This window comes from Lederbergia panacisoli (assembly GCF_024626525.1).
In the GTDB taxonomy this organism is placed as follows: domain Bacteria; phylum Bacillota; class Bacilli; order Bacillales; family Bacillaceae_C; genus Lederbergia; species Lederbergia panacisoli.
In genome coordinates this window covers 57,672-288,357 of sequence record NZ_JANJGU010000001.1, presented here as the reverse complement: position 1 = coordinate 288,357, position 230,686 = coordinate 57,672, and the positions used below count along the sequence as shown (strand labels likewise).

Here is a 230,686-nt window from a genome sequence, read left to right as displayed (position 1 = left end):
AGAAAAAATGGACGGGTTGAACATGCCGAATTTGGAGAAATTCGGACTTTCGAATATAAAGAAAATTAAAGGGATTAACGAGACAAGAACAACGCAAGCTTATTACACTAAAATGCAAGAGGCCTCACAGGGAAAGGATACAATGACAGGTCATTGGGAACTGATGGGTCTCATTACGAGCCATCCTTTCAAAGTATTTCCAAACGGTTTTCCGGAGTTGCTGATCACTCAACTAGAACAATCTTCAGGAAGAAGTATCATAGGAAATATTCCAGCGAGTGGGACTGAAATCATTGATCGGCTTGGCGAGGAGCATATGAAAACAGGTGCACTTATTGTCTATACTTCGGCGGATTCAGTTTTACAAATTGCGGCCCATGAAGAAATTGTACCAATTGATGAATTATATAAAATTTGTGAAAAGACCCGCGAACTCACATTGGCAGATGAATATAAAGTTGGTCGAGTGATCGCAAGACCATTTATCGGTGAACCGGGAAATTTCAAACGAACGGCCAATCGTCATGATTACGCATTGAAGCCATTTGACAAAACCGTTATGAATGAATTAAAAGATTCAGGGTTAGATGTGATCGCGATAGGAAAAATAAATGATATATATGATGGGGAAGGAATTACAAAAGCTGTTAGAACGGTTTCGAATATGGATGGAGTAGATAAGCTAGTTGAAGTGATGGACCAAGATTTCACGGGCTTAAGCTTTGTTAATCTAGTCGATTTTGATGCTTTATATGGACATAGGAGGGACCCAATTGGATACGGAAAGGCGCTTGAAGAATTTGACGCGCGGATACCTGAAATACTTCAAGCTTTAAGAGATGATGACATGCTGATCATTACAGCAGATCATGGTAATGATCCGATCCATCACGGAACCGATCATACGAGGGAATTTGTACCGCTTATCGTTTATTCGAAACAATTCAATGGCGGTAGGGAACTTCCTTTACGGAAAACATTTGCAGATGTGGGTGCTACTATAGCGAATAACTTTCATATTAAATGGTCTGGAGCAGGAGAAAGTTTTTTGGAAAACTTAGGATAAAATAAATTGAAAAAAGCTTGTTGAGATTTGCTGCTATTCTCAACAAGCTTTTTCTTTTTTTCTGTATAATTCAATTCTTCCATGGCGAGAATGATAAATATGGAAATCATTTCCGTTTTTATCTATGAATAAATTGGAGGGAATATTATGAAGAAATTGATAAGTTCATGCATCGGGATATTTATGTTATTTTCGCTAATATCGCAATCTGCATTTGCAGAAGAGAAACAAGTTGAGCTTTCAGATGAATCAAAATCCGCTATCTTAATAGAACGAGATACTGGGACCGTGTTATATGAAAAGAATATGCACGAAAAATACTCACCTGCCTCCATGACTAAAATAATGACTATGCTTCTAATTATGGAAGCGATCGATAATGGGAAATTATCATTTGAAGATAAGGTATCAACCAGTGAGCATGCTGCTTCTATGGGGGGCTCCCAAATATTTTTAGAGCCTGGTGAACAAATGAAGGTAGAGGAACTTTTACTCGCTGTTGCAATCGGATCAGCAAATGACGCTTCAGTCGCCTTAGCTGAAAAAATTGCTGGAAGCGAAGAAAACTTTGTAAATATGATGAATGAAAAGGTTAAGGAACTAGGGTTAAAAAATACACAATTTAAAAATACAACAGGGTTGCCAGCTAAAGATCATTTTAGTACTGCCCACGATATGGCAATTATGGCCAAAGAGTTATTAAAATATGAAGAAATTACGGATTTTACAAAAATGTATGAGTCATATTTGCGAGAAGATACAGATAAAAAGTTTTGGCTTGTAAATACAAATAAACTAGTAAAGTTTTATCCTGGAGTAGACGGTTTGAAAACCGGATTTACGAGGGAAGCCATGTATTGTTTAACGGCTACTGCGAAAAAGGATGGCATGAGGGTCATAGCTGTTGTTTTCGGTGCCCCGACTTCAAAAAGCAGAAATGCACAAATAACGAAAATGCTTGATTATTCCTTTGCCAATTACACGTCTCACCCAGTATATAAAAAAGGTGAAGCACTCGGAAAAGTAAAAATCAGCAAAGGAAATGTAAAAGAAATTAAAGCAGTAACCGGCGAGCCCGTTTCGGTTTTAACCAAAAAGGGAGAACAGCTAACGAAAACTTCAAAGGTTATTACAATGAACAAACATTTAAAGGCCCCGATCCACAAGGGTGATGAAGTTGGGACGTTGACAATAACGCAAGATGGTAAAACATTAGCTAAAACAAAATTAATCGCGGAAAAAAACGTCAAAAAGGCCTCTTGGTGGGATTTATATAAGCGAACTTTTGGGATGTTTACCAAATCGAATTAACCAGGAAAAGCGGAAGCTGAAACTAGACATTAATAAAAAAAGTTGGCGAATTTCTTCTAGTTTTGTCATGAAGAAGGAATTCGAAGCTAAAAGATAGAATTGACTCACTATACCTTAAGCGAGGAGGCTATAGATAAAGTGAGTCTATCAATTGATTTAGAAGTTATGCAAGACGTGTTATGCATCAGACTATCAGGTGAATTGGATCATCATACGGCTGAGGAACTAAAAAATAGAGTAACTGAGGCCATTGAAAAGCACCGAATCCTCCATATTGTCATGAATCTAGAAAAATTAACGTTCATGGATAGCTCAGGTCTTGGAGTCGTATTAGGCAGATATAAACAAATAAAATTAAAGAACGGTGAAATGGTCGTCTGTGCGATCACTCCCCCAGTAAAGAGATTGTTTGAAATGTCTGGTTTATTTAAAATAATTAGACTAGAACCATCAGAACAATTTGCACTTGAAAGATTGGGGGTAGCTTAACATGAGAAATGAAATGCAAATTCAGTTCAGTGCGTTAAGCCAAAACGAATCATTTGCCCGAGTAACAGTCGCTGCTTTTATCGCTCAATTAGACCCTACTCTTGATGAATTGACTGAAATTAAAACAGTCGTTTCAGAAGCCGTTACAAATGCGATTATTCATGGCTATGAGCAAAATCCAGCGGGAATTGTTTACATTTCTGCTGCAATTGAAGACGATATGATAGATTTAGTCATTAGAGATAATGGAATAGGAATTCAAGATATTGAAGAGGCAAGACAGCCTCTGTTTACGACAAAACCTGAATTAGAACGATCAGGAATGGGTTTTACAATTATGGAAAACTTTATGGATAAAATAGAAGTGGAATCACACCCAGGTACAGGCACAACCATTCGCTTAATCAAATATGTAACCAAAAACAAAGCGTTATGCAATTAAGGAGCCGCGCCTATGGATGTGGAACTGAAGAAAGAGGCAAATAAAGGCTTTTTGAAGGATGCCGAGGTAAAGGAATATATAAGGAGAAGCCAGGAAGGGGATCAAGAAGCGAGGGACATTCTCGTAGAAAAAAACGTACGCCTCGTGTGGTCCGTCGTCCAACGCTTTTTGAACAGAGGATATGAACCAGATGATCTATTTCAAATAGGGAGCATCGGTTTATTAAAATCTGTTGATAAATTTGATCTTTCCTATGATGTTAAATTCTCTACTTATGCTGTTCCGATGATTATTGGAGAAATTCAACGTTTTATACGTGATGATGGAACAGTAAAGGTGAGCAGATCTTTGAAAGAATTAGGAAACCGGATAAGAAAAGCAAGAGATGAACTGGCAAAAAGGGATGAAAAGGTTCCGACCATTGGAGAAATAGCTGATTATTTAGGGGTTAGTCGTGAAGAAGTCATTATGGCACAAGATGCTGGTCGTTCACCGACTTCGATTCATGAAACTGTTTATGAAAATGACGGTGATCCCATCACCCTTATAGACCAAATTGCAGATCAAAACGACCATAAATGGTTTGATAAGATTGCGCTTGAAGAAGCCATTCGCGGGCTGGATGAAAGGGAAAGACTAATCGTTTATCTCAGATATTATAAAGATCAAACCCAGTCGGAAGTTGCCAGCCGCCTCGGTATCTCGCAAGTTCAAGTTTCACGTCTTGAAAAGAAAATATTGGAGCAAATGAAAGAACACATGGATGCTTAAATAGGCATCCATGTGTTCTTTCGCATTTACTCGTTTTCCTGCATGAAACAATATTGGTTTTCACATACTAATATAGCTCTTTATGTTTCATTTTTGAAAATCAAGAAATGCAGGAAGTGAACAAGATGGTAAATACCATTTATATTAGAATGCGCAGCCGGGTTGAAACAAAAAGGTTTAATAAAGTTACTCTTTCACAAACTGCACAAATTTTAGCACCTGATCAATACTTGCCTGAGCTAGCTGATCTTATTGTTTACGAGCTAAAGAAAGATGATAATCAATTGGTCGTGCTTGATGTGATGCGTGTCATAAAAACAATCTCATCACACTTTCCCGACTGTGAAGTTCAAACAATCGGCCCTACCCAAACCATCATTGAAATTATTAGAGAAAAGAAAATAACCTCAAAGCCACTATTTCTATTTGTATGGATTTTACTTTTCACGGGATCCGGATTAGCCATTCTAAACTTCCACGAAGAAGTGAGTATGCGAGTTGTACATCAAAAGCTATATTGGATTATTACTGGGAAAGAAAATGTAAAACCTCTGCTCATGCAAATTCCATATTCATTTGGCATCGGAATGGGAATGATATTGTTTTTTAATCATATTTTCAAAAAAAGATTCAATGAAGAGCCAAGTCCCCTAGAAATTGAAATGTTTAATTATCAGCAGGACCTCGATCACTATGTAGCGATAAAAGAAAACGAAGAAAGTGTTAAGCATATAGATGATCATTGAGATAGCAGTAACCATAATGGTTGGCTTGGCAGGTGGCATAGCCGTAGGCGGTGGGTTTGTTGCATTTTTATCTGTTCTTGGTATTATTCCTCGCCTGACCCAGCTGACGAAAACAGATAAGATGATCCAAATGTACGAATGGGCGGTCATTCTTGGGGCGGTTTGTTCAGGGTGGGTGGATCTTCGCGATTTATCATTACATATGAATGTTTCTATTATTATTATCGTGATTGGTCTTTTTAGCGGACTATTTATTGGAATGCTTGCTGCAGCTTTAACTGAGGTGCTTAACGTCATTCCGATACTATCCAAACGGATTGGACTCGAAAGGCAATTAATAACTTTGTTAATGGCCATTGTATTTGGTAAGATTTGCGGATCTCTGTTTCAGTGGATTTATTTTTACAACATTTGATGGAAAACTAGAAGGGAAGCAGAAAAAATGACAACACGTAAGCAAACAACAAAGGATGCAATCGATAAAAATCTGGATGATCTTGAAAGGTATTTTAAAGAGAGGATTGGACTAGGGACAAGCTTTGATATTGGGAATAGGAAAATAGTCGTTTTAAAGAAACAGGTGCAACTTTATTATGTCAATGGTTTAGTTGAATCATTAATCATTACAAATATTATAAAGGAATTGGTCAATCTAAATGATCATGAAAAGCCCACTCATAAAATATATGAACTAATTGAAAATCGAATTATTCATGAATCTGTTGAAAAGGTAAAGACAAAGGATGAGATGGTCGACCAAGTGCTGTCGGGCCTGGTTGCAATTGTTGTAGAAGGAGAGCAGGAAGCCTTCATCATTGATGTTCGTTCGTATCCCGGCAGGCAGCCAGAAGAGCCCGACACGGAAAAAGTAATCCGTGGTTCAAGGGATGGGTTTGTAGAAAACATTGTTATGAATACTGCATTAACGAGAAGGCGGATTCGGGACGAACGTCTAAGATTTGAAATATTAAAGGTTGGAGAAAGGTCTAAAACGGATGTAGCAATTGGATATATAAAGGGAATAGCCAATCCAGATTTAATAGAGACGATAAGAAAAGAAATATCCAGCATTGATATAGATGGTATTACAATGGCAGATAAAACGATCGAAGAATATTTAATGAAGCAAGGATATAACCCATATCCACTCGTCCGCTATACAGAAAGAGCAGATGTCGGGGCCATTCACTTGCTGGAAGGTCATGTGCTAATCTATATCGATACTTCTCCAAGTGTCATGATAACACCGGCCACCCTCTTTCATCACGTTCAGCATGCCGAGGAATATCGCCAATCTCCAGCAGTAGGGACATTCGTACGCTGGACAAGATTTTTAGGTATATTGGCATCCATTTTTTTGCTTCCTTTATGGTTTTTATTTGCGATGGAACCTTCTATGCTCCCGGATAAACTAGCTTTTATAGGGCCTAACGAGCAATCGGATATTCCATTAATCATTCAATTGCTCATAGCTGACCTTGGGGTTGAATTTTTGAGGATAGCAGCCATTCATACCCCTACACCTTTAGCAACAGCAATGGGATTAATTGCAGCCGTACTCATCGGTCAAATTGCAGTAGACGTTGGCTTATTTCAATCAGAGGTAATTCTCTATGTGGCAATTGCGGCCGTAGGAACCTTTTCGACGCCGAGCTATGAGCTGAGTGTCGCGAATAAAATCATCAGAATGACATTACTTATCTTCGTGGCGATATTTAAAGCGCCGGGATTTATTATAGGTACAACTATTTATATTATATTTCTAGCACAGCTGCGCCCTTTAAACGCTCCATATTTATGGCCGCTATTACCCTTTAACCCTGCGGCATTAGTTCATATATTAGTTAGACGTGCTGTCCCAGGGGCGCTTCTAAGGCCGAGTATTGTGCATCCGCGTGATCGTTTTCGTCAGCCGCCTAAATCATAAAGAGTCCATTGCAGAATTAATTATTCTATGGTAAAGTTTATGCTACTTATCAAGAAGGGTATCTTTATGCCCTTCGGGTACGGGCAAATTTTTCATAACAATTAGATAATATTAAATGGAAAGTCGTAGCGGCTTGCAAGTAAGTGGAGGGAGAAACATGCATTTATATGGAACAGCTAAAATTGATCAAAATGGGCATTTGGAAATAGGCGGAAAAGATACAGTGGAGCTAGCAGAAAAATACGGAACTCCTCTATACGTATACGATGTTGCTCTTATCCGAAAGCGGGCGAGAGCGTTTAAACATACATTTGAAAAATTAGGCATTACTTCACAAGTGGCATATGCGAGCAAGGCTTTTTCCACAATGGCTATCCTTCAACTAATTAAGGAAGAAGGGCTATCACTTGATGTCGTTTCTGGAGGAGAACTTTTTACGGCAATTAAAGCTGACTTCCCAGTGGAAAAAATTCATTTTCATGGAAATAATAAAAGTGATGATGAACTTAAAATGGCTTTGGATTATCATATTGGCTGCATCGTGGTGGATAATTTTCATGAACTTCATACATTAAATCACCTATGCTCTCTGAGGGAGCAAAAAGTAAATATATTATTACGTGTTACACCAGGCATAGAAGCACATACACATGATTATATTTTGACTGGGCAAGAGGATTCCAAGTTTGGTTTTGATTTACAAAATGGCCAAGCTGAAACGGCGTTGCTGATAGCCTTAGAAAGTAAATATTTGAATGTATTAGGCTTGCATTGTCATATCGGTTCACAAATTTTTGAAACGACTGGTTTTGTATTAGCGGCAAGAAAAATCCTTGAGAAAATGGCAAAATGGCAAGAAGAATTCAATTTTAAACCCAGTGTTTTAAATTTAGGCGGTGGATTTGGCATTCGTTATACGGATGAAGATGCACCTTTAGATCCTTCCCTATACGTTGAGGAAATGATTAATGAGGTAAAAAAAGAAACGGAACGCCTTTCTCTCCCAATGCCGGAAATATGGATTGAACCCGGCAGGTCGCTCGTTGGGGATGCAGGCACAACTTTATATTCGATTGGGTCAAGTAAAGATGTCCCAAATATTAGGAAATACATTGCGGTCGATGGCGGGATGACTGATAATATTAGACCAGCACTTTATGATGCTAAATATGAAGCGATATTGGCAAACCGAGCAAATGAACAACCTAAAGATAAAGTATCAATTGCCGGTAAGGCTTGCGAATCCGGTGATATGTTAATATGGGATTTGCCGCTGCCTGATGTTGGGACAAATGATATATTGGCTGTTTTTTGTACAGGTGCTTATGGGTATTCAATGGCAAATAATTATAACCGTATTCCGCGGCCGCCTGTCGTCTTCGTGGAGGACGGGAACGACCAACTTGTTGTAAAACGAGAAACGTATGAAGATTTAGTAAGGCTGGATCTTCCTTTTAAAGAAAAAACAAAGATTTAGCTAAAACAAACCGTCAAGCTAACTCTATTAAGTTGCAGATAAAACCATTAAACTGTACAATAAAAATTATGGTCGCACCTTTTAAATATGTGTGCTTAAGATGTAGTAAGGGAGTTAATTCTTTGCGTAACAGGAATATCACAATATTTGTAATGATCTTCATTATAGCCATTTTATGGGGAGTATGCTATTGGCTTTTTATCGCGCCAAATCGTTAATCGACTCTATTTGATCCGTTAACAGCAACAGCTGTAATAAAGTTAAACGAGGGGTCTGTTATGTTAATTCGATATAAGAAAGCCTATGAAAAGATCGCCATGGGTCTACTCTCATTTATGCCGAATGAGAAAGATCTTAAGAAACTACAACAGACAATGAAAAATTATGAATCTGAAGATAATTGGCAGCTTTTTTTATGGAAGGAAGAAGATATCACAGGTTTAATAGGTGTAGTACTTAATGGGGATAGAGTGGAGGTACAGCATATATCAGTCAATCCATCACATCGGTATGAAGGGATTGGAAAAAACATGCTTAAATCCATAAGTCAGATTTATCAAGATAAAGATGTCATTCCTTCTGAGTATACAGCAGCATTTTTTGAAAAATGCGATATGGAATTTTAAACAAAGGCGCTGAAGCTAGATAAATAACGAAAAACCGGGATAATTAAGATTACCCGGTTTTTTTTTCATATAGGCACGTATTGTTTCTCTGACAAAGCTGCTTGTTGCTTGCGTAAAGTGTGCTTATGCAGAATTTTGTCAGGAGCTTCGTCTACTAGATTTCCGTACATATATCCATTTAATGCGCATTGGTTTTTACAAACAGTCAATAATAATGGATGATTAATTGGGATGTTAATCGGCTTATAGGACATTTTCTGATTCATTCTCGCCCTGCTCCTTTTAAGTTTCCCGATCAAATGCCCATAGTTAATGCCGAGGGCAAGTACTTCCTCTTCTTTATATGATAAAAGGTGGAGAGCCTTATCCATCAACTTCAACGAGCCTTTTATATTTCCACGTCGATAATGATAGAAACTAACCGCTATTTGAATGAGTCCCACCCAGATTGAATCTCTTGCCATTCCGTTGTCTTTCCAGTGCTCCTCTAATACTTCATGGCATTCAAAATAATCTCTATCACCATGAAAATGGATTAAAAATGCAACATATGCTTCTGAAAAAGGCAATTATCCTACTCCTTTCATTACCACTAATACATTCATTATAACATGAAATTTTTAATGAAATTATGTCCGATATGCTAATTTTTCTTCATTTTATGTCCGCTTTATAATATGATAAGTAAGGCATATTCATTAATCTTGTTCGAAATCGGTGATAAAATGGAATATCATGTTAAAATAGATGCTTTTGAAGGACCGTTAGATTTACTGCTTCATTTAATTAATCGCTTAGAAATAGATATATATGATATACCAATGGCGAAAATTTCAGAGCAATATTTATACTATATTAATACAATGACTGAATTGCAGCTTGATGTTGCAAGCGAGTATTTAGTAATGGCTGCAACATTACTTGCCATTAAAAGTAAAATGTTGCTGCCGAAATATGATGAAGATATGGATGACGAATATTTTTATGAAGAAGAAGATCCTCGTGATGAATTAGTAGAACAGCTTATCGAATATAAGCGATATAAGGAAGCCGCTCAAACTTTAAAACAAAAAGAATTTGAGAGGGGCCAAATGTATACGAAGCCTCCAATTGATTTAACAGCATATGCGAACAAAAGTCAGCAAGAACTGATTGAATATGGGTTTTCCATCTACGACATGCTAGGGGCTTATCATAAATTATTAAGAAGGAAAAAACTTCAAAAACCATTATCTACTAAAATTACACATCAAGATATATCGATAGATGATAGAATGATAGAAATCTTACACGAACTGAAAAGTCACGATGACCGTTTTCGTTTTTATGATCTGTTTCCACAAGATGATCGGGGGCATGTTGTCATTACCTTCCTAGCCATGTTGGAATTAATGAAAAGAAACGAAATTACTGTAGAGCAAGATGGAATATTTGGAGAAATTTATTTATCAGCTAGAAGGGAGAATGAGGCAATTGGAGGATTCTAAGCAACTAGGTATTCTCGAATGCCTTTTATTCGCAGCAGGCGATGAAGGTTTATCGTTGAAACAAATATGTTCAACAATGGAAGTTAACGAGGAAAAAGCGAAATCCTTAATAGATGAGCTTAAGACAAATTATTATCAGGATGCTACCCGAGGCATAACAGTTACTGCCTTAGCTGAAACCTTCCAGCTTGCGACAAAAAGAGATTTTGCTGAGTATTTAACAAGGCTTGTAGAAAGTCCAGGAACATCGACAATTTCTCAAGCAGGTCTTGAAACTCTTGCGATTATTGCATATAAACAACCGATAACGAGAATAGAAATTGAGGAAATTCGAGGAGTTAAAACGGAACGACCACTTCAAACGTTAGTCGCAAAAGGATTGATTATGGAAGTTGGAAGGGCAGAAGGTACAGGAAGGGCAAAATTATACGGAACGACAAAGGAATTTCTTGATTATTTTGGCCTCAATCATTTAAAAGAACTTCCGGAACTGCCAAAACTAACGGATGAAGATGAAGTCCAAGAGGATGCAGATTTATTTTTCTCATCTTTTAAAGACCATATTGAATAACACACAACTGTCGGTAGTTAATAACCGGCAGTTTTTTTATCATATCAGTAAGGTTCTTGCATAAACTTGTACAAATAAGACAATGGCATATTTGTGGGGAGCGAAGGAATGAAAGTACGAAAAGTAATAGCCATAATATGTACAAGTTTACTATGTATGCAAATGATTTACCTACCTAGGGATACCACTGCAGCCGCCTTTATACCAGTTAGTGCCTCTGGTGCAATTTTAATGGAAAAAGATTCAGGAAGAGTACTATATGAAAAAAACGCTCATGACATACATAGAATAGCTTCCATCACTAAAATAATGACCGCTATTCTTGCTATCGAGTCCGGAAAAATGAATAAAGTTGTCACCATAAAAAAAGAGGCAGTCTATACAGAAGGATCATCTATCTATCTACAAATTGGTGAAAAAATGAAACTCGAGGATCTTGTTTACGGCCTGATGCTTAGGTCCGGAAATGATGCCGCCAATGCAATTGCTGACTATATCGGAGGAAGCGTTGAAGGATTTGTCTTTTTAATGAATCAGAAAGCAGAAGAGTTAGGAATGACAAATACAAAATTTGCAAATCCTCATGGATTGGATGACAGTGAAGCTCATTATTCAACTGCCTATGATATGGCACTGCTTACGAGATATGCAATGAAGAATAAAAGCTATCAAAAAATATCAGGAACGAAAGTGTATAAATTCCAAAGGGAAAATGGACCGCAAAGCTGGATAAATAAAAACCGGTTACTTACCGAGAAATATAAATATTGTACAGGCGGGAAAACGGGTTTTACAAAAAGAGCGGGAAGAACCCTCGTCACCACAGCTGAAAAAAATGGCACCGAACTAATTGCCGTAACACTTAGAGCGTCTGACGATTGGAATGACCATATAACTATGTATGAAAGGGGTTTTCATGAATACCCACTAGAAACAATTGTTCAAAAAGGAAGCCTATCTATTAATACGAAAGGATTAACTAATAAAGAATTATTTGTAAAAGATTCCATCATCTATCCGCTATCAAAAAGTGAAAAGAGTGATATTCGGTTAGAGTTCAAGCTTCAAAACCCAAATATATTGGCTAAAACGAATAAAGGAAAGGTTGGTGTGGCAATCTTTCATCTTCAGGAGAAACCTGTAGAAACAGTACCTATTTATATAAGGAAAATTGAAAAAATGCAAGAAGAGGGTTGGTGGGGAAAATTAAAAAAGCTTTTATTTAGCCAGATGGGTGTGATTTTCTATGATTAATTATATATGGGTTGGGATGACGGTAATCGGTCTAATATTTGCAAGTATAAACGGAAAAATGAAAGATGTGAATGAGGCGATATTCCAATCTGCGAATGAAGCAGTAACATTATGTATTGGATTAATTAGTATTCTAGTCTTTTGGCTTGGCATTATGCGAATCGCTCAGGAGTCCGGCCTATTGAATAAACTATCCAATCATTTCAAACCAATTATTATGAAACTTTTTCCAGAAGTACCTGAAGATCACCCGGCAGTAGGTTATATCTTATCGAACATCATCGCCAATATGTTCGGTCTAGGCAATGCTGCAACACCATTGGGCATTAAGGCAATGGAACAACTTAAAGAACTGAACGGTGGAAAAAACTTTGCCAGCAGGTCCATGATTACTTTTCTAGCTCTAAACACATCGGGTTTAACGCTTATTCCGACGACAGTGATTGCGATTCGAATGAGTTATCAATCTGCTTCTCCTACTGAAATAGTTGGACCTACCTTAATGGCAACTACTTGTGCTACGATAGCAGCCATATTAATCGATCGTCTTTTTTATATGCGCCGAAGTAGAAAGGGCGTGAAATAAGATTGGAAGTCATCTCCCTCATCTCTTTATGGATTATTCCAGTCATCATTGGAGTTATTCTAATATACAGTACTTTAAAAAAGGTTCCAACATACGAACATTTTGTGGAAGGTGGAAAGGAAGGAATTAGAATAGCGGTCTCCATCATTCCATTTTTAGTCGGGATGCTTGTTGCCATAACTGTTTTCAGAACTTCAGGCGCACTCGATTTTTTCATACAGCTGATAAAACCTGTATTAAATGCACTCGGTGTTCCAGCAGAAGTAGTCCCACTTGCATTAATTAGACCAATATCAGGGACGGCAGCACTTGGATTAATGAGTGATTTAATTTCACAATATGGACCAGATTCATTTATTGGAAGGCTTGCATCAACCATTCAAGGAAGCACAGATACAACCTTCTATGTATTAACTGTATATTTTGGAGCGGTGGGAATTAAAAAAATGGGGGACGCATTGAAAGTAGGACTTTTGGCAGACCTCGTAGGCATATCCGCCGCCATCATCATCGTAACGATCATGTTCAGTTCCTAAGCTGGACATTTTTTTATTTGCTTTAAAAAGTGTATTTTTTGATTTTCATTATACTTAATGTAATAATTCATTAAGTAAAAAGAAAAGCGGAAGCGCCTTGCTTATCGACGTACAAACTTCATGGCCGCAGGCAGAGATAAAGGAAACACGGTGAGGAACGAGCAAGTGAAATTGGCATTTCAAATTTCACCTGATGTTGACTTATCGTAGGGAGGGGGACAAGAAGTTTGCTAGTCGATAGGCGCTGGAGCTGGACAACAAAGACTTAATTCAAAAATTTAGACTAAATAAAACTTATACTTTTTTATAAAATAATGAAAGGAAGCGAGCATATGGCTCAATCTAATTTAAAAGTAGCTATACAAAAGTTCGGCAACTTTCTAAGTTCTATGGTGATGCCAAATATTTCGGCTTTTATTGCGTGGGGATTAATTACCGCGCTGTTTATTCCTACTGGATTCATACCGAATGAGAGCCTTTCTAAACTAGTTGATCCAATGGTTACTTACTTGCTCCCTCTTTTAATCGGGTTTACGGGTGGTAAGATTATTTATGATCAACGAGGTGGAGTTGTCGGTGCGATTGCGACGATGGGGGTTATTGTAGGGTCTGAAATTCCAATGTTTCTTGGTGCCATGATTATGGGTCCCCTCGGTGGATATCTTATTAAGAAGTTTGATCAGTTAATTGAAGGTAAAATAAAGGCCGGCTTTGAAATGCTCGTAAATAATTTTTCAGCAGGGATACTGGGCGGTCTACTCTCCATATTGTCATTTTTAGCAATTGGACCTGCTGTAAATGCATTTTCAAACTGGTTGATGGTAGGCGTAAATTGGTTAGTTGGTGCAGGGTTATTGCCTTTAACAAGCATTTTGATCGAGCCTGGAAAAATTCTGTTTTTAAATAATGCGATTAACCACGGGATCTTAACACCGATCGGCTTGGAGCAAGCAAAGCAAATGGGGCATTCCGTCTTACTTCTTCTTGAGGCGAATCCAGGCCCAGGACTCGGTGTTCTTCTTGCCTATAGTATTTTTGGAAGAGGCAATGCAAAAAGATCTGCGCCTGGTGCCGCGATTATTCAATTTTTAGGAGGAATTCATGAAATTTACTTCCCTTATATATTGATGCGTCCGATGCTGTTTTTGGCGGTCATCTTAGGTGGGATGAGCGGGGTTTTCACACTCGTTCTTTTAGGCGGAGGTTTATTCGCTCCATCATCACCTGGAAGTATTATAGCAATTACAGCAGTTACCCCTCATCGAGCAGGTGCATTTATAGCTAACTATTCTGGTATTCTTGTTGCTGCCGTCGTTTCCTTTGTTATTTCTTCTTTCGTGTTAAAAACGAGCAAACAAACAGAAGACGATGACATTGAAGAAGCTACAAAAAAAATGCAAGCGATGAAAGGAAAAAAGAGTTCTGTGGCAGGAGTGCTGGCTGTAAACAATGGCATACTCCCAAATAAAGTCGAGAAGATCTATTTTGCTTGCGATGCAGGGATGGGCTCTAGCGCGATGGGAGCCTCACTTTTACGGAAAAAGGTGAAGGAATCGGGCTTAAACATTGCGGTAACAAATACGGCGATCAGTAATCTTCCTCCTGATGCACAAATCGTTATTACTCAGGATGAGTTAACCCCGAGAGCGCAAAATAAAGTGCCTTCTGCATATCATGTTTCAGTTGATAATTTCTTATCAAGTCCTGAATACGACAATCTAATTGAGAAGTTAAAAAGTCCTCAAAATAGTACTGATGGGGCTGTTGAAGAAGTAGAAGCAGTAGAGCAGGAAAAGGCGAATGAATCTGAAAACGATTTGCTGCTCGAGGAAAACGTCTTTTTAAATAAAGAATTTACCAATAAGGAAGAAGCAATTCGCTTTGCTGGACGAGCTTTAGTAAAAGCCGGTTACGTAAAAGAGAGCTATATTGATGCGATGGTTGTTCGTGATGAAATGACTTCGACTTATATGGGGAATGATGTGGCAATCCCGCACGGTACAGAGGAAGCGAAGAAGGATGTAATAAAATCCGGATTTACCGTCATCCAAGTTCCGAATGGTGTTGATTTTGACGGTCAAAAAGTAAGATTAATTTTTGGGATTGCAGGGAAGAATGGTACACACCTAGAAATACTATCGGGTATTGCCGTGACCTGTTCAGATATGGATAATATAGAAAAATTAGTTTCAGCAAAAACCGCCCGGGAAATTATAGAGATGATCAATATAAAAAGTGAATAAAGGACGGATACTAATGAAACAAGTAGTGCATTTTGGTGCTGGCAATATTGGAAGAGGGTTTATTGGTGCACTTTTTTCACAGTCCGGCTATCATGTTACATTTATTGATATTGCCGACGAAATCATCCGGAAGCTAAATGAGGAAAAGCAGTACAAGGTTATATTAGCAACCGATGAGCAAGAATCGGCAATCATTAAAAATGTATCGGGATTTAATAATTTGACCCAAGAAGAGGAAGTTATTAACGCAATTGTACAGGCGACGTATGTAACAACTGCGATTGGACCGAATGTTTTACCGCGAATTGCGCCTCTCATTGCCAAAGGACTTATGAAACGGGTCGAAGAAACAGATGGAAAATTGTATGTGATCGCCTGTGAGAATCAAATTTCAGCTACAGATCTTTTAAAAGGATATATATTGGAGCATATAGATGATGAAATAAAAGATAAAATCCTAGAGCAAGTTTATTTCTATAATTCCGCTGTAGACCGAATTGTACCAATTCAGCATCATCATGACTCGCTTGATGTACTTGTAGAGCCTTATTACGAATGGGTTGTGGAAACAACAGATAAGATTCCACCTGTTGAAGGGATGAAAGTTGTCCCTGATCTAGCACCATTTATTGAAAGAAAACTTTTTACGGTTAATACAGGGCATGCAACGATTGCCTATATAGGATACCTGGAGAAAAAGGCGACGATTGATGAGGCATTGGCCGATAAAAGAATTCTTGCACATGTACAAGCAACTTTAAAAGAAACTGGGGATTACTTAGTTAAACAATATCGTTTAGATCCGGGGGAGCATAAGGATTATATTAACAGGATTCTTGACCGTTTTAAAAATGCTTATTTACATGATGACGTAACAAGGGTAGGGCGCTCGCCTCTGCGTAAGCTTGGCCCAAGTGATCGGTTTATTAAACCCGCAATGGAGGCGGAAAAAGCGGGCCTTTCCTACAAGCAACTTGCAAAAGCAATTGCTACGGCATTACTTTTTGATTACGAAGAGGATGCGGAAGCGGTAAAATTACAAGAGATGGTTCGAGAACATGGAGTTTCTTATGTATTAAAAGAAGTAAGCAAACTAGATGAAAATAGTGGACTGACAGAAGAAATAGTCCGTCATTATAAGGTTATAAAGAAATAATAATAAAAGGAGCAAAACAATCATTACGGTTTGCTCCTTTCCCAATATGTATATGAGGTGAATGTTAGTGGAACGTCTACAAAAGGTCATTGCTTACGCGGGAGTTGCGTCCCGGAGAAAAGCCGAAGAATTAATCCTTCAAGGAAAAGTGAAAGTAAACGGTCAAATCATTAAAGAGCTTGGAACAAAAGTGTCCCCTTCAGACAAAATTGAAGTGGATGAAGTTCCTCTCGTTCAAGAAGAAAAGAAATATTTCTTATTCTATAAACCTCGCGGAGTCATTTCAGCGGTAAAGGATGATAAAGGCAGAAAAGTAGTAACCGATTTTTTTCCGCACGTTGAAGAAAGAATTTACCCAATCGGAAGGCTTGATTACGATACTTCTGGACTTCTAATTCTTTCAAATGATGGAGAATTTACTAATTTGCTTGCTCATCCTCGCTATGGAGTTAAAAAGGTATATGTTGCGAAAGTAAAAGGGATTCCTTTAAAAGAATCACTAAAAAAACTAGAGCATGGAATTCAACTTGAAGATGGAAAGACTGCACCAGCGAAAGTAAGATTACTATCATTAGATAAGCGAAAAGGCAGCTCAATTATCGAAATTATTATCCATGAAGGCAGGAATCGACAAGTAAGAAGAATGATGGAGGCAATTGGTCATCCTGTTATGAAGTTAAAACGTGAACAATATGGTACATTACATTTGCGTGGTTTAAACGCAGGTGAGTTTAGAGAATTGACAATTCATGAGGTTAAACAGTTAAGAACACTTGCAGAAACAGGAAAAGGCTGGCATCGAATCAATTGAAAATTTCACATAACCTTCAAATCATGCCCTAATACAATCTAATCTAAATGATATAATGAAAGTTAAGTCTGGCAATTTGCTAGGGAGGTTAGATGAAACAAAATGACAGAAAAGAAAAAAAGACGACATTTGCTGCGGACCATTATATTGGTCATTTTAGCTAGCGCTGTCGTATATACATTGTACGCAAATTTTACAAAAGAAAGCCGTGAAAAAATCGCTGTTGGAGATCACGCTCCTGATTTCATTCTTACTGATATGGAAGGCAATAAGCATAAGCTTTCTGATTATAAAGGAAAAGGTGTATTTTTGAACTTCTGGGCTACTTGGTGTAAACCTTGTGAACGAGAAATGCCTTATATGGACAATCAATATCAAGCTTTTAAGAGCCAAGGAGTTGAAATTCTTGCGGTAAATGTTGGACAACCGGAATTTTCGATCAAAAAGTTTGTCGAAAAGCATGACTTATCTTTTCCAATCTTAAAAGATTCAAATAAAGATGTCATGGGTGCTTATGATATATACAATTTACCGGCTACAATCTTAATTGATCCTGATGGGAAAATTATTGAAATCATTGAGGGAGAACTGCCAGAGAAAAAAATAATTGCTATGATGGAAAGCATCAAGCCTTAAGTAGGAGAGCTAATCATGAAAGAAGTAAAATGTGAATGTGGGCATGTGAACCCGGTTGGCACCATTTTATGTGAAGCATGCGGACGTGCCCTTACGGAAGAGGCGCAAAAAGAGACCTTGCATGATATGCGCTACGAAGGAAGTGCCCGTAGATCTCAAACATATAATAGAAGTGTAATTGATAAAGTTTGGAACTTTTTTTCATCTGTTAAAGTAGGGATTTGGCTCATTGTCATCACACTAATCGCTTCATCTCTCGGTACACTTTTACCACAAGTAATGTATATACCGCCGAATGTGGATCCCGCTACATATTACTCCGATCAATATGGAATACTTGGAACAATATATTATGTCTTTGGATTTCATGATTTATATAGTTCTTGGTGGTATTTATTGCTCATTGCATCAATCGGTGTCTCACTTGTCATTTGCAGTATTGATAGATTCGTTCCTTTATATAGAGCTTTGAAAAATCAACGAGTTGGCAGGCATGAAGGCTTTTTAAGAAGGCAAAGATTATATAATCGCATTGAGGGATCAAATCAATCAAATCAAGACTTTGAAGTAATCAAACAACGTTTAAAAGAAAAAAGATATAAGATCCGTGAAGAAGACGGTAATATTCTAGCCGAAAAAGGTCGGTTTACTCGTTGGGGTCCGTACGTAAATCATATTGGACTTATTATATTTCTTATCGGTGGAATGCTTAGATTTGTTCCAGGTATGTATGTGGATGAAGAATTATGGTTGCGTGATGGCGAGATAAAAACGATTCCAGGAACGCATAAACAATACGTTTTAGAAAGTAAAAAATTCACAATGGAATTATACGACAAGGAAACAGATAAACAAGTTTATGGTGCTGCCCTTGATCGCGTTGGCACAGTCGTAAAAAGCTTCGAATCAGATGTTACTCTTTATGAACGAAGTCCTGAAAGCACAATTGGAGATAATGAAAATCTAAAAAAAGTAAAAGACGCAAAAATCAGGGTGAATGAACCTTTAAAGTTTGATCATTATGCCGTTTATCAAATTGATTATAAACTTAATGAATTTAAAACGATGACATTTAATTTCTTGAAAAAAGCTGATGAAAATATTAAAGGCGAAATTACGATTGATTTATTTGATCCACAGGAAGAGTATGAATTAGGTAATGGCTATAAAGTGGAATTAATCGGATATTATCCTGATTTTACTGGATTTGCTGAAAATGGAGAGCCACAAACAGATTCTCAGACACCGAACAATCCAGCATTTTTATTTAATATGATTTCGCCTGAGCATCCTGATGGCGAAAAAAGTTTTACTGCCATTAGACAAACAGTAGAACCACTAGGCGAAACAGAGTATAAAATGGCTTTTAAAGATATTAGTATGCAAAATGCCACTGCTCTAATCGTAAGGAAGGATTTAACATTGTGGATTCTTGGAATTGGTGGGGCCATTTTCATGCTAGGTGTCATTCAAGGGTCTTATTGGAATCACCGTCGTATTTGGCTGCAAAAGATAAAAGGAGACATCTTGATTGCGGCGCATACAAATAAAAACTGGTATGGCTTGAAAAAAGAAATCGAGGCTATTGTAAAAGATACAACGGTACCTGAACCGAATGATCAGAATGAAAGTAGGAAAACAAATGAATGATCTTGTACAATTAAGCGGAAATCTATTAGAAACAGCATTTATTTTATATTTAATTGCGACACTATTTTTTGGAGGAGGAATCCGAGAAAATAGAAACCGCGAAAATAATGCGGGTCCAAACAGATGGTCTAAAATTGCAATCATCATTACAATCATTGGATTTGCATCCCAATTAGGATATTTTATTTTACGCTGGATTGCGGGTGGACATGCTCCGGTCAGCAATATGTTTGAATTTACGACGTTCTTTGGAATGATGATAGTTGGAGCATTCATCGTTCTTTATTTCATGTATAAATTGAATACTCTTGGTATTTTTGCACTTGTCGTTTCCATCCTTTTGATTGCATATGGAAGCATGTTTCCTAGTGATATTAGCCCGCTTATCCCATCGTTGAATAGCCATTGGCTTTATATTCACGTTACGACGGCAGCAATCGGGCAAGCTATTCTATCTTTAAGCTTTGTAGCGGGAATTATTTATTTGCTTAAATCGATAGATACTGAAGAGAAAGGAAAACGATCCTTCTGGCTGGAATCGATTATGTATACGTTAATATTAGCTGTTGGCTTTATGCTCGTAACAACAGGCTTTTCAGTCGCTGATTACAAAGCAGATTTTAATTGGATCAATAAAGACGGACAGGAAAAAATCGCATCGTATGCAATGCCAGCTCTTGTTGGTCCTCATGAAGGTGAGCTTTTAACCGAAAATAAATTAACTCCAAAAATTTTTACTCCAGCTATTATTGATGCCAAACGATTAAACTCCATGATATGGACGCTAATAACAGGTACCGTTATATACTGGCTTATCCGACTTGTTTCTAGAAGACGCATTAGTACATTAATAAAGCCGCTCGTGAAAAAAGTGAATTTAGATTTAATTGATGAAGTAGGATATCGTTCCGTATTGATTGGATTTCCAGTTTTTGCGTTAGGCGGACTAATATTTGCGATGATTTGGGCTCAAATTGCCTGGACGCGCTTTTGGGGTTGGGATCCCAAGGAAGTATGGGCACTTATTACTTTCTTGTTTTATGCGGCATTCCTACACTTGCGCCTCTCAAGAGGTTGGCATGGTGAAAAATCCGCTTGGCTTGCCGTAATTGGCTTTGCGATTATTATGTTTAACCTAATCGCAGTCAATTTAATCCTTGCAGGATTACATTCATATGCTGCATAAAGATTATCTAGTATGTATGGACCCTGCGCTTTATGTGGGGTCCCTTTTATAATATGATATATATAAAATCTATTTTTTTCATAGGGGGATTTAAATGGAACAAAAAGTAAAAGTTCTTGTAGTTGATGATGAAGAACGTATTCGCAGATTACTCCGCATGTATTTAGAACGTGAGAACTATGAAATCGATGAAGCTTCTAATGGTGATGAAGCTTTGGAAATGGCTTTGCAAAATGACTATAGCTGTATTCTTCTTGATCTAATGATGCCCGGAAAAGACGGAATAGAAGTATGTAATGAGTTGCGCGAACAAAAGGCTACACCTGTTATCATGTTGACCGCGAAAGGTGAAGAAACAAATCGGATACAAGGGTTTGAAGCTGGGACGGATGATTATATTGTGAAACCATTTAGTCCGCGGGAAGTTGTGTTAAGAGTGAAGGCCTTACTTAGGAGAACGGCTCAAACGGAATTTTCACAAACAGGGGCTTCGGCGAGAGATATCATTGTATATCCACATTTATCCATTGACCATGATGCCCATCGTGTCATGGCGGATGGAAATGAAGTGAATTTAACTCCAAAAGAATATGAACTACTACATTTTTTAGCTAAATCTCCCGATAAAGTGTTCGATCGTGAGCATTTATTGAAGGAAGTTTGGCAATATGAATTTTTTGGGGATTTAAGAACGGTAGATACACATGTGAAAAGACTGCGTGAAAAGTTAAATAGAGTATCAGAAAAAGCAGCGGGAATGATTGTAACGGTTTGGGGAGTAGGTTATAAATTCGAGGCAGGTAATGAATGAGACTTTGGCGTAGTGTTGTAGGGAAACTATGGATGACGATTCTTCTCCTAGTTTCATTCGTATTAATCATCTTGACAATGCTTCTTCTCGAATTTTTTCAAAAGTATCATGTAAGTCAAATCGAGCAAGGATTATCAGAGCAGGCAACAAAAATATCACGCATTCTTGAAGCACATGCAAATGATGGACTCGGTGAAGAAATTGTATTTGAAATATTGGACGAGCCTTTAGGAGTAGCCATTGCTTATAATAAAGAGGATTTTTTATTTTCACCTTATGGCTCATATAAAGGCATGATTCCCGTCGATACATTTTTAAAGGATAAAGATTTGGTTAAAGTTTTTACGGAACGAAAACAAGTAACGAAAGAAATGGCGCTTTCTGATTTGGATTTGAAAGGAAGCCGGTATGAAAATTTAATCGTTGCAGGTGTACCATTAAGTATTAATGGACAAAAGGGTGCAATTTTTATTTATCAGTCCTTAGCAGTCTTGGAAGAAACAACCCAAAAAACAACGAGGCTTATTCTGCTTGCTGCAGGCATTGCAATAGTACTAACTACATTTTTTGCTTTTTTCTTATCCACAAGAATTACTTCGCCTTTAAGAAAAATGAAAGAAGCTGCTTTTGAAGTGTCAAAAGGAAAATTTGATACGAAGGTTCCTTTTTTAAGCCATGATGAAATTGGAGAACTGGCGATTGCATTTAACCAAATGGGGAAACGACTCAAAATTAACATGAGTGTTTTGAGCCAAGAAAAAGAACAACTTAAAAGTATACTAAGTAGTATGGCTGATGGTGTTATGACATTTAGCCAAGGGGGATCAATTTTAATAACGAACCCTCCGGCAGAACGATTTTTGCAGCAATGGCATTATGAAAATGATGATGAATCTAACTCAGTGCCTCCTGAATTGGCAAATCTACTTTCGCAAGCTATCACGACGGAAACAGAACAAACAGGAGAACTCATTTTACAAGGCCGGAATTATGTTATCATCGTGAGTCCTCTTTATACACAAAATCAGGAAAGTGTCAGAGGAGCAGTTGCGGTTATTCGTGATATGACAGAAGAGAGACGCCTCGATAAACTACGAATTGATTTTGTGGCAAATGTTTCACATGAACTAAGAACCCCAATATCGATGCTTCAAGGTTATAGTGAAGCAATTATAGACGATATGGCTGAAACTGAGGAAGAGAAGAAGGAACTGGCTAAAATTATTTACGATGAATCCTTGCGTATTGGCCGTCTTGTAAATGAACTATTGGATTTGGCAAGGATGGAAGCAGGACATATTGCTTTAAATTATGAAGATGTAGACATAGAGAAATTTATTAATCGCATCATGAATAAGTTTGGTGGAGTAGCAAGGGAACATAAGGTTGATCTTCAAAGAAGGATCGAATCAAATGGCGAGTCATTCCATATGGATTCCGATAGAATTGAACAAGTGTTAACTAATTTAATAGACAACGCGATTCGACATACGCAGGAGCACGGGTCTATTGTAATCACGCAAACGAGGACAGCAAAAGGAATTACCATTTCAGTTCAAGATAATGGATCAGGTATACCAGAGGATGATCTGCCTTTTGTTTTTGAGCGGTTTTACAAGGCAGATAAAGCGCGGACAAGAGGAAGAGCGGGAACTGGCCTTGGACTCGCGATTGCCAAGAATATCATTGATGCACATAATGGGCATATATCCGTTCAAAGTAAATTGGGAAATGGAACGACTTTTTCCTTCTTTATTCCAGAAATTTAGACGAATATGTAGAAAGTTGCTATATAATCTTGTTTCACGAGAAACAAAAAAAGCGGATTGGATAATCTTATCTAGGTTGTCCAATCCGTTTTTATGTGGGAAAATAATAATACTTAATAAACAATTTTAATATATTTGTAATAATCTATATGTAACTTTTTAATCCAAAAAACGACTAATCCATTGACGGGGGAGGAGAAAGATATGAACTCCGTATTTCATGAATTATATACGAAATATCATCAAGACCTTTTTCAATTTCTTTATTATATGGTTAAAAACAGGGTGGAAGCTGAAGATTTAGTACAGGAAGTGTATATCCGTGTTATGAAAGCGTACGATAAATTTGAAGGGAAAAGCTCCGAGAAAACTTGGCTTTTTTCCATTGCCAAAAATGTAGCGATCGATCATTTCCGAAAGCAAAAGGGCTGGAAGGATCGCTTATTTGATAAATTCGATTGGGAGCGCAGGGAGATCAAAGATTCAAAAACGCTTCCAGAAGATGCAGTCATTCAAAATGAAGAAGTTAAAATCTTGAAAGAATGTCTTGATACGTGTGCAACGAATCATCGGATTGTTTTGATTATGCGCTATTTAAATGGTCTTTCCATTGCGGAAACAGCGGAGGCTTTAAATTGGAGTGAAAGTAAAGTAAAGACTACCCAACATAGGGCATTAAAATCAATAAGGGTGAAGATGGAAAGTGAACGTGGAAAGGAGGACGATCATCATGCGTCAATCTGATAGAGAAGATGAAAAAGTGATACAGCTTTTTAAGCAGCTCCCAAAAATCGAGGATAAACGATCAATGGATGAGATTTATCGAAATATAAAGATTGGCATGAATAAAAAACAAAGGAAGCCTATTTTTGTACCTGCCCTAACAAGTATCGCTGGACTTTTATTATTCTTACTTGTCTTTCCTTTTATTTTTCAACAATCACCCGTGGATTACTTTAGTTCAAACTCAAAGGTTAAAGAAAATGCAGATTCGGGAAGTATTATGGAAAGTAATTCGGCGGATATGAAAAAGGATATAAATATGGAAGAAGAAATTACGATGTATAATGAAGAAGCAATTGTTGTTGACTCTGATTTAACATCTGCTGTATATGAAAAGGATACGTTAGGGAATGAAATATATACTTTTGGGGCAGTGACTAAAGATGCTATCATCCCCATTACATTATTAGAAAAAGAAAATCATGAAGAAGATTGGTTAATCCAAAATCGTAAAGAGGCAGAATCATTCAATGCTTCAGAGTATGGTTTCCAAGATTTTGCTCCTTTATTAGATGCGATGGAACTTAATGGAGAACGAAATGAAGCTAGGGTCACGATTAGTTCTGAAAATCGTCCGTTTTTTGAAGCAAATGAATTACAAATCATGACTATGCTTCAATATATATTGCAACCTCATGATATTGGCTTAGTTAAATTTGTGAACGAAAATGGCGATAATGTTGAACTTCCGCACTATGGACCCGTCCCAGATCTACCTATAAAGAAAAATTTGAAACGAGGATATTTTTTATATCCTTTAGCTGAAAACTCAGATTATCTTGTTCCAGCCGATGAAGATTCAAACAGTTTAGCAGAAGCTTTAACATACATGAAAACGAAACCGAACAGCTTTTATCAATCTGTCATACCTGATGTGATTTCCGCTGAAGTAGTAAAAGAAGATCCAACAGGTGTAACGATAAAATTTGATAAGCCTGTTGAATTGGATCAAGGGGACCAGCTTAAAAATATGCAGTTAATTGAAGGCATTTTATTAACCGCAAAAGAATTTGGAAAAACTGAGGTTCAATTTGAAAATATCGAACCATCAAATTGGGAAAGTTTCCAATTTGACCAGCCTGTAAAAGTTCCATTAGCTCCCAATCTAATTCAGCATTAACAAAAGCTTGTACTTATCTTCACATACAATGAAAAATAGTGTATAATAAAAAAGAAAAATAAAATACGATTCATCTTCGGGGCGGGGTGAAATTCCCCACCGGCGGTAAAAGGTGCAAGCCTACAAGCCCGCGAGCCTTTAATGAGGCAGGATTTGGTGAGATTCCAAAGCCGACAGTATAGTCTGGATGGGAGAAGATGAAGGGTGCCTTGTGTTCAAAATTGCAGGTTTTGAACACTTATTAAAGCATGCCTAATCAATCTCCCTCAAAGATATTTCTTTGGGGGTTTTTCATTAGTGTAGACTTTATGGCATACCTTTCTTCAACTAGGGATGAATCTCTAAGGAGAGAGGAACATGAAAAAGTTAAGTGTAAAATCATTTGTAACCATTGGGATGCTCAGCAGCTTGTCATTTATTTTAATGCTGATCAAATTTCCAATACCGCCATTTCCACCTTACTTAACAGTTGACTTTAGCGATATTCCTGCAATCATCGCTGCGTTAATGTTTGGCCCGGTTGCGGCTATACTCGTGGAATTATTCAAAAACATATTAGATTATTTCATCTCCAGCAGTGCGACTGGAATACCAATCGGCCATATCGCCAATTTTCTTGCCGGCATATTGTTCGTTCTGCCTACTTATTATGTTTTTAAAATAGTAAAGGCGAAATGGGGATTACTTGCTTCCCTGATTGTCGGCACAATATTTATGGCTGTTTTCATGAGTATCTTTAACTATTTCGTACTTTTACCTGCTTATATTGGATTACTAGGTTGGGAACCAATGAGCAATGCAGCACTTCGCAAAATGGTTGTAGCATCGATACTTCCTTTTAATGTAGTAAAAGGCATTATTATAACCATTGTATTTCTTTTACTATACAGCCGTTTAGGCAGTAGATTAAATAAACATATGGCAATAAAAAATGTATAAATAAAGAGGAGATGCATAACGCATCTCCTCTTTATTTACTCATATTTTAACGGGTCACCGTCAAAAGGAGCATCGGCTACTTTAATGGAATCAGTTGGACAGCCTTCAAAGGCATCGATTAAATCATCCTCTAATATTTCCGGAACTTCTGCTGTTCCTTGATTGTCATCAAGAACAACATAAGCTAGACCTTCATCATCATAATCATATATATCAGGCGCTGCAGCTCCACACGCTCCACACGCTATGCAAGTATCCTTATCCACAATCGTATACTTAGGCACGATATGACCTCCTAATTCTTTTCACTACATTATTATATTAAGTCTATTGAGAATACTTTTCAACAAATACGACAGAAAAGGTACAGTTTAAACCTCTGTCGAATATCATCAGAAAAATGTAGTCATAGTCGAAAAAAAGAATACATGGTAAAATATAGAGACTAAAGTTCGATAGGAGAAGCACTTATTATGACTTTTTTGCATGCCTTGATATTAAGATGTTTAGACACAATAAATGGTGATCGAACCGTTTATTCAATATATCATTTACTTGCAGGCAAGAAATCATCGCAGACGATACAAGATGCTCATTTATATCGCTTATCCCATTTGTTTAAAACATTACCGGGATTAAAGAGACAGCAATTTGATACTTATATCAAAGAATTGCACAAGAAATCATATATAACCTTTTTAGAGGGTACTTCGAAAAGTATAGTGACAGAAATAGGAAATAAAGCTTATTCCCTTTACCTATATGAGCGAAAAATCTTTGACTATATACATGGATGGAAATTTCAGGATACATCCATTCTATTTTGGAAGAGACTCACATTAGTCGTACAAGCGCTATCTCATATGAATCATTCCGTAAATCGATATTATCCAGTTCAGAGAGATGAAGAAATAATGGCTTGGGTCAGAGGATTTTTTGGGGGTTATCAGGGTGACCGTTCGCAAATTTCCAAAGAATTATATGAAGAATTAAATTTAATCTTTTCAACAGACTTTCCGGAAGATCCATATTTGATTATAGCTAGGTTTAGCGGTTATGAAATGATTGGTTTAACTCAAAAGCAAATTGCCGATTATGCAGGCCAAGAAGAAATAGAGGCATATTTTCGATTTTTAAATGGATTGCATTATTTACTGCATACTGTTATTAAACAAAGGAAGAAATATCCGTTTCTTTATACGTTCACGTCAGATATTTATAAACAGCTACCGCTTACAAATTCTACTGTCCGTACATATACATTACTGCAACAAGATTTTACCATTTCACAAATAGCGGATATGAGAAACATCAAGGTAGGTACAGTGGAAGACCATATCATTGAAATAGCATTATTGGACCCAGAGTTTTCAATCGAGCCATTTGTAAAACGACAGCGGGCTAAGGAGATATTAGAAGTTGCCAAAGTACTTAGTCAAAAAAAGCTGAAACCAATAAAAGAAAAAGTGAAGGATAGTTCTTATTTCCAAATTCGCTTAGTGCTTGCTAAGGCAGGTGAGAAAATGTGAATAAATTTGAGGTATTAAATAATATATTTGGGTTTACATCATTTAAAAATGGGCAGGAAGAGATCATAGATGCTGTATTAGATCAATCAGATGTATTGGCAATGCTTCCGACGGGAACGGGAAAATCTCTTTGCTACCAATTGCCTGGGTATATATTAAAAGGGACGGTTCTAATTGTCTCTCCTTTAATATCATTAATGCAGGATCAAGTCGATCAGCTAAGAATGATTGGAGAAAAGAACGCAGTCGCTTTAAATTCTTTTCTTAATTTTACGGAAAAAAACAGGATCTTACATGATCTTTCCCGTTATAGATTTATTTATATTTCACCTGAAATGCTAAGTTCAGAATACATCATTAAAAAGCTTCAGCAAATTAATATTTCCTTATTCGTAATAGATGAGGCCCATTGTATTTCCCAATGGGGACATGATTTCCGACCAGATTATTTAAACCTCGGAACGGTTAGAGCGAAATTAGGGAATGCTCCTGTTTTAGCATTAACGGCTACTGCAACAAAAGAAGTGCGAGAAGATATTAAACAATATTTACATTTTATAAACTTTAAAGAATATATTTTTTCTGTAGATCGGCCAAATATAAGTTTTGTTGTTGAGAAACTAGCAAATCAATTGGAGAAAAAAGAAAAATTGATTGAATTAATCGCATATTTAAAAAAGCCTGGTGTTGTTTATTTCTCCAGTAAACGTCTTGCCGAAGAAACGGCCGAAACTTTAAGGCAAAATGGATTTCAAGATGCAGCAGTCTATCATGGCGGGATGGATCAAGAACAGCGGATTTTGATACAACAACAATTTCTATACGGACAAATCAATATTATTTGTGCAACGAGTGCATTCGGAATGGGTATTAACAAACATAACATCCGCTTCATTATTCATTACCATGTACCTGGTCAAATAGAATCTTATTTACAGGAAATAGGAAGAGCCGGTAGGGATAACGAACGAAGCATTGCAATCATGTTATATTGCAGGGGGGACGAAGAACTGCAAAAACAACTAATCGAAAATGAACTACCAACAGATTCGCAAATTGAAGCTTTTTTTACTTCAACGAGCGAAAGCAATGAACATTTGATGGAAAACTTGAAGTTAACCGAAACACAATTGCGCTTTTTACAGTATTATCATTCATCTAATTTCGATGCTTCCCGAGTAAAATCCATTAAACAAGATAGATATTCAATAAAATTAAAAAAGCTCCAACAAATGCTTGCGTGGGTACATTCTAGGGGATGCAGACGAAACAACGCTATGCACTATTTCAATGAAAAGCTATTGCAACCTCCAGTGGATTGCTGTGATATATGTAAGATTAATCTTAACGATTTTCAAGAAACGACTAAAATAAATGAAAAAACAACATTACATCCTTCCTGGGAAAACAGGCTGCAACAATTATTGCTATTAGAAAGCGGTTTGCGATGAAAAAAAATAGACAAGCAGAAATCGCAAAAAACTTAACAGGGAAGGAATTAGTTTTTCATTTACTATTAACCCAATTAATTATTATTATTTTGGCCATTGTATTAAGCTGGATACTATTCTCTGATCTAACCGCTTTTTTTAACATATTTAAATGGAACACCATTTGGATTATTGTTGGAGTATTTAGTGGTCTTGCTGTAGTAGCCCTGGATTTATTATTAATGAAAAAAGTGCCTCCCGAATATTATGATGATGGTGGAATAAATGAAAAAATATTTTCCAATATGCCAGTTTGGAAAATCGCTTTACTTTCAATGCTCATTGCCTTTGCAGAAGAACTGCTTTTTCGTGGTGTGATCCACACACATTATGGTTTTTGGGTTGCCAGCATCATTTTTGCCCTTGTGCATATTCGTTATTTAACGAATTGGTACTTACTGCTAAATGTATCCGTATTAAGTATTTGGATCAGCCTTTTATATGAATACTCTGGGCAGCAAATTTTACCTGTCATATTTATGCATTTTACAATTGATTTTTTATTAGGAATAAAAATGAGTCGTAATTCCATCCATAATGATTAAGGAGAAGGGATTAATATGTCAAAAAACCAAAAAGATATAAATCGTGATGTACACGAGATTTCAGAAAAGCTTCCGTCAAGGATGGAAGTACACGGACAGAAAAATCGCAAAAAGAAAAATAAGAGTGACAAGGAAGATAATCAGTCTAAACAAAAGAAAATAAGAATTTCGATACCTCTTATACTGCTTGTAATACTCCTCTTGCTTCCCGGAACTTATGCTATTTATTTATTAAATAAAGAAAAAAATCTTGCATCTAGTTCGGCAAAAGGGGTTGGTGAGGAAATATCGTATGTAGAAGATAATAGTATAGAAACTTCGATTGATAATAAGGAATCCTCAAATACTCCTGACAACGCGACGAATGATGAAAAAATGGAGCAGGAGCATCAAAATGAAGAAGTGGAAAATAAAGGAAAAGAGTCAGAGCAGGAAAATGAAACAATAACGTCTGAAGAAAAAGAGGCAGACCATAAAATCAATACGCCAGAAGAAACAGAAAACGGAACAGAGCAAATAGAAAAAATAGAGGAAAAAGTGGAAGAAGCAAAAATAGTTTACCATACAGTTCAAAAAGGAGAGACCCTCTTTAGAATTTCCATGCAATACTATAAAAGCCAAGATGGAATTGAAAAAATTAAAGAAGCCAATGGGATTGCAGATAACGAAATCATGGTGGGTCAATCGCTAAAAATACCACTTCCATAGGGTCATACTACGATTATCTAGTTCATATTATTTAATATGGACTAGATGTCGGAGGGTGTGAGATGATGGAAGCATTTTTGGTGGATTTAGGTAATCATACAGATCAAACGACGAAACAAATGCTGCAAAACTTAATTAATAAAAGGATTAAATATAATCGATATAAGAATATTCATTTTCTTTTGCTTTCATTTGCATTTTTGTTTGGATTTTTTGTTTTTTCCCTTTTTTATAAGGCAACGATTGAAACGAGTACTAACTCCGTGCTAGATACTTTTTCTATACTTGTTAAAAGAAACCACTTTCTAACACTCTTTTTTATAGCTTTTACATTGTTCGGCTCTGTAAAAGTGATATTTGAAAAAAAAGAGAAATCCGAAAAGGAATACCATGCCTTAAGATGTGAAATTATCGAGAAAAGTAAAGATCTTTGGAAGGGCGATAAATGGAATCAACGTCATCGGGTTTTTGAGCAAATGAAAAAAAAATACGATATTAATTTATATCACCAAAGCAAATGATTCTATGTTTTTATTGTGTAAAAACCACGGATAATATAACAATAAATAAACTGAAACGAAGATGTTGAGAACGTTGACTAAAAAATCGTCACTTCACATGTGTCGATTTTTTAGTCGACGAATCCACATCCTGTGAGCCTGTACGTCAATGAACAGGCGCTTGCACTTTTGAGATTAAAATATCTTTTTACGATCTCTTTCCTCTTTTAAAATCTCCACCGCTTCTCTAAACCTTTGTGAATGGATGATTTCTCTTTCCCTTAAGTAACGCAGGCTGTCATTCAAATCAGGATCATCACTCATGTTAATAATCCATTGATACGTTGCCCTAGCTTTTTCTTCAGCAGCAATATCTTCATATAGATCGGCGATTGGATCTCCTTTAGCCTGAATATAGGTGGCAGTCCAAGGAACACCACCAGCATTTTCATAATAAAGTGCTTTTTCGTGGTTTGCATAATGGGCGCCTAGCCCTGCTTCCTTCATTTGTTCAGGAGTGGCGTCTTTTGTTAGTTTATAAACCATTGTGGCAATCATCTCAAGATGTGCAAATTCTTCTGTTCCAATATCAGTTAACAATCCAATCACTTGATCGGGAATTGTATATCGTTGATTTAAATATCGGAGGGCGGCGGCAAGTTCCCCGTCAGCTCCGCCATATTGTTCGATTAAAAATTTTGCAAGCATCGGGTTACATTGGCTCACTCTAACTGGATACTGCAGTTTCTTTTCATAAACCCACATGTAAACCATTACCTCCTACTGTTCATTTGGATTAGTTTCCACCAATGCAACTATACTTGCCATGGCCACGGGGCCTCTTTCCAATCCCAAGGATATTTTGAATAACTGCCACCAAAGCTTGTTAAAGCCCCAAATTCCTGTTCAAACTGATTTTTCACTGTTTGTCTCATTTGTACATATGCATTATATTGCTGAATTGCCTCGTGATCTTGTGGATGAGTATCTAAATAGAGGGCTAATTCAACAATAACGAAATCTACTGCTTGCAGTTCTTCCATAAGGTCATAGTATTTTTGAGGCATCTGCTTCATGTGTCAGCCTCCTCCCTTGCCCTTTCATAAGGACTATAATAAGGGTCATAAAAAGCTTTCCATAATGTACCTTTCTTTAGTGCTTCTTTTGGTGGAAATTGTGGTAAATTTGGCGGTTGAAATCCCATATATAAATTAGGAGGGGTAGAATAGGTTTTCTCTGTCATTGGAGGGCAAGGGTCAAAGGGACTAATATAGGGCGTATAAGATTTATAGAAGCTTGGCATAAAAATACCTCCCTTAAACTGTTATCATTCCATTGTATGAGGTAGTGCCCGTCTTAATTCTGAAACAAAGGAATAGAATAAGGAATAAAGGATCTTATCCGTGATATAATTTTGGTATTCCAAGGGAAAATAGGTGGTTGGATGGAGTATTTCGCTATCATATTCGTAATGTTAGCGGTATTTCTTGTTTATTACATGTATGTAGAAGCATTTTCTGATGTTGTTAAAAAGGAAATTCTGCAATTTCCAAATTTTCCAATTGAATTTGGAGAATTCCATATATTTTTTATTTCTGATATACATAGACGGACGATTAGCGAAACCATCATAGAACAAATCAAAGGAAGAACTGATATTGTCATTATTGGTGGGGATTTAACTGAGAAAGGTGTTCCACTCACGAGGGTGATCGATAATCTTAAAAAGCTTAACAAAATAGCTCCGGTATTTTTTGTATGGGGCAATAATGATTTTGAACTTGATCAAGATCAACTGATCTATGCATTTAATCAAACGGGTGTAAAGGAATTAAAAAATACTGTTTATTACATTAAACGGAAGGATAAAAAAATAGCACTAATTGGTTTAGATGACTTTTCTCAAGAATTGCCGCCCCTTGACCTTTTTATGGAGCAAGTCGAAGAAGATTCTTTTCAAATATTAATTTGTCATAACCCAGAAACTTTGCATATGGTACCAGATATTCAAAATATTAAACTTGTATTAAGCGGTCATACTCACGGAGGACAAATTCGCATTTTTGGAATCGGTCCCTACAGAAAAGGCGGAATAAGGAAAGTAAGGGAAACAACCCTTCTTAATAGCAATGGCTATGGAACTACCATGCTTCCACTCAGACTAGGAGCTAAAGCTGAAACTCATCTTATTACAATTAAAAGTGATAATAGTGATCATCCATTCTTATGAACCATCCATCCCCTCCTTCATACAATGGGGTAAGAGCAAGATTCAGGGGGCGGTTTCATGAGATTGGAGCGCATATCACCTAATCAAATAAAGTATTCCATAACATTTGAAGAGTTGACGCGCAAAGGTTTTTTGCAAGAGGAAATGGTGAAAGACACTTTCATATGGGATTCATTATTTGACGAGATGCTTGATGAGGCAAGCCGTATGTATGAGCTAGACACATATGGAGCTGTATCAATCGATATATATTCGTTAACATCGAAAGAGTTAGTATTGATTTTAACGTTGGATGAAGATGACATGAAGGAGACGTCAACTGAAAGCAAGAAAAAACATAACTTTATGAATGATAAATTTATTGTTGTTACATTTGATGATATTGAAAATTGTATTTTACTAGCAAAAAGTCTTTCACAACACTATATTGAGACATTGCAAAGTTCTTTATTTTCCCTTAAATCAAATTATTATTTAATAATAACTAAAGAAGGAAACAGACATGACAATCTATATGCCATTTGTGAGGAATATGGGGATCTAGTTCACATGTCGATTGAGTTTTTGGAGGATTATGGAAAGTCTATCATACAAAATAAAGCGATTCAAACGTTGCGGCATTACTTTTGAATCATAATCTTTGCACGATATTTAGAAATCTCCTATCATGATAGATGGGAGATTTTTTACGGAAAAAATAAGGAGAGTCGTCATATGCAACGAGAGGATTGTATTATTGTCGGGGGAGGGCCATGTGGATTGGCCGCGGCCATTGCTTTGAATGATATCGGCATGAACCCTTTAATTATAGAAAAAGGGAATATTGTGAATGCACTATACAATTATCCTACACATCAAACATTTTTTAGTTCAAGTGAAAAGCTGTCTATTGGAGATGTACCTTTTATTACGGTTGAACGGAAGCCTAAAAGAAATCAAGCTCTTACATATTATCGTGAAGTAGCAAAGATTAAGGATCTAAGGATTAATAGGTTCGAAACAGTAGAGAATGTATCTAAGGAAAATGAAGTCTTTAAAATAAAAACGAGTTTACGCAATTATGAAGCGGCTTATGTCATTATTGCAACAGGATATTATGATCATCCTAACTACTTGGGAATACCAGGTGAGGAATTACATAAGGTCCTTCATTATTTTAAAGAAGGTCATCCATATTTTGATACAGAAGTAGTAGTAATCGGAGGGAAAAACTCAGCAGTAGACGCCGCCCTGGAATTACATAAGGCAGGTGCAGCGGTAACCTGTTTATATCGGGGCGATGATTACTCTCCAAGTGTCAAGCCTTGGATTATTCCCGAATTTCAGGCTTTAGTAAAAAGCAATGAAATTAATATGATTTTTAATGCGCATGTATTAGAAATAAAGCCAGACTCCATTGTTTACGAGGTAGATTCAGTAAAACATGAAATGAAAAACGATTTTGTCTTTGCCATGACAGGCTATCATCCTGATCACAATTTTATTAGTAAAATGGGTGTGCAAATTGAACCTGACACAGGGAAACCATTGTTCAATCCAGAGACAATGGAAACAAACATAGAAAACTTATACATTGCTGGCGTAATAGCCGCTGGAAATGATGCAAATGAAATATTTATTGAAAACGGACGCCATCACGGGGGGCTAATAGCAAAATCAATACAAACAAAATAAATTAACCACATCCCGTTATTTAAAGTGTGCTGAAACTATCCATTTAAACTGAATGACTGCACTTTCCACGAGCGGAAGACAAGAGACATAGGCTACGTCCTGTTGCCTAAGTAGACTAACATAAATTTAATAAGCATTTTCTTCTCTTCTTATCCATGTTACCATTAAGGAAAGGATAAGAAGAGAGGATAATATTATGTTAGGCGTGTTATCTGCTGGTATTGCTCCGGGATTAGCACTTATCAGCTATTTTTATTTGCGTGACCAATTTGAGCAAGAACCAGTATTAAGCGTATTTAAAGTTTTTTTATTTGGCGCGCTATTAACCTTTCCAATTATGTTTCTTCAATATGTCCTTGCAAAAGAGGGGGTATTCGGAAACGGATTTTTGCATTCTTTTTTTTCTGCCTCCTTATTGGAAGAGTTTTTCAAATGGTTTATCATTTTATTTGCTGTGTATGAACACGGAGATTTTAATGAACCTTATGATGGAATTGTATATGCGGCCAGTTTGTCTTTAGGCTTTGCCACCGTTGAAAATATTTTGTATTTAATAGCAAACGGGATTGAATTTGCGTTCGGACGCGCCTTGTTCCCAGTGTCAAGTCACGCTTTGTTCGGTGTCTTTATGGGATATTATTTTGGAAAAGCAAAATTTAATATTAATGGAAAAAGTAAACAATGGCTGTTCGCTTCTTTTTTTGTGCCCTTTATTTTACACGGTTTATATGATTATATTCTTATCGCTGGTAAAAGGTGGCTTTATTATATTCTTCCCTTCATGCTAATAATGTGGTTTTTCGGTTTAAGAAAAGTAAAGCATGCCCACTTACTTACAAAAAAATTTCATTATGAAAAAGAGAAAGAGAAAAGCGCTGTAATCTGAAATATGGTTATGGTGTTTTTTTATTGTCATTTATCGTAATGAAACTTGCATAAAAACCTCCTATATTCGGAAACTAAACCTATGAAAATTTAAGTTGGAGGAAATTAAAATGAAATATTACAAAGTGGCAAGACTTATTTTCCTTTTATTCCTGTGTACAATAATGATCTCAACTACAAATGTAAAAGATTCAAACGCTTTTACTAATCAAGTCATTCAACATGGTGCAGTTGGTGAGGATGTCATTGAACTTCAGGCTCGCCTTCAATATATCGGTTTTTATAATGGGAAAATTGATGGAGTCTTTGGATGGGGTACATACTGGGCACTGAGAAATTTCCAATACGAATATGGTATGAAGGTGGATGGTTTAGCGGGGGCGGAAACAAAAGCAAAACTTGTGAAAGCATCCAAATATGATAAACAATTTGTTCAAAATCAAATAAATACTGGTAAAACTTTCACTCATTATGGCGGAACAGATTTATCTAAACAAACAGGACCAAGTAAGAATAATACATCTGCTCAAACTCCGAAGCCAACGGCGGCTAATACTCCTACCGGCTTTTCTCAAAATGATATTAATTTAATGGCCAACGCAGTACACGGAGAAGCAAGAGGAGAACCATATGAAGGACAAGTTGCGGTAGCTGCCGTCATTTTAAATCGTGTAAACAGCGCATCTTTTCCTAATACGGTTGCGGGGGTGATCTTTGAGCCAGGAGCTTTTACAGCGGTGGCAGATGGTCAAATATGGCTAACGCCAAATGAAACGTCGAAACGAGCGGTACTAGATGCTATCAACGGGTGGGATCCTACTAACAGCGCTTTATATTATTTCAATCCTGACACGGCTACTAGTGCTTGGATCTGGACAAGACCGCAAATCAAACGAATCGGACAACATATATTTTGTATGTAGAAAGAGAGGTGGCATTTTATGATTAGAAATATATTAATTGTAGTATTAACGATTGGAATAGCAGGTACTGCCTATTGGGGATATCAAGAACATCAGGAAAAAAACGCAATCTTAATCAATGCCGAAAATAATTATCAAAGAGCCTTCCATGATCTTTCTTATCAGATGGATGTTCTCCATGAAAAAATTGGGACAACGCTCGCCATGAACTCAAAGAAATCCTTATCACCAGCACTTGCTGATGTGTGGCGAATAACATCTGATGCACGTGGGCAAGTTGGCCAACTCCCACTAACACTAATACCTTTTAATAAAACAGAAAGCTTTTTAACGAATATTGGTAATTTTAGTTACAGGACCGCTGTGAGAGACTTGGATAAAGAACCGCTTTCGAAAAATGAATATGCATTATTAAAAAAAATGTACAGTCAAAGTAATGATATTCGCAATGAACTTCGTAAGGTTCAACATCTAGTTTTAAAAAATAATTTGAGATGGATGGACGTTGAGTTAGCGCTTTCATCTGGAAAAGAAAATGCGGATAATACCATTATTGATGGGTTTAAGACAGTGGATAAACGAGCAAAAGGATATGACGAAGAAAACCTGCAAGATCCTACTGTTGTTGCGTTTCAAAAAAAGGATCAAAATTTTGACCACTTAAAAGGAAAGACAATATCTAAAGATGAGGCACTCAATCTTGCCAAAAAATATTCAGGGATTAATTCCGTAAATGAATCCAAGGTTGTTGAAAATGGAAAGGGTGCTGCATACGATTTTTTTAGTGTCAACCTTGATGATGGAAAGGGAGACGGTGCTAGCATAGATATTACAAAGAAGGGTGGGTATCCAATTTGGCTTATTAACCATCGGGGTATCGGTACTCAAAAATTAAGTTTGAATGATGCAATGACGAAAGCAAACGACTTTTTAAAAAATCATGGTTATAAGAAGCTAGAGGCTGCGGAAAGCATGCAATATGATACAATCGGTTTATTTACTTACGTCACAAACGAAAATGGAGTAAGAATCTATCCTGAATCTATTAAAGTAAAGGTTGCACTGGATAACGGGCAAATTATCGGATTTGCTGCCAATGATTATTTAAAGGGGCATAAGGATCGAGATATTTCTAAGCCAAAGTTGAAGCTTGAAGATGCTCGCGGCTATTTAAATACTAACGTGAAAGTAATGGAGGATCGTCTGGCGATTATTACAAATGAACTTGGTGAAGATGTGTTATGTTATGAGTTTATTGGAACAATGGATAATGACACATACCGAATATATATTAATGCCGACAATGGTATTGAAGAAAAAGTAGAAAAACTTAAAAATGCTGAACCCATTTATGAAGAGACGATATAACATTTAATATAGGCGGAATCTCTGCGTACCGCCTATATTTTTTTTCCTTTCCGTGCGATAATGGTATTAATTGCTTATTAATACTACGGGGTGTGGCATTCATGTTAAGAGTTGGAATGGAGCTAATATTGGAAACCGACAATCAGAATGAAGAAAAATATAAAGCTAAAATTGCTGACATTGATGAAAACAAAATATATATTTCTTATCCTCTTGGGGTAACAAGCAATAAGACTGTCTTTTTGCGAAATGACACAAAAATGTATGCTAGCTTTGTTGACGAAGAATCAGGTGCTTTTTTGTTTAAAACAAAAATTATCGGCAGGGTAAAAAATCAAATTCCTTTACTAGTTCTTACCTTTCCTGGTGTTGAAAACTTATTGAAAGTTCAAAGAAGACAATTTGTCAGAATTAATGCCGCGATTGATGTTTCTTTGCAGCTTCTTGAATCAGAAGAGATTTTTCCAACTGTTACCGATGATTTTAGTGCTGGAGGTTGTGCAGTCCTTTTACCGAAAAACGTTATCATCCATAGGGGGGAATTAGGAAGGGTTTGTATAGTTCTGCCAATGCATTCTGGAGAGTACGTATATTTAAATCTAGATTGCAGAATCATTAGGGCATTTGATAAAAATAAGAGCCAGTTAGTATCTATTCAATTTCTTAATGTGAAAAATAAAGAACAACAACAATTAATGCGCTTTTGCTTTGATAAACAACTTGAATATCGAAAAAGAGGAATTACAACCTAAATATCCTATATGTATATAGCGAGTTTTTTTGACCGATGATAAGAAGAAAACGGAGTTGTCACATGTGAATGCAATGGAACGCATTTTACTAAAACTCGTATTGATTCATCTTATCATCTTAATCCTTGTTCAAGGTTTTCATGAAATGGGATTCCTCAAATTCTCTAATAAACTAATTTTATACGAGGGTACAGCAGGCATGGAAGAACAGCCGAAATTAAACGTCTTTAACGTGAAAGAATGAGGACTATGCTTGTCTTCATTTTTTTGTTTTATGGTAATATAGAGTAGGAAAATGACGAAACAGGTGATAACAATGAAGAAAATTAGTATAGCAATTGATGGGCCAGCTGCAGCTGGAAAAAGCACCGTAGCAAAAATGATTGCAGAAAAACTTTCTTATATTTACGTTGATACAGGAGCCATGTATAGGGCGCTGACGTATAAAGCGCTTGTCCAGAATTATGATATTAAAGATGAAACTGAAATTTCCCGTTTGCTATTACATACTAAGATTGAACTAAAGCCATCCGTAAATGGACAACTTATTTATTTGGACGGGCAAGATGTTACAAAACAAGTTCGAAGTGAAGCAGTAACAAATAATGTGTCTACTGTTGCTTCTTATAAAGCCGTACGAGAAGAAATGGTTTTACGTCAGCAGCTGTTTGGTAAAGATGGCGGAGTTGTAATGGATGGAAGGGATATAGGAACAAAGGTTCTTCCGAATGCGGAGTTGAAAATATTTTTACTTGCAAGTGTAGACATTAGGGCAAACCGACGCCATTTGGAAAATATCCAAAAAGGTTTTCAATCTGATTTGGAAAAATTAAAAGAAGAAATTATCCTTCGTGATAAACAAGATTCAGAGAGGGAAATCTCACCTTTAGTAAAGGCGGAAGACGCTTTGGAACTTGATACATCCTCATTATCAATTAAGGAAGTAGCTGATAAAATATTTGCTCTGGCAGAAGAAAGGATTGAAAGACTGTGAATTTTTATACATTTGCAAGAGCAGTTGTCAATTGTGTCCTAAAACCTTTATATAGAATTGAGATAAGTGGCACTGAACATTTCCCTAAAGAAGGCGGTGTTTTATTGTGTGCCAACCATATCGATAACTTGGATCCCCCGGTCGTTGGCATTACAGCTCCAAGACCCATTTATTTTATGGCGAAGGCGGAATTATTTAAACATCCTTTAGGCAAAAAGCTTATGGAAAACATTCAAGCATTCCCAGTAAAAAGAGGACTTAGTGATAGAGAGGCGTTAAGAACAGGCTTAAGATATTTGAAAGAAGATAAAGTTGTGGGACTTTTTCCTGAAGGAACGAGAAATAATACCGGAGAAGTTGGAAAAGGGCTTGCGGGTGCAGGTTTTTTTGCTCTGCGATCAAATGCTCACATTGTCCCTTGTGCAATCATCGGTCCATACAAACCCTTTAAAAAGTTAAAGGTTATTTATGGACGCCCAATTGACTTTACCGCAATGAGGGAAAATAAAGTATCAGCGGAAGAAGCCACAGATGTAATTATGTCAGAGATTAGGAAATTAATAGAGAACGATAGAAAAGCGTAAGAGCCCCCGAAGCTAGGCAATTAAAACTGAATTTTATAAAGATCTATAAACTCTTTCGCTTGACAAAATAAGTCATTTATAAGAAGTTTATTACAAGATGATTTTTTTGAATTATATGAGGATTTTTCTTGGTTGTCATTAGAAAGCCTTATAGTTTTTAAATGCAGGATAGGAGGAGTACATATGACGGAGGATATGAATAATATTGAAGTGAAAAGTTTCTCTGAAGGAGACCGCGTTAAAGGGACGGTAACTAAGATTGAAGAAAAACAGGTCTTAGTCGATCTAGAAGGGAGCAAGCTTGATGGGATTATTCCAATAAGCGAACTTTCAAGCCTTCATGTTGAGAAAGCTTCTGACGTGGTCCACGAAGGTGAAGTATTAGATTTGATAGTAACTAAAGTGGAAGAAGAGCTCCTCGTACTTTCAAAACGTAAAGTGGATGCTGAGAATGCCTGGGAAACTCTTGAACAACGATTCCAAAATAATGAGGTATTCGACGCGGAGGTAAATGAAATCGTAAAAGGTGGTTTAGTAGTTGATTTAGGTGTACGAGGATTCGTCCCTGCATCAATGGTAGAGGACCATTTTGTCGAAGATTTTTCAGATTATCAAGGGAAAACTCTTTCTTTTAAAATTGTTGAGTTAGATAAAGAGAAAAACCGACTAATTCTTTCTCATCGTATCGTAGTGGAAGAAGAAAAAGGGCGCGAGAAACAAGTGGTACTCGAAAAACTAGAAGCTGGCCAAGTGATAGAAGGTACGATTCAAAGGCTCACCGATTTCGGAGCTTTTGTAGACATTGGCGGCGTTGATGGACTTGTACACATTTCTCAACTTTCTCATGAGCATATCGATAAGCCATCAGATGTTGTTAAAGAAGGCGACAAGGTTCAGGTGAAGGTTTTATCGGTTGATCGTGATAACGAAAGAATTTCACTTTCTATTAAAGAAACACTTCCGGGACCTTGGACTAATATTGTTGAAAAAGCACCAAGAGGAACGATATTAGAAGGTACAGTAAAACGTCTTGTTTCCTTTGGAGCATTTGTAGAAGTTTTCCCAGGTGTAGAAGGACTTGTTCATATATCACAAATCTCGCATAAACATATCGGGACTCCTCACGAAGTGCTGCAGGAAGGTCAAACTGTTAAAGTTAAAGTGTTGGACGTAAATGAAAAAGACCAACGACTATCCTTAAGCATGAAGGAACTTGAAGATCAAGATTATCAATCAAAAGACTATGAACTACCTGAAGAATCAAAAGGATTCCAACTAAGTGATATGATTGGTGATAAATTAAAAGGTTTTAAATAAACAAATCGGAAACCTCCCGTATAAAAGAGGGCACTGAAGAAGGGCTTTTAAACAGGTTGTTGATTTTCGCTCCAATCAACGGTGTTAGAAATTAGGAAATGCTTTTCATATGGTCGAAGAAAAAAAGGTATAATACCTCATTTGAGGGAATTATACCTTTTTGCCGTATAATTATAGAAAAGAAAATCTTTTGTAATAAGCTGCTTGTTTCTTTTGTGAAACTTTTTTACAAAGGAAAAACAATTTCAATATGCTGAGCAGTCTGAATACACGTAGACTCCTGCGGGAAGTGTGAGATAGGCAGGACCCCGCAGGGCGAAGCCCAAGGAGGCTTGCCACTCGCCCGCGGAAGGCGAAGTGTATTCGGACTGGGGAAATTCTGATAAAACATTAAAAGAATTTCAGTGCCTTCGTATAAAACTATAGGTTTTTTAAATTATCTGATTAAATTTTCATCACCTTTCCTATACTGATAGCGGAGGTGATGAAAATGCAAGGAATGATATTCTTACTTATTGCATGGGTGATTTGGATTTACGCAACATTTATGATGGATAAAAAATCAACTTATAGATGGCCAATTGCAAGTTGTGCCTTACTCTTAATCATTTTAAAGCCCCTTACCATAAGATTTTATTTCTTGCATATAAGTGGATCGTCGCTTTTGATTTTAATCATCTGTTATTACTTATCATCTAAACTGCCATTTAAAAAGCAACTTCATTTATTATTTTCGGTATTTACTTTAATGGTAGGCTATGCTGGTTTTCTTTTATTTGAAATGTACGACCCTATCTGGATGTTCATGGATAGAGTTGTGCTTACCTCATTTACTTTATTTATTTTTGGATACTTTCTATATTCTTCATCTGTTCTTACTCGAATACTGCTAATATGCCTTGGTACACTTCAAGGAGATATTGTATTTGCTTCATATTTAAGTAAATGGGATATGCCTTATTTAATCGGTTCGATGGAATATTTAGATATTATTTCAATTATTATCATTTCCAATTTATTATTTCACTTTATTTCCAATCTAACCGCTATTACTAGAATAAAGGGAAATAAAAAAATTTCCCAATAAATGATTTTCATTACCTTTTCTATAGATAATATGGTACGATTTCTCAGTAGAACTAAAGATTAACTTTAAAGTGAGTGGATGAAATGTCTAAACCGACTGTGGCGATCGTTGGTCGTCCGAACGTAGGTAAATCAACTATTTTTAATCGAATCGTAGGAGAACGTATATCAATCGTAGAAGATACGCCAGGAGTAACGAGAGACCGAATTTATGGTACAGGTGATTGGCTTTCTCATGAATTTCATATAATCGATACAGGCGGCATTGAAATGGGGGATGCTCCATTTTTGGAAGAAATACGGTTACAAGCAGAGATAGCCATCGCAGAAGCTGATGTTATCATTTTTATCGTCAATAGCAGGGAAGGGGTTACCTCCGCAGATGAGGAAGTGGCTAAAATCCTGTTTCGATCCAAAAAACCAGTCGTTTTGGCCGTGAATAAAGTGGATAATCCAGAAATGCGCGCGGATATTTATGATTTTTATTCGCTCGGCTTCAACGAACCTTTTCCGATTTCGGGATCTCATGGCCTCGGGTTGGGAGATTTACTTGATGAAGTAGTCAAACAATTTCCCGAAAGTATGGATGACAATACAGAAGAGGATACAATCAAATTTAGTTTAATTGGAAGACCGAATGTAGGGAAATCTTCTATCGTAAATGCAATGCTTGGTGAGGAAAGAGTAATTGTTAGTAATATAGCAGGTACAACTAGAGATGCAATAGATTCTTCTTATGAGTTCGAAGGACAAAAGTTTACAATAATTGACACTGCGGGAATGCGTAAAAAAGGAAAAGTATATGAAAACACTGAAAAATATAGTGTATTAAGGGCGTTAAAAGCGATTGATCGGTCTGACGTTGTTCTTGTAGTTCTAAATGGAGAAGAAGGAATTTTAGAGCAGGACAAAAAAATCGCAGGATATGCGCACGAGGCTGGCAGGGCTGTTATCATCGTAGTTAATAAATGGGATGCTGTAGAAAAAGATGAAAAAACAATGAAAGAATTTGAAGAGAAAATAAGAGCCCATTTCTTATTTTTAGATTATGCCCCGATACTATTCGTGTCAGCAATAACGCGAAAACGGTTGACAAACTTATTTCCGGCAATAAAAACGGCTAGTGAAAATCATGCAATGAGAGTGCAGTCAAGCGTTTTGAACGATGTTATTGCCGATGCTATAGCGATGAATCCTACACCTTCAGATAAAGGGCGAAAGTTAAAAATTCTTTATGTGACACAAGTGGGGATCAAACCACCAACTTTTATTGTATTTGTGAATGATCCAGAAATCATGCATTTTTCATATGAAAGATTTTTACAAAACAGAATAAGGGAAGCGTTTGGATTCGAAGGGACGCCTATTAAAATCCTTACAAGACAAAGAACATAAGTGGGTGAACAAATCTTGAGCAATAGAAAAGAAAGAGTTGCTGTTATTGGAGCGGGAAGCTGGGGTACTGCTTTGGCGCTTGTGTTGGCAGATAATGGACATCATATTCAATTATGGACTCGAAATGATCAGCAAAAAGTCGAAATCAATGAAAAACATACAAATCATAAATATTTACCAGAGATTAATCTTCCTGATTTGATTACCGCCCATACATCGCTGGAAGAAGCTTTACATGGAATAGAAACCGTCGTATTAGCTGTTCCTACTAAAGCGATAAGGGAAACATTAAGGGAGATTATAAAGTTTCAAATGCAGCCACTTACTTTCGTGCATGTAAGTAAAGGAATTGAACCTGACAGCTTGTTGCGTATTTCAGAAATGATTGATGAAGAAATACCTAAACGGATTCTTAAAGATATCGTTGTGCTTTCAGGGCCTAGCCATGCAGAAGAAGTAAGCTTGAGACATCCTACAACAGTTGCAGTTTCATCGAAAAATATGGAAGCAGCAGAAAAAATACAAGATTTATTTATGAATCAACATTTTCGCGTCTATACAAATCTCGATTTGATTGGGGTTGAAATAGGCGGAGCTCTTAAAAACATCATTGCATTAGCGGCTGGAATTTCTGATGGCTTAGGATATGGAGATAATGCGAAAGCAGCACTCATAACGAGGGGGCTTGCGGAAATCTCTCGTTTAGGGACAAAAATGGGCGCAAATCCATTAACGTTTTCAGGATTGGCTGGAATAGGCGATTTAATTGTAACATGTACAAGTGTTCATTCCAGGAACTGGAGAGCGGGCAATATGCTTGGCAAAGGGCAAAAGTTAGAGGATGTTTTGAGCAATATGGGGATGGTTGTAGAAGGTGTTAGAACGACAAAAGCCGCTCACCAATTAGCCCGAAAATATAATTGCAGCATGCCGATTACAGAAATTCTTTATCAAATATTATTTAATGATGTAAACGCAAAAGAAGCCGGGGAACAATTAATGGCAAGACTAAAAACAAATGAAATGGAAGATCTTGTCGATATATTAAGTGAGCAAATGGAACAACTATGAGTTGACTAGGCAAAAGAGGATGCTAATCTTTTTTAAGTGCATATAATGCTTTGAAGTAAATTGCTTAAACAGGTGGAATGGGTATTAGTTTGTCATCTATGAAGCAAAGGGGCAACCGTTGCTTCATCTTTTTTTTGTTGCTGATTTTGTAACGTAATTTAAACTTTTAATAAATTGACCATGATATAATATCATGTAACTTGTCATTTAAGTAGTGGAGGAGTCAATATGTCACCATCAATGCAAAAAATGTGGATATCTATCATAGGGATGTTTCTACTGGCTTTAGCAATGTTTACAATTTACATCAGTCGTTATAAATTGAATAATAAATTATTAAAAATAGTCACTTCTATCACAGCATGGCTGTTTATGATCATTGGTGGGATTATTATGCTTTTCGTTGTTCTAACGGGTCCAACCAGCTGAGTTTCATACGCTCAAGAAGCGATCAACATGATAGATGCTGAAGGGATGAAGCAATAAAATGAGATTTAAACTGAATATAGCAATAATACTTGCCACAATTTTATTAAGTGGATGTCTATACCCTCAAGAAAAAAGAGTAGAGAATCAAATACCTTATGAAGATCAAATAAAGGCTGTACAGACAGCTGTGGATCAATATAGCGATACGAGCGACGGACTTTTGCCAATCAAAACCCGTGAAAATGATACTCCTATTTACATAAAATATCCGATTGAATTTTCAAAACTGGCCCCCCGGTTTTTAGCATCTCCCCCTGGAAATGCATATGAAAGTGGGGGTGTATTTCAATATGTTTTAATAGACGTTGAAACAAAACCAACAGTAAAGGTGTTTGATTTACGCATCGCGGAAAAAATAAGGGAAGTGAAATTGAGAATTAAAACTCAAGGATATCCACCATTTAAAGAGGCAATAGCTAGTCATATTTATACGTTGGATTATAAAAAGCTAGGCTATAAAAGCGAACCTTATATCATTTCACCTTTTACAAATCATAATTTGCCTCTAGTGATTAATTTAGACGGTGAGATATTTGTTGATTATATAAGTGACCTATATCAGACTTTAAAAGAAAGTGGGAAATCTTATAAGCAAGGTGAGGATATTACAAGCATTCTCACAGACAATTCATCATTCGTTCCTGCCTATTCACTTTCGTATACAGTAGATGAAAACAATGAACCGATTTACATGGAAAAATAGGAATAATCCTTCTTTCACTCAATATAATGTGGAAGAAGGATTTTTTATTTACTTCTTAAAATGGTCATATAAGAATCGGACAACATCGTAAACATCTATTGTCCAATCGTTTATAGGATGTTAAGTCCCTTGAACTCAATGATAGGAGGGAACCTCTTGGAAAAGGTGGACATTTTTAAAGATATTGCAGAAAGAACAGGCGGAGATATTTATTTAGGCGTAGTAGGAGCTGTTCGAACAGGTAAATCCACATTTATTAAAAAGTTTATGGAACTGGCTGTACTTCCGAACATCAAGAGTGAAGCAGATAGAGCACGAGCGCAAGATGAACTTCCTCAAAGTGCCGCAGGCAGAACGATCATGACGACGGAACCTAAATTTGTGCCTAATCAAGCTGTAGCGGTTCAAGTGGATGAAGGACTTGAAGTGAATGTGAGGCTTGTTGATTGTGTCGGCTATACTGTACCAGGTGCAAAAGGATATGAGGATGAAAATGGCCCGCGAATGATTCATACACCATGGTATGATGAACCAATTTCCTTTCACGAAGCAGCAGAAATTGGAACGAGAAAGGTTATTCAAGAGCATTCGGTGCTTGGAGTGGTCATTACTACGGATGGAACAATTGGAGAAATACCACGCATAGACTATGTTGACGCTGAGGAGCGAGTAATAGAAGAATTACAAGAAGTTGGAAAACCATTTATTATGGTTATAAACTCTTCACGTCCGCATCATGCAGAGACAGAAAACTTGCGCAAGCAACTTGAAGCAAAATATGATATCCCAGTGCTTGCCATGTCCGTTGAGAGTATGAGAGAAACAGATGTGATGAGTGTACTTCGTGAAGCTTTATATGAATTCCCTGTATTAGAAGTAAATGTGAACTTGCCTAGCTGGGTAATGGTATTAAAGGAGAATCACTGGCTCCGCAATAACTATCAAGAGGCTGTTAAGGAAACAGTTAAAGATATTAAGAGATTACGAGATGTAGATAGAGTCGTTCAGCAGTTTTATGAGTTTGACTTTATCGAAAATGCTGGTTTGGCAGGGGTAGATATGGGGCAAGGAATTGCAGAAATTGATTTATTTGCTCCAGATGATTTATATGATAATGTACTCAAGGAAGTCGTAGGAGTTGAAGTCCGCGGTAAAGACCACCTTCTTGAACTCATGCAGGATTTCGCGGATGCAAAGAGAGAGTATGATCAAGTATCCGATGCACTTGCAATGGTTAGGCAAACGGGATATGGAATTGCAGCACCTTCTCTGGCTGATATGAGTCTCGATGAGCCTGAAATTATTAGGCAAGGAGCACGATTTGGTGTCAGATTAAAAGCAATGGCACCATCCATTCATATGATAAAAGTGGATGTCGAATCAGAATTTGCACCGATCATTGGAACCGAAAAACAAAGTGAGGAGCTTGTCCGCTATCTCATGCAGGATTTTGAGGACGATCCTCTATCAATCTGGAATTCAGATATTTTTGGCAGAAGCTTGAGCTCCTTAGTGAGAGAGGGCATCCAAGCAAAAATAGCCATGATGCCAGAAAACGCAAGATACAAACTAAAAGAAACACTTGAAAGAATAATTAATGAAGGTTCCGGAGGATTAATAGCAATCATTCTTTAAAAGATGGTATGTTAATTGCAGCTTCCGGAGTATGGATTAATGAAACAAATTTAACAGATAATAGAAAAAAAGATGCCGAATGCGACGATATTCGGCATCTTTTCCATATTTTACGCCTTTTATTCTTGCTAACATAAAATATATATGATAATCTTTTAAACAGAATTGCTGATAAATCCCTTATTTAGCAGTAATCCAAACGGTTTCTAACATTTTTATGTTTAGAAATCTTAAAAATTGTTCACAAATGTAATAGCAGTTGCGGAACAAGATCTCTCTTTATTGGGAGGAGGTGAATGGTATGAACAAAACTGAACTAATTAATTCTGTTGCTGAATCAGCAGAACTTTCTAAAAAGGATGCTACTAAAGCTGTTGATGCTGTTTTCCAATCCATCCAAAATGCTTTGGCTAACGGTGATAAAGTAGCTTTAATCGGTTTTGGTAACTTTGAAGTTCGTGAGCGTGCTGCTCGTAAAGGACGCAATCCTCAAACTGGTCAAGAAATCGAAATCGCTGCAAGCAAAGTTCCAGCGTTCAAACCAGGTAAAGCGCTTAAAGATGCAGTTAAATAATTACATACATTCTTTAGCGTAACAAATGGAACTGCCTTATTATTACGGCAGTTCCTTTTTAATTTTTAAAGCATTTATGCTAAGATGGGAATACAAAAGAATCTAGGGTTCAAATGTAGAATCTCGGAATAACAAGGCTACAGAAAAGAAGTCCTTAAACGTGGTTGTTGATTTGCGCTCCAGGCGCTACGCTTTCCGCGGGCGGTACGGGAAGCCTCCTCGGCGCAAGCGCCTGTGGGGTCTCCCCTGTTCCGTATTCCCGCGACGGACAGGACGTCCTAGTGTCGGCGATGGCCGCAGGACGTGGCCGTCTTTAGCCGACCAGGAGTCTACGCGCCTTCCGCTCCAATCAACAGCTTTGAAAATCAATATCGATTTCTAACTTAGAAAAAAACAGGATTCCAGGTTTGCATTATGCTTACAATACTAAGGATTAGCCATGATGTTTTTATGGAATTTCTAAAAAAGTTCATCAATACGGAAACTACATATTTGTCATTTCATTTTCAAAAAATGCATATCAAACTAAGCTTTGCTAAAAGTTAAGTGTTTTTTCGAAAATAGCAGAGGAAATTCTTTGTTAAATAAAAACTTAAGCCTTTCATGGAAGTCGTATGAAAAGGAAAAGATTTGAGAACAAGGTAGGAACAGTATAGTCTCCCTACATTGAATAAAGGAATATCCCAGTTGATCTACGTTCCAGGTGGCGACTCCTGGGGATCAGCGTGACAGGTGAGACCCCGCAAGGCGCGAAGCGTCTGAGGAGGCTCATGGAAATGCGTAGGCGCCTTGACCAGCCCCGACAAGCATAAGACAGATTACGTAGTGGCTTGCCTTTTAGCCACGTAGTAATATGACTTATGACCCCGAAGGGCTTGGCGCTGCAGCTAGACAAACCGCACGCCCCCCCGGAAAGCGTCCGCCTGGAACGGAAATCAACGGTAGTAGGCAGACGCGTTGTATGTAGATTATTTTCAGTACAAGAAAACCTTGTACCATTTGACTCGATGAATATTGAGAGTCAAAAAATAGTGTAGGAGGAACGGTCATGGCTGAAGTAAATCGATCGCAAATTGAAGATGCGGTTCGAATGATAATAGAAGCAATAGGTGAAGATCCAAATAGGGAAGGTTTAATAGATACTCCAAAACGTGTAGCAAAAATGTATGAGGAAGTTTTTTCTGGTTTAGGAAAAAACCCGGAAGAATATTTTGATACCATTTTTGGTGAAGATCATGAAGAACTTGTTCTTGTTAAAGATATCCCTTTTTTTTCAATGTGTGAACATCATTTAGTACCCTTTTTTGGTAAAGCCCATGTGGCTTATATACCTCAAAATGGAAGGGTCGCCGGTTTAAGTAAACTTGCAAGAGCTGTAGAAACAGTGGCGGCCAGACCGCAATTACAGGAACGGATTACATCCACAATAGCAGATGTTATGATGAAAAAACTCGAACCACAAGGCGTTATGGTTGTTTTAGAGGCTGAACATATGTGTATGACAATGAGGGGAGTAAAAAAACCAGGTGCGAAAACTGTGACATCCGCGGTTAGGGGAATACTGGCCACTGATGGTCAAGCACGGGCGGAAGTACTATCCTTAATAAAATATTAACATTTTTATGAGGTGAGAACATGAGTAATGGGCGCGGGCAATCGGATTTCATAATTATTAAAGCATTAGAAGATGGAGTAAATGTCATTGGCTTAACGAGAGGTTCGGATACTAAATTCCATCATGCAGAAAAGTTAGACGCAGGTGAAGTCCTGGTGGCCCAATTTACGGAGCATACTTCAGCAATCAAAATTAGAGGGAATGCAAACATTGTTACCTCATTTGGGGAAATAGATAGTGAAAATAATAAATAACCAATAAACCACAAAATCGCAATTAGCTATTTCAATATGTTATAATTATAGGGCATGTATAAGAACGGGCTTTTATTTGTAGATAGAAACGAGGATTTTGTTATGGCTGTCTGTAATTATGAACAGCAAGTGAATTCAATAAAAGATAAGTTGCAGCAAAAATGCTTTCATCCTTTTTTACATAAACATATTGAACCGCCTGCCTTTGATGTAGATCAAATTCTTCTAATGACTTACTCTTTACAGGATCTAAGCTTATCAATGGAAGAGCGTGAAGCGTATATCATGGCAACTATGCTTGCAAACTTAGCACTAGAAACCCATGAAAATGTATCAGATCCCAAAATATCATTGAAAGCACGCCAACTTACTGTATTGGCCGGAGATTACTATAGTGGCATGTATTATAGTTTATTATCCGAATATCGGAATATTGAACTGATAAAATCTCTTGCACTTGCAATCAAAACAATTAATGAACATAAAATTAATATCATTCACTTTACAGATGACAGTATTGATTCATATCTTGAGAGTGTAAAAAAGATAGAATCAGGACTTTTGGAACAATTTTGCATTCATTTTCAAATACCTTTAAAATATATTAACTTTTTCACGGAATTTTTATTTTTTAAAAAAATTGGTGAAGAATTAAAAATGTCAATTAATGGGAAATTTTCCGTTTTTATAAATGGAATAAAAAAATTCTATTTGAGAAATAACACGGAACTGTCTTCTGAAGATGAAAAAAAAATAATAACAAATATAATGAATGAGTCAAAGAGTAAACTTGATGGCATGGTAAAAGAATTGCATGTATTGCCATCAAACATGTACTTGCGGCTGAATGAATTGGCTGGTTCTTTAACTGGAGGATGTTGACAAAGATGCAATCAAAAGAGGAACGAGTACATAGCGTATTTGAAAAAATACATCAAAATTATGATAAAATGAATTCGATTATCAGCTTTCAGCAACATATAAAGTGGCGAAAAGAGACAATGAAAAAGATGAATGTCCCTGAAGGTGTTCATGCCCTTGATCTTTGTTGTGGAACTGGAGATTGGACAATTGCACTTGCACGTGCTGTAGGCAGCACCGGCAAAGTAATTGGCTTAGATTTTAGCCACAATATGCTGCAAGTAGCTAAAGAAAAAAAAGAAAAGGAACAATTAGATCATATAGAGCTTATTCAAGGTAATGCGATGGAACTTCCATTTGAGGATAATTCATTTGACTACGTTACAATTGGTTTTGGTTTGCGTAATGTCCCGGACTATATGCAAGTATTGAAAGAAATGAACAGAGTGTTAAAGCCTGGTGGAATGGCTGTATGCCTTGAAACATCCCAACCGACTCTCCCCGTTTATAGACAAGCTTATTATTTGTATTTCCGCTATATCATGCCCTTATTTGGAAAATTAGTTGCCAAAAGCTTTAAAGAATATTCTTGGTTACAAGAATCAGCCCGTGACTTTCCGGGTATGGAGGAGCTAGCCCAAATGTTCTGGAGAGCTGGATTTGTCGACGTTATATACAAATCCTATAATGGTGGTGTTGCAGCGGCTCATATTGGAATGAAACAGAAATAAAGCCTAGGTGGAAATGAAATGAAACTAACATTACTTAATTCGACCTTAAAAGCTGACTTCGACATCATCGAAACAGAAATGGAATTAGCCATTCAATCAGACATGGGACTACTCCAAAAAGCGTCAGGACAGCTTCTAAAAGCAGGGGGGAAACGAATTAGACCTGTTTTTGTCCTGCTAGCAGCAAAATTTGGTACGTATAATATACATACAATTAAAAACACTGCAGTTGCTTTAGAGCTTATTCATATGGCCTCATTAGTCCATGACGATGTAATTGATGATGCCGAGCTTAGAAGAGGACAACCAACAATCAACTATACATGGAATGATCGTATTGCGATGTATACTGGTGATTATATATTGGCTCGTTCTCTTGAATATATGACAAATATTCCTCATTCAATGGCCCATCAAATACTCTCAAACGCGATTATTGAGGTTTGTATGGGGGAAATTGATCAAATAAAAGATAAATATCGTTTCAATCAAAATTTAAGAGACTATTTACGACGCATTAAAAGAAAAACCGCTTTACTAATTGCCGTAAGCTGTGAACTAGGAGCAATTACTGCTGGTGCCGATGAAAAGACTCATAGAAAGTTATATAGATTTGGTTATTTTATCGGGATGTCTTATCAAATTATAGATGATATTCTCGATTTTACTGGTTCAGAAAAAGAACTAGGGAAACCTGCTGGAGAAGATTTGCGTCAAGGAAATATTACATTGCCAGTCCTATATGCAATGCAAGACGATAGCTTGAAAGTTGATATATTGAATGTTAATGAACATACAAATAAAGAAGACATGATTGGTATTATATCTGCCATTAAAAATTCGGGAGCAATAGAAAAGGCTCATTCAGTAAGCAGGATGTATCTAAAAAAAGCTATCAATGTTTTAGACGAACTTCCGCCTATAAAAGCTAAAAAAACACTTCGAGACATTGCTTTCTACATAGGAAAAAGAAAATATTAAAAGTCAAGTAGATCGTGATAGAACATGGATTAATTTGCTAATGAACGGAAAAAATGGTATTATTTTCATGGGATTTCGAGCTTTTTCCCGAGATAATCGCAGGAGTGATAACAATGGAAAAAACTTTTCTAATGGTAAAACCTGATGGGGTTCAAAGAGGATTAATTGGCGAAATCGTATCGCGTTTTGAAAAAAAAGGCTTTCAGCTTGTTGGGTCTAAATTGATGACGATTTCAAAAGAACTGGCTGAAAAACATTATGGTGAACATAAAGAGCGTCCTTTTTTTGGCGGTTTAGTAGAATTTATTACATCAGGACCTGTCTTTGCAATGGTTTGGCAAGGTGAGAATGTTATACATACAGCACGTCAAATGATGGGTACAACAAATCCAAAAGATGCTGCACAAGGAACAATTCGCGGAGATTTTGGGTTAACTGTTGGTAAAAATATTATTCACGGATCTGATTCAACCGAAAGTGCAGAAAGAGAAATATCTTTGTTTTTTAAAGAGGAAGAACTTAACGAATACTCTAAGCTTATTAACAGCTGGATATATTAATACTACCTAAACCACCTAGAACGGAATACTAGGTGGTTTTTTAATCTCAATCTATGGCTTTTTGCGTTATAATAATATGGAGTATAAAGAGAAAGTGATGGGGTATTCCGATGGGGCAAGATTATCATCAATTTATTTTACAAATTAAGCAAAAAACAGGAATCGATTTATCATTATATAAAGAAGCGCAAATGAAAAGAAGACTTACATCCCTCTATCAAAAAAAAGGATTTTCTTCTTTTAAAGAGTTTTATGCAGGAATTTTATCTGATTCACAAATAATGAACGAATTTCTTGATAGAATGACGATTAATGTGACGGAGTTTTTTCGTAATCATAAGCGTTGGGAAGTATTGGAACAAAGAATCCTGCCGCGGCTTTTAGCAAAAAAGAAAAAACTTAAGATTTGGAGTGCTGCTTCTTCTACTGGAGAAGAACCGTATACAATTTCCATGATATTATCGAGATACATGCCACCTAGCCAAATTTCTATATTGGCAACGGATATAGATGAGCAGGTACTGGCGGCGGCTAAAGCAGGAATGTATTCTGAACGATCATTAGCCGCTATTCCTTCCACTTTACTAGCTAAATTTTTTCAAAAAGAAGGAAATATTTATAAAATCAACGAAGAAATAAAAAAGACGGTTGATTTTAGAAAGTTAAACTTGCTTGGAGATCCTTTTGGCAAAAATTTTGATTTAATAGTTTGTCGAAATGTATTAATCTATTTTACAGAGGAAGCAAAAGAAGACTTGTACAATAAGTTTTCGAAATCATTAGCAGAAGATGGAGTACTATTTGTCGGGAGTACTGAACAAATATTTAATCCAAGTCAATATGATTTAGAAGTAGAAGATACATTTTTTTATCGAAAAGTTAATATTCTGTAGATTCTTCAGTATTTTTCGAGGCTTATATCTTATGAACTCTCTTTGCAAACATTATTGCTTTACCAAGGTTGTGAGTGATTGATTTCCGCTACAGTTGCTCGCGGACCTTAGGGGCGGGCGGTGACCCTCCTCGGTGTTAACGTCCGTGGGGTCTCACCTATCCTGCTGATCCCGCGACGGACTGGACGTCCTAGTGTTGGTGTTGGCCCAAGGACGTGGTCTTTTTAGCCGACCAGGAGTCTCGCACTTTCGCTACAAATCAACTTTCAGACCGATTTTGTTTTAAATGCGATCATTCCTTTTATAAAGGGCTCTGCTATTATTTATTGTTGATTTCGTGCAGGTAAGAGAATAAATAGGCGGAGAATTTCCGGTTAATGTATATGAGGGAGCTTAAGAAGCAAAAATAGTCGGAAATATTCCGGTTAACTGCTCTAAATATAACAAAATCTAGAAATTTGAACCATATAAACGGAAAATCCCCCCTTATTACTAAGGAAATATGGGTATTTCCCAAAATAAACGGAATTTTTCCGATTATTTTTCAAACGTCTTGAAATCAACATACAGTTATAAAAGATCCTAAAAAAAGATTAAGCCCATTAAAGAGACATTTTTTAAGAAGGATAATTATTCTTTTTTATGAGTTAAAACATCATCTTAGTTGATCTTCGTTCCAGGCGGCGACTCCTGGGGGATTAGCGTGAAAGGTGAGACCCCGCAGGGCGCGAAGCGACTGAGGAGGCTCATAGAAATGCGTAAGCGCCTTGACCAGCCCCGACTAGCATAAGGCGGATTACGCAGTGGCTTGCTTTTTAGCCACGTAGTAATATGACTTATGACCTCGAGGGGCTAGGCGCTGCAGCTAGACAAACCGCACGCCCCCCGGAACGCGCGTCCGCCTGGAACGGAAATCAACGGTGCAGACGGAACCATCGAACGTTTCTACTGATAAAAAAATGGCTAGGAGGAGAAACATTGAAAATTGACATTCAAACACCATCAAAATCTTATCCAGTTTACATAGGTACCAATGTATTAGAATCATTAACAGCACATTTGCAAACCATTCAATATACAAAACTTCTTATTATTACGGATGAAACTGTCAGTCAATTGCATTTGGAAGAAATAATAAATGCAATTCCGCCATCATACGAGTTTTTTACCTATATTGTTCCTTCCGGAGAAAAGGCAAAACAATTTACGATTTATGAATCTTGTCTATCTTACGCGCTTGAACAAGGACTAGACAGGAAGTCTTGCATTATAGCATTAGGCGGTGGTGCTGTTGGTGATTTAGCCGGCTTTGTCGCAGCAACCTATATGAGGGGAATTCCATTTATGCAGGTTCCGACAACAATTTTAGCCCACGATAGCGCGGTAGGAGGGAAAACAGGAATCAATCATCCACTTGGAAAGAATATGATTGGTTCTTTTCATCAGCCGGACGCCGTCATATATCATACAGAATTTCTAAGAACTCTCCCGCAATCGGAAATCCGTTCAGGTTTTGCAGAAGCAGTCAAGCACGCATTAATTGCGGATTCATCATTACTTGAATTTTTAATGTCGAATGTTTCCGATTTAAATACAATTAAGGATGATCATCTTATTTACTTCTTAAAAAGAGGAATTGAAATAAAAGCCGATGTAGTTTCAAAGGATGAAAGGGAAACGGGAATTCGCGCTTTCTTAAATTTCGGTCATACATTAGGCCATGTAATAGAATCATCAGCTGGATACGGAAAAATATCACATGGTGAAGCAGTTATGACCGGAATGATATATGCCTTATACTTAAGCAAGGAAATATTAGATCTAGATTTTAATATTCGCGATTTTGAATTATGGATTAAAGATCTTGGATACAGCTTAGAAATTCCGATTGATCTTGAATTTGATAAAGCATTCACTGGTATGACAAGAGACAAAAAGTCATTCTCCAATAAACCAAGATTCGTGTTATTGGAAAGCATCGGTCAACCTGTAGTAATAGAGCTTAGTAAGGAAATATTGGAAAAGGTTTATGTAACTTTTCTTTCATCTACACAATTAAAAAGAAAATAAGAGAGTAGCAACAGAAATATTTCATGTTTCCTACCTTTTTTACATAGATTGTTTTAAAAGGTTTACGAAAGGTAGGTAAACATGGACTATATTATTGAAAATGCAATGTCAGTAGAAGAAGGACATAGAACGAAAGTTTCGATGCTAGTAAGAGATTGTGAAATACGTTATTTTGGTTCAAAATCTCTGAATCATTCATTGCTTAAGATGGACGCAAGATCGTTTATTATTACCCCTTCTTTTATTTATTTTGCTCCCAATATACCTGACCAATCATTTGAAGAATTTAAATTTTATATTTCCGATCAATTCCTCAAAAAAGGATGCGGAACTCTCATTACTCATTTTGAAATATCTCGACTTAAAGATTTTGATAAAATGCTTATTAATAAGCGAATATCGCTTCTTAATAGCCCTATTGACTTTCTGCTTGGTGTAAGGGTTCAAGCTGCAATTCTCAATCCCTCACTGATCATTAAGTGTAAGCAAATGAAAATCCCACTCATTTTCGTAGAAATTAATCGTATAAGTGAGTTGGAAAAAATTCCTTGGGGGTGGATAAAAGATGCATCCTTTCCGTATAATCCTATCTTTATTCCAACATTTCCTCCATCCATGAAAACATACCGCCGAAAATTAATGTCTCAAAAATGGAACAGCATCCTACAAACGGAAAAACTTCCTCACTTATCACAGCCGCTTCAGCCGAATATTCCTTTAAAAATAGAAATAATAAAAAAAATTGGTTTGTATCCTAAAAAAGGGATTTTGAAAGTAGGCGGCGAAATAAGTTATAATCTATTTTTACAAACAAACGAATTTGATCATGTATCAAAGGACATTAAAGAATGTGAACCATCCATAGCCGTACAAAAAGGGAAATTTACCTTTATAAATGAAACTCCGATATTTCGTCCAGGAGCTGGTGATGAAATCACAATTAATAAGACATCACTTTTTGTTTGAAACACATGGAAAGGAACTGTTAAATGAATAACGCCGAACTAATGCTTAAATACATCGAAGAGCAAAATTTATTAGAAGCTGAAAAACAATTTAAGAAGGTGAAAATCAGCGGGACTGATGATGAAAAGTTTATGCTTGCTCAAAGTTTGTCTCAGTATGGATATTTGGAAGAAGCGAAAGAATTATATGAAATATTACTCCGTTTTTATCCAGATGAAGGGGAATTGAAATTAAGTTTGGCTGAGCTATTAATTGAAATGGGACAGGATGATGAAGCTTTTCAATACTTAGAAGCGATCTCCGAAGATGATCCCAATTATCCAGCTTCTTTACTTGTGGAGGCGGATTTATATGAGATGCAAGGACTATATGAAGTCAGTGAAATTAAATTACTTAAAGTTAAGGAATTATCGAATGAACCAGTTATTGACTACGCTCTTGGAGAGCTTTATATGACACAAGGAAGATTTTTGGAAGCAGCTAGATCCTTTAGTCAATTACTTGATGCAAATGTAAAGGAAATTGCTGGGGTAGACATTAACAGTAGGATGGCTGAAGCCTTAAGTGCTGGTGGAGCATTTGAAGAATCACTAACATATTATAAAAAATCACTTGAAAACAAAAAGGATATTGACCAGTTGTTCGGCTATGGGTTAACGGCTTATCAATCCGGTCAATACATAGTGGCGATAAAAGCCTTTAAGCAATTACGTGAAATAGATCCCCATTATCATTCATTATACTTATATTTAGCAAATAGTCTTGAACATGAAGGAGAAATGGACGAGGCTTTGGAAGTAGCCGAAGCAGGTCTTACAGTAGATGAGTATAATAAGGATTTACATTATTTTGCAGGCAAGCTATCTCTAAATATGGGGGATGAAAATAAGGCGGAACATTTTTTCAGGCAAGCACTTGTTTTGGATCCTGAATATACGGAGGCAGCAATATCCTTAAATAGGTTGCTGATTAGTCAAGAAAGATATGAATCTGTTTTGGAAATTACGGAAATGTTTTTTGAGGGCGGGGGCGGGGATCCTCAATTTCATTGGGATGCTGCCATTAGTTATCAGCATACCGAACAATATAGTGAGGCATTAAATGAATATGAACTTGCATATAATGATTTTAAAAATAACCAAGATTTTTTAGTTGATTACGGATATTTTTTAATGGAAGAAGGTAATAGAAAGGCTGCAATCGAAATTTTTTCAATGCTCGCCTCGATTGATCCTGCAAATGAGGAATGGATTTCTTTGTTAGAAAGATTGGATGAATATTAAGATAACTTTTGCAGAGGAGGGAAATAAAATGGAGACCCCTGTATCTGTCAACGAGAAGAAAGAGTTTATACGCTGGTTTCTAAATCGTTATCAATTAAAGAGAAGGGAATCTGTCTGGATCCTTAATTATTTAATGAGCCATGATCAACTTATGGAAAAGGTTCACTTTGTGGAAGATGCTCAATGCTGTCCAAGAGGTTTAATTATGTCCACCCATTGCACAAGAGAAGTTCCGTTTCGATTTTACAAGGAAAATATAATGACAACAGATGCTGAAAAATCATTTCATGATATTCGCTTGAATCGTGAGGAGGATATTTATATTCAAATAAACTTTAGAGCTTCAAATCTTTCGCATCAATATGCTGCTGTTCTTGAAGATAATCCTTTTGTCCAAAATAAAGTGTATTTAAGTGAGAAAGATAAAATGTATGCGGAACAAATACTAGAAGAAAGTATTAAAATGTTTCATGAAGAAACATTATTAAAATCCATTGATCAAGCTCTTGAAAGACGAGACCATAAGGAGTTTATCAAACTGGCAAAGCAATTAAACGATTTAAGAAAAACATAAAATCCTTCCTCAATTTTTAGGGAGGACTTTTTCTTTTTTTTAAAAAGTATTTTTTGCATGCTTTTTTAATGATGAATGATAGAATATCAATTAGAACATATTAGTAAAAGAGGTGTAAATGTTGAATTGGTCTGCGAAAGATATCACTTTGTTTAATGCTGAAAGAGAATATATCGATACGGCTGTTATCCCATTAATGCCTGTAGCACTAGATGACGGTATTAAACGTGCAGCAGAGCAAGGGGAATTTATTCAACTATTATCAATCCATTTGGAAAGGCAATTTAAAGGAAGAATACTTGTTTTACCGCCATTTACATATTTGAAGGGGCCCGATAATAAGGGTGATGAACTAGTTGATTGGTCAAACAAAGCAAAAGAAGCAGGATTTTCTCATGTATTTTATTTAACTTCCGATCCGAAGTGGAAGTCATTAAATAAAGATTTTCCAGGAACATTGATTTATATTCCGTCCATACCTCTTGAGAATATGGATGAACATTACAAGCATTCAGTTATGGATAATCAACTTAAAACCCTTATTGAAGATATAATCAAAGCGTGGCAGACGGGAAATGATTAACCAATTCGCCACATAGTTGACAATGTTTAGCTTTCAATATTATTGACCAAGGCGCGTTATTGATATATCATAATTATGTCCTAGTTTGTATAATGTGCATAAATTGTCCGATGGACTTACCTTACTGACAGAGGGGGGAAAAGGATGAGCAAAAATCCTGTAACAAGACGTCAATTTTTAAGCTACACACTTACTGGAGTAGGTGGGTTTATGGCTGCTGGAATGTTGATGCCAATGCTTCGTTTCGCTGTAGATCCTATGTTGAAAGCGCAAGCTAGTGGTGATTTTAAAATGACGGATAAAAAGGTTGCCGATATTACGGCAGATCCAGTCCGTGTTGATTTTAAATACGAACAGCAAGATGCATGGTACACTTCTGAAGTAACACAAACGGCTTGGGTTTACAAAGATGATGCTGGAGAGATTGTAGCTCTTTCACCAGTATGTAAACACTTAGGCTGTACTGTAAGTTGGGAAGGAAGCGAAAAACATCCAAACATGTTCTTCTGTCCTTGCCATATGGGTCTTTATACGAAAGATGGCAAAAATGTACCTGGCACTCCGCCTAGGGGACCATTGGATGCTTATCCGACGCAAGAAAAAGACGGCTTTTTAATGCTTGGAACACCTGTAGCAAATCCATTCGTAAGATAGTAAAGGAGGCATTAATCTTGCTTAACAAAATGTACGATTGGATTGACGAGCGTATGGATATTACGCCGATATGGAGAGACATCGCAGACCATGAAGTGCCTGAGCACGTAAACCCTGCCCATCACTTTTCTGCGTTTGTATACTGTTTTGGCGGATTAACCTTTTTTATTACTGTAATCCAAATACTGTCGGGAATGTTTTTAACAATGTATTATGTACCCGACATTAAAAACGCTTGGGAATCCGTATATTATCTTCAAAATCAAGTTGCTTTCGGGCAAATTGTCCGTGGTATGCACCATTGGGGTGCAAGTTTAGTTATTGTTATGATGTTTTTACATACACTTCGTGTGTTTTTCCAAGGAGCATATAAAAAGCCACGTGAACTCAACTGGATTGTTGGAGTACTTATCTTTTTTGTTATGCTGGCTCTTGGGCTTACAGGCTATTTACTCCCTTGGGACATGAAGGCATTGTTTGCAACAAAGGTTACACTTGAAATTGTTGAATCTGTGCCGCTTATAGGGATTCATGCGAAAACATTGATTGCGGGAGATCCAACGATTGTAGGTGCGCAAACTTTAACCCGTTTCTTCGCTATTCATGTGTTTTTCCTACCTGCAGCACTGATGGCATTAATGGGTGCTCACTTTATCATGATCCGGAGACAAGGGATTTCTGGACCATTGTAAAATTAGTTTAGTAAAAAAGGAGGGGACACAATGCATCGTGGAAAAGGAATGAAATTCGTTGGCGATTCACGTGTATCCGCTGAACGAAAACCCAATATACCTAAAGATTATTCCGAATATCCCGGTAAAACAGAAGCATTTTGGCCTGACTTTCTTTTAAAAGAATGGCTTGTTGGCGCTGTTTTCCTAATTGGATTTTTATGTTTAACTGTTGCACATCCTAGTCCGCTAGAACGTATTGCGGATCCTACTGATACAGGATATATTCCGCTGCCTGATTGGTATTTCTTATTTCTTTATCAATTATTGAAATACACATATGCTTCAGGTCCATATAATATTCTTGGAACAGTTGTTATCCCAGGTCTAGCATTTGGTGGGTTAATGCTCGCTCCATTTATTGATCGGGGTCCTGAACGCCGCGCATCAAAACGACCTTTTGCAACTGGCTTCATGCTTCTTGCTTTCGCTGCGATTTTTTACTTGACTTGGCAGGCTGTGGACATGCACGATTGGGCTGCAGCAGAACAACAAGGTAAAATCACTGACGTTGTTGAGGTGGATAAGGACGTAGAAGGTTATGAAATTTATAAAGCAAGCTGTATAGGTTGTCACGGCGAAAACCTTGAAGGTAAATCTGGAGTAGGTGCCGCTTTAGTAGGTTCTGGTCATACTGCAGAAGAAATTAAAGATATCGCCATAAACGGTTTTAAAAATATGCCCGCGGGTATGTTTAAAGGATCTGATGAAGAATTGGATAAACTTGCTGACTATATTGCAGAATATTCAAAAAAATAATAAGTTTATCTTAAGCCGGCTAATTGCCGGCTTTTCCACATTATAGGGAAGGCAGAGACCGATGAATTTAATATATACATATTTGGCAGATCGCCGTTTTTTATGGCTGTTATTAATCATTAATACAGCAGGTACATTATATGGGTATTATTGGTACGAAAGTCAAATAGCGCAGACACGAACTATATACATACCTTTTGTTCCCGATAGCCCTACGGCTAGTCTATTTTTTGTGTTTGTCCTTGCGGCGTTTTTACTGCGAACGAACTGGCCATTATTTGAAGCGCTTGCAATCATTACTTTATTTAAATACGGTATATGGGCTGTAGCCATGAATTTATTGTCACTAGCTGTAATGGGTGAATTGCCATGGCAAGGGTATATGTTAATATGTTCGCATGGCGCAATGGCGATTCAAGGGATTTTATATGCCCCTTTTTATAAAATGAAATTATGGCATGTTCTTGTTGCGGTTGTTTGGACATTGCACAATGACGTAATTGATTATGTATTTATGCAATATCCTAAATATCCGGGACTTGAGATTTATGTTCAAGAAATTGGTTACTTCACATTTTGGCTCAGCATCATCGGAGCTGCAATTGCATTGTATTATGCGCGCAGATGTAAACAAGGAAGACAACTTCAGTTATATGGACCTAGAAATATGTAATAGCTAGGTCTATTCTTGTCCCATTTCACATACATTTTATCAGTAGTATGGGGAGGGACAAGTATGAAGGCGAAATCTATTATCCTTCTAGTGCTTTGCATATTGTTTTCGGGATTTTCTGTACAAGCAGAATCAAAATCCTCTATGACTGAATTAGATCAGCTTGCTGATGAAGCTTTACAGTTGACACGTTTTGGCCGCTTTGAAGAAGCAAAAAAAATAGTAGAAAGATTTGGATTGCTGTTTTCCGAAAAAGGGGTATTGGAACGGCAATTTACGATGGACGAACTTAGAGTTGTAACAGCAGCTCACCATGAAGCATTAAAAGCATTAACAAGCATCGATTTAAATGAAAACGATAGAGTGAAGAAAGTAACAGCATTTCGATTAGCGACTGATGCAATTATTTCAAAGTATCAGCCATTGTGGTCTGAGATGGAACGACCAATTATGAATGCTTTTGAAGATGTGAAAAGTGCTGCATTAGAAGGAGACGAAAATCTCTATAACTCTCAACTAAATGAGTTTTTATCAACCTATTCCGTTATTCAACCAAGTATTAAAATCGATGTTTCAGTCGAGAAGGTCCAGAAGCTAGATTCTAGAATTGCCTTTGTTGATAAATATCGTACATCGTTTTCAGAGCAAAAATGGATGAAGGAATTGGAAGGTCTTGAGGCTGATTTAAAAAAACTGTTTTCTGATGTAAATAAAGATGATACAGATCCTTCCATTTGGTGGGTCATGATTATGACCGGCGGTATCATCATTTCAACATTGTCATACGTTAGTTGGCGGAAGTACCGAGGTCAAAAAATGCTAAAACAAAAACGAAAAGATCCAAATGATTGACCAAATTCTTACCATCCAATAAAATAGAATATAAACAACAAGATATGGGGGTTTAAAATGGGCGGATATTTAATTTATTTGGCAATTATTATCATAATCCCAATATGGGCTCAAATGAAAGTGAAAAGTGCATATACGAAATACTCAAAAATACCAACTTCAGCTGGTATGAGCGGTGCAGAAGTAGCTCGTAGAATATTAGATGCAAATGGATTAAGTAATGTTGCTGTTAGGGAAACACAAGGGGTTTTAAGTGATCATTATAACCCTTTAAATAAGACTGTTTTTCTATCATCGTCTAATTATCATCAACATTCAGTCGCAGGTGCAGCAGTAGCAGCTCATGAAGTTGGACACGCGATCCAAGATAAGGAAGGATATGCTGCTTTGCGTTTCCGTCATGCCTTAGTTCCAGTCGTAAATATAACTTCAAAATTTGCTTGGATCTTCATAATGATCGGAATCCTTGTTACAGCTATGCCTAACTTTTTACTAATTGGTATTATATTGATGGCTGCAGGAGTAGTTTTCCAAATTGTTACGTTGCCTGTTGAGTTTAATGCTTCTTCAAGAGCAATGGATCAAATTGTTTCACTCGGACTTATTAGCAATGCTGAAGAACGGGATGCACGAAAGGTATTAAGTGCAGCAGCTATGACATATGTAGCAGCGGCGGCCGTTGCAGTACTTGAATTGGTAAGGTTGATATTAATCTTTACAAATATTACTAGAAATGACTAATGAACCAATACCCGGTCTTCACCGGGTTTTATTTTTTTGCAAATTTTGCTAAAAGAAAGTAAAATAGCTAAAAACATTAAAGAGGGAAATATGGATGACAAATAAAGTATTGAATCATTATCGTGAACAAAATTTGGACCGTGCTAGGCTCCTTATAAAATGCCCCGATCAACCGGGGATTGTATCCGCAGTTTCAACTTTTCTAATGAATAATGGTGCAAATATTATAGAATCCAGCCAGTATTCAGCAGATCCAGAAGGCGGAAATTTTTTTATAAGAATGGAGTTCAGTTGCCCTGAATTACATAAAAGACGAAATGAAATTGAACAATCATTTAGAGAGATTGCAACAACATTTAAAATGGATTTTGAATTTTGCTACGTAAGTGATATTAAAAAGACGGCTATTTTTGTCTCAAAGGAATTACATTGTTTAATGGAACTTCTTTGGGAATGGCAAAATGGTGATCTAATGATGGATATCGGATGTATCATTAGTAATTACGAGGATTCTAGCCATTTAGCTGAGTCACTTGGCATTCCATTCTATTACATACCAGCAAATAAAGATATAAGAAAGCAAGTGGAAGAGAAGCAACTGACAATACTAAAAGAACATGATATTGAGCTAATTATTTTAGCGCGGTATATGCAAATCTTGACTCCTGATTTTGTTTCTTATTATCCGAATCAAATTATTAATATTCATCATTCTTTTCTACCTGCTTTTATTGGTGCAAGGCCTTACGAGCGGGCATATAATCGAGGTGTGAAATTAATAGGCGCTACTTCTCACTATGTAACTAACGATCTTGATGAGGGTCCTATTATTGAACAAGGTGTTGAAAGAGTAAACCATCGTGATCAAGTGGAAGATATGAAAAGAATCGGAAGAAATATTGAAAGAAGCGTTTTAGCAAGGGCGGTAAAATGGCATCTACAAGACCGTGTCATTGTCGATGGGAATAAAACGATTGTATTTTAAATATAAAAAAGCCTTTCCTAGAGAGGAAAGGCGATTTATACGTCATAAGGCCTTTTATTTTCGTCTAATGTAAATCCTTCTCCCATCACATCGTGAACGACAGTTACGGAGACAAAAGCTTGAGGGTCGATGGCATTTATTATTCTTTTTAAGTTAACAATTTCGTTTCTGGCTACAACACAGTAAAGGATTTCTTTATTTTGTTTTGTAAATGATCCATAGCCACGTAAAACCGTTACTCCTCTACCCATTTGCATTAAAATTTCATCAGCGATTTTATCATGCTGCATTTCGGAGATAATCATGGCTCCCCTCGCTGCATATGATCCTTCCTGCATGAAATCAATGACTCTCGCACCTACAAAAACGGCTACGAGTGTATACATAGCTTGCACATGGTTTAAATACGTTAAAAGGGAGACGGTGATGACGACTGCATCAAACATAAACATTGTTCTACCCATACTGAATCCTTTATATTTAAGGAGTAGACGAGCGATAATATCGACTCCGCCTGTCGTCCCTCCGTATCGAAACGTAATGCCGAGCCCAATTCCGATGAAAACTCCGGCAAATAAAGCGGCCAAAAACAGATCGCCATTCAAAGGTATGTTTATTTGATATTTTTGGAAAATAAATAAGAATAATGATACAGCTAGCGTTCCAATAATCGTATATACAAAAGATCTGTTACCTAGTAGCTTCCAGCCAACAAAGAAGAGAGGAACGTTCAATAGGAGGTTTGAAATGGAAGGATTTACATTAAATACGAAATAAAGCAATAATGTGATCCCTGTAAATCCGCCCTCTGCCAAATTATTTTGCATATTAAAGTGAACAATCCCGAAAGAAAAGATGGCCGCACCTAGGAGAATGAAGAAAACATTTTTTAATCTGATTCCAACTCTCATGATATCGCCTCCGATTAAATGTCATGTTGGATACGAAGCTAATTCATTATAACCAATCTTTGACAAGGTGTACAAAAATACTACACTAAGCGATTTTATTTGAATATAAAAAAGGTATTAGCTAACATAATGGTGAAAGGTGATACACGATGGAAGAACAAAAGACTTTAAGGAAAATGCAAGAAGAAGTAGACTCATACATTAGTCAGTTTAAAGAGGGGTATTTTAGCCCCCTTGCAATGCTTGCTAGGCTGACGGAAGAACTCGGAGAACTAGCGAGAGAGCTCAATCATCATTATGGAGAAAAACCTAAAAAAACATCGGAAGAAGAAAAAGCAATTTCGGAAGAAGCAGGGGATATGCTGTTCGTGTTAATTTGCTTGGCAAATTCATTAAATATTGATTTGCAAGAAGCACACGATCAAGTAATGAATAAATTTAATACTCGAGATAAAGACAGATGGACGAGGAAAAGTGAGGATGAATAATATGGTGAATCCTATAAAAATAGTAGTGGCAGGACCTCGAGGTAGAATGGGTAAAGAGGCAGTCAAATTAGTAACTGACACTCCTGAATTTGAATTAGTTGCTGTTTTAGATAGGAAAAATAATGGAATGCTGCTCTCTGAGCTAGAAGGTTTTTCCAATCTAGATGTCAAAATCTATACAGATGTAGAAGAGTGTTTTCAAAATGTGGAAGCTGATGTTTTAATAGACTTGACCGTACCTGAAACTGGGTATTTACATACTAAAACGGCATTGTTACATGGCGTACGCTCGGTAGTTGGGACTACAGGATTTACAAATGAAGAGATATCTGAATTAAGAAAATTAGCTGAAGAAAAAGACATTGGCTGTATTATCGCGCCTAACTTCGCTATTGGTGCAATCTTAATGATGAAATTTTCACAAATGGCGGCTAAATATTTCAATAATGTTGAAATTATCGAACTTCATCACGATCAAAAACTAGATGCTCCATCAGGTACAGCCTTAAAAACGGCTCAAATGATTACAGAAAATCGCGAAATACAAAAACAAGGGCATCCAAATGAAAAAGAAACAATTCAAGGTGCAAGGGGAGCAGACTATGATGGCATGCATATTCATAGTGTACGATTACCGGGACTAGTTGCCCATCAACAAGTTTTATTTGGTGCACCTGGAGAAACATTAACGATTCGTCATGATTCGTATAACCGTGCTTCTTTTATGACAGGTGTCAAAATGTCGGTAGAAACGGTAATGGGATTGAACACACTAGTCTATGGACTAGAGCATATTTTATTTTAGAATAAAATACTTTAGGACTGTTTTCGTCATATAAAATGATTTGAAAACAGTCTTAAGTGTGAATCGTAATATATATAAAGGGGCGGCTTTTATGGATCACCAATCTGTAGATATTCTTGCTTTTGGAGCTCATGCAGATGATGTAGAAATTGGAATGGCTGGTTCACTTACAAAGTGGGCGGCAGAAGGAAAGAAAATTGTTATTTGTGATTTAACTGAAGCCGATTTATCGTCTAATGGTAATGTGGAGTCTAGAAGAATAGAGGCAAATACTGCTGCACGCTTACTTGAAGTGATAGAACGTGTTAATCTTTATTTATCTGATCGAGGATTGTTTTTAACTGACGACCATATAAGAAAAATATCAAATGTGATTAGAAAATATAGGCCAAAAGTTATTTTTGCACCTTATCATAACGATCGCCACCCGGATCACGGGAACTGTTACCATCTAGTGAAAGAGGCTTTTTTTTCTGCAGGTATTCGAAAATATGAAGTAGAGGACAAGCTTCCACCTCATAAAGCATTATATTTATACCAATACATGATCAATGGCTTTACTCCTCCTGACTTCGTAGTCGATATAACCGACTATATTGACAAAAAAGTGAATGCACTTCAGGCTTATGAATCTCAATTTTTTATGAATGAAAGTGGAGTTCAAACACCCTTAACTGAAGGATATATAGAAAGTGTGACAGCAAGGGATCAATTATTCGGAAAAGAAGTCGGTGTCAGGTTTGCGGAAGGATTTCTTTCTAGTAAACCATTATTACTAAATAAAAATTTGTTTGGAGAAGACCTATGAAATTAAAAATAGGAATTACGTGTTATCCTACCGTCGGCGGTTCAGGTGTTATAGCAACAGAGCTTGGAAAAATGTTAGCAGAAAAGGGTCATCAAATTCATTTTATAACTTCAAATTTACCTTTTCGACTTGATGTTCTACATCATAATATATATTTTCATCAAGTTAGTGTAAATCAATATTCAGTTTTTCAATATCCCCCATATGATATTGCCTTAGCAAGTAAAATGGCGGAAGTTATAAAAAGAGAGCAACTTGATATTTTACATGTTCACTATGCTATCCCGCATGCAGTATGTGCAATATTAGCAAAGCAAATGGCAGGCACGGATGTGAAAATTGTCACTACCTTACATGGAACGGATATTACGGTTTTAGGTTATGACGCTACACTTGCAGAAGCAATCAAATTTGGTATCGAAAAATCAGATTCTGTTACAGCCGTATCAAACGCACTAAAATTACAGACAAACGAAGTCGTTGGTGCCGAAAAAGATATAAATGTTATTCATAATTTTATTGATGAAAGAGTTTATAGAAAAGTAAATGCTGATCATTTAAGAAAGGCTTATAAAATAAAAGCAGATGAAAAAGTGATCATTCATGTTTCAAACTTTAGAAAGGTGAAGAGAGTACGTGATGTCGTTGCTTCCTTTGCAAAAATTTCAAAAGAAATTCCGGCAAAGCTTCTTCTTGTTGGGGATGGTCCTGAAAACACTAGAATATGTAAGCTTGTAAAGGATTTAGATATTGAAGATAAGGTGCTATTTCTTGGTAGACAAGATCATTTAGAGGAATTGTATTCAATCAGCGATTTAATGCTATTGCTTTCCGAGAAAGAAAGCTTTGGTCTCGTTGCTTTAGAGGCTATGGCGTGTGGCGTTCCGTGTATCGGTACGAATGTTGGAGGTATTCCTGAAGTTATTATGGACGGCTACAATGGATTTATTTGTGAACTAGCTAACTTAGATGAAATTAGTAATAAGGCACTTAGGCTTTTGCAAAATGAGTCATTACTTGAGGAATTTTCGTATAATGCAACTTTGACACCTTTGGAACGTTTTCAATCAAATCTGATTGTAGAAAAATATGAGAAACTATATGAATCATTAATGCAAAGTGTCGGACAAGGATGGTAGCCATGAATAAGATGTTTCTTGCCGCAACTCCCGTACTTGAAAAAATCGAAAAAGCTGGCTTCGAAGCATATTTTGTTGGAGGTGCGGTAAGAGATCATTTGCTAAATAGGGATATTCATGATGTAGATATTGCAACCTCAGCTACACCTGAAGAAATAAAGAAAATATTTTCATCAACTGTCGATGTTGGAATCGAACATGGAACTATTCTTGTCCTGTTTAATGGACAAGGATTTGAAGTGACTACTTTTAGGTCGGAATCGGATTACGAGGATTTTCGTCGACCTCAATCTGTAACATTTATTCGATCTCTTCATGAAGATTTACGTCGTAGGGATTTTACGATGAACGCCATTGCAATGGATAGAGCAGGAAATTTGATCGATCCATATAATGGAAAGATGGCTATTGATAATAAGATCATTGAAACTGTAGGAGAAGCGGCAGAAAGATTCAAGGAAGATGCATTACGAGTTATGAGGGCAATCCGTTTCGTCAGCCAACTAGGATTCAGTCTTGAACAGAAGACTGAAAGAGAAATGGCCAATTTATCCTATTTGTTGAAACATATTTCGGTTGAAAGAATAACCGCAGAAATGACGAAACTGCTCAACGGTACATATCGGGAAAAGGCGTTGAAAATAGCAATAGAAACAAACATATATTCTTTTTGGCCGACTTTATTTAATGATAAGAGTATTATCAAATCAATATTGTCTTTACCTATCAAACCATTAAATGAAATAGAGCTATGGATTTTAACTGTATATTTAACGGATGAAACGAACTCAAATGAGTTATTAAGAAAATGGAAGCTGCCTAGCAAAAAAATTCAATTCATCTTGCGTTCCTTATCTCTATTACAAAGGAGAAAGGACCATGAATGGACAAAATATGAGTATTATCGTGCTGGAATAGAAATATCTACAATTGTGGAACGGACTTATCAAGCAAGTCGAAATAAAGATATTTCAGAGATTGAAAGCAATATTCATAATATCTTTAAGCAATTACCTATTACATCTCGGGAGGATTTAACTATTTCAGGTAAGGATATTTTAAAATGGTGTGAAAAACCTGCTGGTCCTTGGGTAAGGGTAATTATGGAGGGCATTGAAGAAGCGATCATCAATAATGAAATTTATAACGAAGCAGCTGAGATAAAAAGGTGGGTGAAGTCTTGTCATCTTCCGTGAAAAAACAATTATATGAAGCTCTTGCAAATGCTGATGGAAAGTTTTTATCCGGACAAGCATTGGCGGACATTATTGGTTGCTCAAGAACTGCGATATGGAAGCATATTGAAGAATTGCGTAAATCAGGGTTTGAATTAGAAGCCGTTCGTAAGAAAGGATACCGACTAATTAGTAAACCTGATCATCTTTCTGACAATGAAATATTATTTGGACTAAAAACAAAAACGATGGGACGAAAGATTTATTATTTTGATTGTGTAGAATCAACACAAATTATTGCCCATAAGGCCGCAAGAGAAGGTGCACCTGAAGGAACGATTGTAATTGCAGGAGAACAAACCGCTGGAAAGGGTAGAATGACTCGACCATGGCACTCTTCAAAACAAAAAGGGATTTGGATGAGTATGATCATCAGACCTAAGCTGCCTCCGGAAAAAGCACCACAGTTTACACTTATATCTGCAATAGCCTGTGTTCGAGCCATTGAAGAAATTACGGGATTAGAACCTCATATTAAATGGCCGAATGATATCCTTTATAAAGGGAAAAAGCTGACGGGTATTCTTACGGAACTTCAAGGGGAAGCCGATAAAGTAAATTTTCTTGTGATTGGAATTGGCATGAATGTTAACCAGAGGACGGAAGATTTTCCCGAGAATGTAAAAGAAATTGCTACATCACTAGAAATTGAAACAGGTCTTGCAGTGTCAAAAACAAAAGTGATTCAAAAAATTTTAACATACTTTGAAAAATACTATGAACTATATATGGAAGAGGGCTTTGCCCCGCTCAAAATTATGTGGGAAAGCTATGCAGCCGGAATTGGAAAGGCAATCATTGCTAGAACTTTAACCGGAGAAATATCGGGAGTCGCACTCGGGATTACAGATGAAGGCATATTGAAAGTGGAAGATAAAGAAGGAAAAGTTCACCATATTTATTCCGCGGATATTGAGTTTCCCTCATAGTCATCGCAAAAGAAGTTTGTTATAATGCTATTGATGAATATTTTATTATTATGTCAAAATGGGCGGTATCTTGTTCGAGAACTGCACCACTATTCATTACTTAATTATATTTGATTTCTGCCTTGATCCAAAGGGACGGGGACAGAGGACCGAAACGAGTGAAGATATTTGGGAGTCCTTCTGCCTATTTGGAGAGGACTCCTTTTTAACGTCGGATAAATCCACTCTAAACATTCGTTTCCTCTGAAACAAAGGAGGAGAATAAAAATGAAGCAGACAACTGATTTTTTAAAAATGAAAAAATCTCGAGAGAAAATTGCAATGGTTACGGCCTACGACTTTCCTCAAGCCAAGCTTGCAGAACAATCGGGAGTAGACATGCTTTTAGTCGGGGATTCTTTAGGGATGGTTGTGTTAGGTTATGAATCTACTATACCAGTCACATTGCAAGATATGATTCACCACACGAAAGCAGTCAGAAGGGGGGCTGCGGATACCTTTATTGTATCAGATCTTCCGTTTATGACTTACCACGTCAGTAAGGAAGATGCTTTAAAGTCAGCTGCGGCACTCATGCAAGAGGGTGGTGCTCACGCTGTTAAGGTAGAGGGTGGTGGAGAGGTAATAAGTACAATTAAGACACTCACTGCAGCGGGTGTTCCAGTTATGGCACATCTTGGCTTAACACCACAGACTGTTGGTGTGTTAGGTGGATATAAAGTGCAGGGTAAAAGTGCAGAAGCAGCAAATCTTCTTATCGATGAAGCAATAAAATGCCAGGAAGCCGGAGCGTTTTCTATCGTTTTGGAATGCATTCCAAAACAACTGGCTACTCTAGTTTCTTCTAAATTGGAGATTCCAACGATTGGAATCGGGGCTGGGATTAATACCGATGGCCAGGTTCTTGTTTACCATGATTTATTGACATTTGGAGTGGAGCGCGTACCGAAATTCGTGAAACAATATGGTGATATCAACACTTTAACAAAGGAAAGCATTCAACAATATGTTGCAGAAGTTAAAGATTCTTCCTTTCCTGAAGAACAACATTCTTTTACAATGAGTGATTCCGAGCTAGAGTTGCTTTACGGAGGAAAATAATATGGAAATAATTACTTCAACAAAAGCTATGCAAGCACGTGCTTTACAGTTGAAAAAACAAGGGATTACAATCGGGTTTGCCCCAACAATGGGATATTTACATGATGGGCATATTAAATTAGTCAAACAATCATTAGAAAATAATGATATAACTGTGATGAGTATATTTGTAAATCCGCTACAGTTTGGACCAGGTGAGGATTTTGACGCCTACCCACGTGATGTCAAGAGGGACCAAAAACTTGCTGAAGAAGCGGGTGTCAATATATTATTTTTACCTGAACGTGCTGATGTTTATCCGAATGAGCCATCGTTTGAAATTAATGTATTGAAGCGAACAGATGTCCTATGTGGCAGGAGTAGGCCGGGACACTTTAATGGAGTAGCGACAATATTAATAAAATTATTTAATATTATGTTGCCAGACAACGTTTATTTTGGATTGAAGGATGCTCAACAAGTTGCCGTAGTAGATTCATTAATCAAAGATTTTAACTTTCCAATTCAACTCATTCCGGTTGAAACTGAAAGAGAAGAAGATGGCCTTGCACGAAGCTCTAGGAATGTTTATTTATCAGAAGAAGAAAGAGTGCATGCGCCACACCTCTATAAAGGCCTTAAAAAAGCTGCTGATGCGATACAAAATGGTGAAACAAATCCAGCAACTGTCATTCATATCGTGGAAGACTATATTAAAACTAATACAAATGGTGAAATTGATTATATTGAAATTTTAAGTTTTCCAAACCTTGAACAATTAAAACAATTGCACGGCAAAATAATCATTGCACTAGCAGTGAAATTTTCAAAGGCAAGATTAATCGACAATATCATTCTAGAGACACAAATAGGCTCTCGGAATTTCGAGGTGTAAATGGCTATTTTTGCAAACATTGTTTCTTTACCTAGATAGTGCTAGGTTGATTTCCGCTACAGTTGCTCGCGGACCTTAGGGGCGGGCGGTTTGTCTAGCTGCAGCGCCTAGCCCCACGAGGTCATAAGTCATATTACTACGTGGCTAAAAGGCAAGCCACTGCGTAATCTGTCTTATGCTTGTCGGGGCTGATCAAGGCGCTTACGCATTTCTATGAGCCTCCTCGGCGTAAACGCCTGTGGGGTCTCACCTGTCCCGCTGATCCCGCGACGGACAGGACGTCCTAGTGTCGGCGTTGGCCACAGGACGTGGCCGTCTTTAGCTGACCAGGAGTCTCGCACTTTCGCTCCAATCAACCTACAAAAGGTTTTGTTTTAAAGGCAAAAGTACTTTAGAAAAGGACCTTTAATAAAGATAAAGCCATTGAAGAGAATATAAGCTTTAAGGAAAGATAGTGCATCTTTTTAAGTTTTGATTAATCTTCAAGTGGAACGTCAGTTCTCCTAGTTGTTGTGGCGTTTTCAAATTGACAAAAATAGCGACAAAATTACATTTTTTATAGATATCGTATGAAAAGGAAGAGATTGGAGAACAAAGTATTAGCGGTCGCCTTACCATGTGCGAAAATATATCCCAGTTGATCTACGTTCCAGGCGGCACTCCTGGGGGATTAGCGTGAAAGTTGAGACCCCGCAAGGTGCGAAGCCGCCGAGGAGGCTCACCGCGCCCCCCGGAACGCGTCCGACTGGAACGGAAATCAACGGTAGCAGAAAACGTTGTATGTAGATTATTTATCTCATTCTCATTTTATAGACTGGGAATTCTACAAATATAAAATGCACAATCCCCCCTATTAAAAGTAGGAGGAGACAAGAAAAATATAGCACAAGTAAATCTAACTCGGTGAAAGCCGAGAGTCTATACAATCATAAGGAGGTCCAACATCATGTTTCGTACGATGATGAATGGAAAAATCCATAGAGCAACGGTAACAGAGGCAAATTTAAATTATGTCGGAAGTATCACGATCGACAGAGACATTTTAGAAAAAGTTGGTATGGTAGCAAATGAAAAGGTTCAAATTGTAAATAATAATAATGGGGCTCGTTTTGAAACATATATTATTGAAGGTGAAAAAGGTTCTGGCGTCATTTGTGTAAACGGCGCAGCTGCGAGGCTCGTGCAGCCAGGTGATATCGTCATCATCATTTCATATGCTTTAGTTCCGGAAGAAAAGATTCATGCACACCAACCTAAAATTGCACTCATGACAAAAGATAATAAAATTAAAGATATGATTCATTACGAACCAGAAACAACAATTTTCTGATTAACTAGGCTCTTTTCTCATACATTGTTACTCATAACTATGAATTTTAACGACGAAAAATGGATTCTGTCTTCAAAATGAATAATCCAACTGAGAAAAGAGCTGGATACTTCATAAGAACTGTTAAACTTTCTAAATTGGTGTAAAAGCCGGCTTTTGGGCTTTTACAAACAACAAACTTTAAGAAAACAGCCATTATCTAAAAACCAGTCCAATTATTTATGGGTTATTGGGCTGGTTTTTTTCCTGAACAGCTTATATATGTTACAATTGTCGGGAGTATTTAAAGTATTAATGTCAAGCCTAGCGCTTTTCTAATAAGGTTGTGGTATGTGTATGACACGTAAATATGTAGTTGTTGATTTAGAGACAACAGGTAATACCCATGATCGCGGAGATCGCATCATTCAACTATCTGCCGTTGTGATAGAAAATCGACAAATCGTGGATCAATATACAACATTTATTAACCCTGGTATGCCAATCCCACCATTTATTGAAGAATTAACAGGTATCCACGATGGAATGGTTCAAGATGCACCAGAGTTTAAGGATATTGCTCCGAAAATAAATGAAATACTTCAAGACTCTATTTTTGTTGCACACAATGTCATATTTGACCTTGGTTTTTTACGAAATGAGCTTGAAAAGGCAGGATACAACTATATTGAATTAGATTCAGTTGATACAGTAGAATTTGCCAAAATTCTTTTGCCTACTGCCCAAAGCTATAAACTTTCTGAATTAGCGGAATACCTTCAGTTGGAACATGAAAATCCCCACCAAGCCGATAGTGATGCTTTAGTTACGGCTGAATTGTTTTTAATCTTGTTGGAACGTACAAAATCCTTACCGCTTATTACATTGGAAAAGCTGTCAGACATGGCTTATTCATTAAAAAGCGATTTGTATATACTATTCGATAATATATTGAAAGAAAAACGAAAAAATATCGAAAACTTACAAGAAGACTTAGAAGTGTTTCGGGGAATTGCACTGAAGAAAAAGGTAATCCCAGAAGCAAATAATGAGGAAATCATTCCATACTTTCCAAAAAGCATGGAAGAAAAAAACCATTTATTTTCTAATCAAAGCAAACATTTTAAGCTCCGGCCAGGACAAATGGAAATGATGAATTCCGTATATGAATCCTTTGAAAAGAACAAGCATGCCGTTATTGAAGCAGGGACAGGAACAGGTAAAACATTAGGATATTTGTTGCCATCCTTATATTTTGCTGTTTCGAAAAGTCAACCAGTAATCATAAGTACATACACGATACAAATGCAGGAACAAATATTAAATAACGAAATATCTCGTTTAAAGCAATTGATTCCATTTCCTTTCCACACCTCGATATTAAAAGGGCGTAGCAACTATATTAATATGTTGAAGTTTGAGCAGTCTTTGTATGATAAAGACCCTCAATACGATACGGTTATGACAAAAATGCAATTTCTTGTTTGGTTAGTTCATACCGAAACTGGTGATATGGAAGAGCTGAATGTGTCGAGTGGAGGGAATTTATTTAAACAAAGAATCAAACATGATGGCTGGTTTTTTCAAAAAGAAAAAGATCCATGGTTTTCACATGATTTTTATATGCATGCACGAAATCTGGCTTCAAATGCAGACCTTGTCATTACAAATCATTCCATGCTGCTGAGAGACATAGAAAATGATCAAAATATCCTTCCTGATTATCAATATGTTGTGATTGACGAAGCGCATAATTTAGAAAAAGCAGCTAGAAATTGTTTCGGAAAAAAACTAGAGTATAATACTTTAAAATTTTCGATTGGTCGTCTTGGAACGTTAGAAAAAAATCAGCTGTTTAGTAAGATAGAAAACCTTTTACGGGAGAAAGGATTCACTCCATCTTTTCATGCTTTTGAATTAGATCAAATCATCTCACAGCTTGATCTAGAAATAGATGATTTATTTATCATGTTGGGTAAAAAGATTTCCCAACTATTTGGACGCAAATCGAATAAAAGTACAAAACTACAGATGCGAATTACTGATGCGATGATGTCAGAGCGGAAATGGCTGCCTTTAGTATTATGCGCCGAAAGAGTTTATGATTATCATCGTACGATTTGTAGAGAGCTTGAAAATAGACTTTCCTTAGTTAAGCGGGAGGATAAAAAATTAACGGATAGTGAGCAAGCTTTTATTGAGGAAATGAATAGCTTCTTAAGGGACTGGTTTCAAATAGGGGGAAAATTTCAACAGTTATTTTTAAATCCTTCGATTCAAAATGTTACTTGGATAGAGGGGGATATTCGTGCACTTCCTAATAGCATAGGTATTTTCGTTCAACCTATGAATACCGGGAACGAATTAGCAAATAATTTTTTTGAACACAAAAAAAGTGTAGTTATGACTTCCGCAACGCTAACAGTCAATCATTCATTTAGCTTTTTCTTGAATGAATTGAATTTGCAAAATAAGGACTTGCTTGAAAAAGTGATTAGTTCCCCTTTTGATTATAAAGATATGGTAAAACTAATGATTCCTTCAGATTTACCTGAAGTCCGCGGAACTGTGAATGATGAGTATATCGAGGCAATTGCTAGTCATATCATTGCCATTGCTGATGTAACTGATGGTAGAATGCTTGTTCTTTTCACCTCGTACGATATGCTTAGAAAAACGTATCAACTCATTAAAGATTCGTTTGCACTAGAGGATTTTGTGCTTCTGGCACAAGGTATTTCAGGTGGAAGCAGAACAAGACTTACAAGGAATTTCCAACAATTTAATAAATCCATCTTGTTCGGTACAAGCAGTTTTTGGGAAGGTGTAGATATTCCAGGAAAGGATTTATCATGCCTAGTGATTGTAAGACTTCCATTTTCACCACCAGATGAACCGATTACGGCCGCTAAATATGAATTGATCAAACATCATGGTAAGAATCCTTTTTCGGAATTTGCATTACCGGAAGCGGTTATTCGGTTTAAGCAAGGGTTTGGCCGTTTAATTAGAACAGAAACTGATCGTGGAGTAGTTATTGTATTAGATAGACGAATTGAAACAACTAGCTATGGAAAAACATTTTTACAATCTATCCCAAACATTTCAATTGAACGTGGTCCTTTAAATAAGCTTTTAACATCCGTTGAAAAGTGGTTATAAAGTTGAGGCTGTGCTATTTGTTGAAAATTCAACATTAACACAACCTCAATTTTGTGGGCTACATGATTTTTTTAAAAGCTTACGCGATTTTTCACCTTTTAGCCTTATATTTCCTGCTATAATGATGAATATATGCGTATGTATCCTTAGTATTACCTAGTAATTGTAATGCTATAATGTTAATTATTGCTGCCGGGGAGGAACAAATACGGCTGTTCTTATAATCGATAAAACTTAAGGTGGTTTCAATGAAAAAGTGGATTTTTATTTTATTGCCATTGATCATAATAACAGTTTCTGTATACATTTATGTGTATATAGAAGCTCGGCAACCCCTTTTGAAAGCTGAACAATATGCAGAAAAAAGGGCTAGGGCAGAAGCGAATTTAGTAAGTAATGATGAATTTTTTGTATATCATGGAACAAAGACTTATTATGTAATCATTGGTAATAATCAAGAAGGGATCGAAACGATTGTTTGGATTCCTGAAAAAAAAGATGAAGATATCATCACAAAAAAGGTATCCGAAGGAATTTCAGAAAAAGAAGCAATATCGAAATTGGTCTATGAAGAAGAGCCTAAAAAAATTCTAGGCACAAGATTAGGAATGGAGAAAAATTTACCTGTATGGGAACTTTCTTATTTAGATCAAAATTCGAAATTAAATTATTATTATATTCACTTCGACACAGGTAAATGGTGGCGGAAAATTGAAAACTTATAAAAGAAAGAGGAATGAACCATGAACATTAATTTAGCACAACGTGTTGATGCTCTCACCCCATCTTCAACATTGGCGATTACGGCCAAAGCTAAAGAGCTGAAATCTCAAGGCCTTGATATTATTGGACTTGGAGCGGGTGAACCCGATTTTAATACGCCTAAGAATATTATTGAAGCAGCCTACCAATCCATGAATGAAGGAGCAACAAAATATACACCTGCAGCGGGATTGCCAGAGCTGAAAAAGGCAGTTATCAACAAATTGGAAAGAGACCAAGGTCTTTCATATAAGCCTTCTGAAATCATTATTGGAAATGGGGCGAAGCATGTTTTATTTACCCTATTCCAAGTTATTTTAAATGATGAGGATGAAGTCATTATTCCAACACCTTATTGGGTAAGCTACCCTGAACAAGTAAAGCTTGCTGGAGGCGTTCCAGTTTATGTTGAAGGCAAGGAAGAAAATGACTATAAAATTACTCCAGAGCAATTAAAAACAGCAATTACAAATAAAACAAAAGCGATAATTATTAATTCACCAAGTAATCCGACAGGAATGATTTATTCACAAGAAGAATTAAAAGCACTTGGTGAACTATGCTTGGAGCATAATGTTCTCATTGTTTCAGATGAAATTTATGAAAAATTGGTTTATGGGGAAAACAAACACGTATCAATTGCTCAGATTTCATCTCAATTAAAAGATATTACCATTATTATTAATGGTGTTTCAAAATCCCATTCCATGACTGGATGGCGAATTGGCTATGCAGCCGGAAGTGAAAAAATTGTTGCCGCAATGGCAGACCTTGCAAGTCATTCCACATCGAATCCAACGACGACATCTCAATACGGGGCTATTGAAGCATATAATGGCCCGCAAACGGCTGTAGAACAAATGAGGCAGGCTTTTGAAGAAAGATTAAACATCATATATGATAAATTAGTTTCAATCCCAGGTGTTAAATGCAAAAAGCCGCAAGGTGCGTTCTATTTATATCCTAACGTAAAAGAAGCTGCACAAATTGCAGGATTCGAAGATGTAGATCAGCTTGTGGAGGTGCTGCTTGAAGAAGCCCTTGTTGCAGTAATTCCTGGATCAAGCTTTGGTTCCCCTGATAATATTCGTATATCGTATGCAACATCACTAGAAGCATTGGAAGAAGCGGTAAGCCGTATACATTCCTTTATCGAGGAAAAAGGGAAAGTCGCTAGTCTCACAGAATAATTACCGAAAAAACAACAGGATATGAATGGTTTCGAAAGGAATGTTAACGTGAAAACAACTATATCAGAAGTTCATAAATTTGTAGGTCAAGAAGTCAAAATCGGGGCTTGGCTAGCCAATAAACGATCTAGCGGAAAAATTGCCTTCCTTCAATTAAGGGATGGTTCCGGCTTTATTCAAGGTGTTGTTGTAAAAAGTGATGTGAGCGAAGAAACATTTCAAAAAGCAAAATCAATATCTCAAGAGTCTTCACTCTTTATTACAGGTACAATTCAAGAAGATAGTCGTTCACCTTTCGGTTATGAACTGTTAGTTTCGACTATTGAAGTGATTAACGAGGCGGTTGATTATCCGATTACACCGAAAGAGCATGGCACTGAATTCTTAATGGATCATCGTCATTTATGGCTCAGATCGCGTAGACAGCACGCGGTAATGAAAATTAGAAACGAAGTGATTCGTGCCACTTATGAATTCTTTAATCAAAATGGTTTCGTTAAAGTGGATCCGCCAATTTTTACTGGAAGTGCACCTGAAGGAACAACTGAACTATTTAAAACGAAATATTTCGATGAAGATGCATATTTATCCCAAAGCGGACAGCTGTATATGGAAGCTGCAGCAATGGCCCTTGGTAAAGTATTTTCATTCGGACCAACCTTCAGAGCGGAAAAGTCAAAAACACGCAGACATTTAATAGAATTTTGGATGATTGAGCCGGAAATGGCCTTTTATGAATTTGAGGATAGTTTGAAGGTTCAGGAAGAATACGTAACCTATATAGTTCAATCCGTTATACAAAATTGCTCCCTCGAATTGGAAAGATTGGAAAGAGATTTAACGAAATTGGAAAATATAAAGGCACCTTTCCCAAGGATTACGTATGATGATGCGATTACGTTCTTACATGAAAAAGGCTTTAATGATATTAAATGGGGGGATGATTTCGGCGCACCTCATGAAACAGCTATTGCTGATCATTATGATAAGCCAGTGTTTATCACACATTATCCTACTGTTATAAAACCTTTCTATATGCAACCTGCTCCTGACCGCGATGATGTCGTTTTATGTGCGGACATGATTGCGCCAGAAGGGTACGGAGAAATAATTGGCGGTTCAGAACGTATTCACGATTTCGGATTAATGAAGAAAAGGATAGAAGAACATCAATTGCCAATTGAAGCTTATGAATGGTATTTAGATCTCTCGAAATACGGTTCTGTCCCTCATTCAGGATTTGGGCTTGGCCTAGAACGAACAGTAGCATGGATTTCAGGTGTTGAACATGTGAGGGAGACCATTCCATTCCCACGCCTGCTGAATCGTTTATATCCATAAATTTATGAAAACTGTCCCATATCATTGCCCATTGCAGCAGGGTAAATTTTGGGACAGCTTTTATTTTTAATATTTACATCGTAGAACATGATATAATCGAGGTAAGTGAGGTGCGTTAGCATGAATAAAGATTTGATGGTTTCTTGGATTGAGGCAGGTATGATTCAAGTTCCATATTTATTAATGAGTAAATATCGCGAAATCGGCCTTGATGAGAAAGAATTGGTCGTTTTATTGCATATTATATCATTTATGGAAAAGGGAAATGAATTCCCAACTCCAGAACAAATTGCTGAAAGAATGACGATTACGAGCAGTGAATGTACTTCAATTTTAAGAAGGCTTGTACAGCTGGAAATGATTAAAATAGAAAAGGATTTTTCCGATGATGAAGTAAGGTTTGAAAGATATTCTTTATCCTCACTTTGGATAAAATTAGCAGACCTCTTAATTGTGGAAAAAAAGCAACTAGCCCTTGAAACTGTTTTTCAAGAAGAAAAAGATATTTATACTACTTTTGAGCAGGAATTTGGCAGACCTCTTTCTCCACTAGAATGTGAATCACTTGCAATGTGGATTGATCAAGATGGACAAGACCCTATTATAATAAAAGCAGCATTGCGAGAAGCAGTCATGTCTGGTACTGTGAATTTTAGGTACATAGATAGAATATTATTTGAATGGAAGAAGAATGGAATTAAAACAGTCGAGCAAGCGAAGGTTCATAGTTTAAAGTTCAGGCAAAAGCCAAGACAAATAAATCAACAAAGTAAAAGCTCGAACACTGTCCCTTTTTATAACTGGCTTGAGCAATAAGCCAAGTAGGTGAGATAAATGCTAAATAAACAACAAATACGATTTTGTTTGGATGAAATGGGAAAAATGTTTCCGGATGCTCATTGTGAATTAGTGCATTCGAACCCTTTTGAACTTGTTATTGCGGTTGCACTTTCGGCTCAATGCACTGATGCTTTAGTAAATAGAGTGACAATAAATTTGTTTAAAAAATACAAAACACCAGAAGACTATCTAGCTGTTCCCTTAAATGAACTTGAATCAGACATTAGGTCAATTGGTTTATTTCGAAACAAAGCGAAAAACATTCAAAAGCTATGTAAAATCCTCATTGATGAATATGAGGGAGAAGTACCAGAGGATTATAATGAATTAATAAAGCTTCCGGGAGTCGGGAGGAAGACGGCCAACGTCGTAGTGTCTGTAGCATTTGGTGTACCTGCGATTGCCGTTGATACCCATGTCGAAAGGGTAAGTAAACGACTAGCTTTTTGCCGCTGGAAAGACAGTGTTTTAGAAGTCGAAAAAACACTTATGAGGAAAATTCCAAAAGAAGAATGGTCAGTTACTCATCATCGAATGATTTTTTTTGGAAGATACCATTGTAAAGCTCAAAACCCCCAATGCACAATTTGCCCGCTCTTAGAAGTATGCAGGGAAGGGAAAAAGAGGGTAAAGGAATAATAAAAAAAGAACTAGGTGCCTCGTAAAGGCACCTAGTTCTTTTTTTTTCAATATTAGTCTCCATCATCACCATCAGCCGGCTCAGTTGGTTCAACGGGATTCTCATCGCCAGGAGGTGGTTCTTCTTCATCTCCCGGCTTTTCAGGTTTCTTTTTTTCGCCTGAGTCGGATTCGTCATCTCCTTGACCCGGTTTATTACCGTTATTACCTTTGTTGCCGTTGTTACCACTGTTATCTTTGTCTTTATTTTTGTCTTTATCCTTATCTTTTTCTTTATCTTTGTCTTTTTCTTTATCTTTGTCTTTTTTGTCCTCATTGCCTTCATCATCTTGATGATCGTCAGGTGGAATAATCTCATCTTCAATTTTTGGTACCGTCACACTTGCTGTGCCAGCGGTACTTCTTTGGTTATCAGAAACAGCTGTCACTTCAATAGAATATGTGATTCCGGGTTCCGGGTTTTGGATGGTAAAGCTTTGTTCACTCATTATTCCTAGTGACTGCTTTTTACCGTTAGATGATTTAAGGGTTACATCAAATTTGAGTTTCTTGTTTTTTGTTTCCGGATGTTCCCAAGTGAAAGCAACTTCATTTTCTGTCTCATGATATTCTCCTATTACAGAAGGAGCATCAAGTTTATCAAACACGTTGGAAACTTCTTTCGGCTCTGCACCCGCAACGAATAGTTCATAAATAATATTACCATTTGGAGTATATTTACTTGGCTTTTTAGCTGGATTGGATCCTTTTTCAACGGCAGCTTTCACAACGCTTTTCGGCATTGAGAAATCGGGCGTGTCTATTTCCTCTGAAATATGGGTCATTAAATTTCTGTAAAGCTCTTTTGCGATCTGCTGATCATTCGTACCACCACGAAGCGGAATACTTCGTTTTTCATAGCCGGTCCAAACCGCGATTGTATAATTGGTCGTATAGCCCGCGAACCATGCATCAGGTACATCGTTTTTATCAAGACCATATTCTTGCAAATCAGCACTAGAATAGTTTGTTGTACCTGTTTTTGCTGCAGCAGGGAGTCCAGGAATGATGGCCCCTTTTCCAGTAGATCCCTCCTTATAAGAAACAACATCCTTTAGCATATCTGTCACCATATAGGCTGTAGAGTCTTTCATGGCAAGTTTAGGTTTAATCTTATTGCTAATTTCTGTTTCTTCATCACGCAATATTATTTTCTTTACGGAATGTGGCTTATTGTACATACCGTTATTGCCAAATGTGGCATATGCACCTGCTAATTTTAAAGGAGAAACATTTTCAATGCCTCCGATTGAGGCTGGTTCAAAAAATTCTTTTTCACTAAATTCCATCCCTAAATTAGCAGCAAATTCTCTTGAGCGATCCAATCCAACTTCTTGTAAAGCTTTAAGTGCCGGGATATTTCTAGAGCGATATAATGCTTCACGTATGGACATTTTTCCAAGATAACCTTGGTCAAAGTTATTGATGGCATCTCCAGTTGAATATTTATATGGTTCATCTACAATTTGTTCATACGTAGACCAATTTAAATACTCAATGGCTGGACCGTAATCTAGGATGGGCTTTATTGTGGAACCTGGCTGGCGATCCGTTAACTGTGTGGCAAAATTACGGCCACGCTTTATATCTTTAAATCGGTTTCCGCCAATCGCACGAATTTCACCTGTCTCTGTGTCCAATAGAACAATCCCCGCTTGCATTTTCTCATCAGGAAATTGGACAACATCATCTGTATAAAGCATTTTTTCCGTATATTCCTGGGCATCAGGATCGAGGGTTGTATATATTTTTAAGCCATCTGCATATACGTTATACTCGCCCATTTCCTCGACTTCCCTAATGACTTGATCGACGAAGGAATCGTATTTATACGGGTTGGCCTTATTTTTTTCTTCCGGAATCAATGTTTTTTCAACAGGGATCTTTTTCGCTTTTTCCATTTCATCTTTATTTATTTTGCCGTGTTGATACATAAGGGAGAGTACAAGATTTTTTCTTTTTTCGGCACTTTCAGGATATTTGTATGGGTCATAAGCATTAGGTCTTTGCGGAACTCCCGCTAAAAAAGCCCTCTCTTGAAGCTCCAACTCATCAAGTTCCTTATTAAAGTAAAATTTAGCAGCTGTTTCGATTCCATGAATTCCATTTCCGTAGTAGATTTTATTCACATACATTTCAAAAATTTGTTCTTTTGAATAGTTTTGTTCAAGTTTAAAGGAAAGCCATGCCTCTTGAGCCTTTCTTTTTAATTTTTTCTCATCTGATAAATATGTTAATTTGACGATTTGCTGAGTGATAGTTGAGGCACCTTCAGCCCCAAATCCACGAGTGACGTTTGCAAGAACAGCTCCGGCAAGTCTGCGAAAGTCAATCCCACCGTGTTTATAAAAGCGTACATCTTCCGTTGCCAAAACAGCGTCTTCCACTTTTTTAGGGATATTTTCATAGTCTACATAATCCCTTTTTTCAGTTCCAAGGACCGCGAATACATCACCGTTTTTATCTAAAACTTCAGATGCGATAGGGTCTATTAGAAGTACCTTATCCAGCGGTGGGGCGTCTTTTGCATAAATGGCAAAAGTGGTTCCTCCAGCTATAAGTACTGCTACTCCAATAAGAAAACATGTCAAAAATATGGTTTTAATCACTTTTGCTGGTTTCTTTTTTGTTTTTTGTTTTTTGTCGGGAGCTTGTTTTCTTCTCCGTTCTACACGTGTTTTATAATTTTCTGCCATAAGCAGTATTCCTCACTTTCTAGGTAGAGATGATCATATAAGTAATAATTGCTGAATTACTTTTAAATAATCGATTCTCGGATGTAAACCATATTCAATGCGATGTCCACAGCTTATAATTTCTTCTCTCTTGATTGATTTTCTTCCTCCACTTTCCATACGGTCCCAAAATGAGAATAAGTCTTTGCTCTCTAATAAAAATACTTCATCTGCATTAACGAAACGCAAAATGACAAAAGCTATCCCATTATGACTTACCACATTTTTCATATGATTAATCTGATGTTCGTGAAAATTTCTAAGTGGAAATGAAGTATTGCTTTGTGTTTCCTTCGCTTCAAAATCAATATATTTGCCTTTATATACACCATTATAATCAGTTGTGGAAGCTTGCCGAAAATATGCTTCTTTTATAACCGCTGTACTTCGAGATTGATAGTCCACTTGAACGATTTGTATTGGAGTTGGTTTTTTATGAATGACTGCCATTCCTTTAGATAAATAATACAAATTCGTCTCATTTAAATCTTCCTCAAGCGTCATGCCTCTTTTGCTGTATGAGATTATTTTCTCCTTGTTATTACTTTTTTGGGGAGAAGGCTCGCGCCGGTATTTTTTTCCATTGGGGTAATGAAACTCCATTGACCTACACCTCACTCGCTAAATTATAACATAGCAGAGAAAAATGGCTGTAATTATGAATAATAAATGGGATTAAAGCCATTATTATAAAGAGCGAAACACTGGTGCCGGACCATAACAATCGCTATAACATTATTTGACGAAATAGGGTGCATCTTAGTTTCACTTTTCAAGAAAAATTCATGAATAGGAGAATATTAATATGGAAAACAAAAAAGGTCAAAGAAAAGAAAATAAGAAATATAATCCTAAAAAAGCTGGAGAAGGAAATCCAAAGTTAACAGGGCCAAATAGACCATCTACTTAAAAATTTGTCGAACTGAATGAAGAAAATTCCGGTATCCCCACTTTGTTTAGCGAATCTCTTCTAGTTTTGTCAGTCGTGAAGGAAGTTAAAAATGAATAGCGAAAACAATAGAAAAGGGAAGTGAATGGAGGCTGACAAAATGACTAAAGAAGAAATGATTGAAAGGCTTGAGTCCATTAGCTCTCAAATAGATCATCTAGAAAAAATGGTTGAACAAAAATCTATACAAAATAAACGTTCCATCGTTCGGACAATGAATTTGCGTGAGCAACAACTGGAACATACAATTAGGAAATTAGAAATTTCCTTTGAAGAAAAAAGATCAAATAACATAACTACTTTAAGTGAAGCCATTTAAAGATCGTTTCGGAGCTTGAAAATATAATGAAAAGACAGTAGAATTAAGGAAATTTTAGAAAGCAGCTCTCATGCTGCTTTTTCGTATGTAGGGGTGTGTTTTAAATAGTGAAAACGAATGATTTACGAATTCTAACAGAAAAACTTCTCCAATTCAATGAGGATGCACATAAAAGTTTTCTACATTGTAGGGAAACGGGAGAAAAGGGCGATTTTTATAAGGAAGTGAAACCATTTGCAGATAAGGTGAGAGATAGTTGCGTACAATGGGAATCTGCTGCAATGGAATGGGTAAGCAATAATAAACCAAAAAACTTGCACCCGATTCAATTGAAAAACACAGCGGAAAATTTACAAATGGTGTCGGTAAGAGCTTTTTTTCCGGATTCAAGTTTAAAAAAGTTTAATAGTCATATACAATCAAATGATTTTATTTTAAGACGAATGATAGAAAGTCTGGAAACATCAAAATGACACATTTTACTTTGGCTGGGCATAGTGTATAGTACCTTAAATAATTCAGGGGGCTTGCTTTATGCTGCATCGATATCGAAATGTTCATATGCAACCAGGAATGCCAATGAGACCGCCATTTCAACATCCCAATTCTCAAATTCCCTATCCATATGGAATGTACCCTCCCCAATATCCGAATATGCAGGGGATGCCACAAATGCCTTATATGAACGGGATGCAGTATCCATATACTTACATGGATCAAGGGGTATTCCACCAAGGTAGCGAAAAACAAGCGAATCATTTATTTCAAAACCCTTTGCAGCCAGAGGATGGGTATTTTTATGAAAAATATAATAATCAACAAAGTTTTCCAAATGCATATCCTAAACCACCTCAATTACCAAAAGTTCCAAACGGGAATTCAGTATTAAATTCGTTTAAAACGCAAACGGGTTCGTTAGATTTAAATAAAATGGTAAACACCGCTGGCCAAGTAGTGAACGCAATAAATCAAGTATCTAATATGGCAAAAGGTCTCGGTGGTATTTTCAAAGTGTAGGTATATGAAATAAAGGAATCGTTAAAAATAGCGATTCCTTTTTACTATTTTAGTCAATATTTACTTTCTTTCCTTTTTTCTTAGGGATCGTGACAGTTAGTACTCCGTCCTCATGGTTTGCTAATACTTTACTTTGATCAATTGGTTTTGAAAATGGGATCGTTCGTGAAGATTGGCTCCAGGACTCTTTTTGCTGAAAAACTGTATTAGTTTTATCTTCCTTTGTTACAGTTTCTCGGTGATTGACCATTATGGTAATATATTGCGGAAGTATTTCAATATTAATTTGGTCCTTTTTTATCCCTGGGAGCTGTGCTTGGACAATATATTCTTTTTCATTTTCCTTTAGTTCAGCGACAAATCCACCACCAAATGGCTTTGAATGGAAAAAGAAGTCATCCATGTTTTGTAAAAAATTCTTATCAGGACGTTCCGAAAAAAGCCGATTCATATTATTCATTAATTGGGTGAAAGGCTCGAATAAAGGATGTTCCTCCTTTTTAGGCGGACGATTTTCCGGCATTGTAAAGCACCTCCTTTTTGTAATTTATCTTATTGTATGAAGGAGAAAAACAAAGAGTTCTCTCCACGATTATTAATCTGCTAAACTACTAGGAAAACGAACGCTTATTCGGTATTATAAAGGGAGAGGTGATAGGTTTGAACTGGAAGATAAATTTTCTTGATATTTTGACTGAGTTAAAAACAAATCCTACTTTTAAAAATAATATTGTTAGCTGGCACACATTAGAGGAAGAACCGGCCAAAACAACTCCGTTCCCCTCTGAATTACATCCAGATTTAGCGAAATCTCTACATAATAAAGGTATTAAGGAATTATATACCCATCAAAAAGAGGCATTCCAAATGGCAATGGCTCATAAAAGCATTACAGCTGTCACACCGACTGCATCCGGAAAGACTCTATGCTATAATTTGCCTGTTCTTCAAACGATTTTACAAGATCACTCCGCACGAGCATTATATATTTTCCCAACAAAAGCTCTCGCACAAGATCAAAAAAGTGAAATAAATGAAGTAATTGATGCTGCGGGACTGCCGATAAATAGTTATACGTATGATGGGGATACCCCAGCAAATATTCGCCAAAAGGTGAGGAAAGCAGGGAATATCGTGATTACAAACCCAGATATGCTACATTCAGCTATCTTGCCTCATCATACAAAGTGGGTCTCATTATTTGAGAATTTAAAGTTTGTTATTTTAGATGAGCTCCATATTTATCGAGGGGTGTTTGGAAGCCATGTAGCGAATGTCATTCGTAGATTAAAAAGGATTTGCCGGTTTTATGGAGCTAATCCGGTTTTTATTTGTACATCTGCGACCATTGCTAACCCGAAAGAACTTGGAGAAAAGCTCACAGGCGAGCAAATGCATTTGATTGATAATAATGGGGCGCCACGCGGGACGAAGCATTTTATTTTTTACAATCCACCGATTGTCAACCAGCAACTGAATATACGTAGAAGTGCTACTTTGGAAGTAAGGAAGCTTGCTAGGGAATTCTTAAAAAATAAAATCCAAACAATCATATTTGCTAGAAGTCGTGTGAGGGTAGAAATTATTCTTACCTATTTGCAAAGTTTAGTAAATAATGAGCTTGGTCCTAAATCTATTAGAGGATACCGGGGAGGTTATTTGCCAACTCAGCGTAGAGAAATCGAAAGAGGATTAAGGAATGGGGATATATACGGTGTTGTAAGTACAAATGCGCTTGAACTTGGGGTCGATATTGGTCAACTGCAAGTCTGTATTATGACGGGATATCCCGGAACGATTGCGAGTGCTTGGCAACAAGCAGGAAGGGCAGGGAGAAGAAGAGCAGAATCATTAGTGATCATGGTCGCAAGTTCTGCTCCACTTGACCAATATATCATCGAAAACCCGAATTATTTCTTTCATCAAACACCGGAAACGGCACGTATTAATCCTGAAAATCTCATTATTCTCGTAGATCATTTAAAATGTGCGGCTTATGAATTGCCTTTTGAAGAAGGAGAGTATTTTGGTGATCTAGAAATTGAAGAAGTTTTGGAATTTTTAACGGAAGAAAGAGTGTTGCATAAAAATGGCGGTAAATGGCACTGGATGAACGACTCTTTCCCTGCACATAATATTAGCTTGCGTTCAGCATCACAAGAAAATGTCGTCATAATAGATCAAACAGATCGTTCGAAAGTAAAAGTGATTGGGGAAATGGATACATTCAGTGCGATGACACTTCTGCATGATGAGGCTATTTATTTACATCAAGGAATTCAATATCAGGTCGAATTTCTTGATTGGGATGAAAAAAAAGCATATGTAGCAGAAGTGGAAGTCGATTATTACACAGATGCCAACTTAGCTGTCCAGCTTAAAGTGTTGGAAGAAGATAAAAGAAAAGAGACGGTAGATGCTGAGATTGCCTTTGGAGACGTTACAGTAAATGCGATGGCAACTATTTTTAAAAAGATTAAGTTCGAAACACATGAAAATATAGGCTCTGGTCCTATTCATCTTCCAGAAATGGAATTGCATACAAATGCAGCTTGGATTTCTTTAAATAAGGAATTAAAGGAGATTGGGATGGAAGACCTTGAATATGGATTAGTGGGCTGCGCACACGCTTTAAAAGCTATTATTCCGTTATTTGCTATGTGTGATCCAGCAGATATTCATACTGTACCGCAAGTTAAAGCAACCCATAATAATAGACCGACTATCTTTATTTATGACCAATATCCTGGAGGTATTGGAATTAGTGAAAAGGTTTATGAAAGGATGCCAAATATAATAGAAGAGGCCAAAAAACTAGTTGCCGGCTGCCCTTGTTTAGATGGATGTCCTTCATGTATTGGTACAGATATTTCTACAATCCGAACGAAAGATATTACTGTTGAACTTTTAGAAGTTATGCTTAATGCATCAAGATATGAATGAGGAGATGATAACAAATGTCTCTGAAAAATAAACTGAATCGTTTTAAAGCACATATGAATATTAGCGATCATGATAAGGAAGGCAGCGCTCCGCTAGAACAATTATCTAAGTTGCCATATTTAGGGGAGTGGAAAAAGGCTGGCGCCTCTCCTTATTTTCATGAAAATCAATTTTGTTATATAAAGGAAATTCGCTATCCACTCGATTATCAACATGGAAAATATAGCCTAAAAGATTTTCTAACTGCTTTTTCTATGTGGGAGGAATTTTCAGGTCGCCATCCTTTATCCGTTAAAGGAATGTCGCCGACCGATTTGTTTTTCTTTGATACCGAGACGACAGGTTTATATGGAGGAGCAGGGAACTCAATATTTTTACTCGGTTATGCCCGATTTGTAGGCAATGAATTTGTTTTACGGCAGAATTTTTTGCCTGAACCGGGTTTTGAGGTGGCTCTTTATAAAAGTTTCTTAGAAAATGTCGATTATACAACGCTTGTGACATATAACGGAAAAGCGTTTGATTGGCCGCAAGTGAAGACTCAGCATACACTTGTACGTCAGCACGTTCCTAAACTTCCTGCGTTTGGTCACTTTGATTTATATCATGCTTCTAGAAGACTATGGAAAAGTAATTTGGAATCAGTAAAACTTGCTAGAGTTGAAGAAGAAATATTAGGCGTAAAGCGGAAGGATGATATACCTGGCTATCTTGCGCCGATGATTTATTTTGATTATGTAGAAAGAAAAAACCCTGAAGCTATATTAAAGGTCCTGAAACATAATGAAATCGATATTTTATCATTGATCACTCTATATACTCATTTAACATATCAAATTCACGGGATGGACCCTGGACAAACCCCAGCTGAAAAAATGCATATTGCCAAATGGTATCAATATATTGGAGAGAGAGATCTTGCAGCTTCCACATTTGAGATTGCAGCTAGTGAAGGTGATTTTTCTGCTAAACATCAGCATGCATTTTATCTAAAAAAGGCTGGGAAATATGACGATGCTAGGAAACTTTGGCTGGAAGTGACTACTCACGGAGAGGATTCAGTTAAAAAGGACGCATATATTGAATTAGCAAAGTTGATGGAGCATCAATACAAAGATTATGTTAAAGCCATTGAATATACAAGCGCAGCAATGGAATTGCATTCTCTAAAAGATGATCTTTTTACTAAAAATGCGAATAAAAGAATGACAAGACTTTTGGGCAGGAAATAAATTAAGAAATAATTCAGTCATCATTTCCCGGGCAAGCGCAGTATTCGACTGAAATCATCGTATTTCAAAGATTTTTACACATTTCGCAAAAAAATAGTCGGAACATGGATTTATTTTTCCGGATATTAATTGGGGAGTTTTACGAAATATAGGTATTATGATTAGTACATGTGTCAGTCCTTTCTCATAGGCTGTAAGTGTAAAGTGATATATGAAAAAGAAAGGAGCATTCGGCATGTTTAATCCTTGCAACACAAAGGTCTGCCCACCTATTGTTCATCCGACTAAATGCTGTGTCAATCATACGGTATCGAATGTTATTGTACCTGAAATTCATCCTTCCCACACGACAACAGTCAATCATGAAAACATTATTCACGAACATTATTTCCCGCACACAAATTCATTCGTTAACGAAGTAACTACTGAAAACGTAATGATGCCGGGTCCAGGACCAGGCTTTGGACCAGGAATGGCACCAGGGTTTGGACCGGGAATGGGACCAGGAATGGGCGGAGTTCCAGGACCAGGCTTCGGGCCAGGAATGGGACCAGGAATGGGACCAGGATTTTATTAAAAAGTTCTTTTAGACGAGGATAAGCTAGAACATCCTCGTTTTTTTTATTGAGCTTGTAAAAGGATGAGTTATTTCATATCATTTTTTGAAACTTCTTCGAAACTTTTCAAAAACCACTTGCAAAATTGACAAAAACATTTTATTTTGAAAGAATGATGATAAATGTAGTGTGAATTTTAAGGTGGTGTTTCGGATGTTAGCGGAAAGATTAAAACTGACTGCAAAGGAAATTTTAGAAAAAGAATTTAAAACAGGTGTACGTGGTTATAAACAAGAAGAAGTTGATAAATTTTTAGACTTAATCATTAAAGATTATGAAACTATGCATCAATTAATGGATGAACTTCAGCAGGAAAATTTACGGTTGAAAAAGCAAATGGAAGATCAATCTCGTAGACAACCTGTACAGCCTGCAGGGACGACGAATTTTGATATATTAAAACGTCTCTCTAATTTAGAAAGGCATGTATTTGGAAGCAAGCTTGATGATTAACCTTTTGCCATTAATTACCGCTTGCATATTAGTAGAATAAAATATAAAATAAAAAGTCGGTAAGATAATGAAAAAACAATAACATTCGGGTAATCGCTGCTGATTCAGCAGAGGAAAGTCCATGCTCGCACGGTGCTGAGATGCACGTAGTGATCGTGCCTGGTGAAACAATAAGCCAGGGCATTCCAGAGTTAATCTGGATTGACGGCAGGGAAAGTGCCTAAGTCATTTTATGATATGGCGCGACTACCTTTAAAGTGCCACAGTGACGTAGCTTTGTTGGAAACAACAAAGGTGGAACGCGGTAAACCCCACGAGCGAGAAACTCAAATTTTGGTAGAGGCACTCTTTCTGAGGAACTGAACAAGGAAAGAGGCAGGAAACTAATATCCTGCAGATAGATGATTACCGCCTGAGTACGAGGCTTGCCTATAGCCGATTGCAGTACGATGGTACAGAACATGGCTTATATGAATGTTATTATAGGTTTAAATCCAACGAACTGAGGCTTTCCGTAAGTACTTAGACCCTAGTATTTGGAAAAATCCAAGTGGTCTAAGAGACAGAGGAAAGTCTTTTTATTTATCACCATAACTATACATAAAAACGTCTTTATCATAAGTAACAGGAAGTTGATAGGAAAATGGGATTCATAAATGTTGAACAATTTATTCATACAGATGATCTGAATCAATTAGATATTATAGGTAAAATACTTGAACAAATAAGCGAAAGTGTCATGGTCGTTAATGAAAAACGCCAAATTATATATATTAATTCAGCTTTTGAAATCGTTACCGGATATAATCGTCATGAAGTTTATTTGCAAAATCCACGAATTTTACAATCGGGCTTACATGATAAGCATTTTTACCACAAGTTATGGCAAACGATTTCTTTAGAAGGCAGCTGGAGCGGTGAAATTTGGAATAAACGAAAAAATGGTGAGTTTTTTTTAGAGTGGCTGACCATTAGTGAAGTTAAAAGTTCAGATGGATTCATTCAGGGGTATATTGGGGTATTTTCTGATATTACAGATCGAAAAAGAGCTGAGGATGAACTAAGAATGCTTGCTCATTATGACGCACTGACCGGAGTTCCCAATCGTCATTCCTTTACGAAAAGATTTTCGGATCTCCTTGATATTTCCCAACAATTTCAACAAAAATTAGCTTTATTATTTTTGGATTTGGATCGATTTAAACAAATAAATGATTCCTTAGGGCATGAAGCAGGAGACAAGCTCTTAATTGAAGTCGCAAGCAGGCTTCAAGAGCTTATAAAAAATAAAGACATTATCGCTAGGTTAGGCGGTGATGAATTTGTTATTATATTATCAAATATTAAACATCAAAGGGAATCCGTCCATATTGCCAAAAAGATTATTGATAGCTTAACAAAGCCATTTAATATTGATGGGCACGAGGTTTATATTACGACTAGTATAGGAATTAGTTTTTTTCCTAATGATGGAAGTAATTCGGAAATTCTTTTGAAAAAAGCGGACAAAGCGATGTATATGTCAAAGCTGAACGGGAGAAACCAATATGAAATCTATCATGAAGGAATTATTCACTCAGATAAAAGTCAAATAAAAATGGAAGCCCAATTAAGAAAGTCATTGAAAAATAATGAATTATACCTGCTCTATCAACCAATAATAAATGGCCAAAGTGGGGAAATAGAAGGTATAGAAGCCGAGTGTTATTGGAAAAACAAAGAATTTGGCGAGGTTTCACCAGAAGAACTAATCTCTCTTGCCGAGGAGACTGGATTAATTATTCCAATATCCAATTGGGTTCTTAGTCAAGTTAGCGAGGATATAAAGTACATAAATCTTGCGGGCTTCTCCAGAATTAAGGCTATGGTGAATATCTCACCACTTCATTTCCAGCAAGAGAATTTTTTAAAAGATGTTACATCCGCAATTGAAAATTCAAATATTCCCGCCAGAAAAATTGAACTTGAATTGGCTGAAGTCGTCATCATGCCTCAAGCATCTTTAGTAAAGACTAAATTAGTAGAATTAAAAAAAATAGGTGTCAAACTAACAATCGATGGTTTTGGAGCGGGTTATTCATCATTAAGCTATTTGCATCGTTTTCCAATCGATAAATTAAAAATTGATCAAAGTTTTATACAGAACTTAGGGAAATATGAAGATGACGCCTCGATTGTTGAAGCAATCATTCACTTAGGGAAGCACCTACATATACAAGTAGCTGCCGAAGGAGTATTGAATGACAAGCACTTAAAATATTTAAAAAAACTTGGCTGCGATGTAATACAGGGACACTATATATCACCGCCGCTTCATTTAGAGGAGCTGCTTGAGTTTTTAAAGGAATGGGATCCTAGTCTAATTTTATGAGGGTGAGGAAATGGGAACGTATAATTTAATTGCAACAACTGCTATGGGAATTGAAGCCATTGCCGCGAATGAAGTGAAGAAACTTGGGCTTGATTGTACGGTTGAAAATGGCAAAGTAATGTTTAAAGGCGATGAATTGGCGATTGCTCGAACAAATTTGTGGTTGAGGACTGCCGATAGGGTGAAAATTGTAGTAGGTGAATTTCCTGCATCTACTTTCGATGAGTTATTCGAAAATACTAAATCGATACGCTGGGAAAATTTCCTCCCCGTTGATGCAGAATTCCCTGTTCAAGGTAAATCCGTAAAGTCAACATTATACAGTGTACCAGATTGCCAAGCAATTGTTAAAAAAGCAATAGTCGAAAGATTAAAAAAGGCTTATAATCAAGCGACTTGGCTCGCCGAGACGGGTCCATTATTTAAAATTGAAGTATCTTTATTAAAGGATAAAGTTACACTTACTATTGATACGAGTGGGGCAGGGCTCCATAAAAGGGGATATCGGATTGATCAAGGGGAAGCGCCGTTAAAAGAAACATTGGCTGCTGCTCTTATTCAAGTTACGAATTGGCATCCCAATCGTATCCTTCACGATCCTTTTTGTGGTTCAGGAACGATACCAATTGAAGCAGCTTTGATTGGCCAAAATATTGCGCCAGGTTTTAATCGTGATTTTTTAAGTGAAACCTGGCCGTGGATGAGTGAGGATATTTGGAATAAAGCCAGAGAAGAAGCGGAAGACTTGGCGAATTACGACCAATCACTTGAAATATCTGGTGCAGATATTGATCACCGAATGGTTGAAATTTCAAACAACAATGCTTTCGAAGCCGGGTTAGGAGATTTAGTCACATTTAAACAAATGCGGGCGAGTGATTTTACATCTAAGAAAGATTTTGGGGTCATTATTGGGAATCCACCATATGGAGAAAGGATTGGTGATAAGAAAGAAGTTGAGCATATGTATCGAGAAATAGGAAAGGTCTTCCAAAATCTAGATACTTGGTCCGTTTATATTCTTACGTCCCATCCTGAATTTGAAAAACTTTATGGAAAGCAAGCAACGAAAAAACGAAAACTGTTTAACGGGTTTATTCGGACTGATTTATATCAATTCTGGGGGCCGAGGCCACCGCGCGTATAATTCGAATAAAATAATCTCTTGCTGAATATACTTCATGTATATCATTTTTTGCAAGGAGGTTTTCCTAATGACTCAGGCCATAAATGAAATGGAGATCATTTCAAAAGCCATTCATACTTCATATGAAGCACTGGATAAAGAAGATCAATTATCGGAAGCAGCCTTCGAACGTTTAAAAGAGGCGGAGAACAGCCTTCATAAGGCACTCGAATATGTATTAACAAATAGGAGTAATAAGGGGTTTTCATAAAAAACGCAAGTGCGCTTTTTCAGCACTTGTGTTTTTATTTTTTTCCGTTATGTTAAAATAAAAATGGATAAGCGATAAAGGAGGCAAAATCAATGCCGGAGAAAATAGTAGAAATCGAAAAGGAATTCCTGCAATACGTTAAAAAAATGCAGGCATACGAAGAAGCACTCGGACTCATGTATTGGGATTTGAGGACTGGAGCTCCGAAAAACGGTGTTGAACAGCGCTCGCAAGTCATTGGAGTCCTAGCATCGGAACATTTTCAAATGTCTACGTCGGAGGAAATGGCAGCATACATAGCCAGTTTATCAAATAAGCAAGAATTTCTAACCGAAATTGGAAGTTTAACTTTAAAAGAATGTAAAAAACAATACGAAAAAAATAAGAAAATTCCAGCTGATGAATACAAAGAATATGTCGTGCTGCAGTCAAAAGCTGAACATGTTTGGGAGCAAGCAAGGGCAGAATCTGATTTTGAAATGTTTAAACCGTATCTTGAAAAACTCGTTGCTTTTAATAAAAAGTTTATTGAATACTGGGGGTACAGCGGCAATAAATATAATACTTTACTAGATATGTATGAACCAGGAGTTACTGTGGATATTATTGACCGCGTGTTTGGAGAATTGCGGGATGTAATTGTTCCTCTAGTTAAGAAAATCACTAACTCTGAAAATAAACCAAAAACGGACTTCCTTTTTCATTCTTTTCCTAAGAATAAGCAAAAGGAATTTAGTTTGAAAATTTTGGATCAAATGGGATATGACTTTGATTCTGGCAGGATGGATGAAACGGTGCACCCATTTGCAACCGGTTTAAATCCAGGGGATGTGCGTGTCACGACTCGTTATGAAGAAAACGATTTTCGTATGGCTGTATTTGGATCCATTCATGAAGGTAGACACGCTTTGTATGAACAAAATATTTCCAAAGATCTGATCGGGACTCCGCTTTGTAAAGGGACATCAATGGGGATTCATGAATCACAGTCATTATTTTACGAAAATATTTTAGCTCGAGATCGCGCCTTTTGGGAATGTAATTATGAGTTATTAAAAGAATATGCGGATGGACAATTTGATCAAGTTTCGCTTGACGACTTTTATCGTGCAATTAATGAAGCCAAGCCATCATTTATTCGAATAGAATCCGATGACTTAACTTATGCTCTTCATATCATTATTCGTTATGAAATTGAAAAAGGATTATTCAATGGTGAAATTCAAGTTGGAGATCTTCCTGATGTTTGGAACGATAAATACGAAGAATATTTAGGGATCAGACCTTCAAATGATGCGGAAGGTGTATTGCAAGATGTCCATTGGTCAGGAGGAAGCTTCGGATATTTCCCTTCGTACGCATTAGGCTATATGTATGCAGCCCAGCTAAAAAATGCGATGCTGAAGGATTTGCCGAATTACGAAGAGCTGTTGCGGAATGGGGACCTGCTGCCGATTAAAAACTGGCTTACAGAACATGTACATCAGTATGGTAAAACAAAGGAACCACTTGAAATCATTAAACTCGCTACTGGGGAAGGCTTAAGCGCTAAATATTTAGCAAACTACTTAGAAGAAAAATTTTCCAAAGTTTATCAATTATCATGAGAGATGGCATAGTGCCATCTCTTTTAAAATAAGGTGATTTACATGGCTCAAATAATGATTGTGTTAGCAGCTTTATTATGGGGCGCCATTTCCGTTTTTGTAAAAAAATTATCTTTCTATGGTTTTTCTGAAATGGAAATTGTCACAATTCGGGTAGTGTCTGCACTTGTTTGGATATTACCAATTGCTTTTATTAGAAAAAGAAAACAACTTACTATCCGCATGAGACATATATGGTTATTTATAGGAACAGGATTATGCAGCATTGTCTTTTTTAACTGGGCGTATTTTAAGGCAATGAATATAATGTCCATATCGCTTGCTGTCATGCTTCTTTATACAGCACCAGCATTTGTAGCGATTTTTTCCACTATTTTTTTAAAAGAAATATTAACAAAAAAGAAAGTGATCGCATATTTAACAACGGTTGCTGGGTGTACGATTATAGCACTCGCAGGAAAAGAAACAGGTGGGAACTGGAGTGCATTAGGTTTTATGATCGGGCTTTGTTCAGGATTGGGCTATGCACTTTATACTATTTTTGGAAAAATAGCTTTAAAAGTTTATGACTCATTCACGATTACATTTTATACTTTTTTCGTATCATCATTCACATTATTGCCACTCTTTCCTTTTTGGAAAAAAGCAACGGCATTGCCTCTAGAAGCTTGGGGTTATATGGCAGGACTTGGACTATTGCCAACAGTGATTGCGTATTTACTTTACACATATGGACTAAAGGGGATTGATGGCAGCACAGCCTCCATTCTAGCAACCGTTGAGCCTATGTCCGCAGTAATTATCGGTATTACAATTTATCATGAAAAGTTATTGATAGAGCAGATGATCGGAGCAGTTTTTATACTATCATCGATTATGATTATTTCAGAATGGTCGAAAAGAAAAAAGACGGCAAATTTGAATTCAAGTATAGAATTGGATTAAAAAAGCAGTTCATTTTCCGTTAATACGGGAAATGAACTGCTTTTAAATTCCGTCTAGCTCCAGCGCTTTTGTTCTTAGTTAACTGGAGTTTTCTGTACTAGATTTGCGAATGCTTTAGCTTCTTCCATGAATTGATTGAATTCCGGAATATCCATTTGTTGAGCTGAATCAGAAAGAGCAACAGCTGGATCTGGATGGACTTCAGCCATAACCGCATCTGCACCAATCGCCAATGCTGCTTTTGCAGTTGGGAGAAGCAAGTCTTTACGTCCAGTTGAATGAGTAACATCAACTACAACTGGTAAGTGAGTTTCTTTCTTCAAAATTGGAACTGCAGAGATATCAAGCGTATTTCTTGTAGCCCTTTCATACGTTCTAATTCCGCGCTCACAAAGGATGATTTCTTCGTTTCCTTGTGCAAGAATGTATTCAGCCGCATAAATAAATTCTTCAATAGTTGCGGACAAACCACGTTTTAGTAAAACAGGTTTTCTAACAGAACCTGCAACCTTTAAAAGTTCAAAGTTCTGCATGTTGCGGGCGCCAATTTGAATGACGTCTACGTAATCTAGCGCTGTTTCCATATCATTTGGATTTAAAATTTCACTAATGACAGCCATTCCTTCTTCATCGGCAACCTGTCTTAAGATTTTTAAACCTTCCACGCCAAGCCCTTGGAAATCGTAAGGAGAAGTCCTTGGCTTAAATGCGCCACCTCGCATAAGTTTCAAGCCTTGCTGTTTCATTGCTTGTGCAACAAGTTTAACTTGGTCATAGCTTTCAACCGCACAAGGTCCCATAATAAAATGCTGTGTTCCATTGCCAATCTCTTCGCCTAACACTGATACAACTGTATTTTCAGGCTTTTTCTTTCTAGAAACAAGCAATGCTTTTCGATTATCGTCTTCTTGAAGCTCAAGACTTGCTTTAAAAATTTGTTTGAAAATATGCTGAACTGTTGAAGTTTCAAATGGGCCTTCGTTATGCTCAGCAATGAGATCAAACAATTTACGCTCCTGTACAGGATCATAGCGCTTGACGCCCTGCATTTCTTTTAATTTCCCGATTTCTTGTGCAATCTTGCCGCGCTCATTTAATAATTCTAAAAGCTGCAAGGTTGTTTTTTCGATTTTTGAACGTAACATTTCTAGTTCTGACAACGATAAGCCCTCCTTATATTTTTACTGTCCATATAGTGAATTGTCACTTTAGGACTTCAACGCTGTAAAGCGTGTATGAAAATATTTTAGTTGATAACTCAATACGATAGACGCTTATATTATAATTGTCAATAGGCTCACTGAAAGTTTTTGTACTTTTTATTTATTTTGCAAAACTTTTCATTTTACTGACACAATTAAACGTACTATCTGCATAATAATGATATATTACACATCCTTAACTGACTAGGTGTTTTTTTTTTAGAAAATAATGAAATATTACTTTACAAGAATCCATTCATGTGCTAAAAATTGAATTTATATAATAAGAAACGAAAAGCTAAGACAGGGCACAGTAGTGTTCATGAATCTGTAGTTTCAGAGAACTGATGGTTGGTGCGAATCAGTACGATCATGAGGATGAATTACTCCCTCGAGCTTCTTTTTTGAATATTTGGGTGGCCAAATTAGTAAAAAAAGACGGTTTTGACCGTTATCAAACACGAGAGGCGGAAATTTTTCCGCAATTAGGGTGGTACCGCGATTATTAACGTCCCTGCATTTTGCAGGGGCGTTTTGTATTTTTATCAAAAAATAGGAGGAAGAAAAATGAGATACTTAACAGCTGGAGAGTCACATGGTCCACAATTAACGACTATTTTGGAGGGTGTACCGGCAGGACTAAAATTGACTGCGGAAATGATCAATTATGAGCTGGAAAGAAGACAGAAAGGCTATGGTAGAGGCCGCAGAATGCAAATTGAGAAAGACCAAGCACAAATAACGAGCGGGGTTCGCCACGGAGAAACGATCGGTGCTCCCATCGCGTTAGTCGTACAAAATAATGACTTTAAGCATTGGCAAAAAATAATGGGGGCTGCCCCAATAAGTGTAGAAGAACAAGAGGAAGTAAAAAGAAAAATTACGAGGCCACGACCAGGTCATGCTGATTTAAACGGGGCGATTAAATACGGTCACCGTGACATGCGAAATGTTCTTGAACGATCATCAGCAAGAGAAACAACTGTCCGAGTTGCAGCTGGTGCGGTAGCAAAGACAATTCTTGCTGACCTTGGAGTAAAAGTAGGCGGGTTTGTCTCGGAGATTGGCGGCGTAAAAGCTGAAAATATTCAATATAGCTCAATCGAGGAATTGCAAAAAATTACGGAAGAATCACCCGTTCGCTGCCTTGATCCAGAAGCGGGCGAAAAAATGATGAGAGCGATTGATGATGCAAAGAAAAACGGGGATTCAATCGGAGGAATTGTTGAAGTCATCGTAGAAGGAATGCCAATTGGAGTTGGAAGCTATGTACAATATGATCGTAAGCTAGAAGCAAAACTTGCCGCCTCAGTCATGAGCATCAACGCTTTTAAAGGCGTTGAAATTGGTATCGGTTTTGAAGCAGCACATCGTCCCGGAAGCCAAGTGCATGACGAGATTCAATGGGATGAAGAAAACGGATATACGAGAAGAACGAATAATGCCGGTGGATTTGAAGGTGGTATGACGACGGGAATGCCGATTGTCATAAGAGGTGTGATGAAGCCGATTCCGACTTTGTATAAACCGTTAGAAAGTGTAGATATTGATACGAAAGAGCCATTTAAAGCGAGTATTGAGCGCTCTGATAGTTGTGCAGTTCCGGCGGCTAGTGTTGTTGCTGAGTCAGTTGTTGCTTGGGAGCTTGCAGTAGCATTATTAGAAGAATTTGGTCATGATCGTATGTCAGCCATTAAGGAAAATATCGAAAGACATAATCAATATTCGAAAAACTTTTAAAAGGGTGGGTAGATTATGAATGTAAAAGAACAGTTATTAACATTAAAACCATATATCCCTGGTAAATCGACTGAAGAAGTAAAACGGGATTATGATTTGGACAAAATTGTAAAACTTGCGTCTAATGAAAATCCATACGGATGCTCGCCTAATGTACTAAATGCCATTACGACACAAATTCCAAGTTTTGCAATTTACCCAGATGGAGCTGCGGCAGAATTGAGGGGGAAGGTTGCTTCCTACCTTGGAGTGGAAGGAAATCAGCTTATCTTTTCCAGTGGCCTTGATGAATTAATTCAAATGTTAATTCGAGCCATGTTGTCGGCTGATTCGAATACGGTAATGGCAAAAGAAACATTCCCACAATATCGCCACCACGCCATTATTGAAAATGCTGAATTACGTGAAGTTCCTTTAAAAGATGGTAAACACGACTTAGATGAAATGGCGAAGCAAATAGACGATCAAACGAAAATTGTGTGGATATGCAACCCAAATAATCCTACAGGAACGTATGTCAAACAATTGGAGTTGGATGGTTTTTTAAGCAAAATACCTAACAATGTACTTGTCGTTTTGGATGAAGCGTATTTCGAATATGCAACAAATAGCGACTATCCTAATACAATTCCTCTATTACAACAATATGAAAATCTCTTAATCATGAGAACTTTTTCAAAAGCATTCGGACTTGCAGGATTCCGGATCGGATATGGAATTGGGTCACCATCTCTCATAAAACAATTGGAAGTAGCAAGACTCCCATTCAACACCTCGACTCTAGCTCAAACTGCTGCAATCTCGGCACTCGAAGATAAAGAGTTTGTTGAAAAAACGGTCGCATTAAATGCGAAGGAATTAGAAAAGTATTACAAGTTTTTTGATGAGCATCAAATTACGTACTACCGCTCACAAGGGAATTTTGTTTTTATCAACATTCCGGGAGCAACCAGTGAGGAAATATTTCAATATTTATTGGAAAAAGGTTGGATCGTTCGTGCTTTTCCAAATGGCATCCGCATTACGATCGGAACAGAGGATGAAAACGAAGAATTAATGAAACTGCTTGCGGAAATCGTTACTGTGAAACTTTCGTAAGAAAAGGCTGTGTAGAAAATGGATGATTTGAAACGTGTTTTATTAATTGGGGTCGGACTGATTGGAGGATCAGTCGCCCTCGCTATTAAAAAGGAACATCATGTTCATATCGTTGGCTACGATGTTAAAATGGATAATTGCCAGTTAGCTAAGAAATTGAATATTATTGATGACTATACTGAGCATATCGAAGAAGAAGCAGTAAAAGCTGATCTCATCATTTTGGCTTGCCCTGTGGAAAAAGCCGAGTGGTTTCTTGAGCAGCTTGCTAGTCTCCCATTAAAAGAGGATGTCATTGTAACGGACGTTGGCAGTACTAAAAGTAGAATTATGGAAAAAGCCGAGAATTATTTTAATAATGGCATTCCGTTTATTGGTGGACACCCGATGGCAGGATCTCATAAAGTAGGACCAGGAAGTGCTAGGGCGCATTTATTTGAAAATGCATTTTATGTATTAACCCCATCGAAAAATGCAACAAATGGAAAAATAGACTTACTGAAAGCATGGTTAAAGGGGACGAACGCTAATTTTATTATTATGGACCCGAAAGAACATGATTTAGTAACAGGCGTCGTCAGCCATTTCCCCCATATCGTTGCAGCAAGCTTAGTACGGCAAGTAGAAAGCCATGCTTCAAAAAATGACCATGTAAAATATCTTGCCGCTGGAGGATTTCGTGATATAACACGGATTGCTTCTTCGAGTCCTGAAATGTGGAGAGATATCGTCAAGCATAATCAACCAGTTTTAATCGGACTTATCGATCAGTGGATGTCAGAAATGAATGAAGTTAGACAATTGGTTGCAGAAGGTGACAATGAGGGGCTCTTTCACTATTTTAATGGTGCTAAGAAATACCGAGATTCTCTTCCAGTTCGGGCGAAGGGTGCAATAACGGCTTTCTATGATTTATATGTAGATGTATTGGATAAACCTGGGGTAATTTCTGATATTACGACTTTACTAGCCACCGAAAATATTAGTATTACGAATATTAGAATCATTGAGGCCCGGGAGGATGTTTACGGAGTATTAAGAATTAGCTTTCAAACGGAAAAAGACCTTGAAAGAGCGAAAGAGAGCTTAGAGAACAGAGGGTATGACACGTATATTAGTATGTGAGGAGTGAATAAATTGAGCGTGCGATTAAAGGGAGAAATGAAAGTCCCGGGAGATAAGTCGATTTCACATCGTGCCGTTATGCTTGGCTCGATCGCTCACGGGAAAACTGTGATTGATGGACTTTTAACAGGCGATGATTGTTTAAGTACGATTGATTGTTTTAGAAAACTTGGAGTTGAGATTCATCTGGATGGACAACATGTCGAGATAAATGGAAAAGGTTTGGAAGGATTACAAGAACCTAACCAAGTTTTGAATGTAGGCAATTCGGGAACGACCATTCGTCTTATGCTTGGAATTTTATCGAGCCTTCCGTTCCATACTACTGTAATAGGTGATGATTCAATAGCTAAAAGACCAATGGGACGTGTAACTGTTCCACTCAGGGAAATGGGTGCGAAAATTGATGGACGTGAAGAAGGTAAATTTACACCTTTATCTGTCCGCGGCGGAGGGCTAAAAGGGATTGACTATACGTCACCTGTAGCAAGTGCCCAAGTAAAATCAGCTATTCTACTTGCAGGTTTATTTGCTGATGGAAGTACCTCTGTCATAGAGCCTGAAGATTCTCGCGATCATACAGAACGAATGGTGCAAGAATTCGGAGGTTCTGTACAAACAGATGGTTTGAAAAAAACAATTCAAGGAAAACAGACTCTTAAAGGGACTTCTATTAATGTCCCTGGCGATATTTCTTCCGCAGCTTTTTTCCTTGTAGCAGCGGCCATTATTCCAAACAGTGAGATTACAATCAAAAATGTTGGTATGAATCCTACTAGAACTGGAATTTTGGATATACTAACCAATATGGGGGCAGATATCACTATTCATAACGTAAATGATAATGTGATTGAGCCGTATGCGGATATTACCGTTCGTTACTCTAACTTAAAAGGCGTCGAAATTAGCGGTGATATTATCCCCAGACTCATTGATGAGATTCCAATCCTTGCTCTAGCAGCTACTCAAGCTGAAGGAGTTACTGTTATTAAGGATGCCGAGGAATTAAAAGTAAAAGAAACGAATCGAATAGATACAGTCGTAGATGAATTAAAAAAGCTTGGAGCTAATATTGAAGCAACCGAAGATGGAATGAAAATCTATGGGAAGTCCAACCTGCATGGCGCAACAGTGAGCAGCTATGGAGACCATCGAATCGGCATGATGCTTGCAATCGCAAGTTGTTTAGCATCAGACGATACGCAGATCCAAAATAGTGAAGCTATTACAATTTCTTACCCAGGATTTTTTAATCAATTAGAGGAACTGAAAAAGTAATTCGAATTAATTATTTTAGAGAAGAAGGGAGAGTCGCAAGTGCCGCGAATTATTTCTGTTGGAACAGGAGTCCCAGAACATGCTATTTCTCAAGATGAGACAATGGAATTCGCTAGCCAGCTTTTCTCCAATTCTATAAAAGATTTAGGACGACTTTTGAAAGTCTTTCATAATGGAGAAATTGAAAAACGCCATTTTGTAAAACCTTTAGAATGGTACCGACAAAAACATTCCTTCTCTCATAAAAATGATGAATTTATTGATGTTGCCGTAAATTTGAGTTTAGAAGCAATTATAAATTGCCTGGAATCAACCAGATTACGAAAAAAAATTTCATATGAAGAAATTGATGCAATCATAATGATCAATACGACTGGGATGGCAACACCAAGCTTAGATGCAAGAATTATGAACAAGCTGCCATTTTCCCAAAATACGAAAAGAATTCCGATTTGGGGACTTGGCTGTGCTGGCGGGGCAGCAGGGCTGTCACGAGCATATGAATATTGTCGTGCTTTTCCTAATGCAAAGGTACTAGTCGTTGCGGTAGAGTTATGCAGCCTTACTTTTCAAAAAGATGATTTAAGTAAAAGTAACATTATAGGGACATCTCTCTTTGCAGATGGTGCGGCTGCCGCACTGATTGGTGGAGACGCAGTAGATTTTTCTGAAATCATTGAACGAAAAATTCCTTCTATTATTGATACACAATCAACTTTAATGAAGGATTCATTAGATGTCATGGGGTGGAATATAAAAGATAATGGCCTATATGTTGTCTTTTCAAAAGACATTCCATCCATTGTTAAAGAATGGCTTAAACCTGAAGTAGAACAGTTGCTTTTACATAATCAACTCAAAATTTCACATATTAATCACTTTATTGCTCATCCCGGTGGTAAAAAAGTATTGAAGGCATATGAAGAAGCATTGGGATTTCCACCAGAGAGAACGGCAACTTCACTTGAAGTTTTACGGAAATATGGAAATATGTCTTCTGTTACGGTTTTATTTGTTCTGGAGCGATTTTTACAGAAAGAGATCCATCATGGCGATTATGGAATCATTGCAGCATTAGGGCCAGGTTTTAGTTCAGAATTGCTGTTAGTCAGGTGGGAATAATGTTTTTCCTTATATTACTATTAATAGTGATTATGCAAAGGCTGGTAGAAGTAAAAATTGCGAAAAGAAATGAACAATGGATGCTGCAGAATGGGGCGAAAGAGTACGGTCAAAATCACTACAGTTTGATGGTCCTTATGCATACTGGATTTTTCTTATGTTTAATTTTAGAGTACGTAACCCGTAAACCCTTACTAAATACCTTTTGGCTAGTTTTTCTAATCATTTTTCTTATTGTCCAAATTGCCCGTATGTGGGTTATTGCTACGCTCGGGAAATTTTGGAATACAAAAATTATAGTGTTGCCTAGAACAAATGTAGTGAAAAAGGGTCCGTTTAAATATGTAAAGCATCCAAATTATATCATTGTGACAATCGAATTATTTGTCATTCCAATGATTTTTAACCTTTACATAACAGCGCTTTTGTTTTTTATAATGAATCAAATTATTCTAAGAGTAAGAATACCAATTGAGGAAAAAGCATTGCGTGACAATACGGATTACAATGAGAAATTTGATTAATACTCGTCTAGTTCCAATCATATATAGGAACTGGACTTTTTTCCTGTTTATGAATACTATATGAAAAACAGCGATTGTCATGTAAAATAGAATGTAATGATTATAATGAGGGGTTTGTTGTTATTCATGTCTAAAGTTTTGGAATCAACTGTGGATGAAACACAGTTAAATAGAGTACTTGTTTTAATGGAGCGATTTCAGGAGCATGGAGATCAGAAAAGTACTGAAAAAGCCCAAAAACTTATTAAAAAAATCGTGGATCGTGAATTCATTGTTGCGTTTAGCGGCCATTTTTCGGCTGGTAAATCAACAATGATTAATTCGTTAGTTGGAGAAAATATACTCCCGTCAAGTCCAATTCCTACGAGCGCTAATCTAGTTAAAATTCATCGGGCAAAAGAAGACTATGCAAAAGTGTTTTATCGTTCAGATAAGCCGTTATTATTTAATGCCCCGTATGATTTTGCAACTGTAAAGGAATTTTGCAAAAATGGTGATGTGACGGAAATAGAAATTGGCAGGTTTGATTCGAAACTTCCATATGGTGTGACAATAATGGACACACCAGGTGTCGACTCTACTGACGATGCCCACAGACTTTCAACAGAATCATCCTTGCATCTGGCGGATGTCGTTTTTTACGTGATGGATTATAACCATGTTCAATCAGAGTTAAATTTCACTTACACACGTAATTTACTTGATCACGGGGTTAGGCTATATTTAATTATTAATCAAATTGATAAGCATAATGAAGAGGAACTTTCATTCCAACAATATAAACAAACGGTCATCGATTCGTTTGCAGCATGGAATGTAGAGCCTTCAGGTGTTTTTTTTACATCATTAAAAAAAGAAGATTATCCTGAAAATGAATTTGAAACGGTAAAATTGTTAATCGATGATTGTTTCGATCATCATGAAGAACGCTTAAAAATAACAATTGAGAAAGCCGCTAATCAATTGATATCTGAGCATTCAAGCTGGCTAGAAGACGAAAGAAAAGCGGCTGCAGAACCGTTGGAGCAATTATTAATGGAGTATAGTGAAGAAGAACTAGCTCAAATTTTTAATAAGGAAAAAGCCCTTTTAACACATAAAGAAAAACTTTTAGCAGCAATTGGTAAATGGGAAAAAGAGTTTATTTCTGAACGCGATAGTCTCCTACAAAATGCTTATTTAATGCCATATGAAACACGTGAGCTTGCTGGAGAATTTTTAAAAACCCAACAGCCGAATTTTAAGGCTGGACTCTTTTTCAGTAAGAAAAAGACAGAACTTGAAAGGAAAATGTCTTTAGAAAGTTTCTCTGAAAGTGTTCGCAAACAAGTAGAAGCTCAAATTGATTGGCACTTACGTCAATGGGCTGCGAAAAAGCTATCTGAATCGGGCGTTCTACAAGAAGAACTGCAACTGGAAGCACAAAATCTAGCTGTTCAATTTGAAGATTCATTATTAATAGACGCAGTAAAAAAAGGTGCAGGTTTAACTGGTGAATATATTCTTCAATATTGTGAAGATGTCGCAAGCTTAATTAAGAAAAAAGCGAGAGAGGCAATAAGCGACTTCCAAACATCCTTATTATCTTTTTATAAACAGAAAATAGATAATGACTTATCTGAAATTGAAACACAATTAAACCAAATAAGTGTTTCAGCATCGACTATCCGTTCATTACGTAAATTGGACCTTGAATATGAAGAAAAAATCGAACAATATTCAACTCCAACCGGAAAAGAACATGCATTGCTACAAACACTACTTGTAAATTGGAAGTCCGAACAGGAAGATATTCGAATTTTTTCAGGAGAATCAATTATTCAAAACAAGATAAATGATGTTAAGGAAAAAATAACCGATACAGCAGTTGAAAATAATAATGATACCGATGTTCATAATGTAATAGCTAAAATTGAAAAAGCGATAGTAAGTCTAAAGAATGAAGGAAGTTTTAAAAGAATTACTTCCGGGTTAAAAGAGAAGCTCGCCCGTCTTCAAAATCGCGAATATACGATCGCGCTGTTCGGTGCTTTCAGTGCCGGAAAATCTTCATTTGCAAATGCACTGTTAGGAGAGAGTGTTTTACCGGTATCACCTAACCCAACTACAGCTGCTATTAATCGGATTTGCCCACCGACCAAAAATAATGTACATGAGACGGCAGCTGTTCATTTTAAAAATGAGGAGCAAATGCTTGCCGATATTACCCATTCATTGTCATTATTTGGATATGGTTGCTCATCTCTTGCTGATGCATACTCAAAAATTCCGAACATCCTAAAAGATTCGAATTATAGTGGGAAAGAAAAAATCCATCTATCTTTTTTACATGCATTTCATCAAGGTTTTAAAGAGCATGGCAATCATTTAGGGACCGTCTTAACAACTGATTTAGTTGGATTCCACCGTTTTGTTGGGGAGGAGACACAGTCTTGCTTTGTTGAGTCAATTGATCTTTATTACGATTGTGAGTTTACAAAACAAGGGATTACACTTGTCGATACACCGGGAGCCGATTCCATCAATGCAAGACATACAGGTGTTGCATTTGATTATATCAAAAATGCAGACGCGATTCTTTTTGTCACATACTACAATCATGCTTTTTCGAAAGCGGATCGTGAATTCCTTATTCAGCTAGGTAGGGTTAAAGATGCTTTTGAATTGGATAAAATGTTCTTTATCGTAAATGCTATTGACCTTGCAAGTTCCGATGAAGAAATAAAAGAAGTATTAGATTATGTACATCAAGAACTAGTTTCCAATGGAATTCGTTTTCCAAAAGTATTTGGCATTTCAAGTAAACTTGCATTAAGTAACAAAAAGGAATCTAATATTGATGCGTTTACTCATGAATTTAATCATTTTTTAAATAATGATTTATCGCAATTAGCAATTCAATCTGCTGAATCTGATTATAATCGCATCATCTTCATGCTGGATCAATTAATTCACGCAGCAAGCGATGATGAGGCAGTAAAGAATAAGAGAATTGAAGAATTGCAAATAGCAAGGGCTGAAATAACAGAATTATTGCAGGAAGCTGAACCAAGCTTGCTGAAGAAACAATTGTCGCAAGAAGCAAAGGAATTGTTATTTTATGTAAAACAAAGAGTGTTTTACCGTTTTCCAGACTTTTTCAAAGAATCCTTTAATCCAGCTGTTCTCCAAAATAACAGCCGCAAGTTGCTAGCAAAATGTTTGGATGAATTATTAGAGTCAACAGGTTATGATTTTGAACAAGAATTAAGGGCGACCTCTTTAAGACTCGAACGATATGTACAGAAACTATTTTTAAATCGGTTAGGAAATTTGGAAAAAGAAATGCAAGTGATTAAGCAAGAGTTGACTGTTTCAAGTTGGGAAGTTGGCACTGTAGATACACCGGATTTTGAATCTGCATTTAAGGATATTGATCGAAACCCATTGGAAGGAACTTTTAAGTTTTTTAGAAATCCGAAAGCATTTTTTGAACAAAATGAAAAGAAGAAATTGGAAGAGGCATTAGAAAATCTGCTTTCTCCTCTAGCTGATAAATATATACAGAATGAACTTGGCGAACTGGAGAATTTTTATAATTCCTTAATTGACAACGAGTTCCATAAACTGATTGCGCATGTATCTTCAGATGTAAGTGATCAGTTTGAAGGATGGCTCGAGGCTCTTTCGGATCATGAAAAATTAGCGGAATGGAAAAGAATTCGATCAATTTTGGAGGTATGAGCTTTGAAATATATCAAATCTGTTTCTTCGTTGCATGACCATTTAAAGGATGAAAACGTCAAGATCGTCGATTGTAGATTCGCTCTTGCAGACCCTGGATACGGTAAAAATGCTTATATTGAAGACCATCTTCCTAGTGCCGTGTTTTTCGATTTGGAAAAGGATTTATCGTCGAATGTTTTAGAACATGGGGGACGCCATCCTTTACCATCTTTAGATGTTTTCATAGAAAAATTGAGTAGATTCGGGATAACACAGAAGACAACGGTTGTTGCTTATGATGATGGAGAAGGTGCCTTTGCCAGTCGTTTTTGGTGGTTGCTTTCTTATTTAGGGCATAAAGATGTTTATATTTTAGATGGCGGATACAAGGCATGGAAGGTAGCGGGGTATGAAGTAACAGAAAAAACTCCTTTCTACGAGTATGCCGAATTTATTCCTGCTATTCAAGATGACATGCATGCTTCCTATGAACAGGTTAAAAATCGAAAGGGAATTTTAATAGATTCAAGGGCAAAAGATCGTTATTTAGGACTTGTAGAACCTCTTGATAAGAGAGCTGGCCATATTCCCGGAGCAATCAATTGCGTATGGACAGACGGCTTCGAAAATGGTTTTTGGAAGGATGTAGAGGCGCAAAAAGAACGATTTTCCAACCTAAATAAAACAGAAGAAATCATCGTCTATTGTGGATCCGGTGTAACGGCGACTCCAAATTTTTTAGCATTAAAGGCATGTGGATTTAAAAATGTAAAACTATATGCAGGAAGTTACTCAGACTGGGTTTCATATGATGAAAATCCAGTGGAAACAGGCGTACATCCCAAACTTTGATATAATGGTAGTATAATTATGAAATAGAGGTGTTTACAATTTCAAATCCACATTTTTTATTAATAGATGGAATGGCGCTATTATTCCGTTCGTTTTATGCTACATCCGTGAGAAATAATTTTATGTTTAGTAGTAAAGGCGTTCCTACAAATGCGGTTCAAGGATATTTAAAACATTTATTGACCGCTGTAGAAAAGTTCGATCCAACCCATATAGCAGTATGCTGGGATATGGGAAGCCAAACGTTTCGAAATGACATGTTTGACGGGTATAAGGCGAACAGGCAAGCACCTCCTGTTGAAATGATACCGCAATTTGATCTTGCAAAAAATGTTACAGACTCATTAGGAATCATGAGTATTGGACTAGCTGGATACGAAGCGGATGATTGTATCGGTACGATTAGTAATCAATATAAAGAGCTAGCGAATATTACCGTTTTAACGGGTGATCGGGACTTATTACAAATCATAGATGATCGTATTTCTGTCTTGATTATGCAAAAAGGAATTGGGAATTACCAGCATCATACAAAATCCAGTTTTACTCGTGATTTTGAGCTGCATCCACAGCAATTAATTGACGTTAAGGCATTGATGGGGGATTCAAGTGATGGATACCCTGGAGTAAAAGGAATTGGAGAAAAAACAGCGTATAAGCTGATTCAAGACCATAAAGATATTGAAGGATTATTGGCAAATATCAATTCGCTGTCTCCTTCGGTGCAAAAAAAGATTAACAGTGATTTAGAAATGTTGCATTTATCTCGGCAGCTTGCCGCAATCGAATGCAATGTTCCATTATCTATTGATTTTAACGATACGGCATGGAATATTTCACAATCATCGTCAATGGAAATTTGTGAAGAGTTTGAGTTAAAAACAGTACGCAATCATTTATTGAAAACAAAATGGTTCGAAGAAGACGATCTATTTGCAAGTAAGCTATAAAGGAGAAAATGTCATTGATCACGGAGCTTATTGATTTGGAAAACTACCTCATGAATCTCGAAGCAAAAGGCTTCAAATTTAAAGATGATGCAATTTCTTTTATTTACTTTGGAAAACAATCAACAGGAACGGATGACTATTTAGTATCTTTAGCGATAGAGTTGACATTGAAAACTCAGAAGCGATTCGATGGCAGTTTTTATTTATCTTTATTAGAAACATTAAAGGCACATAATATAGAAACAAAAACAGAAGCGTATAGGTTGATGGAAAATATAGGATTAAAAGCACATAACTGACTATGTGCTTTTTTAGTTTAATCGAATTCCCTGTCTCGCCAACTGATCGGCATGTTTATTTTCTTTCGAAGGGATCCATTTAATAAAAAATAGGTCAAGTTGAGATGCTAATGACAATGCTTCATTTAAAAGAAGACGATACTTTTCATTGCGTGCAAATTCTTTCTCAACAGCATCGACTACTGCTGTTGAATCAGATCTGACAGAGACAATTGCATAGCCTCGTTCTATGCATATTTCTAAGCTTTTAATTAACGAGTGGAATTCCGCTTCATGGTTATTCATCACACCAAGTGGGATGGAAAAGGAGTCCGTTTTTCCGTTATTCCTTATATAGATGCCAGCTCCGCTAAGTCCTGGATCACCAGCACTAGCCCCATCAATATATATTTCAATCATGCAGCTCTTCTCCTTAGATTAAGTGTAAGAATTAGTATGTATGGGAATTATTCTACATATAGTAGGATGAATTGTGAACTTAAATTACTTCTATAAAAGGTGTGTAAACATGAGATATAAATTAAAACTTAAATATAAAGGTGCAAAAACGGTCCCGGTCTTAATGGAAACGGAATGGTTGGATGAGAAATATGTAGACAATATAATCGATGATTTAGATCGTACGGGGCGAATTACATATATTGAAATAATCGATGAAATGGAAAGAGAATGGAGTAGAAAGGAATATGCAAAACTAAAGCAAACATTAGAGCTTGAACCAACTGATCCGGAACTTTATTTTGATGGAGGATATGACATCCAATCAGGAACTGCTGGAATTGGAATGGTCATTTATTATAAAAAAGGTAATGAAACATATAGATTTCGCACAAATGGGAAGCTTGATCAATTGGATAATAATAATGAGGCAGAATATGCAGCTTTGTACAATGCACTTCTACATGTAGAAGACCTTGGAATGAAAAACCTTCCTGTCGTCATTAAAGGTGACTCCCAAGGTGTCATCAAACAACTAGAAGGAGAATGGCCATGTTATGAAAAAGTACTAAATACTTGGCTAGATCGTATAGAAGCAAAAATTAAGGAGTTGGGCTTGAAGCCTAATTATGAAGTCATTTCCAGACGTGACAATAAAGAAGCTGATAAGCTTGCAACACAAGCACTCGAAAATAATCTTATTGAAGGCCATATGAAAATAGATTGATGGTAAAAGAAAGGTTGATCAAATGAAACGGTCGAAAGTTTTCAATGAAATTGATGAACTAATCACATCGTATTGTGAGGGGTGCTTTTTACATCTTCATTTCAAAAAAGAGTTTAGTAAAACATATGCACATAAATTTTGTATCAACCAATGTACCGTTGGACAAAAACTACAGGAAAAAGGGAATATTTTATTTGGCAATGAAAAATAAAAGGCTAGCCAAAGTTGGCCAGCCTTAATCATTATATATTATAGTTTAGTTACATTAGCTGCTTGTGGTCCGCGGTTTCCTTCAACAACATCAAATGAAACTTCTTGGCCTTCTTCCAAAGATTTGAAACCTTCGCCTTGAATAGCTGTGAAGTGTACGAAAATATCTTCTCCGCCTTCTACTTCAATGAAACCAAAGCCTTTTTCATTGTTGAACCATTTAACTTTACCGTTTTGCATGTATCTTTTTCCTCCTAGATTTGAGCACATAATGCTCCTAAAAAAATATTATCACTAAACAATTGACAATTGATATTTATTTGTTCAATGATAAGTAAACTATACACTACAGTCACAATACCGTCAAGGAAACAAAGGAAATAATTTAACAAAATTAATCAATTCTCTTTATTCGGTATTTTCTGTAAGTGCAATATTCCGATACTTGTTTAAAAAGTTGTATTATAGTAAACTTTTAAGTGCTAATGATGTACTAAGGGGGATATGAATGCCAACTCCAAGTATGGAAGATTACATAGAGCAAATATATTTATTAATTGAGAATAAAGGGTATGCAAGAGTTTCTGATATAGCTGAAGCTTTAGCTGTGCATCCTTCATCTGTTACAAAAATGGTTCAAAAATTAGATCGGGATAGTTATCTCGTTTATGAGAAATATCGAGGACTGATATTAACGAAAAAAGGGGAGAAAATCGGAAAAAGATTAGTGGAACGGCACGATTTACTAGAAAACTTTTTAAGGTTAATTGGTGTAAAAGAAGAAAATATTTATGAAGATGTAGAAGGGATTGAACATCATTTAAGCTGGAATTCAATCGATAGAATCGGCGATCTCGTTCAATATTTTGAGGAAAATGAAGATCGTTTAACTGAATTAAGGTTTTTGCAAATGAAAAATGAAGAGGCTGTCGATAAAGAACCAATTTGAGGTTCTTTTTTCATTTCAGCAAGTGGCATTTCTTATTTGCCGTGTTACAATTAAAGGTAATTAAGCTTTGGGGAGTTGTTAATGATGAGCGGATTTAAATCGGATATTGAAATTGCACAGGAGTCTGAATTACTGCCAATTCAAAGTGTTGCCGATCGTATTGGGCTTTCTATTAATGACATTGATAATTACGGTAAATACAAAGCAAAAATTACATATGAAAAGATTCGAGACTTGCAAAACAATAAAGATGGGAAAATTATTCTTATCACTTCTATAAATCCTACAGCTGCCGGAGAAGGAAAATCAACTGTAACCGTTGGACTTGGTGATGCCTTATCGAGACTTGACAAGAAAACAATAATCGCTCTTCGTGAACCGTCACTAGGTCCGACAATGGGAATGAAAGGCGGCGCGACAGGCGGAGGATATGCGCAAGTTCTTCCTATGGAAGATATTAATCTACACTTTACAGGTGATCTTCACGCGGTTACAACCGCAAATAATGCCCTTTCCGCACTCATCGATAATCATATACATCAAGGGAATCATTTAAATATTGATCAAAGAAGGATCATGTGGAAACGTGCAGTTGATTTGAATGATCGTGCCCTGCGTGAGGTCATTGTTGGCTTAGGCGGCCCGGTGCAAGGTATTCCAAGACAAGATGGATTTGAAATTACAGTTGCATCAGAAATTATGGCAGTACTGTGCCTCTCTACCGATTTGTCTGATCTAAAGCATCGAATATCGCGGATTGTCATCGCTTATACATATGATAAACGACCAGTAACGGTAAAAGATTTAGGTGTAGAGGGGGCCATTACATTGCTTTTAAAGGATGCACTAAAACCTAATCTCGTTCAGACAATTGAACATACACCGGCAATCGTTCATGGCGGACCATTCGCAAATATTGCGCACGGCTGCAACAGTGTAATGGCAACGAGAACAGCTGCAAAATTGGCTGATTATGTCGTAACTGAAGCAGGATTCGGTGCGGATCTTGGAGCGGAAAAGTTTCTTCACATCAAATCGAGAAGTGCGGGATTTCAACCTGAAGCAGTTGTCATTGTAGCGACCATTAGAGCGTTAAAAATGCATGGAGGATTAGTTAAACAGGAACTAACACATGAAAACATTTTTGCACTCGAAAAAGGTTTGGAAAATTTAATGAAACATATTGATACAGTATCGCAATTTGGACTTCCTTATGTTGTTGCCATCAATCGTTTTTCATCTGATACAGAAGCGGAAATATCCGTTCTAGAAAAGTGGTGCGAGCAAAATAATATTCCCGTGTCTTTAACAGAAGTTTGGGAAAAAGGGGGAGCTGGTGCAGTTGATTTAGCCGAAAAAGTTCTCTTCGAAATAGAAAACAAACAAAAGACATTCTCGTATTTATACGATCTACATGCTTCACTTGAAGAAAAAATAAATATTATTGTACGTAAAGTATATGGTGGGAAAGACGTGGAGTTTTCTGTAAAAGCTTTGAAGCAATTACAGGAGTTTGAAGAGCTTGGGTGGGGGAACTTGCCGATATGCATGGCAAAAACGCAATATTCACTTTCGGATGATCCGCAAAAGCTCGGAAGGCCAAGTGATTTCACAATACATGTCCGTGAATTAAAACCAAAATTAGGTGCCGGCTTTATCGTTGCTCTAACCGGAGAAATGATGACTATGCCCGGTCTACCAAAACAACCTGCGGCTTACCGGATGGATGTGGATGAAAACGGCATGGCTATCGGACTGTTCTAAGAAAAGGATTAAAGCTGGTAGGAGGGTTTTTATCCAGCCAGCTTTTTTGTCAGCTCCAGCTATAAAAACTTCTTGTCCTTTCCTTGCGTAGTCACCATCGACTCGTCCCTCGTTGTGTTCTCTTTATCGCAAATCTTGGGACAATTAAGGAACGTCGACTAAAACCGCCACGTCCTTATGTCTTCGTCGACGGATCCGCATCATGTGGGCCTGTACGTCAATGGTCGATGCGCTTGCGCTCTTCTAATAATACAAATTGATTGGAATGGTTTGACTTGAAAATTTTTTCAGCAGAAAATATTACAAAGATCTACGGAGATAAACGTTTATTTGAGGATATTACCTTTCATGTAAATGAAGGAGACAAAATAGGCATCATTGGGGTTAATGGTACAGGGAAATCAAGCCTACTTAAGCTAGTTGCTAAAATGGAAGAGCTGGATTCAGGGGCATTTAGCCATCCTAAAGATTATTCGATTTATTATTTAGCGCAAGCTCCTGAACTCGAAGAATCTTTAACCATTCTTGACCAAGTGTTCAATAGTGATGTTCCTATCATTCAATTGGTGAAATCATATGAAATGGCCACAATCCATTTAGAACAAGATCCAGAAAATACGACATATCAAAATAAATTATTCGAACTGCAAAAAGAAATGGATGCAAAAAATGGCTGGGAAGCGAGCACAAATGCAAAGGTTATTTTATCCAAGTTAGGTATTCATGACGTAAATAAAAAGATTGGTTTATTGTCAGGGGGCCAAAAAAAGCGAGTGGCATTAGCTCAAGCTTTAATAGAGACACCGGACTTGCTTTTATTGGACGAACCGACGAACCATCTTGATTACGAAACGATAAAATGGCTGGAAGGATTTTTAAATAAATACCCTAAAGCGGTCATGATTGTTTCACATGATCGATATTTCCTTGACCAAACGACTACTCGTATTTTGGAATTGGATTACGGCCGTTTATTCTCTTATGACGGAAATTACGAATCTTTTATTGAAGCGAAAGCCTTTAGGGAAGTGCAGGAATTGCAAGCTGAAGATAAAAGGAGAAATTTATACCGGAATGAACTTGCTTGGATTAAACGTGGTGCAAAGGCGAGATCGACAAAGCAAAAGGCAAGAATTCAGAGATTCGACAAGCTTGAAGGGGAGCTAGGAAAAGTTCCTAATAAAGCAGATGTTGATATTTCACTTCAAGGCAGTCGATTAGGCAAGCAAGTATTTGAGTTTGTAAGTGCATCAAAATCATTTAAGAATCAACATATTCTTAAAGATTATAACTTACTGATAAAACCCGGAGATCGATTTGGCATTGTCGGTAGAAACGGCAGTGGCAAATCAACATTTTTAAATATTTTAGCAGGCAGACTTAAATTGGATGAGGGCGAATTAGTGACGGGGCAAACCGTAAACATTGCTTATTACACTCAAGAAATCACGGAAATGGATGAAAATAAACGAATGATTGCCTATATCCGTGAGGCAGGAGAAGTTATCGAAACAAATAAAGGTGAATCAATTTCAGCTGCGCAAATGTTAGAACGTTTTTTATTTCCAATGAACACTCATGGAACGATTATTAAAAAGCTATCTGGTGGAGAAAAGCGAAGATTATATTTATTGCGATTATTAATGAGCAAACCGAATGTTTTATTGCTTGATGAGCCGACGAATGATTTAGATACAGCTACACTAACAATTTTTGAACAATATATAGATGAATTTCCGGGAGTCGTCATTTCTGTCTCACATGACCGATATTTTCTTGACAAAACCGCAAACCAATTACTTGTTTTTCAAGGAAATGGACAAATTGATCAATATTTCGGAACGTATAGTGAATATTTGGAAACAGCAGTAGAGGAAGAAAAAAGAAATAAAGAATTAGAACAAAAATCATTACAAACAGAAAAACCAACGCATGAACAGCCAAAGAAGAAGCGAATGACATTTCTTGAGAAAAAAGAGTGGGAAACGATCGAGGATGATATTTTAGCAGCAGAAACGAAGCTTACACAATTAACAAAAGATCTCGAGAATATTGGCAGTGATTTTGAGAAAGCGCAACAAATAATGAATGAAATCGAACAATTAAACAATCAGTTAGAGAATTATATTTCAAGGTGGTCCTATTTATCTGAGCTTGTATAGAAGGAAAAAATCTTTATTATGCTACAATAAGAAAAACATAGATTACTTAGAGGGGGAACAGTAAAAATTGAAAATAATAACGATTGAACCTACTCCAAGTCCTAATACAATGAAAATAATTTTAGACGAAGCATTGGCTTCGGGGAAAAGCAATAACTATAAAAAGGACCAAACTGAAGGAGCGCCTCCAATCATTAATAAAATTCTCCATATTGAAGGCGTAAATGGAGTCTATCATGTTGCTGATTTTTTAGCTGTTGAAAGAAATGGGAAGTATAGCTGGGAGGAAATCTTGCCGTCAGTTAGGGAAGCTTTTGGAGAAGAAAGTTCCTCTGCGAATTTAGGAAATCAACAGCCAGATGAGCATTTTGGTGAAGTAAATGTACAAATTCAAACATTTAAAGATATTCCTCTCCAAGTTAAACTTTCAGATGGGAATGAAGAAAAAAGATACGGTCTTCCTGCTCGATTTCAAGAGGCGATGGGGAAGGCGCAGCTACCAGATGATAATTTCATCTTACTTCGCAAATGGAAAGACTTAGGAGCACGCTACGGTGATTTTGATCAGATTGGAAAAGAAGTATTGGAGGAATTAGGTGCAGCGTATCCCGAAGAAAGATTGCAGTCGCTCGTGAAGCGAGCCATTAATCCAGCAGAGGAAGTAAAACATATAAGAAAGTTAATAAAACTAACACCACATATGTTGGAAGATCCTGATTGGAAAAAGCGTTACCAATTGTTGGAACAAATGCAGGATCCTACGATAGATGATTTCCCAGTTTTAGAAAAAGCTATGTCAGATGAAAAGATGTCCATCCGCAGGTTGGCAGTTGTTTATTTGGGAATGATTGAGGATAAACGGGTTTTACCATACCTATATAAAGGATTAAAAGATAAAACAGTTACGGTCAGAAGGACTGCGGGTGATTGTTTATCAGACCTTGGTTTCCCGGAAGCAATGGATGAAATGAGTGAAGCGTTAAAAGATAAAAGTAGAATTGTACGCTGGAGAGCGGCTATGTTTTTATACGAAGTAGGAGATGAAAAAGTTTTACCTGCATTAAAGGAAGCTGAAAACGATCCTGAATTTGAAGTTCAATTACAAATTAAGATGGCGATAGAGCGTATTGAAGGCGGCGTGGAAGCGAAAGGATCTGTTTGGAAACAAATGACTGAAGCCAGGAACAAAAAGGAGAGATGAAGATGTCTATGGCGTATGAAGAATACATGAAGCAAATTGTAAAACCAATGAGGGAAGAGTTGACGAACGCACATTTTCAAGAATTAACCTCAGAAGAAGCGGTAGTTGATTTTATGGAAAATGTGAATGGAACAACGCTTGTTGTCGTCAATTCGGTATGTGGGTGTGCCGCAGGACTTGCAAGACCTGCCGCTATTCAAGCTGTAGCTACTAGTGAAATTAAACCCGTTAACCTTGTTACGGTTTTTGCCGGGCAGGATAAAGAGGCAACTGAAAAAATGAGAAGCTATATAAAAGGATTTGAACCATCTTCACCTTCAATGGCGTTATTTAAAGAAAATGAAATCGTTCATTTTATTCCAAGAGATGATATAGAAGATAATGACATTGACACGATAGTCGAAAACTTAAATAAAGCATTCATTCAATACTTTAAATAAAAAGCTAAAGCTGCGGGTAAAGTTCACCGCAGCTTTTAGTCTGCTATTGCACAATAGACGAAATAACCTATCATTACGAAAACTCCTATATTAATAAGAATAGTCATGTGGAATAACCTCCTTGTCAATGGCAGTAATTTTATTATAGCTCATATTCATGTATTTGCCATTTTTTTATCAAAAATGAAACTTTTCTATCGATGTTCCGTTTAAAATAGTATATTATTAATACATATTTATTTTTTAAGGAAAGGAGTAGCTACGATGAAATCAGCTTTAAGAAAATCATTGATCGTATTAGTTTCGATCTTAACATTCGGAACTGTTACTCCTTCGCATGCATTATGGTCTGAAAATGATGAGGCTCCAAAAGCCCAGCATCGAGGGAATTCATCAAATGAAACTGCCCACAAGCCTATCATCGAAAGTGAATTACAGGTTACAGAAAAGCCTCAAAAGGAACAATTTATTGAAATGATGACAGATGAAGCTGAACGTCAAGCATTGATTAAATTTGGTCCCAAAATTTCAAACGTGATTAAAGATGAGTTTCAAGAAATCATTTTACCTAATATAGAGGCGGCAATTGAAATGACAGCTGCTCAATTTCCCGATGATGAGCTTGTAAATCTAGCGATAACAGAAACACCAGGTGGAGGAGTCAGTGAGAAGATTTTCAACATATTCCATGCTGAAACAAAACAAGATGTAATTCGGTTTCATGTAAGAAGGGATAAACCGCCTTTAGAAGGATACAGGTTTAATTTTCATTATCATACTTATCATGATCAATTTCAGACACACTATGCAATCGGTACAATCCAATGGAATAAAAATACGCCACCTAATTGGCAAACGGTATAAAAGCAAGTTCGCTTCCGCGTTCTTGCTTTTGTTATGATTAAATGCAATTATTGGAATAATGAAAGCCATGCGCCTAATCTATGAATAAATGATATAATTATCTATATATTTATAGACTTCTAGGGAGTAGGGGCTTCTATTGCGCAAATGGTTGATTGTTCCACCTATTTTATTTATCATTATTTTTTTACTTTCTACCACTTCTAATGCAACATACGAAGGCATTCCTTTAAGCGAAAGCGATTTATATGAAAGCTTGGCTTTACAATCTAGTGATTTTTTGAAGGATATTATTGTGTTGCCGGAAGATTCATATAATCAAAAAGATGCTGCTGAAATGATTAAAAGACTCGATCATCTGCCTTCTTCCATTTTAGCCCAAGCCAAAAAGAAAAAGGTTAAGGTTATTCTTTTTGATGGAAAATTAACAGATAATGCAAGTGCGGCACATTTAAAAGGAAAAATTCCACGCGGTTATCCGACCACTATTACGTGGGATGAAGTTCCTGGAATTGGTGGATCAAGCCTTGTTCTTGTTAAAATAGGCAGTAGCCATAAAGGGATGGGACATGGTTCGGTACTTCTTGAATACCATGAACTTGCACATACACTTTATCATTTAGCCTATAATGATAAAATAGAAGCATTTAAACGTATTTGGTTGAAAGAGGCTAATCAATTATTCCCAAATAATTCTTACTTCCTCAATTATGATGAGGAATACTTTGCTGAAAGCTTCGCCCTTTATTTTTATTCAGATGATACCAAAAATAAAATTAAGAAACTAGCCCCTGAAACGTTTGAATTTATTACAAACTTACAATGAAATTAAGGATGTGTTTATATGGAACAATACTTAAACTTATGTAAAAATGTTTTGGAAAACGGAACAAAAAAAGAAGATCGAACAGGGACGGGAACTATTAGTACATTCGGTTATCAAATGAGATTTGATTTGCAGAAAGGCTTTCCCTTGCTCACAACAAAAAAGCTGCATACTAAATCGATCATTCATGAACTTTTATGGTTTTTAGCAGGAGATACGAATATTAAATATTTGCAAGATAACGGTGTACGGATTTGGAATGAGTGGGCTGATGAGAGCGGCAATCTTGGTCCCGTGTATGGGAAACAATGGAGATCATGGGCAACTACTGATGGAAAAACAATTGATCAAATCAAAGATGTCCTTAATCAAATTAAGCATACTCCAGATTCACGCAGAATGATTGTCAATGCTTGGAATGTGGGTGAGATTGATAAAATGGCTCTTCCGCCATGTCATTGTCTTTTCCAATTTTACGTGGCAAATGGGAAACTCTCGTGCCAACTGTATCAACGTTCAGCGGATATCTTTTTGGGCGTGCCTTTTAATATTGCTTCATATGCGTTGTTAACTATGATGATGGCGCAAGTTACAAATCTTGAACCAGGTGAGTTTGTCCATACTCTTGGTGATGCTCATATTTATTCAAATCATATTGAACAAATTGAACTTCAACTGAACAGGGATCCTCGTCCATTGCCAACGTTGAAAATTAATCCGAATGTTACAGATTTATTTGATTTTAAGTTTGAAGATTTTACACTTGAAGGTTATGATCCGCACCCAGCTATAAAAGGAGTAGTGAGTGTATGATTTCTTTTTTATGGGCTGAGGACGAAAATGGATTAATTGGAAAAGACAATGATTTGCCATGGCGCCTACCTGCTGATTTAAAATATTTTAAAGAAACAACGATGGGCCACGCTATCATAATGGGTAGAAAAACGTATGAATCGATTGGAAAACCACTGCCTGGTCGGACGAATATTATACTTACACGTGATAAAAATTACCAAGTAGACGGGTGCCTCGTATTTCATTCCAAAGAGGAGCTTCTTCATTGGATAGAAAAGAATAATGCTAATGTATTTGTCACAGGTGGATCGGAAATATTTCAGCTTTTTTTGGAAGAAGTAGATTGTTTATATGTAACTAAAATATTCCACACTTTCGAGGGCAATACATATTTTCCAAAAATGGATTGGGATAAATGGTGTATCATTTCAAGTCAAAAAGGTCCAAGAAACGAAAAAAATCCGTATGATTATGAATTTAGACTATATAAAAGAAAGTAAAAAGCGAATCCATTTGGATTCGCTTTTTACTTGTCTATCTATACATAAAACAAAATACAAAAATACATAAACGCACTTCCTGCGATGACGAATAAATGCCAGATGGCATGAGAATATGGTAAGTTCCGCCAAATGTAAAAAATAGCACCAACTGAATAAAGAAGGCCGCCTGTTAGCAATAGTGCGAAACCAGCACCGCTTAAGTTCGCATAAAGAGGCTTTATGGCTATAATGACTAGCCAGCCCATCGCTAAATAAAAGATTGTGGAAATGACTCGGAATTTATTGATAAGAAAACATTTAAAGGTAATCCCAGCTACTGCAAGCCCCCACACAATACCGAATAATGTCCATCCAAGTGCACCGTTTAAAGCGACAAGAACAAGAGGTGTATATGTTCCTGCAATCAAAAGGTAAATCGCCGAGTGGTCCAATATAGCAAATACATTCTTAACTTTAGATGGTTTAAAGCTATGGAGCATAGTTGAAAACAAATAAAGTAGAAGCATTGTAACACCGAATATTGTAAAGCTTACAACTTGAAGGGCCCCACCATTTTTAGCGGCCGATACGATTAGAATAACGAGCGCGGGTATGCTTAATAAAAACCCAATACCATGTGTAATGGCATTAGCCAATTCTTCTTTCCAATCGTAAGTTTCCCCATCTGTATAATAGGTTGTCTCCAATATCGTTCACCATCCTTTTTTGAATAAGTTCTCTTAATCATAGGTCCATTAAATAATAATATCAAACGAATATAAACAATACTATACATAAACATCACTATTCAACTATATGAGAAACCTGTATAATGGAGGTTGATATCTTAAAGGATGTGGCGAATTGAATAAAATAAAAATCGTAACGGATTCTACATGCGATTTATCAACAGAAGAAATTCAACAATTAAACATACATGTAATACCTTTATCCATTACAATTCAAGGTGAAACTTATTTAGACAGAGTAGATATTACACCGCAAGAATTTATGGAAAAAATGAAGGCAACGGGGGAACTGCCAAAAAGTTCACAGCCTGCAGTCGGTGAATTTCTAAAATTATATGATGAACTCGGGGAAGATGGAAGTGAAATTCTATCAATCCATTTAACTGGTAAAATGAGTGGAACAGTAGACTCCGCCAGAGCCGCTGCCAAAATGTCAGACTCTAAAGTTACTATTATTGATTCTTTATTCATTTCCAAAGCACTTGCCTTCCAAGTAAGGGAAGCCGCAATAATGTCGGCAGAAGGTAAGACGTTGGAAGAGATCCTTTCTTCTATAGAAAAAGTCCGTTTAGGAACAAAATTATATATTGTAGTAGATACTCTTGAAAACTTAGTGAAAGGCGGAAGGATTGGGAAAGGCAGGGGAATGATTGGATCTCTGTTAAATATCAAGCCTATCGCGCTTTTAGACGAAGGAGAATACTCTCCGGTTGCAAAAGTAAGAAGTAAAGCACAGGCGGTAAAATACGTCGTTAAGCAATTTGTGGAAGATATTAATGGGAAAACGTTAAAAAGCTTATGCATCGCCCATGCCGATGGACTTGAACTCGCCTATTTATGTAAAGAAAAGGTAGAAGAACTTACCGGCTTTATCGATATCGAAATTGCCGATACGACACCTGTTATCAGTACTCATACAGGACCTGGTGCTATTGGTTTTATGTATTATACTGAATAATAAAAATATACGGAAAAGTGATCTAGCGTGGATCACTTTTTTGCGTTTTCTTTGTCTTTGGCCATCTTAAGCATGTTATAATAATGTGACTTTACAGATTTGAAGGTGAGAATAATTGATAAAAAGATGCATCATGATTATGATGGGGTGTATATTATTTTTAACAGGCTGTTCTGTACCTTATTCAAAACAAGGTGTTCATATAATAAACCGTGAAGAAAAACAAATGCCTCCGACTAATTTTATGCCAATGTCAGTAAAAATTGTTTCCATTGGTGATTCTCTTACAGAGGGTATAGGGGATATTGAAGGCAATGGTGGTTATATTCCCTATTTAAAAAATAAAATAGAAGTGAATCGTAGTATAAATGAGGCTGAATTTAATAACTATGGAGTAAAAGGTAATCGAACTGATCAATTATTAATACGCCTTAAGCAGGAAAAAATTAAAACTTCTATAAAAGAGGCAGATATCGTCATTATTACTATCGGTGGAAATGATGTTATGCAAGTATTTAAAGAAAATCTAATGGGTCTTAATGTAAACATGTTTCTAGATGCTGAAAAAGGGTACAGTGAAAGATTAACAGATATAATGGATACGATTGTTTCATATAACAATGAAACTGAGATATTTCTTGTAGGAATTTATAATCCTTTCATTAGATGGTTTTCCGATTTGAAAGAAATGGACGATATTGTAAATAGTTGGAATAATTCTAGTTTTGCCGTGAGCTCAAATTATAACAAGACAACCTTTGTTCCTGTCGATGATATTTTTCGAAACCACGAGGAAACATTACTTTACACAGATTATTTTCATCCTAATAATCAAGGTTATAAATTAATGGCAGATCGAATATATGATTATCTTGGTAAAAAGGGGAAACTATATAAAATGTTGAAATAACAAAGAGATACAGGGGAAGAGAGAGATGAAGAAAAAAAATATTTGGAAGCTATTATTTATTACATTACTATCCATAAATATTCTTGTTTTATTAAGCTTGGGAACAATGCTTTTTCTGGCAGTTGATCAAGAGCCTATTCCTAAAACAAATGTGTCAACTGCAAATATGTCGGAATTTTTAATTCGTACCGAGAAACAAGATCTTAATGCACTTATAAATCATTATATTGAAAAGGAAGGGCTGGATGGTCCAATCCATTACCGCGTTTTATTGACTGATGAAGTAGAACTATATGGGGAAGTTCAAGTGTTTTCCCAAAGTATGTATTTGAAAATGACGTTTGAACCCCAAGCATTAGAAAATGGTGATCTTATACTTAAGCAAAAATCTTTGTCCCTAGGGGATGTCAAGCTTCCTGTCACGTATATCCTTAAATTTATCCGAGATTCTTATAAATTACCGGATTGGGTCATTATCCAACCAAATGATAAACAAATATATGTATCGCTCCAACAAATGAAATTGAAAAGTGGCATTCAAGTAAGAGTTGAGGAATTTAGCTTGGTAGATGATCGAATTGCCATGAAAATGTTTGTTCCGGTTAATTGAGTAAATCAAAGAAGCGTCACAAATTTATAAAAAAAAGGTTGTTTTGTAAACGAATGCTTTGTTAAATAGTACAAGTAAACCCTGTACCATCTGACTCGGAATGAAGCGAGTCTATTCAGTAGGAAGGAGGATTTTTTATATGGAGAAATCTACAGGCAGTGAATTGGCCACATTTGCAGGCGGGTGTTTTTGGTGTATGGTGAAGCCTTTTGATGAACAACCGGGAATCGAAAAAGTTGTTTCAGGCTATACTGGCGGAAAGACTGAGAATCCTACGTATGAAGAAGTATGTTCAGGTCATACGGGACATACGGAAGCGGTGCAAATTACATTTAATCCAAACATTTTTCCGTATGAGCGCTTGCTGGATATTTTTTGGATGCAAATTGACCCGACGGATACAGGTGGACAATTTTACGATCGTGGTGAGTCCTACCGAACAGCGATATTTTATCATTCTGAAGAGCAAAAGCAACTTGCAGAACAGTCAAAAAAGGAGCTAGAAAACAGCGGCAGATTTTCTCGTCCTATTGTCGTTCCAATTGAGCAAGCAAGTATCTTTTATCCCGCGGAAGAATATCATCAACATTTTTATCGTAAAGACCCTGAACGTTATGAAGCCTATCAACTGGGGTCAGGAAGAAAACATTTTATTAAAATGCATTGGGGGAATTCAAATGGATAAAGAAAAATTAAGGAATAGACTTACACCGATGCAATTTCATGTAACGCAGAATAATGGAACGGAACCTCCATTTGACAATGAATTTTGGAATAATGAAGCAGATGGAATTTATGTAGATATCGTCTCCGGGAAACCCCTTTTTAGTTCAAGAGATCAATATGATGCTGGATGTGGGTGGCCAAGCTTTACGAAACCGATCGATGATAATGAATTATTGGAGAAAGAAGATTTAAGTCATGGGATGATTCGAACTGAGGTTAGAAGTATAGAAGCGGATTCTCATTTAGGACATGTTTTTCCAGATGGCCCCGGACCTTCGAATCTCAGGTATTGTATCAATTCCGCTGCACTCCGCTTCATCCCTAAGGAAGAACTGAAAAAAGAAGGCTATGAAAAGTATGAAAAATTATTTTTATAATAGTTGATTTAAGCATCCAGTCATTGGGTGCTTTTTTCATTATATGGGCGAACGCACAAACCGCCCATTACTCACATACATAGTATAGGAACGAAGATATTAAAGAATTGAGGAGTGAATGATATGTATGGAGGCTATGGAGGCTACGGTTACGACGGCTGTTGCCCATCTTATCCAATGTACGGTGGCTGTGGTTATGGTGGCGGTTTTGTAGGTGGTAATGGCTTTGCGCTAATCGTAGTATTGTTTATCCTATTGATCATTATTGGCGCCTGCTGGGCATTTCCAAATTAAAAATTAGCCCCCGAATCTTTTGGGGGCTAATTTATTACGAATGAATATTGACTATGTGCATACATTGATAAAAAAGAATTCCTTCTAAATAAATAAATAAATGCATTTACGATTAAAGCCCAATCCGCTATATTTGTTAGAAGAATGTTACTGAAAGGCGGATTAATATTTATGAATAAATCCTTTTACCATTTTCTTATGAAATTTAGGCAACCACATTTAAAAGATGATATTTGCAAATTTGCGAACGATGCGTATAAAGACCACAGCTTCCCGAAATACTCGGATGATTACCATGAAATTAGTGGCTACTTAGAGCTGAATGGAGAGTATTTACCAACATTGGCGCTTTTTGATCATGTTTGGGAATTATATTTAGAAGCTGAGAAAAAATAAATTTAGATAGAGAATTCAGAAAGGGAGAGAAGGGTATGCGTGAAACTGAATTATTCATTGATACAGAGGAAATCGCTGAATTTTTCTATCGTGAGCTTATTAAAAGAGGCTTTACTCCTACGGAACTTGAATCCGAAGAATTGGCTGATATCACTTTTGACTATTTAATTTCAAAATGTATTATTGAAGAGTGGGATGAGTAACCGTAACGTTTGCACGTTTTTCGCCAAATTCATTTTGGCGTTTTTATTTTGGCTTTTTTACTAATTCTTCACAATTCACCATTCTTTTTTCTACAAAATTTGCATGGAAGGAATGAAAGAATTAGAATAAGGATAGAAAAGATTTAGGAGGGATTTTCTTGAGTATTCATATTGCAGCTAAACAAGGCGATATTGCTGAAACAGTTCTATTACCAGGTGATCCATTGCGTGCAAAATATATAGCAGAAACATTTCTTGAAAATGCGGTTTGCTATAATGAAGTACGTAATATGTTTGGTTTCACTGGTGCTTATAAGGGTAAAAGAATATCAGTGCAAGGTACAGGAATGGGAGTTCCTTCGATATCTATTTATATTAATGAGTTAATGCAAAGTTATGATGTTCAAAATTTAATTAGAGTGGGAACTTGCGGAGCCATTCAAAAAGATGTAAAGGTTCGCGATGTTATTCTTGCGATGACGGCATCCACAGACTCACAAATGAATCGCTTAACCTTTAACGGCATTGATTATGCTCCAACTGCCTCTTTTGAATTACTTAAAAATGCTTATGATGGGGCCGTAGAGAAGGGTCTGCATGTTAAGGTGGGCAATGTATTCACAGCTGATATGTTCTACAATGATAATGCAGAACATGAAAAATGGGCGCAATATGGTATACTTGCACTTGAAATGGAAACATCCGCCCTATATACTCTTGCTTCGAAATATGGTCGAAAAGCACTATCTGTATTGACTGTGAGTGACCATATTATAACAGGTGAGGTTACTTCAGCTGAAGAAAGACAGACGACATTTAATGATATGATTGAAGTAGCACTAGAAGCAGCAATTAAAGAAGCTTAATTTATAATTGAAGAAATAGAAATGTGGGTAATTATGAAAAAATTAATCATTACACTAGCTGCAGCTGTTCTTCTCTCAGCTTGTTCAGTGGATATTCCGTTTATAAATGAAAAGCCTCTAGAAAAAGCTGAAAAAAATCCACAATTGGCTGAACGGAATGAGCAAACGAAGGAAAATTATGCAAGCAACGCTAAAGGGGAAGAAGAATCATCACTTGCACTTGAAGCAGCCTACTTCAATGCGATTAAAGAAGTAAATGGTATTAAAGAGATTGTCAATGCAACTAACACTTTAGCATTGGTCAATAAAGAATTTGCTTTACCTGGCTCATATATTCCCGATGATTTAGTACGACCTAAAGTTCCATTTTCATTTGGGAATCAAGACATAGAAAAAAGTTATTTACGAAAAGAAGCTGGTTCAGCACTTGAAAAAATGTTTTCTGCTGCAAAGGAATCAAATATTCACCTTTTTGCTGTATCAGGGTATCGATCCTATGCTAGACAAGAATCCATTTTAAACAATGAAATTGGAAAAGTTGGCGAGGAAGAAGCGTTGCAAGCAGTTGCTTTTCCAGGGAAAAGTGAGCACCAAACTGGACTAGCTATGGACATATCCAGTGAAAGCGTACAGTATTTACTAGTCGAAGAATTTGAAGATACTGATGAAGGGAAATGGCTAAAAGAAAATGCTCACCGTTTTGGCTTTATCCTTCGTTATCCGAAAGATAAGGAAAAAATAACGGGCTATCAGTTTGAACCGTGGCATTTTCGTTATGTTGGAGAAAAAAATGCCCAAATAATGTATAAAAATGGTTGGACGCTTGAAGAGTTTTTCCAAGAAGTCCGGAAATTATAAATATTAAGAAGGCCAAGCTTCTCGAAGTATGTACCATGGCTTTGAGAAAGCTTGGCTTTTCCTCTTTATTAATGTTAAAAAAGCTGATAAAATATTGAAATTACAGTACAATGTTATTTACATAAGAGAAGTTGTTACTAGGCTCTTCTGCTGGAAATGAAAGTGGTGATTTTGATGGAAGAAGAAAATAAGTTAGACAGTCATTCAGAAGAAAATAGCTATATCCGTATAAAAAAATTCAAGTTTATTATGCTCATTTTTCTTTTAGTTTTCGCAACTGCCGGTATTACATTGGCGGCACTTTCGTTCGGAGATGAAAAAGCTGTAAGTGTCGCGATCCAAGAAAGGAAAGAATTTAATAAATTATATGATGCTTTCGATATGCTTGATGAGAAGTATTATGAAAACGTAGATCAAAAAAAATTAATTGACGGGGCTATTGCTGGTATGGTAAATGCCTTGGATGATCCGTATTCCGATTATATGACAAAAGAGGAAAACGAAAAATTTCAAGAAAGTATTTCTGCATCTTTTCAAGGTATTGGCGCGGAAATACAAGAGTTAAATGGAAATATCGTTGTTGTTTCTCCAATAAAAGGTTCACCAGCGGAAAAAGCAGGTATAAAACCAAATGATAAGATTATCGCCGTCGATGATAAAAACATTCAAGGGATGACTGCTAATGAAGCAGTTCTTCTTATTCGGGGAGAAAAGGGAACAAAAGTAACTCTTAGTATTCAGCGAGCAGAAAGCACAGACTTAATGAAAGTAACAATCACAAGGGATGATATTCCTATTAATACTGTTTACGCAGATATGCTGGAAAATAATGTGGCAAAAATACAAATCACGACATTTTCCAAACATACTTTTGATGATTTAGCAGTAGCCATGAATGAAATGAAAGATAAAGGAATGGAATCACTTATTATTGATTTAAGAAGAAATCCTGGAGGACTTTTAGATCAGGCTATCGAGATGGCCAATCTCTTTGTGCCAGAAGGCAGCAACATTGTTCAAGTTGAATATCGAGATGGAACAATTGAAAAAACGGTCGCACAGGGCGGGGAGAAAATCAATATCCCTACTGTAGTACTAATAGACGAAGGTAGTGCCAGTGCATCAGAAATTTTTGCAGGTGCTGTAAGTGAAACAGCAAATATTCCTTTAATTGGTGATAAATCGTTCGGAAAGGGAACCGTACAAACAGTTAATAATTTTCAGGATGGTTCCAACGTTAAATATACAATGGCAAAATGGTTAACACCAAACGGCAACTGGATCCATAAAAAAGGGATTGAACCGGATGTTAAAGTTTCCTTGCCTGATTATGCGAATTTGACGTATATTGATCCCGATAAAAAGTTAAAAGTATCATCCGCTTCAAATGATGTAAAAGCTGCGGAAGAGATGTTGAAAGTATTAGGATATAAACCAGGGAAAATAGATGGCTTCTATGATACAGACACTGCAAATGCCGTTAAAAAATTTCAAAAAGCTGAAAAGCTTAAAACAAACGGAATTTTAACTGGGAATACAACGGTCAAATTAATGAGTAAACTGAGTGAACATATCCAAAAGAATGATCCACAAGTTAAAAAAGCAGTTGAAGTTTTAACTAAACCTAATAAATAAGAACGCAAGGACTCCAGCAATTGGAGTCCTTTTACATTTTGTTCAGCTCAAGCGGCATCGCTGATCGGCAAACTTTCGACGGACCCACACCCTATGGGCCTGTACGTCGATGAGCAAGACGTTCCGCTTTTCTCATCATCTCTCAGCAAACTTAATAAATGTTCTTTCATCTTCTATTAACCCGCATGATCCACATTGTATTCTTCTTTCGGGACCATTATATATTGTATGAAAAGGTCCCGCATCAGCAGCATTTTCATACTCTTCTATCGTTTCTCCTGTTTGTGGATCTAATTTTACTGAATGGGCAATTTGATCAATGATATTAAAGCGTGAACGATTTGTTTTACAATTGGGACAGCAATATCGAGTACTCATATAGTCCTCCTACTGTATTTTTATCAATAGTTTTCTCCAAAATCAGTTATTTTATAAGCTTAACGTTTGAAACATAATCGTAACATTAGTAATAAATGAACGTTTTTAAAAAGCTGTCAATACATTATTTATTGAAATTTATGGCAAAGCTTACGGACGATTGGAAAAATTCCTAATGTAAGCCATGAAGAGGATTAATAGAATAAGGTGCTTAAATCATAGATTGTAAGAAAAGAAATAATGAAAATGATTAATTAAATCATTTAAAATAGTATTATGGCAATTCCTCCCTTAAATATTACATAAAAACATATGTTAATATAATCATGCAAACGAAATGAGAGATTAAGGGAGGAAAAAAATAAATGAAAAAACTAGTCATGTCTACTGTAGCAGCAGCCGCACTTCTAGCCGCACCTTTTACCGCAGGAAAAGCGGATGCAGCTGAATTTCAACCAGTAAAAACAAAAGTAGTATACTATCAAGTTAATGCTTCAAATTATCAAGATTTATATAATCAAATAATGAAACAATATAATATAGATGTGAATCAATACTTTAATTTCCAACAATTTTCGCCAAGTAACAATCAACAAGCTGTGAAACAACCGGCTCCGGCTCAAACTGCACAAAAGCCAGTTCAGCAGCCAACAAAACAACCAGTTCAACAGCCAGTTCAGCAACCGGTTCAAAAACCAGCTGAAAAGCCGGTTCAACAACCTGAACAAAAACCAGTTCAACAACAAACAGCAAAGCCTGCACCACAAACAAACTCACAATTAAGTGCTTTTGAGCAGCAAGTTGTTGATTTGACAAATCAAGAAAGAGCAAAAAATGGTCTTGCGCCACTTAAAGTAGATATTGAATTAAGTAAAGTAGCTAGAGAAAAATCAAGAGATATGTCTGTCAATAATTATTTCAGCCATACAAGCCCAACATACGGTTCACCATTTGATATGATGAAAAAATTTGGCATCACATATCGTTCTGCTGGTGAAAACATTGCGATGGGACAACAATCTCCTCAAGAAGTAGTTAAAGCTTGGATGAATAGTGAAGGACACCGCGCAAATATTATAAATAGCGGCTACACTCATATCGGTGTTGGACATGTAGCTAATGGCAACTACTGGACACAGCAATTCATCGGTAAGTAATTTCAAACAAAATAAAAAAGCGAACACGTAACCTGATTATCGTTAGGTTACGCCTGTTCGCTTTTTTGTATGTTAATCTGCATTTTTTGAACATGAATTAAGCGATATGAAAGTGTAATAGCGCCGACCGCCAATCCAGTTATCAAACCAAGCCAGTAGCCAAAAGGACCTAATTCTGTATTTTTAGCCAATACATAACCTAAAGGCAATCCGATGATCCAAAAAGAAACTAGCGCCATAATAAACGTCATATTGACATCTTTATAACCACGAAGCGCCCCTTGGATAGGAGCAAGAATGGCATCTGACAATTGGAAGAAAACTCCAAATAACATAAACTGTGAGATTAGAACGACTACTTCGTAATCATTGCTATACAAATACGCTATATTACCTCTAAAAAGAAATAGAAGTGTTCCCGTTACCAAAGCGATTGTAATTCCTCCACCAATTCCAAGCAGGCTATAAAGTCTTGCATCTTTGAATCTTTTCGCTCCTGATTCAAAACCAATTAAGATCGTCAATGCCATAGAGATGCTCAGTGGAATCATATAAATGAATGATGAAAAATTTAAAGCTGCTTGGTGTGCGGCTATAATCTTTGTTCCGAACTCACTCATGAACAATGTGACTGCGGAAAAGATACTCGTTTCAATAAAAATAGATAACCCGATTGGCACGCCGAGAGAAAAGATTTCTTTCCATTTGCTGAAAGATATTTTGGGGAGAGAGTGAAAAATTTTATAATCGATAAATGGTTTTTTTCTATGGATAATCCATATCGCAATAAAAGTAATCAACCAATATGTAATTGCTGAAGCAATTCCTGCTCCAATCCCACCCATTTCAGGCAGCCCAAATTTGCCGAATATTAATATATAATTTAATGATACATTGATCGGAAGAGATAGTAACGTTACGATCATCGTAACTCTCGTTTTACCTAATGCGTCTATAAAAGATCGTAAAACATTATAAACAAACAGAGGAATGATTCCGAAACTTATCGATATTAAATAATACTTTGCAACTTTTCTAACATCATTCTCCAAGTTCATCCCATTTAACAATGGATCTAAAGCAAAAAAGCCAATAATGAGAATAAGGATGGCCATAGCTATCCCTGCATAAACACCTTGCAGCACAGAAAAAGGGACCTCGTTCTTTTTATTGGCACCTATTAAATGAGCAACAATAGGCGTAACCGACAACAGAATCCCACTTAGCCCCGTATTGATAGGAACCCAGAAAGAGGATCCAACTGCAACGCCTGCCAAATGGCCGGCAGAATATTTGCCAGTCATCATAATATCAAAGAAACTCATTGAAAACATCGCTAGCTGGGTGATTAATATAGGTGTAAAAATAATCCAAAGTTGTTGTAGTTTTTCTCTAATGGTAAATGTCTGTTTCATATATAACCTCGTGGATAAAAATGATAAAGTCAATTATAACATATAAAAAACAGCCGGTAATAATAAACCGACTGTTATGCTTCAAGTGGTTGTAATTCTGCCTGCTCTGAAGACTGTCTCATAAAATTCATCATAAATAAATCTTTTGGAATTTCGTATAAATCATAAATATACTCATCTTTATTTAATTGTTGAAAAATAGATGGCCTTGAATCATTTGCTTTTACAGTATAAGGCAGCTTTTCAGCAGCTTTTCTTGAACGGGCATTTTTTTCGCGTATTCTCATAAAGATTGTATTAATATCTTTTTCAAAAAATATTTCTTGAAAAAAAGCTTCCTTAGCCAAATTATTATAGCCTTTACCGTGGTATGGTTTTCCAATCCACGTTCCCAGAAATCCTGCTTGATCTCTTATATCGAATAAACTAATTGTCCCGATGGGATTCTCCCATTCATCAAGAATAGTTCTCGAAATCAATTCCCCTCGTTCTTCAGCTTCAATCGTTTGCTTAGTCATAAACATAAACTCTTCAAAAGAATAGGCTTTTTGGCGTACGAAAGGGAAGACATCCGGGTGCGTCATCAGTTCAAATAAAACATAACATTCATGCCCATTCAATTCTCGCTTTTTGAGCATTTGAACCCCTCCATTAGGGCAGTCCCGTAGTATCGTTCCTACCCTCGAAATTTTTTAAAAGTGCATAAAAAATTTCGGGGTGGGAATCGAACCCACTAGAACCTTCCGCACTCGGATAGGTGGCGCACCATTTGCCTTCCCTCAATTATGAGCTGTATTTAATTTTAAATTACTATTGTCATCATACAAAAAAAATCACTATTTGAAAATAGTAAAATTCATAAATTTAGTGACGTTTTTTTACTTTTTTTGACACCATTCCGACAAAATAAAAATAACAATAAAACTATGAAACTTTTTTTCTTTAGAAGCGTATATTTTATGAAAACAATTAGAAAAGTGGTGAGAAAAATGGGAGATCAAAATGAAAGAATATTTGCCGCAGCGATCTATATAACGAGCTTTTTTTCAACATTTGTAGGTCCATTGATTATTTGGCTTTTGAAGAAGGACGATTCATCTCTTGTCGATTTCCACGGGAGGGAATACTTGAACTTTTTAATATCATATACTATTTATTTAATAGGAGCCGGAGTACTTTGCATCGTGCTAATCGGATTTCTACTTTTACCAGTGATAGGTCTTCTTATGACTATTTTTACAATCATTGGTGCAATCAAAGCGTTCGATGGTCAAGCATACAAAATCCCGTTTACGATTCAATTTTTAAAGACAGTCTAAAACTAGCATATCCCTGTCCTCCGATTCATATAATGTTTTCATACGGCAGAGCAGGGGGAGCCATATGAATATTAAAGATTATTATACAGGCATGTCAAGACTATATAGTCATCAAACAATATTGTGCACGATTGTGTTCATTATGGTGATATTACCAAGCATTAAAATTACACAATTTTTCCCTGCGATTGGTGCGGGGATTTTTGTGTTGATTCTAATGGTATATTCTTTTCTTAAATATGTATATTTTTCCATTAAGAGTAATTCATTGCCTAGTCCAAGAATATTAAACCAACAAAGCACCACACTTTTTATGATAATGCCAACGCCTGTTTCCACGTATAATTGGAAACTATATTCCGGAAATGGACTTTGCAGCTTTTCCGTTATGGAGGTAAGAGGAAAAGAACGGAAGATAAAGAATCAATCAGGCAGATTATATAGGATTATGGACCATGAAAAAAATTTATTATGGCATGTTCATATAGATAATCAAGGAATAAAAGTATTTTCTAATGACGAAAGCTTAGTCTTCGATGTAGCAAAAATAGATAAACGAGAATTTTGGGCAAATAATGGTAGAGATCGTTATCAAATTCATAAAAAGGTCTATCACTTTGTAATTAAAAAAAACGGAAGGAAAATCATGACCGTTTCCCAAGGAATTATGCCATTAAGTCTACAAAGACTTTTTTCCTCCAGCACCCCAATGGTCATTTTGGATTCAAATATTAAAGAATATGAACGTTCTTTATGTTTTGCCGTTTTTTTACAATGATTACAAAAGTTTTCCTTGCTTAATCATTTGTAGGCTTTTCGCAAATGGCTGCTTTTCTTTACTATAAAAAAATCCGGAAAATGGATCACCCCATTTATTGATCCTATCTGTAACATTTGAAATCGTAAAATCACTAGGACTTAAGTTCTCATTAATTTCATGCCAAAAAATGGGTGCAGCCACGAGTCCTTTTGAATGGTTTCTAACAGAATACGGGGCAACAATTGTTTTTCCCTCAGCATGCTGTATGTAATCGAAATAAAGTTTGCCGTTTCTATTCTTTTTTAATCTTTCAATTGTAAAAGACTCCGGATCATATGTAATCATAAACTGTGCAACAAATTCTGTGAAAACACGCGTCTCGTCCCATGTGAAACGATTGTTTGGGAGAGGTATATATACTTGCATGCCTTTATTTCCTGATAATTTAACAAAAGCAATTAAGGAAAAAGAGTCAAGAACTTTTTTTAATATTAAAGAAGCTTTAATCGCCAAATGAAATTCATCACGAGAAGGAGGATCTAAATCAAAGACAATTTCACTCACAAACGGACTATTGATTGTTTGGAATGGAATATGATATTCGACGGCAAGTTGATTACCTAACCACATTAATGTTTTCAAATCGTTGCAAACAATCATTTCATTTGATTCATGTAAAATAGACTGTACAAAATTTGGAGCCGATTCTGGGCAGTTCTTTTGATAAAATGTCTCGCCAAATTCTCCATGAGGTGCCCGAATTAATGTTAACGGCCGGTTTCTTAAAAAAGGCAGCATCATGGAGGAACATTTTCGCAAATAACGCAAGAAATCCAATTTGGTTACGGAATCTTTTTGCCATAATATTTTTTCAGGATGAGTGATTTCAATTTCTTTTGGGAAAATGGCTTCCGCGATTAAAAATTGTTCATAAGTACAAGTTTCTGGATGAATATCGAAACGTATTTCTTTAAAAAATGGTTCCCTTAGCTGTTGCTCGCCATTCCATTCAATATAATATAGATCCATACAGATACTTGGATGGATATAAAGTAGGTCCCCATTTTGATGATATGAATTATTTACTATAGCCTCCCGCAATGCTGACTTTGTTTCTGAATCCATCCCATTAATAAAATTTCCTAATGAAAAAATTTCATCATCCTTATATACACCAACGTAAAAAAAACCGTTATTTTGATCGTAAGCTGTAAGAAAGCAACTGACCGTTTTCCAATTTTTAATTTTTATCCACGAAGTTGTTCTCTTTCCTGGCATCCACTTACTATTGGACTTTTTTGCGACAATACCTTCGCTCATGGAATTTTTCATGGTTGTAGAAATTGCTTGAAAGTCTGAAGTCGAAGGTATGTATTGAATAATTGATTCATCGCCAACCGCCGGATTTAGTGAAAGTCCAAGTTGCTTGCACACAGCTAACAACAATTCTTTTCTTTTTTTATATGCTGTATGTTCAGTCGATTGGCCATTTTTAGACAAGAGGTCAAAAACTAAATACGTGCATGGTCTTATCTCGTAGGCTTCTTCTATTTTTGTCTTCGTTTTCATTCTACCTCTAATTTGGAGCTGTCCAAAATTTGCTTTATGTTCATTTTCTAAAATTGTAAGTTCCCCATCTAAAATAAGAGGAAGCAATGGTAAGGCTTCTTCCTGTTTTTCATCCAAAAAATGTTTCAACTCGGGAAATTGAGGCATTAAATTTTTCCCATTTCGACTCCATAAAAAGCTCTCATTGTTTGTCCATTCCAAGATGCCGCGAAAACCGTCATATTTAATTTCGTATAGCCAATCCCCTTGTTCCGGAGGCTGAAAACTTAAAGTCGGAAGCATCGGTTTCATAAGAACACACCTCGCACGAGTTAATAACTACATTCAGTATTCTATGCGAATGTATTTTTTTCATTAGTAAAAACTATAGTAAATGATGATAGAGGTGGGATAATAAATTATGCATACAATGTGGAAGGGAAGCATTAGCTTCGGCCTTGTAAATATACCTATAAAGCTTCATGCTGCGATAGAAGATAAGGATGTAAAATTTCGATCACTCCATCAAAAATGCCATACACCTATCAAATATGAAAAAGTTTGCCCCGCTTGTGAACAAGAATTAGATATGAAGGAAATTGTAAAGGGCTATGAAGTGTCAAAAGGTAAATATGTCATAGTGGAAGAGGGTGAGCTACAGGAGCTTAGCAATGCAAGTGGAGAAAAAGCAGTAGAAATGATTGATTTTATAAAATTGAATGAGATCGATCCGATTTACTTTAACCGCAGTTATTATATGTCGCCAGATGGTGGAGGAGTTAAAGCTTACGGACTTCTTCGCAAAGCCCTAACCCTATCAGAAAAGGCGGGGATTGCGAAGATTATGATTCGTTCAAAAGAGCAATTGGCGGTTATTCGAGTATATAATGATACGCTAGTAATGGAAACCATTCATTACCCAGATGAAGTACGCAAAGCGTCAGATGTGCCAAATGTACCCGTAGAGGATCAAGTGTCTAAAAAAGAAATTGATACGGCGATTATGCTAATTGATCAATTAACTACTACATTTCAGCCTGATCAATATGAGGATGAGTATAGAAATAAAGTATTGCAATTAATAGAAGCAAAGCGCAATGGTAAAGATCTTGTAACAGCAAAAGAAAAAGAGCCTGCAGCCCAAATGACAGATTTAATGGCGGCCCTACAAGCTTCAATTGATAGAACGAAGCCAGCTGCCAAACAACCAGCAAAACGAAAAAGAACGACTAAGAAAGAGGCGCAATCTAAATAAAAATTATATTAGCAAATATGTTTAAAGCTAATTTAAATGGGTAAAATAGATAAAGTTCTTGTCTGAAAGGTGGAGTAAAGCTTAGAGCCATCGGACTTTTTGGCGAAAAAAGGCGAAAAAAGATTTTGCCCATTTTCTTGCTTTTTATATATATCTCATGTATGATTAGTTTGAACTTAAATAGTAGTTTACATTATTAAATATAGAATCCTTTTTCTCCAATGGTAAAATACATTTACCATTGTTTGCTAAGACAAATCCCACTGGCACGGCCTAGGAGCCGTAAGGACGAGGGAGAGGAAGGGCTTTCGTTGTTTTGAATTATCGAAGATTAATTTCGTTTTATCCTGTATTACCCTAGCAATGTTTAATATCAATGAATATGTATGGAGTTAAATTCGCATGTTATAATGAATATCTACTCCTAATTGTGGGTATTGCTTATAATATGTGAATTTTTATTTACACCGTAAATATGAGTAACATATTAAAAAATTTTTGGAGGTTTTAACGCATGGCAACAGGTACAGTAAAATGGTTTAACAGTGAAAAAGGATTCGGCTTCATCGAAGTTGAAGGCGGAAACGACGTATTCGTTCATTTCAGCGCTATTCAAGGAGAAGGTTACAAAACTCTTGACGAAGGTCAACAAGTTGAATTTGAAATCGTTGAAGGACAACGTGGACCACAAGCAGAAAACGTTGTTAAACTATAATTAAGTTCACAAACAAAAAACTGCCTTAAGGGGCAGTTTTTTTCTTATATAATCAATACCTTGGTTGGTTCGACAAGGGGTAGATTCGAACTGGAATACGTTATTTTTACAAATTGAGATCGAATCGGGCTGGGATTCGATTAGAAATACGTTATTTTCAAGAATTGGGATCGAATCAGGCTGGGATTCGACCGGAAATACATTATTTTCATGAAATGAGATCGAATTGCCCATGGATTCAATCGGAAATACGTTATTTTCATGAATTGGGATCGAATTGCCAATGGATTCGACCGGAAATACATTTTATTCATATATTGTGGTCGATGGACAGTGGATTCGATCAGAAATACGTTACTTCCATGAATTGAGATCGAATCGGGCCAGGATTCAACTGGAATACGTTATTTTTACAAATTGAGACCGAATCGGCCCGGGATTCGATCAGAAATACGTTATTTTCATGAATTGGGATCGAATTGCCCATGGATTCGACCGGAAATACATTTTATTGATATATTGTGGTCGAATGGACAGTGGATTCGATCAGAAATACGTTATTTCCATGAATTGAGATCGAATCGGGCCAGGATTCGAATAGGAAAACTTTATTTTTATAAATTGAGATTGAATTAAGCTGGAATTTCATATTTTACCTAAAATTCAGTCCCAAATGAACATAATCTCAATAGAGGCTGTATTATAATTCATCAAACCCATTCAAATCACTCGTTTTCGTATACTGACGTGATTTTTGTTCGAAGAAATCGGTTTTCGTATCATCGAAATTGTCAACATAAGCACGAATCCATTTCATTGGATTTTCCGTAAAATCCTCATAAATTTCACTTAGACCTAAAAGTCTAAGCATTTTATTAGCGCGATATTTAATGTATCCTTCCATTTCTACTAGGTCGATTCCTTCAATCCCACCAAGCACATATTTACTCCAAATTGTTTCTTGTTCTACTGAATGTTTAAACTGATCATACACCCAATCAGTGAATTCTTTTGTATTGTATTCTGGATTTTCAGCTAGTGCAGCTCGAAATAGTTCACTTATAAAACGACCATGTTGCAGCTCATCTCGGTTTATATACGAGATCATCGTAGAAGTCCCAACCATCTTTTGATTTCTCGCTAGATTGTAAAAGAAAGCAAATCCAGAATAAAAGAATAGACCTTCGAGAAGGGAGGTGTAGACCATTGCTTTCAATACATTTAAAATCGATGGATTATTGGCAAATTCGTTATAGACATCTATAATTCGTTCGTTTCGCTTTAACAGTATCTCGTCTTTACGGCCTGTCTCAAAAGATTCATTTTGTTCAATCAAATTAGTTACAGAAGAAAGCACATAGGCATAGCTATGATTATGTTCACTTTCCTGGTCTGCAATAGTAGCCATAATCGACTTCACGGACGGATCTGAAGAAAAATGCGAAATTCTCGCAGCCATATCTGTTTGAGGGCCGTCCAGTGTAGCGAGTAATCCAATGATTTTTAAAAAAGCAGTCTTTTCTTCTATTGAAAGAATATTAAATTGTTTAATATCTGCAGACATATCCACTTCACTCGCACGCCAGAAAAGTGCACGAATTTGCTCGCGATGCTGGTAAAAATGAGGGTAGGCAAGATCATTCCAATTTAAGATTCCGCTCGCTTTTCCACCAAAAAGGGCAGTCGATTTATTTGGATTCGTTGGTTCTAAAATAACTACTTTACTAAGTACTGTAGACAATGTTTCATTACTCCTTTCGTCCAAGCAATGACGCGAACCTCTTGTGATCCTCTTGGACTTTGTTCAATTTTTAATGGTTCATAAGATGTATTGTAAAACTTTGCTAGTTTATCGACCGCATTACAAAATAACAAATCTCCGCCAAATTGTGTATCTCCCGTTCCAAAAATGAAAACATATGGTGGTTTGTACCCAACCTCATATACGAAATCCTTCACATCATTGGGAGTAGCACCTTTCGCCCATGTAAAGGAACCTATCATGATCACATCGAAAAGGGAGGGATCTGGGATATTACCAGATCCAATCCTATATAGACATATTTCATACCCGTCATTTCTTAATGTCTCGGCAATTAATTCTGCAGTCTCCTTCGTATTTCCACTAAAACTTGCATAGCATATTAAGACTCGCACCATACACAATCCTCGATGTCCGATGCTGTGGAACGGACGTAATATGTTGTTTTTAAACCCTGATCCCACGCTTGTAAATGCAAATCTAACATTACTTGAGCTTTTATATGATTTGGCACATAAAAATTAAACGAAATGGCTTGGTCTATATGACGCTGTCTTGCGGCATTTTGCAAGATTGACCAGCGTTGATCGACAATGTATGCTGAACGGCGGTATATATCATACGTATTGTGATCCAAATCGGGAGCAACGACTGGCAGCTTAAAATCTTTCTTTTCCTCGTGATAAAACGGTTTAAAAATAGGATCGATACTAGCTGTAGATCCGGCGATGACGGATGTACTGGAATTAGGGGCGACTGCCATTAAGTAACCGTTTCTAATTCCATGCTCTCCAATCTCACTCATTAAACCCTTCCAGCTATCCGCATTTGCACCTTCTAAATAACCACGTTGTTTGAAATAATCACCTGTCTGCCAATCACTCCCTGCAAATTGAGAGTAGGCTCCTTTTTCTTTCGCCAACTCAACACTCGCTTTAATGGTCAAGAAAGAGACACGCTCATATAATTCATCGGCGAATGTAACAGCATCTTGGGATTCCCATTTAATTCCCTTAAGAGCTAAAAGATGATGCCAACCAAACGTACCGAGCCCAATGCTGCGATATTTTTTATTCGTAATGGTCGCTTGCTTTACATTAATCGTATTTAAGTCGATGACATTATCGAGCATTCTTACTTGAATCGGAACTAGGCGCCCTAAAACGTCTTCGGGTACTGCTTTTCCTAGATTAATAGAAGAAAGGTTGCATACAACAAAATCACCTGCTTTTTTATAAGTGATAATCGTATCTCCATCTACTATTTCTTCATATTGAATCGTAGGGGACATATTTTGCATTATTTCAGTACATAAATTACTTGAATAGATCATCCCGACATGTTTATTAGGATTTTTTCTATTTACTTCATCACGGTAAAACATAAATGGTGTACCAGTCTCAAGCTGCGACTTCATAATTCGAGCCATGATCTTTATCGCAGGAATTTTAGTTTTATTCAATGAATTATTTTCAACACATTCTTCATATTTTTCTCTAAATGAGCCTTCGCCTTTTTTCTCATCATAAAAGTCTTCAAGTGCATATCCCATTACATTTTTTACTTCGTGAGGGTCAAATAAGTACCAATCGCCGCGTCTTTCCACTTGTTCCATAAATAGATCCGGCAAGCACACACCTGTAAAAATATCATGGGCTCTTTGTCTTTCATCGCCATTATTTAACTTTAAATCTAAAAAGGAGAGAATATCTGCATGCCAAACGTCTAGATAAACAGCGATGGCGCCTTTTCTTCGTCCGAGCTGGTCAACGCTGACAGCTGTGTTGTTTAATTGTTTTATCCAAGGAATAGTGCCGGAAGATGCTCCTTTAAAGCCTTTGATTGAACTGCCGCGACTTCTGACTTTCCCCATATAGACGCCAATTCCGCCACCATCTTTAGAAAGTCTTGCTACATCAGTATTACTGTTATAAATCCCCATCAATGAGTCTTCAACGGTATCGATAAAACAACTTGATAATTGTCCGTGGGCAAGACCGGCATTCGCTAGAGTAGGGGTTGCAACGGTCATATAAAGATTGGATAATGCCCAGTAGCTTTCTGCAACTAAATGTGAACGTTGATGCACTGGCTCGTCCTGCATTAGATGCATCGCAATCACTAACCAACGTTCTTGTGGAAGTTCATATGTATTTTTTTCATGGTCAGTTGCAAGATACCTTGTGGCCAATGTATGCAAGCCAATATAATCAAATAGCAAATCACGATTCGGTTCTATTAATTTCGATAATTCGATTATTTCCTCTCTAGTATATTTCTCTAATATATTAGGAGAGTAAATTCCTTTTCCAGCTAGTGTTTTTAAAAGTCCATAAAAATCTCCATATTTTAATTCTTTATCGTATGAACGGTTTACACTCGCTTTTTTGTATAAGCTTTGAAGATAAATTTTTGCAGCATCAAAAGTCCATTGGGTGTTAACTTCATCCACATTTTCCAATGCAGTTTTGATAAGGAGGGAGGTGATATGCTCCGCCTTGTACTGATCTTTTGATTCGATACTTCTGAATATCTTTTCATTGAAATCCTTTGAATTAATTGAAGTAATCCTTTCAATAAAGGCCTCCAGCCTATTTTTATCAAATGCCAATGTACGGTTTCCTTGTTCTTTCGATATCGTTGTCATCTAAATCACCTTTCTTTTTAAAAATAAAAAAATCCGCCCGGGAATGGAGCGGATCAAACGATAGGGAAAAGGAAGAAACGTATTTTCACTATCGTTTCATCTTCTCAAGTCCCCGAAGAATTGAAACTCAGACAAGTAAGGCAGGTCTCCTGACTTATGCATCATCCTAGTAGGGGGTCCTTCCCGTATCGTAGCCGTGAAGCAAATCAATACAGTGGCATTTCCCGTTCGTACGCATTTACAGTTGCGGGGACAGTTCCGGTCTTTCACCGGATTCCCTTTTAAGCCCTGACTGGGCACCTTTACTTGTTGGAATTCAATATATAGTATTGGAATATCATAAATATACTAAATGTAGTATCGATATGATAATAGCATGTGAGTTTTGGAATAGCAACTATTAAAATCTTTAGTTTAAAAAAATTGTCATATCTTGTTTAATGGTAAGGTTCATATGATCATATCTTCCAAACAACTTCTTTCGCTGCCATGCCATTTTCAAGGACAAGGGCAATCTTATCCAAAAGAGCATCACTCTCTTGCTTGTTCTTTTCAAACAGGGTGGAATTCATCTATTTGTCTCTTCTTAATGGGTATAGTTATTATAAGAATTATTCAATGATGAGTTGGACTAATTCTTAAAAAGTGTGGCTCAAAAGCAAAAGGGATAAAATACTATTAACGGCTTATATGAATAGGAGAAACAATGATTAAGACAATTGCTATTAATAAAAATCATGAATGTTTAACAAATATAGATATTAAAGAATTAATTGAAGGGGATTTCCTTTGGTATTGGGTTGATTTTGATTGTCCTGCAGATGAGGAGATAAAATTATTAAAAAATCCGTTGCACTTTCATCCTTTAGCGATTGAAGACTGCATCAATAATATCCAAAGACCAAAATTAGATTATTATGATGACCATTTCTTTTTTGTTGCCCAGTCGATAAACGGGGAGAGCCTTTTGAGAGAGGAAGTAAATATTTTCTTGGGAGAAAATTTTATTGTTTCTTTTCACCAAGAAGCTTCAATAGAAATTGAAAAAGTATGGAACCGCATTATACAGGCATCGAATATAGAAAATTGGGATTCTATCCAAGTCTTATATCATGTACTTGATGAAATAGTTGATAATTATTTTCCAATCGTTGAAAAAATCGAAGACGTGCTAAATGATATAGACGAAAACTCTACCCGGAGACCAATGCGTTTGTTGCTGCAAGACCTATATGATACTAGACATGATCTCCTTTCCATACGGCATGTTATTTCTCCAATGAGGGACCTTGTGTATCGTATAATAAATTCTGAACGGTTAAAGGAATTTCGGCCTAAAATGGAATATTTCACTGATATTCACAATCACTTAATAAAATTATCCGAGATGATTGAAGAAAATCGGGAATTAACGACGGATATAAGAGATAGTTATTTATCCTTAAACGCTCATCAAACAAACCGCATTATGCAAGTTCTTACAGTTATTACAACTATATTTATGCCTTTGACTTTTATTGCGGGTATTTATGGGATGAATTTCGTGAATATGCCAGAGCTAGAGTGGAAGTACGGGTATATTGGCACACTGTTTGTTATGCTTCTTATTGGTATTGGGATGTTTATTTGGTTTAAAAGGAAGGGCTGGTTTAAATAAGACAAAAAAGGATATGGAATGAATTTCTTAACCATTCCATATCCGAGACTTTTTTATTCTTCACTTTCGTAGCTAAATTGCCAGTACACTCCAAACTTGTCTATTAATTGGCCATAGGATTTACTAAAGAATGTTTCTTGAAGTTCCATTTTGACAGTACCGTCTTCCCCAAGTTTCTTGAATGCAGACTTCATTTCATCCAACTTGTGACTGACGATCGCCAAAGTAATATTATTACCTACTGTAAAAGGCATCCCCGGCATTGTGTCTGAAAACATGACATCACTGTCAAAAATGTTAAGACGAGCGTGCAAAACTAATTGTTTCATTTCCTCCGTAAGTGGATAATCAGGATGAGAAGGTTGTTCTCCGAAAGTCATAATTTCAGGGGTTCCTAAGTTAAAAACTTGAGCGTAATATTGTACAGCTTCACGACAATTCCCATTGAAATTCATATAAACATTGACTGCCATTTACAACACTCCCTTACTTAGTATACATATATTATATACAGGTTTTGCCAATTACTCGAATACGGGCTCCATTTCAACTACTTTTTTTCCTTTTTCAGGTTTTATTGCTTTAAACGCTAATAGTGCCGCAATGATACTAAGGGCAGCGAGTAGTATGATCATATCGGTGATTTTTCCTTTCATTAAGATTGCAATGACGGGAGGTCCAGCTGCTACACCAGCAAAACGCATAGCACTAAAAATAGACGTAATTGTTCCCCGCATTTCTTTTTCAATACTTTGAGTTAAAATCGCGTCTAAACAAGGAAGCGATGCACCAATTCCAATCCCACAAAATAAAATTACGATAATTAAATAAGTAAATCGATCAGAAAACATCGTTGCTGCTACACTGACGCCTGCCAAAACCATTCCAAAAAAAGTTATCCATTTCATCTTTTTTAGACTGTCTTTAATGACCTTTCCGGCAATAAAAGAAGCAATACATAAAGCGGCAAGGGGGATTGCAAGTAAGAATCCTTTCTTTACTCCATCATACCCATATTTATCTTCAAGGATGGATGACAAATAAAATAAGAGTCCGAACAATATAAACATGATGATTGCCCCAATTATAAAGACAGCGAATAACCATTTCCAATGTTCCTTAAAAATTGTTTTTGTATTTTTGACAAACCTTCCAAAAGAAAGCTGATGGTCATCGTCCTTTGGTTTTTTCACACATATCATGATTAATACTAAAGAAATAAAGCAGAAAACAGGAATAGCGAAAAAAGGCAAAAACCAAAGTAATCCTGCTATTAAGGAGCCAAGGATTGGACTTAATACTTTACCAAATGTATTGGCTGTTTCAATGATCCCCAGCGATGAACTTACGTCTTCTTCCTTCTTGTAAATATCGCCAACTAAAGGGAGAACTATCGGAAATGCCCCAGCGGCCCCAATCCCTTGAAGGATTCTTCCTACAATGATCCAAGTAAAAGCTGAGTCGAACTGCCACGAAGCATAACCAGAAAGAATGCCGCCGAGTCCAGCAATAATTAATGAAGGGATTATGACAATTTTCCTGCCAAATTTATCTGAAAGAAAACCGGCTATTGGAATTAAAAAGATGGCGACAATTGAGTATACGGTAATGATTAAACTTGATTGTAATTTTGAAATATGTAATTGCTTTTCCATTAAAGGTAGAATTGGAATAAGCATGGAGTTTCCTAATGTCATGATTAAAGGAATGGAGGCAATAGCAATAATTGCCCATTTACTTCCTTTTTTTTCTTCAAAGCGTGAAAAGAGCGAATTATGTACTTGTCGTTCCATGGCTATTTCCTTTCAAGCATAGTAAGGTTAATATTTACTTATAGGATTTTTTTATCCTAATATACATAGGGCATTTAATGGGAGGGATAAAGATGATAATTAAAGCAGTCAGTATTGGAAGACCCCAAATAATCAGCAATCATTATGGTCAAACTTTTAAATCAGGTATTAGAAAACAGCAAGTCCAAACTGCGTCTATCCGCAAGCAGGGGTTTGACCAAGATGGAGTAGAGGATTTGAAGAATCACGGAGGGGAAGATCGTGCCATTTGTTTTTATCCATTTGAACATTACTCATGGTGGGAAGAGCAAACAGGGGAAAATCTGAAAATTCCTTCGTTTGGAGAGAACCTGACCATTACGAATATGCTTGAAGATGATGTTTGTATTGGTGATATATATCAAATTGGTACAACAATGGTCCAAATAACTCAAGGACGGATTCCGTGTGTTACGATTGATCAATCTAACGGGATTAAAGGGATGCTTAACAATATTATTCAATCGGGAAAAACAGGGTATTTTGCAAAGGTATTAAAAGAGGGGAATATTGAACCTGGATTAAAGCTTGAACTACAGGAACGCCCTAACCCAGGATTAAATATATCTTTTCTACATCGATTATTTTTCCATGACCGAAAAAATTATGAGGAAATATCATATGTTGTTACCATTCCTGAACTTGCTCAAGATATGAAAGAGAAATTTCAAAAACTATTGCCAATGAAGAGTTTATAATTTCTCTGAAACAGTTATTTCTGTATATTGAAGGTCATCGCTTCTGGGAATCTTTATTTCTAATATTTGGTTTTTCACTTGAGCGGAGGCTCCTTTTTTTTTGACGAGACAAGGTAGTGTAAATATTTGTCTGCTTCCTTCTCCTTGTAAGTTTTCTATAATGGCTTGGTTAGACGTATGAAAAATTCTTAGTTGTTTTAATGAAATTTCTGGTGCTAAATGGACTCTTACGTAAACATCATCAAAAGTTTCGAATACTTGTGCAGAAACTTCGTTATTAGACATTTGTGGCTCTTTCTTGTTATTCGTTTGTTGTGAAAGCATATTTTCCATTGGAGAATTTTTCATTAAATTTTTCATCATATCATTGACATATGAATGAACGTCTGAAGGATTTAATTGTTCTGTTAACTTTTTTATATCCTCATTAAAAGGAAACATCCCCCATGGAAACATAATTCTCACTCCAACTTCAATGACTTTATCACAATATATGCGAAAGTAGGCTTAGGTGGGAATCACGATGGAAAACAATCAAGCAAAACCATTGGAATTTTTAAGTAATCATAGTAAGATTGATATGGTTAAAAGGCAATAAGGGAAAACAATCTTTTTCATTCGACAATATTAGCCAAAATCGGATGAAAAAACAATATTTAGTCTTTATATTAAGGTTTGTCAATGATAAAATGGAGATTGTGAGCTTTTCACGAAAGTATTATGAACATTATATGAAAAACAAAAATTATGGTTGAAATGGTGGAGGCGTATCACTAATGAGTAAAAAGGCTTCATATCAAGGGACACCTTGGCATAATTTTTCTGGACCTAACCTTGGTTATGTCATTGAAGTATATGAGCAATATCTTTCAAATCCAGATAGCGTTGAACCTGATTTGAAACAACTGTTTGATCAATGGGGTGCACCTGCTGCTATTGTTGAGGAAGAGTCAACAAAAGGGCAAGCTGATGTTTCTTTCCAGCTTCCGACTAACCCAAATTTACTCAGTAAGATGGTTGCAGCAGTTAAGCTCGCAGATAATATTCGTACATATGGTCATTTAGCTGCAGATATTAACCCTTTGGATGATAAAGAAAAAGAAAATAGAAGGATTGAGCTTTCAGAATACAATTTAACGGAAGAAGATCTGAAACAAGTTCCTGCATCTTTCATTTCACCAAATGCTCCTTCCAATTTACAAAATGGTTTAGATGCAATCAACCACTTGAAAAAGGTATATACAAAAAAGTTAGCGTTTGAATATCATCAAGTGCATGAGTTGGAAGAAAAAAATTGGCTGCAGCAACAAATAGAATCCGAAAGTTTTTATCCTTCTCTAACGAAAGAGCAACGTATCAATTTATTAAATCGACTATCCGAAGTTGAAGGATTTGAAAAGTTTTTACACAGAACATTTGTAGGGCAAAAACGGTTTTCAATCGAGGGTGTTGATACACTTATCCCTTTAATGGATCGAATTATTAGTCTAACTGTTGAAACTGGAACTAGAACAGTAAATATTGGGATGGCTCATCGTGGGCGTTTAAATGTTCTTGCACATGTACTGGAAAAGCCGTATAAAATGATTTTTTCCGAATTTCAACATGCTCCTAATAAAGATTTGATACCATCTGAAGGTTCGATTGGTATTACATATGGTTGGACTGGAGATGTAAAATATCACTTAGGTGCAGATCGGAGATTAAAGCGGGGAAGTACCGCAAATACAAGAATTACCCTTGCAAATAATCCAAGTCACCTTGAAGTAGTAGGACCGATTGTTGATGGTTATACTCGTGCTGCTCAAGAAAATCGCGGAAAATCCGGATATCCTGAACAAGATGTAGCTAGCAGTGTAGCAATTTCAGTTCACGGAGATGCAGCTTTCCCAGGTGAAGGAATTGGGCAAGAAACGCTTAATATGGGTCAGTTAAAAGGCTATAATACGGGTGGTACAATCCATATTATTGCGAATAATATGATAGGTTTTACTACGGAAAGTTCAGATTCGCGTTCGACGAAATATGCATCAGATATTGCAAAAGGGTTTGAAATTCCAATAGTTCACGTGAATGCTGATGATCCAGAAGCTGTGTTTGCCGCAGCCATTTTGGCATACAAATATAGACAAAAATTTCATAAAGACTTTGTCATAGATTTAATAGGGTACAGAAGGTTTGGTCATAATGAAATGGATGAGCCAATGGTTACAAATCCCTTAATGTACAATATTGTTAAAAGCCATCCAACTGTAAAAGAAATTTATGCGGAGCGTTTGGTCGAAAAAGGATTAATTTCTAAAGAAGAAATTGCAAAAATGGAAAGTGATATACAAGAACGCTTGCAAAAAGAGTATGATACCGCTGTTTCTGGTAAAGAAGAAGACCATGATATTGCTATGAATCCCCCGGAATATGTCATGAATGGTTTACAGCAATATAAAACAAATGTCGGAATAGAAGAACTTAAGACAATCAACTCGGAATTATTGCAATGGCCTGAGAGCTTTAATGTATTCCAAAAGCTAAGCCGTATTTTAAAAAGAAGAGAAAATATTCTTGACGGTGAAGGCAAAATTGAATGGGCACATGCAGAGTCGCTTGCATTTGGTTCAATATTAAAAGAAGGTACTCCGATCAGATTTACTGGCCAAGATTCACAGCGTGGTACTTTCGCCCAAAGGAATCTAGTTTTGCATGATGAAAAAACGGGTGAAGAGTTCATTCCAATGCATCATCTTTCAAATGTTAATTCTTCATTTGTAGTGTACAACAGTCCATTGACTGAAGCTGCAGTAGTTGGTTTTGAATATGGCTACAACGTGTTTGCACCAGAAACACTTGTCATTTGGGAAGCGCAGTTTGGTGATTTTGCCAACATGGCTCAAGTATATTTCGATCAATTTATTTCTTCGGGAAGAGCAAAGTGGGGACAAAAGTCTGGTTTAGTCATGATGCTTCCACATGGATATGAAGGGCAAGGTCCGGAGCACTCTAGCGGAAGAGTCGAAAGATTCCTGCAAAGTGCGGCGGAAAATAACTGGACTGTTGCGAATTTATCAACTTCTGCCCAGTATTTCCATTTGTTAAGAAGGCAGGCGGCGACACTTGGCACGGAAGGTGTAAAACCACTTGTACTCATGACACCAAAGAGTCTGCTTAGACATCCACTAGCTTCTTCAACTGTCGATGAATTTACAGAAGGTGCTTTTAATCCAGTACTTGAGCAAACAGGACTTGGTCAAAATAAAGAAGCGGTAGAGCGAATTGTACTGTGCAGTGGAAAAGTTGCAATTGATCTTGAGGAACATCTGAAAAATGAATCTGAACTAGATTGGCTCCATATTTTAAGGGTAGAACAATTATATCCATTCCCTAAAAAAGACATTGAAACTATTATATCCAGTTATCCAAACCTCAAGGAACTTGTTTGGGTACAGGAGGAGCCAAAAAATATGGGCGGATGGATGCATGTTGATCCTTACTTAAGAGGGGTAGCTCCTAAAGGGGTAGACGTTAAGTATACAGGAAGACGGAGACGTTCTAGTCCTTCTGAAGGAGATCCAACTATCCATAAAAAAGAACAAAATCGCATTATTCAAGAAGCATTTACAAGATAATATTGTCATTTAAGCAAAGCAAAATTTGATAATTTGATTGGTTAAGATTAGAGGAGGATTTCAAAGTGGCTGAAATTAAAGTACCTGAATTAGCAGAATCGATTACGGAAGGTACAATCGCGCAATGGCTAAAAAAACCGGGTGAGCATGTTGAAAAGGGAGAATACATCGTTGAACTTGAAACAGATAAGGTCAATGTCGAAGTAATTTCTGAAGAATCCGGCGTAGTAAAAGAATTAAAAGCAGCAGAAGGCGATACTGTCCAAGTCGGCGAAGTTATTGCCATTGTAGAAGCTGGTGGAGAGCAAGCAACAGAGGCACAGCCAGCTGCTGAGCCTGTAAAAGAAGAAGTTGCTGTTGAAGAACCGCAAAAAGAACAAGCACAAGCTGAAACTGAGAAAAAAGATCGACCAATTGCTTCTCCTGCTGCTCGCAAGCTAGCAAGGGAAAAAGGAATCGATTTAAGTGAAGTTCCAACTGTTGATCCACTTGGCCGTGTTAGAAAACAAGATATTACATCCTTTTCTAATCAGCCGCAGCAGCCTGCCGGGCAAGCACCAACGCCTAAAGCCGCTCCAGCTGTTGTTCAAGAAGAAGGCAAGCCTGTTGAACGTGTTCGTTTATCAAGACGCCGCCAAACAATTGCAAAAAGACTTGTTGAAGTTCAGCAAAATGCAGCAATGTTAACAACATTCAATGAAATTGATATGACGGCAGTTATGGATCTTCGTAAACGTAAAAAGGATAAATTCTTTGAGCAACATGATGTACGCCTAGGATTTATGTCATTTTTCACTAAAGCAGTAGTTGCAGCGCTTAAGAAATATCCTGCTGTCAATTCTGAGCTGCAAGGTGACGAATTACTTTTGAAAAAGTTCTATGATATCGGTGTAGCGGTATCTACAGATGAAGGCCTAGTTGTTCCAGTCATTCGCGACTGCGACCGCAAAAATTTCGCTGAGATTGAAGCAGATATTTTAGGAGTAGCTAAAAAAGCAAGAGATAATAAACTAGCCTTAAGTGATTTGCAAGGTGGAACATTTACTATTACAAATGGCGGAGTTTTTGGATCATTGCTTTCAACACCAATCCTAAACGGTACACAAGTTGGAATTTTAGGTATGCATACCATTCAAACTCGACCAGTCGCAATTGATGCAGAACGTATGGAAAACCGCCCAATGATGTATGTAGCACTTTCCTACGACCACCGAGTAATCGACGGAAAAGAAGCTGTTGGATTCCTCGTAACAATTAAAAATTTATTAGAAAATCCAGAAGATCTTTTGTTAGAAGGTTAATGAAAACTAAGGAGCGACCGCATTTTATGTGGTCGTTCTTTTATGTTTCAACTTTCGATATTGGACAAAGTTCCAAATTTACTCATGAGTTTGTCCAACAAGTGCGGTATACTGGACAAAGTTTCAATTTTAATCACGAGTTTGTCCAACAAGAGTGGTATATTGGACAAAGTTGAAAATTTACTCATGAGTTTGTCCAACAAGAGTGGTATATTGGACAAAGTTCCAATTTTAATCATGAGTTTGTCCAACAAGAGAGGTATATTGGACAAAGTTGCAAATTTACTCATGAGTTTGTCCAACCAGAGTGGTATATTGGACAAAGTTCCAATTTTAATCATGAGTTTGTCCAACAAGAGAGGTATATTGGACAAAGTTGCAAATTTACTCATGAGTTTGTCCAACCAGAGTGGTATTATTGGACAAAGTTCCGAATTTACTCACGAGTTTGTCCAACAAGACAGGTATATTGGACAAAGTATCAATTTTAATCTTAACCTTGTCCAATTAGAAATGGGAATAACCCCAATTATCCTTCTCAATAGACTGTATTTGTATTTTATGCATAAGAAATCATGCACTTAGAATATGCTCTTATGAATGCAACTATGAGGAGGGCGTCATTTTGTCTCTTACATTAAATGAAGTGAAATTTGAACACGAATTTTGGCTGCAAATTTTGGGTGATCATTCTAGGTTCATTTTGGATTCTTTAGCTCCATCCGAAACAATCGATATAAAGTTGGCACAACAATTCAAACATAAGTTTGACCAATTATTGACACGAGCAAGACATTTAACAAATATCGAAGAAGGCATCACGTTAACTTCTGAAGCAAAAGCTGCAACAAGTGAGTTAAAAAAATTCAAATTTTCTTTGATTGAAAAATTGCTGTTTAAAAAGATCAAATTTCATTTATCATCAACATTTGTCAACCATATGGTGAATGAACTAGAAGAATACGAGAGAATTCTCAGCTATTTTTTAAAGAATGAATCGCCGCCGCATTCCCATGAATTGCATCACCACTTATTATGGCTTAGTGATGCGGCAGGTCATGCGGGAGCTATTCAGGATCAATTAGATAGTACAGAAAAAATGCTTAAGCATGAAAGTGCCATTTTTAATAAGGATTTTGAGCATCTTTATTTAAAAGCAGTTGAATTTGCTGGATATTTGCGTACTCATATTTATCAATTTCCAGCACTTTCTCGTTTAAATAAGGAGGCAAGATTAGAAATACAAGCATTTCAAATATTTCTAAATGAAATTTTAGATCTCGAGATTTCTGAACAGGTACTTGGGACATTTCCGGCATTAATGGCAGATCACATGTTCAGGGAGGAATGTTATTACTTAACAAAATTGGCACAGTCAATAAATTCACAACAGCCAGACTGCAACCCAGCGTCGCCACGGATTGAAGAACAGTAAAAAAGCGTGCCCAATAAAGGCACGCCAGTCATAATCTTAATGTTTAATAGAGAATTACTATAAATCTATTATGGTTTTAACCCACGCTTTTTCATTTCCGATTTTAATAATTGTATCCATTCACTCTCGTGCTCATTCTTTTTCGCGTCTCGATAGGCAGCAACTAGCAGTTCGTTACTCATGATTTTCATGCCAGTAAAAAACCTCCTCGTGAAATTGGATTATTCTCTATATAAAAACCATTTTACTCTTATTTTCTAAAAAAGGAAAGCGATAACAATAAGAAAAGAAGAAATACAGTTATTTTTTAACAGTATTTCTTCTAACTCTAAGTTCCATTTTCTTTTCACCTCGTTCATAAAGATTACTTCTTCACTCCACATTTTATCCCAGTCAATATTTCATATCTTTCAGTATCTTCTTTTGTAATTATCTTCAAATATAGTTATAATTAACACTTTCTGATAATTACAAACATTATTTTATGTTTTCGCTTAAAACTCGACATTTTCCCGCAGAATAAAGATGAAAATTGTTTTTTTATACTCTTTACTATTTATACTACAGTAAACTATAATTATAAATATACTTGCTATTTAGAAAGTTTATTTATTAGTTAGGGGGCGAAAATATGTTTAATGAAAGAATAGCATTAAAAATGAGACTGGAGCAGATGAAAGAAGCTGAGGAGCAATTACTTTCAAAATTACAAACAGAAAGGGAAGCAATATTTAATAGACTTAGAGAGTTAGATTCTACGTCTGAGCAAGAAGCTGCAACAGTCGAGAATATTCATTATATAGATTCTCATAGCAAATTAATAGAAGTGCCTTCAAACACCTTAGAAAATGCTCCCAAAACTAGAAAAGGCCGGCCTTCTAGAAGAAGCAAAACAACTAAAATGAGAGAATCTGCTATTACGATATTAAAGGAACAGGATGCACCAATTAGAGGATCGGTACTTCAAAAACAAATTGAAGATAGAACTGGATTTAGAATTGCTAATATGACGACTTTTATGAATACTATTAAAAAAACGGATGATAATATTATGAAATTAGGAAGAGGTTTATACTATTATCAAAAGAGTGAACATATTCGAAATAATGGAACAAGAAGCCTAGGCTAAATAAAAATTTTTTAGATGTGAAAAGCTTGCTGATATGCAGGCTTTTTTATATTGTAGATTATATAGCAAGAGAAAGGAATCACCATTATGAACTCACTAAACATACCAAAAGAGATTGAAAAACTAATTGAAGATAGACGTTTACTATTTTCGAATTCAGATGAACTATTTATATCTAAAGGCGGATTTGTTGCTGCAGATGATTATTTATTGGCAGATGCTATTACAGCATTGTCTTTAGGGAAAAATGTGTTATTAAAAGGACCTACCGGCTCTGGAAAGACAAAGCTTGCAGAAACACTTGCAAACATTTTCAGACAACCGATGCAAAGCATTAATTGTTCGGTTGATATGGACGCCGAAGCCTTACTTGGCTTTAAGACGATTGGACAAGAGGAAGGTAAAAATACGATTGAATTCATACCTGGACCAGTTATTAAGGCAATGAATACAGGACATTTATTGTATATTGACGAAATCAATATGGCTAAACCTGAAACGTTGCCGATCTTAAACAGTGTATTGGATTATAGGCGCATGGTATTTAACCCATTTACAGGAACGGTTGTAAGGGCAAAAGAAAATTTTGGAGTCATTGCAGCTATTAACGAAGGGTATATCGGCACAGTCCCACTTAATGAAGCGTTAAAAAATCGCTTTGTCGTCATTGAAGTGCCGTACGTTCAAGGAGATATTTTAAAGGAAGTTCTAGTTAACGAAAGTATTTTAAAAGATGAAGCTAAGATTGATAAATTCGTCATCTTATCTGAGGACTTAATAACCCAAGTACGAAATGGACAAATTCCTGAAGAAGCGGCATCCATTCGTGCGTTAATTGATACTTGCGATTTAGCTGTCTATCTACCGCCTTTGCGTGCAATCCAGCGGGGTATCGCGGATAAATTAGAAGAGGAAAGGGAAAAAGCTGCTGTTATGAATATAGCACAAACCCTATTTATATAGAAGGTGAACGATGTGAATATGTATCGATTCATTGATTTTAATGACGAAAAAATTGATTCTTTATTATTAATGGAACTCGCCGATTTAACAAAGACTTTATCAAAAAACCATGAATATCATACAGAGTTCCGAGTCCATTCATATATTAGTAAAGCTGAAAAGAAAGTATATGTCAGTCATTTTTGGAATCATCGTCCCGAAATAATCATGAGAGCGGGCTTGAAGAGCGATGTTTATTTAAGAGCATTAGGAAATATGTATTTTACTAATGACAAAGTAGTTGCGCGATACGGGAATTGGTCAGAAACGACAAATATTCCTCGTTTTGCAAAACAGCTTTTTGCGCTTACTGAAGATTTAAGAATAGAAGAGCTTTGTAAAAAAGCTCGGCCTGGAATGACGAAGGAATTTCGTATTAGACGCAATATTTACAATAACTATTTTGAAACTCAATTAAAAGTAAACAGAGAAAGAAGCCTCTTTCCTGATGCCATTTTTAACTTAATTTATTTAATAATGAATAGTGATACACCTTTCTTCCATCTTCCGTCTCTAAATGAGAATATCGATTCTTTAATGCCATTATTGAGAAGCACAGTTGAACATCTTTATGATGCTTCATCTACAATTGAAGTAGCGGAAATTTGCCACTCGATTGTAAGGTTGCTAGAAAATAATATTAATCGTGATATGGTGAATGATTATTTCCATCTTTATCTAAATCCTCTTGAAACGCAAGATATGCATTATAATGATTTGCTAAGAAAGGATCCGCTTATTAATGACGACAAAGTAGATGAAAAAAGCAGTGGTAATGAAGAGGTTTTTGAGGAAGAACTTAAAACATGGCACCGCGAAACGAAAACACCTGGAGATTCTTTTCTTCAATTTGATTTAAATCAAGGAACGAAAACCGATATGTTAACAAATAATGCAAGAGAAGGGGAGGCGGGAGACCAAGCTCTTGCCATTGTTCAAGGTTCTGCTAAAAAAACAACAACCAAGGATTTTTCAAATTTAGAAACTTTGGAGAAAATAGATACCACTCAAGGTGGAAGAAATACTCCATACGGAATAGAAAATAAACATGCAGAAGCGATCTTTTTAACAAAAGTATCGCTTTCGCCCGACCATTTTTCAGAATACCAACTATTAAAAAATCATGTGCAGATCTATCAAAAAAGATTGAAAAAATCGATCGATCTTACATTGGAACATAAAAAGGCATTGCCACGTTCCGATTTACAATTCGGTAAATTAAATAGGAAACTGATTAGATTTTTTACTGATGAACAACCTCGTCTTTTCCATAAAAAAAATGATGAGTCAAAGGAAATAGATGCTGTATTCAGTTTACTTGTGGATTGTTCCGCATCGATGGAAGATAAAATGAAGGAAACAAAAAAAGGCATCATTCTTTTTCATGAGGCATTGAAATCAGTTAAAGTTCCTCATGAAGTAACTGGATTTTGGGAAGATGCCAATGAAGCTTCTTCAAAATTACAGCCGAATTATTTTAAAAGGGTTATTGATTTTACCACATCTTTAATTGCTCAATCAGGACCAGAAATTATGGCGCTTGAAGCGGAGGAAGATAATCGGGATGGATTTGCAATCAGGATTATGTGTGAGCGATTACTGAGAAGACTTGAAAAACAAAAATTTTTAATTGTATTTTCCGATGGAGAGCCTGCTGCCTTGAATTATAGTCAAAATGGGATTATTGATACACATGCTGCCGTTGTAGAGGCACGAAAAAGAGGGATTGAGGTTTTCAATATCTTCCTTTCCCAAAATGGAGTGGGGGATGAGCAAAGAAAAGTTTTTCAAAATATTTACGGACCTTATAGTCTAGTTGCTCCAACTGTAGAAGAGTTACCCGACCTGCTGCTGCCTTTACTTAAAAAATTATTATTAAAGTCAATATTATAATGAAAAGAGAAAGACAAAGGCTGTCCAAAGACAGCCTTACTTACGGGAACGCCTTCTGTGAGTCCGCTTCCGAATTCTTCGGATTATCACAGCAATCATCCTTAAAATGGTTAAAACAATGGCGCTTCCTAAAAAACGATAATCTAAATAAATGATGGCAAGAACAACAAATATAAAGATAATAAGAGACAATATCCCTTTACCATCACTATATCCATATTCGAAGCTTTCTGTTTTTACTTGCTTTTTAATACCATATTCATCAGCGGCCTCATTAAAAAGTTTTTTATAAGTGTTTGTTATTGCTTGTGATAGTTCGCCATCTTCTAGATATGGCAATGCGTGAGTGTCCAAAATTTTACCTAGATTCTTATCAGTCAATCTTTTCTTAAGCTCGGATCCGACTTCAATATAAATCTTACGGTCATTTAGCGCAAATAGTAAAAGGATCCCATTATTCTCTTCATTTCTACCTAACTCATATTCCTTATAAGCATTCGCAGCATATTCTTCGACTGGAACACTTTCAAGAGATTGAACAGTTAATACTGCTATTTGTGCTTTGGACTCCTTGTCCAAATATGTACCAAGTTTTATTAATTCTTTCTTTTGAGCTGAAGATAAAATATATGCAAAATCTTGTACATAAATATCTCCAACAGGAATAGGCACTTTCGCGGCAAAAACTTGCTTATTTGTCAAAAATGAAGAAATAAATATAACAAAGATTAAAAGGAGATGCGCTTTTTTCATCAATCCCCATCCCTTCAAAAACAATACGTTTATTTTATAATAACGAGCGTTGATTGTCACTTCCTGCTAATCGCTTTACTAGTGATATAAAAATGTAAATGTTACAATGGAAAAAAATGTCGTATATCGGAGGTATTTGACCATGGTTGAACGGAGAAAACCGATATGGGTAAAGGATGCAATTGAACAAGTAATGCAGCATAAAAAAATTGGCGGGACATTAACCATATCTTTAGACGATTGCGATGGGAGATTTCTGGCGGAACCACTTATTGCCGATCATGATGTACCACCATTTGATCGCTCTCCTTACGATGGCTTTGCTTTAAGATCAATTGATACAAAGGATGCATCAAGAGACACACCACTCACTTTTCAAGTAGTAGATGAGATTGGAGCAGGGCAAGTTAGTATCCATCATATTGGACATATGGAAGCGGTAAGAATCATGACTGGGGCACAAATTCCAATTGGTGCAGATTGCGTCATGATGTTGGAGCTGGTAAAGGAAGAGCAAAATAATAATGGAACATTTATTACAATCAAACGTCCTTTAAAAAAAGGTGATAATATTTCCTTTCAAGGTGAGGACACGAAAAAAGGAACTCCTTTAATTGAAAGAGGGGTAGTGATTAATCCAGGGATAAAAGCTTTGCTTGCAACTTTCGGTTACAGCAAAGTAAATGTATCCAGTCGACCTTTAATAGGAATTATTGCAACAGGGAGCGAGCTTTTAGACCCTGACGAAGATCTAGTCCCAGGAAAAATCCGCAATAGTAATGGGTTTATGATAGAATCCCAAATTTTACAGGCAGGTGCCCGTTATAAACGATACGGTTCGATATCGGATAACTTGGATAATCTGTATGAAACGATTAATCAGGCTTTAATAGAATGTGATATTTTGATCACTACTGGCGGGGTTTCTGTAGGAGATTATGACTTTTTACCAGAAATCTATCGCAGGCTAGGAGCAAATCTATTATTTAACAAAATAGCAATGCGCCCTGGAAGTGTAACGAGCTGTGCTGAAAAAGATGGCAAGTTATTATTTGGACTTTCAGGAAATCCATCGGCTTGTTATATCGGATTTGAATTATTTGTACGCCCTTATATTCGTTATTGGCTTCGTTCGGAAAAACCATTTTTACGCACAATCAGTGGTACATTAAAAAATGATTTTCCTAAACCTAATCCGTTTAGTAGATTTGTACGAGGCAAGATTTTATTTAAAGATGGCGCTGTTTTTGTTGAGCCTGTTGGTTTGGATAAATCGGGGGTTGTCACATCTTTAGCATGGGCAGATTGTTTAATAATTCTGCCGGGAGGAACAAGGGGCTACATGAAAGGCGATCATGTAGAAATATTATTGCTTGATGATCAACAAGGAAGTGATGTGCCATGGGTGGAAGCAAAGTTTTCCAAATCGTAGGATATCAAAATAGCGGAAAAACGACATTGATGGAAGAACTGATTAAATCAGGCAAAGCTCAGGGCTTAAGAATTGGAACAATAAAGCATCATGGGCACGGAGGCTCACCTAATAACCCCAGTATAAATAAAGACTCCATCAGGCATAGTCAAGCGGGAGCAGAAGTTTCCAGTGTTGAAGGCGAAGGCACTTTACTAATAGAAGCATCTAAAAGTGAGTGGAGGCTTGATGATATTATTAATATGTATCATCATTTTACGCTACATCTCATACTCGTTGAGGGATATAAAAAATCCCATTATCCAAAAGTGGTTTTAATCAGAGATGAAGAAGATCTTGTCCTGCTAGATAGCCTTACTAATATAAAAGCTGTCATTAGTTGGATCCCTATTAAAACAACGAAGCACGTTTTTTTACATAAGCAGCTAGAAGATTTTATTGACTTCTTTTACAATGATATATTTTCTGATTTAGATTCTTGTAAAAATCGATAATAATGTAATTTTTCTACATGAGTCAGCAAATAATTAGCGAATACGCCGATGGCTATACCTGATAATATTCCGATGAATGATAATACAGGTAAATAGAGAAGAACAGTCCAAGTTTGCGCAATCCAACTCGCTACAACAAGTTGGCCGACGTTATGCAAGATGGCCCCCGTTACACTTACGCCAATTAAGCTGATTCGTTTTGGACCGAGTTTTTTCACTGACCACATGCCGACAAAGCCTAAAACAGCCCCCGATGCCGAGTACATGAAAGTAGATATCGTTCCACCGAGAAGGGTTGATAGCACAAGACGAGTCGCAACTACTTTACCGGCATCTTTTGTTGATAACGTATATAACGCCATGCATGTAATGATATTTGCCAATCCTAATTTAGCGCCTGGAGCAAAAGCAAAAGGGAAGGGGATTGCCCTTTCGAGTAAACTAATAATAACAGCTTGGGAGGCTAATAACGCTATATAAACAATTCGTTGATTTTTTGTCATCGTTATAGCCTCCTAATTGTTATGAACTAATGATCATTTCTTCTGAATCTCCATTAATGGCTTTAATTTCAATCACTAATTTATGTGGCAAACAAATAATCGTTTGCCCTGGTTTTGAAATTGGCCTCGTTCTAACACAGACCTGGTCGGAACATGTAGCACTTTTCATTCGAACTTGATTGTTTTTCACTTCAATTACATTCACATCAGAATCTTTATGCCCTACAATTTTAAAGCTTTCTGTTCCCGTATGGCTGGAAAGTTCGATTTCTTTTACTATTTTCTTGTCGACAGTTATGACCGCAACATATCGTGAACTAGCTTCCATTATATTAGCTTGTTGATAGCTAAAAATTGAAAATGGTAAAAAGGAAAATAGAATGAGAAGGATGATTATGATTAAATCCCATTTTTTCATCATCCGATAAAAGTCTCTCATGTCTAATTCCTCCTTACCATATTTTCATTTCTCTTCCTATTATTAAACAGGAAGATTGTATTATTACTAATTTTGTATTAATGAGATTGATAATCTACATACTACATGTCTTTCTACCACCGTTGATTTCCGTTCCAGGCGGACGCTTTCCGGAAAGCGAGCAACTGTAGCGGAAATCAACCAAGCACTACCTTGGTACAGAAACAATGTTTGCAAAATAGCTTTTTAAATGATTTAGCGGTCTTTATAAAAGCCTCTAACATTGCCGTACCAAAAGCCGCCTAATTTTTTTTGTAAATAGGGGATAATCCAATAATCTAAACCAAGAGTTCGACCAGATCCGTTTAATAATGCGATGGAAGCAGGGAGTGCCCAGAATTTATCCCATCCTAGCATGGCGCTGAACGTAAACATAAGAAGGAATCCTGAACTCATAAAACTCGCCAACCAAGTAAATAAGCCGAAAAGAATGGCTAGACCAATCGCTAATTCGATAAAAACCATCATTTTTTGCATGAAAATCGCTATTTCAGGAGTTGGAAGCATGAGTTTCATAATCCATTCAAACCAACCCGGCATATGGTTTAAAATAGGTGTAGCCCAGTCTCCAGAGGCAGCTTCACTTGCTCCGCTTGTTGCTGTTTGCAGCCAGTCGAAAGGCATTGTAACCGTATTGCCTGTTAACCAAGAATCTTCGCCGATCCCTTTGAAAAATGTAGAGAAACTTGCTGTTGCTTCTTTCCATCTTTCGTGACCCCAAATTTTTGCACCTGCTTCTGCAATCCAAAAACCTCCAACCATTAAACGGAGAGGGAAGCTCCACAATACATTGCCGTACCGAGTGGTCGTATTCCGGAAAATATTCCGTTTATCTTTCGTATGGAAAAACTCATGCAATATATATTGGTACATATAATATCCGCTTCTAATCCCGAAGAAGTAATATAGATTCACCATATGTTTCATGAAATTAGCAAACCAGCCGCTTAAATGGATGCCGCTTAAATTCGCTACTCCGTATCTTGCACCGATGGAAACCATGACTCCATGGTATTTTCCTTTATACGGTTGTTTTTCTCCACCCGTAATTTCTGCAATAATACTGTTAGCAGCAGTCCCAGCTGTTTGTTCGGCTGCTTCTACAATTTGTGGCGTTGGCTTACCTGGTTCTTCTTCGAAATAGACTAAGTCTCCCACTACATATACATTGTCTAATTCCTCTGCTTCCATAAATTGATTAACTTTTAATCTTCCGGCACGACCAGCAGACATTCCATAATCATTAGTATCGGAATTTGCTTGAACTCCCGCCGTCCAAATTAACGTATGGGTTTTTATGACATCCCCTGAATCCAGTAAAACGGAATCAGACTTTACCTCAACGATAGGGGAACTTTTTAAAACGTTGACTCCATTTTTTACTAAATATGCTTCAGCTTTATCTGCGCCTTTTCGATCAAGCATGTTCAGGATGGTTGGTGCTGCTTCTACCACATATAAAGTGATTTCATTTTCATCTACTTTATATTCTTTCGCTAAGCGAGTCTTCCATTCTAGCAATTCGCCGACCATTTCAATTCCTGTAAAACCAGAACCGCATACTGTGAAAGTCAACATGGCACGGCGGATTGCATCATTTTGAATGGCTGCTGCTTTACGTACTGTTTTTTCAATATGTTCTCGTAGTTTAATAGCATCTTCCCATGACCAAAGGGTAAAGGCATGTTCAGCCACTCCAGGTGTACCAAAATCATTAGGCTCACCACCCATGCCTAAAATAAGATAATCAAATTGATAGGTTCCATGTTCCGTGGTTACACATTTTGTTTCATAATTAACATGGGTTACATTATCTGTCACTAATTTTACTTTTGTACGATTGAATAATCTTCGTAAATCAAACTGGATTGCATCTGGTTCAACACGGTGTGCCGCCACTTCATGTAATTCTGTCATCATCGTATGGTAGGAATGACGATCAATGAGTGTAATGGAAACCGCTTCATCCTTCTTGAATTTTTTCGCTAGTTTTTTCGCCGCATGAACCCCGGCATACCCAGCACCAATGATCACAATATCTTTCTTGGCCATTTACATGCGCCCCCTTTATTATATTTCAACACCACATGTGAAATAGTGAGCATACGCATGTGAAAATATGAGAACAAAGACGAAGCTCACTACTATAAAATTGTGAACTAATGAGCAAGAGAAAAGTTCATTAGATTGTGAAGTGTTGAACATTTGCCTTTAGTTTACAATGTTTCTTTATTACTGTCTATGGTTTTTAATAAAAATGATAAAAATTCTTTTTGTTCATGCAAGATGAAAAGAATAGACAGATCGAAAATAAAGTGGTAGACTGAAGGCGAAATAATGTGAAGTGTTTCACAATGATATGCGGTATAATGTGAAATGATTCACATTATAAAAATAAAAAGGGTGGGACAGCAAAATGAAGAAGATGCCAAAGCTATTAACAGTGGTCGCATCAGTAACCTTATTATTGGGGGCTTGTGGAACGAGTGCTACTGTAAAGAAAGATGAGGGAAGCAAGAATGCGAACGCATCTAGTGGAGAAGCAGCTGTAAAGGTAGTTGCTGGTGCGGAATTGCAAGATGGAACTTACTCGTTAAAAGAAAAGGATTTTGATGACCATGGTTGGAAAGCATCGATGGGAATTGTCGTAAAAGATGGCAAGATTACGGAATCGAGCTATAACTATGAGGATGAGAAAGGTACATTAAAATCAGAAGATGAAGGCTACCAAAAGAGCATGTCTGAAAAGACTGGTGTCGGTCCAAAGGAATTCATTCCTCAACTAAATGAGGCATTAGTTAAAAGTCAAGATGCTCAAAAAGTAGACGTTGTCACGGGAGCAACACACTCCTCTGAAACTTTCCTAAATTATGCACAGCAATTGGTTCAAGCTGCACAAAATGGCGATACAGCAACAATTGAGATTGATACGAAAGCATCATTAAAAGACGGTGAATATTCATTAGCTGAGAAAAACATCGGCTCAACAGGTTGGAAAACCTTTATAAACATGACTGTCAAAGATGGAAAAATAACGGCCTCTGATTATAACTATCTTAATAAAGATGGTGATTTAAAAACGAATGATGAAGGCTACCAAGAGAAAATGACAGAAAAAACGGGAACTGGTCCACAAGATTATATACCTGCTTTGAACAATGCATTAGTCGATACGCAAAATCCAGCGGAAGTGGATGTAGTAACAGGTGCTACACACTCTAGTCATACATTTAAAATGTATGCAGCCCAATTAATAAATGCTGCACAAAAAGGTGACACATCAAAAATTGAAGTAGATAACTATGTTTATAGTGAGTAATCAACTTAAATTATTATAAACTCTCAAAAAGGGGTTGTCCGACATGTTGAGCAAGGCATCTGCAATTTTAGGGCCTACCCAAATACATATTGGCAACCCCATGTCCTTTTTTGAAAGGTTGATAAAAAATGCTTAATAAAACATTACTTATTCCAATAATATTAGCAATTCTTTTGCTAAGTGGTTGTGGGCAATCGACACAATCGAAGGTGTTAACTAGCCCATATAAAGAAACAGAGTTTTTAATGGGGACGGTCGTGACGGTTAGAATTTATGATGATGGAAAAGAAGCAATTCTCGATCCAGCATTCAAACGCATAAAAAGTTTGGCTGATCAAATTACAGTTAATGAGCAGGGGTCGGAAATTGATGACATAAACAAAAATGCCGGTATTAAAGCGGTGAGTGTATCAGAGGATATTTATAAGTTAATCGAAGCTGGAAAAAAATATAGTGAAAAAGCAAATGGGTCATTTGATATTTCAATTGGACCTTTAACATCTCTTTGGCATATCGGGTTTCCGGATGCGAGGAAACCAGATAAGGATGAAATTGAAACCACCTTGCCATTAGTACATTACAAAGATATTGAATTAAATAAGGAAGAGCAGACCGTCTTTTTAAAAAAGAAAGGCATGCAGTTGGATTTAGGTGCTATAGCAAAGGGGTTTATTACTGACGAAGTAGTGAAAGTTCTTAATGAGTATGAAGTCGAAACTGCAATTGTTGATTTAGGTGGAAATATTTATGTTATAGGAAAAAACCCTTCTGGAAAAGATTGGACGGTTGGAATTCAAGACCCTTTTTCTCCAAGAGGTGAAATTGTCGGTAAAATTTCAGCATCAAATATATCAATCGTAACATCTGGTATTTATGAGCGCTTTTTAGAAGTAGATGAAATTAAATATCATCATTTACTTAATCCACAAGATGGTTATCCGTTTAATAACGATGTTGCAGGTGTGTCGATCATATCCGATCAATCGATAGATGGTGACGCGCTTTCAACAGTTGTTTTTTCAAAAGGGATTAAAGATGGGATGGAGTTTATCGAAGGAATAAAGGGTGTTGAAGCCATCTTTATTAGTACGGATAAAAAGATTTATACGACATCGGGTTTAAAAAATGAGTTTGAATTAACGAATAATGAGTTTCGGATGGAGGAGCTCGATTAGCCGCGGGAGGGAAGGATGATGTCAAAACCTATTTTGGAAGTTGAAAACGTAACTTTTCGATATGATAAACGCCTGGAATCAGAAATTTTAAATAAAATATCATTTACTGTCAACCGCGGGGAATGGGTTGCCATTATTGGCCATAATGGTTCCGGAAAGTCGACTTTGGCAAAACTCTTAGTTGGTTTATTAAAACCGGAAAAAGGGAGTATTCATATCGCAGGTATAGAAATGAATGAGTTTTCAAAATGGGCTGTAAGATGTCGAACAGGGCTTGTCTTTCAAAATCCCGAAAATCAATTCATTGGGACTTCCGTTCAAGATGATGTCGCATTTGCTTTAGAAAATATGAATCTACCGTACGATGAAATGAAAGAAAGGGTAGACAAGGCGTTAGATGCTGTAGATATGTCCAGTTTTCGTTTACATGATCCAACACAACTGTCTGGTGGGCAAAAGCAGCGGGTTGCCATAGCAGGAATTCTTGCTTTAAAGCCAGATGTCCTACTATTAGACGAGGCTCTTGTCATGTTAGATCCAATAAGTAGGCGTGAGCTCATTTCCACTTTACAACATTTAAAAATAAGTGAAAATATTTCCATCATCTCGATTACACATGATATGAACGAAGCAGCTGCAGCTGATCGAATCATTGTTATGAAGGAAGGAAGAATCATAAGTAATGGTGCTCCAAAAGAAGTATTTTCCAATAATCATATCGACCTAGAATTGCCCATTGTGGAACAGCTAAGACTAAAATTAATAAAAAGAGGCAGAAAAGTACCTCATCATTATATGACAGAAGAAGAGATGGTGGCGTTCTTATGGAAATAATATTTAAAAATGTATCAGCAGATTTTAAAATAGGACCGATTCGAAGTCCGTTCGTTCTTCACTCTGTTAATATGATAATTAATTCAGGTGCCTTTACAGCCGTCGTTGGACATACGGGAGCAGGGAAATCAAGTTTATTAAAGGCAATGAACGGCTTGCTCATCCCAACTGAAGGAAAAGTGATAGTTGGAAACATGATCATTGATGCAAAAAAAAATAAAAAAGACTTGAAGGCAATCCGTCAAAAGGTAGGCATGATATTTCAGTTTCCCGAATCACAGTTGTTTGCAGAAACAGTTGAAAAAGATATATGTTTCGGTCCAATAAATTTTGGAGTACCGATAAAGCAAGCGAAAGAGATTACGAGAAGAGTCATAAAAATGGTAGGGCTGGATAGTGAAATATTAACAAAATCGCCATTTTCTTTATCAGGTGGACAAAAGAGACGTGTAGCAATAGCGGGGGTTTTAGCCATGGAGCCGGACGTGCTTATTTTGGATGAACCGGGCGCCGGTCTCGATCCACAAGGAAAAAAAGAAATTTTAACACTACTTAAAAAGTGGAATCAAGATCGCGGTTTGACAACCGTCTTAGTAACACATGATATGAACGATGTAGCACTTTACGCGGAAGATGTAATTATTATGGAGAAGGGGAGAGTAGTCGTTCAGGATGAAACTCGGAAAGTATTTTCTAATAATGAATTACTAAATCAATATTCTCTTGATGTGCCTGATGCACGAAGACTACAGCAAAAAATTGAAGACGTAAGCGGACTGAAATTCCCCCATGTTTGTCTATCAGTAGAGGAACTAGCTGATGCATTAATAGAGGCTGATGTCTTATGAATAAATTAATTTTAGGCCGTTACTTTCCAGGTAATTCATTATTACATCATCTTGACCCAAGAGCTAAACTCGTTGCAGGATTTTATTTCATTTTCGTATTATTTCTAGCGAATAATTGGCAAACCTATGTGTTTTTATGGTTCTTTACGTTTCTAGTTATGCATCTTTCTGATGTAGGCTTACGGATTTATTTCCGCGGACTTAAACCATTAATTTGGCTCATTTTATTTACTGTCTTTTTACAAATATTATTTACTGCGGGTGGAGAGATTTACGTTGAATATGGAATCATTACAATCTCACAATTTGGATTAATTAATGGTTATTATATATTTTGCCGTTTCGTTATGCTCATTTTTATTTCTACTGTCGTAACATTAACTACAAAACCAATTGATCTAACAGATGGAATTAATCGATTACTAAGTCCATTACGGTATTTAAAAATCCCTGTCGATGAATTGTCGTTAATGTTATCGATATCATTACGATTTATTCCAAATCTTCTCGACGAGACACAAAAAGTGTTGGATGCGCAAAGGGCAAGAGGAACTGAGTTCGGTGGAGGAAATTTAGTTCAACAAATGAAAAAACTTATCCCAATTTTTATCCCACTCTTCGTCAGCTCATTAAACAGAGCAGAAGATATGGCGAATGCAATGGAAGTACGAGGGTATCAATCAGGAAAGAAAAGATCCTCTTTTCGCAAGCTAAATTGGTGCATGAAGGATACAATCGCGATTCTTATGATGTTTTTATTGACTGTATGCTTAGCTTTTTTACGAACAAATTAAATATTAGTAAGTGTTATTACTAGAATGGTATTGTATAATTACATACATACCATTTTTGTTTTTTTCGAGAAAGAGAGATGTATATATGAGCACAGCAAAAGCAATTAAAGCATCAAAGGCACCAAAAGCAACGCAGCAAATGGCGACTGTTTATGGGATTTTATTCGCTATTAGCGGAGGCCATCTTTTTAATGATGCCATTCAATCTGTTGTACCTGCGATGAACCCGATCTTCGAGAAAACGTTGAACTTATCCTATTCACAAATTGGTTGGATTGCATTTGTTTTGAATATGACATCTTCGGTTATGCAGCCAGTTTTAGGTTATTTTGCGGACCGGAAACCATCACCTTTTCTACTGCCTTTTGGAATGTTTTTAAGCATGGTGGGTCTTATTGGATTTGGCTTATCTCCTAATTTCTATGTTATTTTAGCATCTGTATTTTTTATCGGCCTTGGATCTGCTGTATTTCATCCGGAAGGTTCGAGAGTTTCGTATATGGCTGCTGGGGCAAGAAGAGGGTTGGCTCAGTCTATTTATCAAGTTGGAGGAAATTTTGGACAATCGCTAGCACCAATCTTTACCGCTTTTATTTTTGTACGCTTCGGCCAAAAAGGAGCGCTTGGATTCACTGTTGTGGCATTAATGGGAATTTTACTTCTATTATTAGTGTCCAACTGGTATAAATCACAGCTTACAACTGAGGCTTTTATGCCTACAAAACAAAAAAAAGGAACAAATGGAACACCCATTCATCCGAAGATAAAAGCTGCAATTGGGTTGCTCGTATTTTTAGTCATTGCCCGTTCATGGTATTCAGCAGGCATCGGTAACTTTTATCAATTTTATTTAATAAAGGATTATGGGCTCACGATTAAAGAAGCACAATTATACGTCTTTATTTTCATGTTTGCCGGTGTGCTTGGTACGTTTTTGGGAGGACCACTTGCAGATCGCTTCGGAATGAGAAATATTATATTTCTTTCAATGGCGGGGGCTGCTCCACTCACAATGATTCTGCCGTATGTCTCTCTCGGTTGGATTATCCCGTTATTTTTCCTAATTGGTTTTATCATTACCTCCAGCTTTAGCGTCACTGTTGTTTATGCACAAGAACTTGTCCCGAAAAAAATCGGAATGGTTTCCGGTCTCATTGTCGGATTCGCTTTCGGAATGGGAGCGGTAGGAGCCGTGTTTTTTGGAACACTCGCCGATATATTCAGTATAAAATTTGTGATGATCGTATGTAGTTTCTTACCGATCATTGGAGTATTAACATGGTTATTGCCAAGTGATAACAAGGTAAGAGAATTAAATTCATAAAATAATAAAAAGCTGTCCAGCAGTTGGACGGCTTTTTCTGTTCCGTCTAGCTTCAGCGCCTATCGACTAGCTAACTTCTTGTCCTTTTCGCTTGCGTAGGAAGCCAGACTCGTCCCTGGTCGTGTTTCCTTTATCGCAATTCTTGGGCCAAAAAAGGAACGTCGACTAAAACCGCCACGTCCTTATGTCTTCGTCGACGGACCCGCATCCTGCGGGCCTGTACGTCGATGGACAGGCGCTTCCGCTTTTGTATCAATGTATATGTTTTTTCCTAAACCTTCCACCACGAACCTCTGAAATATTGGCAATAGCAAGAAATGCTGTACTGTCGAGTTCCTCAATAATCGATTTTAATTTTGCTTCCTCCAGTCGCGTAAGCACGCAGAAAATGACTTTTTTGTCATCACCAGTGTAAGCACCTTCACCTTTTAAATACGTAACACCTCGTCCAAGTCTTGCTAAGATGGCATCGCCAATTTCTTCAGCTTTTTCGGTAATGATCCAGGCGGATTTCGATTCATCTAATCCTTCTACGACAATGTCTATGACTTTAAAAGCTATAAAATAAGTAATAATGGAATACATCGCTCTTTCCCAACTAAATACAAAACCGGCAGTAGTAAAAATAAAGAAATTAAAAAACATGATGATTTCACCGACTGAAAAAGGGAGTTTATTATTTAACAAGATAGAAAGTACTTCCGTTCCATCTAGTGATCCTCCGTAACGAATGACGATTCCAACACCCATCCCAAGAATAATACCGCCAAAAACAGTATCAAGCAGCAGGTCATCTGTTACAACAATCATATTATGGAGAAAGATGGAAGTAACAGATAAAATAAAAATTCCATAAAGGGTCGTCAAAGCAAAAGTCTTTCCGATTTGTTTGTAACCTATATAAATAAATGGAAGATTAAGTGCAAAGATGATAATTCCTAAACGCCAACCTGTAATATGGGCAATAATGATGGATATTCCCGTGATGCCCCCATCTAAAATATGGTTGGGGACGAGAAATAATTCGAGAGCAACTGCCATTAATACAGCGCCGATTGTTACGAGGAGTGTACGAAAGAAAAGTATTTTCCTAGGTAACTTTCTATGTTTTTTAACGAATTGTTCAGCATCGTTCATATCATTTTCCTTTCTAAATTAGATTTTAGGATAGTTTAATTATAATCAAATTATTACAAAGTGAGAAATAATTTATCTTAATTATAACTGGAAGTAAGTTCAATCTTGATTTTTTTTTTTGTAGACTGTAAAATACCTTGATGTAAGAGTAAAGTGTATATCTTCGGAAATAATCCGAAACTATATCCTCCTAAACACGTTTATATCTTGCAAATATAAGTTGATAGGTGGTATTTGTCATGTCAGAAAATGAAAAATATAGGGTATTGCTATATTATCAGTATGTCCATATCGAAGATCCAGAGGAGTTTGCAAAAAATCATTTAGCTTTTTGTAAGGAGCTCGGTTTAAAAGGACGTATTTTAGTTGCAACAGAAGGAATTAATGGAACGGTTTCAGGTACTTGGGATCAAACGGAAACGTATATGAATGAAATGAAAAATGATCTACGCTTTAATACAATGGTCTTTAAAATTGATGAAGCAGATAAGCATGCTTTCAAAAAAATGCATGTTAGACCACGTACAGAACTCGTAACACTTCGTTTAGAAGATGATATTGACCCACATCAAATTACTGGGAAATATTTAAGCCCTAAAGAATTTTATGAGGCAATGAAAGATGGGAATACAGTCGTATTAGATGCTCGTAATGACTATGAGTTTGATCTAGGTCATTTCCGCGGCGCTATACGTCCAGACATCGAAACATTTCGTGATCTCCCTGATTGGGTAAGAGATAATAAGCATCAATTCGAAGGCAAGAAAATATTAACATATTGCACAGGCGGCATCCGTTGTGAAAAGTTTTCCGGCTGGCTGCTAAAAGAAGGATTTGAGGATGTCTCCCAATTACACGGCGGGATTGTAACTTACGGAAAGGACCCTGAAGTCCAAGGAGAACTTTGGCATGGGCAATGCTACGTATTTGATGAAAGGATTGCTGTTCCTGTCAATCAAAAAGAACATGTAATAGTTGGTCGTGAATATTTTGATGGTACTCCTTGTGAGCGTTATGTCAATTGCGCGAATCCAGAATGTAATCGACAATTTCTATGTTCGGAAGAAAATGAGCATAAATATTTGCGCAGCTGTACCGATGAATGCCGCGTTCATCCTAGAAACATGTATATAAAAGAGCATGGCCTTACAGAAGATGAAGTGAAAGAAAGATTAAGCTTGCTAGAAAAAGAAATGGTTATGTAATATTTATTAAACCCGATATCTGTAAATCGATATCGGGTTCAATTGTTTTATTTATAGCTTTTCTCTAATTCATCAATCAATGATCCAACATAAGCTACTGCTTTTTTAATTGCATCTGGCTTAGACATATCGACCCCGGATATTTTAATAAGATCAAGGGGCTTCAATGTTCCGCCTGCTTTTAATAGTTCTAGCCAGCGATCAACGGCAGGCTGACCTTCTTCCTTAATCATTTGTGCTGCGGCAGTTGCTACTGTTAATCCAGCTGAGTATGTATAAGGATATAGTCCCATATAATAGTGAGGTTGTCTCATCCATGTAAGACTTGCACCTTCATCGATCTCAACCGTGTCGCCCCAGAAATCTTTTAATACATTAGCCTTTTGCTCACAGAAAACACTTGCAGTAAGGGGAGTTCCGCTTTCAGCTAATGTATACACTCTACGTTGGAATTCAGCTTCCAAGAGATGAGTAACAAAATTATGGTAGTAGGTACCAAGCAATTGCAGTATAACCCAACGTTTCATTTGAGGATCATCTGCTTTAGATAATATATGCTCTCCAAGAATTAACTCATTGATCGTAGAAGGAGCTTCGATACAATACATGGAAGGTCGTGTATTAACTAAATCCTGGTTGCGTCCCGCCATATAGAAATGACCAGCGTGGCCAAGCTCGTGGGCTAAAATAAAAGCACCTCTCATCGTATCTGTCCATGTGATTAAAATATATGGATGAACTCCGTATGGACTTGAGCAGAAGGCACCTGTAGATTTACCAATATTATCTGCTAAATCCACCCATCTTTCAGTAAGAGCTTTTTTCATCGCTTCATTATATTCTTCACCCATAATGGATAATGCAGATAATATCGTTTCTGAAGCTTCTTCATACGTTGTCGTTGGATTGAATTCTGGATCTAAAGGAGCTTTTAAATCGCAAAACTTCATCGTATCCAAATTCAAAACTTCTTTTTTCAGCTTCGCAAATCTGCGCATATGCGGAGCAAGTTCTTTCTGTATAATATCTAATTGATTATTATACATCTCTAAAGAAACTTGTTGAGGTGCAAGCAGCATATGTGTGACTGATTCATAATTACGTAGACGTGACATAGAAACTTGTTTTTTTACTTCAGTAGCAAAGTTTGCACCAAATGTATTTTTATATTGTTTTAACGTATTGACAAAAGAATCATATGCTTTTCTCCGTAAATTAGTATCTGGAACAAGTTCATAGCGATCTTCAAATAATGCGAACGACATTGGAAGCTCTTTTCCAGTTTCATCTTGAATTGAATCGAACTGCATATCGGAAGATTTACTAAACTGATAAATTGTATATGGAGCATCCAAAACTTCTCCAAGTGATGCTAATGCTTTTTCTGTATCTGGAGAAAGTTTATATGGTTTTTTTTCAAGAATATCCGATAAATATTTAGAGAACTTTACTAAATCTTTATTTTCGCTTACATATGTATCAACTGTACCATCTGGCAAATCCAAAATTTCCGATTGAATAAAAGATAAGTCCGCATTCACTTTGGAAAGCATACTAGCCACTTTAGACGCGTTCCCTTGGTTTACAGGGTCTGTTCCATCAGCGGATTGACGCAAACTAGAATAGGTCGCAACACGAATAAGTCTCTTTTGTAAAGCTTCCATTTTATTTAAACATTCAAGTAATATATTTGAACCTTCTCCTAAATGCCCTTTAAATGAAGTAATGCTTGGTAGACTTTCCTGAACAGCTTTTAATTCTTTTTCCCATTCTTCATCAGTCTGAAAAAGGTCCCGCAAATCCCAGGTAAGATGTTCCGGAACTTCGGATCTCGATAATCGTTTTTCTGTAGCTTCCATTTTAATCCTCCTAATAAATTATTTCGACACACTAATTATATCGGACCTTTTTAATATTCGCCATGATAAAAATAGAAACCATTGGAATTTTATCGAAAAAATGCGATAATATCATGACAGACAGATCCTTAGAAAAAAGAGAGAAATGAGGAGAAATATGTATAAAGAAAAATGGTTTAGGCTTGGCATTGCAATCATAATGATTTTTTTAATCATTTTACTTGGGACGAAAGTTAGCTTTATTTTTACCCCACTCGTGATTATTATTAAAACGTTATTTCCGCCTATTTTATTAGCTGGGGTCTTATACTATATACTGCGGCCAGCCGTCAATTTACTTTCAAAAAAAATTCCCCGAACATTATCAATCATTATTATGTTCATCGCAATTGCAGGACTTGGGGCGGGGGTAGTGCTGTTAATTGGGCCTGAATTACAAACTCAGTTCAACCTTTTAATAGAAAATATTCCGGCTTATGCCCATAATATACAGCTTTGGGCCACATCGCTCACAGAGAAAGAATGGTTTTTACAGTTCCAGCAAACTGACTATTTTTCAATAGAAAAGTTTACAAAACAATTCGAAAAGAACGCAAGTATGATTTTGCAAGGATTTGGTTCGAAAATTGCCGGTACTGTTGGCTTTATCGCGAATATGGTCATGATATTTGCTTTAGTACCTTTTGTATTATTTTTCATGTTGAAAGACGGGAAACATGCCCCGAAATTTTTAGAGAAAATATTGCCGAAAAGGCATCAAAAAGAAGCTGATGAAATATTAGAGGAAATGGATGGTGCGTTAAGCTCATACATTCAAGGTCAGCTCATTGTAAGTGTTTGTGTTGGTACTCTTGCCTTTATCGGGTATTTAATTATCGGTTTGGATTATGCACTCATTCTTGGAGTTCTTGCAATGGCAACAAATGTTATTCCATTTGTTGGACCGTGGATTGGTACGCTGCCTGCTGTTATTGTCGGATTATTTACATCTCCATTACAAGCGTTATTGGTCATTATTGTTGCTGTTGTCGTTCAGCAATTTGAAAGTAATCTTGTTTCGCCGTTTGTTATGGGTAAGGCCCTGAACATGCATCCACTTACGATAATCTTCGTTTTATTAGTTGCTGGTCAATTTGGCGGATTGCTTGGGCTTATTCTAGCTGTTCCTGCTTATGCTTTATTAAAAGTGATTGTAAGCCATATTTATCGATATATTCGATTAGAATAATTTGTGTAAATACCTATCACCTGCGATAGGTATTTTTTTCATCTAATATTGACTGAACATTAATCATAAAATATGAACGTTCTATAGAACAATTATAGGGAGGGCAATTCATTGACAGTTATTAACAAAGTACAACAAACTGTTACAGGTCTAAAAACAGCTCAAGCAAGCTTGGAAGGTTTCGCACTCGATACGGATAACCAACAAGCGAAACAACTGTATAAAATGTGTGCCCAACAAACACAAGCGGTTATTGACACCTTAACACCTCGCATGCAAGAAATTATGCAGGAAGAGCCGCAATATAATCAATAAAGAATAGCTGCATGAACAGAGTGATGAAGGCATCGCTCTGTTCCTTTAAAAATACGGAGGAAAATTCATATGACTGTATTTACAAATGTAAAAGCAACCCTAGCAAGTACAAAGGCCATTCAATCAGAATTCAGTCGATTAGCCCAATTGACGATAGATCCGGAAGCAAGTGCTATTTTTCATGAATGCATGATGGAGATTGATGAAGTTATTCATGATCTCAAGTCTAGGGTTGAATACATGAAGGCGGAAGAACTGCAGTATAGGAATACATGAGGGGGATTTACAATGGATGTCCCGAGTTGGCTTGAAATTATATTAAGATCAACCATACTAGTGTTTGTGCTTTTTTTACTGACAAAATTTCTTGGGAAAAAGCAGTTGTCACACCTCTCATTTTTTGAATATGTAGCAGGTATAACAATTGGTAGTATTGCGGCAGAAATTTCAACTGGGCTTGAAAGTAATTTTATGAATGGAATTTATAGTTTACTTATTTGGACGGCCATTCCATTTATTGCTGGACTCATTGGTATCAAAAGTAAAAAAGCGCGAAGTTTTATTGAAGGCACTTCAACAGTGGTAATTAAAGATGGAAAAATACAAGAAGATAATTTAAAGAAAGAACAGTATTCGGTAGATGAACTAATGCAATTATTAAGAAAGAAAAATGCATTTCAAGTAGCAGATGTAGAATTTGCAGTGCTAGAAGCAAATGGGGATTTGAATGTATTGCTAAAAAAAGAAAAACAGCCGATCACACCTTCTGATTTGCAACTTGATGTTGCTCCAGAAAAAGTACCGCAAACGGTTATTTTGGAAGGGGAAATAATGGATGCAGGTTTAGCAGCAAGTGGTTTAACAAGGGGATGGCTAGAACTGGAACTGGAAAAGTTAAATGTCGCCATCGATAATGTGTATGTCGGACAAATCGATTCTTACGGGCAACTAACTGTTGATATTTATGATGACAAAATTCAAATTCCTGAACCAAAGCCAAAGCAAAGTCTTTTAAGTGCATTAAAAAAGTGTCAAGCGGATTTAGAATCTTATTCTCTACAAACAGATTCGGAAGTGGCAAAACAAATGTATAAGAGGAATGCTGAAAAAGTAGAACAAATTATTTTAAAAACTGAACATTTATTAATGAAAGGATAACAAATACCCGGAATCTACACATCATCCGGGTATTTGTTGCCTTTTTAATCTAGCTCCACCGCTTATCGACTAGCAAACTTCCAGCCCTTTTCACTTGCGTAGGAAGCCAGGCTCGTACCTCACCGTGTTTCCTTTATCGCAAGTCTTGTGCCAAAAAAGGAACGTCGACTAAAGTCGCCACTTCCTGTGGCAACATCGACGGACCCGCTTCCTGCGGGCCTGTACGTCGATGAGCAAGGCGTTTCCGCTTTTTATCAAGCATACATTTCTTCAGTTTGTTTTTGAAGCTGGTCATTCTCGAGATATTCATCATAAGACATTTGCTTATCGATGATTCCTTTCGGAGTTAAATCGATAATACGATTGGCAATCGTTTGAATAAATTGATGGTCATGTGAAGCAAAGATAACGGATCCTTTAAAATTAATTAATCCATTATTCAGTGCTGTGATCGATTCTAAGTCAAGATGGTTAGTTGGCTCATCTAATAGAAGCACATTGGAACCACTTAACATCATTTTTGATAACATACATCTTACTTTTTCTCCACCTGACAGAACGGAAGCTTTTTTCAATACTTCTTCACCTGAAAACAGCATTCTTCCTAAGAACCCGCGCAAGAAACTTTCACTATCATCTTGCGGTGAGAATTGTCTTAACCAATCCACCAGATTCAAATCGCAGCCATCAAAGTATTCGGAGTTATCCTTCGGGAAATAAGCTTGGGATGTCGTGACTCCCCATTTAAAAGTACCAGCATCTGGTTCTAATTCACCCGATAAAATTCTTAACAAAGTTGTTTTGGCAATTTCGTTTCTACCAACAAGCGCAATTTTATCGTTTTTATTCATGATAAAGCTTATATTGTCTAACACTTTTACACCGTCAATCGTTTTTGAAAGACCTTCAACCCTTAATAAATCATTTCCTATTTCACGATCGGGACTGAAGCCGACAAATGGATATCTACGTGAAGAAGGCTGAATATCATCAAGCGTAATTTTATCAAGCAATTTTTTCCGTGATGTTGCTTGCTTTGATTTTGATGCATTAGCACTAAACCTAGCAATAAATGCTTGCAGCTCCTTGATTTTCTCTTCTTTTTTCTTATTCGAATCTTGAGCCATTCGTTGGGCTAGCTGACTAGATTCATACCAGAAATCATAGTTGCCGACGTAAATTTGAATTTTACCAAAATCAAGGTCAGCAATGTGAGTGCACACTTTATTTAAAAAGTGACGATCATGGGAAACAACGATGACTGTATTTTCGAAGTTGATCAAGAATTCCTCAAGCCACTGAATCGCTTTAATATCTAGATGGTTTGTCGGCTCATCAAGTAGAAGAATATCAGGTTTCCCGAACAAAGCTTGAGCCAAAAGCACCTTTACTTTTTCAGATCCTGATAGTTCAGCCATTTTCTTCGTGTGGAGGCTTTCGCTAATACCAAGACCTTTTAGCAATATTGCTGCTTCAGATTCCGCTTCCCATCCATTTAATTCGGCAAACTCTCCTTCAAGTTCCGCAGCTTTCATTCCATCTTCTTCAGAAAAGTCGGCCTTCATATAGATGGCATCTTTTTCTTGCATAATTTCGAAAAGGCGAGTGTGCCCCATTATAACAACTTTAATTACTTCTTCATCTTCATATTGAAAGTGATCTTGTTTCAGTACAGCTAATCTTTCACCGGGTGTTATTGAAACGGATCCTGTTTGCGCCTCAATTTCACCGGATAGAATTTTAACGAATGTAGACTTACCGGCACCGTTTGCTCCTATAAGGCCGTAACAGTTTCCAGGTGTAAATTTTAAATTTATATCATCAAATAATTTGCGGTCGCCGTATCGGAGACCTACATTAGATACAGTAATCAAGGTATATCCATTCCTCCAATTAATACATATTCCAAAACATTATAGCATGTTTTATTGCTGTATTCCTACAAATAAAAGGATTCAAACATTCCTTGGATATCGATTTGGTTTATATTGAATGTTAGCGTATAATAGAAATATCAATAAGAAGGGGGATCTTGCCATGGCTTATAGAAGGGGACCTCAGGAACCTATCCCTGAAGAGGAAACAGTAGTTTGGTCATGCACGAATGCAGATTGTACATGTTGGATGAGGGATGCCTTTTCTTCAGATGAAAAAACAGTTTGTCCTATTTGTAAATCTGAGATGGAAAAAGAAACAAGAATATTGCCTGTAATAAGTTAGATATTTGTTAAGACTGTCTTCTTCATAAGGCGGTCTTTTTTACTGGACTTATTTTGTGAAATTTGTAGAAAATTAGCTTATTTTGTAATTAAAATTTATTATTTCCCTTAAAAAAATTATGGTACTATAATTTTCAGGGGGAGATAAGTATTGGATAGAAAAACAAAATTTAGAAGAGCAAGACGTCGAAAAAGAAATCGGCAAATCTTTATTGGATTAATAACTTTACTAGTATCTTGTTTTATTATTTTACTAGTACAGTGGCAAGATTATGAATCTATGAAATCCACGAAACATCATATAGATAAACCAGTTCCGGCCCTAGCAGAAAGTAAAAAGAATACAGCCATTCAAAAATCCGCCAAGGAACAAGAAGTAGAAAACAAACATTCGGCCCCTAAAGCAAAACCTCAAAAAGTGGATCCCGAGATCAATATTATCTTTGCAGGCGATACAATGTTTGATTGGGATCTTCGCCCTATCCTTGTGGCGAACGGTTATGATTTTCCTTTTGTTCATGTTAAAGAAAAAGTTAAAAAAGCGGATTATGCTTTTATAAATTCAGAAACGGTTTTTACAGATAAGTCAGCAAAAGATCCTAACCAGTTATTTTGGATAAAATCAGATCCAAAAGGGCTTCAAGCTTTGAAAAATACTGGTTTTGATATGTTGAATCTTGGAAACAATCATACATTGGATTATTTAAGACCGGGTCTTGAAGATACGCTTAAATATGTTGAACAATTAAATTTTGACTATATTGGAGCTGGAAGAAATGCTGAAGAAGCATATTCTTCTAAAGTAATTAAAATAAAGGGGAAAAAATTTCGATTTTTCTCATTTGTCCGTTTCCTTCCCGATGTTGGATGGATTGCCCAAGACGATCGATCCGGTATTCCTACTGGTTATGATCTCGATCTTGTAAAAAGAACAATTATGGAGCAAAAAGGAGACGCTGATTACACTATTGTCTATTTTCATTGGGGAATTGAGAAACAAAACAAACCTGCTGACTATCAATTTGAATATGTGAGAGAACTGCAAAAGCTTGGTGTTGATTTGATTGTTGGTTCGCATCCTCATTGGCTGCAAGGCTTTCAATATTATAATGGAATGCCTGTAGCATATTCTCTAGGTAATTTTTTATTTCCACCATACGTGAAAAATGAATCAGCACAAACCGGATTACTAAATGTAACGTTTAAAGGCGATCAAATTAATATGAATTTCGATCCTTATATTATTTCAAAGGGACAAATCATTCCTGTAGAAAATGCGGAGAGGGATCTATTTCTTCAGTATTTGCAGTCCATCTCATTTGATATAGAAATTTCTAATACAGGTGACATAATTCCCAAATAATGCGGATAACCGGGTTTATAACCGGTTATTTTCTTTTTTGTACATGATTTTATGGAAATGGGGGATATCAACTAGTAGAGAATAAAAAGGGAGGACCGTCACATGAGTATACCAAATAATGGAGAGGAAGTACTTTCATCGTACTGGATTAGATATACAGACCTTCCATCATTTCCGTCTATAGAAAAGGACTTAAATGTGGATGTTGCAATTGTAGGTGGAGGAATTACAGGAATCACAACAGCCTATTTGCTTGTTAAAGAGGGATTTCAAGTAACAGTAATTGAAGCGAGCAAAATTTTAAATGGAACCACAGGGCATACTACGGCAAAAGTTACGGCACAGCATAGCTTGATTTACGATGAATTTATTCAACATTTTGGAGAAGACAAGGCACGGCTTTATTATGAGGCCAATAAAGAGGCAGCTGAACAAATTGCCGAGGTCATTAACTTGCATGGAATTGATTGTGATTTTAAAAAGGAAGACTCGTACGTTTATACAAATTCCAGTGATAATGTACAAAAACTTAAAAATGAATATGAAGCATATAAAAGATTAGGAATAGAAGGTGAATACACCGATAGTATTCCACTGGGTGTGGAGATTAAAGGAGCTGTCATAATGAAAAATCAAGCTCAGTTCCACCCACTCCATTATTTGTCTCATCTTGTCGATTTTATAAAAGAAAGTGGAGGAGAAATATACGAACAGTCCGTTGCCACCCATATGGACATTGACGATAAACCAATTATCCATTTAAGAAATGGGGCGAAAGTAAAAGCTCAACACGTTATTTCAGCTTCCCATTTTCCATTTCACGATAATAAAGGGTATTTTGCACGACTCCACCCTGAACGTTCATATGTTGTTGCAGCAAAACCGGAAAAATCTTTTCCAGGCGGCATGTATATTAATGCTGAAAAGCCTAAAAGATCTATACGATCTGTGACGGTCGAAGGAAATGAAATTTTATTATTTAGCGGGGATGGGCATAAAACAGGTCAAGGAGAACCTGAAAAAGAACACTACGAAGCATTAGAAAAATTCGCAAAAGACGAATTTGGGGCAAGCGAAATTTTATATCGATGGTCTGCCCAAGATCTTGTAACTGAAGATAAAGTTCCATTTATCGGATGTAACAATGAGGGCGATAAACGTGTGCTCGTTGCGACCGGTTTTCGGAAATGGGGAATGACAACGAGTATGGTTGCTGCTTTACTTATGAGGGATATATTAATTGGTAAAGAAAATCGCTACGGAGAATTATTTTCTCCAGCAAGATTTACAGCCGATCCCGGAATTAAAACGATGTTAAAACAAAATGTGAATGTAGCTGCCAATCTTATCAGCGGGAAATTTGAACGCCCTGATAAAGAACTAAAGGATATTAAAGAAGGCGAAGGAGCTGTAGTATCAATAAAGGGTGGCCGGGCAGGCGCCTTTAAAACAACTGATGGTCAGTTGTTCGTAGTAGATACTACGTGCACCCATATGGGATGTGAAATCAACTGGAATAGCGCGGATAAAACATGGGACTGTCCGTGCCATGGGTCAAGATTCTCAGTTGAAGGGGATGTTATCGAAGGCCCTGCCGAAAGACCGCTCAAGAGAATTGATCCGGATAGTATTGATTACACAACTTCCTAATTGAAAATAACCGTACTATAAATCAGTGAAACTGATTTTTTAGTACGGTATTTTTTTATTAAGATTATATTTAATTATGCGCTACTATGCGCTTTTCACATTTCTGTTGCGAGATCCAAACTGGGTAGGTTTTCCATTGCCATTGATCCTGGATGTTGAACCGGAAATCGGTAATCTCTCACTTTATCGTTGCGATTGCCCCTGAATTGAACCGGAAATCCAGTAACAACCACCTTTCCGTTCCGGTGGAACCTGTATTAGGCTGAATTCGGTTATCTACCACCTTATTCGCCATGAATAATCCCGGATCGAATACAAAAGAATTAAAGAAAAAACAGGAAACACCTCGTTCGATGTCGTACTAATAATAGTGGAAGGGTTTTCAAAAGAACAGAAAAGTTAACAAAAAAGGAAGTGACAGTAGAATGACTGGACGCTTAGAGGGGAAAGTAGTTGTTATAACGGGAGCGACAAAAGGCATTGGAAAAGGCATTGCGTATATTTGTGCAAAAGAAGGAGCAAAGGTCGTTGTAAATGGAAGAAATAAAGAAGCTGGAGAAAGGGTTGCTGCCGACATTATTCAAAAATACGGTACAGAGGCAATTTTTATCCAAAAGGATATTTCATCTGAAGCAGGCTGCCGGGAATTAATTGAAGGATCGGTTGCATATTTTGGCCGAATCGATGGCCTCGTTAACAATGCAGGGATTTTTCCTAGGGGTACCATTTTAGAAACAACAGAAGAGTTATTCGATACGATATTTGATGTAAATATGAAAGGGCCATTTTTTTGTTCAAAATATGCAATTAATAAAATGCTTCGGACAGGTGGAGGATCAATCGTACAAATAGGTTCAACAAATGCATATAGTGGAATGGAAAATTTAGTTGCCTATTCATGTTCCAAAGGAGCGATGCGAACATTAAATAAAAGCATTGCCTCGCACTATGCTAAACATAAAATAAGATCAAATTGGATTACTGTAGGCTGGGTCGCATCTGAAGGAGAAGTTGAGCTCCATGAAAGCATGGGAACGAGTGAGGAAGAACTAAAAAAATGGGCAGAAAGTGTCATCCCGACAGGTGAAATGCAAACCGAAGAAGATATGGCTTACGGGGTTGTATATTTATTAGCCGATGAATCTAAGCAAGTGACAGGTACTGAATTACATATTAATGGCGGCTTAAGTTTATAAAGAAAAATTTAGTGTATAGCTCCAGAGCGATTGACCAGCAAGTTCCCTACCACAAGGAATACAAACGTAGGACATAGGCAAACAAAGAAAGTCGACGTCGCTACAATCTGTGGCGACGTCAACGCACTTCCATTCTGATTCGAGTTCGTCAATTGCAATCGCAAGTATCTGTGATACGCATTATAACTCGATAGTAAGTCAAGGTGCGAATGCTTTTCTTATCTCTTATCACCAATGTTCCTTTATAAATTCATCTCTGCCAGATTTCTCGCGATCTTCTAAATATTCAGCTTCATTTTTCTTATAAAAATCTTGGTGATAATCTTCCGCCTCATAAAATGGCACGGCAGGTAAGATTTCAGTTACAATCGGTTTTTGAAATTTGCCGCTTGAAGCAAGGTTCGATTTAGAAAGCTCAGCCGCTGCTTTTTGTTCATTATTTTGATAAAAGATGGCGGCACGATAGGAAGAACCGCGGTCTTGAAATTGACCACCCGCATCAGTCGGATCAATTTGTTGCCAAAAAATTTCTAGCAATTGTTCATAAGAAAAGATATCTGGATCATAGGTGATTTGAACAGCCTCATAATGACCAGAATCTCCTTTTTTTACATCTTCATATGTAGGGTTTTCGATATGCCCTCCTGTATATCCGGTAATTACTCTTTCTATTCCATCCCATTGATCAAATGGCTTAACCATGCACCAAAAGCAGCCCCCTGCAAAGGTGGCGATTTGTAAATTCTTTTTCATAAATACAACGCCTCTTTCTAATGCTCTTATGGATAATATAATACCACGGAGAGCATGAATTGTGATAGTCATACAAATGTTGGCAGTAATAAAGGGTCATTTACTACAGACAATAATAATGTCCACTACAGGACAATGCATATAAAAGGAGCCTTGTCTGTGAAAAAAAACTCAATTTTTCCAACAAGAACATATACTGAAAAAAAGTCAAATAAGATGTGGGTGCCGCTTTTAACTACAGTCGGGGTAAGTGCTGCCATGTATGGCCTTCGCAAATACAAAAATGGAAAACTTATGAACCCTATTCAAAATTTCATGAAAAAATTCCAAAACACGGGTGTTCAAAGTATATTGGCAGGCGCAGCAACCAACCCGCTTACTGAGTTCTCCCAGGAACTGTCCAACTTCAATACTTCCGGCAGTTCTGGGCAAAATACTTCAATGAATAATGCAGAGCAAAATACTAGCGGAAGTACGAATCAGCAAAACACTTCAGGAAATAATGCCGCACAAAATGCTTAAGTAAGTTCAAACCAACAAAATCCAGTTGCAAATCAGACTAGTCAACAAAAAATAGAGGATTATATGAACCAACTTAAGTAGTCAATAACGCTGTCCCGAACTTGGGGCAGCTTTCATCATTTTTATTTGAAAAAAAAACCTTCAATTTCAAAATATTAAAACGATTTACATGACATTTATATTTTTGTGATTTATGATTATAATTAATACGGGTTACTAAATGTTTTTTGTTTCGTTTGGGGGTAAATAAAAATGGGGAAAGTTCTATCTTACTTAAAGCCGTTTCGGCTTACGATGACAATTGCCTGGATGCTTATGTTAACAGAGCTTATCGTAGAACTATGGCATCCAATGTTTATGGCAAAAATCATTGATGAGGGGATTCTGAAGGAAGATTTAGGAGTAGTGATGAAATGGGGAGTGGTCATGGTAGGGATGTCACTCTTAAGTTTCTTAGCGGGCATTACAAATTCTTTTTTCTCCTCTCACGCAGCTCAAGGTTTTGGCTTCAATCTTAGGGCAGCACTGTTTAAAAAAATTCAATCGTTTTCATTCCATAACTTGGCACGCTTTCAATCATCATCACTCATTACGCGATTAACAAATGATATAACTCAAGTACAAAATACTGTTTTTATGAGTTTGAGAATTGCACTGCGAGCACCGTTATTAATAATTGGTGGAGCAACGATGGCGCTCTTTGTTAATGTGAAGCTTGCACTATTTTTAATATTCCCGATACCTATACTAGTCATTTTATTAGTATGGATGATGAAGAAAAGTGGCAGATTATTTAGATTTGTCCAAGATAAACTAGATAAAGTAAACAATGTCATGCAAGAAAACTTAACAGGTATGCGCTTGATTAAAGCATTTATTAGAAAAAAATACGAGGAAAGCCGTTTTGGAAATGCAAATGAGCAATTGCGCGATCAAACTGTCAAAGCTTTGCGCCTTGTTGAATTAATTGGGCCCATTCTTTTATTCGTCATGAATGTCGGAATATTATTAATTCTTTGGTTTGGTGCCATTGAAGTAAATCAAAGCAGGGTAAACGTTGGTGAAATAGTGGCTATCGTTAATTATGGTTTCCGTATTACGATGGCGCTTTCAATGCTTTCATGGATCATTATGGCTTTTTCAAGAGGAAAAGCTTCCTCTGATCGTATTTCGGAAGTTCTTGTCACATCTCCAGATTTTGAGAATACAACTAAAGGTTCTGCCGAATATATTGGCTTTGGAAAAGTGGAATTTAATCATGTTAGCTTCAAATATCCTGGTACTGATACGTATGTGTTATCAGATATTTCTTTTACTGCTAAAGCTGGAGAAACAATTGCAATTATGGGGGCTACAGGTTCCGGAAAATCTGCATTATTTCAACTCATCCCAAGATTATACGATGTAACTAGCGGTACGATAGAAATAGATGGCCTTGATATTAAAAGTATGGATTTAACCTCGTTGCGGAAACAAATTGGTTTCGTGCCACAAGAATCAATTTTATTTACTGGATCTGTAAAGAACAATATTGGATGGGGAAAAGAAGGCGCTACCATGGAAGATATCATTAAGAGTACAAAAGATGCACAAATTCATGAAACCATCCAAAGATTGCCCGATATGTATGATACGAAAATCGGGCAAAAAGGGGTTAATTTATCAGGTGGTCAAAAGCAAAGAATATCAATTGCTCGGGCACTCATTAGAAAACCAAAACTACTCTTTTTAGACGATAGTACAAGTGCACTTGATTTGAAAACTGAATCAAAATTATTGGTGTCTTTACAAAATTACGATTGTACTACATTCATCATTACGCAAAAGATAAGTACCGCGAGAGAAGCTGACCAAATATTGTTACTTGATGAAGGTAAGTTAATTGCTAGTGGCAAGCATGAAAATTTAATCAATTCCTCTGCACTATATAGGGATATTTATAAGTCCCAATTTGCGAAGGAGGTTTTGGCTGATGTCCAATAATAAGAAACAAACAGCGAAAGTTAAAAATTGGAAGTCAACTTTAATTAGAATTTGGAAGTATTTGGACTTTTATAGAAGCCAACTATACCTAGTTTTATTTATGGTACTTATAAGCTCTGGTTTAGGTTTATTGGGTCCTTTTCTAATTGGTAGAACAGTAGATGAATATATTGCAAAACATAGTGGTAATACACTTGGTCTTGTTCTTATCATTATTGCTGCTGTCTATTTTTGTTTCTCTTTATCAAGTTTTCTACAAAACTATTGGATGATTGGGATTGGTCAAAAAACTGTTTTTTCTATGAGAAGCCAGTTATTTAGTCAACTACATCGTCTGCCAATTAGATTTTTTGATAAAAGACAGCATGGAGAATTGATGAGTAGGTTGACGAATGATATAGATAATGTGAGCCAAACATTAAATAGTTCAGTCATTCAAATATTTTCCAGCGTTTTAACCCTTGTTGGAACTGTTACTGTTATGCTCGTTCTCAGCCCTTTGCTGACACTTATCACGATGACGATCATCCCACTCATGTTTTATGGAATGAAATGGATAACAAATCGTACTGGTAAATTGTTTAAGGAACAGCAAAAATATTTAGGCGATCTGAATGGATTTATCCAAGAGACAATCTCCGGGCAAACAATCGTAAAGACATTTTCTCAAGAAGAGAAAATTATCGATGAATTTATGGAGAAAAATGAAAGATTGCGAAAAGCAGGTTACTGGGCACAGACCTATTCTGGTTTTATTCCAAAACTTATGAATGTGTTAAATAACTTGAGTTTTGCCATTATTGCGGCTGCCGGAGGTTGGTTAGCCGTCAGTGGACATATTACAATTGGAACCATTATCGTATTCACGGAGTATTCGCGCCAATTCACTCGTCCATTAAATGATTTAGCTAATCAATTTAATACGCTCTTATCGGCAATTGCAGGAGCGGAGAGGGTCTTTGAAATATTGGATGAAGATGAAGAGAAGGACCGTGCAGCTAGTGAGACATTGAAAAACGTGGTTGGCAATGTTGAATTTAAAAATGTTTCTTTTTCATATGGAAAAGAAAATCAAACAATTAAAAATGTGAGCTTCCTTGCAAAGCCTGGTGAAACGATTGCACTTGTAGGACCAACTGGCGCAGGGAAAACAACCATCATTAATTTGCTTGCCCGTTTTTATGAACCGGACGAAGGTGAAATATTAATCGATGGACATAATGCACAAAACATTAAGCGAAATAGTCTTCGCAGCAAGATGGGATTCGTTCTTCAAGATTCTTATTTGTTCCAAGGAACGATTCGTGAAAATATTCGTTATGGTAAATTGGATGCATCTAATATTGAAGTTGAAAAAGCGGCAAAAATGGCGAATGCTCATTCATTTATCATGAAGCTTCCAAATCAATATGATACCATTTTAAAGCAGGATGGAAGTGGTATAAGTCAAGGGCAGCGCCAACTTTTATCGATTGCAAGAGCGATGTTATCCGATCCTTCACTCCTTATTCTCGATGAAGCAACAAGTAATATTGATACAATCACTGAAATGAAAATCCAAGAAGCCTTGTATCGCTTAATGAAGGGGCGAACGAGCGTTGTCATAGCCCATCGTCTAAACACAATCCAAAATGCAGACCAAATCCTTGTATTAGACAATGGACAATTGCTAGAAAGTGGAAATCATGAATCCTTATTGAAAAATAGAGGATTTTACTATAGCTTGTTCAATAGCCAATTAAAGCAGGAAGTTGGATCATAAAAAAAACCCCTGGTATTTCGTTTATTGAAATACCAGGATTTTTTAATACTCCACGTTTTCTCTCATATGTGTTTTATTAAATTCAGATTCTACAGGATCGAAATATTTATCCGTGTATTTCGCGACAAAACGATCGCCTTCAAGATAACCTGATCCCCACGTTGGATCCATAATCAGCCATTTCCCATCTACTTTTGCTTCAATCCACGCATGATTTTCTTTTGATGCACCTGTTCCAGCATCACCCGCAACGAATCTTGCTTCAATATTACTAGCTCTTAAGAGTGCAACCGCTAAGTAAACGTAATCCTGGCAAACACCTTTCTTATTGGAAAGTGTTTTCAAAGCGTTATCGTCCCATTCAAATTCACTATTTTTATATTTATCTACATCATATGAAATATTTTTTGCTACATATTCATAAATTGCTTTCGCCTTTTCTCTATCATCTTTAGCATTTTTCGTAATCTCATTGGCAAGGGCTATGATTTCCAAAGCTTCTGATTGGATCCCTCTTGATGGAAGTAAATCCCGTTTATCTTCTGCCGCAATATTGGTCACTGTTAAAGCTGCAATAGAAGAAAAACTAAAAAACGACTTGTTTTCTGGATTTATTTCCGGAACATTTATTGTAATTTCATATTCACCTGGACCAAATCGTAAATAAATAGATTCGTCAAAATGATATTGATGAATAGGTATAACGTCTAAAGCCTCATCTTGGCCTTTTTTGGATTTAATATATAAATGTGTTAGTTTATCTGCGTTTCTGGTGTTTGGATCCACAGATCCCTTAATTGACATCAATAAATCAATATCAAAACCGCCGAATTTCGGAGAATCGAGTACGATCCCTTTTTCTTCATAACCACGGTGATATTCAATCGGTTTCATTTTTTTAGATGAAGTATTATTAACTTTAAACGTACTTCCATATTGATAACGGTTTTCCAAATTTTTATCTGGTAAAAGAACGTGGACGTCATGAATTCCTTCTCCGAAAAAGAGGGGGAGTTCAAATGAAAAGCTTCCATTAGTAACTGGAATAATATGCTGCCATGTATCCGCTTCCTTTTCTATTTGAAGCATGACCGAGCTCTCTTCCACTTCACCCGAAACAATCACCATTTCACTTTCTGCACCGAGTCCCGAGATAGGTTCGTTTATATGTAATCCGGCTTCTAGTCCATATGGGGTATATGTGACGTCGCGGATCATTTCCGAATCAGTATTCATGACCTCAAATGCGGCTAATTCAGAATAATAATTTTCTTGCTCTGTACTAGGCAGCAGAATTTGCACTGAATATTTCCCTTCTCCATTAAAAAAATGAATTAGTTGGGTGAAATCACCATTTTTTATCGGTGTATAATATTCAAAGGATTCATTTTCGTCTATGTGTTTCAATTTAATCCAAGCATAATTCCCTTTTAACAACACGGATTTCTCAATGCTGCCTGAAATGGTAAACTCCTTATTAGCTTCAAATAATTCGTAAATTGGTTCTAAAAGTGACGCTCCCACGACATCAGCGTAGCTAGTAAGATTAATAGGATCACGTTCAATGTCTTTATTTTTTTTCTCTGCCAAACTAGTATACTTATTAACTGAGTCTTGCTTATTATTCATACGTTCATCTTTTTTTGGATCCTTAGGCAACACAGAAGTTTCATTATTACATGCGCTAATAAATAGTAACGAAAGAAGGATCGTAATTAGTAGTTTCCAATTTTTCAAAAATGAATTCTCCTTTCAGATGAACTTGCTTTATATATACCATAATAGCTATGTATGAGACAATTTAATACTCTTAAAAAAAATGAAGACTTATTTCACTCGTAATAAATCAATATTTAATCTATGATTAATATAGATGATTAGAGGAGGAAGAAAAATGAATTCTAGTGTTATCCCAATGTATAGCTCAACACCAATATTTAGAATTTTTGATGAAAAAAAAGCAAAAGAATTTTACTTGGACTTTTTGGAGTTTAAAATAGATTGGACACATCGCTTTGATGAAAATGCGCCTTTATATATGCAAATCTCATCTGATCAATGTCTTATTCATTTATCAGAACACCATGGAGATGCGGCGCCAGGATCTTCTATTCGAATAAAAGTGGACAATATAAAAGCGCTGCACGAAAAACTTATTTCAAAAAATTATAAGTTTGCAAGGCCGGGACTTGAAGAAACACCGTGGAATACGCTTGAAATTAATGTAGGCGATCCATTCTATAATCGAATCGTTTTCTTTCAGGATAAATAGAAGTAAAGTTTATACAAGTCACTATTGCTGAAATTGTCAATCAACTCTATAATTATTTTTATTAGCTTTTTTTGTTTTCCAGCTACAGCGTCTCTGACCAAGGCGCTAACGCTTATTAGCAAGGGGGAGTTAAGGTGCCGATTAATATACCACAAAAAATGCCGGCAAGAGAAATATTGGAAAAAGAAAAAATCTTTGTGATGGATGAGGAACGGGCAACGACACAAGACATTCGTCCTTTGAATATCTTAATCTTAAATTTAATGCCTGAAAAACAGAAGACAGAGGTTCAATTATTACGCCTTCTTGGGAATTCTCCATTACAATTGAATGTATCATTTCTTCATATGGAGACGCATCAATCAAAAACAGTCTCAAAGTCTCATCTCGATCAATTTTATACGAGGTTTTCGGCGATAAAAACGAAATATTTTGATGGGATGATTATTACCGGAGCGCCGATTGAACATTTGCCATTTGATGAAGTAACGTATTGGGAAGAACTAAAACAAATAATGGATTGGACGAAAGAGCATGTCATATCCACGATGCACATTTGTTGGGGAGCCCAAGCTGCTTTATTTTATCATTATGGCATTGATAAATATGAGCTATCTGAAAAATGTTCCGGAATATTTCAGCATAGCATCGCTGAACAGAATGTAAAATTATTTAGGGGCTTCGATGATGTATTTTTTGCTCCGCATTCTCGAAATACAAGTGTACAAAGTGAGCAAATTAAAGCACATCCGGAACTGTCACTTCTCTCTGAAGGCGAGGCGGGGCCTTTTATCATTTTATCCAAAGATGAAAAGAATATAATGATAACAGGTCACTTGGAATATGATACTATTACTTTAGCAGAAGAGTATAAACGAGATATTAATAAAGGCATCGATATCCTTCCACCTGAAAATTATTTTCCAAATAATGATCATACAAAAGCGCCAATCAATACATGGCGATCACATAGCCATCTACTATTTTCGAATTGGCTTAATTATTATGTATACCAAGAAACACCTTTTGACTGGAATTAATAAAACTTATGGACCATACAGGCCCATAAGTTTTTTATATAAGGAGAGGGATCCATGAAATTTGATAATAGCAACATACATAGACGGCATTTATTAGCTTACATAAATCAATCATATAATATTGAAGAGGGAGTAAAAATTGATTTCATTCCAAAAGGGGAAGAAGGGTATTGTTATTCTATTGAAACAAAAACGGGAGAAGAGTATTTTGTAAAAGCAATTAAAACGGAAATGGATTTGGCTACTCCACTTTCAGCAATCCATTATTTACACTTTCATGAGAAGAAAACATATTTACTTCCTCCGATTCAATCAAAAACTGGTGAAGTCGTTATTCAATATGGGGCTTTTCAAATTTCAATTTTTCCTTATATTACTGGGGAATCCATTTACGAAGGGGAACTTTCATTAGACGACACAGTTGGAATCGCTAGGATAATGGCAGATTTTCATCGTATAGATATAAATAAAATACCAGGAATCCCAAACGAACAATTTGATAATCCTTTTGAAAAAAACATTGTAAAAATTTTACATACTGTAGAAAATAATGATGAGGTTGAACTTATATATAGACAGCAAGCAAAGGAATTATTTGCAAAGGAACAAGAAGATATTCGTTTAACATTAAATCGGATGAAAATAATTCAGAATCATTTGCAAGCCTTTCCATTAAAATATTCGATTACACACGGCGATCCAAACTATGCCAATATTATCCGTGACACAGAAGGATTTTTGCATGTAATTGATTTTGGTTGGCTGGCATATGGACCTGTTGAAAGAGATATTATGGCTTTTACTGAAAATGAATTTTTCCAGTCGTTTCTATTAGAATATGCAAAACACAATAAGGACGCCAAATTTAATATAGAAGTTTTTGAGTTTTATTTATACCGTTGGGCTTTGCAAGAAATCTCCGATTATGGTTCACAGCTTTTCTTTGGTTCCACAGGTGACGCGGAACATGAACATGCCTGGAATGAATTGCAGCCTTATTTGCCTATCCCTCATACCGATATTGCCAAAAGCCTTGATCTTATAAATAAGGAGCTGATTAAATGTTAGAATTGAAAAGCTACGCTCACTTTGAAAAGTTCAAATCAGATGTTTTCCCACATCTTTATAAACATGAAGTAGCGAACAATCTACCTATTGGGGTTGTAGGTTCATTAACGGATGAATCAACTATCTACCTGATGGCCACGATTACAAGAGATGACGAAATGTTAATCGTGTTGTTGCAGACACATCCGCAGCAAATTATTATCTCGAAACCTCCTAAAATGTCTGATGAAGAAATGGTTAAGATAGCTAGGCTTATTCGTGATAAAGTAGAAGATATTCCGGGTTTGATTGGTGAGAGAGATTTTACGGAAAAGATAGTCCATAATATTGATAAATCCCAATACTTCGTCCAAATGAATCAAAGAATATACGAATTATCTGAAGTTAAAAAAGAAGCAGATTCAAATGGAGAAATCCGTCTTGTAATAATGGATGATCTTCCAGTCATAAAACAATGGATTTATTTGTTCTGTGAAGAAATAGGAGAGGAGATAAGCTTCGAAGAATCGGAAGAAAAAGCAATAGCAATTATTAAAAATGAAAGAATGTATGCTTGGGAAACAGAAGGAAGGATTGTGACGATGGCGAGTGTAAGTCGTCCAACTCGGAGTAATATTTGTGTAAGCTTAGTTTTTACTCCATTAGAAAATAGAAAAAAAGGCTTCGCTTCTAACTGCGTTTCCGCACTTTCGCAATTAATGTTAGATAAGGGCTATAGGACTACGAGCTTATATACCGATTTAGATAATCCAACATCCAATAAAATCTATATGGATATTGGGTACGAACCAATTATGGATTCAATTTTATACCGCAAATGAAGGGAAAATAATAAATGAAACTTGTATCTTGGAATGTAAATGGCATAAGAGCTTGTGTAAAAAAAGGATTTTTAGATTATTTTCATGAAGTAAATGCAGATATTTTCTGTCTTCAAGAAACTAAACTACAGGCAGGACAAATCGAATTGGAACTAGAAGGTTATCATCAGTACTGGAATTATGCCCAGAAAAAAGGGTATTCGGGTACAGCCATCTTTTCAAAAATACGCCCATTAAATGTATCGTATGGGTTGGGAGAAGATGCTGGAGAACCGGAAGGGAGAATTATTACATTAGAATACGAAGATTTCTTTTTAATCAATGTCTATACACCAAATTCGCAAAGAGATTTGGCAAGACTCGATTATCGCTTGAGTTGGGAAGATCAAATGCTTCTATATTTAAATAAGTTGGACGAGATAAAACCTGTCATCCTTTGTGGTGATTTAAATGTCGCGCATAAGGAGATAGATTTACGCAATCCAAAAATGAATGTCGGGAATTCTGGATTTACTTTTGAAGAGCGAGGGAAGTTTACGACATTACTTGAAAATGGCTTTATAGATTCTTATCGTCACTTTTATCCAGACCACGAAGGCGCCTACACATGGTGGTCGTATATGAACAAGGTAAGGGAGCGCAATATTGGTTGGCGGATAGACTATTTTCTAGTTTCTGAAAGAATGTCCGAAAGGTTAATAGATTCACAGATTCATTGTAATGTGATGGGGAGCGATCACTGTCCAGTGATGTTGGAGATAAATGAATAAAACAGCAATCATTACAGGAGCCTCTAGTGGATTTGGACTGCTCGCGACAGTGGAGTTAGCAAGAAATGGATTTTCTGTCATTGCAACAATGAGAAACTTGCAAAGTAAGGATACTATAATAAAGTTATGTAAACAAGAAGCGATTACTTCAAAAATAAGCTTCCTGCAGCTCGATGTAACAGATCAAAAATCTATTAATCATTTCGCAAGTCAATTATCACAAATCCCTTCAGTGGATATCCTTATCAATAATGCGGGATTCGCATTTGGTGGGTTTTGCGAAGAAACGAGCATCTCAGAATATAACGAGCAATTTGATACAAACTTTTTTGGTTTAATTAGGGTGACGCAAGCTGTACTTCCTTATATAAGAAAACAACAAAGTGGTAAAATCATTAATATTAGTAGTATCTCAGGTAAAATTGGGTTTCCAGGACTATCTCCATATGTAGCATCGAAACATGCCCTTGAAGGCTGGTCCGAATGTTTGCGTCTTGAGGTTAAGCCATTTGGAATAGATGTCGCTCTGATTGAACCGGGTTCCTTTCAGACGAATATATGGACAAAAGGTAAAAGAATTGCAGAAAACTCACTGCTTGATAAGTCACCCTACTCGTTTTATATGAAGGCAATAGAAAAGGAATTAGAGTCAGGAAAGGAGAACTATGGAAATCCGCAAGATGTTGCCAGACTTATCGTGGATTTATGTTCTAGAAAAGCGTTAACCAAATTACGGTATCCAATCGGAAAAGGGGTTAAGTTATCACTATTCTTGAAAAATATTTTTCCTTGGAAAGTATGGGAAAGAATATTTTATAAAAGATTAAATATAGGAGGTAATGGTTTTGACAATTAATTTTAAGAAAAAAGAAGAATGGTTTACATTTTTTGATGGAGAAGGCAATAAGATTGAGAGAAAAGCAGAAATTCGTTTCGATCCTCTAACTGGTGAGACATCTAGACTTGTATTTGATCCTGGTTTAGTTCCGACTCCACCCGATTATAAACAAGCGGCTGAACAAACGAGTGGAAAGAATTGTCCATTTTGTTCAGAAAATATTTTAAAGATGACACCTGTTTTCCCAAATGAAATTGCAGAAGAAGGAAGGATTTTTAATGGAGACGCCATCGTATTTCCTAATCTTTTCCCTTACAGCAAGCATAATGGAGTGGTAGTATTTTCAGATCAACATTATGTGCGTTTGGAGGAATTTTCCTCATTAATGATAAAAAATGCCTTTATGGCTGCTTTACATTATATAAAAAAAGTAGCCGAAACTGATAAATCAGCAACTAACTTTTCAATAAATTGGAACTATCTCCCTAATTCAGGTGGAAGCATCCTCCATCCTCATTTACACGTAATCATTTCTGAATCACCAACAAACTATCAGAACTATGTTAATGAATATGCTAATCGTTTTAAAGATGAAACTGGGAATGATTATTTTACAGAGCTTTATCAAAAAGAAAAGGATTCCGGAGAAAGATGGGTAGGGGAAAAAGGAAATGTAGGCTGGCTTCATGCATTTTCCCCAAAGAGCCATAATGATTTTATCGGGATATTTACTAAATCAATAACAATACAGGACATTACTGAACAAGATTTACTAGATTTTGCCGAAGGGTTAAGATCTGTATTCAATGCACTTATAGAACAAGGGTTTGCTAGTTTCAACTTATCCATGCAGTTATCAAGTGATTCCTCAAGTAATCAGCCAATCCATGTACGTCTTATTCCGCGTTTAACGATCGGGAATCTGGGGACAAGTGATATTAGCTATTTTCAAGCAATTCACGACGAGCCTCTATCTTATAAAGAACCTGAAAAAATAGCGGAATTGGCAAGAGCACATTTTTAATCAAAAACCTTCGTCAACAATCATGTCATCTTTAAATATGATGAATATGTAATGATTGATGGAGGTGGAGGTATGGCTGTTGTAAAAGCCAGGGAAGCAGATATAGATTTGTTGGCAAGGCTCTTAAGGGCAGAAGGTGAAGGTGAAGGAACACAAGGGATGCTTATGATTGGGAATGTGGGAATTAACCGGATCAGAGCTGATTGTTCCGATTTTAAAGGAATTCGCACAATCCCACAAATGATTTATCAGCCCCACGCATTTGAAGCGGTAATCCACGGTTATTTTTACCAGAGGGCTAGGGAAGCGGAAAAAACACTAGCTAGAAAATCAATCAATGGACATAGGCTTTGGCCATCCAAATATAGTTTGTGGTATTTTAGACCGCAAGGAGACTGTCCTTCAAAATGGTACAATCAACCATTCGTAGGGCGCTATAAGCTGCATTGTTTTTATGAGCCGACTGGTACAGAATGTGAGAATGTATATAATACGTATTAAAATGCAAAAGGAGAAACAAGCATTCCAGAGGGAGTGCTTGTTTTTTTGAATGATATTATATCGATATATTATACTTGTAAAATAAATGTATTATTTTTGTTTATGGTCAGGTGCCAAAGAGAAGTAGAGGTGTTAGTACCTGGTCATAAATCCACCTAGAATAGGTACGCACAAGTTTGTTGAAAGCCAAGGACAGCTTCAATAACAAGCTGTCCTTGTATTTTTTAATATTCATCTATATAAGGTTCTTCTCTCAAGGCTGCCCAAAATGCTGCACCAATCGATAACGCCAGCACAATAAAAGGCGCGGCAAATATAAAGAAATCGGTCATGAAAAGCACACTCCTTATGGATGATAATCTGATTTTCCTTCGACATATTTTTTATCAAATAAAAACAATCGCAATAGCAAATATAATGAAGGAATTAATAAACAAAGCCCTGCAATAAACGCAGCGACGAGTGAAATCGCCATCGCTTTATTTGTGAATCCGTCATAAATCGTTAAATGTGGATAGAGTAAATATGGAAAATGAGAAAATCCATACGCATAAAAAGCAAGAGCAAATTGACCTGTCAGCAAGCCGAATGCACGTCCGTAATGCTTTCGATTCCATATAAGCCAAACAGTACCGAAAAACATTAGGAAGGATAGGGCGAACATCCACCATAAATCCAAAATTCGTCCATAATGTTCAGGATTGTGGAAACGCAACTCGACAATAATACCTCCTGCTGTCACAATCGTTGGAAATGCCCAAAGCAGCGCGTATTTCCTCATTAATTCTGCTGCTTTCATATCTCTCGCTTTATGGGCATACCACGTTAGAAATACTGCAGAAATATAAAGGACAGCAGCAAGACTCAACACAACAATACTCCACGTAAGTGGGCTAGAAAATAATGCCCAATAATCCAATACGGGATTTCCGTCAACGATTGAAACAAATCCGCCTTCAGAGATTGTCAGTACAATGGATAATGAAGCGGGAATAAATAACCCTGATAATCCGTACATAAATGCATATCCTTTATGTCCTCTCGAACCGTATGTTTCAAAAGCATAATAAGATCCGCGTATCGCAAGCAGTAAAATTGAAATGCTTGCAGGAACTAAAAGAATGGTTCCGTAGTAAAAAGCCGTTTTTGGAAAAAAGCCAACTATTCCTACAAAGAAAAAGACAAGAAATACATTCGTTACTTCCCAGACCGGAGATAAATACCTTTGAATAATATTCGTTAAAATATGCTTTTTTCCAGCATAAACACTGTAGGCATTGAAAAAACCTGCGCCAAAGTCAACGGACGCAACGATTACATATCCAAAAAGGAAAGTCCAAAGTACTAATATCCCGAGTATTTCTAAATTCATGATGGCACACCACCTTTTTCAGCAGCTCGGTCTTCTAATTCGCGCTCAACAGGATTTTTTCTAAACATCCTGCTTAACACGACAATTGTCCCTATCGCGAGGATGACATATAACCCAGCAAAAAGAATAAGCATAAGGTCCACTTGATTGCTAGATGTAGCGGCATCTGCGGTACGCATCAAACCCCGAAGCACCCATGGCTGTCTGCCAACTTCGGCCATCCACCAACCCGCCTCAATCGCAAGGATAGAGAGGGGGCCACCCAACACAATCAACCATCTGAACCACTTTGTCTCAATGATTGGCCATCTCCTTTTCATCCCTATCCAAAATACAAATGATAATACAACCATCCAAATCCCAATCGTGACCATAATATCAAATAGATAGTGAATATAAAGGGGAGGGATTTCATCCTCAGGAAACTGATCCAATCCGAGTACTTCAGCTGTAGGATCATTATGTGCCAATACACTTAGTGCAAAAGGCAGCTTAATAGCATATTTAACTTCTCCATTTTCCAATTTTCCGTATAAAATAAGCGGTGCTTTACCTTCTGTCTCAAAATGCCATTCAGCAGCGGCTAACTTTTCGGGCTGGTATTCTGCTAAATACTTACCAGAAAAATCACCTATGATTGCAGCGCCAATTGCAAAGATAAGCCCTAGCTTCATCGTTAGAGCCAATGCTTTTTTATGATAAATATGATTAGAACCTTTTAATAATCGGAATGCTGCTATGGAGGCAAGTACAAAAGCTGAGGTCATATATGCCGTCACAACAACATGAGCTACTTTTGTCGGCATCGCTGGATTAAACATCGCCAAAATAGGATTGATATTAATGAGCTGGCCATCCACTAGGTCAAATCCTTGTGGTGCGTTCATAAATGCATTGACCATTGTAATAAAGACAGCTGAAAAAGAAGCACCAACAGCAACTGGAATAAGTAGGAGTAGATGTTTTCTTTGGTTTTCAAATCGGTCCCATGTATACAAATAAATCCCTAAGAAAATAGCCTCAAAGAAAAAAGCAAATGTTTCCATGAAAAGGGGGAGGGCAATGACATTTCCTGCAAGCTCCATAAAATTAGGCCATAACAACGATAACTGTAATCCAATAGCGGTTCCTGTTACAACGCCAACGGCCACTGTAATAACAAAACCACGCGTCCATCTTCTAGCTAGAAGAATATAATGTTCGTCATTTTTTTTAATTCCGACCCATTGGGCAATCATAATCATGAGTGGAATTCCCACACCAATCGTAGCGTATATAATATGAAAAGAAAGCGTAAGTTCCGTTAAAATTCGACTGTAAAATAATGCATCTTCATTAACCAACTACTTTTCCTCCTTTTATCCACCAAAAATTCTGCCAAGTATCGAAACGAACATGATCGCCGCCACACTGAAAGCGAGCCATATAAGACCCTTCTCATGTTTTTTATACATATTCCATCTCTCCTTGTTTGAAAATGGATCTCTCCCTTTAATTATCATACCCATTTAAAAAGCTGGATTTACAAAAGGGTTTGACAAATTGTCAACATACTCTCGTCTATATTGTGAACAATATCACATAAGAAAATAAATTTCCAATGAAACGAAACAAAATCTCAAAACTTTCGTCAAAGATTATGGAGAACAATATCAAAATCGAGGTGCTAACATGAAAAAAGTAATGGGTTTAACAGGTATGATTGCAATTATACTTTTATCACTTATTGGATGCAGCAATGAAGCTGCTAATAAAGCAGGTGCATCTGGAGTTTCTATTGAAGAAATCGTGGGTGCTATAAAAGAACAAATCGGAGAAGATTTAACAGCGGTGGGAGTTGCAGATGCACTTAAAGATGGTGTTCTACAAGCATACATAGAAAGTGACCTCGTAAAGAAGGATGAAGCTAATCCGGATAGTGATTTTCTTATGGAAAAATTGTCGCTCAACGTAGATGATTTAGAGGAAGGTTATGTTATCGCCGCAATGATGAATATTAATTCTGATGAAATTATTCTGTTAAAGGCTAAGGACGAATCCAAAGTGGATGGTTTGATTGAGGCGTTAAAAAAAGAAAAGGAAGCACAAATTAACACATGGGAACAATATTTACCTGATCAGTATGAAAAGGTAAAAAATAATATTATAAAAGTAAAAGGTCCTTACGTAATCTACATTACGTATGAACATCCTGAAAAATTGGAAAAGATATTCGATGATAAACTTAAATGATTTTTGTTGCTTAGGTGTGATGAAATGGTTTTTAGCAGCTTAGTTTTTCTTTTTGTCTTTTTACCTATTACATTATTTATCTATTTTATTAGTCCGAATAAACTAAAAAACTTGCTCCTTCTCTTTGTCAGCTTGATTTTTTACGCATGGGGGGAGCCTATTTACATTCTGTTGATGCTTTTTTCGGCTGTGGTCGATTATGTTCATGGCATCTTTATCGCAAAATTTAAGGGGAGATTTTTTGCAAAGCTTTTTCTATTTTCCTCGTTATTCATAAATATAGGAATACTTTCCTTTTTTAAATATGCGAATTTTTTCATAGAAAATCTTAATCTTTTACTGGGAGCGGATTTAGGATTGTTGAATTTACCGCTTCCAATCGGCATCTCCTTTTACACTTTCCAAACGATGAGCTATACGATTGACGTATATAGGGGCAGGGTCCAGCCGCAAAAAAATCCAATTGCTTTGGCAATGTATGTTTGTTTATTTCCGCAGCTGATAGCAGGTCCAATTGTCCGTTATGAAACAATTGAAAAAGAGCTGATTCATAGACGTGTTACTGTACATCAATTTGCGGAAGGGATCCGCTTATTTATCATTGGACTGGGCAAAAAAGTATTACTTGCCAATAATATAGGTTTTCTTTGGAACAGCATAGAGGGACGGAGCTTTTCAGAGCTGACAGTTATTTCATCATGGCTCGGAATAATTGCATTTGCACTGCAAATCTATTTTGATTTTAGCGGATATTCTGATATGGCGAGAGGATTAGGAAAAATGTTTGGATTTAACTTCCCTGTTAATTTCCAATATCCATATTTATCTAGAAGCATTACAGAATTTTGGCGGAGATGGCATATGACTTTAAGTGGCTGGTTTCGTGATTATGTATATATTCCGCTTGGTGGAAGCAGGGAAGGGAAGTTGAAGCTTTATCGAAATCTTTTCATTGTTTGGGGACTGACTGGATTTTGGCACGGTGCAAGCTGGAATTTTATCGTGTGGGGACTTTATTTTGGTTTATTCATTGCTGTAGAAAAGGGAGGATTTAATCAATTATTAGCTCGGCTTTATCCTGTTTTTCAACATTTATATTTCATTTTCTTTATATTAATTGGATGGGTATTATTTGTATTCGAAGATCTTAAGGCAGGGTTCCAATATTTATCTATTATGTTTGGACTGTCAGGAAACTCCGTTTTAAATGAACTAACATTATATGAGCTTTATACAAATGGCGCCTTATTTATTATTGCAATTATTGGAGCTATGCCGGTTATAAAGCTTTTTGAAAATAGAAGAATTATATCAATACTCTCGCCTATTTTTTACTTTACAATTCTGTTGCTTTCGACAGCTTTTCTAGTGAATGAATCGTATAATCCATTTTTATATTTTCGTTTTTAACGAGGGAAGAATATGCATGTAACTGATAAGATTATAGCTTTTATGTTTATAAGTTTTATAGGAATTATTACTATATTGAATATGATTACAGACGATATCTTCTTCTCGGAACAGGAAAATCGAATACTCAATCAAAAACCAACATTTTCACTTGAAAATATTCTATCTGGCAAATTTATGGATCGATATGAATCGTATATATCGGATCAATTCGCATGGAAGAAGAGCTGGTTGCAGATAAAAGCTGTTTCTGAGAAGGCGATATTAAAACAAGAATCCAATGGGATATACTTTGGCAAAGATGGGTTTTTATTGGAAGGATATAAGGAACCAAAAGCCCAGTTACATAAAAACATTGAGTATATCAACTATTTTGCAGAGAAAAACAAAGATATTGATTCCTATGTTTTACTTGCGCCGACATCTATTGAAATTCACAAAGAGAAACTGCCTATATTTGCTCAGTCTTATTCACAAAGAGCAGTGATGGATGAGGTGAATGCTCAACTTCTTAATTCGGTTCAATTTATTGATGTATCATATTCATTAAGAAATCATGGAAACGAAGAAATTTTCTTTAAAACAGATCATCATTGGACGATGCGTGGAGCTTACTACGCCTATATACAAGCCGCGCAAACATTGGGATTTGAACCTTATTCTATTGGTGATTTCGAACTCGAAACAGTATCTGATGATTTTTATGGAACATATGCCTCCAAAGTGCTGGGACATCCTGTCATCCCAGACAGTATAGAATTGTTTAAACCCTTAACAGATCCATCGTACAAAATACAGTATGAAGACAATAAGGAGCTATCAAATTCATTATTTGAATGGTCGTTTTTAAAGAAAAAAGATCAATATTCCTTCTTTTTAAATGGAAATCATAGTTTAGTAACGATAAAATCAAATATAAGAAATGGTCGGAAACTAGCAGTAATTAAGGATTCATATGCTCATGCATTTATTCCTTTTCTAGCCAATCACTTTGAAGAAATAGTTGTGATTGATTTGCGCTACTTTCATAAAGATGTTCATGCTTTTATTCGAGAAAATGATGTTAAAGAAGTGTTGTTTCTTTACAATGTAGTAAATTTTACAACAGACTCCAATCTAATATGGTTGAAAAAGTAGAATAAGGTGGACAATAATGGAAATGAAAGATCAAATCACAAAGATTTTGAAAGAATTCTACAATATAGATGCGCTCAGGATAGAACAACGAACTGGCGGATGGTCTGCATTAGCTTTTTTTGTAGAAGATCGAAATAGAAAATATTTTTTAAAGGTTTATAACAAACGCAAGCAAGCTGTCATTCAGTGGATTGATGCTATCGATAGTTACATCCCGTTAGTAAAGTGGCTGCATGATGATTATCCAGAAATAAAAAAGCATATTATTAGCCCAATTTTTACGGAGCATAAAGAATTTAAATGTGAAGATGGAAGCTATGTTTACTTACTTTTTGAGTTTATAGAAGGTGAGACAATTGCTGAGAGCTCTCTAAGCCCTAGTCAAATTAATGAATTAGCAAGAATTATCGGCTTACTTCATAGGAGTACATCCAAAATTCCAAATGAACTAAAAGAACTGCAGACCGTTGAAGCCTTTGAGATTGATTATTGTAATTTATTGTCCTCATTTATTAATGACGAGCTAAATAAAGAGGAAGATGCAGTCCTAGAAATTGTTAGTCCGTATCATAATTGTTTATTAGATAAAATTGAAAGAATGAAATATTTGTCAACTACATTAAAAAACAAGTCACTCAAATATGTATTGTCCCACGCTGATGCCCATAATTGGAATATCATGCAAGGTCAAAATTTGATGCTAATTGATTGGGAATGCGTAAAACTTGCACCACAAGAACAGGATCTTATTTTAGTTATGATTGAGCCATATGCACAACAGTTTTTAAAAGAATATAAAAAACATATGAATTTTGCTACGCCTGATCTAGATGCACTCGAATTTTATTTCCTAAAAAGAAAATTGGAAGATATCTGGGAATGGATTATGGATTTGCGCATTGATGGCCTTGTGAAATCAGAAGATCTTACGCTTAACCTGCTTAAAGGTACATTAGATGAATGTTTACGGGCTGATCGCTTTCGTTCAGACTTAGAAAAGGTTATTTTATAGTTTTTTTATCATTACTAAAAAAGTGGTATCGTTTGCTATGAAAGATGTTTGCGTTTCGAAGCCTAATTTCTCATAAAGCGTAATAGCTCTTTTGTTAAATTCAGCAACCGTTAAACGAATTTTGTTTAAATTATACTTTTCTTGAAGTTCACTGATGATAAAACTAATAAAAGTAAAACCCAATCCTTTTCCCGTTAACTCAGGGTTCATGCCGAATCCTAAATCAAGCAAATCTTCTACATCCGGATAAGATCCTATATCCCGACCAATAGGCACCTGGGCGAATTGTCCTACACAATAAAAGCCAATAAGATCGTCACCATTGAAAACTGCCTTATACTGCAGCATTTCTTGGAAAGAATCCTCAGGGCCGTCCATATTATAGAAATCGTATGGTGGTTCGTATTTCCATTTAATAATTTTCTTTGCATCATTTTTTGAAATTTTTTTAGTCAGCATTTTCATTATCTCCGAAAGAATTAATTTGTTTTTAATTTTAATATAAATTCAACAAAACGGAAATAAGGAAAATTTATGGAGGGAGAAGTAATAGGTCAAACAATAACTGCTGGATTTCAAATAGGCGTTATGAGAACTTTCCAATCTCCCAAAGCAAAGGAACATTTTGTTGAAAAGCAATATATTTTAGAAGGGAATTTATCCTTAGTAAGCGAATATAAATTGTATAAAATCATAAGGAGAAAAGTATGAAGAAGTTTTTTAAAAACCCTTCTAAAGTTTCACTCATTTCTTTAATAGCTACCATTGTTGTATTTATATTGCAGCTAATCATACCTACGATGGTGGATAAAGTATTGGGACCAATTTTTCTAGTTTTTCTTTTATTAAATCCTCTTTTTGGATTTATTTGTTCATTTTTTATTAAAGGAAAACGAAAAATTTTATACATACTCATGCACCTAGCTTGTATATGTACGATTTCAGTTTTTGCAATATTAGTCATTATTTTTAGGTATTTCGCTTCTTTTGGTCCTTAAATTTAACACCACAACATTTCGTGGTGTTTTTTATATTCCGTTTGTCCTACAATAATCCGCAACAAGCTGTTCGATTTGGTCAATTTCGGGATATTTTCCATGAAAGGTAAACTTTATTTCTTCAAGGAATTCCCCTTCATGATACACATGAACCGCCCCATTTTGCTCAATGACACTAAATTCCGATTCAAATATATATCCATTTCGTTCAATCGCACCCATTAATCAAACCTCCCAGTTATTTTCATTTTACTTTTCCCTATTTTAAAACATTAAATCATGAATAGGTTTGAACCATTTTTGGAAAGCTTTTTTTAAAAATCAAGAAATGAGTGTTTATATGCGTTATTTATTTTCGGTTATTTTTTTACTTTCTATCATTTTGTTTAATGGACATTTTGCTGAAGCAAAGGATGAAGGAATCGGGATTTGGGTTGATATGCTCCCTTGGGATGAAGTGAATGGAATATTGCCGAAGTATAGTAAGTTTACGATTATGGATGTGGAGACAGGAAAGAAGTTTAATGTACAAAGGCGGGCGGGAAGTGGGCACGCGGATGTTCAACCATTGACATCAAAAGATACGAAAATTATGAAGGGCATTTATAACGGAAAATGGAGTTGGAAGAGAAGGGCAATCATAGTCATTCATCAAGATCAGTGGATTGCTGCTTCTATGCATGGGATGCCGCATGGTGCCGGAAAATTGGACAATAATTTCCGAGGCCATTTTTGCGTTCATTTTAATGGAAGTACAACTCATCGAAAAAAAGCTGTTGATCTTTCACATCAACTTATGATCATGAAATCTGCAGGTATATTGAATGAATACTTGAATAGCGCCGAACCGTACGAGCTTATTCAAGCTTTTACAGCAGGTATAAAGCAAAAGGATAGACGCATTGTCTCAGCTATTTCATTACAAAAAATAAACTGGAAGATGCAGTTCAATAAAGTTGAAAATATTAAACCAAGACAAATATCAGTAAGACCTTTTAGAAAAGATGAATTATATCTTAATATCCCAGTTGACATCGAATGGATTGATGAAGATTCAAAGCGGCATATTTTTAACGGAACAATTCATTTAATTAGATTTTCACCTGAAGAAGGATGGAAAATTGACGCTAAGCGATTTGTAAAGGATGTTTTTATTCAAAATGGGGGAAGAGAAAGAGCAAAAGGGGTAACAGAAAAGGACTTTCAAATTGACCTTAATTATTGAGGAGCCGAGCTCCCCGCAAACGGTTAGGGCCCCATTGGGATCTTATTTTTATAGTAGTTTTCAGGATTACGGTCCTTTTTCTCCTGTAGTTTTATAAGAAAACAGAAAAGAGAGAATGGAGCCCTTATAAAACCGGGCTTTCTTTCAATTTTGAATTATTTTTTGTTTTTGAATCTCGATTAGGTTCGAATCGAGACTGAAAAACAGTTTTCCTGTGTTTTCAGTCCCAATAGAGTTCGAATCGAAACGCAAATCCGTTTTTCCTATGATTTCAGTCTCGATTGGGCTCGAATCGAGACGCAAATCCGTTTTTCCTATGGTTTCAGTCCCAATCGAGCTCGAATCGAAACGCAAATCCGTTTTTCCTATGATTCCAGTCTCGATCGGGCTCGAATCGAAACGCAAATCCGTTTTTCCTATGGTTCCAGTCTCGATCCGGATTGAATCAAGACCCAAATGCACTTTTCCAATGCAATCGTTTTGACACTATGCCTCTTTAATGAGAAAAATGACTAAATATGCAATTGTTTTGCCATCATCTTTTTAATAATCCTTATTTGTCCTCGATGATTCAATTCATCTTCAAAAACATGGAACCATTTAAAATAATTGTTGGCTTGCTCACCAAACCAGAAGGGAGTCTGTTGAAATAGCCATTCGTCAGGGAGGGCTTTGAATGTTTCTATTGTATAGCGGCGAGTATCGTCTAATTCCTTAATATAAAAATCGATATTATTACTATGGATCTGTTCACGGGCTTTTTCGCCTAAATCTAATGCCGGATTCAATTCATCCATTTCTTCTTCGGTCAACTCACGATTTTCAAAGGATTCAATTTGATAAGCTTTTTCGACAGCCACCATATGTGCTAATAACATTCCGATTGAATTAGCGTCCTTATCGTAAAGGAAATCAAGTTCTTCCACTGTTAATTTTTTTACTTCTTCCAGTGTCATCACTCTTGTATAATTCATCATTGAAACTAATTTACTAAATTCTTCGCTTAAACCATCCTTTTGATCGATTAAAAATAATGTCTTAATATCTATAGCCACATTTTCACCTCATTTATGAAATAATCAACACTTCTTATATATTCGCAAAAAGCTATTAAAATCCTTTTTTATAACTCTGAGTGTTGTTATTTGTTGAGGGGAAATATTATTTAAGTATTTTTTATCTTTTAAAAACTTGATTTGTTTTGTATAATTTATCCATCGAAACTAGAAGGAGGCAATATTAATGAGAAATCAAATGACACTAGGACAAAAATATAAGGGTGCAACACTAAGTTAATAACGATTGTGTTCCCCTTATATGTGTAGATTACATTCAGGAAATCTAACATAAGAGGGGTAAGCTTGTGAATAATCGAATAAAGAAGTTTTTGTCGTACTATAGACCATATTTGAAGCTGTTTTATACAGTAATGACATGTGCATTAGTTGGTTCAGGTATTGCACTTTTGTATCCGCTGTTAACAAGATTCATTACAAAGGATATATTGGAAAATGACCTTTCCAATGCATTAAACCAAATATATATCGTCTGCGGGATCATGCTCATTTTGATGGTCATCCAAAATATTTGTCAATTTATAGTGGATTATCATGGTCATAAAATGGGTGCGATGATGGAAAGCGATATGCGGAGAGAATTATTTGAGCATTATCAAAAACTATCATTCAATTTTTATGATACACAAAAAACAGGGCAGCTAATGTCTAGAGTTACGAACGATTTGTTGCTTTTGTCTGAGTTGTATCACCACGGACCCGAGGACTATATTAAGTATTTTATAAAATTTGTCGGTGCGTTCGTCATCCTATTTTTCATTAACGCGAAATTAACGTTGGCGATTTTTATCTTTTTGCCTTTCATGGCCGTGTTTGCACTGTATTTCAATAAAAAAGTAAATATCGCTCTTAGAAGAAATAAAGATAGGATTGCGGACATTAACTCACAAGTAGAAGACAGCTTATCCGGCATACGGGTAGTTAAATCATTTTCAAATGAAAAGTTTGAAGTAGAAAAGTTCAATTATGAAAATAATCGCTTCCTTGAAAGCCGTAAAAATGGCTATAAAAGTGAAGCTTATTTTTCAACTGGGATGGATATTTATGTCCAACTCATTACCATTACTGTGATCGTATTTGGTGGCATCAATATCATCCATGCTTCTTTAGACTTGCCCGATTTGATTACGTTTTTGTTATATATTGCGTATTTAATTGAGCCGATCCAAAAATTAGCTCATGTGACGATGCAATTTCAAGATGGGATCACTGGGTTTGATCGTTTTATGGAAATCATCGAAACGGAACCCGATATAAAAGACTCCGCAAATGCAATTGATCTGAAGAATGTAGAAGGAAATATTGAGTTCAGAAATGTCGGATTTAATTATAACGGAAACAACCACCGTGTTCTGAATAATATTTCTTTAGAAGTTCAATCAGGGGATTATATTGCTTTAGTTGGACCATCAGGGATTGGAAAAACTACATTATGTTCTCTCATCTCGCGTTTTTATGATGTAAAAGAAGGGGAAGTTTTACTAGATGACGTGAATATAAGGGACGTAAGTTTGCATTCGCTACGAAAGAATGTTGGTATCGTTCAACAAGATGTTTATTTATTTGCCGGGACTGTGATCGAAAATATTCGTTACGGAAAACCTGATGCAACGAAAGAAGAAATAGTTGAGGCGGCAAAAAACGCGAATGCTCATGAATTTATTATGAACTTGCCAAATGGATATGACACCGGTATTGGTCAAAGGGGTGTTAAATTATCGGGAGGGCAAAAACAAAGGTTGAGCATCGCCCGTGTCTTCCTAAAAAATCCTCCTATTTTGATTTTTGATGAAGCAACAAGCGCTCTTGATAATGAAAGTGAAAAAATCGTTAAAGAATCACTAGAGATCTTAGCTGAAAATCGAACGACAATTGTGATTGCCCATCGTTTATCGACGATTAGAAATGCGAAAAGAATTATTGTCTTAACCGACGACGGGATCAGTGAAGAAGGCACACATGAGGAATTGCTTGCACTAAACCGGACATATGCAAATTTGTATAATATGCAGTTTGTCATTTAGCTGTTTGAGAAAATCTCCCTTTTCATTGTGAAGAGGGAGATTTATTCATTTCATGAAGTAACCATTAAAATTCATCGTAGTTACAATATTTCTAGTATAATAGATTATCATTCAATTACAATCTAATAGTAAAAAAAGGGAAGCAACTCCTGTGTTGCAATATTTCAGCAAGCCTCAACGCAGCTATTAACAATCATTTAAATCTTCGTCCGAATCTCCCACAATTCCGGGAAGAAATAGTGATCAAGGACTTTCTTTAAATAACCAACACCAGATGAGCCTCCGGTTCCAATCTTGTGTCCGATGATTCTTTCAACCGTTTTCATATGACGGAACCGCCATTGTTGGAACCAATCTTCGATGTCAACCAGTTTTTCAGCCAACTCGTACAAATCCCAATGCTTGTCGACGTTCTGGTAGACAGCTAGCCAAGCCTGCTCGACGGTATCATCTTTTTCATATGTTTTTGAAAAATCACGTTGCAATACTTCTGGGTTAATTGGAAATCCCGCGCGGGACAATGCTTGAATGGTAACATCATAGAGTCCTGGACGATGGTAAGCTTTATCCAAAATCTCAAAAAGCTCCTCATTCTTTTCATAGATTTTTAGAATATGCGGCGTTTTATAGCCAAGGACAAATTCAACCAAGCGATATTGATATGATTGAAATCCAGATGCATTTCCCAATTTGTCACGAAATCCCATGTACTCTGAGGGTGTTAAGGTTGATAATACATCCCATGTTTGGATAATCTGAGATTGAATTTTGGAAACACGGGCGAGCATTTTAAATGAAGTTTGCAACTCATTCCGCTCTATTGCCTCTATTGCAGCTTGGATTTCATGAATAATCAACTTCAGCCACAATTCACTTACATGATGGATAATAATAAATAACATTTCATCATGATGGTCAGACATTCGAATCTGACTGGTCAATAATCTATCAAGCTGCAAATAATCACCGTACGTCATTTTTTCTCTAAAATTTGTATGGATGTTTTTTTCTGTTTTAAATGTTTCATTCGTATCATGTTCACTCATTTAAAATTCCTCCTTTCGAGATTGATCGTAATACAGCACGAACTGGACTGCCATCAGCCCCCTTAATGGCGAGCGGCAAGGCGATTAGTTCATAAAAGCCTTCATTTACATGGTCTAGCATGAGATTCTCCAAAATATGAATTTCATGTTTGTAAAGTGCATGGTGGGTGTCCAAAGTCTTGCTGTCAGGCGGATCAACGGAAGGCATGTCAACACCGAGTAATGTTACACCCCTTTCTTTTAAAAATGGTGCAAGATTAGGATCTAGAAAGGGCATTTGTTTAGGGAAATATTTTGGATTATTTGGGAGTGCTGTTCGCAATAAAATTCGAGCAACGTTGTCCCAGTTGAATCTTTGTAATACCTCAGCGGTTATTTTCTCGGTATGGCTAACGTCTGCAACAAACGCTTTGCCAATATAGTGACCCAAATCCAGTTGATCGACAGTTTTTCCGTTTGAGTCATAGTGAAATGGTGCATCAATATGTGTTCCTGTATGCAAACTAGTTGTCATTTGTCCGATATTAACGGATCCCGTTTGTTCCTTTGTATACGTAAGGGAAAAAGAAAAAGGCGTGTCTTCTGGCCAATGCGCCATATCGTTTGTCAACGGTTGGGAAATATCAAACCACTTGGTCATTAAGCAATGACACCTCGCTTGTTTTCGAATTTATTATATCGCTCTTCCTTCATAACCGTTTTCAAAATTTGCACGACATGCCATACTTCTGCAAATGTATTATATAAAGCGACCGGTGCCAAACGAATTCCATTCGGGTTGCGAAAATCTGGTACAACTCCTTCAGCTTTTAAGGCCTTGCAAATGCGGGCTGCCTCGGAGTGTTTCAGAAAAATATGTCCGCCTCGTGACAGGGAATCCCTTGGGCTGGCAATCGTAAAGCTGTATTCCGCCAGTTCAATTTCAATTAACTTTATCAAGTATTCCGTTAAACGCAGTGATTTTTCACGAATTTTATCAATGCCTGCTTCCTGAAACATTTCCAATGAACCTAATAATGGTGCAGCACTTAACAAATGCGGCGTACCGATTTGAAAAGCACCGGCATTTTTTGCTGGAGTCAGCGTATGGTCCATATTGAATTGTTTATCTTTTGCAGAGCTGAACCAGCCGGCAAGGCCTGGTTGATTGCCAAAATGTCTCGCGTTTACATAAAGACCGCCAACACTTCCAGGACCTCCGTTTAAATGTTTATACGTACACCAGAAAGCAAAGTCAACATCCCATTCAGACAATTGGTGCGGGATGGCTCCTATAGAGTGGCATAGATCAAATCCGATGATTATATTTCGTTTTCGGGCTTCAGCTGTTAATGTCTTCATATCTAGAATTTGACCACTGCGATAGAGAACACTTGGCAAAACAATTAAGGCAATATCTTCTGTCATGCTTGCGATAATATCCTCTGTTTCCAATGTATCTCCATATTTGCTTTTCACTTGGACTAGATGTTTGTCTGGGTTAAGACCTCTTAAGTTTAACTGGCTTTTTAATGCATATATGTCGGAAGGAAAGTTTAATTCATCAGCAAGTATTTTAGTTTTATTCCCTATCGGCTTATAGAAACTGGCAACAAGTTGATGAAGATTTGTTGTAGTTGAGCCTGTAACAATGACTTCATCTGCATTTGCTCCTATTAGTTTTGAAGACATTTCACCAAGCTTTTCGGATAAATAAAACCATGGATGTTCTCCCTCAGTCCACCCATCAATCGCATATTTTTTCCACATCTCTAATATTTTCCCTATTGAAAGTTCAGCACGCCTCGATAAAAGCCCCAATGAATTTCCGTCAAAATAAATTTTTTGATCCGAAACGTAAAATTCATTGCGGTATTCTTTTAGCACATCGATTTGATCCATTTCTTGTGCATAGGAAAACTGTGTGTTCATGTCAAGGACACCTCTTAGTTTATTTTTATGCAACATACATATTCTTCTGAAAATTTAGTATACAATAACACAAAAAGAAATGCAAAAAAATTATTAGGCCAAAAAAATAAAAATTTGATTGAATGAAATATACAAATGACTTCTTCAAAATGAGGCATGAAAGTAATCCCTATACTAGCATCGAATTTCACATGAACAGAGGAAGATGCACTAATCTGTAGGCGAATAAATAATAAGAGTTATTAACTGTTATTTTTAAAAATACAAATTTTATTTATGTATTGACTATTTTGACAACTTTGGGTAACATAATGTGAACAAAAAGCAAAAAAAAAATTAGAACAAAAAAACAAATTTTTGCTTTGATTTGGGAGTGACTGCAATGTTGGTGATTACAGCTGATGTGGTAAGAGATATACTTTCCGTTAAATCGTGCATGAATGTAATGGAAAGAGCCCTAACAGATTTGGCAAATGGACAGGCGCTTCAAGTACTCCGAACTGTTCTCCCTTTGGAAGGAGAGAATGTATTGGGCCAAATGCCATCTTATCTGAAAAATGATGGAGTGATTGGTACAAAGGTCATAACCGTATATCCAGATAATAACCAAATTGGTTTTCCCTCACACCAGGGTGTTGTATTACTATTTAACGCGATAAATGGCAAGTTGCAAGCAATAGTGGATGGCAATGAAATAACGGCTATCAGAACTGCAGCAGTAAGTTCGATTGCTACAGATCTATTAGCTAATAAAAATTCACATACATTATCCATTTTGGGTACAGGCGAACAAGCTAGAAGCCATCTAGAAGCAATGCTGTTAGTTCGGCCGATAAAATATGTAAGAGTTTGGAGCAGGCATAGGAAAAACGGTCTAGCTTTTAAGGAGGAAATGGAGGCTAAACTCAATATTTCTGTCGATGTTTCTGACTCAGCCGAGGAGGCAGTTCATCAAGCAGACATTATCTGTACCGTAACGGCTGCAAGAGAACCTATTTTAAAAGGTGAATGGGTGAAAGAAGGCGCACATATTAATGCAGTTGGCGCATGCAAGGCAAATGATCGAGAGCTTGCTACTGATTTAGTAAAGAAGTCAGAATTTTATGTAGATAGGGTTGAATCTGCTACAAAAGAATCGGGTGACTTCCTTATCCCGCTTCAGGAAGGGGTGATCAATGAGAGCCATATCAAGGGGGAGATTGGCGAGTTATTAATTGGAAAGATCCCTGGAAGAAAGTCCGAAAAAAGCATTACCATTTTTAACTCATTAGGCTTGGCAATTGAAGACATTGCTGCTGCAAATTTTATCTATAAAGAAATGAGCAAAAAAAATGAGGTATCTAACTACTAAGGCGGGATTAGTATGACCAATAAAGAAGGATTATTTGATTTTCAATTAAGTGTTGAAGAAGAAGAGAGAGGAAAAAGATTACACGAAGAAAGCATCATTATAGATCTGTTATTTCAGGGACCTTTATCCCCTCGGGCAATATCTGAGGAAATTTCCGAGAAATTAAAACAAGAATGTGAGCCGTATCGTCATGATCCTTTTGTATATAGCGGAATGCCAAGGAAAATAATTTCCAGAATGTCCGTTAGCGGGGAGATTCCTGAATTCAAGGAAGAATGGTATCAATCAGGCATTACTGCCGCAAATAGGCAATTAAGTTTAACCAATCCAGAAAATATCATTATGAGCATGGCTGAAGTACAACAACAATTTGACGCATTTGATTGGTTAATCAAAGCTGTTTCCGCGGAAGACATTAGAAATGCAAAAAGCAATGACCTTAAGGCGGGAATTGTTACATCCCAGGAAACAAAAGGCCTTGGGACAAATTTGGAATTGCTTGATTCCCTTTATGACTTTGGACTCAGGGTTCAGCAATTAACATACAATACACAAAATTATATCGGTGCAGGTTGTGCAGAGAAGTCAAATGCTGGCTTAACCAATTTTGGTATAAAATTCGTTGAACGACTTAATGATCTTGGAATCGTTGTAGATACAGGCCATTGCGGAAAACAAACAACACTTGATGCTTGTAAATATTCTAAGCAGCCTGTAATTGCCTCACATACAGGGGTTGAGAATATTTTCAACCATATGCGCTGCAAGAGCGATGACGAAATCAAAGCAATTGCCAATACAGGCGGGGTCATTGGTGTGTTCGCGATGCCTTGGTTCATCCATGATGATCCCAATCATACGACAATCAACCATGTGCTCGATCATATTGATTATGTTGTTGATTTAGTTGGCATTGATCACGTCGGAATTGGAACGGATTGGCCGATGAGCGATGTGACCTGGTCGCTTGTTTATTTTAAAGAACATATCGCACCCACTCTAGGTTTTGCCAAAGGGAATGGTCCATCAACGGAAACCATCATCGGTTTGGAGAAATACAGCTATTTTATCAATGTGACCCGTGGACTGATCAAAAGAGGATATTCGGATGAAGAAGTTAAGAAAATCATTGGTGAGAACTGGTTAAGGGTATTTGAACAAGTGTGGTGAGAAAAGCAGAAGCGCCTTGCTCATCGACGTATAAACTTCAGGGTCTTCGACTGAGATAAAGGAAACACGGCGAGGGACGAGCAAGTGAAATTGGCATTTCAAATTTCACCTGATGTTGACTTACGCAAAAGAGAAGGACTGGAAGTTTGCAAGTCGATAAGCGCTGGAGCTAGACAGCGAAAAGCCACGACATAATAGTAAGGAGGGACTTTTCAATGAATACGTATTTAAACAATACTATTTTTAATTATTATTGTGCTGGGATTTACGAAGGGAAAATACGCTTTGATCCGAAAAATATCATGCATGCTAAGGTGGATCAGCGGCAGCGAACACAAATGAACGAAAATGTGATTGCGGAAAATTTAAATGCAAATCTCCCTTTTTCATACATACATGAAAATATTGAATGCTATGCAAAGGCAGAATGGGACACTGAGGAAGTAGTTTTAGAGAATGATAGTCTTTACAAAAAACATATAAACTATCAAGCCGACATTGACGGAAAGGAACTAACTTCCCAGGTTTGGGCACGAAGAAATGATACAGCTATCGATGTAGTAACACTGGACGAGAAAATCATCGCATTTGTTTGTCCAAATCGGTATGGAATGGAAGTGATTGTTAAATCAGGATTTGAACAATTGACACCGCTAGTTGTTTATAATGATTCAAATCTTTCAAAGCCTGAATACGGCATCAATGACCTTGGTACCTTTATGATCCCGATGAGAGATGGAGTAAAATTGGCAACCGATGTCTATTTGCCGGAGGGAATTGAAAAAGGAGCAAAATTGCCTACCATTCTAATTCGGACCTGTTATGACCGGCATGCTAAAAAAGACGCTTTAATCCGCTGGGCCAATAAAGGCTATGCCGTTGTCAATCAGGATGTACGGGGGCGGGCTGATTCAGAAGGGGATTTGGTACCTTTTTATTATGAAAGAGATGACGGCAGCGACACGATTGATTGGATCATTAATCAGAAATGGTCCGATGGCAATGTCGGGATGTGGGGTGCATCCTATTTAGGATATGTTGTCGTATCCGCTGCAACAAGCGGTCACCCAAATCTTAAAGCCGTTGTTAATGAAGTAAATGTCGGTTCCCCATTTGTTGACACCGTAAGAAGAGGCGGTTCATTGTGCTCCTGGCCCCTCTTAAGCTGGACATTGGCCCAGTCGGTTGGGACAAGAACAGATTTCAACATCTTTAAAGGAGATGCAATAAATGTCGAGAATGCGGTAGATGCAAGGCCAATTAAAGAAATCCCTCAGCAAATGATTGGGAAAAATTCAGGTCCTTGGGATATTTGGAGCGAGCATCCGGAGTATGATGATTTCTGGGATAACTGTAATTTTTCCAAACGCGGTGACCAGGTAAAAGTTCCGATGTTTGTTATTTCCGGTTGGTATGATGGGGATGGTCCGGGTGTATCTGAAACATGGCGGATGTTAACGAAACATGATGTACCGAATCGTAAAATATGGCTAGGTCCGTGGGAACATAACCCAAATCGGGCACGGGATTTGATGGGTGTTAATTTCAGCAATGATGCGGTTGTATACCATTATGATGTTGATGTCCTTAGGTGGTTTGACCGATATTTGAAAGGAATAGCCAATGGCATTGATGAGGAACCGAGGGCTACCTACTATGTTGTTGGAGATAATGAGTGGAAAACATCCGCCGATTGGACTCCGGAAGAAGCGACGATTACAAAATTCCATTTAAATAGCAATGGTTCGGCCAACTCGAGTAATGGTAATGGTTTGTTGCAACTGACACCGCCTGACAAGAACCAAGCGGATACATTTATTTACAATCCAAATGAACCGTTTGATTTTAGCGGATTAAGAGAACCGGAGATTCTTAATAAGTATGAAATCAGAAATGATATCCTTGTGTACACATCACCCGCCCTCGAAGAAGATTTGGCGATCGCTGGAGAGCTGTCAGCGGAAATTTATGCAGCCAGTTCAGCGGTAGATACGGATTGGGTTGTTACGTTAAGCGATGTAAATCAAGATGGAAAATCCGTATTTCTTTCCAACTATATCATCCGGGCCAAATATAGGAACGGTTCCGCTGCACCTGAATTGTTGACGCCAGATGCGATTGAAAAATATGATATTTACTTGCAAAACATTGGTCATACATTCAAAAAGGGACATAAAATTAGATTTTCAATTACGTCTTCCAGCAAATTCGTAGCATTTCCTAATCCGAATACCGGTGCAGGCCCTTACGAGGAATCAGAAGCAATTATTGCAAAACAGCAAATTTTCCATAGCGCTGACTATCCAAGCCATGTAAAATTGCCTGTTCTATACGGCAGTATCTAATTTAGCATTTTTGTGAAACCTTAAAAGAGTATTGCTATTAGGCGGAAGGTTGAGAAGGCAGAAATGAAAAACATAAATGATGAAAAGTATAATTTAATGTCAATTATGAAAAGTATTTCAAAACAGTTTGGGGATAAGTGCGAAGTTGTTTTACATGATTTTTCACAAGGTTTCGAGAAAAGTGTCATTGCCATTGAGAATGGTCACGTAACCAATCGAAATATTGGTTCCAGCATTACGAATCTTGGATTGGAGTACGCGACAGACGATGGTAATGATATGGGGATTTACAATTACACATCGCACACAAAAGATGGAAAAATATTGCGCTCTTCTACAGCGATCCTTCGCGATGAAGAAGGGAAAATAATTGGCTCTTTATGTATTAACTTTGATATCTCTGACTTTTTATTCATTGAAAATACTATTAGAGATTTAACGATGAGCAATGAAAAATTGCCGATGGATGAAATGTTTGTTCAAGATGTAAATGAATTATTCGAATATTACATTGAAATGTGCATTAAGATTATTGGTAAACCCATTTCTATCATGACAAAAGAAGATAAAATCAAGGCGATTGAATATTTGGACTCGAAAGGTGTTTTTTCAATTACTAAATCAGGTGACAGGGTATGTGAATTATTCAATATTTCCAAATTTACATTGTACAAGTATCTTGATGAAATTAGAAAATGATTAATAAGGGAGTAGGGAAAAATGGTTAAAAAACGATTTTTGATGATCATAGCAATGGTATTTGTTATGGGGCTTGCACTTATTGGCTGCAGTAATTCAGATGATGCAAATACGGGAACCAATAAACCGAAGACTGGAAACAATTCTGGACCAAACGAAGAAGGAGGAGAGGGAGTAGAGGGAGGCAAGGTAACATTTGCTTTTTATGCAGCCCCGGGAGGTGTTTTCAACCCGTTGCTCCTTTCAGAAACAAACGAACAATATATCGTAGAATTTGTTTATGAGAGTTTAATAGAGCTAGATGAGGAGCTTGCTTGGAAACCGCTCTTGGCGAAGAGTTGGGAGTTTGAAGATGATAATAAAACACTAGTTTTTACTCTTAATGAAAATGTGAAATGGCATGATGGTGAACCGTTTACAGCAAATGACGTTAAATATACGTATGAGGTTGTTGCCCATCCCGAATATACAGGCGTAAGGCAGGATTATGCTGGGGATCTAGTAGGATTTGAAGAGTTTAATAGCGGCAAGGCAGATGAGTTATCTGGGGTTGAAGTTGTCAATGATTACACGGTAAAACTACATTTCAAAGAACAGAATGCATTGGCGTTATTCCGTGGTTCCATCGATATTATACCGGAACACGTATTTTCAAAATACGATGTTAAGGATTTAAAGACTGCACCTGAAGTTATTAATTTTAACGATATTATTGGGACAGGCCCTTTTAAAGCTTCTGAATCCGTTACAAATGAGTCTTATTCGTTAGTTCGAAATGATGATTATTTTAAAGGAAGTCCTAAATTAGATGGAGTTGTCTGGAAAGTAGTCAATGAGGATTTAGCCTCAGGTTTATTGGAAAATGGAGAGGTGGATGTTCTCTTGTCCGTTGCTCCGCAAGATTATGAGCTTGTTGAATCTATTCCCGGAATAAAAATGCATGAAGCTCCAGCCTTATCTTATAACTGGCTAGGCTTTAAACTGAATCAACGTCCAAAAGAGGATGTCGAAAAGGGTGTAATTGATCCGGAGCATTTTATTCCTAACAAGAAAGTTCAGGATAAAAAATTGCGCCAGGCCATCGCCTATGCAATTAATCGCGAGGGGATTGTGAACGGTTTGCTTGGTGGTCATGGTACTGTCATAAATGGTCATATGGCTCCATCTTCTTGGGCATATAACGAAGAAGGGGTTAATACGTATCCATTTGATCCTGAAAAAGCAAAATCGATTTTGGATGAAGCTGGCTACAAAGATGCAAATAATGATGGGTTCAGAGAGGATCCGGATGGCAAAGAATTAGTTTTGAAATTAGATTATACAACAGGAGCTAGAGAAAAAGCTGTACCGATTATTGTCCAGCAATTGGAAGAGATCGGCTTGAAAATTGATTTGCAAATGCCAATGGATTTAGGTTCATTGATTTCCATGCTTGAAAAAGACGAAGATACCGATATTTTTGTTGCTGGATGGGAGCCAAATACTGAGGACCCAGACCCTAAATCAACCTATTGGGATACGAAGTCAATCTGGAATATAACGAGATGGAACGATAAACATCAGCAGGAGTTATTAGATAAAGGGGTCAAAACGCCTGAAGCATTCGATCAGGAATACCGTGTAGGAATCTATAATGAGTGGAATGCCTATGTAATGGAAGAACTGCCAATGCTGTCACTTTATGCAAATAACAGCATTCGGGCATGGAATGACAAAATTCAAAACGTTAAGCCCGAACAGCTTAAAATATTCAGAGATATTCATGAATGGTATATTCAAAACTAAATACATTTCAGAGCGGGATAATCTATTATTATCCCGCTTAGGATTTTTAATAGTTAAGAAGATAAAATTCAAATTTGGCATTGTCTAGCTCCAGCGCATATCGACTAGTAAATTTTCTTGCCCTTCTCTTTTGTGTAAGTAAGAGGACCTGAGATTTGTACGTCAATCGGCAAGGCGCTTGCGCATTTCTTAGAAGTAGGTGATCCTATGAGGGAAACGTTACTTGAAGTAAAAAATTTAAAAACTTATTTTAATACAAATAGAGGTCTTTTTAAGGCAGTAGACGGTGTTAATTTAACGATTAACCGCGGTGAAACTGTTGCACTTGTTGGTGAATCGGGCAGCGGCAAAAGTATGACATCTATGTCGATCATGAAGTTAATAGAGTCTCCCGGAGAAATTGTCGATGGGGAAATTATATTTGAAGGACAAGATTTAGTTAAACTAACCAATAAAGAAATGAATCAAATTCGGGGCAATCAAATGGCTATGATCTTTCAGGAGCCTATGACCTCGCTTAACCCTGTATACACGATTGGCAATCAAATTATGGAGCCGCTTCGACAACATCAAAAAATGAGTAAAAATGAAGCGTTGAAGAGAACCGTTGAATTGCTGGAATTGGTTGGTTTTGCCAATGCGAATAGGATGATTAACCAATATCCTCACCAATTATCAGGTGGAATGAGACAAAGAGTGATGATTGCGATGGCAATGTCTAACAATCCTTCTTTATTAATTGCGGATGAACCAACAACAGCACTTGATGTCACAATCCAGGCACAAATATTGGATTTAATGATCGATTTAAAAAAACAGACAGATACATCCATGTTGTTGATTACCCATGATTTAGGCGTTGTCGCTGAAATGGCCGACCGAGTAATGGTTATGTATGCCGGTCAAATTGTAGAAGATACCGATGTGTTGACATTGTTTAAAAATCCGCAGCATCCGTATACAAAAGGATTAATCGCCTCTATGCCAAATATAGATAGTGAAGAAAAAAGGTTGAAGACAATAAAAGGAATGGTTCCTAGCGCCAATGAATATCCAAGCGGTTGTCGTTTTGCTTCCCGTTGCCCTTATCGACAAAAGGAATGCGACCAAGTTCAAGTATTAACTTCGATTACAGAGGGGCATAAAGTCCGCTGTGTTCTAGCAACAAAGGAGGTAAAAGACATTGCAGCCACTTCTGGAGGTTAAAGATTTAAAAAAATATTTTCCAATAACAAAAGGACTGTTGGGCAGGGCAACGGGCTATGTAAAGGCCGTTGAGAGTATCAATTTTACCCTTTTGGAAGGGGAGACATTGGGAATAGTCGGCGAATCCGGTTCGGGTAAGTCGACATTGGGACGTACGATCATGCGACTATTGGACCCCACGGAAGGCAGCATTATATTTCAAGGTCAGGATATTAGCCATTTAAGCAGACAGAAATTGCGTTCATCTAGAAAAAATATGCAAATGGTTTTCCAAGATCCGTATTCTTCGCTTAATCAAAGAATGACAATTGGACAGTTGCTCGATGAACCTTTGTCTATTCATACGAATGAATCACGAAAAAACCGCATGGAAAAAGTAGCAGAGCTTTTAGAAATTGTAGGTTTAAATCCGGAAGTCATTCATCGCTATCCACATGAATTTTCAGGCGGACAGCGGCAACGAATCGGAATTGCCCGAGCCCTTGCAATCAATCCAAAATTGATTATCGCCGATGAACCGGTTTCAGCGCTTGATGTATCGATTCAATCGCAAATTATCAATCTATTAATGGATTTACAGGAGAAATTTCAACTTTCCTATTTATTTATTGCCCATGATCTAAGTGTTGTTAAACATATAAGTGATCGAATCGGAGTCATGTATATGGGGCAAATGATGGAACTGGCTCCGAAAAATGAGCTGTTTCATGAGCCATTGCATCCGTATACACAGTCGTTATTAAGTGCGATTCCGAAAATGGATCCCGAGGCAAAAAGGGAAAGAATTCTTTTAAAAGGCGATCTTCCGGATGCGGCAAATCTTCCTAATGGTTGTCCATTTCATACTCGTTGTCCAATGGCTACTAGTATTTGCAAGGAAATTAAACCTGCATATCAAGAATTGAAGGCTGGTCACTATGTTGCTTGCCATTTATATGATGCAAAATACAAAGAGCAATTTGCTGAATAAAGGGGGGTTATTCATTGTATAAGTATATATTTGGCAGAATCCTCGGGATGATTCCCAACTTGTTTATCATAACCATCCTTATTTTTTCCCTTGCAAAACTAGCTCCTGGAGATCCGTTTGCCATGCAGATGGACCCGGGCATATCGAAAGAAGATATTGAGAGGCAACGGGCTATGTATGGGATTGACGATCCGATTCCAAAACAGTATTTCGTATGGTTGACGAACGTCGTCCAAGGTGATTTTGGCAATAGTTTAAAAACGAAACGACCTGTTAATGATCTGATCAATGAACGGATTTGGAACACCGTGCTGCTTGCCGCGCTTTCCTTATTTATTACAATAAGCATTGCCATTCCGCTTGGCATTCTCTCGGCAAGGCGGCCATATTCCTTGGTCGATTATATGGGGACAACCTTTAGCTTTACCGGTCTTTCTATACCGAATTTTTACTTAGGTTTATTATTAATCTTTGTTTTTGCTTTGCATTTCGGCTGGTTTCCGTCCCAAGGTACTGTGACCACATCCGCGAATTATACCGGATTTCGACTATTTATGGATAAACTGCATCATGCTTTACTTCCCGCTATTGCAATCGGCACCAGCGCCACTGCAATCTATTTCAGATATATGCGGTCGGAAATGTTGGAGGTCATTCAAAAGGATTTTATCCGGACGGCAAAATCAAAAGGTGTTCCAGAGCGGAAACTTTTATTTAAGCATACGTTAAGAAACGCCATGATCCCGATTATTACGCTTATGGGCTTTGAATTTGGGGCTTTAGTAAGCGGTGCGATTATTACCGAAAAAGTTTTTTCCTGGCCCGGTATAGGTACATTGTTTTTGGATTCCATTCTCACTAGGGACTATCCGACGATTATGGCAATAAGTTTAATTGTTGCCATCGCCATACTGATTGGGAATCTGATTGCGGATATTTTATATTCTGCTGTTGATCCGCGAATACGATATAACTAGGAGGCAGATATGAATACAATTGTGAATAAATCAGAAGGGCCATTCGCTATCAAAAACAAAAAAGGAATGGGGCCATGGCAAATTGCGATTCGAAAATTTGCCCGTAACAAAACAGCGATGTTTGGATTATGCGTCCTTATCCTTATTACACTAGTAGCCATTTTTGCGCCTTACATAGCTACAGCCGATCCCGAGAAGGCTGATTTGATGATCACAAATCAAAAACCGAGCCATGAACATATTTTGGGGACAGACAGTTCCGGAAGGGATGTGTTTTCAAGATTGGTTTATGGTTCAAGGGTTTCATTGATCATTGGGTTTAGTGCCATGGTTTTTACCGTCATGATCGGGGTTATACTTGGTTCACTAGCTGGCTATTTTGGAGGTATTATTGATTCATTGATTATGAGATTTTGCGATATTATGTTAAATTTTCCATTTATCCTTTTTGTGCTCGTAGTCATTTCGATACTGAGGTCAGTAAATATATTTATTTTTGTGGTGGTCATCGCATTGACATCCTGGCCACAGATTACGAGGATTATTAGAGCAACTTTTTTATCATTAAGGGAGCAGGAATTTATTTTAAATGCGCAATCTGTCGGGGCTTCCGATGCTAGAGTTATTTTCAGGCATTTGCTGCCTAATGCGATGGCTCCTATCATTGTAAATGCTTCGGTATTTATGGCATACATGATCATTGCAGAATCTTCTCTAAGTTTTATTGGATTCGGCATCCCACAACCTACTCCTACTTGGGGAAACATGATGTCTGATGCTTTATCTTTGCGAGTACTTAAATTCGAATACTGGCTATGGATCCCGCCCGGGCTGGCTATATTTTTAACTGTATTATCCATTAATTTTATTGGTGATGGACTACGGGATGCTTTGGATCCTCGCTTTAAGAATGATTAATTTTAAAAAATCCTGTAGATGGGAGGAAGTTTCCTAAGTATATTTGTTGTATGACGGAAACTAATCCTTCGTGAACATCGGATTTAATAAGCTTAGGGAAGATCATTAGTCTAATTCCTCACCAAAAATATGGAGGGATTAGGCTTTTTTTTCTTTCAAATTCTCAAATATGAAAGAATCTCCCTTTTTGATATCAAAGGGAGATTTAGAGAAATGCTACGTATTCGATAAGTTAAATTAGTTATTTTTAAAATGACTTTTCCGGATCTTTTACCCAATTTTTAGCATGTACATTCCTGTACTCGCTTGGAGTTAGTCCTAACGTTTTTTTGAATTTTCTTGTGAAATTTGGTGCGTCAATATAACCGACGCTAGAAATAATGTTCTTGATTGGCAAGTCTGTTTCAATTAATTGTCTTTTGACTTCTCCTAATCGTAGTTCCCATACATATTGAGAGAATGTTTTTGTTGTTTCTTCTTTAATGAATCGACTTAAGTAGGAGGCCGATAAATTAAAATCTTTAGCAATGTTTTCTAGACTGAGATTATAGTCTTGAAAATGGGTGTTAATATATTCTAAAATATCAAGCTGTAACTGATTTTTTTGGGATTCTTTCTTTTCTGCGATTTTATTGCAAATTTCTTTTGTTAAGTCAGATAAGATTTTCTGGAATTGCTGTAAGTTTGTATCATCGTACTGGTAATAAATAGCACTTGGGTTCAAAGAAATTCCTGTTTCACTTGCAATCTTGATTAACGTATTCACTAGATCATACTTCAGGTGTTTAAGTAAATGGTTTGGCCCCACATGATTTTGCAGCCAAATGATAAGAGAATCGACTGCTTCGTCTGCTATTTCTATATTTCCTTGTTTGCAGCTCTGAGTTAATTTAAGTAAATGAGATTTAGGAAGCCAGATTGTATCAGTTTCTTGATGTTCCTTTATTTCATCAAAGTGAACAATATTACTAATTTGGTTCGTCTTACCGTATTCAAAAGCCGCAGAAGCTTCTATGAAAGATCGGTTAATAAAATTTTTGCCTGTATATGTTTTTCCTACGCCGATAAACATTGATGAATCATTTGTAAGTAACTGTTTAAATTGAGTTAAAAACATATTTTTTTCTGATTTAGAATTGAATTTACCATTAATGATATAAGCGATTATTTTATCATTGATTAATTCAACACCGTATATTTTTGCAGATTTCAATAATTGCCCCGCAGCTTCCTCCAGTTTTTCCATGTCAAGCCTGCTTAGCTGATTTTTTGTTAGCGCTGTTACCATTACGAAGGAATGAGATCCGTCTAAATTTAATTGAATAGAATCGAATAATTCGTTAGACTTGTTGATCGTTTTCATTTGACCTTTGAGAAGAGTAGTTAAATATTGGTCGCGTATTAATGGTTTCTGCCTAATATACTTATTATTCAAATCATCGTGTTTTATATATAAATTCTCGAGCAACACACTTAAATTTTCTAGATCGTTTTTACTATTAAATTCGATGGAAGTTTCTTTGCGTTTTACAATATCAACCATCTTTTGAATAGGATGAAAATTTTTCAGTGCAATATAGATGGTTATAGCAGAAGTGACGATGGCAATAAACAAAAATACTAACAACATAAAAGTTTTAAATTTAGAAACTTTGCTAAAAAATTGATTAGTAGGTAAAGCCATCATGTATGACCAATCGCTAACTTCTGATTTGACTTTAACAATCGAATAATTAATATTTTCAATTTTCATCTCTTGAATTCTGGAATCATTACCCAAGATTTTATCTATAACAGATGGATTAAATATAGTACTGTCATTTGAAAAAGTAGAAACGGGCTGGTCATTATGATCGTAAATAAATACATTTCCTTCGTATCCACCCAAGATGTTATTTATCATATTTTCAAAAAAAGTATTTTCTAATTTCATAAAGATGACGCCGTAAGTACCAACGGATCCTGGCGGAAGCGGGTAGACGAAAGTTGGATTTGAACCAAATGGTTTAATATCAGTAGATATGCCAGGATAATCAATGTTCTTAAGATTACTTACAAATAATTCAGTAGTGGTATTTTCTAGATTCGTTCTGAATTTCAAAAATGCATCCATTGACATTTGACCATTTCCGGAATAAATATTGTTTTGGATAAAATAATAAAGATATAAATCGTCAATAATTGAACTGTTTTGCTTGTATTTTTCAAGCTCGGTTGTTGCGTCTGGACGGAATTCATTTCTGCTGACTCGATAAGGAGTTAATTTCCAGTCGATCGAAATAAGAGCGCCGATATCATTTAATTCTTTCATTCGGCCGTCAATCATGTTTTTTATATTGTTGAGATTATTAATATTTGACAACTCTGTTTCTTCTCGCAAACTCTTCACAGAGTTATAGTAAAAGATCATGGAGATAATTGAAAAAGGAACTATGAAAATCAATAAGTATGAAAGAATGTAAGATAATAGTAATCTGTAGTTTGAATTTTTTTTCATAGCATATTACCCCTTCATACATTTTTCAATTCTATTTTTCACTAAATAAAATAGAAAAAACCGCTTACTATAGCGGCATGATTTAAAATATTCTAAGTATATTAAATACTTAAAGTAAATCATGAAATATCAATATCCACATTGATATTTAGCAATAATTGTCTCGTAAGCCCTTTAAAACTTATTCTCTTAGATGTTATTAATATTGTGTAATTTAATAGTAAAAAAGAATATATAGATTGTCAAGTTAACCATTCTTCTAGATGATTGCGCTTTATATTAAGCGTTTTAATATGTGTATTATATTCAATAGCTGTGTTTTATTTGTTCATTGAAATCACACATAAAAAAGTCTGACATAACTAGTTGATATTCTACACATATACAAATATAAAGACTAAATCGTAAGATGAATTTATAGAAGTCTGGACAAAATGGGGGAAAGGGTATGTCTGCACACGATACAGAACAAATTGAAAATAATGAAGTTGAGAATGGCGTCCATCATTTTAGTAATGATAAAAAATGGGTAAAGCCAGAAGACCCGATTCTATTAGAGCAATTAGAATGGTTTAAAGATCAAAAATTAGGATTTATGATGCATTGGGGGCCCTATTCTCAATTAGGGATAGTAGAATCATGGGCTTTAAGTGATGAAGATGCCGATTGGTCCAGGGAAGATATCGATTGGGAACTAGACCCTGAAACATTTAAAAAACAGTATTTTGATTTAAATAAAAGCTTTAATCCTGTTCGATTTCAACCAGATGAATGGGCGGAGCTCGCTTACGAGGGCGGGTTTAAATATTTTTTATTTACGACTAAACATCACGATGGTTTTTGTATGTGGGATACGAAAACGACGAATTATAAAATAACGGATCCTAGCAGTCCATTCCACACCCATAAATACGCCGATATTGTCAAACATGCTTTTGATGCATTCCGTGCGAAAGGGTTGCCGATTGCGGCTTATTTCTCAAAGGCGGATTGGCATACTCCGACATATTGGGCGGAGGGAATGGAACGTGGAAAGAATATGTGGAGAGGCCCATCGTATGATACGGAAAAACATCCGGAATTATGGGAAAGGTTTGTTCAATTTACGCATGAACAGATGATGGAGCTATTAACCGATTACGGGAGAATTGAGGTGCTTTGGCTTGATGCCGGGTGGGTGTCGGCAAGAAATAAGCAGGATATTCGACTGGGGGAGCTAGTAAATAAGGCACGCGAAAACCAACCGTGGCTTCTATCCGCTGATCGGCTTATTGGAGGCCCTTTTGAGAATATTATTACTCCAGAACAAGCAGTTCCTGAAAAACCAATGGATGTTCCATGGGAAAGCTGTATTACAATGGGAACCGCTTTCTCATTCCGATACGAAGATGATTACAAATCAACGAGGGAACTTATTCATTTATTAATTGAAGTTATTTCAAAAGGTGGAAACCTAGCTTTAAATGTAGCTGCACAACCGGATGGAAGACTTCCACGAACAGCTATTAAAAGAATGAAAGAAATGGGCAGTTGGTTGAAAATATACGGTGAAGCAGTTTATGGTACGAGAATGTGCGCACCATATTATACAGAAAATATTGGATTTACAAAGAAAGATGATACAGTATTTTGTTTCTTTATGTACGAAGATGAAAATAGCAAAGTACAAGACGAAATCATCATTCCATATACGGAAAAGGTAAATCGCATTGATCTTGTTGGCGGCCGAGAAGGAATTTCGTTTACACAAACAGACGAAGGAATCAAGATTAGATTGCCTGAGTCAAAAAAACAGGAAACAGCCCCTATTGCACATGTATTTCGATTTAATTAAGTTATCCAATTGGACAAAAGGAGTTATTCATTTTGAACAGAATTCATCGCTTTATTAATTTTTTAAGCGGACACCAAGTATTGGAATCCATCAAACTTGAAAACTGGCATGCTACACGAGCCATATACACAGAACCGGTAAAATATGAATATAAAAGCCAAGAGATAGAAACGATCAATGTTGGGGATCACTTGATTGTTTCTGGGGAAACGATGTTCTTGGAAAAG

Annotated in this window: 230 protein-coding genes, 1 other RNA gene, 2 riboswitches and 1 other annotated feature (2 of these 234 only partly in view); of the genes, 187 read left to right on the top strand and 44 right to left on the bottom strand. The window is 36.6% G+C overall.

Features of this window, described 5'->3' with window-relative positions; all coding sequences use genetic code 11:
* The 10 genes from deoB to NQ185_RS01335 form a co-directional block, all read left to right on the top strand.
* A protein-coding gene (deoB, locus tag NQ185_RS01380; protein ID WP_257579724.1) for a phosphopentomutase crosses the window boundary here: on the top strand, positions 1-1,066 show its 3' portion. 116 nt of this gene lie to the left of the window's left edge; 1,066 of the gene's 1,182 nt are visible here — the last part of the coding sequence; its start codon lies off the left edge, out of view; the stop codon is at positions 1,064-1,066.
* Between the two features lie 147 nt (positions 1,067-1,213).
* Positions 1,214-2,377, top strand: coding sequence for a D-alanyl-D-alanine carboxypeptidase family protein (locus NQ185_RS01375; RefSeq protein ID WP_257579723.1), 1,164 nt, complete (start codon positions 1,214-1,216; stop codon positions 2,375-2,377).
* A 138-nt stretch (positions 2,378-2,515) separates the two neighbouring features.
* Positions 2,516-2,866, top strand: a complete 351-nt coding sequence (spoIIAA, locus tag NQ185_RS01370) for an anti-sigma F factor antagonist (RefSeq protein ID WP_257579722.1) — start codon at positions 2,516-2,518, stop codon at positions 2,864-2,866.
* Position 2,867: 1 nt separating this feature from the next.
* Positions 2,868-3,308, top strand: coding sequence for an anti-sigma F factor (gene spoIIAB, locus NQ185_RS01365; protein WP_257579721.1), 441 nt, complete (start codon positions 2,868-2,870; stop codon positions 3,306-3,308).
* A 12-nt stretch (positions 3,309-3,320) separates the two neighbouring features.
* Positions 3,321-4,079 carry an RNA polymerase sporulation sigma factor SigF gene (gene sigF, locus NQ185_RS01360; RefSeq protein WP_257579720.1) on the top strand — a complete coding sequence of 253 codons (759 nt, stop codon included), beginning with the start codon at positions 3,321-3,323 and terminating at the stop codon, positions 4,077-4,079.
* Between the two features lie 125 nt (positions 4,080-4,204).
* Positions 4,205-4,825 carry a stage V sporulation protein AA gene (locus NQ185_RS01355; RefSeq protein WP_257579719.1) on the top strand — a complete coding sequence of 207 codons (621 nt, stop codon included), beginning with the start codon at positions 4,205-4,207 and terminating at the stop codon, positions 4,823-4,825.
* Positions 4,815-5,240, top strand: coding sequence for a stage V sporulation protein AB (locus NQ185_RS01350; RefSeq protein ID WP_257579718.1), 426 nt, complete (start codon positions 4,815-4,817; stop codon positions 5,238-5,240). The genes NQ185_RS01355 and NQ185_RS01350 overlap by 11 nt, the downstream gene beginning before the upstream one ends.
* A gap of 27 nt (positions 5,241-5,267) precedes the next feature.
* On the top strand, positions 5,268-6,752 hold the full coding sequence (locus NQ185_RS01345; protein WP_257579717.1) for a spore germination protein: 1,485 nt from the start codon (positions 5,268-5,270) through the stop codon (positions 6,750-6,752).
* Positions 6,753-6,909: 157 nt separating this feature from the next.
* Positions 6,910-8,229 (top strand): diaminopimelate decarboxylase, encoded by a 1,320-nt coding sequence (lysA, locus tag NQ185_RS01340; protein WP_257579716.1) that lies wholly within the window; start codon positions 6,910-6,912, stop codon positions 8,227-8,229.
* A 278-nt stretch (positions 8,230-8,507) separates the two neighbouring features.
* Positions 8,508-8,855, top strand: a complete 348-nt coding sequence (locus NQ185_RS01335; RefSeq protein ID WP_257579715.1) for a GNAT family N-acetyltransferase — start codon at positions 8,508-8,510, stop codon at positions 8,853-8,855.
* Between the two features lie 65 nt (positions 8,856-8,920).
* Here the strand turns inward: NQ185_RS01335 and NQ185_RS01330 are convergent, their stop codons facing one another.
* Complete coding sequence (locus tag NQ185_RS01330; RefSeq protein ID WP_257579714.1) at positions 8,921-9,424, bottom strand: DUF309 domain-containing protein; 504 nt, start codon at positions 9,422-9,424, stop codon at positions 8,921-8,923.
* Positions 9,425-9,580: 156 nt separating this feature from the next.
* Between NQ185_RS01330 and NQ185_RS01325 the strand changes: the two genes are divergently transcribed.
* The 16 genes from NQ185_RS01325 to NQ185_RS01250 all read left to right on the top strand — a co-directional run bounded on the left by NQ185_RS01325 (position 9,581) and on the right by NQ185_RS01250 (position 26,393).
* Entirely contained in the window at positions 9,581-10,342 is a 762-nt protein-coding gene (locus tag NQ185_RS01325) for a segregation/condensation protein A (protein WP_257579713.1), read from the top strand.
* Positions 10,320-10,913 (top strand): SMC-Scp complex subunit ScpB, encoded by a 594-nt coding sequence (gene scpB / locus NQ185_RS01320; RefSeq protein WP_373370761.1) that lies wholly within the window; start codon positions 10,320-10,322, stop codon positions 10,911-10,913. The genes NQ185_RS01325 and scpB overlap by 23 nt, the downstream gene beginning before the upstream one ends.
* A 108-nt stretch (positions 10,914-11,021) precedes the next feature.
* A complete protein-coding gene (locus NQ185_RS01315) occupies positions 11,022-12,167 on the top strand; it encodes a D-alanyl-D-alanine carboxypeptidase family protein (RefSeq protein ID WP_257579711.1) in 1,146 nt (381 codons plus the stop codon).
* Positions 12,160-12,753: a nucleoside recognition domain-containing protein gene (locus tag NQ185_RS01310; RefSeq protein ID WP_257579710.1), complete on the top strand. Its 594-nt coding sequence runs from the start codon at positions 12,160-12,162 to the stop codon at positions 12,751-12,753. The genes NQ185_RS01315 and NQ185_RS01310 overlap by 8 nt, the downstream gene beginning before the upstream one ends.
* A gap of 2 nt (positions 12,754-12,755) precedes the next feature.
* On the top strand, positions 12,756-13,289 hold the full coding sequence (locus tag NQ185_RS01305; RefSeq protein WP_257579709.1) for a spore maturation protein: 534 nt from the start codon (positions 12,756-12,758) through the stop codon (positions 13,287-13,289).
* A gap of 332 nt (positions 13,290-13,621) precedes the next feature.
* Positions 13,622-15,532 (top strand): PTS mannitol transporter subunit IICBA, encoded by a 1,911-nt coding sequence (locus NQ185_RS01300; RefSeq protein ID WP_257579708.1) that lies wholly within the window; start codon positions 13,622-13,624, stop codon positions 15,530-15,532.
* A gap of 13 nt (positions 15,533-15,545) precedes the next feature.
* On the top strand, positions 15,546-16,688 hold the full coding sequence (locus tag NQ185_RS01295; RefSeq protein WP_257579707.1) for a mannitol-1-phosphate 5-dehydrogenase: 1,143 nt from the start codon (positions 15,546-15,548) through the stop codon (positions 16,686-16,688).
* Between the two features lie 67 nt (positions 16,689-16,755).
* Positions 16,756-17,499: a pseudouridine synthase gene (locus NQ185_RS01290; RefSeq protein ID WP_257579706.1), complete on the top strand. Its 744-nt coding sequence runs from the start codon at positions 16,756-16,758 to the stop codon at positions 17,497-17,499.
* A gap of 102 nt (positions 17,500-17,601) precedes the next feature.
* Complete coding sequence (gene resA, locus NQ185_RS01285) at positions 17,602-18,135, top strand: thiol-disulfide oxidoreductase ResA (RefSeq protein ID WP_257579705.1); 534 nt, start codon at positions 17,602-17,604, stop codon at positions 18,133-18,135.
* Between the two features lie 15 nt (positions 18,136-18,150).
* Entirely contained in the window at positions 18,151-19,785 is a 1,635-nt protein-coding gene (gene resB, locus NQ185_RS01280; RefSeq protein WP_257579704.1) for a cytochrome c biogenesis protein ResB, read from the top strand.
* Positions 19,778-20,971 (top strand): c-type cytochrome biogenesis protein CcsB, encoded by a 1,194-nt coding sequence (gene ccsB / locus NQ185_RS01275; RefSeq protein WP_257579703.1) that lies wholly within the window; start codon positions 19,778-19,780, stop codon positions 20,969-20,971. The genes resB and ccsB overlap by 8 nt, the downstream gene beginning before the upstream one ends.
* 94 nt (positions 20,972-21,065) lie before the next feature.
* A complete protein-coding gene (locus NQ185_RS01270; protein WP_257579702.1) occupies positions 21,066-21,782 on the top strand; it encodes a response regulator transcription factor in 717 nt (238 codons plus the stop codon).
* A complete protein-coding gene (locus NQ185_RS01265; protein WP_257579701.1) occupies positions 21,779-23,551 on the top strand; it encodes an ATP-binding protein in 1,773 nt (590 codons plus the stop codon). The genes NQ185_RS01270 and NQ185_RS01265 overlap by 4 nt, the downstream gene beginning before the upstream one ends.
* Before the next feature lie 204 nt (positions 23,552-23,755).
* Positions 23,756-24,295, top strand: a complete 540-nt coding sequence (locus NQ185_RS01260; protein ID WP_257579700.1) for an RNA polymerase sigma factor SigX — start codon at positions 23,756-23,758, stop codon at positions 24,293-24,295.
* Positions 24,282-25,454 carry a hypothetical protein gene (locus NQ185_RS01255; protein WP_257579699.1) on the top strand — a complete coding sequence of 391 codons (1,173 nt, stop codon included), beginning with the start codon at positions 24,282-24,284 and terminating at the stop codon, positions 25,452-25,454. The genes NQ185_RS01260 and NQ185_RS01255 overlap by 14 nt, the downstream gene beginning before the upstream one ends.
* A gap of 68 nt (positions 25,455-25,522) precedes the next feature.
* A riboswitch (FMN riboswitch) is annotated at positions 25,523-25,657 on the top strand.
* Between the two features lie 154 nt (positions 25,658-25,811).
* Positions 25,812-26,393, top strand: a complete 582-nt coding sequence (locus NQ185_RS01250; protein WP_257579698.1) for an ECF transporter S component — start codon at positions 25,812-25,814, stop codon at positions 26,391-26,393.
* Between the two features lie 35 nt (positions 26,394-26,428).
* Here the strand turns inward: NQ185_RS01250 and NQ185_RS01245 are convergent, their stop codons facing one another.
* On the bottom strand, positions 26,429-26,677 hold the full coding sequence (locus NQ185_RS01245; RefSeq protein ID WP_257579697.1) for a ferredoxin: 249 nt from the start codon (positions 26,675-26,677) through the stop codon (positions 26,429-26,431).
* A 189-nt stretch (positions 26,678-26,866) separates the two neighbouring features.
* Here NQ185_RS01245 and NQ185_RS01240 point away from each other — a divergent pair, with 189 nt between their 5' ends.
* From NQ185_RS01240 to NQ185_RS01220, 5 genes are all read left to right on the top strand, one after another.
* On the top strand, positions 26,867-27,922 hold the full coding sequence (locus NQ185_RS01240) for a YpbB family protein (protein WP_257579696.1): 1,056 nt from the start codon (positions 26,867-26,869) through the stop codon (positions 27,920-27,922).
* The gene (locus NQ185_RS01235; RefSeq protein WP_257579695.1) at positions 27,919-29,373 is read left to right on the top strand and encodes a RecQ family ATP-dependent DNA helicase; all 1,455 of its coding nucleotides are present in this window, start codon (positions 27,919-27,921) and stop codon (positions 29,371-29,373) included. The genes NQ185_RS01240 and NQ185_RS01235 overlap by 4 nt, the downstream gene beginning before the upstream one ends.
* Positions 29,370-29,957 (top strand): CPBP family intramembrane glutamic endopeptidase, encoded by a 588-nt coding sequence (locus NQ185_RS01230; RefSeq protein ID WP_257579694.1) that lies wholly within the window; start codon positions 29,370-29,372, stop codon positions 29,955-29,957. The genes NQ185_RS01235 and NQ185_RS01230 overlap by 4 nt, the downstream gene beginning before the upstream one ends.
* A 15-nt stretch (positions 29,958-29,972) precedes the next feature.
* The gene (locus tag NQ185_RS01225) at positions 29,973-30,665 is read left to right on the top strand and encodes a LysM peptidoglycan-binding domain-containing protein (protein ID WP_257579693.1); all 693 of its coding nucleotides are present in this window, start codon (positions 29,973-29,975) and stop codon (positions 30,663-30,665) included.
* Between the two features lie 62 nt (positions 30,666-30,727).
* Entirely contained in the window at positions 30,728-31,186 is a 459-nt protein-coding gene (locus NQ185_RS01220) for a DUF2663 family protein (protein WP_257579692.1), read from the top strand.
* A 174-nt stretch (positions 31,187-31,360) separates the two neighbouring features.
* On the opposite strand, the gene NQ185_RS01215 is transcribed toward NQ185_RS01220, so the two are convergent.
* From NQ185_RS01215 to NQ185_RS01205, 3 genes are read right to left on the bottom strand one after another with little or no spacing between them, the layout of a single operon-like run.
* Positions 31,361-31,930 (bottom strand): manganese catalase family protein, encoded by a 570-nt coding sequence (locus NQ185_RS01215; protein WP_257580039.1) that lies wholly within the window; start codon positions 31,928-31,930, stop codon positions 31,361-31,363.
* 50 nt (positions 31,931-31,980) lie between these two features.
* The gene (locus NQ185_RS01210; RefSeq protein ID WP_257579691.1) at positions 31,981-32,241 is read right to left on the bottom strand and encodes a spore coat protein CotJB; all 261 of its coding nucleotides are present in this window, start codon (positions 32,239-32,241) and stop codon (positions 31,981-31,983) included.
* Positions 32,238-32,468, bottom strand: a complete 231-nt coding sequence (locus NQ185_RS01205) for a spore coat associated protein CotJA (RefSeq protein ID WP_257579690.1) — start codon at positions 32,466-32,468, stop codon at positions 32,238-32,240. The genes NQ185_RS01210 and NQ185_RS01205 overlap by 4 nt, the downstream gene beginning before the upstream one ends.
* A gap of 141 nt (positions 32,469-32,609) precedes the next feature.
* Here NQ185_RS01205 and NQ185_RS01200 point away from each other — a divergent pair, with 141 nt between their 5' ends.
* From NQ185_RS01200 to purU, 37 genes are all read left to right on the top strand, one after another.
* Positions 32,610-33,395, top strand: a complete 786-nt coding sequence (locus NQ185_RS01200; protein ID WP_257579689.1) for a metallophosphoesterase — start codon at positions 32,610-32,612, stop codon at positions 33,393-33,395.
* 57 nt (positions 33,396-33,452) lie between these two features.
* Positions 33,453-34,025 (top strand): adaptor protein MecA, encoded by a 573-nt coding sequence (locus NQ185_RS01195; protein ID WP_257579688.1) that lies wholly within the window; start codon positions 33,453-33,455, stop codon positions 34,023-34,025.
* Positions 34,026-34,109: 84 nt separating this feature from the next.
* Positions 34,110-35,069, top strand: coding sequence for a YpdA family putative bacillithiol disulfide reductase (locus NQ185_RS01190; RefSeq protein WP_257579687.1), 960 nt, complete (start codon positions 34,110-34,112; stop codon positions 35,067-35,069).
* A gap of 196 nt (positions 35,070-35,265) precedes the next feature.
* Positions 35,266-35,955 carry a glutamic-type intramembrane protease PrsW gene (gene prsW / locus NQ185_RS01185; RefSeq protein ID WP_257579686.1) on the top strand — a complete coding sequence of 230 codons (690 nt, stop codon included), beginning with the start codon at positions 35,266-35,268 and terminating at the stop codon, positions 35,953-35,955.
* Positions 35,956-36,118: 163 nt separating this feature from the next.
* Positions 36,119-36,877: a spore cortex-lytic enzyme gene (gene sleB / locus NQ185_RS01180; protein ID WP_257580037.1), complete on the top strand. Its 759-nt coding sequence runs from the start codon at positions 36,119-36,121 to the stop codon at positions 36,875-36,877.
* Between the two features lie 18 nt (positions 36,878-36,895).
* Positions 36,896-38,245 carry a germination protein YpeB gene (gene ypeB, locus NQ185_RS01175; protein ID WP_257579685.1) on the top strand — a complete coding sequence of 450 codons (1,350 nt, stop codon included), beginning with the start codon at positions 36,896-36,898 and terminating at the stop codon, positions 38,243-38,245.
* Between the two features lie 101 nt (positions 38,246-38,346).
* Positions 38,347-38,997 carry a flagellar brake protein gene (locus NQ185_RS01170; protein WP_257579684.1) on the top strand — a complete coding sequence of 217 codons (651 nt, stop codon included), beginning with the start codon at positions 38,347-38,349 and terminating at the stop codon, positions 38,995-38,997.
* A gap of 73 nt (positions 38,998-39,070) precedes the next feature.
* Positions 39,071-39,241 carry a DUF5359 family protein gene (locus NQ185_RS01165; protein ID WP_257580035.1) on the top strand — a complete coding sequence of 57 codons (171 nt, stop codon included), beginning with the start codon at positions 39,071-39,073 and terminating at the stop codon, positions 39,239-39,241.
* A gap of 72 nt (positions 39,242-39,313) precedes the next feature.
* Complete coding sequence (cmk, locus tag NQ185_RS01160; RefSeq protein ID WP_257579683.1) at positions 39,314-39,991, top strand: (d)CMP kinase; 678 nt, start codon at positions 39,314-39,316, stop codon at positions 39,989-39,991.
* Positions 39,988-40,575, top strand: coding sequence for a lysophospholipid acyltransferase family protein (locus NQ185_RS01155; protein WP_257579682.1), 588 nt, complete (start codon positions 39,988-39,990; stop codon positions 40,573-40,575). The genes cmk and NQ185_RS01155 overlap by 4 nt, the downstream gene beginning before the upstream one ends.
* Positions 40,576-40,758: 183 nt before the next feature.
* Entirely contained in the window at positions 40,759-41,892 is a 1,134-nt protein-coding gene (rpsA, locus tag NQ185_RS01150) for a 30S ribosomal protein S1 (protein WP_257579681.1), read from the top strand.
* A 490-nt stretch (positions 41,893-42,382) separates the two neighbouring features.
* Positions 42,383-42,979, top strand: coding sequence for a YphA family membrane protein (locus NQ185_RS01145; protein ID WP_257579680.1), 597 nt, complete (start codon positions 42,383-42,385; stop codon positions 42,977-42,979).
* Between the two features lie 83 nt (positions 42,980-43,062).
* Complete coding sequence (der, locus tag NQ185_RS01140; protein WP_257579679.1) at positions 43,063-44,373, top strand: ribosome biogenesis GTPase Der; 1,311 nt, start codon at positions 43,063-43,065, stop codon at positions 44,371-44,373.
* Positions 44,374-44,388: 15 nt separating this feature from the next.
* Entirely contained in the window at positions 44,389-45,444 is a 1,056-nt protein-coding gene (locus NQ185_RS01135; RefSeq protein WP_257579678.1) for an NAD(P)H-dependent glycerol-3-phosphate dehydrogenase, read from the top strand.
* Between the two features lie 228 nt (positions 45,445-45,672).
* A complete protein-coding gene (locus tag NQ185_RS01130; RefSeq protein WP_257579677.1) occupies positions 45,673-45,873 on the top strand; it encodes a DUF2768 domain-containing protein in 201 nt (66 codons plus the stop codon).
* A 58-nt stretch (positions 45,874-45,931) separates the two neighbouring features.
* Positions 45,932-46,636, top strand: a complete 705-nt coding sequence (locus tag NQ185_RS01125; protein WP_257579676.1) for a YphF family lipoprotein — start codon at positions 45,932-45,934, stop codon at positions 46,634-46,636.
* Positions 46,637-46,792: 156 nt separating this feature from the next.
* The gene (spoIVA, locus tag NQ185_RS01120; protein ID WP_257579675.1) at positions 46,793-48,271 is read left to right on the top strand and encodes a stage IV sporulation protein A; all 1,479 of its coding nucleotides are present in this window, start codon (positions 46,793-46,795) and stop codon (positions 48,269-48,271) included.
* A gap of 301 nt (positions 48,272-48,572) precedes the next feature.
* Positions 48,573-48,845, top strand: a complete 273-nt coding sequence (gene hbs / locus NQ185_RS01115) for a non-specific DNA-binding protein Hbs (protein ID WP_213127825.1) — start codon at positions 48,573-48,575, stop codon at positions 48,843-48,845.
* 1,048 nt (positions 48,846-49,893) lie between these two features.
* Entirely contained in the window at positions 49,894-50,460 is a 567-nt protein-coding gene (gene folE / locus NQ185_RS01110; RefSeq protein WP_257579674.1) for a GTP cyclohydrolase I FolE, read from the top strand.
* 20 nt (positions 50,461-50,480) lie between these two features.
* Complete coding sequence (mtrB, locus tag NQ185_RS01105; RefSeq protein ID WP_257579673.1) at positions 50,481-50,714, top strand: trp RNA-binding attenuation protein MtrB; 234 nt, start codon at positions 50,481-50,483, stop codon at positions 50,712-50,714.
* 102 nt (positions 50,715-50,816) lie between these two features.
* Positions 50,817-51,596 (top strand): heptaprenyl diphosphate synthase component 1, encoded by a 780-nt coding sequence (locus tag NQ185_RS01100; RefSeq protein ID WP_257579672.1) that lies wholly within the window; start codon positions 50,817-50,819, stop codon positions 51,594-51,596.
* A gap of 5 nt (positions 51,597-51,601) precedes the next feature.
* The gene (locus NQ185_RS01095; protein WP_257579671.1) at positions 51,602-52,306 is read left to right on the top strand and encodes a demethylmenaquinone methyltransferase; all 705 of its coding nucleotides are present in this window, start codon (positions 51,602-51,604) and stop codon (positions 52,304-52,306) included.
* An 18-nt stretch (positions 52,307-52,324) separates the two neighbouring features.
* Complete coding sequence (hepT, locus tag NQ185_RS01090; protein WP_257579670.1) at positions 52,325-53,287, top strand: heptaprenyl diphosphate synthase component II; 963 nt, start codon at positions 52,325-52,327, stop codon at positions 53,285-53,287.
* A gap of 113 nt (positions 53,288-53,400) precedes the next feature.
* The gene (gene ndk / locus NQ185_RS01085; protein WP_257579669.1) at positions 53,401-53,847 is read left to right on the top strand and encodes a nucleoside-diphosphate kinase; all 447 of its coding nucleotides are present in this window, start codon (positions 53,401-53,403) and stop codon (positions 53,845-53,847) included.
* A gap of 110 nt (positions 53,848-53,957) precedes the next feature.
* Positions 53,958-54,740 (top strand): CheR family methyltransferase, encoded by a 783-nt coding sequence (locus NQ185_RS01080; RefSeq protein ID WP_257579668.1) that lies wholly within the window; start codon positions 53,958-53,960, stop codon positions 54,738-54,740.
* Between the two features lie 978 nt (positions 54,741-55,718).
* Positions 55,719-56,810 carry a 3-dehydroquinate synthase gene (aroB, locus tag NQ185_RS01075; protein WP_257579667.1) on the top strand — a complete coding sequence of 364 codons (1,092 nt, stop codon included), beginning with the start codon at positions 55,719-55,721 and terminating at the stop codon, positions 56,808-56,810.
* Between the two features lie 81 nt (positions 56,811-56,891).
* Entirely contained in the window at positions 56,892-57,776 is an 885-nt protein-coding gene (locus NQ185_RS01070; protein WP_257579666.1) for a hypothetical protein, read from the top strand.
* A 23-nt stretch (positions 57,777-57,799) separates the two neighbouring features.
* A complete protein-coding gene (locus tag NQ185_RS01065) occupies positions 57,800-59,059 on the top strand; it encodes a tetratricopeptide repeat protein (protein WP_257579665.1) in 1,260 nt (419 codons plus the stop codon).
* A gap of 28 nt (positions 59,060-59,087) precedes the next feature.
* Positions 59,088-59,633, top strand: coding sequence for a ReoY family proteolytic degradation factor (locus NQ185_RS01060; protein WP_257579664.1), 546 nt, complete (start codon positions 59,088-59,090; stop codon positions 59,631-59,633).
* 118 nt (positions 59,634-59,751) lie between these two features.
* Positions 59,752-60,216: a YpiF family protein gene (locus tag NQ185_RS01055; protein ID WP_257579663.1), complete on the top strand. Its 465-nt coding sequence runs from the start codon at positions 59,752-59,754 to the stop codon at positions 60,214-60,216.
* Between the two features lie 144 nt (positions 60,217-60,360).
* Positions 60,361-60,870 (top strand): QcrA and Rieske domain-containing protein, encoded by a 510-nt coding sequence (locus NQ185_RS01050; protein WP_257579662.1) that lies wholly within the window; start codon positions 60,361-60,363, stop codon positions 60,868-60,870.
* Between the two features lie 17 nt (positions 60,871-60,887).
* The gene (qcrB, locus tag NQ185_RS01045) at positions 60,888-61,562 is read left to right on the top strand and encodes a menaquinol-cytochrome c reductase cytochrome b subunit (protein WP_213127838.1); all 675 of its coding nucleotides are present in this window, start codon (positions 60,888-60,890) and stop codon (positions 61,560-61,562) included.
* Positions 61,563-61,592: 30 nt separating this feature from the next.
* Positions 61,593-62,360 (top strand): menaquinol-cytochrome c reductase cytochrome b/c subunit, encoded by a 768-nt coding sequence (locus tag NQ185_RS01040; protein ID WP_257579661.1) that lies wholly within the window; start codon positions 61,593-61,595, stop codon positions 62,358-62,360.
* A 61-nt stretch (positions 62,361-62,421) separates the two neighbouring features.
* Complete coding sequence (lhaT, locus tag NQ185_RS01035) at positions 62,422-63,033, top strand: lipoprotein heptaprenylglyceryl N-acetyltransferase LhaT (protein WP_257579660.1); 612 nt, start codon at positions 62,422-62,424, stop codon at positions 63,031-63,033.
* A gap of 63 nt (positions 63,034-63,096) precedes the next feature.
* Positions 63,097-63,885, top strand: coding sequence for a sporulation protein YpjB (gene ypjB / locus NQ185_RS01030; protein WP_257579659.1), 789 nt, complete (start codon positions 63,097-63,099; stop codon positions 63,883-63,885).
* 57 nt (positions 63,886-63,942) lie between these two features.
* A complete protein-coding gene (locus NQ185_RS01025; RefSeq protein ID WP_257579658.1) occupies positions 63,943-64,626 on the top strand; it encodes a zinc metallopeptidase in 684 nt (227 codons plus the stop codon).
* Between the two features lie 94 nt (positions 64,627-64,720).
* Positions 64,721-65,611: a formyltetrahydrofolate deformylase gene (purU, locus tag NQ185_RS01020; protein WP_257579657.1), complete on the top strand. Its 891-nt coding sequence runs from the start codon at positions 64,721-64,723 to the stop codon at positions 65,609-65,611.
* Positions 65,612-65,646: 35 nt separating this feature from the next.
* Here purU and NQ185_RS01015 read toward each other — a convergent pair whose 3' ends face one another.
* The gene (locus NQ185_RS01015; RefSeq protein ID WP_257579656.1) at positions 65,647-66,522 is read right to left on the bottom strand and encodes a YitT family protein; all 876 of its coding nucleotides are present in this window, start codon (positions 66,520-66,522) and stop codon (positions 65,647-65,649) included.
* Between the two features lie 149 nt (positions 66,523-66,671).
* On the opposite strand from NQ185_RS01015, the gene NQ185_RS01010 reads away from it, so the two are divergent.
* The 15 genes from NQ185_RS01010 (at position 66,672) to nth (ending at position 83,144) form a co-directional block, all read left to right on the top strand.
* The gene (locus NQ185_RS01010) at positions 66,672-67,010 is read left to right on the top strand and encodes a nucleotide pyrophosphohydrolase (protein WP_257579655.1); all 339 of its coding nucleotides are present in this window, start codon (positions 66,672-66,674) and stop codon (positions 67,008-67,010) included.
* A 4-nt stretch (positions 67,011-67,014) separates the two neighbouring features.
* Positions 67,015-67,815 carry a 4-hydroxy-tetrahydrodipicolinate reductase gene (gene dapB / locus NQ185_RS01005; protein ID WP_257580034.1) on the top strand — a complete coding sequence of 267 codons (801 nt, stop codon included), beginning with the start codon at positions 67,015-67,017 and terminating at the stop codon, positions 67,813-67,815.
* Between the two features lie 91 nt (positions 67,816-67,906).
* Complete coding sequence (gene bshB1 / locus NQ185_RS01000) at positions 67,907-68,623, top strand: bacillithiol biosynthesis deacetylase BshB1 (RefSeq protein WP_257579654.1); 717 nt, start codon at positions 67,907-67,909, stop codon at positions 68,621-68,623.
* Complete coding sequence (gene bshA / locus NQ185_RS00995; RefSeq protein WP_257579653.1) at positions 68,620-69,762, top strand: N-acetyl-alpha-D-glucosaminyl L-malate synthase BshA; 1,143 nt, start codon at positions 68,620-68,622, stop codon at positions 69,760-69,762. Before bshB1 ends, bshA begins: the two co-directional genes overlap by 4 nt.
* A gap of 2 nt (positions 69,763-69,764) precedes the next feature.
* The gene (locus NQ185_RS00990; RefSeq protein WP_257579652.1) at positions 69,765-70,958 is read left to right on the top strand and encodes a CCA tRNA nucleotidyltransferase; all 1,194 of its coding nucleotides are present in this window, start codon (positions 69,765-69,767) and stop codon (positions 70,956-70,958) included.
* Complete coding sequence (locus tag NQ185_RS00985; protein ID WP_257579651.1) at positions 70,943-71,926, top strand: biotin--[acetyl-CoA-carboxylase] ligase; 984 nt, start codon at positions 70,943-70,945, stop codon at positions 71,924-71,926. The genes NQ185_RS00990 and NQ185_RS00985 overlap by 16 nt, the downstream gene beginning before the upstream one ends.
* A 267-nt stretch (positions 71,927-72,193) precedes the next feature.
* The gene (panB, locus tag NQ185_RS00980; RefSeq protein ID WP_257579650.1) at positions 72,194-73,027 is read left to right on the top strand and encodes a 3-methyl-2-oxobutanoate hydroxymethyltransferase; all 834 of its coding nucleotides are present in this window, start codon (positions 72,194-72,196) and stop codon (positions 73,025-73,027) included.
* A 1-nt stretch (position 73,028) separates the two neighbouring features.
* Positions 73,029-73,901 carry a pantoate--beta-alanine ligase gene (panC, locus tag NQ185_RS00975; protein WP_257579649.1) on the top strand — a complete coding sequence of 291 codons (873 nt, stop codon included), beginning with the start codon at positions 73,029-73,031 and terminating at the stop codon, positions 73,899-73,901.
* A 946-nt stretch (positions 73,902-74,847) separates the two neighbouring features.
* Positions 74,848-75,231, top strand: coding sequence for an aspartate 1-decarboxylase (panD, locus tag NQ185_RS00970; RefSeq protein ID WP_257579648.1), 384 nt, complete (start codon positions 74,848-74,850; stop codon positions 75,229-75,231).
* 336 nt (positions 75,232-75,567) lie between these two features.
* A complete protein-coding gene (gene dinG / locus NQ185_RS00965) occupies positions 75,568-78,372 on the top strand; it encodes an ATP-dependent DNA helicase DinG (protein ID WP_257579647.1) in 2,805 nt (934 codons plus the stop codon).
* A gap of 248 nt (positions 78,373-78,620) precedes the next feature.
* Positions 78,621-79,097, top strand: coding sequence for a cell wall elongation regulator TseB-like domain-containing protein (locus tag NQ185_RS00960; RefSeq protein WP_257579646.1), 477 nt, complete (start codon positions 78,621-78,623; stop codon positions 79,095-79,097).
* A gap of 18 nt (positions 79,098-79,115) precedes the next feature.
* Complete coding sequence (locus NQ185_RS00955; protein WP_306999737.1) at positions 79,116-80,324, top strand: pyridoxal phosphate-dependent aminotransferase; 1,209 nt, start codon at positions 79,116-79,118, stop codon at positions 80,322-80,324.
* Between the two features lie 48 nt (positions 80,325-80,372).
* A complete protein-coding gene (gene asnS / locus NQ185_RS00950; RefSeq protein ID WP_257579645.1) occupies positions 80,373-81,665 on the top strand; it encodes an asparagine--tRNA ligase in 1,293 nt (430 codons plus the stop codon).
* A 120-nt stretch (positions 81,666-81,785) separates the two neighbouring features.
* Positions 81,786-82,481 (top strand): DnaD domain-containing protein, encoded by a 696-nt coding sequence (locus tag NQ185_RS00945; RefSeq protein WP_257579644.1) that lies wholly within the window; start codon positions 81,786-81,788, stop codon positions 82,479-82,481.
* A gap of 18 nt (positions 82,482-82,499) precedes the next feature.
* Positions 82,500-83,144: an endonuclease III gene (gene nth / locus NQ185_RS00940; RefSeq protein WP_257579643.1), complete on the top strand. Its 645-nt coding sequence runs from the start codon at positions 82,500-82,502 to the stop codon at positions 83,142-83,144.
* Positions 83,145-83,197: 53 nt separating this feature from the next.
* Here the strand turns inward: nth and NQ185_RS00935 are convergent, their stop codons facing one another.
* Positions 83,198-85,879 (bottom strand): PBP1A family penicillin-binding protein, encoded by a 2,682-nt coding sequence (locus NQ185_RS00935; protein WP_257579642.1) that lies wholly within the window; start codon positions 85,877-85,879, stop codon positions 83,198-83,200.
* A 33-nt stretch (positions 85,880-85,912) separates the two neighbouring features.
* Positions 85,913-86,521 carry a Holliday junction resolvase RecU gene (gene recU, locus NQ185_RS00930; RefSeq protein WP_257579641.1) on the bottom strand — a complete coding sequence of 203 codons (609 nt, stop codon included), beginning with the start codon at positions 86,519-86,521 and terminating at the stop codon, positions 85,913-85,915.
* A 446-nt stretch (positions 86,522-86,967) separates the two neighbouring features.
* Between recU and NQ185_RS00925 the strand changes: the two genes are divergently transcribed.
* The 3 genes from NQ185_RS00925 (at position 86,968) to NQ185_RS00915 (ending at position 88,203) form a co-directional block, all read left to right on the top strand.
* The gene (locus tag NQ185_RS00925; RefSeq protein ID WP_257579640.1) at positions 86,968-87,186 is read left to right on the top strand and encodes a hypothetical protein; all 219 of its coding nucleotides are present in this window, start codon (positions 86,968-86,970) and stop codon (positions 87,184-87,186) included.
* 107 nt (positions 87,187-87,293) lie between these two features.
* Entirely contained in the window at positions 87,294-87,659 is a 366-nt protein-coding gene (locus NQ185_RS00920; RefSeq protein WP_257579639.1) for a YppE family protein, read from the top strand.
* A 61-nt stretch (positions 87,660-87,720) separates the two neighbouring features.
* Positions 87,721-88,203 (top strand): YppG family protein, encoded by a 483-nt coding sequence (locus NQ185_RS00915; RefSeq protein ID WP_257579638.1) that lies wholly within the window; start codon positions 87,721-87,723, stop codon positions 88,201-88,203.
* Between the two features lie 49 nt (positions 88,204-88,252).
* Here the strand turns inward: NQ185_RS00915 and NQ185_RS00910 are convergent, their stop codons facing one another.
* On the bottom strand, positions 88,253-88,726 hold the full coding sequence (locus tag NQ185_RS00910; RefSeq protein WP_257579637.1) for an Hsp20/alpha crystallin family protein: 474 nt from the start codon (positions 88,724-88,726) through the stop codon (positions 88,253-88,255).
* A gap of 137 nt (positions 88,727-88,863) precedes the next feature.
* On the opposite strand from NQ185_RS00910, the gene NQ185_RS00905 reads away from it, so the two are divergent.
* The 10 genes from NQ185_RS00905 (at position 88,864) to NQ185_RS00860 (ending at position 99,768) form a co-directional block, all read left to right on the top strand.
* Positions 88,864-91,146, top strand: a complete 2,283-nt coding sequence (locus tag NQ185_RS00905) for a DEAD/DEAH box helicase (RefSeq protein WP_257579636.1) — start codon at positions 88,864-88,866, stop codon at positions 91,144-91,146.
* Between the two features lie 14 nt (positions 91,147-91,160).
* On the top strand, positions 91,161-92,378 hold the full coding sequence (locus tag NQ185_RS00900) for a ribonuclease H-like domain-containing protein (RefSeq protein WP_257579635.1): 1,218 nt from the start codon (positions 91,161-91,163) through the stop codon (positions 92,376-92,378).
* A gap of 235 nt (positions 92,379-92,613) precedes the next feature.
* Positions 92,614-92,955, top strand: a complete 342-nt coding sequence (locus NQ185_RS00895; protein ID WP_257579634.1) for a CotD family spore coat protein — start codon at positions 92,614-92,616, stop codon at positions 92,953-92,955.
* Positions 92,956-93,148: 193 nt separating this feature from the next.
* Positions 93,149-93,448, top strand: coding sequence for a cell division regulator GpsB (gene gpsB, locus NQ185_RS00890; protein ID WP_257579633.1), 300 nt, complete (start codon positions 93,149-93,151; stop codon positions 93,446-93,448).
* 81 nt (positions 93,449-93,529) lie between these two features.
* Positions 93,530-93,922, top strand: an RNA gene (gene rnpB, locus NQ185_RS00885) — RNase P RNA component class B.
* Between the two features lie 169 nt (positions 93,923-94,091).
* A complete protein-coding gene (locus NQ185_RS00880; protein WP_257579632.1) occupies positions 94,092-95,819 on the top strand; it encodes a putative bifunctional diguanylate cyclase/phosphodiesterase in 1,728 nt (575 codons plus the stop codon).
* A gap of 10 nt (positions 95,820-95,829) precedes the next feature.
* Positions 95,830-96,966: a THUMP domain-containing class I SAM-dependent RNA methyltransferase gene (locus NQ185_RS00875; protein ID WP_257579631.1), complete on the top strand. Its 1,137-nt coding sequence runs from the start codon at positions 95,830-95,832 to the stop codon at positions 96,964-96,966.
* 67 nt (positions 96,967-97,033) lie between these two features.
* Positions 97,034-97,216 carry a hypothetical protein gene (locus NQ185_RS00870; RefSeq protein ID WP_257579630.1) on the top strand — a complete coding sequence of 61 codons (183 nt, stop codon included), beginning with the start codon at positions 97,034-97,036 and terminating at the stop codon, positions 97,214-97,216.
* A 92-nt stretch (positions 97,217-97,308) separates the two neighbouring features.
* Complete coding sequence (locus NQ185_RS00865; RefSeq protein WP_257579629.1) at positions 97,309-98,823, top strand: carboxypeptidase M32; 1,515 nt, start codon at positions 97,309-97,311, stop codon at positions 98,821-98,823.
* A gap of 42 nt (positions 98,824-98,865) precedes the next feature.
* Positions 98,866-99,768, top strand: coding sequence for a DMT family transporter (locus NQ185_RS00860; protein ID WP_257579628.1), 903 nt, complete (start codon positions 98,866-98,868; stop codon positions 99,766-99,768).
* 74 nt (positions 99,769-99,842) lie between these two features.
* On the opposite strand, the gene NQ185_RS00855 is transcribed toward NQ185_RS00860, so the two are convergent.
* A complete protein-coding gene (locus NQ185_RS00855; protein WP_257580032.1) occupies positions 99,843-100,913 on the bottom strand; it encodes a bifunctional 3-deoxy-7-phosphoheptulonate synthase/chorismate mutase in 1,071 nt (356 codons plus the stop codon).
* A 348-nt stretch (positions 100,914-101,261) separates the two neighbouring features.
* Positions 101,262-101,489 (top strand) — a binding site (T-box leader).
* Positions 101,490-101,537: 48 nt separating this feature from the next.
* Between NQ185_RS00855 and aroC the strand changes: the two genes are divergently transcribed.
* The 10 genes from aroC (at position 101,538) to NQ185_RS00805 (ending at position 113,663) form a co-directional block, all read left to right on the top strand.
* The gene (aroC, locus tag NQ185_RS00850) at positions 101,538-102,710 is read left to right on the top strand and encodes a chorismate synthase (RefSeq protein ID WP_257579627.1); all 1,173 of its coding nucleotides are present in this window, start codon (positions 101,538-101,540) and stop codon (positions 102,708-102,710) included.
* Between the two features lie 15 nt (positions 102,711-102,725).
* Positions 102,726-103,808 carry a histidinol-phosphate transaminase gene (gene hisC, locus NQ185_RS00845; RefSeq protein ID WP_257579626.1) on the top strand — a complete coding sequence of 361 codons (1,083 nt, stop codon included), beginning with the start codon at positions 102,726-102,728 and terminating at the stop codon, positions 103,806-103,808.
* A gap of 18 nt (positions 103,809-103,826) precedes the next feature.
* On the top strand, positions 103,827-104,933 hold the full coding sequence (locus NQ185_RS00840) for a prephenate dehydrogenase (protein ID WP_257579625.1): 1,107 nt from the start codon (positions 103,827-103,829) through the stop codon (positions 104,931-104,933).
* A gap of 12 nt (positions 104,934-104,945) precedes the next feature.
* Complete coding sequence (gene aroA / locus NQ185_RS00835; RefSeq protein WP_306999726.1) at positions 104,946-106,211, top strand: 3-phosphoshikimate 1-carboxyvinyltransferase; 1,266 nt, start codon at positions 104,946-104,948, stop codon at positions 106,209-106,211.
* Between the two features lie 39 nt (positions 106,212-106,250).
* Positions 106,251-107,333: a type III polyketide synthase gene (locus NQ185_RS00830; RefSeq protein WP_257579623.1), complete on the top strand. Its 1,083-nt coding sequence runs from the start codon at positions 106,251-106,253 to the stop codon at positions 107,331-107,333.
* Positions 107,333-107,857, top strand: coding sequence for an isoprenylcysteine carboxyl methyltransferase family protein (locus NQ185_RS00825; RefSeq protein ID WP_257579622.1), 525 nt, complete (start codon positions 107,333-107,335; stop codon positions 107,855-107,857). The genes NQ185_RS00830 and NQ185_RS00825 overlap by 1 nt, the downstream gene beginning before the upstream one ends.
* Before the next feature lie 126 nt (positions 107,858-107,983).
* The gene (locus NQ185_RS00820) at positions 107,984-111,580 is read left to right on the top strand and encodes a dynamin family protein (protein WP_257579621.1); all 3,597 of its coding nucleotides are present in this window, start codon (positions 107,984-107,986) and stop codon (positions 111,578-111,580) included.
* A gap of 3 nt (positions 111,581-111,583) precedes the next feature.
* Complete coding sequence (locus NQ185_RS00815) at positions 111,584-112,414, top strand: sulfurtransferase (protein WP_257579620.1); 831 nt, start codon at positions 111,584-111,586, stop codon at positions 112,412-112,414.
* A 38-nt stretch (positions 112,415-112,452) separates the two neighbouring features.
* Positions 112,453-113,364 carry a 5'-3' exonuclease gene (locus tag NQ185_RS00810; RefSeq protein ID WP_257580031.1) on the top strand — a complete coding sequence of 304 codons (912 nt, stop codon included), beginning with the start codon at positions 112,453-112,455 and terminating at the stop codon, positions 113,362-113,364.
* A gap of 14 nt (positions 113,365-113,378) precedes the next feature.
* Positions 113,379-113,663, top strand: coding sequence for a DUF6123 family protein (locus NQ185_RS00805; RefSeq protein WP_257579619.1), 285 nt, complete (start codon positions 113,379-113,381; stop codon positions 113,661-113,663).
* Positions 113,664-113,675: 12 nt separating this feature from the next.
* Here the strand turns inward: NQ185_RS00805 and NQ185_RS00800 are convergent, their stop codons facing one another.
* Complete coding sequence (locus NQ185_RS00800) at positions 113,676-114,062, bottom strand: reverse transcriptase-like protein (RefSeq protein WP_257579618.1); 387 nt, start codon at positions 114,060-114,062, stop codon at positions 113,676-113,678.
* Positions 114,063-114,171: 109 nt separating this feature from the next.
* On the opposite strand from NQ185_RS00800, the gene NQ185_RS00795 reads away from it, so the two are divergent.
* A complete protein-coding gene (locus NQ185_RS00795; protein WP_257579617.1) occupies positions 114,172-114,828 on the top strand; it encodes a reverse transcriptase-like protein in 657 nt (218 codons plus the stop codon).
* A 22-nt stretch (positions 114,829-114,850) separates the two neighbouring features.
* The gene (locus NQ185_RS00790) at positions 114,851-115,039 is read left to right on the top strand and encodes a zinc-finger domain-containing protein (RefSeq protein ID WP_257579616.1); all 189 of its coding nucleotides are present in this window, start codon (positions 114,851-114,853) and stop codon (positions 115,037-115,039) included.
* Positions 115,040-115,077: 38 nt separating this feature from the next.
* Here NQ185_RS00790 and cspD read toward each other — a convergent pair whose 3' ends face one another.
* Positions 115,078-115,278 (bottom strand): cold-shock protein CspD, encoded by a 201-nt coding sequence (cspD, locus tag NQ185_RS00785; protein WP_257579615.1) that lies wholly within the window; start codon positions 115,276-115,278, stop codon positions 115,078-115,080.
* Positions 115,279-115,546: 268 nt separating this feature from the next.
* Here cspD and mntR point away from each other — a divergent pair, with 268 nt between their 5' ends.
* The 9 genes from mntR (at position 115,547) to NQ185_RS00740 (ending at position 124,539) form a co-directional block, all read left to right on the top strand.
* On the top strand, positions 115,547-115,987 hold the full coding sequence (gene mntR / locus NQ185_RS00780; protein WP_257579614.1) for a transcriptional regulator MntR: 441 nt from the start codon (positions 115,547-115,549) through the stop codon (positions 115,985-115,987).
* An 84-nt stretch (positions 115,988-116,071) separates the two neighbouring features.
* Positions 116,072-117,751, top strand: a complete 1,680-nt coding sequence (locus NQ185_RS00775) for a formate--tetrahydrofolate ligase (RefSeq protein WP_257579613.1) — start codon at positions 116,072-116,074, stop codon at positions 117,749-117,751.
* Between the two features lie 275 nt (positions 117,752-118,026).
* The gene (locus NQ185_RS00770; protein ID WP_257579612.1) at positions 118,027-119,913 is read left to right on the top strand and encodes an ABC-F family ATP-binding cassette domain-containing protein; all 1,887 of its coding nucleotides are present in this window, start codon (positions 118,027-118,029) and stop codon (positions 119,911-119,913) included.
* Positions 119,914-119,980: 67 nt separating this feature from the next.
* Complete coding sequence (locus NQ185_RS00765) at positions 119,981-121,114, top strand: conserved virulence factor C family protein (protein WP_257579611.1); 1,134 nt, start codon at positions 119,981-119,983, stop codon at positions 121,112-121,114.
* Between the two features lie 2 nt (positions 121,115-121,116).
* Complete coding sequence (locus NQ185_RS00760; RefSeq protein WP_257579610.1) at positions 121,117-121,554, top strand: BrxA/BrxB family bacilliredoxin; 438 nt, start codon at positions 121,117-121,119, stop codon at positions 121,552-121,554.
* Positions 121,555-121,818: 264 nt separating this feature from the next.
* The gene (locus tag NQ185_RS00755) at positions 121,819-122,418 is read left to right on the top strand and encodes a YpjP family protein (RefSeq protein WP_257579609.1); all 600 of its coding nucleotides are present in this window, start codon (positions 121,819-121,821) and stop codon (positions 122,416-122,418) included.
* A 139-nt stretch (positions 122,419-122,557) separates the two neighbouring features.
* On the top strand, positions 122,558-123,244 hold the full coding sequence (locus NQ185_RS00750) for an anthrax toxin lethal factor-related metalloendopeptidase (RefSeq protein WP_257579608.1): 687 nt from the start codon (positions 122,558-122,560) through the stop codon (positions 123,242-123,244).
* Positions 123,245-123,262: 18 nt separating this feature from the next.
* A complete protein-coding gene (locus NQ185_RS00745) occupies positions 123,263-124,057 on the top strand; it encodes a thymidylate synthase (RefSeq protein WP_257579607.1) in 795 nt (264 codons plus the stop codon).
* The gene (locus NQ185_RS00740; protein ID WP_257579606.1) at positions 124,054-124,539 is read left to right on the top strand and encodes a dihydrofolate reductase; all 486 of its coding nucleotides are present in this window, start codon (positions 124,054-124,056) and stop codon (positions 124,537-124,539) included. The genes NQ185_RS00745 and NQ185_RS00740 overlap by 4 nt, the downstream gene beginning before the upstream one ends.
* Positions 124,540-124,577: 38 nt before the next feature.
* On the opposite strand, the gene trhA is transcribed toward NQ185_RS00740, so the two are convergent.
* Complete coding sequence (gene trhA, locus NQ185_RS00735) at positions 124,578-125,228, bottom strand: PAQR family membrane homeostasis protein TrhA (RefSeq protein ID WP_257579605.1); 651 nt, start codon at positions 125,226-125,228, stop codon at positions 124,578-124,580.
* 157 nt (positions 125,229-125,385) lie between these two features.
* Between trhA and fakB the strand changes: the two genes are divergently transcribed.
* From fakB to NQ185_RS00680, 11 genes are all read left to right on the top strand, one after another.
* Complete coding sequence (fakB, locus tag NQ185_RS00730) at positions 125,386-126,228, top strand: DegV family protein (RefSeq protein WP_257579604.1); 843 nt, start codon at positions 125,386-125,388, stop codon at positions 126,226-126,228.
* Positions 126,229-126,343: 115 nt separating this feature from the next.
* The gene (locus NQ185_RS00725) at positions 126,344-127,138 is read left to right on the top strand and encodes an SGNH/GDSL hydrolase family protein (RefSeq protein ID WP_257579603.1); all 795 of its coding nucleotides are present in this window, start codon (positions 126,344-126,346) and stop codon (positions 127,136-127,138) included.
* A 25-nt stretch (positions 127,139-127,163) separates the two neighbouring features.
* Positions 127,164-127,748: a YpmS family protein gene (locus NQ185_RS00720; RefSeq protein ID WP_257579602.1), complete on the top strand. Its 585-nt coding sequence runs from the start codon at positions 127,164-127,166 to the stop codon at positions 127,746-127,748.
* Between the two features lie 139 nt (positions 127,749-127,887).
* Entirely contained in the window at positions 127,888-128,433 is a 546-nt protein-coding gene (gene msrA / locus NQ185_RS00715) for a peptide-methionine (S)-S-oxide reductase MsrA (protein WP_257579601.1), read from the top strand.
* Complete coding sequence (gene msrB / locus NQ185_RS00710) at positions 128,426-128,851, top strand: peptide-methionine (R)-S-oxide reductase MsrB (RefSeq protein ID WP_257579600.1); 426 nt, start codon at positions 128,426-128,428, stop codon at positions 128,849-128,851. The genes msrA (NQ185_RS00715) and msrB overlap by 8 nt, the downstream gene beginning before the upstream one ends.
* Before the next feature lie 123 nt (positions 128,852-128,974).
* Entirely contained in the window at positions 128,975-129,145 is a 171-nt protein-coding gene (locus tag NQ185_RS00705; RefSeq protein WP_306999719.1) for a YjcZ family sporulation protein, read from the top strand.
* 171 nt (positions 129,146-129,316) lie between these two features.
* Positions 129,317-129,541 carry a YozE family protein gene (locus NQ185_RS00700; protein WP_257579599.1) on the top strand — a complete coding sequence of 75 codons (225 nt, stop codon included), beginning with the start codon at positions 129,317-129,319 and terminating at the stop codon, positions 129,539-129,541.
* 35 nt (positions 129,542-129,576) lie between these two features.
* A complete protein-coding gene (locus tag NQ185_RS00695; protein WP_257579598.1) occupies positions 129,577-129,744 on the top strand; it encodes a YozD family protein in 168 nt (55 codons plus the stop codon).
* A 158-nt stretch (positions 129,745-129,902) separates the two neighbouring features.
* Positions 129,903-130,610 (top strand): purine-nucleoside phosphorylase, encoded by a 708-nt coding sequence (deoD, locus tag NQ185_RS00690; RefSeq protein ID WP_257579597.1) that lies wholly within the window; start codon positions 129,903-129,905, stop codon positions 130,608-130,610.
* 33 nt (positions 130,611-130,643) lie between these two features.
* On the top strand, positions 130,644-131,468 hold the full coding sequence (locus tag NQ185_RS00685; protein WP_257579596.1) for a M15 family metallopeptidase: 825 nt from the start codon (positions 130,644-130,646) through the stop codon (positions 131,466-131,468).
* A 174-nt stretch (positions 131,469-131,642) separates the two neighbouring features.
* Complete coding sequence (locus NQ185_RS00680) at positions 131,643-133,103, top strand: lmo1851 family serine protease (protein WP_257579595.1); 1,461 nt, start codon at positions 131,643-131,645, stop codon at positions 133,101-133,103.
* 135 nt (positions 133,104-133,238) lie between these two features.
* Here NQ185_RS00680 and NQ185_RS00675 read toward each other — a convergent pair whose 3' ends face one another.
* Positions 133,239-133,481: a DNA alkylation repair protein gene (locus NQ185_RS00675; RefSeq protein WP_257579594.1), complete on the bottom strand. Its 243-nt coding sequence runs from the start codon at positions 133,479-133,481 to the stop codon at positions 133,239-133,241.
* 365 nt (positions 133,482-133,846) lie between these two features.
* Here NQ185_RS00675 and NQ185_RS00670 point away from each other — a divergent pair, with 365 nt between their 5' ends.
* Positions 133,847-134,638, top strand: a complete 792-nt coding sequence (locus NQ185_RS00670; RefSeq protein ID WP_257579593.1) for a CAP domain-containing protein — start codon at positions 133,847-133,849, stop codon at positions 134,636-134,638.
* Positions 134,639-134,685: 47 nt separating this feature from the next.
* On the opposite strand, the gene NQ185_RS00665 is transcribed toward NQ185_RS00670, so the two are convergent.
* Together NQ185_RS00665 and NQ185_RS00660 are read right to left on the bottom strand one after the other, a co-directional pair.
* A complete protein-coding gene (locus NQ185_RS00665; protein WP_257579592.1) occupies positions 134,686-136,053 on the bottom strand; it encodes an MATE family efflux transporter in 1,368 nt (455 codons plus the stop codon).
* 74 nt (positions 136,054-136,127) lie between these two features.
* Entirely contained in the window at positions 136,128-136,691 is a 564-nt protein-coding gene (locus NQ185_RS00660) for a GNAT family N-acetyltransferase (protein ID WP_257579591.1), read from the bottom strand.
* Between the two features lie 321 nt (positions 136,692-137,012).
* Here NQ185_RS00660 and NQ185_RS00655 point away from each other — a divergent pair, with 321 nt between their 5' ends.
* Both NQ185_RS00655 and NQ185_RS00650 read left to right on the top strand, forming a co-directional pair.
* Positions 137,013-137,372, top strand: a complete 360-nt coding sequence (locus NQ185_RS00655; protein ID WP_257579590.1) for a DUF4870 domain-containing protein — start codon at positions 137,013-137,015, stop codon at positions 137,370-137,372.
* A gap of 64 nt (positions 137,373-137,436) precedes the next feature.
* Positions 137,437-138,150 carry a hypothetical protein gene (locus NQ185_RS00650; RefSeq protein WP_257579589.1) on the top strand — a complete coding sequence of 238 codons (714 nt, stop codon included), beginning with the start codon at positions 137,437-137,439 and terminating at the stop codon, positions 138,148-138,150.
* Here the strand turns inward: NQ185_RS00650 and NQ185_RS00645 are convergent, their stop codons facing one another.
* Entirely contained in the window at positions 138,151-139,992 is a 1,842-nt protein-coding gene (locus NQ185_RS00645) for a DNA ligase D (RefSeq protein ID WP_257579588.1), read from the bottom strand. It lies immediately after the preceding gene.
* Positions 139,993-140,101: 109 nt separating this feature from the next.
* Between NQ185_RS00645 and ku the strand changes: the two genes are divergently transcribed.
* Positions 140,102-140,935: a non-homologous end joining protein Ku gene (gene ku, locus NQ185_RS00640; RefSeq protein WP_257579587.1), complete on the top strand. Its 834-nt coding sequence runs from the start codon at positions 140,102-140,104 to the stop codon at positions 140,933-140,935.
* A gap of 514 nt (positions 140,936-141,449) precedes the next feature.
* On the top strand, positions 141,450-141,650 hold the full coding sequence (locus tag NQ185_RS00635; protein ID WP_144919921.1) for a cold-shock protein: 201 nt from the start codon (positions 141,450-141,452) through the stop codon (positions 141,648-141,650).
* A 700-nt stretch (positions 141,651-142,350) separates the two neighbouring features.
* Here NQ185_RS00635 and NQ185_RS00630 read toward each other — a convergent pair.
* The 3 genes from NQ185_RS00630 to NQ185_RS00620 are packed head-to-tail and all read right to left on the bottom strand — an operon-like array spanning position 142,351 to position 146,059.
* Positions 142,351-143,391 carry a ribonucleotide-diphosphate reductase subunit beta gene (locus NQ185_RS00630; RefSeq protein ID WP_257579586.1) on the bottom strand — a complete coding sequence of 347 codons (1,041 nt, stop codon included), beginning with the start codon at positions 143,389-143,391 and terminating at the stop codon, positions 142,351-142,353.
* Positions 143,367-143,810 carry a flavodoxin gene (locus NQ185_RS00625; protein WP_257579585.1) on the bottom strand — a complete coding sequence of 148 codons (444 nt, stop codon included), beginning with the start codon at positions 143,808-143,810 and terminating at the stop codon, positions 143,367-143,369. The genes NQ185_RS00630 and NQ185_RS00625 overlap by 25 nt, the downstream gene beginning before the upstream one ends.
* On the bottom strand, positions 143,795-146,059 hold the full coding sequence (locus NQ185_RS00620) for a ribonucleoside-diphosphate reductase subunit alpha (RefSeq protein WP_257579584.1): 2,265 nt from the start codon (positions 146,057-146,059) through the stop codon (positions 143,795-143,797). Before NQ185_RS00620 ends, NQ185_RS00625 begins: the two co-directional genes overlap by 16 nt.
* Before the next feature lie 122 nt (positions 146,060-146,181).
* Positions 146,182-146,379, bottom strand: a riboswitch (cobalamin riboswitch).
* 386 nt (positions 146,380-146,765) lie between these two features.
* Here NQ185_RS00620 and corA point away from each other — a divergent pair.
* The gene (corA, locus tag NQ185_RS00615) at positions 146,766-147,716 is read left to right on the top strand and encodes a magnesium/cobalt transporter CorA (protein WP_257579583.1); all 951 of its coding nucleotides are present in this window, start codon (positions 146,766-146,768) and stop codon (positions 147,714-147,716) included.
* Positions 147,717-147,769: 53 nt separating this feature from the next.
* Here corA and NQ185_RS00610 read toward each other — a convergent pair whose 3' ends face one another.
* Together NQ185_RS00610 and NQ185_RS00605 are read right to left on the bottom strand one after the other, a co-directional pair.
* Positions 147,770-148,189, bottom strand: coding sequence for a VOC family protein (locus tag NQ185_RS00610; protein ID WP_257579582.1), 420 nt, complete (start codon positions 148,187-148,189; stop codon positions 147,770-147,772).
* A gap of 51 nt (positions 148,190-148,240) precedes the next feature.
* Positions 148,241-149,509: an MFS transporter gene (locus NQ185_RS00605; protein ID WP_257579581.1), complete on the bottom strand. Its 1,269-nt coding sequence runs from the start codon at positions 149,507-149,509 to the stop codon at positions 148,241-148,243.
* A gap of 92 nt (positions 149,510-149,601) precedes the next feature.
* On the opposite strand from NQ185_RS00605, the gene NQ185_RS00600 reads away from it, so the two are divergent.
* On the top strand, positions 149,602-150,246 hold the full coding sequence (locus tag NQ185_RS00600; protein ID WP_257579580.1) for an MOSC domain-containing protein: 645 nt from the start codon (positions 149,602-149,604) through the stop codon (positions 150,244-150,246).
* Here the strand turns inward: NQ185_RS00600 and NQ185_RS00595 are convergent.
* Complete coding sequence (locus NQ185_RS00595) at positions 150,241-150,702, bottom strand: Hsp20/alpha crystallin family protein (RefSeq protein ID WP_257579579.1); 462 nt, start codon at positions 150,700-150,702, stop codon at positions 150,241-150,243. The genes NQ185_RS00600 and NQ185_RS00595 overlap by 6 nt on opposite strands.
* Before the next feature lie 320 nt (positions 150,703-151,022).
* Between NQ185_RS00595 and NQ185_RS00590 the strand changes: the two genes are divergently transcribed.
* From NQ185_RS00590 to NQ185_RS00580, 3 genes are all read left to right on the top strand, one after another.
* A complete protein-coding gene (locus tag NQ185_RS00590) occupies positions 151,023-153,866 on the top strand; it encodes a 2-oxoglutarate dehydrogenase E1 component (RefSeq protein ID WP_257579578.1) in 2,844 nt (947 codons plus the stop codon).
* A gap of 65 nt (positions 153,867-153,931) precedes the next feature.
* Positions 153,932-155,167: a 2-oxoglutarate dehydrogenase complex dihydrolipoyllysine-residue succinyltransferase gene (gene odhB, locus NQ185_RS00585; protein ID WP_257579577.1), complete on the top strand. Its 1,236-nt coding sequence runs from the start codon at positions 153,932-153,934 to the stop codon at positions 155,165-155,167.
* A 625-nt stretch (positions 155,168-155,792) separates the two neighbouring features.
* Positions 155,793-156,602 (top strand): DUF2935 domain-containing protein, encoded by an 810-nt coding sequence (locus NQ185_RS00580; protein WP_257579576.1) that lies wholly within the window; start codon positions 155,793-155,795, stop codon positions 156,600-156,602.
* A gap of 68 nt (positions 156,603-156,670) precedes the next feature.
* On the opposite strand, the gene sda is transcribed toward NQ185_RS00580, so the two are convergent.
* Positions 156,671-156,793 carry a sporulation histidine kinase inhibitor Sda gene (gene sda / locus NQ185_RS00575; protein ID WP_257579575.1) on the bottom strand — a complete coding sequence of 41 codons (123 nt, stop codon included), beginning with the start codon at positions 156,791-156,793 and terminating at the stop codon, positions 156,671-156,673.
* A 440-nt stretch (positions 156,794-157,233) separates the two neighbouring features.
* Here sda and NQ185_RS00570 point away from each other — a divergent pair, with 440 nt between their 5' ends.
* From NQ185_RS00570 to NQ185_RS00560, 3 genes are all read left to right on the top strand, one after another.
* Complete coding sequence (locus NQ185_RS00570; protein ID WP_257579574.1) at positions 157,234-157,731, top strand: Rok-like winged helix domain-containing protein; 498 nt, start codon at positions 157,234-157,236, stop codon at positions 157,729-157,731.
* Positions 157,732-157,818: 87 nt separating this feature from the next.
* Positions 157,819-158,694: an ATP-binding protein gene (locus tag NQ185_RS00565; protein ID WP_257579573.1), complete on the top strand. Its 876-nt coding sequence runs from the start codon at positions 157,819-157,821 to the stop codon at positions 158,692-158,694.
* Between the two features lie 18 nt (positions 158,695-158,712).
* Positions 158,713-160,626 carry a vWA domain-containing protein gene (locus tag NQ185_RS00560; RefSeq protein ID WP_257580029.1) on the top strand — a complete coding sequence of 638 codons (1,914 nt, stop codon included), beginning with the start codon at positions 158,713-158,715 and terminating at the stop codon, positions 160,624-160,626.
* 36 nt (positions 160,627-160,662) lie between these two features.
* On the opposite strand, the gene NQ185_RS00555 is transcribed toward NQ185_RS00560, so the two are convergent.
* Entirely contained in the window at positions 160,663-161,379 is a 717-nt protein-coding gene (locus NQ185_RS00555) for a TPM domain-containing protein (protein WP_257579572.1), read from the bottom strand.
* 142 nt (positions 161,380-161,521) lie between these two features.
* On the opposite strand from NQ185_RS00555, the gene NQ185_RS00550 reads away from it, so the two are divergent.
* Complete coding sequence (locus NQ185_RS00550; RefSeq protein ID WP_257579571.1) at positions 161,522-162,811, top strand: molybdopterin molybdotransferase MoeA; 1,290 nt, start codon at positions 161,522-161,524, stop codon at positions 162,809-162,811.
* Positions 162,781-163,305, top strand: coding sequence for a molybdopterin-guanine dinucleotide biosynthesis protein B (gene mobB / locus NQ185_RS00545; protein ID WP_257579570.1), 525 nt, complete (start codon positions 162,781-162,783; stop codon positions 163,303-163,305). Before NQ185_RS00550 ends, mobB begins: the two co-directional genes overlap by 31 nt.
* Here the strand turns inward: mobB and NQ185_RS00540 are convergent.
* The 3 genes from NQ185_RS00540 to NQ185_RS00530 all read right to left on the bottom strand — a co-directional run bounded on the left by NQ185_RS00540 (position 163,260) and on the right by NQ185_RS00530 (position 166,338).
* The gene (locus NQ185_RS00540) at positions 163,260-163,808 is read right to left on the bottom strand and encodes a Gx transporter family protein (protein WP_257579569.1); all 549 of its coding nucleotides are present in this window, start codon (positions 163,806-163,808) and stop codon (positions 163,260-163,262) included. The two genes, mobB and NQ185_RS00540, sit on opposite strands and share 46 nt — an antisense overlap.
* 19 nt (positions 163,809-163,827) lie before the next feature.
* Complete coding sequence (locus tag NQ185_RS00535; RefSeq protein ID WP_257579568.1) at positions 163,828-164,247, bottom strand: NusG domain II-containing protein; 420 nt, start codon at positions 164,245-164,247, stop codon at positions 163,828-163,830.
* A 234-nt stretch (positions 164,248-164,481) separates the two neighbouring features.
* Positions 164,482-166,338: an FAD-dependent oxidoreductase gene (locus NQ185_RS00530; RefSeq protein ID WP_257579567.1), complete on the bottom strand. Its 1,857-nt coding sequence runs from the start codon at positions 166,336-166,338 to the stop codon at positions 164,482-164,484.
* 364 nt (positions 166,339-166,702) lie between these two features.
* Here NQ185_RS00530 and pplA point away from each other — a divergent pair, with 364 nt between their 5' ends.
* The 6 genes from pplA to NQ185_RS00500 all read left to right on the top strand — a co-directional run bounded on the left by pplA (position 166,703) and on the right by NQ185_RS00500 (position 172,580).
* Positions 166,703-167,605, top strand: coding sequence for an extracellular electron transfer flavoprotein PplA (gene pplA / locus NQ185_RS00525; protein ID WP_257579566.1), 903 nt, complete (start codon positions 166,703-166,705; stop codon positions 167,603-167,605).
* Positions 167,606-167,733: 128 nt separating this feature from the next.
* A complete protein-coding gene (locus tag NQ185_RS00520; protein ID WP_257579565.1) occupies positions 167,734-168,780 on the top strand; it encodes an FAD:protein FMN transferase in 1,047 nt (348 codons plus the stop codon).
* Between the two features lie 18 nt (positions 168,781-168,798).
* Positions 168,799-169,614: an energy-coupling factor transporter ATPase gene (locus tag NQ185_RS00515; protein ID WP_257579564.1), complete on the top strand. Its 816-nt coding sequence runs from the start codon at positions 168,799-168,801 to the stop codon at positions 169,612-169,614.
* Positions 169,605-170,462, top strand: coding sequence for an energy-coupling factor transporter ATPase (locus NQ185_RS00510; protein WP_257579563.1), 858 nt, complete (start codon positions 169,605-169,607; stop codon positions 170,460-170,462). Before NQ185_RS00515 ends, NQ185_RS00510 begins: the two co-directional genes overlap by 10 nt.
* Entirely contained in the window at positions 170,459-171,256 is a 798-nt protein-coding gene (locus NQ185_RS00505; protein ID WP_257579562.1) for an energy-coupling factor transporter transmembrane component T family protein, read from the top strand. Before NQ185_RS00510 ends, NQ185_RS00505 begins: the two co-directional genes overlap by 4 nt.
* Before the next feature lie 85 nt (positions 171,257-171,341).
* Positions 171,342-172,580 (top strand): MFS transporter, encoded by a 1,239-nt coding sequence (locus NQ185_RS00500; protein WP_257579561.1) that lies wholly within the window; start codon positions 171,342-171,344, stop codon positions 172,578-172,580.
* A gap of 252 nt (positions 172,581-172,832) precedes the next feature.
* Here the strand turns inward: NQ185_RS00500 and NQ185_RS00495 are convergent, their stop codons facing one another.
* Positions 172,833-173,717, bottom strand: a complete 885-nt coding sequence (locus NQ185_RS00495) for a YitT family protein (protein WP_257579560.1) — start codon at positions 173,715-173,717, stop codon at positions 172,833-172,835.
* 239 nt (positions 173,718-173,956) lie between these two features.
* On the opposite strand from NQ185_RS00495, the gene trhO reads away from it, so the two are divergent.
* Positions 173,957-174,922: an oxygen-dependent tRNA uridine(34) hydroxylase TrhO gene (gene trhO / locus NQ185_RS00490; RefSeq protein ID WP_257579559.1), complete on the top strand. Its 966-nt coding sequence runs from the start codon at positions 173,957-173,959 to the stop codon at positions 174,920-174,922.
* A gap of 47 nt (positions 174,923-174,969) precedes the next feature.
* Here trhO and pepF read toward each other — a convergent pair whose 3' ends face one another.
* A complete protein-coding gene (gene pepF / locus NQ185_RS00485; protein WP_257579558.1) occupies positions 174,970-176,781 on the bottom strand; it encodes an oligoendopeptidase F in 1,812 nt (603 codons plus the stop codon).
* A 157-nt stretch (positions 176,782-176,938) separates the two neighbouring features.
* Between pepF and NQ185_RS00480 the strand changes: the two genes are divergently transcribed.
* The 4 genes from NQ185_RS00480 (at position 176,939) to NQ185_RS00465 (ending at position 179,482) form a co-directional block, all read left to right on the top strand.
* Positions 176,939-178,009 carry an AI-2E family transporter gene (locus NQ185_RS00480; RefSeq protein ID WP_257579557.1) on the top strand — a complete coding sequence of 357 codons (1,071 nt, stop codon included), beginning with the start codon at positions 176,939-176,941 and terminating at the stop codon, positions 178,007-178,009.
* Between the two features lie 111 nt (positions 178,010-178,120).
* Positions 178,121-178,324 carry a DUF1657 domain-containing protein gene (locus tag NQ185_RS00475; RefSeq protein WP_213110068.1) on the top strand — a complete coding sequence of 68 codons (204 nt, stop codon included), beginning with the start codon at positions 178,121-178,123 and terminating at the stop codon, positions 178,322-178,324.
* Between the two features lie 69 nt (positions 178,325-178,393).
* Positions 178,394-178,600 carry a DUF1657 domain-containing protein gene (locus NQ185_RS00470; RefSeq protein ID WP_257579556.1) on the top strand — a complete coding sequence of 69 codons (207 nt, stop codon included), beginning with the start codon at positions 178,394-178,396 and terminating at the stop codon, positions 178,598-178,600.
* Positions 178,601-178,612: 12 nt separating this feature from the next.
* The gene (locus NQ185_RS00465) at positions 178,613-179,482 is read left to right on the top strand and encodes a DUF421 domain-containing protein (RefSeq protein ID WP_257579555.1); all 870 of its coding nucleotides are present in this window, start codon (positions 178,613-178,615) and stop codon (positions 179,480-179,482) included.
* A 254-nt stretch (positions 179,483-179,736) separates the two neighbouring features.
* Here NQ185_RS00465 and NQ185_RS00460 read toward each other — a convergent pair whose 3' ends face one another.
* Positions 179,737-181,356, bottom strand: a complete 1,620-nt coding sequence (locus NQ185_RS00460) for an ABC-F family ATP-binding cassette domain-containing protein (protein ID WP_257579554.1) — start codon at positions 181,354-181,356, stop codon at positions 179,737-179,739.
* Positions 181,357-181,519: 163 nt separating this feature from the next.
* On the opposite strand from NQ185_RS00460, the gene NQ185_RS00455 reads away from it, so the two are divergent.
* The 4 genes from NQ185_RS00455 to NQ185_RS00440 all read left to right on the top strand — a co-directional run bounded on the left by NQ185_RS00455 (position 181,520) and on the right by NQ185_RS00440 (position 185,910).
* Positions 181,520-181,702, top strand: coding sequence for a cold-shock protein (locus NQ185_RS00455; protein WP_257579553.1), 183 nt, complete (start codon positions 181,520-181,522; stop codon positions 181,700-181,702).
* Between the two features lie 150 nt (positions 181,703-181,852).
* A complete protein-coding gene (locus NQ185_RS00450; protein WP_306999700.1) occupies positions 181,853-183,064 on the top strand; it encodes a CapA family protein in 1,212 nt (403 codons plus the stop codon).
* Between the two features lie 102 nt (positions 183,065-183,166).
* Positions 183,167-184,714 (top strand): FAD-dependent oxidoreductase, encoded by a 1,548-nt coding sequence (locus tag NQ185_RS00445; protein WP_257579552.1) that lies wholly within the window; start codon positions 183,167-183,169, stop codon positions 184,712-184,714.
* 425 nt (positions 184,715-185,139) lie between these two features.
* The gene (locus NQ185_RS00440) at positions 185,140-185,910 is read left to right on the top strand and encodes an SDR family NAD(P)-dependent oxidoreductase (protein WP_257579551.1); all 771 of its coding nucleotides are present in this window, start codon (positions 185,140-185,142) and stop codon (positions 185,908-185,910) included.
* A gap of 228 nt (positions 185,911-186,138) precedes the next feature.
* Here NQ185_RS00440 and msrA (NQ185_RS00435) read toward each other — a convergent pair whose 3' ends face one another.
* Complete coding sequence (gene msrA / locus NQ185_RS00435; protein WP_257579550.1) at positions 186,139-186,663, bottom strand: peptide-methionine (S)-S-oxide reductase MsrA; 525 nt, start codon at positions 186,661-186,663, stop codon at positions 186,139-186,141.
* 159 nt (positions 186,664-186,822) lie between these two features.
* Between msrA (NQ185_RS00435) and NQ185_RS00430 the strand changes: the two genes are divergently transcribed.
* The 3 genes from NQ185_RS00430 to NQ185_RS00420 all read left to right on the top strand — a co-directional run bounded on the left by NQ185_RS00430 (position 186,823) and on the right by NQ185_RS00420 (position 190,930).
* Positions 186,823-187,185, top strand: coding sequence for a hypothetical protein (locus NQ185_RS00430; RefSeq protein WP_257579549.1), 363 nt, complete (start codon positions 186,823-186,825; stop codon positions 187,183-187,185).
* 252 nt (positions 187,186-187,437) lie between these two features.
* Complete coding sequence (locus tag NQ185_RS00425; RefSeq protein ID WP_257579548.1) at positions 187,438-189,168, top strand: ABC transporter ATP-binding protein; 1,731 nt, start codon at positions 187,438-187,440, stop codon at positions 189,166-189,168.
* Positions 189,158-190,930 (top strand): ABC transporter ATP-binding protein, encoded by a 1,773-nt coding sequence (locus tag NQ185_RS00420; RefSeq protein WP_257579547.1) that lies wholly within the window; start codon positions 189,158-189,160, stop codon positions 190,928-190,930. Before NQ185_RS00425 ends, NQ185_RS00420 begins: the two co-directional genes overlap by 11 nt.
* Positions 190,931-190,972: 42 nt before the next feature.
* Here NQ185_RS00420 and NQ185_RS00415 read toward each other — a convergent pair whose 3' ends face one another.
* Positions 190,973-192,667, bottom strand: a complete 1,695-nt coding sequence (locus NQ185_RS00415; RefSeq protein ID WP_257579546.1) for a transglutaminase domain-containing protein — start codon at positions 192,665-192,667, stop codon at positions 190,973-190,975.
* A 157-nt stretch (positions 192,668-192,824) separates the two neighbouring features.
* On the opposite strand from NQ185_RS00415, the gene NQ185_RS00410 reads away from it, so the two are divergent.
* The 8 genes from NQ185_RS00410 (at position 192,825) to NQ185_RS00375 (ending at position 199,264) form a co-directional block, all read left to right on the top strand.
* Positions 192,825-193,202 (top strand): glyoxalase superfamily protein, encoded by a 378-nt coding sequence (locus NQ185_RS00410; protein ID WP_257579545.1) that lies wholly within the window; start codon positions 192,825-192,827, stop codon positions 193,200-193,202.
* A gap of 134 nt (positions 193,203-193,336) precedes the next feature.
* Positions 193,337-194,242 carry a homoserine O-acetyltransferase MetA gene (metA, locus tag NQ185_RS00405; RefSeq protein WP_257579544.1) on the top strand — a complete coding sequence of 302 codons (906 nt, stop codon included), beginning with the start codon at positions 193,337-193,339 and terminating at the stop codon, positions 194,240-194,242.
* A gap of 54 nt (positions 194,243-194,296) precedes the next feature.
* Positions 194,297-195,310: a phosphotransferase gene (locus NQ185_RS00400; RefSeq protein ID WP_257579543.1), complete on the top strand. Its 1,014-nt coding sequence runs from the start codon at positions 194,297-194,299 to the stop codon at positions 195,308-195,310.
* Positions 195,304-196,131, top strand: coding sequence for a GNAT family N-acetyltransferase (locus tag NQ185_RS00395; protein ID WP_257579542.1), 828 nt, complete (start codon positions 195,304-195,306; stop codon positions 196,129-196,131). The genes NQ185_RS00400 and NQ185_RS00395 overlap by 7 nt, the downstream gene beginning before the upstream one ends.
* Positions 196,132-196,145: 14 nt before the next feature.
* Entirely contained in the window at positions 196,146-196,901 is a 756-nt protein-coding gene (locus NQ185_RS00390; protein WP_257579541.1) for an exodeoxyribonuclease III, read from the top strand.
* Positions 196,894-197,757 carry an oxidoreductase gene (locus NQ185_RS00385; RefSeq protein WP_257579540.1) on the top strand — a complete coding sequence of 288 codons (864 nt, stop codon included), beginning with the start codon at positions 196,894-196,896 and terminating at the stop codon, positions 197,755-197,757. Before NQ185_RS00390 ends, NQ185_RS00385 begins: the two co-directional genes overlap by 8 nt.
* Positions 197,741-198,763 carry a hypothetical protein gene (locus NQ185_RS00380; protein WP_257579539.1) on the top strand — a complete coding sequence of 341 codons (1,023 nt, stop codon included), beginning with the start codon at positions 197,741-197,743 and terminating at the stop codon, positions 198,761-198,763. The genes NQ185_RS00385 and NQ185_RS00380 overlap by 17 nt, the downstream gene beginning before the upstream one ends.
* A gap of 72 nt (positions 198,764-198,835) precedes the next feature.
* Complete coding sequence (locus tag NQ185_RS00375; protein WP_257579538.1) at positions 198,836-199,264, top strand: cell wall hydrolase; 429 nt, start codon at positions 198,836-198,838, stop codon at positions 199,262-199,264.
* A gap of 224 nt (positions 199,265-199,488) precedes the next feature.
* Here NQ185_RS00375 and cydS read toward each other — a convergent pair whose 3' ends face one another.
* Genes cydS through NQ185_RS00365 form a run of 3 tightly spaced genes read right to left on the bottom strand, consistent with a single transcriptional unit; the run spans position 199,489 to position 201,979 of the window.
* Entirely contained in the window at positions 199,489-199,596 is a 108-nt protein-coding gene (gene cydS, locus NQ185_RS20300) for a cytochrome bd oxidase small subunit CydS family protein (protein ID WP_373370760.1), read from the bottom strand.
* A 14-nt stretch (positions 199,597-199,610) separates the two neighbouring features.
* Positions 199,611-200,636, bottom strand: coding sequence for a cytochrome d ubiquinol oxidase subunit II (locus NQ185_RS00370; RefSeq protein ID WP_257579537.1), 1,026 nt, complete (start codon positions 200,634-200,636; stop codon positions 199,611-199,613).
* Positions 200,633-201,979: a cytochrome ubiquinol oxidase subunit I gene (locus tag NQ185_RS00365; protein ID WP_257579536.1), complete on the bottom strand. Its 1,347-nt coding sequence runs from the start codon at positions 201,977-201,979 to the stop codon at positions 200,633-200,635. The genes NQ185_RS00370 and NQ185_RS00365 overlap by 4 nt, the downstream gene beginning before the upstream one ends.
* A 328-nt stretch (positions 201,980-202,307) precedes the next feature.
* Between NQ185_RS00365 and NQ185_RS00360 the strand changes: the two genes are divergently transcribed.
* Genes NQ185_RS00360 through NQ185_RS00345 form a run of 4 tightly spaced genes read left to right on the top strand, consistent with a single transcriptional unit; the run spans position 202,308 to position 206,427 of the window.
* On the top strand, positions 202,308-202,868 hold the full coding sequence (locus NQ185_RS00360) for a DUF4358 domain-containing protein (RefSeq protein WP_257579535.1): 561 nt from the start codon (positions 202,308-202,310) through the stop codon (positions 202,866-202,868).
* Between the two features lie 24 nt (positions 202,869-202,892).
* Positions 202,893-204,278: an MBOAT family O-acyltransferase gene (locus tag NQ185_RS00355; protein WP_257579534.1), complete on the top strand. Its 1,386-nt coding sequence runs from the start codon at positions 202,893-202,895 to the stop codon at positions 204,276-204,278.
* A gap of 12 nt (positions 204,279-204,290) precedes the next feature.
* On the top strand, positions 204,291-205,415 hold the full coding sequence (locus NQ185_RS00350; protein ID WP_257579533.1) for a DHHW family protein: 1,125 nt from the start codon (positions 204,291-204,293) through the stop codon (positions 205,413-205,415).
* 16 nt (positions 205,416-205,431) lie between these two features.
* On the top strand, positions 205,432-206,427 hold the full coding sequence (locus NQ185_RS00345; RefSeq protein ID WP_257579532.1) for an aminoglycoside phosphotransferase family protein: 996 nt from the start codon (positions 205,432-205,434) through the stop codon (positions 206,425-206,427).
* Here NQ185_RS00345 and NQ185_RS00340 read toward each other — a convergent pair.
* Positions 206,422-206,886 (bottom strand): GNAT family N-acetyltransferase, encoded by a 465-nt coding sequence (locus NQ185_RS00340; protein ID WP_257579531.1) that lies wholly within the window; start codon positions 206,884-206,886, stop codon positions 206,422-206,424. The two genes, NQ185_RS00345 and NQ185_RS00340, sit on opposite strands and share 6 nt — an antisense overlap.
* Positions 206,887-207,134: 248 nt before the next feature.
* Here NQ185_RS00340 and NQ185_RS00335 point away from each other — a divergent pair, with 248 nt between their 5' ends.
* On the top strand, positions 207,135-207,425 hold the full coding sequence (locus NQ185_RS00335) for a hypothetical protein (RefSeq protein WP_257579530.1): 291 nt from the start codon (positions 207,135-207,137) through the stop codon (positions 207,423-207,425).
* A gap of 30 nt (positions 207,426-207,455) precedes the next feature.
* Here the strand turns inward: NQ185_RS00335 and NQ185_RS00330 are convergent, their stop codons facing one another.
* Positions 207,456-207,647 (bottom strand): YbxH family protein, encoded by a 192-nt coding sequence (locus NQ185_RS00330; protein ID WP_257579529.1) that lies wholly within the window; start codon positions 207,645-207,647, stop codon positions 207,456-207,458.
* A gap of 118 nt (positions 207,648-207,765) precedes the next feature.
* On the opposite strand from NQ185_RS00330, the gene NQ185_RS00325 reads away from it, so the two are divergent.
* On the top strand, positions 207,766-208,650 hold the full coding sequence (locus NQ185_RS00325) for a hypothetical protein (protein WP_257579528.1): 885 nt from the start codon (positions 207,766-207,768) through the stop codon (positions 208,648-208,650).
* A 144-nt stretch (positions 208,651-208,794) separates the two neighbouring features.
* On the opposite strand, the gene NQ185_RS00320 is transcribed toward NQ185_RS00325, so the two are convergent.
* Together NQ185_RS00320 and NQ185_RS00315 are read right to left on the bottom strand one after the other, a co-directional pair.
* Positions 208,795-209,106 carry a hypothetical protein gene (locus NQ185_RS00320; protein WP_257579527.1) on the bottom strand — a complete coding sequence of 104 codons (312 nt, stop codon included), beginning with the start codon at positions 209,104-209,106 and terminating at the stop codon, positions 208,795-208,797.
* Between the two features lie 56 nt (positions 209,107-209,162).
* Positions 209,163-209,627, bottom strand: a complete 465-nt coding sequence (locus NQ185_RS00315; protein ID WP_257580028.1) for a DinB family protein — start codon at positions 209,625-209,627, stop codon at positions 209,163-209,165.
* 386 nt (positions 209,628-210,013) lie between these two features.
* On the opposite strand from NQ185_RS00315, the gene NQ185_RS00310 reads away from it, so the two are divergent.
* Positions 210,014-211,750, top strand: coding sequence for an ABC transporter ATP-binding protein (locus tag NQ185_RS00310; protein WP_257579526.1), 1,737 nt, complete (start codon positions 210,014-210,016; stop codon positions 211,748-211,750).
* 197 nt (positions 211,751-211,947) lie between these two features.
* Here the strand turns inward: NQ185_RS00310 and kynA are convergent, their stop codons facing one another.
* The 3 genes from kynA to kynU are packed head-to-tail and all read right to left on the bottom strand — an operon-like array spanning position 211,948 to position 214,707.
* On the bottom strand, positions 211,948-212,796 hold the full coding sequence (kynA, locus tag NQ185_RS00305) for a tryptophan 2,3-dioxygenase (RefSeq protein ID WP_257579525.1): 849 nt from the start codon (positions 212,794-212,796) through the stop codon (positions 211,948-211,950).
* Positions 212,789-213,436, bottom strand: coding sequence for an arylformamidase (gene kynB / locus NQ185_RS00300; protein WP_257579524.1), 648 nt, complete (start codon positions 213,434-213,436; stop codon positions 212,789-212,791). Before kynB ends, kynA begins: the two co-directional genes overlap by 8 nt.
* Positions 213,436-214,707, bottom strand: coding sequence for a kynureninase (kynU, locus tag NQ185_RS00295; RefSeq protein WP_257579523.1), 1,272 nt, complete (start codon positions 214,705-214,707; stop codon positions 213,436-213,438). Before kynU ends, kynB begins: the two co-directional genes overlap by 1 nt.
* A gap of 382 nt (positions 214,708-215,089) precedes the next feature.
* On the opposite strand from kynU, the gene NQ185_RS00290 reads away from it, so the two are divergent.
* The 9 genes from NQ185_RS00290 to opp4C all read left to right on the top strand — a co-directional run bounded on the left by NQ185_RS00290 (position 215,090) and on the right by opp4C (position 226,128).
* Entirely contained in the window at positions 215,090-216,058 is a 969-nt protein-coding gene (locus NQ185_RS00290) for an ornithine cyclodeaminase family protein (protein WP_257579522.1), read from the top strand.
* Positions 216,059-216,070: 12 nt separating this feature from the next.
* Entirely contained in the window at positions 216,071-217,228 is a 1,158-nt protein-coding gene (locus NQ185_RS00285; RefSeq protein WP_257579521.1) for a dipeptidase, read from the top strand.
* A 215-nt stretch (positions 217,229-217,443) separates the two neighbouring features.
* On the top strand, positions 217,444-219,573 hold the full coding sequence (locus NQ185_RS00280) for a CocE/NonD family hydrolase (RefSeq protein ID WP_257579520.1): 2,130 nt from the start codon (positions 217,444-217,446) through the stop codon (positions 219,571-219,573).
* Positions 219,574-219,636: 63 nt separating this feature from the next.
* Positions 219,637-220,272 (top strand): helix-turn-helix transcriptional regulator, encoded by a 636-nt coding sequence (locus tag NQ185_RS00275; RefSeq protein WP_257579519.1) that lies wholly within the window; start codon positions 219,637-219,639, stop codon positions 220,270-220,272.
* 21 nt (positions 220,273-220,293) lie between these two features.
* On the top strand, positions 220,294-222,057 hold the full coding sequence (locus NQ185_RS00270) for an ABC transporter substrate-binding protein (RefSeq protein ID WP_257579518.1): 1,764 nt from the start codon (positions 220,294-220,296) through the stop codon (positions 222,055-222,057).
* A 207-nt stretch (positions 222,058-222,264) separates the two neighbouring features.
* A complete protein-coding gene (locus tag NQ185_RS00265) occupies positions 222,265-223,263 on the top strand; it encodes an ABC transporter ATP-binding protein (protein ID WP_257579517.1) in 999 nt (332 codons plus the stop codon).
* Positions 223,241-224,233 (top strand): ABC transporter ATP-binding protein, encoded by a 993-nt coding sequence (locus NQ185_RS00260; protein WP_257579516.1) that lies wholly within the window; start codon positions 223,241-223,243, stop codon positions 224,231-224,233. The genes NQ185_RS00265 and NQ185_RS00260 overlap by 23 nt, the downstream gene beginning before the upstream one ends.
* A gap of 14 nt (positions 224,234-224,247) precedes the next feature.
* Positions 224,248-225,210, top strand: a complete 963-nt coding sequence (locus NQ185_RS00255) for an ABC transporter permease (RefSeq protein ID WP_257579515.1) — start codon at positions 224,248-224,250, stop codon at positions 225,208-225,210.
* A gap of 9 nt (positions 225,211-225,219) precedes the next feature.
* A complete protein-coding gene (gene opp4C, locus NQ185_RS00250) occupies positions 225,220-226,128 on the top strand; it encodes an oligopeptide ABC transporter permease (RefSeq protein WP_257579514.1) in 909 nt (302 codons plus the stop codon).
* A 247-nt stretch (positions 226,129-226,375) separates the two neighbouring features.
* On the opposite strand, the gene NQ185_RS00245 is transcribed toward opp4C, so the two are convergent.
* Positions 226,376-228,625 carry a helix-turn-helix domain-containing protein gene (locus NQ185_RS00245; protein WP_257579513.1) on the bottom strand — a complete coding sequence of 750 codons (2,250 nt, stop codon included), beginning with the start codon at positions 228,623-228,625 and terminating at the stop codon, positions 226,376-226,378.
* A gap of 448 nt (positions 228,626-229,073) precedes the next feature.
* Here NQ185_RS00245 and NQ185_RS00240 point away from each other — a divergent pair, with 448 nt between their 5' ends.
* Entirely contained in the window at positions 229,074-230,459 is a 1,386-nt protein-coding gene (locus NQ185_RS00240) for an alpha-L-fucosidase (RefSeq protein ID WP_257579512.1), read from the top strand.
* A gap of 32 nt (positions 230,460-230,491) precedes the next feature.
* Positions 230,492-230,686, top strand: the beginning of a protein-coding gene (locus NQ185_RS00235; protein ID WP_257579511.1) for an alpha-mannosidase. Its footprint extends 2,928 nt past the window's final position; only the first 195 of its 3,123 coding nucleotides appear in the window; its start codon is at positions 230,492-230,494; the stop codon falls past the right edge of the window.

Excerpts from the sequence above, each read along its gene's own strand:
- opp4C (WP_257579514.1), top strand. The coding sequence starts at position 225,220 with ATGAATACAATTGTGAATAAATCAGAAGGGCCATTCGCTATCAAAAAC.
- kynU (WP_257579523.1), bottom strand. The coding sequence starts at position 214,707 with ATGAACACACAGTTTTCCTATGCACAAGAAATGGATCAAATCGATGTG.
- pepF (WP_257579558.1), bottom strand. The coding sequence starts at position 176,781 with ATGGAAGCTACAGAAAAACGATTATCGAGATCCGAAGTTCCGGAACAT.
- sda (WP_257579575.1), bottom strand. The coding sequence starts at position 156,793 with ATGAAAATCATGAGTAACGAACTGCTAGTTGCTGCCTATCGAGACGCG.
- NQ185_RS01070 (WP_257579666.1), top strand. The coding sequence starts at position 56,892 with ATGGACTATATTATTGAAAATGCAATGTCAGTAGAAGAAGGACATAGA.
- NQ185_RS01025 (WP_257579658.1), top strand. The coding sequence starts at position 63,943 with ATGGGCGGATATTTAATTTATTTGGCAATTATTATCATAATCCCAATA.
- NQ185_RS00440 (WP_257579551.1), top strand. The coding sequence starts at position 185,140 with ATGACTGGACGCTTAGAGGGGAAAGTAGTTGTTATAACGGGAGCGACA.
- NQ185_RS00610 (WP_257579582.1), bottom strand. The coding sequence starts at position 148,189 with ATGGCAGTCAATGTTTATATGAATTTCAATGGGAATTGTCGTGAAGCT.
- NQ185_RS00445 (WP_257579552.1), top strand. The coding sequence starts at position 183,167 with ATGAGTATACCAAATAATGGAGAGGAAGTACTTTCATCGTACTGGATT.
- NQ185_RS00270 (WP_257579518.1), top strand. The coding sequence starts at position 220,294 with ATGGTTAAAAAACGATTTTTGATGATCATAGCAATGGTATTTGTTATG.
- NQ185_RS01060 (WP_257579664.1), top strand. The coding sequence starts at position 59,088 with ATGGAGACCCCTGTATCTGTCAACGAGAAGAAAGAGTTTATACGCTGG.
- NQ185_RS00855 (WP_257580032.1), bottom strand. The coding sequence starts at position 100,913 with ATGTTACGTTCAAAAATCGAAAAAACAACCTTGCAGCTTTTAGAATTA.
- NQ185_RS00480 (WP_257579557.1), top strand. The coding sequence starts at position 176,939 with ATGTATAAAGAAAAATGGTTTAGGCTTGGCATTGCAATCATAATGATT.
- purU (WP_257579657.1), top strand. The coding sequence starts at position 64,721 with ATGACAAATAAAGTATTGAATCATTATCGTGAACAAAATTTGGACCGT.
- aroC (WP_257579627.1), top strand. The coding sequence starts at position 101,538 with ATGAGATACTTAACAGCTGGAGAGTCACATGGTCCACAATTAACGACT.
- NQ185_RS00520 (WP_257579565.1), top strand. The coding sequence starts at position 167,734 with ATGCTTAATAAAACATTACTTATTCCAATAATATTAGCAATTCTTTTG.
- NQ185_RS00790 (WP_257579616.1), top strand. The coding sequence starts at position 114,851 with ATGAAACGGTCGAAAGTTTTCAATGAAATTGATGAACTAATCACATCG.
- NQ185_RS00705 (WP_306999719.1), top strand. The coding sequence starts at position 128,975 with ATGTATGGAGGCTATGGAGGCTACGGTTACGACGGCTGTTGCCCATCT.
- NQ185_RS00700 (WP_257579599.1), top strand. The coding sequence starts at position 129,317 with ATGAATAAATCCTTTTACCATTTTCTTATGAAATTTAGGCAACCACAT.
- NQ185_RS01375 (WP_257579723.1), top strand. The coding sequence starts at position 1,214 with ATGAAGAAATTGATAAGTTCATGCATCGGGATATTTATGTTATTTTCG.
- prsW (WP_257579686.1), top strand. The coding sequence starts at position 35,266 with ATGTTAGGCGTGTTATCTGCTGGTATTGCTCCGGGATTAGCACTTATC.
- resB (WP_257579704.1), top strand. The coding sequence starts at position 18,151 with ATGAAAGAAGTAAAATGTGAATGTGGGCATGTGAACCCGGTTGGCACC.
- corA (WP_257579583.1), top strand. The coding sequence starts at position 146,766 with ATGATTAAGACAATTGCTATTAATAAAAATCATGAATGTTTAACAAAT.
- NQ185_RS00650 (WP_257579589.1), top strand. The coding sequence starts at position 137,437 with ATGAATATTAAAGATTATTATACAGGCATGTCAAGACTATATAGTCAT.
- NQ185_RS00570 (WP_257579574.1), top strand. The coding sequence starts at position 157,234 with ATGTTTAATGAAAGAATAGCATTAAAAATGAGACTGGAGCAGATGAAA.
- NQ185_RS00400 (WP_257579543.1), top strand. The coding sequence starts at position 194,297 with ATGAAATTTGATAATAGCAACATACATAGACGGCATTTATTAGCTTAC.
- NQ185_RS00825 (WP_257579622.1), top strand. The coding sequence starts at position 107,333 with ATGTTTTTCCTTATATTACTATTAATAGTGATTATGCAAAGGCTGGTA.
- NQ185_RS00915 (WP_257579638.1), top strand. The coding sequence starts at position 87,721 with ATGCTGCATCGATATCGAAATGTTCATATGCAACCAGGAATGCCAATG.
- der (WP_257579679.1), top strand. The coding sequence starts at position 43,063 with ATGTCTAAACCGACTGTGGCGATCGTTGGTCGTCCGAACGTAGGTAAA.
- NQ185_RS00740 (WP_257579606.1), top strand. The coding sequence starts at position 124,054 with ATGATTTCTTTTTTATGGGCTGAGGACGAAAATGGATTAATTGGAAAA.
- NQ185_RS00385 (WP_257579540.1), top strand. The coding sequence starts at position 196,894 with ATGAATAAAACAGCAATCATTACAGGAGCCTCTAGTGGATTTGGACTG.
- NQ185_RS01210 (WP_257579691.1), bottom strand. The coding sequence starts at position 32,241 with ATGAAGCAGATGCCTCAAAAATACTATGACCTTATGGAAGAACTGCAA.
- NQ185_RS01295 (WP_257579707.1), top strand. The coding sequence starts at position 15,546 with ATGAAACAAGTAGTGCATTTTGGTGCTGGCAATATTGGAAGAGGGTTT.
- sigF (WP_257579720.1), top strand. The coding sequence starts at position 3,321 with ATGGATGTGGAACTGAAGAAAGAGGCAAATAAAGGCTTTTTGAAGGAT.
- folE (WP_257579674.1), top strand. The coding sequence starts at position 49,894 with ATGGCTGAAGTAAATCGATCGCAAATTGAAGATGCGGTTCGAATGATA.
- NQ185_RS01040 (WP_257579661.1), top strand. The coding sequence starts at position 61,593 with ATGCATCGTGGAAAAGGAATGAAATTCGTTGGCGATTCACGTGTATCC.
- NQ185_RS00350 (WP_257579533.1), top strand. The coding sequence starts at position 204,291 with ATGCATGTAACTGATAAGATTATAGCTTTTATGTTTATAAGTTTTATA.
- spoIIAB (WP_257579721.1), top strand. The coding sequence starts at position 2,868 with ATGAGAAATGAAATGCAAATTCAGTTCAGTGCGTTAAGCCAAAACGAA.
- NQ185_RS01255 (WP_257579699.1), top strand. The coding sequence starts at position 24,282 with ATGCGTCAATCTGATAGAGAAGATGAAAAAGTGATACAGCTTTTTAAG.
- ndk (WP_257579669.1), top strand. The coding sequence starts at position 53,401 with ATGGAAAAAACTTTTCTAATGGTAAAACCTGATGGGGTTCAAAGAGGA.
- NQ185_RS00565 (WP_257579573.1), top strand. The coding sequence starts at position 157,819 with ATGAACTCACTAAACATACCAAAAGAGATTGAAAAACTAATTGAAGAT.
- NQ185_RS00635 (WP_144919921.1), top strand. The coding sequence starts at position 141,450 with ATGGCAACAGGTACAGTAAAATGGTTTAACAGTGAAAAAGGATTCGGC.
- panB (WP_257579650.1), top strand. The coding sequence starts at position 72,194 with ATGAAGCAGACAACTGATTTTTTAAAAATGAAAAAATCTCGAGAGAAA.
- NQ185_RS00370 (WP_257579537.1), bottom strand. The coding sequence starts at position 200,636 with ATGAATTTAGAAATACTCGGGATATTAGTACTTTGGACTTTCCTTTTT.
- kynA (WP_257579525.1), bottom strand. The coding sequence starts at position 212,796 with ATGAGTGAACATGATACGAATGAAACATTTAAAACAGAAAAAAACATC.
- NQ185_RS00540 (WP_257579569.1), bottom strand. The coding sequence starts at position 163,808 with ATGACAAAAAATCAACGAATTGTTTATATAGCGTTATTAGCCTCCCAA.
- hepT (WP_257579670.1), top strand. The coding sequence starts at position 52,325 with ATGAAACTAACATTACTTAATTCGACCTTAAAAGCTGACTTCGACATC.
- msrA (WP_257579601.1), top strand. The coding sequence starts at position 127,888 with ATGGAGAAATCTACAGGCAGTGAATTGGCCACATTTGCAGGCGGGTGT.
- NQ185_RS00470 (WP_257579556.1), top strand. The coding sequence starts at position 178,394 with ATGACTGTATTTACAAATGTAAAAGCAACCCTAGCAAGTACAAAGGCC.
- NQ185_RS00425 (WP_257579548.1), top strand. The coding sequence starts at position 187,438 with ATGGGGAAAGTTCTATCTTACTTAAAGCCGTTTCGGCTTACGATGACA.
- NQ185_RS00875 (WP_257579631.1), top strand. The coding sequence starts at position 95,830 with ATGGGAACGTATAATTTAATTGCAACAACTGCTATGGGAATTGAAGCC.
- NQ185_RS01315 (WP_257579711.1), top strand. The coding sequence starts at position 11,022 with ATGAAAGTACGAAAAGTAATAGCCATAATATGTACAAGTTTACTATGT.
- NQ185_RS00795 (WP_257579617.1), top strand. The coding sequence starts at position 114,172 with ATGAGATATAAATTAAAACTTAAATATAAAGGTGCAAAAACGGTCCCG.
- msrA (WP_257579550.1), bottom strand. The coding sequence starts at position 186,663 with ATGAAAAAGAATTTACAAATCGCCACCTTTGCAGGGGGCTGCTTTTGG.
- NQ185_RS00775 (WP_257579613.1), top strand. The coding sequence starts at position 116,072 with ATGAGCGGATTTAAATCGGATATTGAAATTGCACAGGAGTCTGAATTA.
- NQ185_RS00265 (WP_257579517.1), top strand. The coding sequence starts at position 222,265 with ATGAGGGAAACGTTACTTGAAGTAAAAAATTTAAAAACTTATTTTAAT.
- bshA (WP_257579653.1), top strand. The coding sequence starts at position 68,620 with ATGAAATTAAAAATAGGAATTACGTGTTATCCTACCGTCGGCGGTTCA.
- NQ185_RS00955 (WP_306999737.1), top strand. The coding sequence starts at position 79,116 with ATGAACATTAATTTAGCACAACGTGTTGATGCTCTCACCCCATCTTCA.
- NQ185_RS00280 (WP_257579520.1), top strand. The coding sequence starts at position 217,444 with ATGAATACGTATTTAAACAATACTATTTTTAATTATTATTGTGCTGGG.
- hisC (WP_257579626.1), top strand. The coding sequence starts at position 102,726 with ATGAATGTAAAAGAACAGTTATTAACATTAAAACCATATATCCCTGGT.
- NQ185_RS00555 (WP_257579572.1), bottom strand. The coding sequence starts at position 161,379 with ATGAAAAAAGCGCATCTCCTTTTAATCTTTGTTATATTTATTTCTTCA.
- cspD (WP_257579615.1), bottom strand. The coding sequence starts at position 115,278 with ATGCAAAACGGTAAAGTTAAATGGTTCAACAATGAAAAAGGCTTTGGT.
- NQ185_RS00380 (WP_257579539.1), top strand. The coding sequence starts at position 197,741 with ATGGTTTTGACAATTAATTTTAAGAAAAAAGAAGAATGGTTTACATTT.
- NQ185_RS01345 (WP_257579717.1), top strand. The coding sequence starts at position 5,268 with ATGACAACACGTAAGCAAACAACAAAGGATGCAATCGATAAAAATCTG.
- NQ185_RS01125 (WP_257579676.1), top strand. The coding sequence starts at position 45,932 with ATGAGATTTAAACTGAATATAGCAATAATACTTGCCACAATTTTATTA.
- NQ185_RS00465 (WP_257579555.1), top strand. The coding sequence starts at position 178,613 with ATGGATGTCCCGAGTTGGCTTGAAATTATATTAAGATCAACCATACTA.
- NQ185_RS00760 (WP_257579610.1), top strand. The coding sequence starts at position 121,117 with ATGTCTATGGCGTATGAAGAATACATGAAGCAAATTGTAAAACCAATG.
- resA (WP_257579705.1), top strand. The coding sequence starts at position 17,602 with ATGACAGAAAAGAAAAAAAGACGACATTTGCTGCGGACCATTATATTG.
- gpsB (WP_257579633.1), top strand. The coding sequence starts at position 93,149 with ATGTTAGCGGAAAGATTAAAACTGACTGCAAAGGAAATTTTAGAAAAA.
- NQ185_RS01010 (WP_257579655.1), top strand. The coding sequence starts at position 66,672 with ATGGAAGAACAAAAGACTTTAAGGAAAATGCAAGAAGAAGTAGACTCA.
- pplA (WP_257579566.1), top strand. The coding sequence starts at position 166,703 with ATGAAGAAGATGCCAAAGCTATTAACAGTGGTCGCATCAGTAACCTTA.
- NQ185_RS01190 (WP_257579687.1), top strand. The coding sequence starts at position 34,110 with ATGCAACGAGAGGATTGTATTATTGTCGGGGGAGGGCCATGTGGATTG.
- NQ185_RS00335 (WP_257579530.1), top strand. The coding sequence starts at position 207,135 with ATGAAGAAGTTTTTTAAAAACCCTTCTAAAGTTTCACTCATTTCTTTA.
- NQ185_RS01220 (WP_257579692.1), top strand. The coding sequence starts at position 30,728 with ATGATGGAAGCATTTTTGGTGGATTTAGGTAATCATACAGATCAAACG.
- lhaT (WP_257579660.1), top strand. The coding sequence starts at position 62,422 with ATGAATTTAATATATACATATTTGGCAGATCGCCGTTTTTTATGGCTG.
- NQ185_RS00895 (WP_257579634.1), top strand. The coding sequence starts at position 92,614 with ATGTTTAATCCTTGCAACACAAAGGTCTGCCCACCTATTGTTCATCCG.
- rpsA (WP_257579681.1), top strand. The coding sequence starts at position 40,759 with ATGACGGAGGATATGAATAATATTGAAGTGAAAAGTTTCTCTGAAGGA.
- recU (WP_257579641.1), bottom strand. The coding sequence starts at position 86,521 with ATGGAGTTTCATTACCCCAATGGAAAAAAATACCGGCGCGAGCCTTCT.
- scpB (WP_373370761.1), top strand. The coding sequence starts at position 10,320 with ATGAGGCAATTGGAGGATTCTAAGCAACTAGGTATTCTCGAATGCCTT.
- NQ185_RS00960 (WP_257579646.1), top strand. The coding sequence starts at position 78,621 with ATGAAAAAGTGGATTTTTATTTTATTGCCATTGATCATAATAACAGTT.
- NQ185_RS00820 (WP_257579621.1), top strand. The coding sequence starts at position 107,984 with ATGTCTAAAGTTTTGGAATCAACTGTGGATGAAACACAGTTAAATAGA.
- NQ185_RS01300 (WP_257579708.1), top strand. The coding sequence starts at position 13,622 with ATGGCTCAATCTAATTTAAAAGTAGCTATACAAAAGTTCGGCAACTTT.
- NQ185_RS00505 (WP_257579562.1), top strand. The coding sequence starts at position 170,459 with ATGAATAAATTAATTTTAGGCCGTTACTTTCCAGGTAATTCATTATTA.
- NQ185_RS00340 (WP_257579531.1), bottom strand. The coding sequence starts at position 206,886 with ATGCTGACTAAAAAAATTTCAAAAAATGATGCAAAGAAAATTATTAAA.
- mtrB (WP_257579673.1), top strand. The coding sequence starts at position 50,481 with ATGAGTAATGGGCGCGGGCAATCGGATTTCATAATTATTAAAGCATTA.
- NQ185_RS01325 (WP_257579713.1), top strand. The coding sequence starts at position 9,581 with ATGGAATATCATGTTAAAATAGATGCTTTTGAAGGACCGTTAGATTTA.
- msrB (WP_257579600.1), top strand. The coding sequence starts at position 128,426 with ATGGATAAAGAAAAATTAAGGAATAGACTTACACCGATGCAATTTCAT.
- trhO (WP_257579559.1), top strand. The coding sequence starts at position 173,957 with ATGTCAGAAAATGAAAAATATAGGGTATTGCTATATTATCAGTATGTC.
- NQ185_RS00660 (WP_257579591.1), bottom strand. The coding sequence starts at position 136,691 with ATGCTCAAAAAGCGAGAATTGAATGGGCATGAATGTTATGTTTTATTT.
- NQ185_RS00945 (WP_257579644.1), top strand. The coding sequence starts at position 81,786 with ATGAATAAAGATTTGATGGTTTCTTGGATTGAGGCAGGTATGATTCAA.
- NQ185_RS01170 (WP_257579684.1), top strand. The coding sequence starts at position 38,347 with ATGTTAAGAGTTGGAATGGAGCTAATATTGGAAACCGACAATCAGAAT.
- NQ185_RS01215 (WP_257580039.1), bottom strand. The coding sequence starts at position 31,930 with ATGTGGGTTTATGAAAAGAAACTGCAGTATCCAGTTAGAGTGAGCCAA.
- NQ185_RS01015 (WP_257579656.1), bottom strand. The coding sequence starts at position 66,522 with ATGAGAGTTGGAATCAGATTAAAAAATGTTTTCTTCATTCTCCTAGGT.
- NQ185_RS00600 (WP_257579580.1), top strand. The coding sequence starts at position 149,602 with ATGATAATTAAAGCAGTCAGTATTGGAAGACCCCAAATAATCAGCAAT.
- ypeB (WP_257579685.1), top strand. The coding sequence starts at position 36,896 with ATGATTAGAAATATATTAATTGTAGTATTAACGATTGGAATAGCAGGT.
- NQ185_RS01230 (WP_257579694.1), top strand. The coding sequence starts at position 29,370 with ATGAAAAAAAATAGACAAGCAGAAATCGCAAAAAACTTAACAGGGAAG.
- NQ185_RS00590 (WP_257579578.1), top strand. The coding sequence starts at position 151,023 with ATGAGTAAAAAGGCTTCATATCAAGGGACACCTTGGCATAATTTTTCT.
- NQ185_RS00755 (WP_257579609.1), top strand. The coding sequence starts at position 121,819 with ATGAAATCAGCTTTAAGAAAATCATTGATCGTATTAGTTTCGATCTTA.
- NQ185_RS00420 (WP_257579547.1), top strand. The coding sequence starts at position 189,158 with ATGTCCAATAATAAGAAACAAACAGCGAAAGTTAAAAATTGGAAGTCA.
- cydS (WP_373370760.1), bottom strand. The coding sequence starts at position 199,596 with ATGACCGATTTCTTTATATTTGCCGCGCCTTTTATTGTGCTGGCGTTA.
- NQ185_RS00670 (WP_257579593.1), top strand. The coding sequence starts at position 133,847 with ATGAAAAAACTAGTCATGTCTACTGTAGCAGCAGCCGCACTTCTAGCC.
- NQ185_RS01100 (WP_257579672.1), top strand. The coding sequence starts at position 50,817 with ATGGCTGTCTGTAATTATGAACAGCAAGTGAATTCAATAAAAGATAAG.
- NQ185_RS00410 (WP_257579545.1), top strand. The coding sequence starts at position 192,825 with ATGAATTCTAGTGTTATCCCAATGTATAGCTCAACACCAATATTTAGA.
- NQ185_RS01050 (WP_257579662.1), top strand. The coding sequence starts at position 60,361 with ATGAGCAAAAATCCTGTAACAAGACGTCAATTTTTAAGCTACACACTT.
- mobB (WP_257579570.1), top strand. The coding sequence starts at position 162,781 with ATGGGTGGAAGCAAAGTTTTCCAAATCGTAGGATATCAAAATAGCGGA.
- NQ185_RS00880 (WP_257579632.1), top strand. The coding sequence starts at position 94,092 with ATGGGATTCATAAATGTTGAACAATTTATTCATACAGATGATCTGAAT.
- NQ185_RS00375 (WP_257579538.1), top strand. The coding sequence starts at position 198,836 with ATGGCTGTTGTAAAAGCCAGGGAAGCAGATATAGATTTGTTGGCAAGG.
- NQ185_RS00925 (WP_257579640.1), top strand. The coding sequence starts at position 86,968 with ATGACTAAAGAAGAAATGATTGAAAGGCTTGAGTCCATTAGCTCTCAA.
- nth (WP_257579643.1), top strand. The coding sequence starts at position 82,500 with ATGCTAAATAAACAACAAATACGATTTTGTTTGGATGAAATGGGAAAA.
- NQ185_RS00455 (WP_257579553.1), top strand. The coding sequence starts at position 181,520 with ATGGCTTATAGAAGGGGACCTCAGGAACCTATCCCTGAAGAGGAAACA.
- NQ185_RS00620 (WP_257579584.1), bottom strand. The coding sequence starts at position 146,059 with ATGACAACGATATCGAAAGAACAAGGAAACCGTACATTGGCATTTGAT.
- NQ185_RS01270 (WP_257579702.1), top strand. The coding sequence starts at position 21,066 with ATGGAACAAAAAGTAAAAGTTCTTGTAGTTGATGATGAAGAACGTATT.
- NQ185_RS00665 (WP_257579592.1), bottom strand. The coding sequence starts at position 136,053 with ATGAAACAGACATTTACCATTAGAGAAAAACTACAACAACTTTGGATT.
- NQ185_RS00390 (WP_257579541.1), top strand. The coding sequence starts at position 196,146 with ATGAAACTTGTATCTTGGAATGTAAATGGCATAAGAGCTTGTGTAAAA.
- NQ185_RS01240 (WP_257579696.1), top strand. The coding sequence starts at position 26,867 with ATGACTTTTTTGCATGCCTTGATATTAAGATGTTTAGACACAATAAAT.
- NQ185_RS00935 (WP_257579642.1), bottom strand. The coding sequence starts at position 85,879 with ATGGCAGAAAATTATAAAACACGTGTAGAACGGAGAAGAAAACAAGCT.
- NQ185_RS00865 (WP_257579629.1), top strand. The coding sequence starts at position 97,309 with ATGCCGGAGAAAATAGTAGAAATCGAAAAGGAATTCCTGCAATACGTT.
- NQ185_RS01310 (WP_257579710.1), top strand. The coding sequence starts at position 12,160 with ATGATTAATTATATATGGGTTGGGATGACGGTAATCGGTCTAATATTT.
- NQ185_RS00605 (WP_257579581.1), bottom strand. The coding sequence starts at position 149,509 with ATGGAACGACAAGTACATAATTCGCTCTTTTCACGCTTTGAAGAAAAA.
- NQ185_RS00550 (WP_257579571.1), top strand. The coding sequence starts at position 161,522 with ATGGTTGAACGGAGAAAACCGATATGGGTAAAGGATGCAATTGAACAA.
- NQ185_RS00560 (WP_257580029.1), top strand. The coding sequence starts at position 158,713 with ATGTATCGATTCATTGATTTTAATGACGAAAAAATTGATTCTTTATTA.
- ccsB (WP_257579703.1), top strand. The coding sequence starts at position 19,778 with ATGAATGATCTTGTACAATTAAGCGGAAATCTATTAGAAACAGCATTT.
- NQ185_RS00515 (WP_257579564.1), top strand. The coding sequence starts at position 168,799 with ATGTCAAAACCTATTTTGGAAGTTGAAAACGTAACTTTTCGATATGAT.
- NQ185_RS01250 (WP_257579698.1), top strand. The coding sequence starts at position 25,812 with ATGAAAAAGTTAAGTGTAAAATCATTTGTAACCATTGGGATGCTCAGC.
- NQ185_RS00745 (WP_257579607.1), top strand. The coding sequence starts at position 123,263 with ATGGAACAATACTTAAACTTATGTAAAAATGTTTTGGAAAACGGAACA.
- NQ185_RS00395 (WP_257579542.1), top strand. The coding sequence starts at position 195,304 with ATGTTAGAATTGAAAAGCTACGCTCACTTTGAAAAGTTCAAATCAGAT.
- kynB (WP_257579524.1), bottom strand. The coding sequence starts at position 213,436 with ATGACCAAGTGGTTTGATATTTCCCAACCGTTGACAAACGATATGGCG.
- NQ185_RS00360 (WP_257579535.1), top strand. The coding sequence starts at position 202,308 with ATGAAAAAAGTAATGGGTTTAACAGGTATGATTGCAATTATACTTTTA.
- NQ185_RS00315 (WP_257580028.1), bottom strand. The coding sequence starts at position 209,627 with ATGATGAATTATACAAGAGTGATGACACTGGAAGAAGTAAAAAAATTA.
- NQ185_RS00290 (WP_257579522.1), top strand. The coding sequence starts at position 215,090 with ATGTTGGTGATTACAGCTGATGTGGTAAGAGATATACTTTCCGTTAAA.
- NQ185_RS00495 (WP_257579560.1), bottom strand. The coding sequence starts at position 173,717 with ATGAACGATGCTGAACAATTCGTTAAAAAACATAGAAAGTTACCTAGG.
- NQ185_RS00275 (WP_257579519.1), top strand. The coding sequence starts at position 219,637 with ATGAAAAACATAAATGATGAAAAGTATAATTTAATGTCAATTATGAAA.
- hbs (WP_213127825.1), top strand. The coding sequence starts at position 48,573 with ATGAACAAAACTGAACTAATTAATTCTGTTGCTGAATCAGCAGAACTT.
- NQ185_RS01195 (WP_257579688.1), top strand. The coding sequence starts at position 33,453 with ATGAGATTGGAGCGCATATCACCTAATCAAATAAAGTATTCCATAACA.
- NQ185_RS01095 (WP_257579671.1), top strand. The coding sequence starts at position 51,602 with ATGCAATCAAAAGAGGAACGAGTACATAGCGTATTTGAAAAAATACAT.
- NQ185_RS01335 (WP_257579715.1), top strand. The coding sequence starts at position 8,508 with ATGTTAATTCGATATAAGAAAGCCTATGAAAAGATCGCCATGGGTCTA.
- NQ185_RS01065 (WP_257579665.1), top strand. The coding sequence starts at position 57,800 with ATGAATAACGCCGAACTAATGCTTAAATACATCGAAGAGCAAAATTTA.
- panC (WP_257579649.1), top strand. The coding sequence starts at position 73,029 with ATGGAAATAATTACTTCAACAAAAGCTATGCAAGCACGTGCTTTACAG.
- NQ185_RS01145 (WP_257579680.1), top strand. The coding sequence starts at position 42,383 with ATGCAAGGAATGATATTCTTACTTATTGCATGGGTGATTTGGATTTAC.
- NQ185_RS01165 (WP_257580035.1), top strand. The coding sequence starts at position 39,071 with ATGGAACGCATTTTACTAAAACTCGTATTGATTCATCTTATCATCTTA.
- NQ185_RS00325 (WP_257579528.1), top strand. The coding sequence starts at position 207,766 with ATGCGTTATTTATTTTCGGTTATTTTTTTACTTTCTATCATTTTGTTT.
- NQ185_RS00870 (WP_257579630.1), top strand. The coding sequence starts at position 97,034 with ATGACTCAGGCCATAAATGAAATGGAGATCATTTCAAAAGCCATTCAT.
- NQ185_RS00680 (WP_257579595.1), top strand. The coding sequence starts at position 131,643 with ATGGAAGAAGAAAATAAGTTAGACAGTCATTCAGAAGAAAATAGCTAT.
- NQ185_RS00625 (WP_257579585.1), bottom strand. The coding sequence starts at position 143,810 with ATGGTGCGAGTCTTAATATGCTATGCAAGTTTTAGTGGAAATACGAAG.
- NQ185_RS00345 (WP_257579532.1), top strand. The coding sequence starts at position 205,432 with ATGGAAATGAAAGATCAAATCACAAAGATTTTGAAAGAATTCTACAAT.
- NQ185_RS00840 (WP_257579625.1), top strand. The coding sequence starts at position 103,827 with ATGGATGATTTGAAACGTGTTTTATTAATTGGGGTCGGACTGATTGGA.
- NQ185_RS01080 (WP_257579668.1), top strand. The coding sequence starts at position 53,958 with ATGGGGCAAGATTATCATCAATTTATTTTACAAATTAAGCAAAAAACA.
- NQ185_RS01355 (WP_257579719.1), top strand. The coding sequence starts at position 4,205 with ATGGTAAATACCATTTATATTAGAATGCGCAGCCGGGTTGAAACAAAA.
- NQ185_RS00900 (WP_257579635.1), top strand. The coding sequence starts at position 91,161 with ATGTCTCTGAAAAATAAACTGAATCGTTTTAAAGCACATATGAATATT.
- NQ185_RS01225 (WP_257579693.1), top strand. The coding sequence starts at position 29,973 with ATGTCAAAAAACCAAAAAGATATAAATCGTGATGTACACGAGATTTCA.
- NQ185_RS00990 (WP_257579652.1), top strand. The coding sequence starts at position 69,765 with ATGAATAAGATGTTTCTTGCCGCAACTCCCGTACTTGAAAAAATCGAA.
- NQ185_RS01205 (WP_257579690.1), bottom strand. The coding sequence starts at position 32,468 with ATGCCAAGCTTCTATAAATCTTATACGCCCTATATTAGTCCCTTTGAC.
- NQ185_RS01350 (WP_257579718.1), top strand. The coding sequence starts at position 4,815 with ATGATCATTGAGATAGCAGTAACCATAATGGTTGGCTTGGCAGGTGGC.
- NQ185_RS00860 (WP_257579628.1), top strand. The coding sequence starts at position 98,866 with ATGGCTCAAATAATGATTGTGTTAGCAGCTTTATTATGGGGCGCCATT.
- NQ185_RS00800 (WP_257579618.1), bottom strand. The coding sequence starts at position 114,062 with ATGATTGAAATATATATTGATGGGGCTAGTGCTGGTGATCCAGGACTT.
- NQ185_RS01265 (WP_257579701.1), top strand. The coding sequence starts at position 21,779 with ATGAGACTTTGGCGTAGTGTTGTAGGGAAACTATGGATGACGATTCTT.
- mntR (WP_257579614.1), top strand. The coding sequence starts at position 115,547 with ATGCCAACTCCAAGTATGGAAGATTACATAGAGCAAATATATTTATTA.
- panD (WP_257579648.1), top strand. The coding sequence starts at position 74,848 with ATGTTTCGTACGATGATGAATGGAAAAATCCATAGAGCAACGGTAACA.
- NQ185_RS00355 (WP_257579534.1), top strand. The coding sequence starts at position 202,893 with ATGGTTTTTAGCAGCTTAGTTTTTCTTTTTGTCTTTTTACCTATTACA.
- NQ185_RS00655 (WP_257579590.1), top strand. The coding sequence starts at position 137,013 with ATGAAAACAATTAGAAAAGTGGTGAGAAAAATGGGAGATCAAAATGAA.
- NQ185_RS00240 (WP_257579512.1), top strand. The coding sequence starts at position 229,074 with ATGTCTGCACACGATACAGAACAAATTGAAAATAATGAAGTTGAGAAT.
- NQ185_RS01260 (WP_257579700.1), top strand. The coding sequence starts at position 23,756 with ATGAACTCCGTATTTCATGAATTATATACGAAATATCATCAAGACCTT.
- NQ185_RS00595 (WP_257579579.1), bottom strand. The coding sequence starts at position 150,702 with ATGTTTCCATGGGGGATGTTTCCTTTTAATGAGGATATAAAAAAGTTA.
- ku (WP_257579587.1), top strand. The coding sequence starts at position 140,102 with ATGCATACAATGTGGAAGGGAAGCATTAGCTTCGGCCTTGTAAATATA.
- NQ185_RS00285 (WP_257579521.1), top strand. The coding sequence starts at position 216,071 with ATGACCAATAAAGAAGGATTATTTGATTTTCAATTAAGTGTTGAAGAA.
- NQ185_RS00720 (WP_257579602.1), top strand. The coding sequence starts at position 127,164 with ATGAAGAAAAAAAATATTTGGAAGCTATTATTTATTACATTACTATCC.
- NQ185_RS01130 (WP_257579677.1), top strand. The coding sequence starts at position 45,673 with ATGTCACCATCAATGCAAAAAATGTGGATATCTATCATAGGGATGTTT.
- NQ185_RS01200 (WP_257579689.1), top strand. The coding sequence starts at position 32,610 with ATGGAGTATTTCGCTATCATATTCGTAATGTTAGCGGTATTTCTTGTT.
- NQ185_RS00645 (WP_257579588.1), bottom strand. The coding sequence starts at position 139,992 with ATGAAACCGATGCTTCCGACTTTAAGTTTTCAGCCTCCGGAACAAGGG.
- NQ185_RS00910 (WP_257579637.1), bottom strand. The coding sequence starts at position 88,726 with ATGCCGGAAAATCGTCCGCCTAAAAAGGAGGAACATCCTTTATTCGAG.
- NQ185_RS00510 (WP_257579563.1), top strand. The coding sequence starts at position 169,605 with ATGGAAATAATATTTAAAAATGTATCAGCAGATTTTAAAATAGGACCG.
- dinG (WP_257579647.1), top strand. The coding sequence starts at position 75,568 with ATGACACGTAAATATGTAGTTGTTGATTTAGAGACAACAGGTAATACC.
- NQ185_RS00685 (WP_257579596.1), top strand. The coding sequence starts at position 130,644 with ATGAAAAAATTAATCATTACACTAGCTGCAGCTGTTCTTCTCTCAGCT.
- NQ185_RS00530 (WP_257579567.1), bottom strand. The coding sequence starts at position 166,338 with ATGGCCAAGAAAGATATTGTGATCATTGGTGCTGGGTATGCCGGGGTT.
- NQ185_RS00245 (WP_257579513.1), bottom strand. The coding sequence starts at position 228,625 with ATGAAAAAAAATTCAAACTACAGATTACTATTATCTTACATTCTTTCA.
- NQ185_RS00675 (WP_257579594.1), bottom strand. The coding sequence starts at position 133,481 with ATGAGTACTCGATATTGCTGTCCCAATTGTAAAACAAATCGTTCACGC.
- sleB (WP_257580037.1), top strand. The coding sequence starts at position 36,119 with ATGATCTCAACTACAAATGTAAAAGATTCAAACGCTTTTACTAATCAA.
- ypjB (WP_257579659.1), top strand. The coding sequence starts at position 63,097 with ATGAAGGCGAAATCTATTATCCTTCTAGTGCTTTGCATATTGTTTTCG.
- bshB1 (WP_257579654.1), top strand. The coding sequence starts at position 67,907 with ATGGATCACCAATCTGTAGATATTCTTGCTTTTGGAGCTCATGCAGAT.
- cmk (WP_257579683.1), top strand. The coding sequence starts at position 39,314 with ATGAAGAAAATTAGTATAGCAATTGATGGGCCAGCTGCAGCTGGAAAA.
- NQ185_RS00330 (WP_257579529.1), bottom strand. The coding sequence starts at position 207,647 with ATGGGTGCGATTGAACGAAATGGATATATATTTGAATCGGAATTTAGT.
- NQ185_RS00695 (WP_257579598.1), top strand. The coding sequence starts at position 129,577 with ATGCGTGAAACTGAATTATTCATTGATACAGAGGAAATCGCTGAATTT.
- NQ185_RS00535 (WP_257579568.1), bottom strand. The coding sequence starts at position 164,247 with ATGAGAGACTTTTATCGGATGATGAAAAAATGGGATTTAATCATAATC.
- NQ185_RS00500 (WP_257579561.1), top strand. The coding sequence starts at position 171,342 with ATGAGCACAGCAAAAGCAATTAAAGCATCAAAGGCACCAAAAGCAACG.
- lysA (WP_257579716.1), top strand. The coding sequence starts at position 6,910 with ATGCATTTATATGGAACAGCTAAAATTGATCAAAATGGGCATTTGGAA.
- NQ185_RS01055 (WP_257579663.1), top strand. The coding sequence starts at position 59,752 with ATGTTGAATTGGTCTGCGAAAGATATCACTTTGTTTAATGCTGAAAGA.